Annotated in this window: 204 protein-coding genes, 5 tRNA genes and 4 pseudogenes (2 of these 213 cut by a window edge); 76 read left to right on the top strand and 137 right to left on the bottom strand. The window is 40.3% G+C overall.

The window, feature by feature from the left end; genetic code table 11:
• The 17 genes from gspJ to ABZP31_RS05440 all read right to left on the bottom strand — a co-directional run.
• Window positions 1-116, bottom strand: the beginning of a protein-coding gene (gene gspJ / locus ABZP31_RS05520) for a type II secretion system minor pseudopilin GspJ (protein WP_248134268.1). 508 nt of this gene lie to the left of the window's left edge; only the first 116 of its 624 coding nucleotides appear in the window; it begins with the start codon at window positions 114-116; its stop codon lies off the left edge, out of view.
• Complete coding sequence (gene gspI / locus ABZP31_RS05515) at window positions 113-499, bottom strand: type II secretion system minor pseudopilin GspI (protein WP_005025576.1); 387 nt, start codon at window positions 497-499, stop codon at window positions 113-115. Before gspI ends, gspJ begins: the two co-directional genes overlap by 4 nt.
• Entirely contained in the window at window positions 489-1,052 is a 564-nt protein-coding gene (locus tag ABZP31_RS05510; RefSeq protein ID WP_101162146.1) for a prepilin-type N-terminal cleavage/methylation domain-containing protein, read from the bottom strand. Before ABZP31_RS05510 ends, gspI begins: the two co-directional genes overlap by 11 nt.
• Before the next feature lie 14 nt (window positions 1,053-1,066).
• Window positions 1,067-1,675: a TetR/AcrR family transcriptional regulator gene (locus tag ABZP31_RS05505; RefSeq protein ID WP_101162145.1), complete on the bottom strand. Its 609-nt coding sequence runs from the start codon at window positions 1,673-1,675 to the stop codon at window positions 1,067-1,069.
• 39 nt (window positions 1,676-1,714) lie between these two features.
• Window positions 1,715-2,488, bottom strand: a complete 774-nt coding sequence (locus tag ABZP31_RS05500) for a TatD family hydrolase (protein ID WP_248134270.1) — start codon at window positions 2,486-2,488, stop codon at window positions 1,715-1,717.
• Window positions 2,489-2,531: 43 nt separating this feature from the next.
• A complete protein-coding gene (locus ABZP31_RS05495; protein WP_005014707.1) occupies window positions 2,532-2,873 on the bottom strand; it encodes a PilZ domain-containing protein in 342 nt (113 codons plus the stop codon).
• Between the two features lie 18 nt (window positions 2,874-2,891).
• Window positions 2,892-3,875, bottom strand: coding sequence for a DNA polymerase III subunit delta' C-terminal domain-containing protein (locus ABZP31_RS05490; protein ID WP_248134272.1), 984 nt, complete (start codon window positions 3,873-3,875; stop codon window positions 2,892-2,894).
• Window positions 3,876-3,892: 17 nt separating this feature from the next.
• Window positions 3,893-4,654 carry a 3-deoxy-manno-octulosonate cytidylyltransferase gene (kdsB, locus tag ABZP31_RS05485; protein ID WP_248134274.1) on the bottom strand — a complete coding sequence of 254 codons (762 nt, stop codon included), beginning with the start codon at window positions 4,652-4,654 and terminating at the stop codon, window positions 3,893-3,895.
• A 9-nt stretch (window positions 4,655-4,663) separates the two neighbouring features.
• Window positions 4,664-5,674: a tetraacyldisaccharide 4'-kinase gene (gene lpxK / locus ABZP31_RS05480; protein ID WP_111280914.1), complete on the bottom strand. Its 1,011-nt coding sequence runs from the start codon at window positions 5,672-5,674 to the stop codon at window positions 4,664-4,666.
• 3 nt (window positions 5,675-5,677) lie between these two features.
• Complete coding sequence (gene msbA, locus ABZP31_RS05475; protein WP_111280912.1) at window positions 5,678-7,405, bottom strand: lipid A export permease/ATP-binding protein MsbA; 1,728 nt, start codon at window positions 7,403-7,405, stop codon at window positions 5,678-5,680.
• Window positions 7,405-7,827, bottom strand: coding sequence for a biopolymer transporter ExbD (locus tag ABZP31_RS05470; RefSeq protein ID WP_005014717.1), 423 nt, complete (start codon window positions 7,825-7,827; stop codon window positions 7,405-7,407). Before ABZP31_RS05470 ends, msbA begins: the two co-directional genes overlap by 1 nt.
• Window positions 7,828-7,841: 14 nt before the next feature.
• Complete coding sequence (locus ABZP31_RS05465; RefSeq protein ID WP_034683561.1) at window positions 7,842-8,474, bottom strand: MotA/TolQ/ExbB proton channel family protein; 633 nt, start codon at window positions 8,472-8,474, stop codon at window positions 7,842-7,844.
• Between the two features lie 44 nt (window positions 8,475-8,518).
• Window positions 8,519-9,406 carry a ParB/RepB/Spo0J family partition protein gene (locus ABZP31_RS05460; RefSeq protein ID WP_005014719.1) on the bottom strand — a complete coding sequence of 296 codons (888 nt, stop codon included), beginning with the start codon at window positions 9,404-9,406 and terminating at the stop codon, window positions 8,519-8,521.
• Window positions 9,403-10,185, bottom strand: a complete 783-nt coding sequence (locus tag ABZP31_RS05455) for a ParA family protein (protein WP_034683560.1) — start codon at window positions 10,183-10,185, stop codon at window positions 9,403-9,405. Before ABZP31_RS05455 ends, ABZP31_RS05460 begins: the two co-directional genes overlap by 4 nt.
• Window positions 10,186-10,209: 24 nt before the next feature.
• A complete protein-coding gene (gene rsmG, locus ABZP31_RS05450; protein ID WP_248134276.1) occupies window positions 10,210-10,842 on the bottom strand; it encodes a 16S rRNA (guanine(527)-N(7))-methyltransferase RsmG in 633 nt (210 codons plus the stop codon).
• Window positions 10,843-10,912: 70 nt separating this feature from the next.
• Window positions 10,913-11,617 carry an N-acetylmuramate alpha-1-phosphate uridylyltransferase MurU gene (gene murU / locus ABZP31_RS05445; RefSeq protein WP_248134277.1) on the bottom strand — a complete coding sequence of 235 codons (705 nt, stop codon included), beginning with the start codon at window positions 11,615-11,617 and terminating at the stop codon, window positions 10,913-10,915.
• Entirely contained in the window at window positions 11,617-12,630 is a 1,014-nt protein-coding gene (locus ABZP31_RS05440) for an aminoglycoside phosphotransferase family protein (RefSeq protein ID WP_367156932.1), read from the bottom strand. The genes murU and ABZP31_RS05440 overlap by 1 nt, the downstream gene beginning before the upstream one ends.
• Window positions 12,631-12,750: 120 nt before the next feature.
• Between ABZP31_RS05440 and ABZP31_RS05435 the strand changes: the two genes are divergently transcribed.
• Together ABZP31_RS05435 and ABZP31_RS05430 are read left to right on the top strand one after the other, a co-directional pair.
• Complete coding sequence (locus ABZP31_RS05435; RefSeq protein ID WP_005405323.1) at window positions 12,751-15,192, top strand: LPS-assembly protein LptD; 2,442 nt, start codon at window positions 12,751-12,753, stop codon at window positions 15,190-15,192.
• Entirely contained in the window at window positions 15,192-16,502 is a 1,311-nt protein-coding gene (locus ABZP31_RS05430; RefSeq protein WP_248134282.1) for a peptidylprolyl isomerase, read from the top strand. The genes ABZP31_RS05435 and ABZP31_RS05430 overlap by 1 nt, the downstream gene beginning before the upstream one ends.
• 121 nt (window positions 16,503-16,623) lie before the next feature.
• Here ABZP31_RS05430 and hfq read toward each other — a convergent pair whose 3' ends face one another.
• The 4 genes from hfq to tsaE form a co-directional block, all read right to left on the bottom strand.
• On the bottom strand, window positions 16,624-17,172 hold the full coding sequence (gene hfq / locus ABZP31_RS05425) for an RNA chaperone Hfq (RefSeq protein ID WP_248134284.1): 549 nt from the start codon (window positions 17,170-17,172) through the stop codon (window positions 16,624-16,626).
• A gap of 91 nt (window positions 17,173-17,263) precedes the next feature.
• Window positions 17,264-18,208 carry a tRNA (adenosine(37)-N6)-dimethylallyltransferase MiaA gene (gene miaA, locus ABZP31_RS05420; protein ID WP_248134286.1) on the bottom strand — a complete coding sequence of 315 codons (945 nt, stop codon included), beginning with the start codon at window positions 18,206-18,208 and terminating at the stop codon, window positions 17,264-17,266.
• Window positions 18,209-18,214: 6 nt separating this feature from the next.
• Entirely contained in the window at window positions 18,215-20,179 is a 1,965-nt protein-coding gene (gene mutL, locus ABZP31_RS05415) for a DNA mismatch repair endonuclease MutL (RefSeq protein WP_248134288.1), read from the bottom strand.
• Entirely contained in the window at window positions 20,169-20,645 is a 477-nt protein-coding gene (tsaE, locus tag ABZP31_RS05410; protein WP_248134291.1) for a tRNA (adenosine(37)-N6)-threonylcarbamoyltransferase complex ATPase subunit type 1 TsaE, read from the bottom strand. The genes mutL and tsaE overlap by 11 nt, the downstream gene beginning before the upstream one ends.
• A gap of 145 nt (window positions 20,646-20,790) precedes the next feature.
• Here tsaE and ABZP31_RS05405 point away from each other — a divergent pair, with 145 nt between their 5' ends.
• Entirely contained in the window at window positions 20,791-21,702 is a 912-nt protein-coding gene (locus ABZP31_RS05405) for a pseudouridine synthase (protein ID WP_248134293.1), read from the top strand.
• A gap of 108 nt (window positions 21,703-21,810) precedes the next feature.
• On the top strand, window positions 21,811-22,125 hold the full coding sequence (locus ABZP31_RS05400; RefSeq protein WP_005014739.1) for a type II toxin-antitoxin system RelB/DinJ family antitoxin: 315 nt from the start codon (window positions 21,811-21,813) through the stop codon (window positions 22,123-22,125).
• A gap of 61 nt (window positions 22,126-22,186) precedes the next feature.
• Here ABZP31_RS05400 and ABZP31_RS05395 read toward each other — a convergent pair whose 3' ends face one another.
• Window positions 22,187-22,894 carry a 16S rRNA pseudouridine(516) synthase gene (locus tag ABZP31_RS05395; RefSeq protein WP_005025539.1) on the bottom strand — a complete coding sequence of 236 codons (708 nt, stop codon included), beginning with the start codon at window positions 22,892-22,894 and terminating at the stop codon, window positions 22,187-22,189.
• Window positions 22,895-23,280: 386 nt separating this feature from the next.
• Between ABZP31_RS05395 and ABZP31_RS05390 the strand changes: the two genes are divergently transcribed.
• On the top strand, window positions 23,281-23,736 hold the full coding sequence (locus tag ABZP31_RS05390) for a DUF441 domain-containing protein (protein ID WP_248134295.1): 456 nt from the start codon (window positions 23,281-23,283) through the stop codon (window positions 23,734-23,736).
• 13 nt (window positions 23,737-23,749) lie between these two features.
• Here ABZP31_RS05390 and ABZP31_RS05385 read toward each other — a convergent pair whose 3' ends face one another.
• Complete coding sequence (locus ABZP31_RS05385) at window positions 23,750-24,667, bottom strand: LysR family transcriptional regulator (RefSeq protein WP_248134297.1); 918 nt, start codon at window positions 24,665-24,667, stop codon at window positions 23,750-23,752.
• Window positions 24,668-25,380: 713 nt separating this feature from the next.
• Complete coding sequence (gene gltS, locus ABZP31_RS05380; RefSeq protein ID WP_248134299.1) at window positions 25,381-26,607, bottom strand: sodium/glutamate symporter; 1,227 nt, start codon at window positions 26,605-26,607, stop codon at window positions 25,381-25,383.
• Between the two features lie 345 nt (window positions 26,608-26,952).
• On the opposite strand from gltS, the gene ABZP31_RS05375 reads away from it, so the two are divergent.
• A complete protein-coding gene (locus ABZP31_RS05375; protein ID WP_248134301.1) occupies window positions 26,953-28,161 on the top strand; it encodes an MFS transporter in 1,209 nt (402 codons plus the stop codon).
• Window positions 28,162-28,462: 301 nt separating this feature from the next.
• On the opposite strand, the gene ABZP31_RS05370 is transcribed toward ABZP31_RS05375, so the two are convergent.
• Genes ABZP31_RS05370 through ABZP31_RS05355 form a run of 4 tightly spaced genes read right to left on the bottom strand, consistent with a single transcriptional unit; the run spans window position 28,463 to window position 32,077 of the window.
• Window positions 28,463-29,410 carry a siderophore ABC transporter substrate-binding protein gene (locus ABZP31_RS05370; RefSeq protein WP_111280894.1) on the bottom strand — a complete coding sequence of 316 codons (948 nt, stop codon included), beginning with the start codon at window positions 29,408-29,410 and terminating at the stop codon, window positions 28,463-28,465.
• Between the two features lie 9 nt (window positions 29,411-29,419).
• Window positions 29,420-30,184, bottom strand: a complete 765-nt coding sequence (locus tag ABZP31_RS05365) for an ABC transporter ATP-binding protein (RefSeq protein WP_248134303.1) — start codon at window positions 30,182-30,184, stop codon at window positions 29,420-29,422.
• Window positions 30,169-31,131: an iron chelate uptake ABC transporter family permease subunit gene (locus tag ABZP31_RS05360; RefSeq protein ID WP_248134305.1), complete on the bottom strand. Its 963-nt coding sequence runs from the start codon at window positions 31,129-31,131 to the stop codon at window positions 30,169-30,171. Before ABZP31_RS05360 ends, ABZP31_RS05365 begins: the two co-directional genes overlap by 16 nt.
• The gene (locus ABZP31_RS05355) at window positions 31,124-32,077 is read right to left on the bottom strand and encodes an ABC transporter permease (RefSeq protein ID WP_367156931.1); all 954 of its coding nucleotides are present in this window, start codon (window positions 32,075-32,077) and stop codon (window positions 31,124-31,126) included. Before ABZP31_RS05355 ends, ABZP31_RS05360 begins: the two co-directional genes overlap by 8 nt.
• Before the next feature lie 451 nt (window positions 32,078-32,528).
• Between ABZP31_RS05355 and ABZP31_RS05350 the strand changes: the two genes are divergently transcribed.
• On the top strand, window positions 32,529-33,014 hold the full coding sequence (locus ABZP31_RS05350; RefSeq protein ID WP_005025518.1) for an Lrp/AsnC family transcriptional regulator: 486 nt from the start codon (window positions 32,529-32,531) through the stop codon (window positions 33,012-33,014).
• 124 nt (window positions 33,015-33,138) lie between these two features.
• On the opposite strand, the gene ABZP31_RS05345 is transcribed toward ABZP31_RS05350, so the two are convergent.
• The 7 genes from ABZP31_RS05345 to ABZP31_RS05315 form a co-directional block, all read right to left on the bottom strand.
• Window positions 33,139-33,357 (bottom strand): hypothetical protein, encoded by a 219-nt coding sequence (locus tag ABZP31_RS05345; RefSeq protein ID WP_010700166.1) that lies wholly within the window; start codon window positions 33,355-33,357, stop codon window positions 33,139-33,141.
• 398 nt (window positions 33,358-33,755) lie between these two features.
• Window positions 33,756-35,000 carry a PD-(D/E)XK nuclease family protein gene (locus ABZP31_RS05340; protein ID WP_367156930.1) on the bottom strand — a complete coding sequence of 415 codons (1,245 nt, stop codon included), beginning with the start codon at window positions 34,998-35,000 and terminating at the stop codon, window positions 33,756-33,758.
• A gap of 131 nt (window positions 35,001-35,131) precedes the next feature.
• Entirely contained in the window at window positions 35,132-37,771 is a 2,640-nt protein-coding gene (locus ABZP31_RS05335) for a bifunctional aconitate hydratase 2/2-methylisocitrate dehydratase (protein WP_005014764.1), read from the bottom strand.
• A 435-nt stretch (window positions 37,772-38,206) separates the two neighbouring features.
• The gene (locus ABZP31_RS05330) at window positions 38,207-38,566 is read right to left on the bottom strand and encodes a hypothetical protein (protein ID WP_005025514.1); all 360 of its coding nucleotides are present in this window, start codon (window positions 38,564-38,566) and stop codon (window positions 38,207-38,209) included.
• A 92-nt stretch (window positions 38,567-38,658) separates the two neighbouring features.
• Window positions 38,659-39,015, bottom strand: a complete 357-nt coding sequence (locus ABZP31_RS05325) for a hypothetical protein (RefSeq protein WP_005025512.1) — start codon at window positions 39,013-39,015, stop codon at window positions 38,659-38,661.
• 192 nt (window positions 39,016-39,207) lie between these two features.
• Complete coding sequence (locus tag ABZP31_RS05320; protein WP_005025509.1) at window positions 39,208-43,722, bottom strand: translocation/assembly module TamB domain-containing protein; 4,515 nt, start codon at window positions 43,720-43,722, stop codon at window positions 39,208-39,210.
• A gap of 29 nt (window positions 43,723-43,751) precedes the next feature.
• Window positions 43,752-46,508 (bottom strand): autotransporter assembly complex family protein, encoded by a 2,757-nt coding sequence (locus tag ABZP31_RS05315; protein WP_005025506.1) that lies wholly within the window; start codon window positions 46,506-46,508, stop codon window positions 43,752-43,754.
• 170 nt (window positions 46,509-46,678) lie between these two features.
• On the opposite strand from ABZP31_RS05315, the gene ABZP31_RS05310 reads away from it, so the two are divergent.
• Complete coding sequence (locus ABZP31_RS05310) at window positions 46,679-47,998, top strand: MFS transporter (protein WP_005025504.1); 1,320 nt, start codon at window positions 46,679-46,681, stop codon at window positions 47,996-47,998.
• 2 nt (window positions 47,999-48,000) lie between these two features.
• The gene (coq7, locus tag ABZP31_RS05305; RefSeq protein ID WP_005025502.1) at window positions 48,001-48,636 is read left to right on the top strand and encodes a 2-polyprenyl-3-methyl-6-methoxy-1,4-benzoquinone monooxygenase; all 636 of its coding nucleotides are present in this window, start codon (window positions 48,001-48,003) and stop codon (window positions 48,634-48,636) included.
• Window positions 48,637-48,696: 60 nt separating this feature from the next.
• On the opposite strand, the gene ABZP31_RS05300 is transcribed toward coq7, so the two are convergent.
• The 4 genes from ABZP31_RS05300 to ABZP31_RS05285 are packed head-to-tail and all read right to left on the bottom strand — an operon-like array spanning window position 48,697 to window position 51,588.
• Window positions 48,697-49,140 carry a 2-amino-4-hydroxy-6-hydroxymethyldihydropteridine diphosphokinase gene (locus ABZP31_RS05300; RefSeq protein ID WP_248087608.1) on the bottom strand — a complete coding sequence of 148 codons (444 nt, stop codon included), beginning with the start codon at window positions 49,138-49,140 and terminating at the stop codon, window positions 48,697-48,699.
• A complete protein-coding gene (gene folB / locus ABZP31_RS05295; RefSeq protein WP_005025498.1) occupies window positions 49,097-49,477 on the bottom strand; it encodes a dihydroneopterin aldolase in 381 nt (126 codons plus the stop codon). The genes ABZP31_RS05300 and folB overlap by 44 nt, the downstream gene beginning before the upstream one ends.
• 19 nt (window positions 49,478-49,496) lie before the next feature.
• The gene (locus ABZP31_RS05290) at window positions 49,497-50,801 is read right to left on the bottom strand and encodes an AarF/UbiB family protein (RefSeq protein ID WP_005014783.1); all 1,305 of its coding nucleotides are present in this window, start codon (window positions 50,799-50,801) and stop codon (window positions 49,497-49,499) included.
• A 46-nt stretch (window positions 50,802-50,847) separates the two neighbouring features.
• On the bottom strand, window positions 50,848-51,588 hold the full coding sequence (locus tag ABZP31_RS05285) for a HesA/MoeB/ThiF family protein (RefSeq protein ID WP_005025496.1): 741 nt from the start codon (window positions 51,586-51,588) through the stop codon (window positions 50,848-50,850).
• Between the two features lie 355 nt (window positions 51,589-51,943).
• On the opposite strand from ABZP31_RS05285, the gene ABZP31_RS05280 reads away from it, so the two are divergent.
• Window positions 51,944-52,444, top strand: coding sequence for a pyridoxamine 5'-phosphate oxidase family protein (locus ABZP31_RS05280; RefSeq protein ID WP_005014787.1), 501 nt, complete (start codon window positions 51,944-51,946; stop codon window positions 52,442-52,444).
• An 86-nt stretch (window positions 52,445-52,530) separates the two neighbouring features.
• On the opposite strand, the pseudogene ABZP31_RS05275 reads toward ABZP31_RS05280, so the two are convergent.
• From ABZP31_RS05275 to ABZP31_RS05265, 3 genes and pseudogenes are all read right to left on the bottom strand, one after another.
• Window positions 52,531-54,182 (bottom strand): annotated as a pseudogene (locus tag ABZP31_RS05275) (AMP-binding protein).
• A 247-nt stretch (window positions 54,183-54,429) separates the two neighbouring features.
• Window positions 54,430-55,566, bottom strand: a complete 1,137-nt coding sequence (locus ABZP31_RS05270; protein ID WP_248134316.1) for an acyl-CoA dehydrogenase family protein — start codon at window positions 55,564-55,566, stop codon at window positions 54,430-54,432.
• A gap of 17 nt (window positions 55,567-55,583) precedes the next feature.
• On the bottom strand, window positions 55,584-56,354 hold the full coding sequence (locus ABZP31_RS05265) for an SDR family NAD(P)-dependent oxidoreductase (RefSeq protein ID WP_017401186.1): 771 nt from the start codon (window positions 56,352-56,354) through the stop codon (window positions 55,584-55,586).
• Window positions 56,355-56,523: 169 nt separating this feature from the next.
• On the opposite strand from ABZP31_RS05265, the gene ABZP31_RS05260 reads away from it, so the two are divergent.
• On the top strand, window positions 56,524-57,552 hold the full coding sequence (locus ABZP31_RS05260) for an AraC family transcriptional regulator (RefSeq protein WP_248134330.1): 1,029 nt from the start codon (window positions 56,524-56,526) through the stop codon (window positions 57,550-57,552).
• Between the two features lie 356 nt (window positions 57,553-57,908).
• Here ABZP31_RS05260 and prmC read toward each other — a convergent pair whose 3' ends face one another.
• Both prmC and prfA read right to left on the bottom strand, forming a co-directional pair.
• Complete coding sequence (prmC, locus tag ABZP31_RS05255; RefSeq protein ID WP_248134318.1) at window positions 57,909-58,733, bottom strand: peptide chain release factor N(5)-glutamine methyltransferase; 825 nt, start codon at window positions 58,731-58,733, stop codon at window positions 57,909-57,911.
• Window positions 58,733-59,821, bottom strand: coding sequence for a peptide chain release factor 1 (gene prfA, locus ABZP31_RS05250; RefSeq protein ID WP_005014798.1), 1,089 nt, complete (start codon window positions 59,819-59,821; stop codon window positions 58,733-58,735). Before prfA ends, prmC begins: the two co-directional genes overlap by 1 nt.
• Before the next feature lie 364 nt (window positions 59,822-60,185).
• On the opposite strand from prfA, the gene ABZP31_RS05245 reads away from it, so the two are divergent.
• The 5 genes from ABZP31_RS05245 to ABZP31_RS05225 all read left to right on the top strand — a co-directional run bounded on the left by ABZP31_RS05245 (window position 60,186) and on the right by ABZP31_RS05225 (window position 64,158).
• Window positions 60,186-60,620: a glycine zipper domain-containing protein gene (locus ABZP31_RS05245; RefSeq protein ID WP_005014799.1), complete on the top strand. Its 435-nt coding sequence runs from the start codon at window positions 60,186-60,188 to the stop codon at window positions 60,618-60,620.
• A gap of 186 nt (window positions 60,621-60,806) precedes the next feature.
• Complete coding sequence (locus ABZP31_RS05240; protein ID WP_005014801.1) at window positions 60,807-61,307, top strand: glycine zipper 2TM domain-containing protein; 501 nt, start codon at window positions 60,807-60,809, stop codon at window positions 61,305-61,307.
• A gap of 133 nt (window positions 61,308-61,440) precedes the next feature.
• Window positions 61,441-62,445, top strand: a complete 1,005-nt coding sequence (locus ABZP31_RS05235; protein ID WP_248134320.1) for an LLM class flavin-dependent oxidoreductase — start codon at window positions 61,441-61,443, stop codon at window positions 62,443-62,445.
• Window positions 62,446-62,778: 333 nt separating this feature from the next.
• Entirely contained in the window at window positions 62,779-63,576 is a 798-nt protein-coding gene (locus ABZP31_RS05230) for a hypothetical protein (RefSeq protein ID WP_005025472.1), read from the top strand.
• A gap of 21 nt (window positions 63,577-63,597) precedes the next feature.
• Window positions 63,598-64,158, top strand: a complete 561-nt coding sequence (locus tag ABZP31_RS05225) for a flavoprotein (protein WP_106438880.1) — start codon at window positions 63,598-63,600, stop codon at window positions 64,156-64,158.
• A gap of 56 nt (window positions 64,159-64,214) precedes the next feature.
• On the opposite strand, the gene ABZP31_RS05220 is transcribed toward ABZP31_RS05225, so the two are convergent.
• Both ABZP31_RS05220 and ABZP31_RS05215 read right to left on the bottom strand, forming a co-directional pair.
• A complete protein-coding gene (locus ABZP31_RS05220; protein WP_005025467.1) occupies window positions 64,215-64,976 on the bottom strand; it encodes a hypothetical protein in 762 nt (253 codons plus the stop codon).
• A gap of 92 nt (window positions 64,977-65,068) precedes the next feature.
• Window positions 65,069-65,905, bottom strand: coding sequence for a pyruvate, water dikinase regulatory protein (locus tag ABZP31_RS05215; RefSeq protein WP_005025465.1), 837 nt, complete (start codon window positions 65,903-65,905; stop codon window positions 65,069-65,071).
• Between the two features lie 154 nt (window positions 65,906-66,059).
• Here ABZP31_RS05215 and ppsA point away from each other — a divergent pair, with 154 nt between their 5' ends.
• The gene (gene ppsA, locus ABZP31_RS05210; protein ID WP_174498824.1) at window positions 66,060-68,438 is read left to right on the top strand and encodes a phosphoenolpyruvate synthase; all 2,379 of its coding nucleotides are present in this window, start codon (window positions 66,060-66,062) and stop codon (window positions 68,436-68,438) included.
• A gap of 220 nt (window positions 68,439-68,658) precedes the next feature.
• Here the strand turns inward: ppsA and ABZP31_RS05205 are convergent, their stop codons facing one another.
• Window positions 68,659-68,916, bottom strand: a complete 258-nt coding sequence (locus ABZP31_RS05205) for a hypothetical protein (RefSeq protein WP_034670094.1) — start codon at window positions 68,914-68,916, stop codon at window positions 68,659-68,661.
• A 462-nt stretch (window positions 68,917-69,378) separates the two neighbouring features.
• Here ABZP31_RS05205 and ABZP31_RS05200 point away from each other — a divergent pair, with 462 nt between their 5' ends.
• The 12 genes from ABZP31_RS05200 (at window position 69,379) to alr (ending at window position 81,134) form a co-directional block, all read left to right on the top strand.
• A complete protein-coding gene (locus ABZP31_RS05200; protein WP_005025458.1) occupies window positions 69,379-69,867 on the top strand; it encodes a hypothetical protein in 489 nt (162 codons plus the stop codon).
• Window positions 69,868-70,497: 630 nt separating this feature from the next.
• A complete protein-coding gene (locus ABZP31_RS05195) occupies window positions 70,498-71,265 on the top strand; it encodes an RDD family protein (RefSeq protein ID WP_005025456.1) in 768 nt (255 codons plus the stop codon).
• Window positions 71,266-71,557: 292 nt separating this feature from the next.
• Window positions 71,558-72,625 (top strand): ubiquinol oxidase subunit II, encoded by a 1,068-nt coding sequence (gene cyoA, locus ABZP31_RS05190; RefSeq protein WP_005025454.1) that lies wholly within the window; start codon window positions 71,558-71,560, stop codon window positions 72,623-72,625.
• 3 nt (window positions 72,626-72,628) lie between these two features.
• A complete protein-coding gene (gene cyoB, locus ABZP31_RS05185; RefSeq protein ID WP_005014828.1) occupies window positions 72,629-74,611 on the top strand; it encodes a cytochrome o ubiquinol oxidase subunit I in 1,983 nt (660 codons plus the stop codon).
• A 4-nt stretch (window positions 74,612-74,615) separates the two neighbouring features.
• Window positions 74,616-75,236, top strand: a complete 621-nt coding sequence (gene cyoC, locus ABZP31_RS05180) for a cytochrome o ubiquinol oxidase subunit III (RefSeq protein ID WP_005014829.1) — start codon at window positions 74,616-74,618, stop codon at window positions 75,234-75,236.
• The gene (gene cyoD, locus ABZP31_RS05175; RefSeq protein ID WP_005014830.1) at window positions 75,236-75,562 is read left to right on the top strand and encodes a cytochrome o ubiquinol oxidase subunit IV; all 327 of its coding nucleotides are present in this window, start codon (window positions 75,236-75,238) and stop codon (window positions 75,560-75,562) included. Before cyoC ends, cyoD begins: the two co-directional genes overlap by 1 nt.
• Window positions 75,563-75,572: 10 nt before the next feature.
• Window positions 75,573-76,451 carry a heme o synthase gene (gene cyoE / locus ABZP31_RS05170; protein ID WP_005014832.1) on the top strand — a complete coding sequence of 293 codons (879 nt, stop codon included), beginning with the start codon at window positions 75,573-75,575 and terminating at the stop codon, window positions 76,449-76,451.
• Between the two features lie 210 nt (window positions 76,452-76,661).
• Window positions 76,662-77,048 carry a 30S ribosomal protein S6 gene (gene rpsF / locus ABZP31_RS05165; protein ID WP_005014834.1) on the top strand — a complete coding sequence of 129 codons (387 nt, stop codon included), beginning with the start codon at window positions 76,662-76,664 and terminating at the stop codon, window positions 77,046-77,048.
• 11 nt (window positions 77,049-77,059) lie between these two features.
• Window positions 77,060-77,287, top strand: coding sequence for a 30S ribosomal protein S18 (rpsR, locus tag ABZP31_RS05160; RefSeq protein WP_004928375.1), 228 nt, complete (start codon window positions 77,060-77,062; stop codon window positions 77,285-77,287).
• A gap of 8 nt (window positions 77,288-77,295) precedes the next feature.
• Window positions 77,296-77,742: a 50S ribosomal protein L9 gene (gene rplI / locus ABZP31_RS05155; protein WP_005014836.1), complete on the top strand. Its 447-nt coding sequence runs from the start codon at window positions 77,296-77,298 to the stop codon at window positions 77,740-77,742.
• A gap of 190 nt (window positions 77,743-77,932) precedes the next feature.
• On the top strand, window positions 77,933-79,378 hold the full coding sequence (gene dnaB, locus ABZP31_RS05150; protein ID WP_017401261.1) for a replicative DNA helicase: 1,446 nt from the start codon (window positions 77,933-77,935) through the stop codon (window positions 79,376-79,378).
• A 685-nt stretch (window positions 79,379-80,063) separates the two neighbouring features.
• Entirely contained in the window at window positions 80,064-81,134 is a 1,071-nt protein-coding gene (gene alr, locus ABZP31_RS05145) for an alanine racemase (protein WP_034686589.1), read from the top strand.
• A 15-nt stretch (window positions 81,135-81,149) separates the two neighbouring features.
• Here the strand turns inward: alr and ABZP31_RS05140 are convergent, their stop codons facing one another.
• The 4 genes from ABZP31_RS05140 to ABZP31_RS05125 form a co-directional block, all read right to left on the bottom strand.
• Window positions 81,150-81,572 carry a BLUF domain-containing protein gene (locus tag ABZP31_RS05140; protein ID WP_005404197.1) on the bottom strand — a complete coding sequence of 141 codons (423 nt, stop codon included), beginning with the start codon at window positions 81,570-81,572 and terminating at the stop codon, window positions 81,150-81,152.
• Window positions 81,573-81,626: 54 nt separating this feature from the next.
• Entirely contained in the window at window positions 81,627-82,361 is a 735-nt protein-coding gene (locus ABZP31_RS05135) for a proteasome-type protease (protein WP_005014845.1), read from the bottom strand.
• Window positions 82,362-82,667: 306 nt separating this feature from the next.
• Window positions 82,668-83,267, bottom strand: coding sequence for an alpha-E domain-containing protein (locus ABZP31_RS05130; RefSeq protein ID WP_005014846.1), 600 nt, complete (start codon window positions 83,265-83,267; stop codon window positions 82,668-82,670).
• Between the two features lie 28 nt (window positions 83,268-83,295).
• A complete protein-coding gene (locus ABZP31_RS05125) occupies window positions 83,296-84,882 on the bottom strand; it encodes a circularly permuted type 2 ATP-grasp protein (protein ID WP_005014847.1) in 1,587 nt (528 codons plus the stop codon).
• A gap of 241 nt (window positions 84,883-85,123) precedes the next feature.
• Here ABZP31_RS05125 and ABZP31_RS05120 point away from each other — a divergent pair, with 241 nt between their 5' ends.
• Window positions 85,124-86,122, top strand: coding sequence for a WYL domain-containing protein (locus ABZP31_RS05120; RefSeq protein ID WP_005014848.1), 999 nt, complete (start codon window positions 85,124-85,126; stop codon window positions 86,120-86,122).
• 379 nt (window positions 86,123-86,501) lie between these two features.
• Here ABZP31_RS05120 and mnmG read toward each other — a convergent pair whose 3' ends face one another.
• On the bottom strand, window positions 86,502-88,382 hold the full coding sequence (gene mnmG, locus ABZP31_RS05115) for a tRNA uridine-5-carboxymethylaminomethyl(34) synthesis enzyme MnmG (protein ID WP_005014852.1): 1,881 nt from the start codon (window positions 88,380-88,382) through the stop codon (window positions 86,502-86,504).
• Between the two features lie 252 nt (window positions 88,383-88,634).
• On the opposite strand from mnmG, the gene ABZP31_RS05110 reads away from it, so the two are divergent.
• The 9 genes from ABZP31_RS05110 (at window position 88,635) to ABZP31_RS05070 (ending at window position 97,051) form a co-directional block, all read left to right on the top strand.
• Window positions 88,635-88,982 carry a hypothetical protein gene (locus ABZP31_RS05110; RefSeq protein ID WP_005014853.1) on the top strand — a complete coding sequence of 116 codons (348 nt, stop codon included), beginning with the start codon at window positions 88,635-88,637 and terminating at the stop codon, window positions 88,980-88,982.
• A 166-nt stretch (window positions 88,983-89,148) separates the two neighbouring features.
• Window positions 89,149-90,030 (top strand): bile acid:sodium symporter family protein, encoded by an 882-nt coding sequence (locus ABZP31_RS05105; RefSeq protein WP_005014854.1) that lies wholly within the window; start codon window positions 89,149-89,151, stop codon window positions 90,028-90,030.
• A gap of 121 nt (window positions 90,031-90,151) precedes the next feature.
• The gene (gene prmA / locus ABZP31_RS05100; RefSeq protein ID WP_005014855.1) at window positions 90,152-91,054 is read left to right on the top strand and encodes a 50S ribosomal protein L11 methyltransferase; all 903 of its coding nucleotides are present in this window, start codon (window positions 90,152-90,154) and stop codon (window positions 91,052-91,054) included.
• Window positions 91,055-91,070: 16 nt separating this feature from the next.
• Window positions 91,071-91,940 (top strand): DUF3426 domain-containing protein, encoded by an 870-nt coding sequence (locus ABZP31_RS05095; RefSeq protein WP_005014863.1) that lies wholly within the window; start codon window positions 91,071-91,073, stop codon window positions 91,938-91,940.
• A 360-nt stretch (window positions 91,941-92,300) separates the two neighbouring features.
• Entirely contained in the window at window positions 92,301-92,570 is a 270-nt protein-coding gene (gene fis / locus ABZP31_RS05090) for a DNA-binding transcriptional regulator Fis (RefSeq protein WP_005014868.1), read from the top strand.
• 69 nt (window positions 92,571-92,639) lie between these two features.
• A complete protein-coding gene (gene purH, locus ABZP31_RS05085; RefSeq protein WP_005405101.1) occupies window positions 92,640-94,214 on the top strand; it encodes a bifunctional phosphoribosylaminoimidazolecarboxamide formyltransferase/IMP cyclohydrolase in 1,575 nt (524 codons plus the stop codon).
• 145 nt (window positions 94,215-94,359) lie between these two features.
• Window positions 94,360-95,643, top strand: a complete 1,284-nt coding sequence (purD, locus tag ABZP31_RS05080; protein ID WP_034670104.1) for a phosphoribosylamine--glycine ligase — start codon at window positions 94,360-94,362, stop codon at window positions 95,641-95,643.
• Window positions 95,644-95,768: 125 nt separating this feature from the next.
• Window positions 95,769-96,500, top strand: a complete 732-nt coding sequence (gene gloB, locus ABZP31_RS05075; RefSeq protein ID WP_017401265.1) for a hydroxyacylglutathione hydrolase — start codon at window positions 95,769-95,771, stop codon at window positions 96,498-96,500.
• A gap of 347 nt (window positions 96,501-96,847) precedes the next feature.
• Window positions 96,848-97,051 (top strand): hypothetical protein, encoded by a 204-nt coding sequence (locus ABZP31_RS05070; protein WP_005014876.1) that lies wholly within the window; start codon window positions 96,848-96,850, stop codon window positions 97,049-97,051.
• A 143-nt stretch (window positions 97,052-97,194) separates the two neighbouring features.
• Here ABZP31_RS05070 and ABZP31_RS05065 read toward each other — a convergent pair.
• From ABZP31_RS05065 to ABZP31_RS05040, 6 genes are all read right to left on the bottom strand, one after another.
• A tRNA-Leu gene (locus ABZP31_RS05065) sits at window positions 97,195-97,279 on the bottom strand.
• Window positions 97,280-97,294: 15 nt separating this feature from the next.
• A tRNA-Leu gene (locus ABZP31_RS05060) sits at window positions 97,295-97,379 on the bottom strand.
• Window positions 97,380-97,408: 29 nt separating this feature from the next.
• Window positions 97,409-97,482: transfer RNA gene (locus tag ABZP31_RS05055), tRNA-Trp, on the bottom strand.
• 62 nt (window positions 97,483-97,544) lie between these two features.
• Window positions 97,545-97,629 (bottom strand) — tRNA-Leu (locus ABZP31_RS05050).
• Between the two features lie 117 nt (window positions 97,630-97,746).
• A complete protein-coding gene (locus tag ABZP31_RS05045; protein ID WP_017401266.1) occupies window positions 97,747-98,541 on the bottom strand; it encodes a protein kinase in 795 nt (264 codons plus the stop codon).
• A complete protein-coding gene (locus ABZP31_RS05040; RefSeq protein ID WP_005025427.1) occupies window positions 98,534-100,042 on the bottom strand; it encodes a DUF3336 domain-containing protein in 1,509 nt (502 codons plus the stop codon). The genes ABZP31_RS05045 and ABZP31_RS05040 overlap by 8 nt, the downstream gene beginning before the upstream one ends.
• A 173-nt stretch (window positions 100,043-100,215) precedes the next feature.
• Between ABZP31_RS05040 and ABZP31_RS05035 the strand changes: the two genes are divergently transcribed.
• A complete protein-coding gene (locus ABZP31_RS05035) occupies window positions 100,216-101,088 on the top strand; it encodes an ATP-binding protein (RefSeq protein WP_005014884.1) in 873 nt (290 codons plus the stop codon).
• Window positions 101,089-101,192: 104 nt separating this feature from the next.
• On the opposite strand, the gene ABZP31_RS05030 is transcribed toward ABZP31_RS05035, so the two are convergent.
• Together ABZP31_RS05030 and tsaD are read right to left on the bottom strand one after the other, a co-directional pair.
• Window positions 101,193-102,014 (bottom strand): OXA-23 family carbapenem-hydrolyzing class D beta-lactamase OXA-23, encoded by an 822-nt coding sequence (locus tag ABZP31_RS05030; protein ID WP_001046004.1) that lies wholly within the window; start codon window positions 102,012-102,014, stop codon window positions 101,193-101,195.
• Window positions 102,015-102,077: 63 nt separating this feature from the next.
• A complete protein-coding gene (tsaD, locus tag ABZP31_RS05025; protein WP_005014887.1) occupies window positions 102,078-103,094 on the bottom strand; it encodes a tRNA (adenosine(37)-N6)-threonylcarbamoyltransferase complex transferase subunit TsaD in 1,017 nt (338 codons plus the stop codon).
• 147 nt (window positions 103,095-103,241) lie between these two features.
• On the opposite strand from tsaD, the gene rpsU reads away from it, so the two are divergent.
• Together rpsU and ABZP31_RS05015 are read left to right on the top strand one after the other, a co-directional pair.
• Window positions 103,242-103,457 (top strand): 30S ribosomal protein S21, encoded by a 216-nt coding sequence (rpsU, locus tag ABZP31_RS05020; protein ID WP_001136722.1) that lies wholly within the window; start codon window positions 103,242-103,244, stop codon window positions 103,455-103,457.
• A gap of 34 nt (window positions 103,458-103,491) precedes the next feature.
• Window positions 103,492-103,938, top strand: a complete 447-nt coding sequence (locus tag ABZP31_RS05015) for a GatB/YqeY domain-containing protein (RefSeq protein ID WP_005014888.1) — start codon at window positions 103,492-103,494, stop codon at window positions 103,936-103,938.
• Window positions 103,939-103,956: 18 nt separating this feature from the next.
• On the opposite strand, the gene ABZP31_RS05010 is transcribed toward ABZP31_RS05015, so the two are convergent.
• The 12 genes from ABZP31_RS05010 to ABZP31_RS04955 all read right to left on the bottom strand — a co-directional run bounded on the left by ABZP31_RS05010 (window position 103,957) and on the right by ABZP31_RS04955 (window position 116,359).
• Window positions 103,957-105,411 carry a M48 family metalloprotease gene (locus ABZP31_RS05010; protein WP_005014892.1) on the bottom strand — a complete coding sequence of 485 codons (1,455 nt, stop codon included), beginning with the start codon at window positions 105,409-105,411 and terminating at the stop codon, window positions 103,957-103,959.
• Window positions 105,412-105,480: 69 nt separating this feature from the next.
• On the bottom strand, window positions 105,481-106,452 hold the full coding sequence (locus ABZP31_RS05005; RefSeq protein ID WP_005014893.1) for a D-glycerate dehydrogenase: 972 nt from the start codon (window positions 106,450-106,452) through the stop codon (window positions 105,481-105,483).
• 21 nt (window positions 106,453-106,473) lie between these two features.
• On the bottom strand, window positions 106,474-107,145 hold the full coding sequence (locus ABZP31_RS05000; RefSeq protein WP_005014895.1) for a hypothetical protein: 672 nt from the start codon (window positions 107,143-107,145) through the stop codon (window positions 106,474-106,476).
• A 131-nt stretch (window positions 107,146-107,276) separates the two neighbouring features.
• Window positions 107,277-109,166, bottom strand: a complete 1,890-nt coding sequence (locus ABZP31_RS04995; protein WP_005014901.1) for a M48 family metalloprotease — start codon at window positions 109,164-109,166, stop codon at window positions 107,277-107,279.
• A gap of 80 nt (window positions 109,167-109,246) precedes the next feature.
• Entirely contained in the window at window positions 109,247-110,785 is a 1,539-nt protein-coding gene (gene purF, locus ABZP31_RS04990) for an amidophosphoribosyltransferase (RefSeq protein ID WP_005014903.1), read from the bottom strand.
• A 24-nt stretch (window positions 110,786-110,809) separates the two neighbouring features.
• Window positions 110,810-111,397, bottom strand: a complete 588-nt coding sequence (locus ABZP31_RS04985) for a CvpA family protein (RefSeq protein ID WP_005014905.1) — start codon at window positions 111,395-111,397, stop codon at window positions 110,810-110,812.
• Between the two features lie 3 nt (window positions 111,398-111,400).
• Window positions 111,401-112,405: a quinone-dependent dihydroorotate dehydrogenase gene (locus ABZP31_RS04980; RefSeq protein WP_010700201.1), complete on the bottom strand. Its 1,005-nt coding sequence runs from the start codon at window positions 112,403-112,405 to the stop codon at window positions 111,401-111,403.
• A gap of 90 nt (window positions 112,406-112,495) precedes the next feature.
• A complete protein-coding gene (gene gspM, locus ABZP31_RS04975) occupies window positions 112,496-112,975 on the bottom strand; it encodes a type II secretion system protein GspM (RefSeq protein ID WP_005014909.1) in 480 nt (159 codons plus the stop codon).
• Window positions 112,975-114,117 carry a type II secretion system protein GspL gene (gene gspL / locus ABZP31_RS04970; protein ID WP_367156927.1) on the bottom strand — a complete coding sequence of 381 codons (1,143 nt, stop codon included), beginning with the start codon at window positions 114,115-114,117 and terminating at the stop codon, window positions 112,975-112,977. The genes gspM and gspL overlap by 1 nt, the downstream gene beginning before the upstream one ends.
• Window positions 114,118-114,148: 31 nt before the next feature.
• Entirely contained in the window at window positions 114,149-114,604 is a 456-nt protein-coding gene (locus ABZP31_RS04965) for a histidine phosphatase family protein (protein WP_248087562.1), read from the bottom strand.
• Between the two features lie 67 nt (window positions 114,605-114,671).
• Window positions 114,672-115,745, bottom strand: coding sequence for an NAD(P)H-dependent glycerol-3-phosphate dehydrogenase (locus ABZP31_RS04960; RefSeq protein WP_005404217.1), 1,074 nt, complete (start codon window positions 115,743-115,745; stop codon window positions 114,672-114,674).
• 38 nt (window positions 115,746-115,783) lie between these two features.
• The gene (locus ABZP31_RS04955) at window positions 115,784-116,359 is read right to left on the bottom strand and encodes a nitroreductase family protein (RefSeq protein ID WP_248134093.1); all 576 of its coding nucleotides are present in this window, start codon (window positions 116,357-116,359) and stop codon (window positions 115,784-115,786) included.
• A 208-nt stretch (window positions 116,360-116,567) separates the two neighbouring features.
• Between ABZP31_RS04955 and ABZP31_RS04950 the strand changes: the two genes are divergently transcribed.
• The gene (locus ABZP31_RS04950; protein WP_248134091.1) at window positions 116,568-116,951 is read left to right on the top strand and encodes a hypothetical protein; all 384 of its coding nucleotides are present in this window, start codon (window positions 116,568-116,570) and stop codon (window positions 116,949-116,951) included.
• A gap of 58 nt (window positions 116,952-117,009) precedes the next feature.
• On the opposite strand, the gene rhlB is transcribed toward ABZP31_RS04950, so the two are convergent.
• The gene (rhlB, locus tag ABZP31_RS04945; protein ID WP_005014921.1) at window positions 117,010-118,161 is read right to left on the bottom strand and encodes an ATP-dependent RNA helicase RhlB; all 1,152 of its coding nucleotides are present in this window, start codon (window positions 118,159-118,161) and stop codon (window positions 117,010-117,012) included.
• Window positions 118,162-118,262: 101 nt separating this feature from the next.
• A complete protein-coding gene (locus ABZP31_RS04940; protein ID WP_005014923.1) occupies window positions 118,263-118,475 on the bottom strand; it encodes a cold-shock protein in 213 nt (70 codons plus the stop codon).
• 387 nt (window positions 118,476-118,862) lie between these two features.
• Between ABZP31_RS04940 and ABZP31_RS04935 the strand changes: the two genes are divergently transcribed.
• The 5 genes from ABZP31_RS04935 (at window position 118,863) to ABZP31_RS04915 (ending at window position 121,619) form a co-directional block, all read left to right on the top strand.
• Window positions 118,863-119,102, top strand: coding sequence for a sulfurtransferase TusA family protein (locus ABZP31_RS04935; protein WP_248114925.1), 240 nt, complete (start codon window positions 118,863-118,865; stop codon window positions 119,100-119,102).
• A 134-nt stretch (window positions 119,103-119,236) separates the two neighbouring features.
• Window positions 119,237-120,106, top strand: coding sequence for an RNA polymerase sigma factor RpoH (gene rpoH, locus ABZP31_RS04930; RefSeq protein ID WP_005014925.1), 870 nt, complete (start codon window positions 119,237-119,239; stop codon window positions 120,104-120,106).
• Window positions 120,107-120,239: 133 nt separating this feature from the next.
• Window positions 120,240-120,605 (top strand): DUF423 domain-containing protein, encoded by a 366-nt coding sequence (locus ABZP31_RS04925; RefSeq protein ID WP_005014926.1) that lies wholly within the window; start codon window positions 120,240-120,242, stop codon window positions 120,603-120,605.
• A gap of 16 nt (window positions 120,606-120,621) precedes the next feature.
• Complete coding sequence (gene thiS / locus ABZP31_RS04920; RefSeq protein WP_005014927.1) at window positions 120,622-120,819, top strand: sulfur carrier protein ThiS; 198 nt, start codon at window positions 120,622-120,624, stop codon at window positions 120,817-120,819.
• Window positions 120,820-120,833: 14 nt separating this feature from the next.
• Complete coding sequence (locus ABZP31_RS04915) at window positions 120,834-121,619, top strand: thiazole synthase (RefSeq protein WP_005405640.1); 786 nt, start codon at window positions 120,834-120,836, stop codon at window positions 121,617-121,619.
• A 48-nt stretch (window positions 121,620-121,667) separates the two neighbouring features.
• On the opposite strand, the gene ABZP31_RS04910 is transcribed toward ABZP31_RS04915, so the two are convergent.
• Window positions 121,668-122,279: a glutathione binding-like protein gene (locus ABZP31_RS04910; protein ID WP_005014936.1), complete on the bottom strand. Its 612-nt coding sequence runs from the start codon at window positions 122,277-122,279 to the stop codon at window positions 121,668-121,670.
• A 262-nt stretch (window positions 122,280-122,541) separates the two neighbouring features.
• On the opposite strand from ABZP31_RS04910, the gene trmB reads away from it, so the two are divergent.
• Window positions 122,542-123,258 carry a tRNA (guanosine(46)-N7)-methyltransferase TrmB gene (gene trmB / locus ABZP31_RS04905; RefSeq protein WP_005014937.1) on the top strand — a complete coding sequence of 239 codons (717 nt, stop codon included), beginning with the start codon at window positions 122,542-122,544 and terminating at the stop codon, window positions 123,256-123,258.
• Between the two features lie 38 nt (window positions 123,259-123,296).
• Here the strand turns inward: trmB and ABZP31_RS04900 are convergent, their stop codons facing one another.
• From ABZP31_RS04900 to ABZP31_RS04870, 7 genes are all read right to left on the bottom strand, one after another.
• Entirely contained in the window at window positions 123,297-123,971 is a 675-nt protein-coding gene (locus ABZP31_RS04900) for a class I SAM-dependent methyltransferase (protein ID WP_005405476.1), read from the bottom strand.
• Window positions 123,972-124,022: 51 nt separating this feature from the next.
• Window positions 124,023-124,805, bottom strand: coding sequence for a Rossmann-like and DUF2520 domain-containing protein (locus tag ABZP31_RS04895; RefSeq protein ID WP_005405644.1), 783 nt, complete (start codon window positions 124,803-124,805; stop codon window positions 124,023-124,025).
• A gap of 87 nt (window positions 124,806-124,892) precedes the next feature.
• Window positions 124,893-125,915: a lysozyme inhibitor LprI family protein gene (locus tag ABZP31_RS04890; RefSeq protein WP_005405562.1), complete on the bottom strand. Its 1,023-nt coding sequence runs from the start codon at window positions 125,913-125,915 to the stop codon at window positions 124,893-124,895.
• A 293-nt stretch (window positions 125,916-126,208) separates the two neighbouring features.
• Window positions 126,209-127,669: an OmpA family protein gene (locus ABZP31_RS04885; RefSeq protein ID WP_034593673.1), complete on the bottom strand. Its 1,461-nt coding sequence runs from the start codon at window positions 127,667-127,669 to the stop codon at window positions 126,209-126,211.
• Between the two features lie 202 nt (window positions 127,670-127,871).
• Window positions 127,872-129,107: a dihydroorotase gene (locus tag ABZP31_RS04880; RefSeq protein WP_005025398.1), complete on the bottom strand. Its 1,236-nt coding sequence runs from the start codon at window positions 129,105-129,107 to the stop codon at window positions 127,872-127,874.
• Window positions 129,108-129,117: 10 nt separating this feature from the next.
• Entirely contained in the window at window positions 129,118-130,134 is a 1,017-nt protein-coding gene (locus ABZP31_RS04875; RefSeq protein WP_005025396.1) for an aspartate carbamoyltransferase catalytic subunit, read from the bottom strand.
• A 221-nt stretch (window positions 130,135-130,355) separates the two neighbouring features.
• Entirely contained in the window at window positions 130,356-130,691 is a 336-nt protein-coding gene (locus tag ABZP31_RS04870) for a hypothetical protein (protein ID WP_248134085.1), read from the bottom strand.
• 301 nt (window positions 130,692-130,992) lie between these two features.
• Between ABZP31_RS04870 and rlmKL the strand changes: the two genes are divergently transcribed.
• Window positions 130,993-133,197: a bifunctional 23S rRNA (guanine(2069)-N(7))-methyltransferase RlmK/23S rRNA (guanine(2445)-N(2))-methyltransferase RlmL gene (gene rlmKL, locus ABZP31_RS04865; RefSeq protein WP_248134083.1), complete on the top strand. Its 2,205-nt coding sequence runs from the start codon at window positions 130,993-130,995 to the stop codon at window positions 133,195-133,197.
• A gap of 69 nt (window positions 133,198-133,266) precedes the next feature.
• Here the strand turns inward: rlmKL and clpB are convergent, their stop codons facing one another.
• Together clpB and ABZP31_RS04855 are read right to left on the bottom strand one after the other, a co-directional pair.
• On the bottom strand, window positions 133,267-135,846 hold the full coding sequence (clpB, locus tag ABZP31_RS04860; protein ID WP_248131099.1) for an ATP-dependent chaperone ClpB: 2,580 nt from the start codon (window positions 135,844-135,846) through the stop codon (window positions 133,267-133,269).
• Between the two features lie 236 nt (window positions 135,847-136,082).
• Window positions 136,083-136,505: an OsmC family protein gene (locus ABZP31_RS04855; RefSeq protein WP_248131100.1), complete on the bottom strand. Its 423-nt coding sequence runs from the start codon at window positions 136,503-136,505 to the stop codon at window positions 136,083-136,085.
• Window positions 136,506-136,651: 146 nt separating this feature from the next.
• Between ABZP31_RS04855 and crp the strand changes: the two genes are divergently transcribed.
• Both crp and ABZP31_RS04845 read left to right on the top strand, forming a co-directional pair.
• Window positions 136,652-137,368, top strand: a complete 717-nt coding sequence (gene crp / locus ABZP31_RS04850; protein ID WP_005014956.1) for a cAMP-activated global transcriptional regulator CRP — start codon at window positions 136,652-136,654, stop codon at window positions 137,366-137,368.
• Window positions 137,369-137,608: 240 nt separating this feature from the next.
• Window positions 137,609-138,658: pseudogene (locus ABZP31_RS04845) on the top strand (NADP(H)-dependent aldo-keto reductase).
• A 51-nt stretch (window positions 138,659-138,709) separates the two neighbouring features.
• Here ABZP31_RS04845 and ABZP31_RS04840 read toward each other — a convergent pair.
• The 6 genes from ABZP31_RS04840 to ABZP31_RS04815 form a co-directional block, all read right to left on the bottom strand.
• Window positions 138,710-139,489, bottom strand: a complete 780-nt coding sequence (locus ABZP31_RS04840) for a M48 family metallopeptidase (RefSeq protein ID WP_005014959.1) — start codon at window positions 139,487-139,489, stop codon at window positions 138,710-138,712.
• Between the two features lie 307 nt (window positions 139,490-139,796).
• The gene (locus ABZP31_RS04835) at window positions 139,797-140,105 is read right to left on the bottom strand and encodes a phosphoethanolamine transferase domain-containing protein (protein WP_005014961.1); all 309 of its coding nucleotides are present in this window, start codon (window positions 140,103-140,105) and stop codon (window positions 139,797-139,799) included.
• Between the two features lie 144 nt (window positions 140,106-140,249).
• Window positions 140,250-141,569: an adenylosuccinate synthase gene (locus ABZP31_RS04830; RefSeq protein WP_075040065.1), complete on the bottom strand. Its 1,320-nt coding sequence runs from the start codon at window positions 141,567-141,569 to the stop codon at window positions 140,250-140,252.
• A 70-nt stretch (window positions 141,570-141,639) separates the two neighbouring features.
• The gene (locus ABZP31_RS04825; protein WP_248134081.1) at window positions 141,640-142,806 is read right to left on the bottom strand and encodes an ATP phosphoribosyltransferase regulatory subunit; all 1,167 of its coding nucleotides are present in this window, start codon (window positions 142,804-142,806) and stop codon (window positions 141,640-141,642) included.
• Between the two features lie 326 nt (window positions 142,807-143,132).
• Window positions 143,133-143,453, bottom strand: a complete 321-nt coding sequence (locus ABZP31_RS04820; RefSeq protein ID WP_248134080.1) for a hypothetical protein — start codon at window positions 143,451-143,453, stop codon at window positions 143,133-143,135.
• An 81-nt stretch (window positions 143,454-143,534) separates the two neighbouring features.
• Entirely contained in the window at window positions 143,535-144,557 is a 1,023-nt protein-coding gene (locus ABZP31_RS04815; RefSeq protein WP_005014969.1) for a type I glyceraldehyde-3-phosphate dehydrogenase, read from the bottom strand.
• A 254-nt stretch (window positions 144,558-144,811) separates the two neighbouring features.
• Between ABZP31_RS04815 and alaS the strand changes: the two genes are divergently transcribed.
• From alaS to ABZP31_RS04800, 3 genes and pseudogenes are all read left to right on the top strand, one after another.
• Window positions 144,812-147,505 carry an alanine--tRNA ligase gene (gene alaS / locus ABZP31_RS04810; RefSeq protein WP_248134078.1) on the top strand — a complete coding sequence of 898 codons (2,694 nt, stop codon included), beginning with the start codon at window positions 144,812-144,814 and terminating at the stop codon, window positions 147,503-147,505.
• Between the two features lie 65 nt (window positions 147,506-147,570).
• Window positions 147,571-148,851, top strand: coding sequence for an aspartate kinase (locus ABZP31_RS04805; protein ID WP_005014971.1), 1,281 nt, complete (start codon window positions 147,571-147,573; stop codon window positions 148,849-148,851).
• Window positions 148,852-149,105: 254 nt separating this feature from the next.
• Window positions 149,106-149,201: pseudogene (locus ABZP31_RS04800) on the top strand (carbon storage regulator); the annotation flags it as partial.
• An 11-nt stretch (window positions 149,202-149,212) separates the two neighbouring features.
• Here the strand turns inward: ABZP31_RS04800 and rnhB are convergent.
• The 7 genes from rnhB to ABZP31_RS04765 form a co-directional block, all read right to left on the bottom strand.
• Window positions 149,213-149,788 (bottom strand): ribonuclease HII, encoded by a 576-nt coding sequence (gene rnhB, locus ABZP31_RS04795; RefSeq protein WP_005014975.1) that lies wholly within the window; start codon window positions 149,786-149,788, stop codon window positions 149,213-149,215.
• Window positions 149,789-149,849: 61 nt separating this feature from the next.
• Entirely contained in the window at window positions 149,850-150,230 is a 381-nt protein-coding gene (locus ABZP31_RS04790; protein WP_005025378.1) for a hypothetical protein, read from the bottom strand.
• Window positions 150,231-150,333: 103 nt separating this feature from the next.
• On the bottom strand, window positions 150,334-151,545 hold the full coding sequence (locus ABZP31_RS04785) for a glycosyl transferase (protein ID WP_248134077.1): 1,212 nt from the start codon (window positions 151,543-151,545) through the stop codon (window positions 150,334-150,336).
• A 14-nt stretch (window positions 151,546-151,559) separates the two neighbouring features.
• Entirely contained in the window at window positions 151,560-152,315 is a 756-nt protein-coding gene (locus tag ABZP31_RS04780; protein WP_248134075.1) for a mannosyl-3-phosphoglycerate phosphatase, read from the bottom strand.
• 142 nt (window positions 152,316-152,457) lie between these two features.
• A complete protein-coding gene (locus tag ABZP31_RS04775) occupies window positions 152,458-153,456 on the bottom strand; it encodes an adenosine deaminase (protein WP_005406035.1) in 999 nt (332 codons plus the stop codon).
• Between the two features lie 73 nt (window positions 153,457-153,529).
• On the bottom strand, window positions 153,530-154,849 hold the full coding sequence (locus ABZP31_RS04770) for an NCS2 family permease (RefSeq protein WP_005014984.1): 1,320 nt from the start codon (window positions 154,847-154,849) through the stop codon (window positions 153,530-153,532).
• Between the two features lie 481 nt (window positions 154,850-155,330).
• Window positions 155,331-155,552: a hypothetical protein gene (locus ABZP31_RS04765; protein ID WP_248134074.1), complete on the bottom strand. Its 222-nt coding sequence runs from the start codon at window positions 155,550-155,552 to the stop codon at window positions 155,331-155,333.
• Between the two features lie 328 nt (window positions 155,553-155,880).
• Between ABZP31_RS04765 and ABZP31_RS04760 the strand changes: the two genes are divergently transcribed.
• Window positions 155,881-157,335, top strand: a complete 1,455-nt coding sequence (locus tag ABZP31_RS04760) for a SulP family inorganic anion transporter (RefSeq protein ID WP_248134071.1) — start codon at window positions 155,881-155,883, stop codon at window positions 157,333-157,335.
• 131 nt (window positions 157,336-157,466) lie between these two features.
• Here ABZP31_RS04760 and ABZP31_RS04755 read toward each other — a convergent pair.
• Together ABZP31_RS04755 and ABZP31_RS04750 are read right to left on the bottom strand one after the other, a co-directional pair.
• Window positions 157,467-157,649, bottom strand: a pseudogene (locus ABZP31_RS04755) (KGG domain-containing protein); the annotation flags it as partial.
• Window positions 157,650-158,542: 893 nt separating this feature from the next.
• Window positions 158,543-158,755 carry a hypothetical protein gene (locus ABZP31_RS04750; protein ID WP_005405128.1) on the bottom strand — a complete coding sequence of 71 codons (213 nt, stop codon included), beginning with the start codon at window positions 158,753-158,755 and terminating at the stop codon, window positions 158,543-158,545.
• A 551-nt stretch (window positions 158,756-159,306) separates the two neighbouring features.
• Here ABZP31_RS04750 and ABZP31_RS04745 point away from each other — a divergent pair.
• On the top strand, window positions 159,307-159,744 hold the full coding sequence (locus ABZP31_RS04745; protein ID WP_248134069.1) for an META domain-containing protein: 438 nt from the start codon (window positions 159,307-159,309) through the stop codon (window positions 159,742-159,744).
• 447 nt (window positions 159,745-160,191) lie between these two features.
• Here ABZP31_RS04745 and ABZP31_RS04740 read toward each other — a convergent pair whose 3' ends face one another.
• From ABZP31_RS04740 to ABZP31_RS04710, 7 genes are all read right to left on the bottom strand, one after another.
• Entirely contained in the window at window positions 160,192-165,564 is a 5,373-nt protein-coding gene (locus ABZP31_RS04740; RefSeq protein WP_248134067.1) for a DUF4011 domain-containing protein, read from the bottom strand.
• Window positions 165,565-165,757: 193 nt separating this feature from the next.
• Complete coding sequence (locus tag ABZP31_RS04735) at window positions 165,758-167,035, bottom strand: McrC family protein (RefSeq protein ID WP_248134065.1); 1,278 nt, start codon at window positions 167,033-167,035, stop codon at window positions 165,758-165,760.
• On the bottom strand, window positions 167,028-167,897 hold the full coding sequence (locus ABZP31_RS04730) for an McrB family protein (protein ID WP_367156926.1): 870 nt from the start codon (window positions 167,895-167,897) through the stop codon (window positions 167,028-167,030). Before ABZP31_RS04730 ends, ABZP31_RS04735 begins: the two co-directional genes overlap by 8 nt.
• Before the next feature lie 154 nt (window positions 167,898-168,051).
• Window positions 168,052-169,184, bottom strand: a protein-coding gene (locus ABZP31_RS04725; protein ID WP_223235881.1) for an IS3 family transposase whose coding sequence is annotated in 2 segments (ribosomal slippage) — window positions 168,052-168,932 and window positions 168,932-169,184 — 1,134 coding nt in all. Because the reading frame shifts where the segments join, the coding sequence is not laid out codon by codon here.
• Between the two features lie 178 nt (window positions 169,185-169,362).
• Window positions 169,363-169,980 (bottom strand): TetR/AcrR family transcriptional regulator, encoded by a 618-nt coding sequence (locus ABZP31_RS04720; RefSeq protein ID WP_004986924.1) that lies wholly within the window; start codon window positions 169,978-169,980, stop codon window positions 169,363-169,365.
• A gap of 306 nt (window positions 169,981-170,286) precedes the next feature.
• Window positions 170,287-172,242, bottom strand: a complete 1,956-nt coding sequence (locus tag ABZP31_RS04715) for an alkyl sulfatase dimerization domain-containing protein (protein ID WP_004986921.1) — start codon at window positions 172,240-172,242, stop codon at window positions 170,287-170,289.
• 84 nt (window positions 172,243-172,326) lie between these two features.
• A protein-coding gene (locus tag ABZP31_RS04710) for an IS3 family transposase (protein WP_223235881.1) occupies window positions 172,327-173,459 on the bottom strand; the annotation gives its coding sequence in 2 pieces (ribosomal slippage) (window positions 172,327-173,207 and window positions 173,207-173,459; 1,134 coding nt in all).
• Window positions 173,460-173,686: 227 nt separating this feature from the next.
• Here ABZP31_RS04710 and ABZP31_RS04705 point away from each other — a divergent pair.
• A complete protein-coding gene (locus ABZP31_RS04705) occupies window positions 173,687-174,409 on the top strand; it encodes a hypothetical protein (protein ID WP_248134057.1) in 723 nt (240 codons plus the stop codon).
• Between the two features lies 1 nt (window position 174,410).
• Here the strand turns inward: ABZP31_RS04705 and ABZP31_RS04700 are convergent, their stop codons facing one another.
• Window positions 174,411-175,019, bottom strand: coding sequence for a hypothetical protein (locus ABZP31_RS04700; RefSeq protein WP_367156925.1), 609 nt, complete (start codon window positions 175,017-175,019; stop codon window positions 174,411-174,413).
• 124 nt (window positions 175,020-175,143) lie between these two features.
• Here ABZP31_RS04700 and ABZP31_RS04695 point away from each other — a divergent pair, with 124 nt between their 5' ends.
• Window positions 175,144-175,737: a hypothetical protein gene (locus ABZP31_RS04695; RefSeq protein ID WP_248134054.1), complete on the top strand. Its 594-nt coding sequence runs from the start codon at window positions 175,144-175,146 to the stop codon at window positions 175,735-175,737.
• A 132-nt stretch (window positions 175,738-175,869) separates the two neighbouring features.
• On the opposite strand, the gene ABZP31_RS04690 is transcribed toward ABZP31_RS04695, so the two are convergent.
• The 11 genes from ABZP31_RS04690 to efp all read right to left on the bottom strand — a co-directional run bounded on the left by ABZP31_RS04690 (window position 175,870) and on the right by efp (window position 188,014).
• On the bottom strand, window positions 175,870-177,855 hold the full coding sequence (locus ABZP31_RS04690) for a DUF3987 domain-containing protein (protein WP_248134052.1): 1,986 nt from the start codon (window positions 177,853-177,855) through the stop codon (window positions 175,870-175,872).
• 94 nt (window positions 177,856-177,949) lie between these two features.
• Window positions 177,950-178,147, bottom strand: a complete 198-nt coding sequence (locus ABZP31_RS04685; protein WP_248134051.1) for a transcriptional regulator — start codon at window positions 178,145-178,147, stop codon at window positions 177,950-177,952.
• A gap of 287 nt (window positions 178,148-178,434) precedes the next feature.
• Window positions 178,435-179,361, bottom strand: coding sequence for a DUF6387 family protein (locus ABZP31_RS04680; protein ID WP_248134049.1), 927 nt, complete (start codon window positions 179,359-179,361; stop codon window positions 178,435-178,437).
• A gap of 35 nt (window positions 179,362-179,396) precedes the next feature.
• Window positions 179,397-180,599, bottom strand: coding sequence for a tyrosine-type recombinase/integrase (locus ABZP31_RS04675; protein ID WP_248134047.1), 1,203 nt, complete (start codon window positions 180,597-180,599; stop codon window positions 179,397-179,399).
• A gap of 187 nt (window positions 180,600-180,786) precedes the next feature.
• Window positions 180,787-180,863 (bottom strand) — tRNA-Val (locus ABZP31_RS04670).
• A 25-nt stretch (window positions 180,864-180,888) separates the two neighbouring features.
• Complete coding sequence (locus ABZP31_RS04665) at window positions 180,889-182,895, bottom strand: transglutaminaseTgpA domain-containing protein (protein WP_248134045.1); 2,007 nt, start codon at window positions 182,893-182,895, stop codon at window positions 180,889-180,891.
• A 2-nt stretch (window positions 182,896-182,897) separates the two neighbouring features.
• Window positions 182,898-183,806, bottom strand: a complete 909-nt coding sequence (locus tag ABZP31_RS04660; protein ID WP_248134043.1) for a DUF58 domain-containing protein — start codon at window positions 183,804-183,806, stop codon at window positions 182,898-182,900.
• An 11-nt stretch (window positions 183,807-183,817) separates the two neighbouring features.
• Entirely contained in the window at window positions 183,818-184,777 is a 960-nt protein-coding gene (locus ABZP31_RS04655; protein WP_005404840.1) for an AAA family ATPase, read from the bottom strand.
• A 79-nt stretch (window positions 184,778-184,856) separates the two neighbouring features.
• A complete protein-coding gene (locus ABZP31_RS04650; protein ID WP_005014997.1) occupies window positions 184,857-185,159 on the bottom strand; it encodes a YbdD/YjiX family protein in 303 nt (100 codons plus the stop codon).
• Window positions 185,159-187,264 carry a carbon starvation CstA family protein gene (locus ABZP31_RS04645; RefSeq protein WP_075040077.1) on the bottom strand — a complete coding sequence of 702 codons (2,106 nt, stop codon included), beginning with the start codon at window positions 187,262-187,264 and terminating at the stop codon, window positions 185,159-185,161. The genes ABZP31_RS04650 and ABZP31_RS04645 overlap by 1 nt, the downstream gene beginning before the upstream one ends.
• Window positions 187,265-187,444: 180 nt before the next feature.
• Window positions 187,445-188,014, bottom strand: a complete 570-nt coding sequence (gene efp, locus ABZP31_RS04640; protein ID WP_005406143.1) for an elongation factor P — start codon at window positions 188,012-188,014, stop codon at window positions 187,445-187,447.
• Window positions 188,015-188,084: 70 nt separating this feature from the next.
• On the opposite strand from efp, the gene epmB reads away from it, so the two are divergent.
• The 3 genes from epmB to ABZP31_RS04625 are packed head-to-tail and all read left to right on the top strand — an operon-like array spanning window position 188,085 to window position 192,988.
• Window positions 188,085-189,101, top strand: a complete 1,017-nt coding sequence (epmB, locus tag ABZP31_RS04635; RefSeq protein ID WP_248122137.1) for an EF-P beta-lysylation protein EpmB — start codon at window positions 188,085-188,087, stop codon at window positions 189,099-189,101.
• 15 nt (window positions 189,102-189,116) lie between these two features.
• A complete protein-coding gene (locus ABZP31_RS04630; RefSeq protein ID WP_248134042.1) occupies window positions 189,117-190,871 on the top strand; it encodes a GTPase in 1,755 nt (584 codons plus the stop codon).
• The gene (locus ABZP31_RS04625; protein WP_248134040.1) at window positions 190,853-192,988 is read left to right on the top strand and encodes an EAL domain-containing protein; all 2,136 of its coding nucleotides are present in this window, start codon (window positions 190,853-190,855) and stop codon (window positions 192,986-192,988) included. The genes ABZP31_RS04630 and ABZP31_RS04625 overlap by 19 nt, the downstream gene beginning before the upstream one ends.
• Before the next feature lie 61 nt (window positions 192,989-193,049).
• Here ABZP31_RS04625 and rpmE read toward each other — a convergent pair whose 3' ends face one another.
• The 4 genes from rpmE to ABZP31_RS04605 form a co-directional block, all read right to left on the bottom strand.
• Entirely contained in the window at window positions 193,050-193,274 is a 225-nt protein-coding gene (gene rpmE, locus ABZP31_RS04620; RefSeq protein ID WP_005015004.1) for a 50S ribosomal protein L31, read from the bottom strand.
• 204 nt (window positions 193,275-193,478) lie between these two features.
• Window positions 193,479-194,480: a bile acid:sodium symporter family protein gene (locus ABZP31_RS04615; RefSeq protein ID WP_005015007.1), complete on the bottom strand. Its 1,002-nt coding sequence runs from the start codon at window positions 194,478-194,480 to the stop codon at window positions 193,479-193,481.
• A gap of 159 nt (window positions 194,481-194,639) precedes the next feature.
• A complete protein-coding gene (gene gloA / locus ABZP31_RS04610) occupies window positions 194,640-195,041 on the bottom strand; it encodes a lactoylglutathione lyase (RefSeq protein ID WP_005015008.1) in 402 nt (133 codons plus the stop codon).
• A gap of 2 nt (window positions 195,042-195,043) precedes the next feature.
• Window positions 195,044-197,197, bottom strand: coding sequence for an MFS transporter (locus ABZP31_RS04605; protein WP_367156924.1), 2,154 nt, complete (start codon window positions 197,195-197,197; stop codon window positions 195,044-195,046).
• Between the two features lie 202 nt (window positions 197,198-197,399).
• Here ABZP31_RS04605 and ABZP31_RS04600 point away from each other — a divergent pair, with 202 nt between their 5' ends.
• The gene (locus ABZP31_RS04600) at window positions 197,400-200,012 is read left to right on the top strand and encodes a Lon protease family protein (protein WP_248134106.1); all 2,613 of its coding nucleotides are present in this window, start codon (window positions 197,400-197,402) and stop codon (window positions 200,010-200,012) included.
• Between the two features lie 55 nt (window positions 200,013-200,067).
• Here the strand turns inward: ABZP31_RS04600 and grxD are convergent, their stop codons facing one another.
• On the bottom strand, window positions 200,068-200,409 hold the full coding sequence (grxD, locus tag ABZP31_RS04595; protein ID WP_005015011.1) for a Grx4 family monothiol glutaredoxin: 342 nt from the start codon (window positions 200,407-200,409) through the stop codon (window positions 200,068-200,070).
• Between the two features lie 161 nt (window positions 200,410-200,570).
• Between grxD and ABZP31_RS04590 the strand changes: the two genes are divergently transcribed.
• Entirely contained in the window at window positions 200,571-201,785 is a 1,215-nt protein-coding gene (locus ABZP31_RS04590) for an aspartate aminotransferase family protein (protein ID WP_005404233.1), read from the top strand.
• A gap of 55 nt (window positions 201,786-201,840) precedes the next feature.
• Here ABZP31_RS04590 and ABZP31_RS04585 read toward each other — a convergent pair whose 3' ends face one another.
• The 3 genes from ABZP31_RS04585 to surE all read right to left on the bottom strand — a co-directional run bounded on the left by ABZP31_RS04585 (window position 201,841) and on the right by surE (window position 204,585).
• Entirely contained in the window at window positions 201,841-202,770 is a 930-nt protein-coding gene (locus ABZP31_RS04585) for a LysR family transcriptional regulator (RefSeq protein WP_005404234.1), read from the bottom strand.
• Window positions 202,771-202,868: 98 nt separating this feature from the next.
• On the bottom strand, window positions 202,869-203,690 hold the full coding sequence (locus ABZP31_RS04580) for a peptidoglycan DD-metalloendopeptidase family protein (RefSeq protein WP_248134035.1): 822 nt from the start codon (window positions 203,688-203,690) through the stop codon (window positions 202,869-202,871).
• 121 nt (window positions 203,691-203,811) lie between these two features.
• Window positions 203,812-204,585, bottom strand: a complete 774-nt coding sequence (surE, locus tag ABZP31_RS04575) for a 5'/3'-nucleotidase SurE (protein ID WP_005015018.1) — start codon at window positions 204,583-204,585, stop codon at window positions 203,812-203,814.
• 106 nt (window positions 204,586-204,691) lie between these two features.
• On the opposite strand from surE, the gene ABZP31_RS04570 reads away from it, so the two are divergent.
• The 9 genes from ABZP31_RS04570 to ABZP31_RS04530 all read left to right on the top strand — a co-directional run bounded on the left by ABZP31_RS04570 (window position 204,692) and on the right by ABZP31_RS04530 (window position 212,857).
• Window positions 204,692-205,063, top strand: coding sequence for an MCR_0457 family protein (locus ABZP31_RS04570; RefSeq protein ID WP_248134033.1), 372 nt, complete (start codon window positions 204,692-204,694; stop codon window positions 205,061-205,063).
• 160 nt (window positions 205,064-205,223) lie between these two features.
• A complete protein-coding gene (locus ABZP31_RS04565; RefSeq protein ID WP_005015023.1) occupies window positions 205,224-205,622 on the top strand; it encodes an MCR_0457 family protein in 399 nt (132 codons plus the stop codon).
• 118 nt (window positions 205,623-205,740) lie between these two features.
• Window positions 205,741-206,889 (top strand): D-alanyl-D-alanine carboxypeptidase family protein, encoded by a 1,149-nt coding sequence (dacC, locus tag ABZP31_RS04560; protein ID WP_248134031.1) that lies wholly within the window; start codon window positions 205,741-205,743, stop codon window positions 206,887-206,889.
• A 98-nt stretch (window positions 206,890-206,987) separates the two neighbouring features.
• Window positions 206,988-207,524, top strand: a complete 537-nt coding sequence (locus tag ABZP31_RS04555; RefSeq protein WP_248134030.1) for a gamma carbonic anhydrase family protein — start codon at window positions 206,988-206,990, stop codon at window positions 207,522-207,524.
• Window positions 207,525-208,371: 847 nt separating this feature from the next.
• Window positions 208,372-208,857: an NUDIX hydrolase gene (locus ABZP31_RS04550; RefSeq protein WP_111280773.1), complete on the top strand. Its 486-nt coding sequence runs from the start codon at window positions 208,372-208,374 to the stop codon at window positions 208,855-208,857.
• A gap of 4 nt (window positions 208,858-208,861) precedes the next feature.
• Window positions 208,862-209,995, top strand: coding sequence for a tRNA 2-thiouridine(34) synthase MnmA (gene mnmA / locus ABZP31_RS04545; RefSeq protein WP_005015034.1), 1,134 nt, complete (start codon window positions 208,862-208,864; stop codon window positions 209,993-209,995).
• A gap of 17 nt (window positions 209,996-210,012) precedes the next feature.
• Window positions 210,013-210,744 carry a high frequency lysogenization protein HflD gene (gene hflD, locus ABZP31_RS04540; protein ID WP_248122123.1) on the top strand — a complete coding sequence of 244 codons (732 nt, stop codon included), beginning with the start codon at window positions 210,013-210,015 and terminating at the stop codon, window positions 210,742-210,744.
• 56 nt (window positions 210,745-210,800) lie between these two features.
• Complete coding sequence (gene purB / locus ABZP31_RS04535) at window positions 210,801-212,189, top strand: adenylosuccinate lyase (RefSeq protein ID WP_248134028.1); 1,389 nt, start codon at window positions 210,801-210,803, stop codon at window positions 212,187-212,189.
• Window positions 212,190-212,281: 92 nt separating this feature from the next.
• Complete coding sequence (locus ABZP31_RS04530) at window positions 212,282-212,857, top strand: DUF2238 domain-containing protein (RefSeq protein WP_367156923.1); 576 nt, start codon at window positions 212,282-212,284, stop codon at window positions 212,855-212,857.
• Here ABZP31_RS04530 and ABZP31_RS04525 read toward each other — a convergent pair.
• Window positions 212,848-213,816 (bottom strand): IS30 family transposase, encoded by a 969-nt coding sequence (locus ABZP31_RS04525; RefSeq protein WP_014538385.1) that lies wholly within the window; start codon window positions 213,814-213,816, stop codon window positions 212,848-212,850. The two genes, ABZP31_RS04530 and ABZP31_RS04525, sit on opposite strands and share 10 nt — an antisense overlap.
• Before the next feature lie 761 nt (window positions 213,817-214,577).
• On the opposite strand from ABZP31_RS04525, the gene ABZP31_RS04520 reads away from it, so the two are divergent.
• On the top strand, window positions 214,578-215,180 hold the full coding sequence (locus ABZP31_RS04520; protein ID WP_248134023.1) for a DUF1269 domain-containing protein: 603 nt from the start codon (window positions 214,578-214,580) through the stop codon (window positions 215,178-215,180).
• A gap of 95 nt (window positions 215,181-215,275) precedes the next feature.
• Here ABZP31_RS04520 and sohB read toward each other — a convergent pair whose 3' ends face one another.
• The 8 genes from sohB to ABZP31_RS04480 form a co-directional block, all read right to left on the bottom strand.
• Entirely contained in the window at window positions 215,276-216,238 is a 963-nt protein-coding gene (sohB, locus tag ABZP31_RS04515; protein WP_248134021.1) for a protease SohB, read from the bottom strand.
• A 49-nt stretch (window positions 216,239-216,287) separates the two neighbouring features.
• Window positions 216,288-216,959, bottom strand: coding sequence for a hypothetical protein (locus ABZP31_RS04510; RefSeq protein WP_248123417.1), 672 nt, complete (start codon window positions 216,957-216,959; stop codon window positions 216,288-216,290).
• Window positions 216,960-217,051: 92 nt separating this feature from the next.
• Window positions 217,052-217,960, bottom strand: coding sequence for a phosphate ABC transporter ATP-binding protein PstB (gene pstB, locus ABZP31_RS04505; RefSeq protein WP_005015045.1), 909 nt, complete (start codon window positions 217,958-217,960; stop codon window positions 217,052-217,054).
• Between the two features lie 13 nt (window positions 217,961-217,973).
• On the bottom strand, window positions 217,974-219,371 hold the full coding sequence (gene pstA, locus ABZP31_RS04500) for a phosphate ABC transporter permease PstA (protein WP_034683133.1): 1,398 nt from the start codon (window positions 219,369-219,371) through the stop codon (window positions 217,974-217,976).
• Window positions 219,368-220,747, bottom strand: coding sequence for a phosphate ABC transporter permease subunit PstC (gene pstC / locus ABZP31_RS04495; RefSeq protein ID WP_005015049.1), 1,380 nt, complete (start codon window positions 220,745-220,747; stop codon window positions 219,368-219,370). Before pstC ends, pstA begins: the two co-directional genes overlap by 4 nt.
• A gap of 100 nt (window positions 220,748-220,847) precedes the next feature.
• Entirely contained in the window at window positions 220,848-221,879 is a 1,032-nt protein-coding gene (locus tag ABZP31_RS04490; RefSeq protein WP_248134019.1) for a substrate-binding domain-containing protein, read from the bottom strand.
• Window positions 221,880-222,689: 810 nt separating this feature from the next.
• On the bottom strand, window positions 222,690-224,072 hold the full coding sequence (locus ABZP31_RS04485) for an amino acid permease (RefSeq protein WP_005025310.1): 1,383 nt from the start codon (window positions 224,070-224,072) through the stop codon (window positions 222,690-222,692).
• Window positions 224,073-224,220: 148 nt separating this feature from the next.
• Window positions 224,221-225,942, bottom strand: coding sequence for a thiamine pyrophosphate-binding protein (locus ABZP31_RS04480; protein WP_248134017.1), 1,722 nt, complete (start codon window positions 225,940-225,942; stop codon window positions 224,221-224,223).
• Between the two features lie 136 nt (window positions 225,943-226,078).
• Here ABZP31_RS04480 and ABZP31_RS04475 point away from each other — a divergent pair, with 136 nt between their 5' ends.
• Window positions 226,079-226,558, top strand: coding sequence for an Lrp/AsnC family transcriptional regulator (locus tag ABZP31_RS04475; RefSeq protein WP_248134015.1), 480 nt, complete (start codon window positions 226,079-226,081; stop codon window positions 226,556-226,558).
• Between the two features lie 104 nt (window positions 226,559-226,662).
• Here ABZP31_RS04475 and ABZP31_RS04470 read toward each other — a convergent pair whose 3' ends face one another.
• Both ABZP31_RS04470 and ABZP31_RS04465 read right to left on the bottom strand, forming a co-directional pair.
• Window positions 226,663-228,195: an aspartate aminotransferase family protein gene (locus ABZP31_RS04470; protein WP_248134013.1), complete on the bottom strand. Its 1,533-nt coding sequence runs from the start codon at window positions 228,193-228,195 to the stop codon at window positions 226,663-226,665.
• Window positions 228,196-228,198: 3 nt separating this feature from the next.
• Window positions 228,199-229,572 carry a diaminobutyrate--2-oxoglutarate transaminase gene (locus tag ABZP31_RS04465; protein WP_005025302.1) on the bottom strand — a complete coding sequence of 458 codons (1,374 nt, stop codon included), beginning with the start codon at window positions 229,570-229,572 and terminating at the stop codon, window positions 228,199-228,201.
• A 469-nt stretch (window positions 229,573-230,041) separates the two neighbouring features.
• On the opposite strand from ABZP31_RS04465, the gene ABZP31_RS04460 reads away from it, so the two are divergent.
• Window positions 230,042-230,686 carry the 5' portion of an SIMPL domain-containing protein gene (locus ABZP31_RS04460; RefSeq protein WP_005025299.1) on the top strand. 57 nt of this gene lie beyond the right edge of the window, so only the first 645 of its 702 coding nucleotides appear in the window; its start codon is at window positions 230,042-230,044; the stop codon falls past the right edge of the window.

Below are 230,686 nucleotides of genomic sequence, written 5' to 3'. Positions count from 1 at the left end.
CGTTCTTTTACTTTGATCAGATAATTAAAGACCTTCCAACCCAGCGCAGAGAGTGCTGCAAAAATCGCAATCGCGACCAACAGCTCCACCAGAGTAAAACCCCGTTTATATTTCATGAAGTATTTTCTTTGAGTGGATGATTAAAAAACACCAAGGTCGCAATTCCATTTTCAACCTTACCCTGCTCTGTATTAAACAGACTAATTTGTACTTCAATACGCTGTACATTTGGACTGATGGTGGAAGCTGCCTGTTTGTCAATTTGCCAGGTTTCACCTTGAGATGTTACCTGTTTAGACTCTGTTCCCTGTAGCCACGCCTGATTCATTTCCATGAGAGCAATTTCATTCATACCCACAAATTGCGCTTTTGTCCTTAAAATTGCATTTGAGGTGGCTTGTGTATATTGCATGGCTACTTTTGTCAGGGCAACTGCTGCTGTCGCAAAAATTGCTAGCGCAACCATAACTTCAAGTAATGTAAAGCCTTTAGGTTTCACTAATTTTACCTAAATAATCAATTTCGATTTCATGGCCTACCGGCCTTTGCTCCAGATAGAACTGGATGCGTACAGGCCTCACTTCTCCATTTCCCAGCCAGATCAGTTTAGGTGCTCGGCTTCCTAATAACTCTTCATTACTGGCGTTTTGAAAATCATGATCGAGAGGCTGAATACTAAAGCTGACATTTGGGGGCAAATGTCGGGAAGGAAACTCACTATATTTCTGCCATTTTTCTGGTGCAGGAGCTAAAAACCCAGTAGTAGTTTTCATATCAGCCGTAGCTTGATATTCGAGCAAGTTATAAACAAAAGTATTTACATCAGTAGCTGAGCGCGTTTCAAGTGCGAGTATACGTGCCTGGTCATTGGCTTCCCGGTTGATTTTCTGCAGGTCCAGTAAAAAAACTTCCCTAGCCTGCATTGCTTTGCGCTGATCAATACCATCCAAATTCATTATAACAAGAGATGTCGTAATACCAATGATCACAATGACCACCATCAGTTCGATTAAGGTAAAACCATAATGAGCAGATGAAGATGAACGGATCATTAGATTATTCCATATCAGGCATATTGTTCATTAACCTGCTTGGGCAGTGCCAAAGCCTGATCAATATAGGCCACTCTTAAAGTATCACGCGACCCCAGATAACGCTGATAAAAACTTGAATTTAAAATTGCTGCCGCGCCATGTGTTAGTGACCAGATCGAAGCCAGATAGTCACGCACTGTCATGATACTGCCGATGGATTCCAAATAGTTTTCGGTCATGCGTATAATAATACGCATTCGCTGTTTACGGATCTGATAGAGCTCACTAAAAAGATGGTGGATTCCCTGTCCGGTAATCGAAAGCCGCTCTTCAATCTGATGAAAAAGTACGGTACGTTCCGGATGATGCAGATGATGCAACATGAAAAAAGCCAAGTGTTCAGGAAAAGATTTTTCGCTATCCTGAATCATTTCCAGCAACATCCGCTCATTGCGAATAATAAGCAGAATATACAACTCATCCTTACTTTGAAAATGCTTGTATAGAGTACCCTTGGCTAAATCGAGTTCTGCCGCCAGTGCATCAAGTGTCATGCCTGACTCACCATTTTCCAACAGGAGTTGCTCTGCCACTTGAAATATTAATGCTTCTCTTGCCCGAAACTGGGCCTGACGATCCATCTTCACCCGATTACTCTCTTTTTGCTTTTCAATGTGTATTTACTTTGAATTAAGGAGGTTTTCAAAATTTTGTGTTGTTATGAAAGCAATCTCCTCAAGCGGTTTATCATATACATCACTTAAGGCTTTGGCTACATATGGAACATATTTTGGTTCATTAGATTTACCTCGATAAGGTACTGGCGCCAGATATGGGCTATCCGTTTCAATCAAAATACGGTCAAGTGGAACCTGTTTAGCAACATCTCGCAAATCCTGAGCATTTTTAAAAGATACAATACCCGAGAAAGAAATATAGTAACCACAATCCAAGACTGCCTTGGCAGTTTCCCAATCTTCTGTAAAACAGTGCAGAATTCCATGTTCAGAACCTTCGGCACGAATAATATCAACCGTATCATGCTTGGCCGAGCGAGTATGTACAACTACTGGCTTTTTTACTATTTTTGAAGCCTGAATATGACGGGCAAAACATTCTTTTTGTTCAGCAATAAAATCCGTACTGTGAAAATAGTCGAGACCGGTTTCACCAAGCGCCCACGCTTTTTCTGCCTGGGCTAGCTTAACCAGATATTCAGTCGTAGCACGCGCCATAACTGTGGCATCTTCACAAGGATGCACACCTACACTATAGCCCAACTCGGGATGACGGGTGGCAATTCGCGAAAGCTCAATGTGGTCATCCAGATTTACCGAGATACTCATCATTTTTGATACCCCTGCATCTTTTGCCGCCTGAATGGCCAGATCAATATCACCATCATAAGGCGACAGGTCCAGCAGGGTTAAATGACAATGAGTATCTACAAACACAATTTTTTCCTATAACAACCAGTGAGCTTAAAAATCGACAGTTTTAGACGGTATAACCCGGACGATCTGAAGTCAGGCTACCGGCAAGCAGCTTTTCAGCTTCACTTCTATAATAAATTCCTTTCTCGCCACTTAGCTGGATTCCGAAACCTTGAGGTCGAATTCCATTCTGTTTGCGGGAAATCCAGATGACTTTACCAGTCAAGGGTACTTTCTGAGCTTGTCCAGGCAAAGTAGCTAGCACAAAAACCTCTTCACCCATTTTTACTGGCTGTTGTGATGGAATAAACAGGCCACCACCCTGAACAAAACCCATATAACTGGCCTGCAAGGTTGCCCGGTCAGGTATATTCACCTGAATAATACCGCCCATACGTGGTTGCATCGACTTTCCCCTTAAGTCTTAAACATTCATCAGCCTGATGAACAGTTGATCCAGAACCAAGTTAACCTGTACATTCTGCTCAGTAAGCTGCTTGGATTTTTGCAGATCTGAATAGATTTCGAATAAAACATCAAGCGAATAATGTTCAGCAACTGGCTTCAGGTTAAGATCAAAATTCTTCAGGTTTTGATTTAGCTTGACACAAATCAGATCACACAACAAGTATTCAAACATAGTGATAAATTCAGGAAATGTCAGCTCTTTATGCCATTTTGACGCAAAGAATACCGGCATATTTTTTTGAGCTACCAGTTTTTCCCAATCCTTAAGAAATTCCTGGCGCTTCGGCAACCATGCAGAATCAGCCAACTCTAATGCCTGTAAAGGCATATCACTAGACAGATTCATTAAAAGCTGCAAATTTTGCTGGTTCAGGTCAGACAAGTTGGGACGGATATACTGTTCTGCCTGTTCAGTACTGATTCGATCCAGTGCATAGTGCTGCAGTCGACTGCGAATAGTTGCCGGTAACTTTAAATAATGATCAGCCAGTAAAATAATGACAATGCGCTCCCCCGGTTCTTCCAAAGTTTTAAGCAATGCATTTGCCGCAGCAATATTGAGTGCTTCAGCTGGCTCAATCATTATAACGCGCCAGCCCTCACCGGTTTGCTGTACGAAAGGCTGTAAATCACGTATTTTTTCAATGCGAATTTTAGCATTTTGTTTTTTATTTTCTTCATCGGTCGAAATATGTACATAGTTGGGATGTGTATCTGATTTTAACCACTGGCAACTACTACATTCCCCACACGGTCCTTGAGCTTGTTTATTTTGGCAAAGTATCCAGGCGAGAAAATGCCGGCTAAAAGCTTCTTTACCACAGCCGGATTTGCCGTAAAACAGTAGCCCATGACCGATGTCAGGAAAACGCCGTGTCAGTGTTTCCCATACTGGTTGCTGCCAAGGATAAATCCGGGATTGCTCAAGAACATTTTCCATATTACTTGTTCCAGCAGTTATTCAAAATAGGAAATATCCAATGCATTTAGCCGGTCAAGATCAGCTTGAGTATCTACACCCGGTGGCAAGTTAGCCATAGCAACAGCAATTGCAATACGATGGCCATTTTCCAGTACACGCAGCTGCTCTAGACTTTCCAGTTTTTCAAGCAGTCCCATATTCCAACCTACATAAGCCTGCAGCAGGCTCACACGATACGCATAAAGCCCCAGATGACGAAAAGCCTGCGTATGTAACTGCGGTATAGTCTGCCGGGCAGCATCACGATCATAAGGAATAGTGGCTCGACTAAAATACAAAGCCTCTCCATGAAGGCTTTTTACCACTTTAACTATACTGTCACGCTGAAACTCATCAAGCTCATGAATCGGCTCGCATAAAGTCGACATTGAACATTGGGGCTGATCTATTAATAGCTGTGCAACCTGTTGTACCAGTTGAGCCGGCAATAAAGGTTCATCACCCTGAATATTAACAATAATATCATCACTTCCCCAACCCTTGATCCGTGCAACTTCACTCAAGCGGTCCGTACCTGATGGATGATCTGAACGGGTTAACACCACATCCACATTTTCGTCCCGACACACCTCTGCAATACGCTCATCATCAGTTGCCACACATAAATCATCGAACCCCTGAACTTTACGGGCCTGATCTACCACACGTAAAATCATTGGACGTCCATGAATTTCCAGAAGCGGTTTACCCGGCAGACGTGAACTTGCATAACGTGCAGGGATGACGATGTGTTTCATAAAAAGACCTTAAGAAATCTGTATATCATATTGACCAAGCTGTTGTTCCAGCAGTGCATAACAGGCAGAAGATAATATCGCATCGACCGGCACGACCCAAATCTGTCTTTTAAATTCTGGAACACTCTTTAGAAGCTGTCGGATTTTTACTGCATCTTTTTCAGTAGTAATTAGCGGTTTCAAGTCACCAAATTCCAGATCTTTAAGCTGGTAATCATGATGATCTGCGTAGGCATGATGATAAATCCGGTTAATGCCCAGTGAAGCGAGCGTCTGATAAAAGCGCTCAGGAAAACCGATACCTACCACTGCATGAAATTCCAGAGTGGCATCAAATCTCTGCTCTTTTCCTGCACCAGGATTAAGCAAATAAGGCTGCCCGGGCTCAAGATGCATATTAAATACAGACTGAGGATGCTGAGCATGTTCAATTACAGTAGCTTTCTGCAGACGGCTCTTCGGTTCGCGTAAGTAGCCTTCTGGCAGGAGTTTTTCATTGCCCAGGCCACGGTTATTATCCAGTACAATCCACTCAATTTGCCGGCCCAATGCCCAATGCTGCAGCCCGTCATCACTAATGATCAGATCAAGCGAATGATGTTGCAATAACAGTTCAATATTAGCTTGCCGGTTGCTGCCTACTGCCATTGCTATACCGGTCGACTGTACAATCAGGCAAGGTTCATCACCAACCTGCTCAGGTGTGGAGTGAACAGAAACCTGTGCTGGAAATGGTCCTTTGCCTCCATATCCGCGGCTGATCACCCCCACTCGCACCTGCTTACTCTGCAAATATTTGACTAGATGAATCAGCAGTGGTGTCTTTCCACTACCGCCCACGGTAATATTGCCAATAACCATAACCGGCACAGGTGAGTGATAGACTTTCTTTAAACCTGTCTGATAGAACCAGCGGTTTATCAAAAATCCTCCACGATACAAGCATGCCAATGGTCTTAAAATAATCAGCCAAGTAGCCTGCTTATTCCACGCATCTTGAATCAACCGGGCCATTGACATGGATCAGTTTTCCTCAAAATTACGCTGATGCAACTGATAATACGCGCCATGCTTTTGCATCAGTTCCTGATGGTTACCCTGCTCGACAATACGGCCTTTATCCATAACCACAATCCGGTCTGCATTCTCAATAGTAGATAAACGGTGTGCAATAACAATAGTGGTCCGTTCCTGCATAGCCTTATCAAAGGCTTTTTGAATGAAATGCTCAGACTCATTGTCGAGTGCACTGGTAGCCTCATCCAGAATTAGAATTGGGGCATTTTTTAAAATAGCACGGGCAATTGCAATACGCTGACGCTGACCACCTGAAAGATTAAGTCCCTGTGCACCCAGAATGGTGTCATAACCTTGCGGCAAACTCATAATAAAATCATGGGCATAGGCTGCTTTTGCAGCTGCAATGATCTCAGCCTCACTTGCCCCTTGTAGCTGGCCGTAAGCGATGTTGTCTCGCACGCTACGATTAAATAGTACGACCTGCTGGTTTACCATTGCGATTTGAGAACGCAAGGCTGTCAGTTCGATTTTTTGAATATCGATGCCATCTAGTAAAATTTTTCCGGAACTGACTTCCTGAAAACGTACTAGCAAATTCACCAGAGAACTTTTACCTGCACCAGAACGTCCAACTAATGCTACTGTCTCACCAGCTTTTACATTAAGACTAAAATCATAAATAGCCTGTGAGCCATCACTATAAGTCAGGTTTACCTGATTAAATTCAATATTGCCTTTTAGTACAGGTTTTAAATCACCTGTATTTTTTTCTTCAGGCATATCCAGTAATTCAAATACTGAATAGGCAGCGGCCATCCCCCGCTGCAACTTTTCATTAATATCTGTTAGAGACTTGATCGGCTTAGCCAGTAATCCGGCCGCTGTAATATAGGCGACAAACTCGCCTGCTGAAGTATTACCCAGAACCTGTGGGCGCAAAGCAATCCAGATGATAATACTCATTGCAATTGCCATGATCAGCTGAACAATTGGGCTATTCATCTGCTGTACAATGACCATTTTCAGGCCACGTTTCAGGTTTTCATTAGAATGATGATAAAAACGCTCCTGCTCAAAGGTCTCCCCACCAAATCCTTTTACGACTGCATTACCATTTACACTTTCCTGTACAACATGGTTAATATCACCCATCGTATTTTGCACCTGTACGGAAAGCTTGCGCATCCGTTTAGCCGCTTTGCGGATCAACAGTCCAATCAGTGGTGCGAAAATCAAGATACAGATGGTTAAACGCCAGTTGGTATATAATAGATAACCAATTAGGCCTAATGTAATAAAACCGTACTGAACCAGTGTTTTTAAAGATTCAGAAGAAGCAGCTGTAAGTTGCTCCACGTTATACATGATTTTGGCAGTAATCTGGCCACTGTTATTGTCCAGATAATACTGGGCAGGTAAACGCAATAGTTTGGCAAACACCTCTTGCCGGATCTGAAAAATCAGACTACGTGAGATGACAGCTGTATAGTAGCCGCCAATAAATAGCCCCAATCCACGGAAAAAAATCAAGATAATAACCAGAAATGGAAACCAGTTTAAATTCTGCTGGTTCTGGTGCTGAATAGCATTAATGATATATTCAAGCAGCTTGGCAACTGATACCTCTGTAGAAGCATTAATACCAAAACCGACGAGTACAAGTAAAGCTGCCCCCCAGTAAGGCTTTAAATAAGACAGGAGACGCGCATAAACTTTAAAATCTTGCTTCACTAATAACCTCGGGTAGGGAGCTTGGTACTAATATTGACATTTACAAAGCCCAGCTGTCCGGCCGTATCCATCACACGGATTACATCCTGATGGGTAGCCTTGGCATCAGCCGCAATAATAAACATCAAATCACGCCGGTCTTCAGCAACCTGCTTGATTGCTGCGCTTAAATCAGCCACTTCTTTACTGGACAAAGCTTGCCCATTGACTGCGTAATGGCCGGAAGAGTCTACCATAACCTCGATTTTCTGATCGTATTGTTTTGGTGGAACACCCTGTGCATCTGGCAGGGTCAGGTTAAGACGGCTTTGCTGATTAAATGTCGTAGACAAAAGCAGAAATACCAGAATAAATAATAGGCAGTCGATCATGGGAGTCAGGTTAATCTGAATATCTTCCACTTGAGAGCGCTTGAATTTCATGATATTTGACCTGTTTAGCCGACTTTTCGCAGCTCTGAACCAGCTGTACTACTATAGAACAATGCTGCATGAAATAATGTTGACTGCTGCTCAAGCTCAGCCACATATTCCTGTACCAGTCTTTGAAAGAATCGATAGGCGAATAATGCAGGAATAGCAATCAGCATACCCGCAGCAGTGGTAATCAGGGCTTTAGAAATACCCGGTATCATAAGACCCGGGTTACTGGTCGTACCTAGATCAATCACCAGAAAAGATTCAATAATACCCAGCACCGTACCCAGCAGCCCAAGTAATGGGGCTACTGCGCTCAAGGTACCCAAAAAATTAATATTCTTTTCCAAATACCCAATTTCCTGAGAGGCTTTCGCTTCCATCTGGGCACGTGCAAACTGCTCACTTTCTTGCCGACTCGCATAGCCTGCCAGCAGAATCTGCCCCAAAGTGCTAGCCTGCAGGTTTGGGGCATGGCTTAACCTGTCGATTACTGGAGCAATATCTTGGAGATGACGTAAAATCAGCTCTACAGGAATCACTTGAGAGCGCTTTAAACGGATAAAGCGCTCCAATGTAATAGCTATGGTAAAAATAGAACATACGACGAGCGGCAGCATTAGCCAGCCGCCAGCTTTAACAAGTTCCCACATGCTGTATACCCCAAATCAAACTATCTTTTTATATTTTTAAACTGTTAATCGGCCAGACAGATATTCAAGATACCATCAAGCTCATCAAGCGAATGATAATGGATCACCAGTTTTCCTTTACCTTGCTTGTTGTAATCAATTTTGACATCTGCACTGAAACGTTCAGAAAGCCGCTGGGTGAGCTGCTCAAGATCAGCTGACATTGACGTTTTATTTTTTTCCTGTTTTGGTGTGTTCCACTCACGCACCAGTTGCTCGGTCTGACGGACTGAAAGACTTTTTTCAATAACGGTATCAGCAGCTTTTAGCTGATCTTTAGATTTTAGGGTCAGGATTGCACGCGCATGTCCCATATCCAGCAAACCTTGTTGCATAAAGTCTTTTACTGGCTCAGCCAGGCTCAGCAAACGCAACAGGTTACTTACGGTAGTACGGGCCTTGCCTACTGTTTCGGCTATTTCCTGATGGCTTAAACCGAATTCATCATGAAAACGCTGTAATGCTATTGCTTGGTCAATTGGATTCAGATCCTGGCGCTGAATATTTTCAATCAAGGCAAGCGCAATTGCTACCTGGTCATTTAAGTCACGAACAATTGCTGGTACTTCAGTCAGCCCCGCCAGCTGCGCTGCACGCCAGCGGCGTTCTCCTGCAATAATTTCATAGGGACGCTTTTCATCATCAACCGGGCGTATAACAATCGGCTGCATAACCCCATGCTTCTCAATTGAAGCGGCCAGTTCCTGCAGATCTTTTTCCTCAATAAAACGGCGCGGCTGGTATTCACCCCGCTTAAGCAGATGCACATCAATCTGTTTAAGCTGTCCATGATCCAGTGATTGAGCTTCTAGCTGCAACTTCTCTTTTTGAATCGAACCTAGTAAGGCATCTAAACCACGGCCTTTGGCCAATCCGCGCTTTTTGGTGGTCATGCATTACTTCCTTTTTTTAGCTTGGTCTTTTTAAGAATTTCGGCTGCAAGATTCAAATAAGCTACTGCACCTTTAGAACTTTTCTCAAAATAAATGATAGGCAAACCATGCGCTGGTGCTTCAGCCAGTCGAACATTACGTGGAATAACCGTCTCGTAGAGTTTTTTGCCAAAATACTGTTCCAGTTCAGCCGAAACATCACGGGTCAGGGCATTTCGGGCATCATACATGGTACGCAATACACCCACAATTTGCAGGTCAGGATTAAGCGCCTGCTGAATACGGTCAATTGTCTGCGTGAGATCTGCCAGTCCCTCAAGCGCGTAATATTCACACTGCATCGGAATGACGACACCCTGCACTGCAGCAAGCGCATTAACGGTGATCAAGCTCAGACTAGGCGCACAATCAACAATGATATAATCATAAGACTTTTCAATATCTTTTAAAGCTTCCCGCAAAATATATTCACGGCCTGGCTGTTCAGCGATCGCCAGCTCTACCCCAGCAAGGTCACGATTGGCCCCAAGAACTTTATAACCTACTTCTGCTTTGGTAATTGCCGTTTCAATGGATACTTCACCCAGCAGTACATCTGTAACTGAATAAAGCAGATCATTTTTCTGCACACCAGAGCCCATCGTCGCATTGCCCTGTGAATCCATGTCTATCAGCAATACACGTTTTTTTAATACTGCAAGAGAAGCTGCCAGGTTGACGGCAGTTGTGGTTTTTCCTACGCCACCTTTCTGGTTTGCAATCGCAATAATCTGAGCCATGCTAACCCCAATCCTAAAAATCTTTTAAATACGTTTTAATAAAAGCAGATGCCGCTGTTCATCCAGACGTGGAACTTGCAGTTCAATAATCTGGCAAGAAAAGTTTTCTGCAAGAGCAGCGACTTCCTCATGTGGAACTAACCCTTTCATAGAAGCAATCACACTTCCGCCATGCATATAAGGTTCTGAAGCGAACACAAAATCTGTCAGTGACGCAAATGCACGGCTGGTGATCACATCAAACTGGCCAAGCTCATGAATACTTTCTTCATTTTCTACACGGGTTTGCACTGCAATCACATTTTTTAGTTTCAGGTCAGCAATAAACTGTTTGAGAAAACGGATTTTTTTGCCATTTGAATCTAGCAATACACATTCACGTTCTGGCTGACACAAGGCAATAATCATGCCTGGCATGCCACCTCCGGTACCAATATCCAGCAGACGTCCAGACGGCAGATCTTTCAAGATGCTTAAACTGTCCAGTAGATGTTTTACCAGCATTTCTTTCGGGTCACGGATTGCTGTCAGATTATAGGCTTTATTCCAGAGTACCAGTGCATCCTGATACTGCAGCAACAGACCTAAAGTCTCATCATTCAAGCTTAGCCCCAAGGCCTGACTGCCCTGTTTTAACTCTTGGAAAAACGGATGCATAAACAAGCAACATCTCAGAAAAATTAAGTGAAGTATACCGATTTCTAGTTCATGACACAGTATCTAATGACTAGTGATTATGCATTTGGTCATACAAGCCCTGCTGAATTTGCTGATCTAGAGCATTCAAACGCTCTGGTGTACCCACATCGACCCAGATTCCCTGCATTTTTTCAGCACTCACCTGCTGCTGTTGCATAGCTTCTTTTAATAGCGGAGCAAGTGGACGCTTACCAGGTTCCAGCCCAACAAACAGCTCTGGCGAAAGAACAGCAATACCACTATAAGTCAGTGCCTCACCAGATTTCGCCTGTGCAAAGGTATAAGCATGCCCCTGAGATAATATAAAATCACCCTGAGGATGCTGAGGCGGATTGTCAACCAGTACCAAATGTGCAAGATGTCCAGTTAACTCAGTCTGCAGCAAAGGCGCAAAATCCATCGTAGTCCAGACGTCACCATTGACCAGAATAAACGGCTCATGACCCAGCAGAGGTAAAGCATTGATAATTCCACCAGCCGTTTCCAGTCCTTCATCCTCATGTGACCAGAGGATATTGACTCCAAAGGCTGAACCGTCACCTAGAGCATCAACGAGCTTTTCACCCAGCCATGCCGTATTGATGACAATATCACGAACACCGATACGCTGTAATTTTTCAAGATGCCAGACTATAAGTGGCTTTCCACCAACTTCCAGTAAAGGCTTGGGCGTGGTCAGTGTGAGTGGCCGCATCCGGTTACCCAGACCCGCTGCCAGAATCATTGCTTTCATCAGGCAGCCACCTCATATATTCCGTATTTTTGGGTAAAAGCAGGCATCACACGCTGACGTATAAATTCCACAAACGCTTCAAGTTCAGTATAGCCCTGACTTTCTTCTAACAGATACCACATCACACGCGGGAGATCTTTTAAGTAACCCGCCTTACCATCACGCTCAAACAGACGCACAAAAATACCTAGTATTTTAATGTGCCGTTGAATGGCCATGAGGTCAGCATCACGCTTAAAGTCTTCAAAGGTACGGTTCAGTTTTGTACTGGTCGGCAAAAGCTCATAAAATGTCTTGAACCATTGATATACACGCTCTGGTTGCCACTGTACATAAGCATCACGGGTAATGGAGATCAGGTCATAAGTATCTGCACCAATTACCGCATCCTGAAAGTCGATAATCCCTAGCTCTTGCCCATCTTCAAGTTTCATTAAGTTACGGCTATGAAAATCACGATGTACGATCACCTGTGGCTGAATTAAAGCAGCTTCAGATAAAAATTTAAATGTCTGATCAATAATTTTCTGTTCTTGCGGAGAGGGTACAATATTTAAGGCGGGCAGCATCCAGTCTGTCAGCAACCGCATTTCAGACAGTAATTTTTCCTGAGAATAAAGCGGAAACTGGCCTTTTCCGTCAATTGATTGCAGCTGTACCAGTTGCTTGAAACTTTGCAAATAATATTGATCTACAGTCTCTTCATTTAGCAGGGTAGAAAGCAATACATCACCAAAATCTTCCAGCAGTAAAAATCCCTGTTCCAGATTTTTTGCCATAATCTGCGGCACCCGCACTCCATGAGCAGCAAAAAATTCATCTATATGAACAAATGGAGCACAGTCTTCTTTTTCTGGCGGCGCATCCATGAGCATATAACTTTTATTCTGATATTTTATACGTGCATAGCGGCGAAAGCTGGCATCACCTGCTAAAAAATTAAGCTCAAACTCATCCGAGTTCAGTACAGTTGTAATCCATGTTTGTATCAATTGTTCACGTTGTGTATTCATTTGCAATAAAATCTAAAACAGGCTGAGTTTTTTAAAGGATTAAGTGTAGCTAGTTCTGCACTTTTTCTCTATGATGCCACAATAATTAATTGCGAAAAGCATACTTGGTTAATGAGACAAATGAAGCATAAGTTTAAATTTAATCCTTTAGCGACTGCTATTTTGACCCTTTTATGTGGTAGCTCCATATCAAGTTATGCAGAGCAGTCAGAACCCTTTTCAACAGTAAGCAATAACCAGCTCAAAGAAAGCATTAATGAAGCTTACCCAGGGCAACAGTTTTTTGAACAATATTATGTTGATAAAAGTGCACCTGAGGCACAACTAAGAAATACTCAGGCCTTAAGTTCTGCATTTTGTCAGGGCACATGGATTACACCAGTTAGTCCGGACAATAACGCACCTGATCCAGACAAGGTCACCTCTGTGATTACTGCTGATTATGGCTATTACAATCCGCAAGGTGATTCGACACTTGAAGGTAATGTGGTAATTGATCAAGAGGGGCGCAGCATTCGTGCAGACAAAGTCACTCTTGACCAGACACAAACCTATGCGAATGCACAAGGTCGGGTACAACTGGCTCAAGGTGGGCTGCTAGCACAAAGTGACCAGATTAACTATAACCTCAAAACACAGACGGGCGACCTGAACAATAGTTTTTATATTGCAGAGCAACAGCATGCTCATGGTCATGCAGAGAAAATTGAACGAACCTCCCCTACAGTTGCAATACTCAGTAATGCCAGTTATACCACCTGCCCGCCAGGTGAAGCACCAGCCTGGAGGCTGCAGGCTGACCGGATCGAGCTTAATCAGGAGACCGGGCGCGGGGTAACAACCGGAACAAAATTATATGTAAAAAATACACCTGTGCTGGCTGTGCCCTACTTCAATTTCCCAATTGATGACCGGCGTACAACTGGTATTTTAAACCCCCAGTTCGGTTTCTCAAATGACGGTGGACTAGAGCTCTCTGTTCCGGTATATCTCAATCTTGCACCAAATTATGATGCGACCATTACACCACGCTATCTTGCTGATCGTGGCCCTATGGCTGAGGGAGAGTTCCGCTATTTAACTGAAAACTTCGGTGAGGGGCGTGTTTGGGGAGGTTATCTTCCTTCTGATAAAGAATATAACGATGAAGACCGTAAAGAATTCCATTTTTTACATGACTGGGTCATTAACCCGTATTGGTCAACTAATCTTGAATATAATTATGTCTCTGATAAAGACTATTTCGCTGACCTGGATTCAAGTCCAAACAGCAAAACCGATCTGAACCAGCGCCGCGCCTGGGTAATTAATTATCGTAATCAGATTCCAGGCTTGAAAGCTCAACTTAAGGTCGAAGACTTTCAGACACTGGATAAAGACATTAAGGATGAAGATCGGCCGTACGCTCGACTTCCTCAATTCCTGTTGAATTACGTCGGGGGAAATCCTCAGGGCCTACAGTATGAATTCAACAATGATACCGGCTATTTTAAAAAATCAATTAATGATGATTCAGATGTTCTGGAAAGTAGTGGTACCCGTATCTATAATCAATTTGCGGTTCGTTACAACTACCGCAATCCATGGTCTTTTGTAATTCCGGAAGTATCTTTCCGCTCTATTAACACTTTCTATGATCGCGACTCTCGTGAAGACCGGGGTATTGAAGCAGATTCTCTGACAAAAAGTGTAGCAGTACCGCAATTTACACTTGATACCGGCCTATTGTTTGAAAAAGAAGGAACTTTCCTGCAAAGTATTTCTCCGCGCCTTTTCTATGCTTATGCGCCGTATAAAGATCAGAATGATTATCCAAACTTTGATACGACTACAGCCTCTATCAGTTATGACCAGTTGTTCAATCCTTACCGCTTTTATGGACATGACCGCTTAGAAGACAATAATTTTCTTTCTCTGGGCGTAACATACAGCCTGATGGATCAGATAGGTTTGGAAAGACTGCGTGCCAGTGTAGGACAAAGCTACTTCTTTGAAGACCGCAGAGTAACTTTATATAATGAGGATGAGCTGGACCAAGAAAAACGTACGGGTCCGGTACTCAGCCTGAGTAGCCAGCTGAATCAGAATTTCACAATTAGCGCTAATTCAGCCTGGATGTCTAATGGTGAAAACTCGCAGCGAGATTTTCAGGTTTACTACACCGGTAATCAGGGCAATCTTTACAATCTTGGCTATTTTTACCGCAAAGATATTCCAAACCGCCAAGACAGCTATGATCAGGTGGTTGCATCGTTTATACAACCTGTTTATAACAATTGGCGTATTATGGGCCATGTGCAATATGACATTGATCAGGATGTAGCACGTGAATATCTGCTCGGTGTAAATTATGAATCCTGCTGTTGGGGCGTGTCAGTATATGGCCGCTCTTATTATAATGATCTAGATGACATCAATGAGCCGGGGGTTAAACCGAAACGCGCTGTTATGGCCGAGTTCACCCTCAAGGGATTAGGGGGGCTAAATAATAAACTGGCCTCTTTACTTGAAAGTCGCGTTTTAGGTTTTAGTAAAATTAATCAATCTTGGACACAACGTTAATGAAGACAAAGTATTTTAAACAATTCTTTAAAGCCACTGCGCTTGCCTTAGTCATTTCTTCATCAATGCAAAGCTTTGCACAACCTGTAGATGAGGTTGTTGCGATTGTGGACAATGGTGTCATCTTAAAAAGTGATTTGATACAAGGCGTAGCTGAACTTAAACATCAGCTGGAAACCCAGAAACGTGAAGTTCCTCCACAGGCGTTTCTGGAAAAACAGGCTTTGGACCAGCTGATTTTGCGTCAGGCCCAGCTTGAACAGGTACGACGCTATAACGTTAAACCTGATGAAAAGAGTTTAAATGAGGCAGTGATGAAGGTTGCCAGTCAGTCCGGCACAAAAACCCTAGAAGCCTTTCAGCAAAAGCTTGATGCTATGGCTCCAGGAACATATGAATCATTACGTAACCGTATCGCTGAAGATTTAGCAATTAATCGTCTTCGCCAGCAACAGGTTATGTCCCGCATCAAAATCAGCGACCAAGATGTAGAGAATTTCCTGAAATCTCCACAAGGTCAGGCGGCACTGGGTAGTCAGGTCCATGTCATTCATGCCCGGATTACTCCTAAAGACAAGCAGACTGCTAATGTTGAAAGTATTGCCCAGCAAGTAAAAAATGCTTTAAACACAAGCAATGACATTCAGGCTATCAGTAAGCAATATTCAGATGCTAAGGTTCAGGTAGAAGGTGTAGATATGGGCTTTCGCAGCCTAGCAGACATACCTGCCGAACTTGCAGCTCGCGTAAGTGCCTTATCTGTCGGCCAAACTACCGAGCTGATTCCGGCACGTGATGGTGTGCATGTTCTAAAAGTATTAGAACGTAAGACAAGTGAACAAAAAGCATTAGTCCCGCAGTATCAGACCCGTCATATTTTGATTCAGCCATCTGAAGTGGTCAGTCCAGAAAATGCTAAACACATGATTGATAATATTTATAATCGTCTTAAAGCTGGTGAGGATTTCACAGTATTAGCTTCTACTTTTTCAACAGATACTGGATCAGCACGTGACGGTGGTAGTTTGGGCTGGGTAAGCCCTGGTGTAATGGTGCCTGAGTTTGAAGAAAAAATGAAAAGCACTCCTGTCGGCCAGGTTAGTGCTCCTTTCCAGACCCAGTTTGGATGGCATATTTTACAGGTGACAGATACTCGTCAGCAGGATATGACAGAAGAATACCAAGAACGTATGGCTCGCCAAATTCTGGGTGAGCGGCAGTTTGAAACCGAGCTTGATAGCTGGCTACGTGAACTGCGTGCCAATGCTTATGTTGAAATCAAGCAACCTAATCTGGACAGTAACTCCTAGTTAAGCTAAAAAAGACACTGGTAACCGTGTCTTTTTTAATAACTAAACTTAAAAGTTTTAAGTCAAAGTTTGATTAATAAAAAAGCTCCTTTTTTAAGGAGCTTTTTTTATTACTTATAAATTAACGATTATTGGAATCGTCATCTTGGCTATCTTCAAATTTCGAGTCATTATCGAAGCCTGAAGTCGATTGGCCGCCGCCAAAACCGCCTTGACCGCCACCAAAGCCACCTTGAGCGCCGCCAAAGCCACCTTGATGGCCTCCACCAAAGCCGCCTTGTCCACCAAAGCCACCGCCTTGACCGCCAAAGCTACCTTGTCCACCAAAGCCACCGCCTTGACCGCCACCAAAGCCACCGCCTTGACCGCCACCAAAGCCACCACCTTGTCCGCCGCCAAAGCCACTGCCTTGACCGCCACCAAAGCCGCCAGCTCCTTGAGCCCCTGCAGGTGCACCTGCAGGACGAGGATTACGCGCTGGAACTACTGTAGAAATCGCATGCTTATAAACCATCTGGCTTACAGTATTCTTCAATAAAACAACATACTGGTCAAAAGATTCAATATGACCTTGTAGCTTAATACCGTTAACAAGGAAGATAGAAACAGGAATACGTTCTTTACGGAGAGAATTCAAGAACGGATCTTGTAAAGTTTGACCTTTAGACATTTTATAACTCCAAAAAAATTAAAATCAGCGCAAAAAACTATCTTTATTTTTCAATTAAAAATTATAAAAAAGACAGTAGTTAAATTTTGCTTTATCTATAACAGTTTCGCAAGTCTTGTTGAGCCTGCTTAAGCGTCTCGTAAGTTTTAAATTGGTGTAATTCTTGCAAAGAGCGTAACCAAGTGTATTGACGTTTTGCCAGTTGTCGTGTTGCAAATAAGGTCTTATCCTCCATTTCATGTTTACTTTTAATAGTTTTATCACTTTTTAATAGAAAATCGATTACTTGGCGGTATCCTACACTACGCATTGAAGGCAAGTTTTCATTTAAATCGTATTTTTTAATCAATATCTTTACTTCATTTAAAAATCCGATTTCCCACATTTTTTTTAATCTTTTCTCAATGCGCTCATGCAATTCTAATCGATTAGGTAGTAGGGCATGATTATGAAATGTGTAACGATATGGTAAATTTTTTGGCTGTTCGGCCTGTAGTTTTGTAATAGGCTGGCCAGTGATATAAAAAACTTCCAGTGCACGAGTTATACGCTGTCTATCACTTACTCTAAATTTTTGTCCCGCTAAAGGATCTACTTCACATAGTTCAGCATAGACTGCTTCCCAGCCTTCGTATTCAGCCTTTTGCTCAATAGTTTTACGGATAGCCTGATCTGCATTTGGTAGATTAGTTGAAAGACCTTCAAGTAAAGCTTTAAAGTAGAGCATAGTTCCACCTACCAGTATAGGTGTTTTTTCTCTGGCGTGTATATCATCAATGAGCGGACAGACGTCTTCCACAAACTGTGCAGCTGAATATACTTCTAGTGGGCTAATAATATCGATCAGATGATGCGGATAAAGAGCCTGCTCTTCCTTGGTAGGTTTGGCTGTACCAATATCCATATCTTTATAAATTAGTGCCGAGTCAACAGATATCAGTTCAAATCCGCCCTGTTCATACAGCTCACATGCCAGCGCCGTCTTACCGCTTGCCGTTGGGCCCATTAAATTGATGACGGGTAGTACGCTAGACATGTACAACTACTCTCCTCGAGCAAATAATTTATCTAATTGAGTTAAAGGAAACGCACGCCAAGTTGGACGGCCATGATTACACTGGCTGGCAAATTCAGTTTGTTCCATTTGACGAAGCAATGCATTCATTTCAGAGAGACTAAGTTGCCGATGTGCACGTACTGCTCCATGGCACGCCATACCAGCCAGAATCTGGTCACGTTTTTGCGTAAGACCGCGCGCTTCATCACTTGGGTCAAGATCATTTAAAAGTTCAGGTATTAATGTAGTGAAGTCGGCTTTTTGTAAAATAGCAGGAACACCTCTTACTATCACCTGCTCATCTCCATACTGGTCTATATCCAGCCCCAAACGTTCCAGTTGTGGTTTCAACTCTTCAATACGTGCTGCCTGCATACGCGTAATTGAAACAACTTTAGGAATGAGTAATTGCTGTGCTATCCAGAATTCAGATTGATCCCAGGCAGATTTCATTTGCTGTAACAAAATCCGCTCATGGGCTGCATGCATATCAACAATAATTAAACCTTCAGTATTTTGTGCCAAAATATAAATACCATGCAGTTGAGCAATTGCAATTCCCAATGGAAATTCATCTACATGATCCGATACTACCGATGCAGCCGGAATAACAGGCGCTTGAGTACTCTCTTCCCTTAATGGTGACAGATAACTCTTTAAGGCGTTATTTAACTGCTGAGAGCCGGCATAAGGCCGCTGGGGTGCATATTGTACAGTACGCGGTGCACTCGCCTTAAATTCGGTCAGTAATTCGGTAGATATTTCAGTTTGGGGAGCTGCTATGCCCAGAGCTGAAGCCTCGGGCTGTGTCGGACGATGTAACTGAAACTGTTCCTGGTGACGCGGCTGTGGGTTAAAAGAACCAGTCATGGTATGTATAACTGATTCAGCTTTCATTGCCTGGGCAAGGTCAGCAGTTGCAGTTTGGAACTGTGATAAGGTTTCTTTTGCATAGTGCCGCACAAATTCGTGAACTTCACGTTGATTTAGAAAACGGATTTCATGTTTTGTAGGATGAACATTCACGTCGACATTTTCTGGGTCGACTTCCAGAAACAATAAGTATCCTGCATGCTGATGGCCATGCAAAATACCATCATATGCCATACGTAATGCATGTGAGATGGTTTTATCTTTTACAATTCTTCCGTTTACATAGACATACTGCAAGTCTGCCTGAGGACGCGCATCAGATGGATGACCAAGCCAACCCGAAAGATGCATGTTAATACTTTGCGCATCAATCCAATAAGCATTTTCAGTAAATGAGCGACCCAGCAACTGCTGGACACGTTGAGAGCGCAGCTCTCCACTATCAGCAATTGGCAGGTTTAAACGGATACTGTCATTATGTTCAAGAACGAAACGCACATCAAAATGCGTAAGCGCCATGCGACGGACGATTTCCTCAATATGCCCGAACTCGGTGGTCGGTTTTTTCAAGAATTTACGACGGGCAGGTACATTAAAAAATAGGTCCTGTACACGAATGTGCGTCCCTTTTTGTGCTGCAACTGCCTGAATCTCCTGGTGATCAAAAGCAGTACCATTAACTTCAACCTGATAGCCAATACCTGAGTCATCTTGACTACTGCATAAACTCAAGCGCGATACTGCAGCAATTGAAGCCAGAGCTTCACCCCGAAACCCCAAGCTGGCTATTGCATATAAGTCCTCAGCAGACTGGATTTTACTGGTTGCATGTCGCATTACTGCCAGTGCAAGATCTTCAGGATGTATTCCACGTCCGTTGTCAATAATTTCAATTAGAGTACTGCCACCTTGGGCGACCCGGATAATCAGCTCGGTAGCACCAGCATCAATCGAGTTTTCCAGTAACTCCTTAACCACAGAAGCAGGCCGCTCAATTACCTCACCTGCAGCAATCTGGTTTGCAAGAGCAGCATCAAGCGTATGAATACGGCGCAAACCGCTTTCATCATGCGACATTCATTTTTTCCCGTAATTTATTAAACAGCTCAGCCGAGTCAGTTGAAATACTTACCTGACGTTGCAGGTCATCGTCTGATTTTAAAATATCAATAATGAGGTCAGCTTGCGGAATTTCACTTCCACCTTTGGAAGGCCATTCAAATAAAAACAGCGCATCCGGAATTTCCAGATAATCACGGATCCCCATCAGTTCCAGCTCGTAAGGGTCATGCAGACGATATAAATCAAAATGAAAAACATCACGACCTTGTATCGTATAAGGCTCGACCAAAGTATAGGTAGGACTTTTTACAGCACCCTGATGGCCCAATGCTGTCAAAAAATAACGGCTGAGTGTTGTCTTGCCGGCACCCAAATCTCCGACCAGATATACAACACCTGAATTAAAATGCTGAGCCAGTACCTGAGCCAGCTTTTGTGTATCATCTTCACTATTTAAAGTCAGGCTAAAAGTATACTGCATAAGGCTCACATCATGTTCCAATCTTGCAATTATGATAGCATTGCCCCGCCTTAAAGCCTATGCTGCCCTATACTATATTCATTAATTTTAATCTTGACCGGTCTTTATAAAGATCAGTTCTTATTGTCTATATATTATTGCTCTCATGAATAAACCTTTTAGTACAGTTTTTATACCTCCCATGATCGATGGTGTTAGCGCCAGTAAAGTATTTCTGCCACTAAAATCTCAGGCAAATACCATCTATGAACATTTAACCCAGCAGTTTCCGCATATTAATGCGAATGAATGGATGCAGCGTTTCGAGGACGGGCTGGTTTATACGACACATGGGCAGAAATTAAGGATTGATAGTATTTATGAGGGGAATCAGCATATTTATTACTATCGTTTTCTTTCCAAGGAAACACCTGTGCCATTTGAGCATCACATCTTGCATGAAACAGATGAATTTTTGGTGGTCGATAAACCGCATTTCCTTACGATGAGCCCAACCGGGCAGTACGTACAAGAAACATTATTGGTTCGTTTGAAAAAACAAACCGGAATAGAGACTCTCACCCCTATTCATCGACTCGACCGTGAAACTGCAGGTGTAGTACTTTTTTCAAAACGTCCTGAAACACGTGGTTTATATCAGAAGCTCTTTGCTGAACGTAAGGTAGAAAAGACTTACCATGCCGTGGCGCCTTTTAAGCCCGAGCTTAATTTCCCGATAAACCTAACACTACGTCTCGACAAAGGTGAACCTTTTTATACTATGCAGATAGTGGAGGGAGAGTCTAATACAGAAACATTGATTGATCTTTTAGATGTTCGAGCTCACTGGGCAAAATATCAGTTGAAGCCACGCACAGGCAAACAACATCAGTTACGGGTTCATCTAAATCATCTGGGAATACCTATTCAAAATGACAGTTTTTATCCTATCGTTCAGCACAAATCAGATAACGATTTTACAGCGCCCTTGCAGCTACTAGCTAAAGAAATAACATTTATTGATCCTGTAGATTTAGTTAAAAAAACCTATCAGTCAGGATTTGAACTGCTATTGTAATTTACCTGTAATGACAAAAAAATTATTTACTTGATATAAAGCGTTGAAAATACATTTTGTAGCGTTAAAATACAGCTAAAATTCTTTCTCCTAACTTGGTTATTATTCATGCGGAAAACGGAAGTTTATCAAGTCCGACTTGACTCACAAGAAAAAAAACAGGCTTTTGCAGTTTTTAAGCAATTGGGAATTACACCAGCACAGGCAGTCCGCCTTTTTTTCAAGCAAGTCGTACTGACCAAATCTATTCCTTTCGCAATTGAAAATCCCAGTATTAATATGGAACAGCTGACCAAATTGCGTAAGATGAAAAGTGAGCACGCAACTGCTCCCCTTTCTCCAGCCTATCAACCAGATGATGAGAATGATGCTGACTTATTTGAAGAGCTCAATGCTCTTTTAGGGGAAAGTGACAAAGTCTGATTGTTTTTTCATGCCAAACCTATATACATAAAACCTAGATTCAGCTTTTGAATAGACTTTACTATGGCACCATACGCGACTTTGCCAGTTCAATCTGTGTCTGGTCCAGATAAGTCCATTCTCCTTCGGCAAGCATAGGTAATTCAAGTTCTCCGATTTTACTACGGTGCAATTTTTCGACTTTATTACCTACCGCAGCTAGCATACGTTTTACCTGATGGTAGACACCTTGATGAATCGCCAGACTCAACTGATTAGAACTGGTTTGCTTTATATTGCTTGCTTTAAATATACCATCATTACGAAGCTCTACGCCCTGTTCCAGCAATCGAATCTGTTCTGGCGTAATAGGGTTGGCCGTTATCAACTCATATACTTTTGCCACATGTTTACGTGGATGTGTCAGAGCCTGTAGAAATTGACCATCATCTGTCAACAACAGTAACCCGGTTGTATCCTGATCGAGCCGGCCTACACACTGGATTCCACGATTAAGGAGAGTGGGATCAAATAAATCAAATACACTAAAATGGTATTGGGCCTGATGAGAACATTCATAACCTTGTGGCTTATTTAATGCGATATATACTTTTTCCCGATATTCAAACTCTTCACCATGTACCTTAAAAGTAAAATTTTTCAGGTCAAATTTTGCTTTAGTATCTACACAAATTTCATGATTTATACTAATTGCTCCACTTTTAATCAGTTGCTGGCAATATTTACGTGAACCGAAGCCTTGAGATTGCAATATTTTTTCCAGCAACATGAGATATTCTCCAAAATAATCGGTTTATTTTAGCTAAGTTCCACCAAGAATGCGCTGATGATTGTTATCTGCTCTCTTGTGGTAAATAAAATAAGTAATTTATTATTTTCTTTTTTGATCTTAAACAATATGAAAAGTAGCAGATCGTAACTATTGGAAATTGCAGTATATAAGTTAAAATTTTTTATTGAACATATTGAAATTCAGGGAGAGCTTCTTTATTTTTAAAATATTTATAGCCTTTTAAAGTATTTAGTTAAACACAGCATAGTTGATATTAGCGATCTGTCTTAGTTACTTGCGTTTCTCAAGCATTAACCTGCCCTAGCACCTTTAAGGAAAGAGAGTACAATGGCAGTCCGTTTCTCCCAACGTTTGACTTGCTTATGATGTCCCAACTTGATGTAAACCTGATGGTTCTTTTGGTTTTGTTGGCTTGTGGTATTTTTAGTCATAATACTGCTGTCACTATTGCAGCCGGGATACTGATTGTTTTCAAAATGACGCCACTAGAGCAGTTTTTCCCCTATCTTCAGCAACATGGTTTAAATATTGGCATTATTATTTTAACTATTGGTGTGCTTACGCCGATCGCCAGCGGTAAAATTCCAGGCGAAATTATTTTCAAATCTTTTCTAAGTTTGAAATCATTACTGGCAATTGGTATCGGGTTAATGGTAGCGTGGCTCGGTGGACGTGGTGTAAAACTGATGTCTAACCAGCCAGATGTCGTGGCTGGTCTGTTAATTGGAACAGTTGCCGGTGTAGCGTTATTACGTGGCGTACCGGTCGGCCCGCTAATTGCAGCAGGCCTGTTATCTATTATTATTGGTACATCTTAAACATGAGGTTAACTTACATATAATAATGTGTACGCTGATGAGAGAATTTCTGCAGCTGTTTTAAAAAGCCTGCAAAATAGTCCTTTTCCTTCTCTTCAGTACGATAACCCGCATATAAAGTCCGTCTCAGGCCTCTCTCTCCCGCACATTCCAGACGACGGCTGATGACCCAGCCTTTCTGTTCATATTCATTGACCACCCAGTCTGGTAAAGCTGCTATACCGCGTCCGCTGGCAACCAGCTGAATCAGCATCTGGGTCAGATCGGTAGTACGGATGTGTTTGGGCTGAATATTGGCAGGAATAAACAGTTTTGCCATAATATCCAGCCGGTGTTTATCGACCGGATAAGTAATCAAGGTTTCCTCAGCCAGTTGCTGTATCGTAATTTGCTCAACACGGACCAGTGGATGGGTACTGGCAAGCACAAGACGAGACTCATACTCAAAAATTGGAAAATATTCCACCCCTTTTAAAGCAATCGGATCAGCTGTAATTAACAGATCAAACTCGGCAGTTTGCAAAAGTTCATGAGGGTTAGCTTCAAAGCCGGAAGCAAAATCCAGATCTACATCTGGGTACTGATGACGATACTGGTTGAGAAGTGGCATTAGCCAGTCGAAACAGCTATGACATTCTGAAGAAAATATAATACGCCCAGTTTGTCCATGAACAATACGGGTTATATCGCTTTGCGCAAGCTGTATCTGTGGCAGAACATCATCTGCCAGTCGTAACAGGCGTTGTCCAACATTAGAAAAAGTTACAGGGCGACTTCGGCGATTTACTACTTCAGTTCCATACCAGTGATCCAGTTCCTTTAACTGATGAGAAATTGCTGACGGTGTAAGACATAAATCATTAGCAGCAGCCACCAGCGAACCATGTTCACGTAAAGCCAGTAAAGTTTTTAAGTGACGAATCTCAAGCATAAATTAAACTTAAAATATTTAAATGAATTAAATTCAATATACCATGAATTTAATTAGTTTTACTCAATCATAACTTTTCTTTATTATTCTTAAATAAGTTAATTTTACTTATAAAAACCAGGATGAATATTTTATTAAGCCAATATTCTTGACTACTCGGGTACCAAGGCAAAATATGAATATTAATTTGCAGAAAAAGACTATGGATAAGGAAAAACTGACCAGAACAGGTTTCTGGAAAAAACTCAGCCGGTTGAAGATAACAAGCAGAAAAATCAGATTGATGCCAGCTTTAGCCTGTTTACAATTGGCAATTTTATTTTTTATGAGGGGTTTTTAATTCAGACAGTATTACACTTAGTTTCATTCTTTATATTTTCAAACAGTTAAAAATTTAAATAAGATAGAATATTTAACTTTCCCTCACTTTTCCCATTATATTGCAATCTACTAATTTACCTAGATTAATAGCTTATTTTATAAAGCTAAATAATCATTCCCACCATTAAAGCGAGCCGATCATAATAGTTTAATGCTAACCCTATAATCTTTATATACCAGTTAAATGCATATACAAACCTATAAATTATTAAAAGAGATTTGATATCAACTGGCCTGTGAGTCGCTATATGCTTTTGGTTTTAAATTTATAGTCTGCGTATACTGAATATAAAAAATAGACCTTTAAATTAGGTCTATTTTTTAAATGAAAATTAGAAGAAAGATAATATGCCCTGAATTACCACTGCATTAATAATATCAACAAAAAATGCTCCACATAATGGTACTACTAGAAAAGCCTTGTGCGATGGGCCATAAGTATTGGTGACTGCCTGAATATTGGCAATCGCTGTGGGTGTAGCCCCCATACCGAAACCACAATGCCCCGCACTTAAAACCGCAGCATCATAATTTTTACCCATAAAGCGATAAGTCACAAAAATAGTAAATAAGGCAAGCCCTGCTGTTTGCGCAATGAGTATTACAACCAGGGCGCCTGCCAGATCTGCCAGTAACCAGAGTTGAAGTGATAACAAAGCAATTGCCAGAAAAACAGATAATGAAGCATTGCCAAATACATCAATAGCCCGATCAAAAATATTTACTTTAAAAACATTTTCCAGAATATTACGCAGCAATACTCCAGTGGCCAGCGCCCAAACAAAAGTAGGCAGTTCAAACCATTGTCCTGCACTGATATCAGTCATCCAGTTAGCAGCATAAATACAGAAGGCAAACATACCAAGCGTAGTCACTGCATTACTGGCAGTAATCAATCGGGTTTTACGTGGATACTCGAACGGCGCAACATCTGTTTCAAGCCCAGGAGGTGTTTCATCATCACGCTGGTTATAGGGAATTTCTTCTGCCAGTTGATGATGCCGGATTAGAAATTTAGCGACCGGACCACCCATCACTCCCCCAATAATAAGACCAAATGTCGCACTGGCCATACCAAGCACAATCGCTCCCTGAATGCCATACTCGGTTTCCAGAATCTCTCCCCAGGCACCTGCTGTTCCATGACCACCTGTTAAAGTAATTGATCCGGCAATCAAGCCGATGAGCGGGTCAAGTCCTAATAAAGTTGCCAGACTCATGCCAATTGCATTTTGTACAAGTACATAGAAAGCTACACAAACCAGAAATACCAGCAAGGCCCCGCCGCCCTTCTTCAGTTTGACTAAACTCGCGCTCAAACCGATGGACGAGAAAAACATGAGCATAAAAATATTCTGTACATTACTGTCAAAATTTATACTCATATTAAGAAAATTATGGAGCAGGTAAGCAATAAGCGCAGCAATCAACCCGCCTACTACTGGTTCAGGAATATTATACTGTCTCAAGAAATTAATTCTTTGAATCAAAAACCGGCCCAATAACAGGACCAGTACAGCTAATACCAAGGTTCCAAAAGCATCGATTTGATAATTCATCTGGTTTCCTGATTTTCTTTATCATTTATTTCGTAAGTTCTAGCCTCAGTATGCGACTAGTTGAAAGTTCTTTATGTATCAGCTTGTTTAGTTTAAGTTTTTATAGAGTTTTATTTTGGCTAATTAAAAATCAAATTTTGTTTAGTATATTTCTCTAACTCGAATTAATTTGCTTATATTTCTGATAGATACGTTAAATATTTAATAGTTCCGTACTGACTTGATCAAACTCATTAATAAACTCTCATATATAGATAAAATAGTACCTAAATATGAAGTGATTTTTTATATTTTTTACCTATTTTTCCTTATAATTCGCGTTCTTGTTATTTTTTTTAAGTAGTTATGCCTCTAGTAGAAGACTCTCCTGTCGAAAAAAAATCTTATTCGCTCTTTCTTGCCATTTTCGCTTTAGCACTTGGCGGATTTTGTATTGGTACGACTGAGTTTGTTGCTATGGGCCTGATTCAGGAAATTGCAGCAGATCTCAACATTTCTGTTCCAGCTGCCGGGCATTTTATTAGTGCTTATGCGTTAGGCGTAACCATTGGTGCGCCGGTAATCGCGATTTTAGGCGCCCGGATGCCACGTAAAATATTATTAATAGGTTTAATGCTATTTTATGGGATAGCGAATGGATTAACTGCTTTAGCGCATAGTACTGAAACTGTCATGCTGTCACGTTTTATTGCCGGTTTACCGCATGGGGCTTATTTTGGTGTGGGTGCTCTGGTCGCAGCAGAGCTGGCCGGTCCTTCGCGTCGTGCTTCGGCAGTTGCACAAATGATGTTAGGGCTTACTCTGGCAACAGTGGTTGGCGTACCCTTGGCCACCTGGCTAGGTCAGCAGTTTGGCTGGCGCACCGGTTTTGAATTCTCTGCCTTTATTGCTTTTTTAACTGTAGCAGTAGTCATACTCTATATTCCAAAAATTCAGGTTCAGGCTACAGCGAGTATCAAGACAGAACTGGCTGGACTTAAAAATGTTCAGATGTGGTTGACACTAGGCGTCGGTGCAATTGGTTTCGGGGGGATGTTCTCGGTTTATAGTTATGTTTCACCCATTCTAACTGAGTATACTGGCGCAAATATTGAAGTGGTGCCTGTAGCATTAGCAATCTGGGGAGTAGGAATGGTCATTGGCGGTCTGGTTGCAGGCTGGCTGGCAGACCGGTATTTAAATAAAACTATTGTTGGCATTCTGATTAGTTCAGCTTTAGCTTTTGTGCTAGGCAGTTTTATGCTTTCTGATCTATATACTGCGTTTCTAGCTCTATTTCTCATCGGCCTGACTGTTATGGGCTTAGGTGGAACTTTACAAACCCGTCTGATGGACGTTGCTGGTGAAGCACAAGCCGTTGCGGCATCCCTGAACCATTCTGCTTTTAATCTGGCAAATGCTTTGGGCGCCTTTTTAGGAGGCTGGGTACTGAGTCATGGTATGGGCTGGCTAGCACCTGTCTGGGTTGGATTCGTGCTCAGTCTTGGCGGTTTAATTATTTTATTATTTGCTTTCGCTGTTGAAAAGAAACAAAAGCTCTTACAGACCAGTTAAAAATGACTTGCTTAAATAGCGGTCAATTTTTCGCCTCTATAAGACAGAGCTTGTATGCAGCTGTCCCTTTTAATTCAAAAGTCATTTTGCAACGATTTCAAAATAATTTTTAGCTGAAAATTCTCGCTAGCCAACTTAAATTATGTTTTAATGCAGGCAGTTTGAGATGAGCCTCATACAGTATATAGCACGATCTATATACGACTAAGCCCCGCACTGCGGGGCTTTTTTATCACTTAACTTTTTAAAAATAACTTGTGAAGATGACTTGACTGGCACTCTTGCTTTAAATTTAGACAGCTTAGTTTAAGGCAGTTTCGACCTCTTTCAGCATATCTTTCATACCGCCCAGTCCACCATTCATTAAATACCAGTTGCTTGAATCCAGATATACAATGTGACCATTTTTAGCAGCTTTGGTCTGGTTCACAATATTATTGTCCAGAATATGTTTTGCACCATCCTTCTTGTCAGTAATAGCTGCGCCGCGGTCAATCACGAATAGATAATCCGGATTTTTCTGTGCAATGAATTCATGTGAAATTGCCATGCCATGTAACCCTACTTTAATAGATGGATCAGCTGGAGTGAAACCGTACAGATCATGGATATTACCAAAACGTGAACCCGGGCCATAGGCAGCAATTTTATTATTATTAACCAGCACGATCAGAGCAGTCTTGCCTTTAGTCTTTTGCTTAATTTCAGCAATATCCTGTTCTAGCTCGGCCAGTTCCTTTTCAGCCTCCGCTGTTTTACCTACCATTTGAGCAATATTCAGTGTTTGCTGTTTAAAAGAGTTAAATTGGTCTTTATAGTCAATATCAACAAAATAGGTAGGTGCAATCTGTTTGATCTGATCAACCAGATTTTCCATTCGGCCACTCATCAGGATCAGTTGTGGCTGGCTGGCTGCAATTCGTTCCAGGTTCGGTTCTTTTACTGTACCGACATCTGCATATTTTTGGTCATTAAACTTGTTTAATACTGCTGGTAAAGGTGTACCTTTAGGTAAAGCTACTACCTTCTCATCTGCTCCTAGTTCATGAATGGTATTTAATGCATTGGTATCTAATACTGCAATTCTTGAAAGATTAGCCGGTACATCAATATTGCCTGCCTTGCTACTAAAGCTTAAGGTATCTGCACTCTGCGCTTGTGTTGTACCTTCAGAAGGTATATTGGAATTGCTGCATGCAGTAACCACAGCGGCCAAGGCAATGGCGAGTACCTTCTTGTTAAAAAACATATCTATCTCCTAGCTAATAAAGTACAGACCAAGTTTGTGTTGCTGAACTTGCTGAATTGGAATGGCAAAATCAAAAATATGCTGCAGTACATTTTCCTGCATAATCTGTTCGGGTGTGCCCTGATAAAGTAACTGTCCATCTTTCATGGCAATAATCTGGTCGGAATAGACCGAGGCAAAATTAATATCGTGTATTACCATAATAATTGACTTGCCATGATTCAACGCCAAGTCTTTCAGTACTCGCATAATTTGTGCAGAGTGCTTCATGTCAAGATTGTTTAAAGGTTCATCCAGCAGGATATAATCTGTGTCCTGTGCCAGAACCATAGAGATATAAGCTCGCTGGCGCTGACCACCTGAAAGTTCACTCAGCTGTTTATGCCGTAACGGTTCTAGTTCCATGTAGGCGATTGCCTGATCAATAATCTTTTGGTCTTCAGCTTTTAAGCGGCCCTGTGAATAGGGAAAACGGCCAAAAGCCACTAAATCTTCAATACTTAAACGTAATTCCGTATGATTGGACTGTTTAAGAATTGCCAGCTTTTTAGCAATCTCGGTACTTTTCATTTGCTGTATATTCTGGCTATCGAGCAGAACGTCGCCGGTATCAACCTGACTCAAACGGCTAATCATTGACAGCAAAGTACTTTTGCCTGCCCCATTTGGCCCGATAAAAGCAGTAAACTGTCCTTTGGCAATAGTAAGCGACACATCATTTACCACCCTCTGCCCGTGATAGCTTTTGCTTAAATTTTTCAGCTCAATTGCCATTTTTTATTTTCCTTCAACAAAATCCAGAAGAAATAAATTCCACCGACAAAATTAATAATGACACTCAGCGTCGTTTTAAAATTCAGCACATGCAGGACAATAAACTGCCCCATAACCAGAGATAGAATACTGACCAGAATGATGCCAGGCAGCAGAATATAATGCTGATGGGTTTTAAAAAGTTCCAAGGTAATATTGAGTACCAACAGACCCAGAAACATCATAGGTCCAGCCAGCGCAGTTGCTGAGGCCAGCGCCAGAACTACCAAAATCAGCAAAATACGGCTGGTTCTATCGTAATCCAGCCCCAGATTAAGAGCATGGTCACGGCCCAGTGCCATAACGTTCAGCCGGTGATGGTGTTTAAAGCTATAAAGTAAAATTGGTAAAATAGTGAGTAAAGCTAACCCTACGGTTTCCATTTTCACTATGTTAAAACTGGCAAAACCGGCATAAGCAGCTATCTGGAACTCATCCGGATCGAGCAATACCTGAAAAAAGGTGATCATATTGTCAAACAATGTTGAACAGATCAGGCCAACCAAAAGTAGAAAGTAGATATTCTGTTGCGCGACTTTCTGAAAAATAAAACGGTAAAGCAAAAGCGCAAAACTGACCATTAATAGCAGGCTAATCAGGTAATCAGTCACAAAATTTATTGACTGTAAGGTACTTGCACCAAAGAAATAAATGATTATGGTTTTAGACAGCTCATATAGCTTGTCTAAACCTAATGCCTGAGGAGTCACTACGCGGTTATTTACAATAGTATGAAACACTAAAGTAGATACCCCAACCGCTATGCCAGCAACAATAATTGCCATGATTGTCTTTAAACGGAGCTTCACAGCAAACTGCCAGCCTGTGCCCAGATTCCAGCTGAGATACAAGGTAACTATAATGATTACAGCAATGCTCAAAACCATCAGTTTGGTACGGTTATGCATAACGGTACCTCCGTAGCAAGAGCCACAAGAAAAGCACACTGCCCAGTACACCCATAATCAGGCTTACTGAAACTTCGTACGGGTAAATCACTATACGTCCAAACAGATCACAGACCAGTACCAGTAAAGCCCCTAAAATTGCAGTATGCGATAAAGTCTTACGGATATTATCTCCGAGATACAGACTTACAATATTGGGAACAATCAAACCTAAGAATGGGATAGCTCCAACTGTGACGATGACTACACCAGTAATGACAGATACCAGAACTAGTCCTAAAAATAAGGTCTGTTTATAATTGAGACCTAAATTAGTTGCAAAGTCTTCCCCGATACCTGCCAGCACAAAGCGATTGGCCAGAAAATAACTCACTATTAAAATGGGTACACTTAAATAGATCAGCTCATATTGACCATTTAGAATGGTTGAAAAGTCACCCTGTAACCACCCCGCCAGATTTTGTAGCAAGTCCATTTGCAAAGCGATAAAAGTCGTAAATGCAGAAATGATACTGCCAAAGATCATACCAACCAGAGGAACAAAAACGGTATCCCGATGCTTGAGTGTGGCTAGAATACTCATAAAAACCAATGCACCGGCCAATGTAACTAAAATTGCAAAACCGGTTTTAATAAAAATAGAAGCGGCTGGCAACAGGATAATCGAGATGAGAACACCTAACCGGGCACAATCATAAAGACCGGCTGTAGTTGGGGAAACAAAACGGTTCCGGCTGAGTGACTGCATAATCAGCCCACAAACACTCAGCCCTGCACCTGCAACTAAAATGGCCATTAAGCGTGGTAAACGGCTGGTCCAGAATAATTGCCATTCATGAATATTGCCTGTCAGTAATCCGGTAATATTCATTTCGCCCACACCTGTAAATAACGAAATAACAGCAAGAGGAACAAGCAAAAGAAACAGGTAACGGCGTTTAATCATGGCAGGGAAATAACATGCGAAGTTAAAGCAAAAAGAGCGAAGTAATTAAGAAAATATCACAAATGAGAATAATTATCTTTAATATTAATATTTTAAATTTTAAGAATGACTACTTATATTAAAAAATTTTATTTTTATCAAAAACTTAAATTAAATTAAACTCGAAGACAGTTTTGTTTAAGTTTGTAATTATTAATTTTATTAAATTATATTTTAAGTTTTTAATTTTATAAAATCAGTTAGAGAAACTCATAGCCCTTTTAAATCACCCTTATTTAAAAGAGCTATAAGTTTAATCAAAGCCTTTACCCAATTGACTCTGATTTTATGACAATAGTGTATCGTTAAATTTTACAAAATATCTCCCGAATTTCCTGTTAATTTTGCTTATATACAGTACAAAAATGAAGTATATTAAGTATTAACAGAATAATTTTCTATAGTTTGAATTTTGAACAGCACAGATTACACACTAGATAAAATAGACCGAAAAATTTTATCGGCTTTAAGACAGGACGGCCGTTTAACTATCGCTCAGCTAGCTGAACAAGTTGGACTTTCTTCTTCACCTTGCTGGACTCGGCTTAAACGCCTTGAATCTTTAAAAATTATTGAAGGCTATACTGCCAATATTAATCCTAAAGCCATTGGTATTAATGAGCTGTTCTTTATCGAAATTACACTTGAACGGCATGATGATGAAATTCTGGACCAGTTTAGTGAGGCCTTAGCGAATATGCCTGAAGTCGTTGAAGCACATCTGGTAACTGGCGATTATGATTATCTGGTCAAAGTAGCAGTTAAAAACTCAGAACACTATGAGCGTTTCTTACGTAAAAATTTATATTCTATGAAGGGGGTTCGTCATACCCGTTCAATTTTTGCTTTACGTCCTCTAAAACTGGCGAATAATGCAGATTTACTCATGATTGAATAAGTTAAAGGCTAAAAAGCTATCCCGTATATTTAAGCTATGTATATTTTGCTATTTTTAATAACAAAGAAGTACCTTGTATAAGCAGCTTCTCATTATAGGGCTTTTTAATCTCTAAAATTTCAGCTCAGCTTTCAATGTCGTAGACCCAGTTTCTGGCCTTTTGGTTTGTAGTAGCTTCACAGATGTAATAGTCATAATTCCAAGCGTCTTGATGGAAAATTTCCTTCTTATGATAAGTCACTTGTCTGCCATTTTCGACACAGATAAAGCTGTCACCTTGGTCTTTAACTTGGGTTCCATTGAGGAACCCACCAATACAGAGGAAGCGGGATTGTTTAGACATTCTCTTTTAAACTAGCATATTTAAGGAAATTTAATAACTTATTGCCTATATTTTAAAGATTATTTAAATATAGAAAATATTAATTAACTTTAAATTTTATAGTGTGAACCCTTTTTTAAAAAATATGCTTAAAATTTAACTCTAAAAAATCAGTAAATTTCCGAGTGGCTCTCTTTTTTAAGCCTAATATCTATATAGTCATATAGTTTATTCACTTGATTGTTATAAATTATTCACCTGCGAGGAATTTCATCATATTTAAACTTATGAAGTTTCTATCTTAAGGTCCGCTGAATATTCCACATATATATGTATAAGTATTATCAATTAGATTAATACTTGACATATATATGGAATACTAATAATTTGATTTTGATAATACTAAAAAATTCTTATTTTTATAGCTTTAAAATAATATCCATTTCCTGCAACCTATCCTTAATGAAATTATCTAGAAAATTATTATCTTTAACAGCCAATAATTTAAATGCATCACCAGAAAAATTTCTTAGATTTTCTATACCTTTGCTAATTAGACCCTCAGGGATTTTTTTCCATTGTTTAGCTTGTCCCCATGTTGGTAGTAGATGTTCTAGATCATTCAAATTAAGATGACACTCTTCTGATAATGTGATCCCATAATGTAAATTATCTTTAGCTGCTACAAACAAAAAAGTAACATGAAGATTTTTTTTGCTTCTTAATACACAACCAATAACATTCCTTTTACTTTCTGGATTAATATTACTAAGCTGCTTAAACCATTGTTGGCAATTTTTAAATGTGTAATGTATATCTTGGAATTCAGGAGATATTTCATAATTTCCTGTTTCAATAAATTTATGTTCAAAATATGCAAATAATTTAAAAAGTAAGTCTCCTCTATAATTACTACTGTTAAATTGATTAGAGATTTGCTTAATCGCCTGAAGTTCGTTCGGTGTCATTTCTAATAACATATTTTTTAATTCTTTATTTACAGTTACCAGCTCATTAGTCAACATTCTGAGTAAATTAATATACTGATTAAGAGCTGACTGAAGATTTGTTAGATGATTAAATTGAGACTTAATATCCTCAAGCCATGAAATAATATCTATCTTATAGCTTAAACATCTTAAATTTATATTAATTAACTCATTATTAGTTTGAATTAAATACTTATTATCAACTTTTTTAATATTACCTAATGAAGAAAAACTTGGCTCATTTCCAAATAGCGTTAAATAAATCAATAATGGTTGCTTTTTAGCATAATTTTTACAAAAGTTAAAATATCTTTGTAATTGTTTAGATTGATCGACAGCATAAATTTTATTTTCCAGAATAATTATCTGCTCTTCATTTTCAATCATTAAATCAATCTGGCCATAATCATTAAACCTTTGCTCCTTTTTTGTTTTAATATTACCTCTAATCTTAAAATCTAATTTAAAAAACTCTACAAAACTTTTTAAGAATAAATCTTTTTGCCCATGTGTTCCCTCAGGATCTAATAACTCTTTCAAAATTGGAGTATGGGTGAATACTTCACTATTTGATACTCCACAGATTTTCAATAGATTGAAGTTATTACCATGACTATTGTTTTCTTCTAGAATATTTAGAGTGGACTGAATGATCTGACTAATTTTACTGTTCATTTATCTACTCGAAAAATAAGGGCTGATTACTCAGCCCTTATTTTTAACTCATCTTATCTTAATTTTCAAAGAAAATCAGAGCATTGCTTTTACACTTGGGAAACGCCTTTCGGCTTTTTCCCTCTCGCTTATTAAGTTAATTGAGCAGCAGAGATCTTTTTAGTGTCAACCTTGCTTGCTTCAGATGTATAGTCAGACATCTGGTCAAAGTTCAGATACTTATAAATATCTGCTGCCATGCTATCAATTTGAGAAGCATACTGCTGATATTCTTCCGGTGTAGGAAGTTTACCCAGTACAGCAGCCACAGACGCCAGCTCAGCAGAAGCCAAGTAAACATTTGCACCCTGACCCAGTCGGTTCGGGAAGTTACGGGTAGATGTTGAAACAACAGTAGTATTTGGTGCTACACGTGCCTGGTTACCCATACACAGTGAACAGCCTGGCATTTCAGTACGTGCGCCAGCTTTACCATAAGTGTTGTAGAACCCTTCTTCCATTAACTGACGTTCATCCATACGAGTTGGAGGAGCCAGCCACAGACGAGTAGATAAAGAACCACCAGGTACTTTGTCTAGAAGTTTACCCGCTGCACGGAAGTGACCGATATTGGTCATACAAGAACCGATGAATACTTCATCAATCTTGTCACCTTGTACCTGAGAAAGCAGTTTTGCATCATCTGGATCGTTCGGACAGCAAAGAATAGGTTCTTTGATATCAGCCAGGTCAATTTCATATACTTTAGTATATTCAGCATCAGCATCAGCTTTAAGCAAGCTTGGGTTAGCAAGCCATTTTTCCATGTTTTCAACACGGCGTGCCATAGTACGAGCATCGCCATAACCTTCAGAAATCATCCATTTTAACATGGTGATATTTGAACGAAGGTATTCAGCAACTTTCTCTTCAGAAAGCGTGATCGCACAGCCAGCAGCAGAACGCTCAGCAGAAGCATCGGAAAGTTCAAATGCCTGTTCAACAGTCAGGTCATTTTCCATTTCTGACAGGTCGATCTCAAGAATACGACCAGAAAAAATATTTTTCTTACCTTTCTTCTCGACAGTCAGGTCACCTGCCTGAATTGCATAGTAAGGAATTGCATGTACCAGATCACGCAGGGTGATACCAGGCTGCATTTTGCCTTTAAATTTCACCAGTACAGACTCTGGCATGTCAAGAGGCATTACACCAGTTGCAGCAGCAAATGCTACCAGACCTGAACCCGCCGGGAATGAAATACCGATTGGAAAACGGGTATGTGAGTCACCGCCAGTACCTACAGTATCTGGAAGAAGCATACGGTTTAGCCAAGAGTGGATAATACCGTCACCTGGACGCAGAGAAACACCGCCACGGTTCATGATGAAGTCCGGAAGCGTATGCTGCATCTGTACGTCTACTGGTTTTGGATACGCAGCTGTGTGACAGAAAGACTGCATGACCAGGTCCGCAGAGAAACCTAAACAAGCCAAGTCTTTTAACTCGTCACGAGTCATAGGGCCAGTTGTATCCTGAGAACCTACAGTCGTCATTTTCGGTTCACAGTAAGTACCCGGACGAACACCTTCACCTTCTGGAAGACCACAAGCGCGACCTACCATCTTCTGGGCCAGTGTAAAGCCTTTACCAGTATCTGCTGGCTGTACAGGTGTACGGAACAGTGTAGAAGGACCAAGGCCCAATGCTTCACGTGCTTTCGCTGTCAGGCCACGGCCAATAATCAGGTTGATACGGCCGCCTGCACGTACTTCATCTAGAAGTACTGGAGTTTTCAGTTCAGATTCAGCGATTTGTTCGCCGTTTTTGAACGCAGTAACTTTAGCTTCGTCTTTATTGACTTTAAGAACGATTTCATCGCCCATGTTCATTTCAGAAACATCGATCTCAACTGGTAATGCACCAGCATCTTCCATCGTGTTAAAGAAAATAGGAGCAATTTTACCACCTAAGCACACGCCACCATCTTTTTTGTTTGGAATGTGCGGAATTTCTTCACCAAAGAACCAAAGCACAGAGTTGGTTGCAGACTTACGGCTTGAACCTGTACCAACTACGTCACCTACATACGCAACCTGGTTGCCTTTAGCGATCAGGTCTTTAATCTGGCTTAATGGACCAACTTCACCCTGTTTTTCAGGATTGATACCGTCACGTTCATTCTTCAGCATTGCATTTGCATGTAATGGAATGTCTGGACGGCTCCAGGCATCCTGTGCTGGAGACAGGTCATCAGTGTTGGTTTCACCTGTTACTTTAAATACAGTAATTTTGATTTCTTCAGGAACATCTTTACGGCTAGTAAACCATTCAGCATCTGCCCAAGATTGTAAAACTGCTTTTGCATTTGCATTTCCAGCTTTAGCTTTATCTGCCACGTCATGGAATGCATCAAATACAAGAAGAGTTTTTTTCAGTGCTTCGGCAGCCAGTTCAGCCAGTTCAGCATCATCAAGTAATTCAACTAAAGGGGCTACGTTATAACCGCCGAGCATTGTACCTAACAGGTAAACTGCACGCTCTTTAGAAATTAATGGAGAGGTCGCTTCACCTTTTGCCACGGCAGCCAAGAAAGCAGCTTTTACATAAGCTGCTTGATCAACACCTGCGGGAACTCGGTTTTCAATCAAGTCAACCAGGTATGCTTCTTCACCAGCAGGTGGATTTTTTAACAATTCAACCAGCTCAGCTGTTTGAGTATCGTCAAGTGGCTTCGGTGGGATTCCGAGTGCGGCACGTTCTTCAACGTGTTGGCGGTAAGCTTCTAGCACGGTGTAATTCCTCTTTTTTAAAAAATTACTTGTGAATTCCAGCTTCTTCAAAGCTTCACAAATAATATGGACTGTAAAATTTTACTAAAATTCCCGATAAAAGTTAATGCAAGTAAAGTGTTTCTTTGTGATGCCCATTATTTTATAACTAAATGTTATTCATATAATCTCTCAAGTGTCTTGGATCTTGAGCCTCTGTCTCTACTAAAATTTTGACCGTCGTCAGATGACAGTATAGAAGGTTAAAGTGAAGAAAAATTCTTTTCTCCAATTATCTTTAGTCGGGTTGGCAATTTCTGAAAATTAACTGTGCATTTTGCTTTCAATAAATACATTTAAAGCTAGTTTTATTTTCAAGATTTAATCTAAGCACTACCAAGGAGCCCAAGCATCTTACTTAAAATACTTAGGCTATTTTATAAAGTTAGATATAAGTTATAGTTTTTTATATTGTGGCATCCGGTCATGTGGTGTACTCAGGCACTGTTCATAGGCCTGCTGTTTAAATTTTTCTTGTACATCAAGTTTTGCCTGCTTACCCTCAACTCTTGGCTGAAGATAAGCCTGATCCAGAATTTTAAGAATCATTTCTTTGATTAGTGGATCTTCCACACGGTTAGCATGCTCCAGTGCCCGAGCTTTATCAATCCCAGACTGGCGGTCTAGCATGATTGAACGTGCAGCATTACCTAGACTGGTACAAAAGCCTTGCCACTGCTGCTCAGGCGTTAAAGGGGGTTTCTCGCTACAGGCAGCCAAAAGTAAAGCAGTACCTATTACAATAATTTTCTTCATCTGCACTCTCCTCTTGGCCCGTATCATACCCAACTTCAATGCTATATAGCGAGCATTTAGCCCTCAAAAGCCGAAGCCCTGATCATTTAGAGTTAATCACCATAACTTAAGTACCGGGCATTATAAGGTTGCCAGTACTGTGCTTTCGTTTTGATTAATATATAGATACCAATAGCCGTACCGATGGGAAAACTAAAAAGTAAAATAATACCAAGTAAGCGAGACAGGCGCCGACCATAATCTGTGCCATATTTGACTTCAATTGCGGCTCGGACATGAGCCAGTGCCAGCATAACCAGCAACACTATAAAAGCCAGATTAATATATTTCTTTTCAGGCACCTGCGGAAAATACAGTACAAAAAATAGTAGGATGAAAATAGCTGCGACATACAAAATGGCTACAGCACGATGCATGCGATACACCCCGGGATTTCGTATCACGAGCATACTCATTCTCCTGATTATTCTATTATGGTTTCATTATTGTTCTCATATTAAGTATATAACTTATTTAATGAGTTATTGTACGAAATAGTGGATAAAAATATTTGAAATTTCATTTACTTTTACCGTTTAGAATTTGCAAAAAAACAGGACATTTTCGAAAGAATGTCCTGTTTGTCTATATTTGAAAACAGATTAAAAACGCCAGTTATAAAATAGATCTATAGCACGTTCTAGCGACTGGCTCGCCTCCAGATATAAGCGACGGTTCACCTGGTAACGAACGGTAAGTGTATTAACCGGTGTAAATACCCCAACTCCATAACGGATATAAAGGTCAGGCGTAATATAACCGGTCAGGCTCACTTGAGTATCATCTCCGGTGCCCTGTGCATCTAGCGCCAGACCACTTAAACCAAAAGTACGCCCAATCTGATTGGTAAAGGCACGTGTACCACCCAGCCCCAGACTGATACCCGCTGCTGCAATTGTATTATTTACATCGGATCTAAAGCCTTCTGCATTATTCAGACCAGTTGTACCTTCATTAATTCGCCCGGTAAGTATCGCATTTAATGCTTCCTGCTCAGAAAGTCCAGCATCATTATAAATCTGGATATTTGGACTGGATGCTGTACCCGTCACACGTACCCCGACAGTACTGCCCTGAACATTTTTACTGGCTTCAACATCAAGTGACGGGTTAGATAGAGGACCATTAAAACGTGCAATTGCCCGATTCAAGTCCAGACGCTGGCCATACGCTTCAATTTTTACTTGACGACTCACCCCGATGGCACCATTAGCATTCATTGCAGTCTCCAGACCGCGCTGGGTCAGATAAACCCGGCCCAACAGTGGAATACGACTGTCAAAGCCTTGAAAGATCACCTGATCACCCAGATTGACCTGCACATCGGCACGGATATCCCACGGTCGGGCTGAACGCAGGATTGAAAGCTGATCCTGGCCTTCCTGTACTACACGAACATCTGAAGATACATTTACTACTGGCGCACTGGATTCCGGCATAGAAATAAGCGCGCGTGGCACATCAATCTTACCTTTAAGTGTCAAACGCTTACTCATTGGCAATACGTCTAAAGATACTTCCGGAGTCACTACAGCAGTTACCAGAGGAGCCTGACGGATGAGCAGATTCTCACCCTTCAAACTGAGTTGAATTCTCGGATCATTACGCCAGTCCACACTACCCGTTAAAGAGCCTACTCCACGGCCACTGTTGAAAGCACCATTAATGGTGGCCTGATCTTGACGGATAGCTGAATAAACTTGGATATTGGTCAGATTTACTGGCAGTGAAATCATGCTGATAGCGCCGTCTTTTAAGCGTAGATCTCCATTAAATTCTGGCTGGGTTAAGTAACCACCAATTTTTCCGGCAAGTGATAAAGTACCACTAAGTGAACGCACATCCTGAATAAATGGCTTAAGTACACTGAGCTGAATCCGGTCAAAAGCGACTTCACCACGCATTGGCATCGGGGTCTGATAAGGATTAATAACCACGTTTGCATAACCTGTACCAATTGCTGGGGTGGTTACATCAAGACGTAATTGCAATCCTTCACTGATACTCTTGGCAATTACACTCAGTTCATCATAACGTACAGCCGTCGATACTTCCTGCGGATCTTCCGCAGCCATACCGATTTCACCATTTCGGGTAACCAGCCGCGCATCAATTTTCGGTTTACTTCCTTGCGCCCATGATGCTCTTGCATACCCATTCAGTTTCCCGGTAACTGCCAGACCTTCCGGCATAAATGCAGCAAAATCATTCAAATCAAGATTAGTTGTTACCAGTGAGGCACTGCCTCTGGTTTTACTCACACGCAAAGGTTGATCCAGACATAATCGACTTTGCTGACTGGCCCAGCAATGCTGCCCAACATAAAGTTCAGTACGCGCAGCCGAATAAATTACCGGAGCATTTTGCTGCTGAACCAGATGTGTACGTGTCGAGTTGAAATCCCCTTGCTGTATCTGGCCTAACCAGTCATTTTGTGTATTAAAACCACCTGCCAAACGTACAAAAAAACGAGTATGGCGGTTATTTGCCTCAGCTGTCATCACATGGGCTTTACGGGTACCCGCAATCCGAATCACTCCTTCACGAATTTCTCGGTCACCACGGCGCAGGTTTTCAAGACGTCCAGTCAAAACTGTAGGTGCTGTATCTGAAGATGGCAACTCACCTCGAACCGAGAGCTTGCGTATACTGAACAGATTGTTCAGTGCCAGATTATCCACTACCAGATTTGTAGTCAGTCTTAAGCGGGGTTGAGCCTGTAAATTAACATAGCCATAAGCACGACCACGTAAGCCGCTGTATAGCTCATATAATGCAGGCGCATTAATTTTGATTCTCAGGTTCTGGGCATTACCTGTTGCCTGTACCTGATTTTTACCATATGCCAGAAACAAGTTATTAGCTTCAAACTGCTGAGGCAAAAGACCTTGCTCTCTGGAGTCAATGACTACCGCCAGATTGCCCCGTCCTCGTACAGGCCGGTTATTAATAAATCCTGCAAGATTTAGTTTCTGAAGGTTAATACGTTTTAAAGTATCTGACCAAACCCCTTGTGTCTTGATATTTCCAGACAACTCACCCTTAACGCTAGAAACAAAATAGTGCGGTTTAAACCGGATTAATGAAGCATTCAGGTCCCAGCTTATTCCATTTTTCAAATTAAGCAGACCATTAGCCTGTATTTGTCCGGCTATTCCCTTGTGTTGCAGCTCTTTAATTCGTATAAGTTCTGGTGTACCTGACATGCGTAATTTCAACAAGCCCTTACCTTGGTTAAAGGCATTAAGCGAACCATCGTAATTTACACCAAAACCGCGTAGCCCTCCGCCAGACTTCTCATCCCGGAATAGCAAGGCAATATTACTGTTACCACTGAGCTGCACAGTTTCCTGCTGATTTTGGGCCAGTCGACCAGACAGATTGATATTCTTAAGTTGAATAATCTGCTGGTTTGGCCGTGCATAGCCGCTACCGCTGACTGAACCATTTAATAAATTGACAGGTGCACTGGCAACAACAGTTTGCGGATTAAAGTTCTGGGCTTTTATAAAAGCATTCCAGCTTAACCGACGCTTCTCATGCGGAAGTAAAACTTTGGCATGCCCACTCAGACCACCTTGAGCTGCCTTATAGCTGAACGCAGGTACATTGAGAATATTATTTTTCAGATTGAGTTGAGCATTATATTGACCCGGTGGCAACATACCTTCTTCATTACGGCGGACTACTGTTGCCACATGGATATTCTGCTGACCTTCGACCAAGGCTAGATTAACGCGGCCGGATTCACTGCTTAACCAGCCCACATAAGGTACGGCACGATCAATATTATTCCAGCGCACATCCAGCAACATAGGTTGTGGACGCCCTGTCTCCCCAGCCTTTTGGTCCAGTTTCAAATTCCAGGTTTCATAACGGTCAAAGTCTATAAGACCAGTAGCATGCAACCCGTTTTCCAGTGTACCGCTAGAAGCAAGATTTGCATCTAAAGAGGGTGGCAAGAAATCTCGTACGGCTTGAGGCAAAATTTTATTATCTGGATTAAGGCGGTCTGCACGGCCTTTTAAATCCCAAGTTACCTGTTCGTCCCAACCGACTCTGCCTGCCAGATTAATTGAACCGCCCATTAGCTGGCCATTTAAATTGGTAATATTAAGCTGATTGACTAAGTCAGTATTCATCAAGGCATTATATTGACCTTTAGGAATATCTTTACCGCTCAGATCGGTATTTATATCTAGATCAAGCTGTTTAATATCTCCATTAAACTTTGCTACGCCTTTTTCACTGAACAGTTTCTGCTCGGTCATTAAAGGCCAGTGATAATTATTCAACTGTAGCTCACCAAACATAGGCACATGTTCACGTACCGGATGCAAGACCACCCAGCCAGTAAGCAAATCTGGAGTATTAGTGGCCACACCCGCCTGAATACTATCCAGACTGCCCTTAGCTACTATTTTAATATCATGAATATTAAGGTTATTTCTTAAAGCGGGAATATTCAAATCGCCAATGGCATTTAATGGATAATTACCTGAAAAGATAATCCGGCCTGTTGCATTGCGCAGACTTAAATAGCCCATATCCATACGTGAACGCTCGAAGTTCAGCTCAGTACCTGACCAAAGAGCATCATTTAATTCAATATTATAAAAATCCACTGCAGAGGTGGTGGTTTTAATCAGTAAATGGTCAACTGTTCCATTATCTACCCGAAGTACAAAAGGAAGTTTAATATCTTTAAATTCAAATGGTTTACCATCAGAAGGTTTATTATTAATCACCTGTAAATTACGCACGTCGGCATAATTCAAATGCAGTTCTTTTTGCAGTATTGCCCGCCATCCCAAAGTAATCTCGGCGCGGTCAATTTTTACATCGACCTGTTTCACCTTAACCAGAATATTACGCAGTGTAATGCCGCGCAGTAAGTTCCCACCTTCATATTCATATACAATAAAGGTCTGTCGCTCCAGCACCCGGTCCAGTAAAAATTTACTGCCGCGGTCTGTAGAAAACATAATCCCCAATGCGGATGCCAAAAGCAGTATCACAATCAATAAAGCAAAAAGTGCACTACGAATTACACGTTTACGATGATTTTTTTTAGGTGCTGGAGCGGGTGAATTTACCCGCTGTTCTGCATCAGCCATAATATTCCCGAGAAAATTTTATATATTTATTAAAGTTGTGGGCCAATAAAAAAATGTAACCGGATAGGTATATTATCATCTGAAAGCCCTGCGGCGACATCCAGACGTATCGGTCCTACCGGTGAACTCCAGCGGATACCCAAACCGGCGCTATAAGCGGTCGGTGTATTAAAATCTTTATCATAAGCATTGCCAGCATCAGCAAATACTGCTGCTCTCCAGCCATCTTTAAATTGATAATTATATTCTAGCGATGTCGTTGCTAAAGCCTGGCCACCTACTTTATAACCAAACACTTCTGGTGACAGGCTCTTGTAATCAAAGCCCCGAATGCTCTGGTCACCGCCGGTAAAGTACCGAATATTATAGGGAACCTGATCAAAATCTTCTGTAAAAATATAACCAACATCAGCACGCCCCACGAACTGATGATCATTATTTTCACCTAGCGAATAAATAAAGCGCCAGCCAGCATTAACCAGTGCCATATCAGCATCAGAAAGTAAGGTTTTACTACCCAGTTCCACTTTATAGGTTTGTCTAAAACCACGAGTTGGATTTACCCGTGCATCGCTGTCAAGACGTGAGGTTTCATAGCCAAATAGTAAAGACTGCTGTTCAGGATTTGAACCGGGGATCTGGAATGCATCTGGTATGCTGTCTGATACGATATTTCCACGCTGGTTCAGCCGGTCTAAACGGTAACGGGCCCCAAAAGTATGTTGCCACTGGCCTCGCGGATTTTTGATAATCCGGTCTATGCCTGCAACTGCTGACTCAATATCCAGATTAAGGCCTTTACCGACATCTTCCCGCTCTTCACGCTCATATCCACCAACCAGGTTAATATAATCGTCAGTTGGATGGTTATATGGAATCGTATAACGGCCATCAAGCGCCTGACGGATTTTAGATACTTCCAGATTACTGTCAAAAGCATGACCACGCCGATTCACGATGGCACGACGATACTGGGTACGCAGGCGCGCGCCTGTGTCACTACCATAACCAATACCAGTTTCAACACTATTTAAACTATCGGCATTTAAAGTAATGAGAACCGGAATGCTTCTTTCTGCACGGGCCTGCTCACGTAACTGTTCCTGCTGTGCTTCCCGCTCATCCTGGACCTGCTGTTGCTCGCGGGCCAGTGAGACTTGTTGTATATCTGGCTGTGTGCCGGCAAACTGTTTTTCATCGACTACGTTCTGGGTAACTTCCTGCGCAGAAGTACTTTTATTACGTTGCTGATCCTGTGTTAATGTCTGTTCAGAAATTTGCTGCTGGTCAAGCAGGGTCTGTATATCTGGCGGAAGTTCGAGCGGTTTTTCTATCGGATCCGGCTTTACTGCATCGACCAAGGTATAGTTAAAATAGCGCGCATTGGTGAGGTTGTTTGCCAGCGTGTTAATACGCCAAGAAGTATAGTCATCACCTTCTTTCCAGGGAACCATACTCTGTAAGATATCATCATCCAGCGGAAAGGGTTTGGAAGGATCACTCATCTGGAATACAGGTTTCTTCAGGCTATATCGGTCACCAGTTTCATAACGCAAATTGATTTCTGCCGTATTCTGCGGCTGACTGATTTTGACATCATGCAGGCGCCAGTAAGCATCGAAATAACCGTTATTGCTAGCTGCATCAGTGATACGGCGTTTGGTCTCTTCATAAAGTCCATGATGAAAAATATCACCAACGTCCTGATCGGGAATAAGCTCGATAACCTGAAATTGTGGCTGTTCACTACCTTCCCCAGAAATTTCAATATCCTGCTCGGTAATACGTACCGGCTCATTCGGCTGGACATATACCCGTACCCGGCTATCACTTACTTTTTCAAAGCGAAAGGTCGAGTTATAGTAACCCACCGCCTGCGCAGCCTGATTTGAGAGACTGCGTAATTGTGGTAAAGCACTATTAAAGTCCTCAAATGACTCTTGGGTAAAACTGGAAAGTTTTCCTCGTATATTGGCAGCCAGCTCTGGAGGAGCACCCTCAACAGTCGCGGTAATCCGTGGCACTGTTTCTGCTGTACTCATATCTCGTGGCGGACGAATCCGGTACAAGGCTCGTTTGAAGATATTCGGTTTTTCAGCATCTTTAGGCGTAGTTTTTCCGGTATCCAGTGCAGATAATGTACGACCTGATTCGTTGATTTCTGCTACAATTGCACGATCTGACTGAATTTGCTGCATTAACTGGTCAACATTTACAGGTGCCTGGTTAATGGCCGTCAGCTCCTGCTGGCTTGCCTCAGGAATAGCCGTTTCCGGAGCACGGTTTAAACCTGCACGAAATGCTTGAGCCTCTGATTTTGCCTCTTCTGCGACACGGTAAATTTCATTGGCCATACTCTGGTCAATCTGCTCGACCGGATACTCTTCAAGATCTTCAAACTCTATGGGTTTAAAGGCTGATTTAGTATCCTGATCTGTCTGCTGCTCCAGCAATCTTAAGCTGTCCTGATTTACGCTCCGATCCTGCGTTATTTCTTCTTTCTTTTCTTCAACTACTTTTTGTAATTCTTGTTCTGTCATGGAAGGTGCAGCGGCTATCTCATCCTGATCATCTTCAGGCTGGCCTTTTGCCTCACTACGACTGGTTAATACTGGCTTGGATTCTGGCCGGTAAGTCGGGATAGGTTCCTCTTGTGCATAGACAGAGGCAGTAAATATACTTAAAAATACATTTGTATAGACCAGTTTATTGATATGATTTATTTTCAGTATACGGTGTATTGACCGGGTCAGAGCTGACTGTTTAAAGTTAATTTTTGCAGGCATGTAAAACTCTAAATTTATTTTAGTGGAAAAATTTCCTAATAAATAAACCGGAAATCAGGCAAAACAGTTCGTTTTTCATGGCTCAACGGTTAAAAATATCATACATGAAATTACTTAGAGTTTTACTATTTACACACATTTCTTAATAAAACTAATGAAGTTTATTGCCCATGGAAAAACCAGAACATCTTCTTCACTCGCGCCGCTTTCTGCCGATGTTTTTAACTCAATTTTTCGGGGCCCTTAATGATAATATTTATAAACAGGGATTATTATTAGTTATTACTTATGGGTGGATTCACCAGCAAGGTGTGCCGGTCAGTACCCTAAATAATTTAGCTGCCCTGTTATTTATTTTGCCTTACTTTATTTTTTCAGCAACTGCCGGACAAATTGCAGATCGTTATGAACGCTCACGCCTGGTTCGTATGATTAAAATTCTCGAGATTATGATCATGCTAATTGGCAGTGCAGGCTTTCTGATGGGTAACCTATGGTTATTGTTGCTTGCACTATTTATGATGGGCACTCACTCGACCTTTTTTGGTCCAATTAAGTACGCGATTCTGCCTGAAATCTTAAAACCACAAGAGTTAATGTCTGGTAATGCCCTGTTTCAGTCCGGCACCTCTATCGCGATTTTAATGGGCATGATTTTAGGCGGCGCCGTAATCTCAATTTCTCAAGGCAATCTATTTTGGATCAGCCTGACAGTAGTAGTTATTGCTTGCTTAGGCTATTTAACCAGCCGTTTTATTTTACCTCAAAAAGTATCTGCCCCTGATCTCCAGATTGACTGGAATTTTTTTAGAACCAGTTTCCAAACAATTCAATATGCTAAAAGTCTGCCATTAATTTTTACTATTTTGCTTGGCAACTCATGGTACTGGTTTTATGGTGCTACTTACCTGACCCAAATTCCTCAGCTTACCCAGCAAAATCTGCACGCTTCTGAAAATGTGGTCAGCCTGTTATTAACCTTTTTCTCTGTAGGCATTGGAGTCGGTTCGTTACTGTGCCGCAAGATTGGTGGTGGTGAGGTCAATATCAAAATGGTGCCTGTGGGCGCAGTAGGTCTGACTATATTTGCACTTTATCTTGCTGGCAGCTTGATGTTTGTACCCGAACGTACTGGTGAAATGCTGAGTTTGAGTGATTTTTTCCATCAGGGCTGGGTTTATTATCATGTCATGCTGGCAGTCACTTTACTGGGTATCAGTGGCGGTTTTTATATTGTTCCACTGTATGCCATGATGCAGGCTTATTCACCTCGCTCACACCGGGCACGGGTGGTCGCAGCAAATAACATATTAAATGCTGTTTTTATGGTAAGTTCCGCCATCTTTTCTATTTTAATCTTAAGCATACTTAAAATTGATATTAAAATACTTTTTGTCATCACTGCGGTACTGAGTGCTATTTTTACCATTTGGCTGTTGATCAGGCTAAAACCGATGCTTGAAAATACTCAAAACTCCCTGGAGGATTAACCATGCGTCATTACACCGGTATGGACCGTCTTATTCAATCTTTTGATCAGGCCCTAAGAAGTCTGGTTCCGGGCGCAACTACAGCCCAACGTGATAATCCCGCCCATAGTTCTGATACCCATCTGACTGTAAGTGATGCCCGCCATGTAGCTGGTCTAATGCGTGTGAATCACAGTGGTGAGGTATGTGCCCAAGCGCTTTATCATGGTCAGGCACTGACTGCCAAGCTGCCAAATGTGCGCCGGGAAATGGAACAGGCGGCCATTGAGGAACAGGATCATCTTGCTTGGTGTGAAGACCGTTTAAAGGAACTTGATAGCCACACCAGCCTGCTTAATCCGGTCTGGTACAGCCTTTCATTTGGTATGGGCGCACTTGCCGGTATTGCAGGTGATAAATATAGTCTGGGCTTTGTTGCCGAAACTGAACGTCAGGTCAGTCTACATCTGGAAGATCATCTTCGCCAGTTACCGGCCCAAGATGACCGTTCACGAAAAATTCTGGAACAGATGAACGAAGATGAATTGCATCACCGGGATACTGCATTGAATGCCGGAGGGGTTGATCTGCCTTATCCAGTCCGGATGACCATGACAGCAATTTCTAAACTGATGACTAAAACCAGTTACTACATTTAATGCTTTGTCCTTTAGTTTTAAATCACAGGAATATTTAGTCTTCTGATATATAAAACTACTTTAATCCAGCATATCGATATTCCAGCAGGGATACGGATGCTGGATTTTTTGTGGCTGTAATTTTACCCCGACATCCTGCAGTGGAATTCTGACATCCAGCGGCAGAGGCATCTTTCTAGAATTAAAGTTTAACTGTTGCAAGTTATTCCCCCATGCAATTACATCTACATCGAGAGTAATACAATGAGAAGGCCGGATACGCCCGGCCTGCTGTTCCAGCTCTTTGCTCCATTGCTGCATCTGCTTCGTACTTAACTGGCTTTCAAGCAGACAGGCAGCATTCCAGTAATCTGCACCAATACTATCCCGACAGGGAATCAGATAAACTTTAGACCAGTGAACCCGTCCTAACTGTGCCAGTGCGGAACGTGCAAACTGGAAATATTGATGAGGCTGTTGATTACTGGCCAGAGCCAGTAGATAGCATGTTACGGTGGCGTTCAAGACGAATTCCTACAGAATTTGCTTGCGCGATAATGGCAGGCTTGCGGACCGTAATAATAATAGATTCAATACTAAAAAAGGTAGTAAAAAGTTTTTCAATTACTAACTGCGCCGCATGTTCAATCAGTTTTGGTTGTGCCTGCTTGATGACCTGTGTAGTCAGCTCACAGATTTCAGCATAATTAAGTGTATCTTGCAGCTCATCACTGGCTGCTGAACGGCTCAGGTCATTGTGGATCGTGAGATCCACCAGTAAAGGCTGGGTAATCTGGCGCTCCCAGTTAAAGCAACCGATGACGCTTTCGACCTTTAATCCCTCAATGATAATTGCATCCATAATGACCTGACTTATTTAATTAATGTTTAAGCAATAAATTCGGATCCATATTCTGCACCATTTGCAGACGCTGGTCCGCATAAATATCAGTATATGGCGCCAGAACACGCATAAAACGGTCGAAATATAGCATCTGCTTGAATAGTAGTGCAAAATCACGCGGGAACCGAATACCGTGCCGCTCACCAACAGCCACCATATCCATCATGATGTCATTTAAGTCTGCCGGGTTAGAAGACAGTATTTCTTGTGGGTCTGCCAGTAAGACCCCGCTAAATAAACGCTCTAGATCCGCTGCTAAAACCTGTACATCAATTTGCTGGTCAGTCATGCCCATATTTAGCATATTCTCTGCCATTGCCTGATAATTGGTATGCTGCAACGCATCCATAAAAGCAATACAGGCTGTCCAGACTTCAGGTTTTAACTGTCCGACTATACCAAAATCAATAAAACCTACCCGGCCATCTTCTAGCAGCATCAGATTACCTGCATGCAAGTCAGCATGGAAACTCTTACAGAGCATCAAACTGCCAAACCAGGTATTCATAGCTGTAATCAGCACTTGTGACGGGTCTTTAGCATACTTTTTCACCACCTCAAAATCAGTCAGAGGTACGCCATACAGACGCTGCATAGTCAATACACGGCGGGTAGAATACTGATGATAAACCTTTGGTGCTGTAGCAGCCTGATTTTGGCTGATTTTCAAATACTCAATAAAATCATCGAGGTTTTGTGCTTCTTCAATAAAGTCAACTTCACGTACCATACGTGTCTTGATCTCATCAACAATATCAGCCAGTGAAGCAAACTTGACCTTGGGTACGACTTTTTCCAAAAGTTTGGTGGCCCAGTGTAAAACATTCAGATCAGTATACAAAATGGTTTCCACACCGGGCTTTTGTACTTTGATCACCACATCTTCACCACTTTTAAGTTTGGCGGCATGAACCTGTGCTATAGACGCAGATGCCAGTGGTGTCTCATCAATTGAAGCAAAAATTTCAGACAAGTCACGATCTGCAAATTCTGAAGCCAGAACCTGTTGAATATAAGAAAAAGGCAAAGTAGGGGTCTGATCCAGACAACCCTGAAATTCTTCAACAAATTCACGTGGAAAAAGTGAAGGTGTACTGGCAATAAACTGGCCAAGTTTAATATAGGTAGAACCCAAGGATTCAAAAGTTTCACGCATCATTTTAGCATTATTGGGCTTTTCAGCCGCGGTGGCATATTTAATGCCTGTCTTGGCTGCGATTACTGCAGTTTCACCTATACGGGCTACAGACCGCATGCTTTCAAACCATATATTTTTTTTCATAGCTTATAAATACAAGAATAATGAGAGAGATTTTAACAAATACACCCTAGTTTAAAGGGCTTTTTGCTCGACAGGCTGAACAATTTGTATCGTTTTCAAATTTAAGTATACGTTGTTTCATACTCAAACCATCCCAGAGTAAAAGTTTTTCTCGTAATGGTAAAAGATTTAAACCTAAATATAATAAAGCATGATGCGCTTGTAATGACGCCATCATTACCGGTGTAGTGGCCAAGACTCCCGAATCAGCACAGCGCAAACTTTCATCCGTATGCTGGCCTTTAGGAAAAATACATTCATAACAGGCAGAGTTACCTTCTACCATAAAAAGCTGGCCTTGAAAGCCAATGGCTGAAGCACTCAATAAAGGAACCTGTTGTATATAACACACTTGGTTTACCAGATAGCGAGTAGAGAAATTATCGCATCCGTCCAGAACCAAGTCCTGTCTGGCAATTAAATCAACTATATTTTCTGCATCAAGCCGTTGATTAACATGTTCTACCAGAATATAGGGATTGATCTCTTTTAAACGTTTCGCCAGTATTTCAGCCTTATAAAAACCGACATCTTGTGGCAAAAAAGCAGTCTGTCGCTGCAAATTACTGATTTCCACGGTGTCAGCATCAATTACGGTAATTTTACCTACGCCTGCCCGTGCCAGCAACTCGGCAGAGGTGCAACCGATCCCGCCTGCCCCAACAATCAAGACATTTGCCAGCTTGAGTTTTTCCTGCGCGTCAATATCCCAGCCATCGAGTAAAATCTGGCGGCTGTACAAGTGCATTTCATTATCACTCAGTTCCTGACAGTTATCTTGTTTTATCACCTTACATTTCCCTGACTGCTCTGCGGCGTGTGTAATTCTATCCTGAATCTTTCATAGTTTTAACTGCTGATTTTATAGTAAAGCTATAACAGCTCCCAGAATATAGATCGTTATGTTAACCATAATTTCCCCATCTAAAAGCTTCTCAGACTCTAGTTATGTACTTTCTGTTTATTGATGAGTTCTTTCATTGTTGAAATGTATAAGTTAAGTGAGACAACGACTTATTTTCCTAAAAATCGTTTTAATCTGAACAGGTTCTCAAGATTAAATCATTTAAATTAAAGAAAACCTTAACATTAGGAGAATCGTTATGACAGAACATGAAAATCGTGAAAAATTATGGGAACTTATTAAAGATGTACGTTTTGCAATGATCAGTCATCAGACTGAAACTCATGAAATTCATGCTCAGCCAATGACTATGCTGAACTCAGAACGTATGGATGAAGACCAGAATGTCTATTTTATTTTAAAAGATACCAATGATATTGTGCAGGCAGTTGAGGCAGGCCGTAATCAGCTTGGATTGGCTTTTTCCAAACCCTCTGATGATATTTATGTATCCATCAGTGCACACGGAGAAATCAGTACAGATCGCGCTTTAATTGATAAGTTATGGAACCCATGGGCAGAAAACTGGTTTGATGGCAAGGATGACCCAAGTGTGCGTGTACTTGTTGCCAAGGCAGTTAGTGCAGAATACTGGAATGTCACTGACAATAAGGTTACACATCTTTTAAAAGTCTTAAAAGGTAACATTACCGGTAAGACAGAGGAGCCTGACTCTGAACATAAGCGTCTTGACCTGTAACCATGTAGAGCATTGAGAATACAAAATTTAATCAGTCTCAATGTATAAAAAGCACCTGAATAGGTGCTTTTTTAATATCTTATGCCTTAACCCACTTTTCTCTTTTCCATTTGAGAAATTTCTTGTTGTTTTAACAGGTTGCGCTGTATTTTACCACTCGATGTTTTTGGTAGCTGACTTACAAATTCGATTTCTTTAGGATAAGCGTGTTTAGATAAACGCGAACGCACATAGGTTTGTAATTTATCTTTAAGTAGCTCAGAAGCCATATACTGATCTTTAAGTACCACGAACGCTTTGACAATTTCAGTGCGTTCAGGATCAGGTTTACCCACGACGCAGATTCGAGTACCTCTTCGCACTCAAGCAGGGTACTTTCTACATCAAACGGACCTACCCGATATCCCGATGTAGTAATTACATCGTCAGCACGTCCAATAAAATCGATTCCACCCAATTCGTTTAGCTTGACTGTATCGCCTGTCAAATAATATTTTCCAGCAAAGGCTTTACGATTATGCCCGTCATATCCTTTAAACCAGAATAAGGGAGACTGCTCGCAGTCAAGTCCCAAAATTCCAATACCGCCCTCGCCGAGTTCCTGATGTTGCGAGTCCAATACTACAAAACGGTGCCCGGGTATGGCATAACCAGCAGAACCCACCTTTTTAGGATGCTCCAGGCCATGATGATTGGCAATTACCATACCCAGTTCAGTTTGGCCGTATTGATCATAGATATTGACCCCCAAACTATCTTTAAACCAGTGAATGACTTCTGGTGTTAAAGGCTCACCAGCACTGCTGACCACACGTAGATGCTCACTGATTTTCTCGTCAAATTTGTGTTTGAATCCAAAAAACATGCGAAATGCCGTAGGCGACCCAGTCAGATTACTGACCCGATACTTGCGAATGACTTCCAATGCATGATCTACCGTAAAACCTCGCTCATCCATAATAATACTATGACCTAGGCTTAATGGCCCTGTAACACCATAATACAGTCCATAGGCCCAGCCCGGATCAGCAAGATTCCAGAATGAATCCTGTTCTTGCAAATCGACAGCATGCTGCATATAACCTTTGAACGCTACCATTGCTTTTAGCGGAACCGGCACAGACTTGGCCAGACCAGTTGTGCCTGAGGTAAACATCATCAGGAAATCATCTTCAAAGCTGCGCATAGTCGCTGGACAGTCTTCAGGATACTGCTTGAGTATTTGCCAAAAATCTCTTTCATTCTCCAGATGAGGCACAGAATGTTCTTCAAGATTGACTGTAAGAATTGATGGAATACTAATTCCTTTTAGTTTGGTTCGCTGTTCGTGATGAGTCACTACCAGACGAGTATTGGCTGTGGTTAATCTGTGCTCAATTGCTTTAGATTCAAATGCAGTAAATAGTGGCTGATAGACTGCCCCAATACGCCATGTGGCTAAAATTGTAATCAGTAATTCCACTGTTCTTGGCATTAGCCCTGCAATACAGTCTCCCGGCTGAATATTTAATGATTTGAAATAATTTGCCAATTGGCCTGACGCCTGAGCCAGCTGATCAAAACTGTACTCGGCCTTTTGGCCGTCTTTACCTTGCCAGTACAGGGCAATACGGTTAGAACCCGTATAACGCTCACAACACTCTATATAGGCGTTGACAGCTTCAGGCGTACCCACAAGTTGTTGCTGAATTACCTGTTGCAGATCAAAATCCTGATATGCCTGTTCTAGTGTCTTCATCCCGATGACCTCTTGTTCCTGTAAGGCCACAGATCACTTGTGATCCGCCATAGCTCTATTTTTATTGTTATGTCACTGCTTCAGTTTTTGAGACTTCAGCTTCTATATAAATTTGATTTACTTAAAATAAAGCTTGCAGGTTTTGGTGACAATTTCCAAAACTGTCAAATAAGCTGCCATATTCAGCCTATGAATCAAATTATCCAGGCTGATCATGATAGTTTTTAATCTAAAAAGAGGTGGAGTTTCAGATTTTCGTGACTTCGCGTGCAATCACCAGTCTCTGAATATCTGATGCACCTTCATAAATCTGGCTAACCCGAACATCCCGATAGATACGCTCGACCGGAAAATCAGTTACATAGCCATAGCCCCCATGAATTTGTATAGAATCTGAACAGACCCGCTCTGCCATGGTAGAGGCAAACAGTTTCGCCATTGAGGCTTCTTTCAAACACGGCAGACCAGCATCTTTCAGACTAGCTGCATGAAAAACCAGCTGCCGGGCTGCTTCAATTTGTGTAGCCATATCTGCTAGACGAAAAGCCACTGCCTGATGCTGCACAATTTCTACACCAAAAGCCTTACGTTCATTCGCATACTGTACAGCAGCGTCTAAAGCAGCACGCGCCATTCCTACAGATTGCGCTGCAATTCCTATACGGCCTGCTTCCAGATTCGAAAGTGCAATCTTGTAACCTTCTCCTTCCTTACCCAGCAAATTTTCCGCAGGAATCCTGCAGTTTTCAAAAATAATTGTGGCCGTATCTGAGGCATGCTGTCCCATTTTATCCTCAATATTTGCGACCACATAACCAGGTATATGAGTCGGTACTAAAAAGCACGAGATACCTTTTTTGCCTGCGGTTTTATCTGTAACTGCAAAAACCAACGCAACCTGTGCATGTTTACCTGAGGTAATAAACTGTTTGGTGCCATTAATGACCCATTCATCACCGTCACGTTCAGCACGGCAACTGATAGCACTTGCATCTGAACCAACATGCGGTTCAGTCAGACAAAAGCAGCCCAGCCATTCACCTGAGGCGAAGCGGGTCAGATACTCCTGCTTTTGTGCCTCAGTGCCATATGCATAGGTAATACCACAAGGCAATGAATTCTGTACGCTAATGATGGTTGAAATTGCACCATCACCTGCCGCTATTTCCTCTAGAGCAAGCACCAGTGAAATATAGTCAAGTCCAGCTCCACCCCATTCAACTGGTATCGCCATACCAAAAGCACCCAGCTCAGCCAGCTCTTTAAGTTCCTGAGCAGGAAATTCATGCGTTTTATCACGGTGGGCAGCAGTGGGTTTCAGTTTTTGCTGTGAATAATCACGAAGCATGTCCTGAACCATACGTTGCTCGGCAGTTAAAATCATCAGCTTACTTCCTTGTATTATTTGGCAGCCATACGGATTGCACCGTCCAGACGAATTACTTCCCCATTCAAATAGGTATTTTCAACAATATGAGCAACCAGTTTGGCAAACTCTGCGGGTTTAGCTAATCGTGGTGGAAACGGTACCATTTGTCCTAATGCTTCCTGCACTTTCTCTGGCAGGCCTTGTAGCATTGGAGTCTCCATGATACCTGGCGCAATAGTCATGACCCGAATAGCGTGTTGTGCCAATTCACGGGCCAGCGGCAAGGTCATAGCCACCACAGCACCTTTAGAGGCCGAATATGCAGCCTGCCCGACCTGTCCTTCAAATGCCGCTACAGATGCCGTATTAATGATAATACCGCGCTCTTCCTCCCCTTCTTCAATAGAGTTTCTGGACATTAACTCTGCTGCAAAGCGCAGCATGTTAAAACTACCAGTTACATTGATGTCCAAAGCACGTTGAAACAGAGCGAGCTCATGTAGCCCATTTTTCCCCAGTATTTTGGCTGAAGGTGCAATCCCGGCACAGTTGATTAAGCCGTGCAATGCACCAAACTGTTGTGAGATATTGATAAAAAGCTGCTGGACAGTGGACTCATCTGTGACATCGAGTTTTACAAACTGGGCTTTTTGTCCCAGTTCCTGAACCATCTGCTCACCGGCATCCTGATTCATGTCGACCAGAATTACTTGCGCACCCTGTCCGGTCAATTGTCGTGCTGAGGCAGCACCCAAGCCTGAAGCACCACCCGTAATAACAAATACTTTTCCCTGAGTTTTCATATTTTTCGATCCGGCTGTCGATATTTTTCAAATAAAACGTTTAGTTAAATGCAGGGTAATGGCTCTCTATTTACAGTACAATTTCCAAATTGTGCAATTGGGATGCCAGTTTTGGGCAATCTGCCAACTGCTCTACGAACAATTATTCATGATGGGATCAAGTGAAAATATAATGGACCGGACAGATTTAGAAGAAAGCAAAGGAACGATATCCGTCAGTCTGGTTCATGAAGCCTTGATGGTGGCCTATAGCCGTGGACTTGATACCCGGCTCATTCTGCAAAAAGCAGAAATAGCACCTGAAATTCTGCACTCAGCCAAAGCACGTATTCCGGTTTCAGCATATGCCCGTCTCTGGACTGCACTGGCTGATCACATGAATGATGAGTTCTTCGGGATGGATAGCCATCCCATGCGTCGTGGTAGTTATCAGTTACTCAGTAAAATGCTACTACAGGCGGAGACACTTGAAAAAGCAGTTCAGGATATGCTGAAGTTTCTGAACTTTATACTGGATAATTTACAGGTTGAGCTTCAGCTTGAACAAGATAAAGCTTATCTGGTGCTGCATGATCAAGGTCCAGTTAAACGGATGTTCAGTTATGCGACTTATCTGATGCTAGTACATGGCTTAATATGCTGGTTGAGTAGCCAGCGTGTAATATTGGATAAAATTGAACTGCGGTGCATGCAGCCTCTAGATGATCAGGACTATCGAGTTCGGTTCTGTGAAAAAATCTACTATGGCGCTTCTCAAAACCGGATTGAGTTTAGCCGGCATTATCTCGAAATAAAAATTAAGAAAGATAAAAATGCCTGGTACGATTTTTTAAAGCATACTCCCCAGAATCTTCTGGTTCGTTATAAAAATCCTGATTCCTTAAGCTTTAGTATTCGTAAATACTTAAGTGAGCTTATACCAGCAGAGTGGCCGGAACTTACCGACATTGCTGCTCGCTTTAATCTGTCAGAAACCACTATGCATCGACGTTTAAAATATGAAGGTGTAAGCTATCAGCAGCTAAAAAATGATATCCGCCGTGATATAGCCATTGAATATCTGACCCATACTGATCTTTCATTACAAGATATTAGTGAACAACTTGACTTTCATGATGCCAGTGCTTTTCACCGTGCCTTCAAGAAGTGGACAGGGGTCAGTCCGGGTACTTATCGACAGAATCGGAGCAAGCTCTAACTTGCACTTTAAAGAGAATGACCATAAAAACAGTCTGTGGTCAGCGAAGAAATTTCTTTTATAGCTTGCGGGATAACTTTAATTATCTATTAATTATATAAATCTCTTTTAGTTTCTGTCATCTACTTAAAACAGCTTTAAATAGTTAAAATAGAATGGCAATACTTTTTATCGGCTGAGAGATGGCGTTAAATATTGTTTCCCACTCCTGTAATTTTCGTAATTATCCTGCTCAGGATACCGAAAAAACAACAGGCCACTTGATGAAATTTATAGAAAGCTAAGGCTTAGGTTAGCAAAATTATGACCAGTAAATAAAAGGCTCCTAATGAAGCCCCGATATAAATAAGTTTCGATCAGATTAGCTGACCCAATGTAACTCGATCATTGCCATTATAGTCTTTTACAGTACGAACCGACTCGAACCCTTTATTCTCAAAGAAAGAGCGTACGGCTTCTGCTTGTTCATACCCATGCTCCAGTACAATCCAGCCTTTCGGTCTTAACCAGCTTTTACCCTGCTCAATAATCGTCTCCAAATCAGCCAGACCTTGCTTAAGCGCAACGAGAGCCCGTACTGGCTCTGTGGCCAGATATTTCATATGTCGATCTTCTGCATCGATATACGGTGGATTGGATACGATTAAATCAAACATAGGCTCAGGTAACTGGTTCAATGCTGCAAACCAGGCTCCACAAGCAAACTCTACCTGCTGTAAACCATGTTTATCTGCATTTTCACGGGCAACTGTAAGGGTGGGCATATAAACATCAGTAGCCAGAACCGACCAGTGAGGTTTTTCTGAGGCTAGCGCCAGAGCAATGGCACCTGTACCTGTGCCTAAATCCACCATATTGGTTTCTTCAGGCAAGTCCAGCATCAAAGCAGTTTCGACCAGTACTTCAGTATCTGGCCGTGGTACCAGTGTATCTCGGGTCACTTTCAGATCAAGTGTCCAAAATGGCTGTGAACCAAGAATATATGCGAGAGGTTCGCCGGCTTCCAGTCGAGCCAATGCAGCCAGATAAGCATGCTGCTGCTCGGCCGTCAGCTCTTTATCCTGACGGAACCTGAACTCAAACATTTTTATATTTAGAATATGTTCAAGTAGCCAGATATTTTCCTGACGTTCATAGCTGTCTGGTATACCCCGAACCGTCAAGGCCTCACTAAGTTTCATTAGCCGCCATTTTCCTGTGCCAGCATTGCCAGCTGATCAGCCTGATATTCACGATGCAAGCTATCTAAAAGCTCATTTAGATCACCTTCCATAATGGCATCTAGCTTGTACAATGTGAGATTAATACGATGATCAGTCATCCGTCCCTGCGGATAGTTATAGGTACGAATACGTTCAGAGCGGTCGCCCGAACCCACCAGATCACGGCGCATTTCAGAAGTGGCAGATTCTTGCGCAGCACGTTTAGCATTCTCTAAACGTGAAACCAGAAGTGACATCGCTTTGGCTTTATTCTTATGCTGCGAACGCTCTTCCTGACATTCAACTACTGTGCCAGTAGGAATATGGGTAATACGTACAGCTGAGTCAGTTTTATTAATGTGCTGACCACCGGCACCTGATGCACGATAAGTATCAATACGTAAATCAGCCGGATTGATGTCTACTGTGGTATCCACATCTACTTCAGGAAGTATCGCTACAGTACATGCTGAAGTGTGTACCCGCCCCTGGGATTCTGTGGCTGGTACACGCTGTACTCGATGTGCACCGCTTTCAAATTTCATGCGACCATAAACACCATCACCATCGACACGACAGATTATTTCTTTATAACCGCCATGTTCACCTTCATTCTCAGAGAGAATTTCAAGCCGCCATCCACATGATTCCGCATATTTACTATACATACGGAACAGGTCACCAGAGAAAATTGCCGCCTCATCACCGCCTGTTCCAGCACGAATTTCCAGATATGCGGCATTGGCATCATTTGGGTCTTTTGGAATCATCAGAATATTAAGCTGACTTTCAAGTGACTCTATCAGGGCCCGGTTCTCTCTAATTTCTTCCTGAGCCATTTCTTTAAAGTCAGGGTCAGAAAGCATGGCTTCAGCTGTTTCAATATCTGCTTCAGCCTGACGATATTTGGCCCAAACTTCGGTAATTTCAGTTAGATCACTATGTTCCCGGGACAGCTTGCGAAAGCGTTTATTATCAGAAATAACTTCAGCATCTGCCAGCAGTGCGGTCAGCTCTTCATAACGGTCAGATAACTGATCAAGGCGTAAACGTAGCGATTCTTTCATCTTTTAATATGTCTCAAGTCAAACAGCATTCGACTGTTAAAAGCGATCAAACAGTCTGCCATATCAGAAAATTGCGCATAGTGTACCGATTCTGACTTTTAAAAGACATCATTATTGGCAGGTAACACTTTGCCTCTATAATTTTTTTAGAGATATGGAGGCTAATCTTCAGAATTCTTCCATATTTGCTTTAAAAATCTAGTTATTTGCCGTGATTTTAGACGTTTTTAATAGAAAGCATACAAAGCTGAAACCAAACACTATAAATACAGAGACAGCTCTCCATATTTAGTACGAATCGTTTTGTTACATTTCTCACAACGAAAGCATAAGCCTCAAAAGTTCTGAGCACATGGAGAACAAAATGAAATTAAATACAGTTTTATTAAGTGCAGCCTTAGCAACTACATCAATGTTGACTGTAAATGCGTATGCAGACAACACCACTCGTGTTGCAGCAGCAAGTGCGCTCGGAAGTGTAGCAGGCACAGCATTAGGTAGAAATATGGGTGGTAACACTGGTGCAATGATTGGTTCGGCACTAGGTGGTGCAGGTGGTGCAGCCGTAGCGAGTAATAAACGTAACCGTACTGAATCTGCGATTGGTGGTGGTGTAGGTGGTGTAGGTGGTTATGCCCTGGGTAAACAGATGGGTGGTTCAACTGGTGGCCTGATCGGTTCCGCACTGGGAGCAGCCGGGGGAGCAGCTTTAGGCAATAAAATTGCTAAAGATAAAGACGATGACCGCCGTTATTATAACTCCCGCCAATGGAATAAAAAATACCGTCGTCACCGTTAATAATAGCAGTCAAGATTCAAGCACCTTCGGGTGCTTTTTTAATGCATAAGACGGGTATGCACAATTACGGATAAATTAAGGATAAGCAAAATACAATTTCATAACGTTATCTTCATGCTGAGTCAGGTTTGCACTATTAATTTTAAGTTATAGAAACTAGATTCAGATATATTTACAGGTGTACTCATGAACTATAAAACTCTAATGATTGCTGTTGTAGCAACCTCAGCCATGGGTATGACAGCAGCTAATGCAGGTAATGCAACCAATACTGCAATTACATCCGCTTTAGGCGGTGTAGTAGGTGCCGCAATTGGGCAGCACATGGGTGGACAAACAGGAGCAATGATTGGCTCAGCTGTAGGTGGCGGTGCCGGTGCTGCCGTTTCCAGCAATAAGCGCGACCGTAATGGCGCAATTATTGGAGGTGCCCTGGGTGCCGGAGCAGGTTATAGCGTTGGAAAGAATATGGGCGGTACAAATGGTGGTTATATTGGTGCGGCGCTAGGTTCTGCCGGCGGCTCAGTATTAGGCCAGCGTGTAAGTGAAGACCGTCGTTATGATGACCGGGATGAGCGTCGTTATAGCTCAAATCGTTATCGTTACAATGATTACCGCTACAACAACAACCGCTATACTGATAATGGCCGTCATTTAGGTCATTATAAAAATGGTAAACGTTACTAATTAATTTCCCAGTTATCTCTTTAAGCATCTTCGGATGCTTTTTTTATTTTTGTATTTATATCGTTTTTTATCGATATACAAAACCTGTTTAACGTCGTATGCTTTTCAGTAATTGTCTTAATCTGGAATCATCATGCCTAATCTTGTCAACACTCGATTTTCTATTCTGGAATTGGTTCCTGTCCGTGATGACAAGACCGTTCGCTTCTCCCTCGAACATTCTCTTGAATTAGCCCAACATGCTGAAAAGCTAGGCTATGAGCGTTTATGGTTGGCTGAACATCATAATATGGACGGGATTGCCAGTTCGGCAACTGCTGTTCTGCTCGGATATATCTTGGCCAATACAGAGCATTTACGCGTCGGTTCAGGTGGAATTATGTTGCCTAACCATGCACCACTGGTCGTTGCTGAACAGTTTGGTACTCTAGCGACCTTATATCCGGATCGGGTTGAATTGGGTCTGGGCCGTGCTCCAGGCACAGATCAGGTAACTATGCGTGCTCTACGTCGTGGTCGGCAGGAAACTGAAGACCAGTTTCCACAGGATGTACAGGAAATCCTGCACTACTTTAAAGAACCTCAACCCGGACAAAGAATTGTAGCAACACCAGGACAGGGAACGCATGTACCTGTGTGGCTATTAGGTTCTAGCCTGTTCAGTGCACAGCTGGCAGCAAGGCTCGGGCTCCCCTACTCTTTTGCTTCTCATTTTGCACCGCGTATGCTTGGTCAGGCCATTCAGCTTTATAGAGAAAATTTTGAACCCTCCGAGTATCTTGAAAAACCTTATGTTTCTATGGGCGTACCGGTCGTCGTTGCACCTACAGATGAAGAAGCAAACTATCTGGCTACCAGTGCCTATCAGCGTGTTCTAGGGCTTATTCGTGGTCAGAGCCTCAAACTTAAACCACCTGTAGAAAGTATGGATGGCTTGTGGACACCAGCTGAACAGCTCTCTGTACGTAACTTTTATGCAATGGGCCAGATTGGCTCCCCTGCTACTGTTAAAGCCGGCTTAGAACAGTTGCTGCATGATTATGAAGTTGATGAGTTTATTTTTACCTGTGATATTTATGACACTCAAAAACGACTTGAAACGTTTAGCTTACTGATGGATCTTAAGCATTCTGCCTAATGAGATTCTATTTAAAGATAAGGCTTGTCCTAAAATGACAAGCCTTTCTTTTATTATCAATAATTTAGCTAAAAAATTATTCAACAATCAATACTTTACTTCATTGACTTTTTTGTCCATCAAGTTTAAGCATTTCTGCCTATTCTTTTAGTGCTACAGCTTCCTACACTATTAAAAAATAGAAAATACAGGAAGACAGCTATGGCAACTATCGATCTGGAAAAAATGCTGCAAAAGGTCAAAAGTACTCAGTGGTGTTTATCCGATATTGACTGGAATGCGCCAGGTCGGGAAAAAATTACCGCAGAATAATGGCCAAAACTAAAAGACTTTATGGCTGATCTGATGTGGATCGAACATGTGGGTGCACGGGCATTTTCAGCTATGTCAAAAAAAGCACCTAATGCAACCCTACGCGAAATGTATGCCATTTTCCATGCTGAAGAACAACGCCATGCGAATGCAGAAATGGCACTGATGAAACGCTGGGGAATGCTTGAGAGCGATATCCCCAAACCCAACAAGAATTTGCGCCTGATTATTGAATGGCTCGATACCTATGCCGATGATATGCCCTTTTATATTCTTGGTGCAGTTATCCCAATGCTTGAAGTCGCTCTGGATGGTGCATTGTGTAAATTTTTACTTGATACAGTAGATGACCCGGTCTGTCATCAGGCATTTGAGCTGATCAATGCGGATGAAGCACGGCATCTAGGTGTAGGTTTCAGTGTCATGGAGCAGCAGGGAATGCATAAAAATCTGATTCAGCTAGGCCAGATGGCAGCTCGCATTGTTGATCCGCGTTTAGTACTGGGTATTTTAGCCTACTTACCCCTGATCAATAAAATGCGCGACAATATTGTTAAACTGGGCTTACCTGAAGATAACCTGTATCAAGCAATGAATAAATTCACTCGAATCGGCGGACGTACACAACAAGGACGACGTAATCCATGGTTCCAAATTATTAACTGGCATGCTAAAAATGTCATTAACCGAGACAGGAAATTTTTTCATATTCCCGTTGATGCAATGGTGAGTATGACTGACAAGCTTCCAGAAAAGGCTTTACCTCGGATTCCTTCTTGGATATATGAATTAACTTCAGAATCAAAAGCTGCATCCTAACAATAAAAATTGAGGCATAAAATGAATACTAAATCCAAGGACCCGCATAAACCGGTTATTTTTCAGAATATTGCCAAGGACTTTGAGAGTTTCCGTGGCCAGCTTATTTCATCAGAGCATATTGACCAGTATGATTTAAGCGATTTGAAAGTTGCAATTATTGGTGCCGATCAGGCTACTGTTAGTAAGCTGGAAAGTATCTGTCAAAAAGCACAGTTTGTTAAAGTTTTCCAGATTACTCCCCATTTTATCTTGCCTAAGACCCAGAGTCATATTCACAAACTGATTTCTCATCCGTTAATTATCAAAAATCGCCGCTTATTTAATAATCGTATTAAAAGTCTGCTGGCTATCCGCCATCTTGAGGCCCAAGTTAAAGAAACGTGGTTAAGACGCCAATTGACACCAAATACAGGTGCAGAAAATAAAAAGTTTTTTAAATCGGATAATTACTACATAGCCCTGCAACGCGATAACTGTAAACTGATCACCTGGCCTGTGGTCAGAATTAATGCCGATTCCATACAGAGTATGGAAGGTGTCGAACATCTAATAGACGTAATTATTACCACTTATGTTTAAAATTAAAATAAATAAAAAAGAGGCAATCAAGGCCTCTTTTTTTACCCAAAAGATTTTTACTGCACCGTACCCTGATAATGGTAAGCCGTTGCGGCCTTAACATAGCGCAAATATTGTGAAGTCAATTTCCCGGATGCCTGAATGACACGGATATCAATATACTTCAGGTCTTTTGATACCCGAATAAATTGCTGCGGTAGCTGTTGGTAATCTTCAAATGCTGGCTGATTTTCAGGGAAATTCGCACGATCATACTCGACGGCAATCTCACTTAACTTTTTAGTTTTTGTCTCAAAGATCTGTACAGGACGAAGTTTTTGCCGAGAAAGTTGCAACGCCTGAATACTATAAGCACCTTCACGACTGCTTCCAATGACGATGTCGCGCACTAAATAGACAGTCATATTTTTAAAGTTTGTTTGATAGACATTCTGAACCAGGCTGGCAGTTGGTACTTGCTGGGTCATAATACGCTTTCCTGAATTGATCTGTACCCAAGTCTCAAATTCACGCATGGTGCCACCCGATGAAATATCAAAACTATAAAATTTTAATTTTTTGTCAGGACTATAATTAATAGACAATTTACCTGCATCAACCAGCTGTTTGAACGAATAATTAAAGCTTGCAGGATTGCTGAGCAACTGTTTCTGTATAGCTTCGGCTATTTGCTGATTATACTGATCTGCATCTATACGGCTATTTATCTCAGTTTGCTGATACTGCTTGAGCAATCCACTTTCAAATTGACTCAGAGTTTGTGCGTAACTTGAAAAAGAAAAGCTCAGTAAACTTGCGAGTAAAATTTTCTTTAACATTGCTGCTCACTTTAATGATTTACATTTTAACAAGCTAAAAGTCTTTATACAAAATAGCAGTATGAGTTCTGTCATACTGCTGTGTAACACATTTATCCAATACGGCGTTTAAGTCCAGTCATCTGTAAAATACGGGTAGAAATTTCTTCAATCGACATTTCTGAGACATTCAGGTATTTAATTCCTTCAGAAATATAAATTCCCTCTACCGCACGTAATTCCATCTGGCACTGGCTAAAACTTGCATAGCGGCTATTGGCCTTACGTTCAGTACGAATGGCAACCAGCCGCTCTGCATCAATCATCAATCCAAATAATTTATGCTTATGTGCTTTAAGTACTGCTGGTAAGCGGTTATCGTCCAGATCCTCTTCAGTCAATGGATAGTTTGCTACCCTGATACCAAACTGGAGCGACAGGTAAATTGAAGTAGGTGTTTTCCCTGAACGGGAAACTCCAATTAAAATAAGATCAGCTTTATCATAATGACGGGTACGTGCTCCATCATCATTATCTAAGGCAAAATGTACTGCATCAATACGCGCTTTATAAGATTCAGAATCTGTTACAGCGTGCGTTTGCCCGACCAAAGTCGTTGGAGGTGTGCCAAGTACATCGGAAAGCTTACTGATAAGGCCCTCAAATACGTCCAGATTTACTGCATTAGCCGTATTGATAATATCACGCACGTTAGGGTCAACCAGCGTATCAAATACCAAAGGCTGCTCGCCTTCTTGATCTGCACGGGTATTAATTTCTTCGACGACTTTGGTTGCAGCCTCTTCAGTAGTGATATAAGGGATGATGTGTATATCAAAATCAACATGAGGAAACTGAGCTAATAAGGAGTGACCTAAGGTTTCAGCGGTGATCGCAGTGCCATCAGAAATAAAAAACACACTCCGCTTAATTTGTTTACCTTCTGTCATTAAAATTCTCCTCAAACATTTGTCTTAGTACTATATAATCTTTATAGTAAACCGATCTTACATGACTGTCGCTTAGTAAAATCAAAAACCTAAGCGCTTTAAGATAATTTCATGCCAAGATAGTGATTAATACAGCAAAAGTGGAGTAACAACTTTGGAAGCGCGCGTAATCGGTCTGGAAAAACTAGGGAAACACGACGTTGAACTCGTGGGTGGGAAAAACTCATCTTTGGGTGAAATGATCAGCCATTTATCCAATGCTGGTGTATCGGTACCTGGTGGTTTTGCTACAACTGCTGCTGCCTATCGTGAATTTCTCGAACAGAGCGGCCTGAACGCTAAGATTCAAGCTGAACTTGCTCAATTAAATGTTGATGATGTTAATGCGCTGGCCGAAACCGGAGCTAAAATTCGTCAATGGATTGTTGAGACTCCACTTACTGCAGAATTAGAAAAAGAAGTTCGTGAAGCTTTTGCAGCTCTCTCAAACGGCAACCCTGATATCGCGGTTGCCGTTCGTTCTTCTGCGACTGCCGAAGATTTACCAGATGCATCATTTGCAGGCCAGCAGGAAACCTTCCTGAATATTCGTGGTATTGACAATGTGCTGATTGCTATCAAGGAAGTTTTTGCTTCTCTCTTTAATGATCGCGCCATTGCTTATCGTGTGCACCAAGGTTTTGAACACAGCTTAGTTGCGCTCTCTGCTGGTATTCAACGTATGGTTCGCTCAGAGACAGGTGCTGCAGGTGTAATGTTTACACTTGATACCGAATCTGGTTTCCGTGATGTTGTATTTATCACTGCTTCTTATGGATTAGGCGAAATGGTTGTTCAGGGTGCAGTAAACCCTGATGAATTTTATCTGTCTAAACCTTTATTAACAGGCGGTAAGCACGCGGTCTTACGTCGCAACCTTGGCTCCAAGCACCAGAAAATGATTTATGGTGATGAAGGTTCTGCCGGTAAGTCAGTGGTTGTGGTCGATGTTGAAAAACAGGAACGCCAGCAGTTTGCACTGAATGATCATGAATTACATGAACTGGCTAAACAGGCCCTTATCATTGAAGAGCATTATGGCTCACCAATGGATATTGAATGGGCAAAAGATGGCGATGATGGCCAGCTTTATATTGTTCAGGCACGTCCTGAAACCGTGAAAAGCCGTCAAGATGTGGGCACAATGGAACGTTATCTGCTAAAACAGCGTGGTAGCGTGATCTGTGAAGGCCGCTCTATTGGCCAGCGTATCGGTTCAGGTAAAGTTCGTATTGTAACTTCCATAAAAGAAATGGACAAAGTACAAGAAGGCGATGTTCTGGTATCAGATATGACTGATCCTGACTGGGAACCAGTCATGAAACGTGCTGCTGCCATTATTACCAACCGTGGTGGGCGTACCTGTCACGCAGCAATTATTGCACGTGAACTTGGTGTTCCTGCCATTGTAGGTTGCGGCAATGCGACTGAAGTACTGGCAGATGGTCAGGAAGTTACCGTCTCATGTGCTGAAGGTGATACTGGCTTCATTTATGAAGGTGCACTCGACTTTGAAGTTCAGCGCAACTCAATCGAATCTATGCCGAAGCTTCCATTCAAGATTATGATGAATGTGGGTAACCCAGACCGTGCCTTTGATTTTGCACAAATGCCAAATGAAGGAATTGGTCTTGCTCGCCTAGAGTTTATCATTAACCGCATGATTGGTGTGCACCCTAAAGCCCTGCTTAATATCGACAGCCTGCCACGTGAAACCCGCGCAGCAGTTATGGCACGCACAGCAGGCTATTCTTCTCCAGTTGAATTCTATATAGAAAAACTGGTCGAAGGAATTGCAACACTTGCAGCTGCATTTGCAGACAAGCCTGTTATTGTCCGTATGTCCGACTTCAAGTCAAATGAATATGCCAACCTGATTGGTGGCAAATTATATGAACCGGAAGAAGAAAACCCGATGCTGGGCTTCCGTGGTGCAAGCCGCTATGTTTCTGACAACTTCCGTGACTGTTTTGAGCTGGAATGCCGTGCACTTAAAAAAGCACGTGATGAAATGGGTCTGACTAACATCCAGATCATGATTCCATTCGTACGCACTGTTACTGAAGCAAAACGTGTTATTGAACTACTAGCTCAGAATGGACTTAAACGTGGCGAGAATGGCCTTAAAGTAATCATGATGTGTGAATTACCAACCAATGCACTTTTGGCTGAGCAGTTCCTTGAACATTTTGATGGCTTCTCTATCGGTTCTAATGATTTAACACAGCTTACTCTTGGTCTAGACCGTGACTCTGGTATTGTTTCCCACCTGTTTGATGAACGTGACCCAGCAGTTAAAGCCCTATTGTCTATGGCTATTCATGCTTGTCGTAAAGCAGGCAAATATGTAGGGATTTGTGGTCAGGGCCCTTCCGACCATCCAGATCTGGCGAAATGGTTAATGGAACAGGGTATCGAGTCGGTTTCACTTAATCCGGACTCTGTTTTGGATACCTGGTTCTTTCTTGCTGAAGAAAAAATTAAACAGTCTTAATTAAATATATGTAATAAAAAAGGCCCAACAGGGCCTTTTTTATTACAATTAACACCAGTTTAAGCAGTCTTATTAAAAGTAAATAAATAATTTAGATAGGTAGAAATTGCTTACTTTTTCTGGACGCAACTTTATAGAGACAGACAATCAAACTGTGATGATATTTTAAAATTACTTTAATGAAAGTTATGAATTTCTACAATTATTTATAATTTTTAATCTAATAGCTTAACGTCACAAGAAGCCCGATGATGATGAAAAAAGCCCAGATTAAAATGATCATTTTCTTTTGGAACTTTACTACTTCATTCTCTTCAGCTTTAAGTTCGTCCTCGAATTTTTTAGATTTTTCATACAGTTCATTGAGCGAAAAACCTTCTTGGCTACCCGGCAGGATGTTCAAATTAGTCTTAGTTACGCCCTTATAAGACTCTGTCAGGTAAAGGCTTAGTGACTGTTCTGTATGAATTCTTTCCATAATTTTCACTATATTAAAAGTTTAGATCAAATAAAAATGACTACTTAATCATGTTCTTTCTTTAAAAATTAAAATTTAAACCCACTCATTCAACTTTCAAAAAAAATACCCATACATTGAGTATGGGCAATAAACTTAAAAGTTCTTTAACTGTGACGAAGTTTACATTTACACCTCTAAAACAACAAGTAATTTATATAACAACTCATCACAAAAGCTCACATTTTAACCAAAAATTTTATTTATATCCGGAAAATAGTCATTCTTACAAGATTCAATAGGATACTAGAAAGTTAATTTTCAATCTAATTTACATCAAGATTTCTAGTTTGGCTTCTTCCCTTTAAAAATAGAAAACTTTGATTAATTGTAATGTAATAATATTTCAAAATATTACATTCGTGTTATTTATAAGATAATTGTGTTATTTATACTGCCGTCTTAAGTTATCTTATGTTCTAAATGCTTTACGATTATTCTCTTTCTGATACGTCTTATTTACATTCTACGCCTCAGCCACAGGTTATTGTAGAGTCTTCTACTCCCCACTCAGGTCCATTCGGTGGTGTCCGAGGTATGGTTTCAGATTATTTTGACCTTGATACTTTCACCAATAAATTAAAGAGTATTACTCGTCAATCCAGTACCAGTAAATGCGCTAAAAGTATTCGAGTTGCATTGCAATCTGCTGGTGCCAAAATACAGTCTCATCCTGTTGCAGCTTCAGACTGGGGAAATACTTTGCTTTCTCTGGGTTATCGTGAAATTAAACCCTCTTTTGACCATCCTAAAGAAGGTGATATTTATATAATTCATCGTACCCAAAAACATCAATATGGTCATATAGCTGGCTATAGCGGTAACAGTTGGGTTTCTGACTTTAAGCAAAAAAGTTATGATGTCTATAAAGATAAAAATGTCAGCTATTCTTATTTCAGACTAGCAAACTAGGCTGCATAATTAATCACAATCAGATTAAATCGGGATTATTAGATAATTATAATCCCGGTTTATTTTGCAATTAGACTTTTTGGTTTCTAAGCTGCCGTTGGTGTTCACATACGGAAATTAAAATATTTTTATCGTTTACTGCCAGAAACACTAGCCTGCCTTGTTATAGACTCCATCCTCTTTAACTTATCCATTTGATAAAATATGGCTTTTTAAAATATTTTGTATAAGCTTTAAGATGTTTAGCTGCACTTATATAAAATACTAATATATTCTTAAAACTCATTATTCCTGATCCATCAGGCTTAATTTTTTTAGTTATAATCTGTTTTGCCTCACTCTACTTTAAGCTGCTTCCGCTTAGTCAAATTTAAGCTTTCAGCTATCTCATATTTAAGATTTCCAAGTTCCTCCAATGTGGTTTAATATAAAAAGATTACAGCTACTTCACTTTTAAAATCTGCGTATTCCCCTGTTTACAGACAAATTTGACTAGTTATTTAGAGCAATATGTTATAAAGCAGATGAATTAAAGATATTTAATGATGTCTTTAAATATATGCAGAAAAGTTTGAGTGTATATTTTTCTTTTTTGTTTCATTTATTTCAGGTATTCGAGATTCAAAATTTATGCAGATTTATTTGGCTAGAAATAATCAACAGGCAGGCCCGTATACTCTAGAACAAGTCAATCAGATGCTTGCCAGTCAGCAGGTTTTGTTGACTGACTTAGCTTGGCATGAAGGTATGACCGAATGGAAAGCATTAGGTGAACTTACACAGGGAAAACTGAGTTATGAGCCGGCAGGCTACCAGTCTTCTCCAGCCCAGCCTGTTTTTAATAATCCTGTAATCCAGAAAACTCATGTACAAAATAAACCTAAGGTCGCAGAGAAGCAGGCTTCAATCGGCTCAAGAATACTGGCAAAAGTAATTGATCTCATGTTATGGCTACCTATAGCAGCCATACCTTCTTTTTTCCTTACCCCTACCCAGATGTCTGAGCTCACACGCATTCAGACACAAATGCAGTCTGCAGATAGCACAACGAAGGCTATAGACCTTCAAAACCAGTTTCTTGCACTTATTCCAGCTGAAGCATGGCAGGCAATGCTGGTGTATATGTTTATTATGCTTGTGATCCAGGCTGTGTTACTGGCCCGGACAGGCCAAAGTATTGGTAAAAAGTTGGCTAATATCCAGATTGTAGACGCTAATACTTCTGGTAAAGTAAATTTAACCCGTGTTTTTTTATTGAGAAGTGTCCTGGTAATCTTGCTTACACTGACAGTAGTGCCCTTTATTGCAATTATTGATGCTTTATTTGCTTTAGGACAAAAAAGACAAACCTTACATGATATGATCGCCAAAACCAAGGTTATTAAACGTACTAAGTAGTCATTCACAGGGGTAAATGGATTTACCCTTTTAATTTTTCACCACTTTGAAAATATTGATTTTTTAATACGAAAAAACCAATCCCGACCAAAAAAATCAGTTTTCTTTACAGTAATTTAAAGCCACTTTATGTGTAGCTTAGTTTGTTGATATAAGGCATAATGCCCTACAACGTAGCGGTGCCCGGTAAAAAATGATTTCTTCAATCCAGAAGCTGTTGTTTAACTGATGCGGCACTTTAATCGCTATCCCATATTTATTTAGTAATGGGACTCTTCACCGAGGTTGTAAAATGAGACAAACAATTTTAGCTGTATTGTCTTTATCAACGCTTGCCGTACTCCTAACCGGGTGTGGTGGTGATCTAGTACTTCTAAACTCTAAAGGTCCAGTTGCTGCAGGTCAAAGTAACCTGATGATGACAGCAATCTATCTGATGTTGCTTGTGGTGATTCCATCAATCATCATGGCTTTATGGTTTGGTTGGAAATATCACGCGTCAAATAAAGATGCAGACTATAAACCTACATGGGCGCACTCTACTACGATTGAAGTTGTAGTTTGGGGTATCCCTGTTATTATTATTGGTATTCTAGCTTGGTTGACTTGGGTGGGTTCACACAAGTATGACCCATACCGTCCTATAGAATCTGAGCAAGCGCCATTGAACGTGCAAGTGATTGCAGAACAGTTCAAATGGGTGTTCATTTATCCAGAGCAGAATATTGCAACAGTAAATGAATTACGCTTTCCAGTAGATACACCAGTAAGCTTCCGCCTGACGTCTAACTTTACAATGAACTCATTCTTCATTCCGCAGTTAGCAGGTCAGATCTATGCAATGGCGGGAATGCAGACTCATCTGAATGTATTAGCTGAAGAAACTGGTGTATACCGCGGTTTCTCTGCCAACTACTCAGGTTACGGTTTCTCGCAAATGCGTTTCTTGGCATACAGTGTCACTCGACCAGAGTTTGATCAGTGGGTTGCCGCGGTTAAAGCAGGTAATGGTACTTCTGTAAATCCAGAAGCAATTCAAAAAGGTATTCTAGACCAAGCTGAATTTGCAACCTTACGTGATGGTAATCGGGCAAAACATCAAATTGAATCGATTGTTGCACGTGCTGTAACTCCAGAAGAGAAAGCGGAAGCGGCAAAACTTGAAGCTGAGGGTACTTACCCGACTAAGCCACATCCTGTGACTTACTATTCTTCAGTTGAGCCTAAATTGTTCGAATCAGTGATTAACAAATACATGAGCAACTACCACGGTGCAGACCACTCAGCGCAAGCGGGTGCCGAACATACTGGTGCATCTCATGCAAATGTTGAACATGCGACTGCTTCTGTAGAGGAATAAGACATGTTTGGTAAGCTTGGTTTTGATGCAATTCCGCACGATCCAATCGTGTTGGTTACAGTTGCATTGATGGTACTAGGTGGTCTGGCGCTTGTCGTAGGACTAACCTATTTCAAAAAATGGGGCTACCTGTGGAACGAATGGTTCACATCAGTAGACCATAAAAAAATTGGTATCATGTATATCATCGTGTCTGTTGTCATGCTGCTGCGTGGCTTTGCCGATGCAATCATGATGCGTCTTCAGCAGTTCCTCGCTAGAGGTGGTGGTGAAGGTTATTTGCATCCGGAGCACTACGACCAGATTTTCACCGCGCATGGCGTGATCATGATCTTCTTCGTAGCGATGGGTCTAGTTGTAGGCTTGATGAATATCTCCGTACCTCTACAAATTGGTGCACGAGACGTTGCTTTCCCACTGCTTAACTCTTTAAGCTTCTGGCTCTTCGCGGGCGCAGCTGGCTTGATGATGGCTTCGCTGGCAATTGGTGAATTCGCCGCTACAGGCTGGATGGCTTATCCTCCGCTGTCAGGTATCGAATACTCGCCTGGCGTAGGTGTAGATTACTATATCTGGGCACTCCAGATTTCTGGTTTAGGTACGCTTCTTACTGGTGTTAACTTCTTTGTTACTATTATTAAGATGCGTGCACCTGGCATGAAACTGATGGATATGCCGATCTTTACCTGGACTGCACTATGTACTTCTGTACTGATTATTGCTGCTTTCCCTGTACTGACTGCAACCATTGCAATGCTGTCTCTGGACCGTTACTTCGGTTTCCATTTCTTCACTAATGACATGGGTGGTAGCCCAATGTTATATGTGAACCTGATCTGGACTTGGGGTCACCCAGAAGTATACATCTTGGTACTGCCAGCATTTGGTATTTACTCGGAAGTTGTTGCAACATTCTGCCGCAAAGCACTATTCGGCTATAAATCGATGGTGTATGCAACTGTAGCAATTACCGTACTGTCTTTTGTTGTATGGGTTCACCACTTCTTTACCATGGGTGCAGGTGCCAACGTTAACGCGTTCTTCGGTATCATGACCATGATTATTGCGATCCCGACTGGTGTGAAAATCTTCTCTTGGTTGTTCACCATGTACAAGGGCCGCATTACCTATACAACGCCAATGCTATGGACTCTAGGCTTCCTGGTTACCTTTGGTATTGGTGGTATGACAGGTGTACTGATGGCAGTTCCACCAGCAGACTTCCTGGTTCACAACTCACTGTTCTTGATCGCTCACTTCCATAACGTAATTATTGGTGGTGTTGTATTTGCAATGTTCGCAGGTATCATTTATTACTGGCCAAAAATGTTTGGCTGGAAACTTAATGAAACTTGGGGTAAAGCTGCATTCTGGTTCTGGTTCTTTGGTTTCTACTTTGCGTTCATGCCACTTTATATCCTAGGTTTCATGGGTATGACTCGTCGTCTGAACACATATGACAATCCAGACTGGGATCCGTATGTAACTATTGCAATGTTCGGTGCTGTCATGATTGCTATCGGTATCGCTTGCTTCCTTATGCAAATTATCGTTGGTTTCTTACAGCGTAATGACAATCTGGACCTGACTGGCGACCCTTGGGATGCCCGTACACTTGAATGGTCTACATCTTCTCCTGCCCCATTTTATAACTTTGCTCACCTGCCAGAAGGTAACGGTATTGACCGTTTCTGGACAGACAAAGAGAATGGTGTGGCATATGCTCGTCCAACGAGTTATGAAGATGTCCATATGCCAACTAACCGTGCTGCCGGCTTTGTAATTGCAATGTTTATTACAGTTATGGGCTTTGCATTGATCTGGCATATCTGGTGGTTAGTATTCATTACCTTCGCTGCTGCTATTATTAGCTTCATCGTGAGTTCATTTACTAAGAAAGTGGACTACTATGTACCTGCAGCTGAAGTTAAGCGTATCGAAGATGAACGTTATGCTTTACTTGAAAAACACTTGAAGAAGGACTAAGGATATGGCTGAAGTACTTCATCACGACAACCATGGACATGATGAACATCATCATCACGATGATACTGATATCACTGTCTTTGGTTTCTGGACCTACTTGATGAGTGACTTGATTTTATTCGGTACACTCTTCATCGCGTTCGCTGTATTAAGCAGTCATGTTCCACCGGGTACTCCAAGTGCAGGAGATCTGTTTGGCGACTCTCTTGGTTTTGTTTTAACTGAAACCTTCGCCCTTCTGATCTCTTCAGTAACCTTTGGTTTTGCTGTACTTGCTTCATACAAGAAAAATGTGGGTCAGGTTATTGCCTGGCTTGCAGTTACATGGCTTTTTGGTGCGTCGTTCATCGGCATGGAACTATATGAATTCAATCATCTAGTTCATGAAGGTTACGGCCCAACCACCAGTGCTTTCCTTTCCTCGTTCTTTACGCTGGTCGGTACGCACGGTATCCACGTAACTTCAGGTCTGGTATGGATGATCATTTTGATGATTCAAATCAAGAAAAATGGTTTGACTCTTCCAAATATGCGTCGTCTGGCTTGCCTAAGCTTGTTCTGGCACTTCCTTGACATCGTTTGGATCTGTGTATTCAGCGTAGTTTACTTAATGGGAGTTCTCTAATGAGTCACGATCATAACTCTGCTGGTGCAGCGCACGGTAATTTCAAGCAATACACGATCGGCTTTATCCTGTCCGTAATTCTGACCATCATCCCATTCGGGATGGTGATGAGTGGTGGATTTGAGCGTGGCTTACTGGTTACTGTAATTGCCATTACTGCTGCTGCACAGGTGCTTGTTCAGCTGGTATTCTTCTTACATATGAATGCCTCTTCAGAACAGCGCTGGAACGTAATTGCTTTTATCTATACTGTCCTATGTATTGCAATTTTACTTGTAGGCTCGGTATGGATTATGAATTACCTTCACTTCAACATGATGATCTAAACTGGTCGTCATGCTGAAAAAGTATCTATTCCTGACCAAACCAGGAATTCTCTTCGGTAATTTCATTACCACCTTGGGCGGCTTTTTATTAGCCGCCCAAGGCTCTGTAGATTTCCTTTTGCTTTTTTTAACCCTTATCGGTACAACGCTTGTTGTTGCCTCAGGTTGTGTCGTCAATAATATCATTGACCAAGACATCGACCAGAAAATGCAACGCACTCAAAATCGTGCTCTTGTAAAAAAAACTGTTTCTGTACCTGTTGCCATGCTATATGCGCTGGTTTTGGGAGTAATCGGTTTTAGCATACTATGGTTTTGGGTGAACACTTATGCCTTTGCATTTGCTGTGGTTGGTTTCGTGGTGTATGTAGGCTTCTATAGTCTCTGGACCAAACGTACCAGTATTCATCAGACACTAATTGGCAGTATTTCTGGAGCAAGTCCTCCGGTGATTGGTTATACAGCAGTAACCAATGAATTTGACTTGGCCGCCTTACTCATCTTCGCAGGTTATGCATTCTGGCAAATGCCTCATTCCTGGGGAATTGCAATCTACCGTTTTGATGACTATAAAAATGCAGGTATTCCTATTTTACCTGTAGCACGTTCTATTCTACGCACCAAGATTGAATCCCTGATTTATATCGTCCTATTCAGTATTGCCATGAATGCCCTATTCATCTATGGCTATACCAACTGGCTGTATTTGGTTATCTTAAACCTTCTGTGCATTTACTGGTTTTACATTGGTCTGATTGGCCTGAAGGCTGAAAATGACCAGCTCTGGGCAAAGCGTTTCTTCTTATTTTCAGTTACTCTGATTACGATTGTCAGCCTGAGCTTCAGTTTTACTTCAGTGTCCCCTGCTCCTCATTTCCCTATCTTTTAGTCAATACAGAGTGGTTGTCTTTAAGCCACTCTCGTAGATGATATGTACTTGGTTTTCCACTTTCTGGCACTATTCTTGAAAAGCATTTGTCTTTGGTTTGGTTTTTCCCTATAATTGCCGCTTCGCAATTTATGCGGCTCGACTAGAAATCGAGACTCCTTGCTTCTGATACCATAATTCAGGGGCTGTTTAAACCGTAAGGAGCTGACAATGCGTCACTACGAAATCGTACTTCTGGTACACCCAGACCAAAGCGATCAAGTTGTGGGTATGGTAGAACGTTACCTGACTCACATCAAAGAAGCTGATGGTCAAATTCACCGTTTAGAAGATTGGGGCCGCCGCCAACTGGCTTACCCGATTAACAAAATTCATAAAGCGCACTACATTTTAATGAATGTTGAATGTGGTCAAACGACTCTTGATGAATTAGAAGAATTATTCCGTTATAACGACGCAATTATTCGTAATGTTATCATCCGTCGTGAAAACGCAATCACTGAAGAGTCTTTATTGGCTAAAAGTGCTGAAGAAAAACGTGCGCGTAAAGCTCAACGTGAAGAAGCACAACACAATCAAGATTCTGTTGAAGCTTAAGGAGAACATCAATGGCACGTTTTTACCGTCGTCGCAAGTTCTGCCGCTTTACAGCTGAGAACGTTGCGTACATCGACTACAAAGATATCGATACTTTAAAACAGTACATCACTGAAAACGGCAAGATTGTTCCTAGCCGTATCACTGGTACTAAGGCTCGTTATCAACGTCAATTAGCGCTTGCTATTAAACAAGCTCGTTATTTGGCTTTGATCCCTTACACTGACAACCATAAGTGAGGTGATCTGTGGACGTTATCTTATTACAACGCATTAAAAACTTAGGTAAGCTAGGCGATAAAGTTTCTGTAAAAGCAGGTTATGGCCGTAACTTCCTTATCCCTCAGGGTAAAGCTGTTGCTGCAACTGAAGCTAACACTTCTGCTTTTGAAGCTCGTCGTGCTGAACTTGAGAAACAAGAAGCTGATATTTTAGCTGCTGCTCAAGCACGCGCTGACCAACTGAATGAAGTTAATATTGTAATTACTGCGAAAGCTGGTGATGAAGGTAAACTGTTCGGTTCTATTGGTACTCGTGATATCGCTGATGCACTGACTAATGCTGGTCTTGAAGTTGACCGTGCTGAAGTTCGCCTTCCAAACGGCGCACTTCGCAACACTGGTGAATTCAACATCGCTATTCAGTTGCACCATGACGTAACTGCTGAAGTTCTGGTTACTATCGTATCCGAGTAATTCTCTGCAGTAAAAAGAGCATGCTTTGGCATGCTTTTTTTATTCTTAAATTTTTTATTGATTCTACAGTTTTATTTTTTTAATTGAATTTTCGATTCGAGCGTTTTTTTCTGCTGTTTTGCATTAAGATAAGTAACCTGAATTGAAAGTCATCTCTTCATTTTTTGTTTTATAAAAATCAGGACTTTATATGTCACAGGCAAGTGCCAAGGCCATCCTTAATCCCACACTACTGGAAAATAAAGCCACTGAAACAGCTCAGCTTAAAGAATTTCGTACGCCTCCGCATAATTTAGCGATTGAACAGGCTGTACTTGCGGCGCTGATGACTGTTGCTGAATCTTTTGAACAGGTTAGTGATGTTTTAAAAGAAAATGATTTTTATGCTACTCGCCATAAATATATTTTTAGGGCTATTGAAAAGCTTGCTCAGGAAAATTCGCCTTATGATGCAGTACTGGTCAATGACTGGCTGCTAAAACAAAATCTGATTGATGCTGTAGGCGGTGAAGAGTATTTAATGCAATTAATGGCAGATTCGCCATCTAGTTTTTATAACCTAGAAACTTACGCTACTAAAATCAAAGAATTTGCGACTCTACGCAACATGATTAAAATCAGCACTGAAATTCTGCAAAATGCCTATGACACTAAAGGTCGCAGTGTCAGTGAGATTCTGGATCTAGCAGAAACCAATATATTTTCTATTGCCGAGCAGCATAATAACAATAAAAAAGACTCTGGACCCAAGTCGATTAGTACGGTTACGGCTGAAGTAATTACCAAGCTTGATGAGCTTTCTAAACTTGAAGGAAGCCTGACAGGTTTATCTACCGGGTTCATTGAGCTTGATAATAAGACTTACGGCATGCAGTCTGGTGATCTGATTATTGTTGCAGCTCGTCCTTCAATGGGTAAAACTACTTTTGCCATGAATCTGGTCGAAAGTGTCCTATTTAACTGTAATTTGCCTGCACTGGTTTTTTCTATGGAAATGCCCGCAGACTCAATTGCTATGCGTCTGATTTCATCATACGGCAAGGTGCATCAGGGTCATTTACGTTCGGGTAAGCTCGATGGGGATGAATGGTCTAAAGTCACCGGTACTATTTTACAGTTACAAGAAAAGCATTTGTATATAGATGACTCCTCTGCCCTGCCTCCAACGGAATTACGGGCACGAGCACGCCGAATAGCTAAACAGCATGGTGGTAAACTTGGCTGTATCATGGTCGATTATTTACAACTGATGAAAGTTCCAGGCATGGGAGATAACCGTGTCGGCGAGATTTCCGAAATTTCGCGAAGCTTAAAAGCTTTAGCTAAAGAGATGCAGTGCCCGGTTATTGCCCTGTCACAGCTTAACCGTTCTTTGGAAAACAGACCTAATAAACGTCCGGTAATGTCAGACTTACGCGAATCCGGTGCAATTGAACAAGATGCCGATTTGATTATGTTTATTTATCGCGATGAAGTATATAACAAAGAATCTAAAGAAGCGGGCACGGCTGAAATTATTATTGGAAAGCAACGTAACGGTCCAATTGGCAGTGTACGTCTAGCTTTTGAAGGCCAATATACCCGTTTTAGTAATCTTTCTCCTGAATATTATAATCAGTTTGATGATGAGGAATAGATAGTTAAAAATCCTTAATTTCTGTATAAGTTAAGGATTCAGCTTCACTTATTATGCTAAACCCTAGCCCTAGTGCAGCTTTCAATTTTTGTGCAATTTTAATGAGTTTAGGCACTTTCTGTTTGATAAACCTATTTAATTCTTCTTATAAATTCACAACCTACTCAAATATTTGCTGAGCTTATTATAATTAACTGCAAAATTTTTTAGACGCTGCTCTATGGGCTACTATTTACTTATACTCACCTAGCCAATCTTTCTGACTTAAAATCTTTATCAGGCTTACCACAATCAGCTTGTACTTTAAATCAGCGTTTAATCTTTTCCCCTACTGTGCACATAATAGATTAACCTGTTATTTTATAAAATAAATCTATACTCACTATAAACTAATATCTTTATTACACGCTATATTATGGCTATAAGCTGATGTGAGTAGATTTTTACCCAAGTAATCTCTCATATTATATAAATTAGCACTAAATAAGTAACACTTCTGTGATTAGCCTTTAATAAATTAATTAGTATTTATGTCTATTTTTAAATGATAGGAATACAATAATAACCAATATGATCAGCTATTGATTATCTTTAAACAGATGTCTTTAAATATATCTATTCAACTCACTAATACAGCACTCACTGTATTAGCTCAGCATTTGTAATCCCTCAAGGAGTAACCAGGGTGCGTCAAGCAACAGTTTATATTGACAGTCAGGCTCTGCAATATAATTTAAACCGTGTTAAACAACTTGCCCCAACTGCTAAAATCGTTAGTATGGTTAAAGCCAATGCTTACGGACATGGAATCAAAGACTGTCTTGCAGCCTTAAGTTCAACGGATAACTTTGGTGTTGCCTGTCTAGAAGAGGCGCTGGAAATACGTAAATTAGGTTATCAGCAACCGATTACCTTAATTGAAGGGATATTTTCTGAAGAGGAAATGGATAGCGTTATTCAGTACGGTCTTGAATGCGTTATACATCAATCAGCACAACTAGATTGGTTAAAAGCCCGTAAAGAAGAGTATATTACAAAAAATCTGAAAGTCTGGGTAAAACTGAATAGTGGTATGAACCGCTTAGGTTTTAAAGTTCCTGAGATTATCGAGATTATTAACTCCTTAAAGGCTGAAGGCTTTAGCTGTGTGCTAGCCATGCATTTTGCAAATGCTGATGCTGATCATCCCCTGAATGAACAACAAAAAACTCAATTCTTGCAGGTTAAAGAGGCTTGTGATCCTGTACTTGCCTCCTGTTGTAATTCTGCTGCGATTTTCAAATGGCCAGAGCTAAATTTTGATTATGTGCGTCCCGGTATTATGCTTTATGGGGCTTCACCTTTTGCTGATAAGTCTGCTTATGAGCTTGACTTGAAGCCGGTGATGACATTTGATGCAGCAATCATTGCATTAAATCAGATCCAGACAGGTGAAGCGGTAGGTTATGGCTCTACTTTTGTGGCCTCTCAAGATATGCAAATTGCTATCGTATCTATTGGTTATGGTGACGGTTATCCACGTGCTTTTATAAAACCAAATTATGTCATGATTAACAATAAGCCAGCGCCAGTCATCGGAAGAGTTTCTATGGACATGATTGCAGTGGATGTAAGCGGTTTGACTGTCAATTTAGGCACACAGGTAGAGCTCTGGGGCAAACAGCGTCTGGTCGATGAAGTAGCCGAAGCTAATGGGACTATTGGCTATGAACTGCTTTGCCGGCTAAGTAACAGACCAAAGCGCATACTTAAGTAAACTAAAAACCCAAGCTCAGGCTTGGGTTTCTTGTCTTGCTTTAGTCAATATATGCAGAAAATCATTTAGATTCTGCTGGTTAAGTTTAGTCGGACTAAAATGTAAATGACCAAGTTTTTGAAAAAACTCGCTTACTTCACTATTACGACGTACAAATTTCATTGCCCATCCATCAAAATTCTGCTCGCTGATTGGATGTACACCAAACTCTATAATTTCCTGATGGCGCTGATCTTCTTTAATTCTTTCAAACAGATCAAGCACCTGCTCACGCTCGCCTTCCAAGCACTGGAAAAAGTACTGATCTGCATAGAAAAGCACACCGTTAATACTATTAAGAGCATTAAATGATTGGGCTTCTGAAAGAATTTCTCTTAAATCCATAAGTAAATAATCAGAAGGCGAAGTGGTCTTGCTGGCATAACATAACTGTATCACTTTGTAGTCTTTATATTTATGAATTGAAATATATTATGCCACTATTTTTAAATTTTATAACCAGTAGTCATCTGTCGGTTTAGGTAAGTTTTGTAAACCTCGGCGTAAAGCATCTGACCATTGCTTGCTGATATGTTCGAAATACGGATCTTCACTATAAATACGTTTACCTAATGGTATATGTAAGCTGTCTTTACGGTAAACGAGTGAGTCTAGTGGCATTCCCACAGAGACATTTGAACGTAAGGTAGAATCAAAAGAAATCAGACTGCAACGAAATGCTTCATCCAGCGGCATATCATAAGATAATGCGCGGTCCAGAATTGGTTTACCATATTTACTTTCCCCTATCTGAAAGTAAGGAGTATCGCTTGTAGCGCAAATGAAATTTCCCTGAGGATAAATATGGTAAAGCTGCATTGCCGAACCTTTAATCTGTCCACCGACCAGTAGATTACAATAGTAGTTGCTCTCTTCATCAGGGTCAGTAGTCACATCTGCAATTACCCGTTTTAAGGTGTGTCCTATTAGCTCTGCCACTTCGAACATAGTATTGACACTATAAAGATGGGGTTTCTGGTCCAGAGCCAGATGATTTTTTAAGTGACCAATCACTGCTTGAGTAGTAGCCAGATTTCCAGAAGTCTGTATCACAATGAAACGTTCACCTTCTACACCGAAGCTGAATAATTTTTTGAATACAGAAATATGATCTACTCCTGCATTGGTTCGCGTGTCACTTATAAACACCAGCCCATCTTTTAATCGAAGTCCACAACAATAGGTCATTTCAAAAAATCCTTTCTGCTTTCAACATGAAATAGCTGATTATGAAAACAATGATTTGATCGTTATCCATTACAGTTAAGCTGATATATTTTTGCCTGTATCATTTAATACACGACACCTTTACTGTATAAAAGCTTCTTCCAAAACGATAGCATTTATTGATTAAAAAAACCTATTGTCATGTATAGCTCTCTATTTGAATTGTATAGTGAAACATTCAATACATTAAATAAAGTAACCAAATCGGACATTCTTATTTTTTTCAGATAGATTTTCTCAGACTAATTAATTGACCTCTTTAATTTATTAACTCAATTCAAACATATATTGCAATTGGTCATTGAATGCATAAAAAGCAATCAGTGTCGGATGTTCTTTTAATTCTTGCCAAGCCAGCTCTACCGCTTCCCAGCCCAAACTATGTAGCATCATTACGATGGTATCAAGATCATTAAGAGTACCTTGAATACTCTGCTTGAAACGCAGTTGTGTATCAAGGATTTCAATTTTTTGTCCTAACATGAAGAACAGGAATACATCCTGTTCTTCAGATTCAAAAATTTCGGTACAGTCTGTTACAACATCACATAAATAACTGGCATTTGAACTTGCCTGACGAATCAGCTGATTTAATTCAGCATATGCCTTGGCACTCAACAAGCCTCTTAATTCCTGAATATTATCTTTAGCAGTTTTAAATTGCTGGCTAAATGAATAGGGTTGTTCAGGGTCAAAAACCAATTCATTAAGTGAACAGGCATCATAGGCAGGTAAACAGAAAGCATGAGCAAACTCAACGGCTTCTTGATCATTTTTAAATGGTACACGACCACATAGGTATTGAGTTCGTGCCAGATAGCGACCTAACCAGTAAATATTATAAGCATTCGAACTTAACAGTATCATTTAACTTTTCCTCTATCGATTCGATTGTTCAGGAGTGCAATGTATCTACCACCCAAGTGTCTTTAATACCTCCACCCTGTGAGGAATTTACTACTAAAGACCCTTTTTGCATTGCTACTCGAGTTAGCCCACCCGGTACAATTTCAGTACGTTGTGGTGAACTAAGAATAAATGGCCGAAGATCAATATGACGTTCCGCAAGTCCCTCTTCCACTAAGGTTGGTGAAACAGAAAGATCTAAAGTAGGCTGGGCAATATATAAATGAGGCTGTATACGGACTTTTTCTCGAAACTCTCTGAGTTCCTTGGCTGAAGCTTGAGGACCTATCAGCATTCCATACCCGCCTGAACCTTGAGCTTCCTTAATAACCAGTTTTGACATGTTATCCATGACATATTCAAAATCCTGCAAATAACGGCACTGATAGGTAGGCACATTATTTAATATAGCTTTTTCACCCAAATAGTATTCAATCATTTGAGTAACGTATGGGTAGACAGATTTATCATCTGCTACTCCTGTACCTGGAGCATTAGCCAGTACAACGTTTTGGCTTAAATATGCAGACATCAGGCCCGGCACCCCCAAAGCGCTGTCAGGACGGAACGTCGTCGGATCCAGAAAGGCATCATCAAGCCGCCGGTAGATCACATCAATTCTCTTACGACCCCGAATAGTTTTCATATAGACTTTATTATTTTCAACATATAGATCCCTGTTTGTAACCAGCGGTACACCCATCTCTCGCGCCAGAAATGCATGTTCATAGTAGGCGCTATTGAAACGGCCAGGTGTCATAATCACAATTTGCGGATTATCTACATCAGCGCTTTCTTCTAAAATGCTTTTAAGTAAAAGTGGATAGTGACTGATCTCATAAAGCTGTTTACTGCGACATAGATCAGGCATCAGTTTTTTACTGATTTTTCGGCTTTCCAGCATATAGGATACGCCCGAAGGTGTACGCAGATTATCTTCAAGCACAAAAAAGCTTCCACTGCTATCACGTACGATATCAATACCGCTGACCTGCGAATAGACTTGGCCTTTTAAGGAGCAGTTCATCATCTGTGGTAAGAAAGCTTCATGCTGCAAGATCTGCTCTGCAGGTATCAAACCCTCTTTTAAAATATGCTGATGATGGTAAATATCATCTAAGAATAAATTAAGAGCCTTTGCACGCTGTACACAGCCTTGAGCAATCTTATCCCATTGCTGTCTGGCAATAACACGAGGAATCAAATCAAAAGGAATTGTCCGTTCTGTCCCTTCTGCATCTCCATAAACGGTAAAGGTAATTCCCTCGTAGAGAAAATATTCTTTTGCCTGTTGTTGTAGACTTAGAAGTTCAGGCAGACTGCGCATGCATAACCATTCTTCAATTTTTTTAGATGCTTCACCGCTAATATTTTGGTCATCCAGCATTTCATTAAAAAATTTTGATTTGAGCTGGTCAAATAAATAAGCTGTTGGAGGCATGTTATGACTACATTGTTGTTTGAATTTGTCTTCGCTATTAGCTACTACAATCTTTTTATTTTTATTAAAATGTTCGATACATGTGTCGTTATAACTTTCGATCATTAAACTCGTTTCACATTCATCTTTTAACATTGGATGATCCCTTTAAGTTATATCTAGCAAATTGGATGCCAGTTTTTGTCATCTTGGAGCTTATTTATTGCTGAAACCTTGTTATTTCTCAATGGTATTAATGCAGCAACTTGTTTCGAGATATGTGTACGTATTTTTTCTGTTAAGCTATTGCTAATACTTGCAACTTTTTTTATTGTGATACTGCCAAGTATTCTTTAATTCTTTTAACTCATTCAACTTTTCCAGCTTTATAGTGATTATGACCTCACAAGAAAAAGAAACCTCTAATAGTCTGTATCGTCAGTGGCAAATCCTTTCCCGCCTGTCTACGGGCAAATGGATGGGCACGCGAGAACTTCAAGAGATTCTTGAGCGTGAAGGTATTGATATCAGCTTGAGAACGATCCAGCGGGACTTGAACCAGATTTCGCAACGCTTCCCGATTGAAAGTAATAAAACCGTGCCTCAGGGCTGGCGTTGGCGCTCAGATGCGCCTATTCAGAGCTTGCCGCATATGACCAGCTCTCAGGCTGTAACTTTTATGATGGTAGAAGAACACCTTAAACATCTGTTGCCACCCAGTTTAATTGAAGAAATGAACCCATGGTTTGATCTGGCCCGGCGCAGCCTTTCTACCCAAAACAATGTGCGGCAATGGATTAACCGGGTCCGGATTGTTCCTGCGACCCAGCCGCTTATTCCACCTGTAGTAGACCGGCAGGCACAACAGGCAATTTATGAAGGGTTATTGCAAGATAAACAGATAGAATGTGTTTATCGAGCACGTGGGCATCATTCGGAAGAAAAAACCTATATTTTAAATCCATTAGGGCTGGTACAAAAAGGTGCCATCATTTATCTGATCTGTACCCGTCATGATAAAAATGAAGTACAGACCTTTGCTCTTCATCGTTTTAAATCTGCCATAGTACTCAACTCAAGATCATTACATCCCGTAGATTTTGATATTGATGTCTATATCGAGTCAGGCGCTTTAGGCTTTCGTGTAGATTATAACAAGCCCACTGAAACAGTTGAGCTGAAACTGGTAATGTCAGAAAGTACCGCTCAAAGTTTTTACGAAAGTCAGCTCAGTAAAGATCAGACCATTAGTATACTTGAGGAGCATGTGGTTGAAATTAGTGCTCATGTGCCCTTTACATCACAATTGGTTTGGTGGTTAAGAAGTTTTGGTAAAAAGCTATTACGTATAGAACCTGCACAGGTCGCTGCTGCGGTGTATGAAACCGAAGAATAAAAAAAGAGAGCTATTTGTAGCTCTCTGAGACTTTTTATTATCATTTTAAATAACAGAAAAAATATTATTCTTTTAAACCAGATTAAGGCCAGTTTTACATACGCTATAGCCATATAAACTTGAAAACCCGTTTTTTATACTATCTAAATCAGCTATTAACATCGGCAAGCCAGCATGTCAGTATTAAAGCGTATACGGCGTATTGTCATAAAATAACTCTCCTCTATTTGGGTGTAAGAGTACTTTAACAATTCAATATAGGAACTGTGAAATAAATAGATTAGCTAAGTTTTCTAAATTTTTATCTTAATATTTATTTTGAAAATATTTACGGAAATACATATATAAAGAAGCCTGCATTAAGCAGGCTTTTTTTCAGTTAAGCTGTCTTTTTTATCTGGGCATTTTTACGGATCGTAATCATAATCAGTTGTACTGCTGCCGGTGTTACACCAGGAATACGGCTGGCTTGTGCCAAGGTTTCAGGCAATACAGTTTTTAATTTCTGGGTAATTTCACGCGAAAGACCAGACACTACATCATAATTAAAATCAGCCGGAATCCGGGTTTCTTCCAGACGTTTCATCTGTGCAACATCTTCATGCTGGCGATTGATATAGCCCGCGTATTTTACAGCAATCTCAATCTGATCACCCACCTGCTGAGTAACCTCAGAGTCTGTAAGTTCAGCAATTTGCTCAAAAGTTACATTCGGACGTTTTAACAGGTCAATTGCACTAGATTCCTTACTTAAATCCTGCCCTGTCATCTCAACGAATTTTTTACCCATCGGATTATTAGGCGCCGCCCACAAGTGCTGCAAACGGGACGTTTCACGCTCAACAGCTTCCATTTTTTCACAGTATGCCGCCCAACGCACGTCATCGACGAGACCCATTTCACGACCTACTGGGGTCAGACGCTGGTCAGCATTATCTTCACGCAACATCAGACGATATTCCGCCCGTGAGGTAAACATACGGTATGGCTCTTTAGTTCCTAAAGTAATGAGATCATCCACCAAGACTCCCATATACGCCTGATCACGTTTAGGCGTCCACTCTTCCTGCTCCCAGGCACGACGTGCAGCATTCAGACCTGCAAGCAAACCTTGTGCACCTGCTTCTTCATAGCCAGTCGTACCATTAATCTGTCCGGCAAAATACAGGTTACTAATAGCTTTGGTTTCTAAAGTAAATTTTAAGGCTTGCGGATTAAAATAATCATATTCAATGGCGTAGCCCGGACGCAGAATGTGGGCATTTTCCATACCGCGAATTGAACGGACCAGCTCAAATTGCACATCAAATGGTAAAGAGGTTGAAATTCCATTAGGATACAGCTCATGAGTATCCAAGCCCTCTGGCTCCAGAAACACCTGATGCGAATCTTTATCGGCAAAACGGTGTATCTTGTCTTCAATAGACGGACAATAACGCGGTCCTACCCCTTCAATCACACCAGTATACATTGGTGAACGGTCAAGTCCGCCACGAATGATCTCATGAGTCTTCTCGTTAGTATGGGTAATATAACAGTTTACCTGTTCAGGATGCATGGATGCATCACCCATGAAAGACATGGTTGGAGAAGGAAAATCACCCGGCTGTGGTGTCATGACAGAAAAATCAACCGAACGCGCATCAATACGTGGCGGTGTACCTGTTTTCAGACGACCTACTGGCAATTTTAATTCACGTAAACGATGTGCTAGAGAAATTGACGGTGGATCACCTGCCCGACCACCACTTGATTTTTCCAGACCAACATGAATGACACCACCCAAAAAAGTACCTGTTGTTAACACGACTGTCTTGGTATCAAAGCGGATACCCATTTGCGTTACGACACCTTTAACAGTATCGCCTTCTACAATCAGGTCATCAGCAGCCTGTTGGAAGATATCCAGATTTGCCTGATTCTCCAGAACATTACGGATAGCTGCTTTATAAAGAATCCGGTCTGCCTGTGCACGGGTTGCTCGTACTGCAGCACCTTTACGCGAATTCAGAATACGGAACTGTATACCACCTTTATCTGCTGCCAGTGCCATTGCACCGCCCAAGGCATCAATTTCACGCACCAGATGTGACTTACCAATACCACCAATAGCCGGATTACAGCTCATTTGCCCCAAAGTCTCAATGTTATGAGTCAAGAGCAAGGTCTGTCGACCCATACGTGCAGCAGCGAGCGCCGCTTCCGTACCCGCGTGACCGCCACCGATAACAATGACATCGTATACTTTAGGATAATGCATAGTGGTAAATATAAGTCTAAAAAAGGGGACAGAATATTATAGCAGAAATTTTATTTTGACGTAGTGAGTAGAAGATTTTTCCTTAGTTCCTCTATTTTCATTCTACCTCGCTTATTTTTAAAAAATGTAATTAAGATTTGCATATTTACCTCAAAAGTACACAAGAATTTATGAAAACTTACCAGATCAAAATTGTTTTATTCTGATTATTTTTTATCCTTAAGTTTGATTATACTAAGAAGGAAACATGCCATGAAAACCAAAATATTGTTATCTAGTATCCTGTGCGGTTTATGTGTCAGCTCTTTTGCAAACGCAAATGATAAAGTTGACCGAGTCTATAATCCTCAAAAATATCAGCAAGTCTGTAAGGGCAAAAGCCAAGGCACTTGGGTAAGTTTTGCTTATCGTGGCATTATCTGGAATGGTACTTGTGAACCACGGTTCTTCCCTACAGGCAATCCTAGTTCCCTCATAGGTGACGAACCAGAACTTTATAATGCTTGTACAACTGCAAGTGGTACAGCTACAGCAACTATTAATGGTAAACAAATGAGTGGTAAATGTGCTTTAGGCTTTACTCCGCCACATCCACGTTAATTTGGTCTATAAATTCAGCCTTTAGCATATTAAATGTAAAGGCTGTTTTTAGTTAAACGGTCAAAAGCTTTTGCTCATTGACCGTTTTTCATTTGTATTTCTCGTAAACTTCGCTAAACTGAATAAAAATTAGATTTATAACATTAACAATAAAAAAGGAATAACAATGGATTCAGGATTGATTACCATATTTTTGCCTATTGCTCTGGCAATTATCATGGCTGGGCTTGGTCTCGAACTCACCCCTAAAGATTTTGCTCGTATTAAAAAACATCCGAAAGCTGTAGTTTTAGCATTATTCTGTCAACTTTTTATTCTAGTAGGTATTGCATTTTTTATTTGCAAAATATTGGCATTATCGCCTGCATTAGCGGTAGGCTTGATGTTACTTGCGGCTTCCCCTGGCGGGCCAACAGCAAACTTGTTCAGCTACCTTTATAAGGGAGATATTGCCCTAAATATTACCTTGACTGCGATTAACTCAGTCGTTGCAGCGTTTAGCTTACCCTTTATTGTAAATCTGGCTATTCAGCATTTTATGACTGATGGCCAACAGGTGGGTTTACAGTTTTCCAAAGTGGCTCAAGTTTTTTTAATTATTATTGTTCCGGTCTGTTTAGGCATGTTATTGAGACATTTTTCTCCTCGCATTGCCGAGAAACTTAATCGTCCAGTACGTATATTTGCAGTTATATTTCTTGTTCTGATTATTATTGTGGCGGTGTTTAAAGAGCGTAATAACATTCTTGACTATCTCATGCAAATTGGTGCAGCAACTGCCCTGTTCTGTTTTGCAAGTCTGTTAATTGGTTATTTTATACCGCGCCTCTTTGGGATTAACAGTGCGCAAGCTCGAGCCTGTGCTTTTGAAATTGGCATTCATAACAGCACGCTTGCTATGACCATTGCCTTAACGATTATGTCAAGTACAACCATTGCCATGCCAGCAGTTGTTTATTCACTAATTATGTATATTTTTGCTGCGATCTTTGGCACCTTACTTAATCGTTATTCACCTCAACCTCAATTACAAGAGGAGTTAGCCTGATCAGGGCACTATACATCCCAGACGCAGCTCAGCTTTTTTAACTTTTACCAGAGTTTAACTAGGCTTTAGTCATGAATCGGCTACAATAGTCTTTTAATAAACATAGATTGGGTTATTTCTTGTGAAGTGGTTACAAATTCATATTACTGTTAATCAAGACCAGGTTGATTTGACTGAAACATTGCTGATGTCATTAGGGGCAGTCAGCGTGACCTTAGATGATGCAGAAAACCAAGACCTGCTTGAGCCGCTTCCAGGCGAAACCCCGCTATGGAATAAAGTTATTGTCACAGGTATCTATCAGGATGATGAAAATGATCCGATTGATACAGAAAAGCTTGAAGCCTTTATTCATGCCCAGTTACCTGAAGCATCTATTTGCAGTGAAGAGCTTGAAGACCAAGTCTGGGAACGCTCATGGATGGATTATTATGAGCCCATTCAGATTGGTGAAAAATTCTGGATCGTGCCTGAATGGTTAGAGCCGCCAGAAACCGGTGCAGTCAATATTAAGCTTGATCCAGGCTTGGCTTTTGGTACAGGAAATCATGCAAGTACTTTCTTGTGTCTGCAATGGCTCGGTAAGACAGATCTTAAAGATAAAGTTGTGATCGACTATGGCTGTGGCTCCGGAATTTTAGGTGTCGCTGCCTTACTGTTAGGGGCGAAACAGGTTTACGCTACTGATATTGATCCACAAGCTGTACTGGCTACCCAGCAGAATGCCGAGCTAAATGGCGTACTAGAACGATTATATGTGGGATTACCCGAGGAATTTAATACTGTTTTTAAAGGTCAGCAAGCCGATGTACTTGTTGCAAACATTCTTGCTGGTCCTCTTATGGCATTAGCTTCTGAGTTCTCAACATTGATCAAGTCCGAAGGTGAGTTTGCACTGGCAGGCGTGATTGAAGAACAGGTAAATGATGTATCTGGCGTTTATTCAGAATACTTCGATATTCTGGACGTAGAGAAACGTGAAGAAAACTGGTGCCGTATTTCAGGAAAACGTCAGCAGTACTAATAATAGAGAGCACTTAATGATGAGTGACAAACAGACCCGCTGCCCCAAGTGTACTACTATCTATAAGGTAACATTAACCCAGCTTACAATTGCTCAGGGTATGGTCTGTTGTCCTAAATGTTCTATCAATTTTAATGCGCTAACTCATCTGGTTCAGCCTGCTGTTTCCTCTGAAACACGGGGCTCTGCAATAAAGAAAAGTACTTTACCTACCCATATTGGAGAACGTAAAAAAATTGGTTCAGAGCCCAGTGCAAATATTCTTGATATTTTTGAACGCAAGATTGAGAACTCAAATATTGACCTGCTGACTTATCTGAACAATCTGAATTATTTTCATAATGAAAGCACGTTATCACTTCCAGCCCTGCATCTTTCAGGGGGCAATGCACTTAAAGAAGCTCCCCACCCTAGAAGTACAAGATTTTATTATCTGCTCTGGGGTAGTATCAATGTATTGTTGGCTATGGTGCTTATATTACAGGTACTCTGGTTTAACCCTAAAATAATCAATGATAGTCCCTTCTTTAACCTGTTATTTAAACAGGTGTGTACCGTACTGACTTGTGAAAAACTGGAAGATTATTATTCTCAGGTTAAAATTGATAAAGTTAAAGTTAATCGTGCCGGTAAAGGACAAACAGTTTTTTCTGGTGTAATAGTGAATGAATATGAAAATAGTCTTCAAATACCAAGTATCAAGCTTAGCCTTAATAAGCATAATGCAGAGATTCTTAATACAGTAATACTCCCTGAACAGTATCTCACGAATGATTTATATAAAGTTCGCCGTATACCAACGCATAGTCCATTTAAGTTCAAATTTACGGTTCCAGTGGACTGCAAAGACTTTGATGACTACCATTTAGAAATAATCCGTCCATAATTGTAAAAAAATTAAAAAAAATTGCAGTTAATTTGCTCACTTTTTCTTAGACAATGTTATCATACGCGCCACGAAAGCTTAGCCTTACATACTTCTCGCTTTTATCCACAACAAATACAGTTAAGCAATATGTGCTTTATATAAATTTAGCGCATGGAGCCGATTTTTTGTTTTGAAAAGTAACTGTAACAAAACTTCAACTATTGTTACGCTTATTTTTTGCTCAATTTTGAGAAGTTGTGGCAAGCTAGTTGTTTCCAGTTTTAGAGCTCCGTTTTTAGGATCTAAGACGGAGCTTCATTTTTCTAGACCATATTTATCGCTTTACCCAAGTGATATTTGATTTTCGGATTAACTCGCATGAATAGCAAATCTCCTATTTTTACTGCACAATCTGATGTTGCACTTCGCATCCATGTAGATCGCGCGGTTCGCCATTACTTTGCGTCTTTGCAAGGTGAGCAACCATCTCAGGTATATGACATGGTGCTGGCAGAAATGGAGAAACCTCTTTTATCTGTAGTTCTAGAATATACTCGCGGTAACCAGACACGGGCCGCCGAGATTCTTGGACTGAACCGTGGTACTTTACGTAAAAAGTTGAAAGCTCACGGTTTGATGAGTGAATAAATGATAAAATGCTCACGCTTCGTGGGCATTTTTTATGCCTATTTGTTTTAATCTGTAGACTTAAAAATCATGACTATTAAACGCGCTTTAATCTCTGTTTCTGATAAGACGGGCATCGTAGATTTTGCTCAAAACCTTGTTGCATTAGGAGTGGAGATCCTTTCAACTGGTGGTACTTACAAACTACTTAAAGACAATAATATTGCTGTGGTTGAAGTATCAGAGCATACCGGTTTTCCAGAAATGATGGATGGCCGTGTTAAAACCCTGCATCCAAAAATTCATGGGGGTATTCTTGCACGTCGTGGTCTAGACGAAGCTGTTATGCAAGAACACAATATTGCTCCGATTGATCTGGTCGTTGTTAACCTGTACCCATTTGCTGCTACTGTTGCAAAACCTGACTGTTCACTGGCAGATGCAATTGAGAACATCGACATCGGTGGCCCTACCATGGTTCGTGCTGCGGCAAAAAATCATGCCTCTGTAGGTATTGTAGTAAATGCTTCTGATTATGCAACTGTGATTGCTGAGCTTAAAGCTGAAGGGTCCCTATCTTATGCAACCCGTTTTGACCTGGCAGTGAAAGCATTTGAACATACTGCACAATACGACGGTATGATTGCATCTTACTTAGGCGCTCGTGTCGGTAAAGAAGAAGGCCAAGCAGATAAATTCCCACGTACGTTCAATACTCAGTTAAATAAAGCTCAAGATTTACGTTACGGTGAAAACCCGCATCAATCTGCTGCATTCTATATAGATCCAGCAGCAACCGAAGCTTCTGTTGCCACTGCAAAACAATTACAAGGTAAAGAATTATCTTATAATAATATTGCTGATACTGATGCAGCACTTGAATGTGTGAAATCATTTGCCAAACCTGCTTGCGTGATTGTAAAACACGCGAATCCATGTGGCGTTGCAGTTTCTCTAGACGGTATCAAAGCAGCGTATGACCTTGCATACGCAACGGATCCAGAATCTGCATTCGGTGGCATCATTGCATTCAACCGTCAATTAGACGTCGAAACTGCACAGGCGATTGTTGACCGTCAATTCGTTGAAGTGATCATTGCACCAAGTATTGCTGAAGGCGTGCTTGAAGTCACTGGTGCGAAGAAAAATGTACGTGTACTGGTTTGTGGCGAGCTTCCTGCGATTGATGAACGTGCTCCACAGCTTGACTATAAACGTGTAAATGGCGGTTTGCTGGTTCAAGATCAAGACTTGGGCATGATCACTAAAGATGATCTTAAAGTTGTGACGAAACGTGCACCAACTGAACAGGAAATCGATGATCTGATTTTTGCCTGGAAAGTGGCGAAATACGTAAAATCTAACGCGATTGTGTATGCTAAAAACCGCCAAACGATTGGTGTGGGCGCAGGTCAAATGAGCCGTGTTAACTCAGCTCGTATTGCTGCAATCAAAGCGGAACATGCAGGACTTATAGTTGAAGGTGCAGTCATGGCATCAGATGCATTTTTCCCGTTCCGCGATGGTATCGACAATGCTGCCAAAGCAGGTATCAAATGCATTATTCAGCCAGGCGGTTCAATGCGTGATGAAGAAACGATTGCTGCTGCGGATGAACATGGAATTGCCATGGTCTTTACTGGCATGCGTCATTTCCGCCACTAATTTTTAAGTATAAATTCCAGACCCTTCTTTTCACAAGGAGGGTTTGCTACATCAGTAGATTATTTAATATCTTGCTATAAGATATTAAATAATTTTGAACCTCATTGGGTTTGTGGAATTTCATTTTCGAGGGAATTTTCTAAAGATGAACATTTTAGTTTTGGGTAGTGGCGGCCGTGAACATGCATTGGCGTGGAAAATCGCACAAGATGATCAAGTTGCAAAAGTTTTTGTAGCGCCAGGTAATGCAGGTACTGCAACTGAAAATAAATGTGAAAATGTCGCTTTAGACATTCTCGACAACCCTACCATTATTGATTTTGCCAAAAACAATGCGGTTGAATTGATTGTTGTCGGTCCTGAAGCACCACTTGTAAACGGCGTAGTCGATGCTTGCCGCGCTGCAGGTATCAAAATTTGGGGTCCAACGAAATTTGCAGCACAACTAGAAGGCTCTAAAGCATTCGCAAAACACTTCCTTAAACGCCACAACATCCCTACTGCTTTCTATGACGTGTTCACTGAAGTAGATGCTGCCAAAGCATTTGTTGAGAAAAATGGCGCGCCAATTGTGATCAAGGCTGACGGCCTTGCTGCAGGTAAAGGCGTAATCGTTGCGATGACCAATGAAGAAGCATTTGCTGCGATTGACGACATGCTTGCTGGTAACAAATTTGGTGATGCGGGTTCTCGTGTTGTGATCGAAGAATTCCTTTCGGGTGAAGAAGCATCTTTCATTTGTATGATCGATGGTGACAACATCTTGCCAATGGCCACTTCACAGGATCACAAACGCATTTTTGAAGGAGACCAAGGTCCTAACACTGGTGGTATGGGTGCTTACTCTCCTGCGCCTGTGGTGACTGCTGACGTATTTGAAAAAACTATGAATGAAGTGATGCGTCCTACCGTTGAAGGTATGAAAAAAGACGGTCATGTTTATACAGGTTTCTTATATGCAGGCTTAATGATTGATGAACAAGGTCAACCGAAAGTAATCGAGTTTAACTGTCGTTTTGGCGACCCTGAAACGCAACCAATTATGATGCGTTTAAAATCATCTTTGGTGGATTTAGTTCAAGCAGGTATTGAAGGTAATTTGCCTTCAGAAGCTGAATGGGATGAGCGTAAAACGGTTGGTATCGTTTTAGCGTCTAAAGGCTATCCAGAAACCTCAAGCAGTGGTGATGTGATTTCTGGTCTAAACACTGAAATGACAGATGCCAAAGTATTCCATGCAGGTACAAAAGCCAATGAAAATGGTGACATCGTGACTGCTGGCGGTCGTGTACTTTGCGTAACTGCACTTGGTAACACCATTGGTGAAGCGCAAGCGAAAGCATTAGAGTTTTGTGAAAAAGTAACGTTTGATGGCGTTCAATACCGTAAAGATATTGGGTATCGTGCAATTGCACGCGAACAGAGCTAATTTTTTATCAATAAATTAAGCTCGCTAATGGCGGGCTTTTTTCTTTCTGGTCGAAAAATATAAGCACATAATTCTTTCTGGAGATTGGTTATACTAATAAAAAGATCTGAGTGTTTAGGAAAAACATGACATATAAAGTGCATTGCATTGATGTTAAAAACCAGCTTCAGAATTATATCTGGATACTTGAAGATAGTTCAACTAAGGAAGCAGTTGTAATTGATCCTACTGAGGCTCAACTCGTACAAGAGTTCTGTCAAACCCATAACCTCATATTATCACAGATTTGGCTCACTCATTGGCATAAGGATCACATTGGTGGTGTGCCTGAACTGATTACTGAGCGGAATATTCCAGTCTATGGGCCACGAGAAGAACTTAGCCATATCCCCTTTATTTCTCGTCCCTTACAGCATGAGAATCACTTTAAATTTAATCATTTAAAAGTAGATATTTTAGCTGTACCGGGACACACCTTGGGCCATATTGTTTATTTTATTGATGAGCTAGACATTTTATTTTGTGGTGATACTTTATTTGCCATGGGGTGTGGGCGAGTATTTGAAGGGACATATGCACAGATGTATCACTCACTTAACCGGTTAGCCGCTTTACCTCCAAGGACACAAGTATATTGTACCCATGAATATACACTCTCCAATGCTGAATTTGCGCTGACAGTTGAACCAGATAATCTGGCACTACATAGCCGTGTGGAGCAGGTGAGAAAAATGCGTGACTCCCATCAATGCACACTTCCAACTACGATTGCACTGGAACTTGAAACCAATCCTTTTTTAAGGGTGGAGAGCGAAGAAGAGTTTTCGCGTATTCGCATACTAAAAGATAATTTCTAAGTGGTTCATAATTTTGAACTGGGTTTATCCTTGCTAAGGATAAGCCTTTCAACAAGCTGTCTTGAGGTTGATTTATACATAGCTTTTAACAGCCTAGATAATTATTTTTTCTTAAATTAGACATTATTTTTTACAATTACCTGATTAAAGTTTTTTCTACAGGCCTATTTAGTTTAAAAGTAATTTATTCAATAAGTTAAATAAAATATTTTCTGTAAAATTTGATTATTTTTACAACTCTATATTAATTAAAATAATATTATCTCACCAAAAGATATATATCTGCCCTTTAAATTATAAAGCAATAGCCTTATTAATTTACTTATATGTCAAGCAGGAGATCTCTGATGAAAAGAGTTGTCAAAGCAAAAAATTTAATAGCTTTCAAAATCTGGTTAGAAAAATTGGGGTACTCAGTTAAAAGTCTGGCCGATGGCCGTGGGTTTACATTCAGTTTTAAAAAACAATATGGCCTAGTCACTTGTGAACTTTCAGGTAATTCTCTGGCTGTGCAACTCGGGGAAGAATTCGAAGATCATCTAAAAGCTTAAGTGAATCATTTTATTTATATTTTTTGCATTAATATTTAAAAGGCCAGCTTATATAATTTTAAATAGCTGGTACTTTTTCAAGTTTTCAATAATTTCTCCCATAAAAAAAAGACCAGTATTAAATATACTGGTCTTTTTGAATCTGGTGGGGATGAGGAGACTCGAACTCCTACACCTCGCGGCGCTAGCACCTGAAGCTAGTGCGTCTACCAATTTCGCCACATCCCCGTTATCTATCATCATTGGTGGGGGCGAAGAGACTCGAACTCTTACACCTCGCGGCGCTGGAACCTAAATCCAGTGCGTCTACCAATTTCGCCACGCCCCCGATGATATAAAATTATCTCAAAAGATAATTGGCAGAGGATCAAGGATTCGAACCTTGACGAACGGTTTTGGAGACCGTCATGCTACCATTACACCAATCCTCTATTTGAAGCGTATTCAGGGTTTTCACCTGAATAAATTTTAAAGAAAATAATTATCTTTAAAATGGTGGGGGCGAAGAGACTCGAACTCTTACACCTCGCGGCGCTGGAACCTAAATCCAGTGCGTCTACCAATTTCGCCACGCCCCCGATGGCTGTGTATATTATAGAGAAGACAGAATCATGACAAGCCCTTTTTATGAAAAAACCTAGCGTTTGCTTAAATAAAAAACAAATCAAAAACTTATGTATATTTTTGAAACATTTCTAATATTTCAAATAATAGAGCGCTTCATTTACCTGTTGAAAACGCTGATCTTTATATTTGCTTAACAAGCCATTTAAAAGCGGAAAAAATGGCATAAATGCGTCTGGTAATCTTATTTTTAACGTCTGACAGTGTAGCACTGCCCAATCCTGATAATTTCTGGCACTTAGACGTTGGCCACTTAACCACTCATATAAAATAACTCCAAGTGCATATAAATCAGTTCTAACCGTTTTTATTTCTCCATGAAACAGTTCTGGCGCCATATAGCGTGGTGTAGCATTCAATGCGGTGGTCTTATGAACTTGTGTAACCGACTGACTCTGCTCAAAATCAATTAAAGTGAGCTGATTATGGCAATATAAAAAATGCTGTGGCTTTAAGTCACCATGAATCCAGCCAGTTTGATGCAAAATTTGCAAACAGCCTAACATTGCAAAAATTTTCTGCTGTACTTGTTCAAAAGATAGTTGCTGTGCAGGCTGACCCAACCAGTAATCACCGTGAGGCAGAATTAGTCCCTCTCCTTTTAAGTAGCTAAATTCTGCAATCTGATTTAACTCAATGATACGTGCAGGCAGAAGAATACTTGGCTCTAATTTTCCCAGCCTTCGATAAATTTGCAGTTCATGTAAAAATCCTTTTTCATATTCGGGCTGCACTTTGGGCAGTTGGAATTTGAGCCAATACGGTGTTCCGTTTTGGCTCAAATGATATAAACGGCGGCCAAACCTCTGGCTTGACAGGCCATTTCGCAGAATCAGGCTTTCAAATGAATTCTCAAGATCAGGCATCTGCATGATCTTGACTTTTCTCTTGTTGAGTTTCTTGATAATGTAGAAGCTCCAGACAATGCTGAATTGTTTTTCCGATACGGGCATGAATTTCAATCATGGAGATTTTAGGCCAGGTTGCCTGCTCTCCTTCGCGCTGTAGTAGCTTAAACAGATGTGGTCGCGGATTCTTCAGCATATAGCTATAATGACGTAAATTATATTTGGCGATAATATTTACATCGCCATAATAACGTTGTCCAATAATGCCATAGCCGTGATCAAGCAACCGGCGCACAGGCTGGATTGCACCTAAGCGTTCACGAGTAAAATCCATCATTCCCATAGCGATCACTTTACCTTGACGCCGTACAATCCGTTCGGGCCAGCTCAGAACATCTTTACGATAGCGGTTTTCATCACTTTGCATAAATGGCACAACATGCGGATTCACCTGACTGGCGATACTATAATTCAGGTTATACAGGCGGGCCATTTTTTCTTGTGGGAAATCACTGCGTACACTGCCATCTACCCATTTGGTATTGCCCATATATTGGGTATATTGACCATCATAGCGTTTGCTGGTCAATCGTACCGGTGGGAAAAGAACTGGAACCGCACAGGAAGCCAATACAGCGCTCCAGACCAGCAAGTTAGGTGCAGTATAGGCATTCATAATCCGGGCATTTTGTGTTGCATCATATGGTGCCACAGCAACGTTAATGTGTAGACCGGATTTTTCATAGGCTTCAGCAAAAGTCAGGTCTCCAAGATTTTCCATCAGAAACTGCTTGAGATAGCGCACATCAGCCAGACCGCCATTACCTTTGAGTACATCAGTCAGTTTACGAAAATGGAAAGCTTCGGTAAAAAAACTCTCTCCACTCATAATACTTTCTAGTTCATTAGGCGAAGAAACCCCTAGCATGGCAGTCATAATGGCGCCTGCACTCGAACCTGACAGCACTTTGGGCATCAAATCTTGTTCAATCAGGGTTTTACAGACCCCTGTATGAAATAACCCTAAAGTAGCGCCGCCTGAAAACATGAGTACGGGCTGTCCATAAGCAATCTGGCAGTTTTCAAAAAAGTCTATTTTTTCTTTCAGGCTAAAGCTATGACATTCATTAGAGGCAATATAAGCCAAGCTTGCGCTCATTTCCTCAATGTAATCTTCAATTATTTTTTTAGTACCAATATACGTTGCGGTAAACAACATTGGATGGCCAATGTTCGCAATATCATAACTTAAGCCTTCACGTAAAATAGCGACTAGGTCTAAAGTACGCTGCTGCAGGCGATATTTTTTAAGCAGGTTCAAACGATGTGAAATAATCTCTGCATCAAAATAAGGAGAGCTATTGTCGAGTTTCCATTCTTGAGCACCGGTTTCTTCATCAAGTTTTAATGCAACAGATTTCCACTCTTCATAGGATTCGGCCCCTTCCAGCTGATGTTTTAATTTCTTAACCCGATATGCCTGATGCGGATTAATAGTTTGAGTTAATTCTTTTAACATTATGTGCCTATCCTTTGATATTTGTGCTCAAAGTTTTTATTGAGAATATCTGATCTTTTTCGCCACTAATCAATTGCAAAAAACTATAATTCATTGGCCTTTTTGATATTGTAGTACTATTTACGGTATTGCTAGTGCTACTATTTAGCTATTTCGATAACACCTGAAAAATTATGACAAACCTCACTCTACCAGAGAATATACTTCAAACTCTCTCTACCGTATTACAGCAGGTCCAGCAATTTTTACCTGAGCTTAAACAGCAGACAGACTTCTCTGCTCCGGCTTATAAATGGCAGGATAAACAACTTAAACCCATTTTCGAACCGAAACAAATCTATTTAGATGACCTGAAAGGAATCGAAAGACAAAAAGAAAAAATTATTCAAAATACACGACAATTTTTGCAGAATCTGCCAGCCAATGATGTTCTCCTTACTGGTTCACGCGGCACAGGAAAATCTTCAATTGTCCGTGCCCTTTTAACCGAGTATAAAGATCAAGGATTACGTTTAATTGAAATTGAACGTGATGATCTGTCCGATCTTCCTGAAATCCAGAAGCTCATCCAGAAGCGTCCGGAAAAGTTCATTGTCTACTGCGATGATCTGGCCTTTAATGCTGAAGATGAAAACTATCGCAGCTTAAAAAGTGTACTTGATGGCTCATTACAGTCAGGTTCAAGTAATTTTATTATTTATGCAACCAGCAACCGTCGACATCTGTTACCAGAATTTATGCATGAGAACACGCCAGTGACTCGTGTAGATGTACCGCAATATACCGAGTTGCATCCACAAGAAGCCATTGAGGAAAAAATTTCACTCTCGGATCGTTTTGGAATGTGGCTTTCATTCTATCCAATGGATCAAAACCTGTATTTAACCATTGTAGAACACTATCTTGCTAAAACAGATATGCCAATGAATGACGAAGCCCATGCTGAAGCCCTACGCTGGTGTCAGGCACGTGGTCAACGGTCAGGACGTGCCGCCTATCAGTTCTCTAAACACTGGATTGGATCACAACAACTAAAAGCACTGTAAAATTTTAAACTAGAAAAATTAACAGGTTTCATTATTAGTCAGATTATAAAAGGCCCATTTATCTCAAATGGGCTTTTTATAAAATTAGAGTTTCTGTCAAGCTCTTAAATAATATTCAGCTGTTTTAATGATTTCATCAATAATTCATTACGTATAGATGCCGGCATTTCTGACCGCATTTCCATATTTAATGCAAAAGCGACAATTTTTCCATCTGGCTGCTCAACCCAGCCGGTCAACCAGCCCACTTGTGGTTTTATATCCATTGCCCAACCAGTCTTTCCAAAAATTTTGTAGCCATTACTCTCTTCTAAAAGAAGCATATTTTTTACATTAGCCTGCACTTTTTCACTAAATGGAAGCTGTGTATGTGCTAATTGGGAAACAAACTCTACCTCTTGAATAGGCGTAACCTTTAATGGTCCTACCAACCAGAAATTATCAACCTGCTGTCCAATTTCAGCATTACCGAAACCAATACGTTTTACTTCTTTTTGCATGAGATCAAGACCGATACGTCGCGCAAGTTCCTGATAGACTGGGACTGCAGAAAGCTTCATGGCTTCTCCTAGTGTCATGTCTTTTTCCCAAGCGGTAAATGACCTTTTCTCGCCCTTCCATTTAAATATTTCATTAATATCCGTTTTCTGGTTCTCCAATCCGATCAGGGCATTCAACATTTTAAATGTAGAGGCTGGCACATATTCTGTATTTGCGCGGCTTAGAGCATTACCATATAGATTAATTTTTTTATCTGTTTGAATAACCAGCACACCTGAGGTGTTTTTTTCATCAAAGTATTGATGAATCACCTGATTATGTCCTTGAACAATCTGACTCGGGGTTTCATTTATTAAATTATGCTGAACCGTACAACCAGAAAGAAAAAGAGAAGCAACCACATAGCAAGTAAAATATTTATTCATTTTAAACACCAGATCAATAGAAAATAAAAAAGAGGCAAAAGCCTCTTCCTTAATTAAACCAAATTATATTTCTGCCGGACGAGTCAGCTCTGTCATTGGCCAGCGCGGTGTAGTGGTTACAGATAAGTCATCCTGTTGTCCTGCTTTCAGACGCTGGTAACCAGCAAATGCAATCATGGCACCATTATCTGTACAGAGTGCAGGCTCAGCATAATAAACTGAAGCTTTAATTCTATTTAAGCTGCTTTCCAGCTGTTCACGTAAACGCTGGTTTGCACTTACACCACCTGCTATTACCAAACGGTTTAACCCGGTCTGTTTTAATGCCTTGACTGATTTTTTTACTAAAGTATCGACAATAGCTTCTTGAAAACTGGCAGCAATATCGGCTTCACGATTTTGGCCTTCAACTTTTTTAAGCTGGACCGAAACAGCAGTTTTTAAGCCACTAAATGAAAAGGTCAGACCCTGGTGTAACATCGGACGTGGAAAATCAAATGCAGTCGGATTACCCTGCTGGGCAAGCCTGGCAATATTGGGTCCTCCCGGATACGGCAGATTCATCATTTTCGCGACTTTATCAAAAGCCTCACCGGCGGCATCATCAATAGACTCACCCAGTAATTCATATTGTCCGATACCATAAGCTGCCATTAACTGGGAATGCCCACCTGAAACCAGAAGCGCGACAAATGGGAATTCAGGTGGAGTATCTGAAAGTAAAGGCGCCAGCATATGGCCTTCCATATGATGAACCCCAATTGCCGGTTTGTTCAAGGCAAATGCCAGAGTACGTCCGAAAAGTGCTCCGGTCATTAGCGCGCCCATTAAACCTGGCCCACGGGTATAGGCAACTGCATCAATTTCAGTCTTTTTAACACCGCTTTGTATCAGCAGCTCATCTAAAAGCGGAATCAGCTTGCGTACATGATCCCGTGAAGCCAGCTCCGGCACTACTCCACCATACTCTGCATGCAGCTTGATCTGGCTATAAAGTACTTGCCCACGCAAACCCTGCTCGCTGTCATAAAGAGCCAATCCGGTTTCATCACAAGAAGTTTCCAAGCCTAAAACAATCATTAAACTGCCTTTATCCAATGCGAAAAAATAATGCAGAAACTATTATAGACTTGTGGTATGAGAAGTAAATGAGTAAAATAATGGCCTTCACTTGTGTATGCGGGCAATCCTGCCTGTGTACTTATCCATAAACTTAGAGGATTCTTCATGCCACAAGTTAAGTTGAAAGAAGGCGAACCAGTAGACGTAGCTATCCGTCGTTTCAAACGTTCATGCGAAAAAGCAGGTGTTCTTGCTGACGTTCGTAAGCGTGAATTCTACGAAAAACCAACTCAAGAACGTAAGCGTAAAAAAGCTGCTGCAGTTAAGCGTTACCAGAAAAAACTGGCTCGTGAATCTGTACGTACTACTCGCCTTTACTAATTAATTTGTGACTGATTACTGCCTGGAAAATATTATGACTACTTTAAAAGAACAGATTACTGATGCATTGAAAACTGCAATGCGTGCCAAAGCTATGGCAACAGTGACTGTTTTTCGTGGTCTGCAGGCAGCCATCAAGCAAATCGAAATTGATGAACGCAAAGAGCTTGATGATTCTCAGGTTCTTGCGGTCATTGAGAAACAGATCAAGCAACGTAAAGAGTCAGTAAAAGCCTATCAGGGCGCTGGCCGCGAAGATTTAGCTAGTAAAGAACAAGCCGAGATTGAGATTATTTCCCAATTTCTACCAGCAGCTATGACTGAGGAAGAACTTGATTCTCTCATTGAGCAAACAATTGCTGCTCAAGGAGCGACTAGCATGAAAGATATGGGTAAGGTGATGAATTCTCTACGTCCGATCATAGCCGGACGTGCCGACCCTTCTGCTGTTTCAGGCAAAATCAAGGCCAAGCTTTCTTAACACCCTGGTTTCTATCATTTAGATTTTTAATTGGCGCTCCTGTTGCATCTGATTTAATCGCGCATCAATTCTGGCAGACATCGCATTATTATTTTTTGCCAGTCGCTGTGCATGCAACATCGACTTAATTGCCGCTTCTTCTTCTCCACTCCAGTATTCCACCTCAGCACGATAACGTAATACATTCACAGCTTTTAAGGCTGAAGCCGGCTCAAGTGCAGCTGCCTGTTGCATTAAATGCCATCCATATACATCTCTTGGATTATTATTAGTAAAGCGCTGTACCAGTTTAATTACTTGTTTTGGCTGCTGTTGCCGGATTAGTACTTCAGCCAGTTTATAAGCTAATGACCGATTTTCTGGCATGATGCGCTGTAACGGGCTAATTGTATTTAAAGCCAGATCTATCTTGTTTTGTCCAAGATAAATATCAATCTGTATAAGAGAAATCAGCGGATGTGGACGGTTTGCCATTTTTGCCTGATTTAATGCTGTTTGTGCCTGACCATAATCGCCCTGCTGTTCATAAAATGCAGCTAACGCCAACTGGCCTGCAAAGCTGCCCTGTTTTGCCAAAATAGACAGCTGATTTTCAGTTGCCTGATGAGCGACCACCGCAGTATAAAGCTTAACAATTTCAAAATCAGGGTCAGATAAACTACTTTTTACTTTAGGCAACTGGTTAGCCCGTAGTCTTGCTTCGCTCATGCGCTGTGAGGTTAAGGGATGAGTGAGCCAAAAGTCTGGCATAAAACTGACACGGCTAGTAGAACGGTTCATCAGCTCAAAAAAATCTGCCATGCCTTGTGGATTGTAGCCAGCCGAGTACATATATTGCATGCCTATACGGTCTGCTTCACGTTCCTGGTTGCGGCTGTAGGTTAGCTGTTTATCCATTAAGGCAGCTTGAGTACCGAGCATAACTGCTGTGCCTGCTTCTCCATCAGCCTGTGAAGCAATGGCTGCTCCCACCAAAACACCAGCCAGTGCAAGCAGCCCTTGGCCTTTAAATGCCTCTTTAGAACGGCTGTAATGGCGCTGGGTAACATGCGCAATCTCATGCGCCATCACCCCTGCCACCTCATCAATATTACGGGCGGAAGTTACCATCCCCGTATTAATTGCAAACAGCCCGCCCGGCACAGCGAAAGCATTAATTTGAGAATCTTTAATTAGTACTAGTCCAATTGGCTGCCCTGCTTGAGTCTGACTTAAAATACGGGTGAAAATAGAATATAACTGGTCTTCAAGCCAGGGGTTTTGCATGACCGGCATTTGTTTATGAACTTCACGATAAACTTTTTCACCAATGAAGCGTTCTTGCTGCTGATCAATTAACCCTACTCCTCCACCAATATCAGGTACTTCTACCTGACCAAATGAAGAAGGAGCGTCAAAAGTAAGTGCTGGACTGAAAGTGGTCAGACTGCTCAGTCCTGCTGCAAGCAAAAACTTTTTCAATCTTGATTCCATAGCTGAATTCATCTTTAGCTAATATAACACTCAATATTGAAGAAAAATGCAGTGAAGTGTTATGAAGCTTTAGTTAAAGCCAGGGTTAACCAGATACCGTGGAATTTGGCCTTCTAGAGCCTGTACCAAGTTCTGATAAGCCAGCTCGGCCATTTTTTTACGGGTTTCTCCAGTTGCAGAACCCACATGAGGCAGAGTAACAACATTCGACAGGTTAAAAAGTTCAGATTCTTGTAAAGGTTCTTTGCTATAAACATCCAGACCGGCAGCAAAAATCTTGTTCTGTTTTAGAGTATTGATCAGTGCTGCTTCATCTATAACTGAACCACGTGCAATATTGACGAATACAGCATGGGATTGCATCTGATCAAATTCTGCCTGGCCGATGAGAGCTTTAGATTCATGATTTAAGTCGACTGCCATGACTATAAAATCAGAGTGCTGAAGCAGTTCACTCATTGAACAATATTTTGCTGCAAGAGGCTGGGCAAGTTCAGGTTGCTCACGGCGGTTATGATACAGAATATCCATATTAAAACCATAATGTCCACGACGTGCGACTGCCGCACCAATATTCCCCAAACCAATAATACCTAAAGTTTTGCCAAAAATATCTTGACCAAACTGCTCAGTACCCGCCGTACGTTTCCACTGACCCTGCTTGGTCCATTGGTCCAGATAAGGTACTCTGCGTGCTGCACTCATCAATAAACTAAAAGCCAAATCAGCAGTAGTCTCTGTTAAGACATGCGGAGTATTTGAAAGCCAGATTTTTTTCTGGTTTAGATAATCCACATCATAATTATCATAACCAACACTTACAGTTGAAATAACCTTAAGCTGCTGTGCACTCGCCAGGTTAGATTTATTCAGCACTCGTCCCGAACCAATCATGCCATCAGCATTTGTTACTGCCTGACGGATTTGCTCATTAATATCACCTGATTTAGGATTTAATACCTGAACTTCATATTGCTGTTGCAAACGCTCAAGAATGGCCTGATCAATCTGGCTAAATACGACTACGCGCTTTTTATCCATTTTTGTATTCCTATTTCTCTGCTATTCCATCTTTTTATACATAAATTGCCACAGGCGTTTCTTCAGTAACGGTTTATCCAGCATTTCCTGCAAACTGGCTAAACGGATAACTTTTGAATGATTCAGATATGGAATATCACCTAGGCTTAACACTGATTTTTCATAGGCAATAGCATCAATAAAACCTTGTACATAGCAACCTACACCACGATTATCCTGAAAATTGGGCAATGGGAAAGGCCATTCCAGCAAACTATACTGTCCTGACAAGCTACGCTGAATATTTAACCATAGCTGTTGCTGCGGCTCAGTTAGACGGGTAGCATTTATTAAAATTGTACAGTGCGCCAAACTATAAGCCTGCACACTAAAAGCTTCAACTTCTACTATAGGATTGACAGCCTCTACAGCATTTGCATCCTTGGAAGCTGCTGACAGGTGCTCTTTTTCAGCTTGGGGTGGTAGTTTATCAACAGCTACCTGCTCAACAATATCCGTGATTTTTTTTTGCAGGTTTTCTGTAGCAGAATCAGGCTTAACATCTTTTACATGATCATGAAAATGTAACGGCTCAACCCGTGCTGTCTGATCACGCCAGATTGGTGTATTGCCAAGGCGTGCTGATACAGTACCTCGAGGAATCCAGACATCAATTCCTAAAGTTGCCAGTATTTTCCGCTCATGCCCAATCATGTTACTACCCTAATTTTCCTGAAAGCTATTCTAACGGGCTTTTATATGCTTTGCTGTAGTTTCTGGCCGGTTCAGATATTTTATTCATTCATCATGGTGCATATTCTGATTTAATAAAATCGTCACCAGTTTCAAATAATCATGACACTATTCTTCTTTTGCATCTGGTCAATAATTTCTCTGGTTTCAAAACCCAATCGCCAGTAGAGCAACTCTAGTACATCGAGCTCATCTTGGGTAATAATCCGGTCATGCCACAGGCAAAGCTCGGCAATTCCCAGCATACTTAACCGGTCACGCAGTAATAGCCCCGCAATATCATTTAAAATCTCTGCCAAATCGAGCGGCTCATCAGAAATTTCTTCATATAAAGACAGCTCATCCAGAGTAAGAACCTGCTGTAAAATTCTATATCGCACATCTAGCTGGTTTGGACTATTAATCTGCTGTACATGCAATAGTGCGTCGACCAGCCGTACAATCTGCGGTTTAGCGTCTTCTAAAGATACAGGCATGTGCAAAGGCATCAGATTTAGCTCATATTTAACTTTTTCGAGCAATAAAGCATCGAGTAGTCCAATTTCGCCATCTTCTTGAATAATTTTTGCCAGTCGGGTTAGAAATTGACGGGCAATAGATGCGGGCATATGACCAATATTTTTACAGGCCTCTAAAAAAATCTGGATATGTACACGACCGTCCAGATTCAGCAATGCATCCACAATTGCACGGCTAACTTCAGCTTCTTTAGGAATAAATTCCCGATATTGACGAATCATCAAGATCGCAACCATAACTTCTCTTGACCCAGTAGCAGTCAACATAGCACGCTGGATCAGCTCGGGGCGCTTCATGCCACGACGTATTTCAGGCTTGAGAGGTTTGATTGCATCATTAATAGCAAAGCTGATAGGAGACAAACGTAATAAAGGTAGCGGTTGTGGAGAAGTCCAAGGATTGTAGACTTCTCCATTAATTTCTTCTAGAGAACGAAACAGGCTAAAAAATGGTTGGCTACGCAGCTTTTTCAGGTTTTCAAGCTGCAAGTCTTGTAGTAAGGCAGGATTTAGTTCATAAATTCTTTCTTCAATATTGGGATGAATATTCATCCAGCTCTGCGGACTCAATGAGTTGGCAAAACACATATGGGCAATTGATTCTGAATATTCACTATGAATCTGTGAACCTGCATGATGCACATAAATTCGGAGTAAAGTCTGAATATTGGCATCGTTTTGAATGAGACGCTTGGTTTTAAAATCATTCCGGAAGGTACGTCCACCTAAAGTCAGATATTTGATCAGACGAGTCACCAACACGCCCAAACTGCCAACCAGCCAGATAATACCTCCTATTGCGACAAACGTTGTTTCAAATTGGTGACGTTTATTAATAGTAGTTTTTCGAAACCCCAATTTGGCAATTTTACTCCCCCATTGGCTAAAAGTAGTCAGGCTACTATAAACGATCTTAAGCCGGGTATTTTCAGCTGTTTCGCCAGAAAGTATCTGGTTAAACTCATGACTGAGTAACCCATAAAGTTCTAGCTCATCGAGGTTTTGCAATGCTCCCCATGTCAACACAATTACAATATCTTGGGGATGGAAGCCAGCGGTTAAAGCATTTACACCGATCTCATCCGGCAGCACATATAAAGTTGGAGGATTGATCATGAACTTTTGTGCCAAATGTTCATTTAAATGAATGGCTACACTTTCCTCAGGTGTGCTTTCAATCAGATTAAGACGCCGAGCTTTTAGCTGTTTAGCAAGCGTATGCCCCCCAGAACGAAATACATAGCGTTCATAGGCAACCGAACCACCCATTACCAGTAATAACAATAAGATCAGATAAGGGCTGAATACATGCCACATGACAGCTTGTTCAGGATCAAAAAAATGAACTATTAGACCCAACAGGCTATTGAGAATAAATATACTTAAGATGCTCGCAAGCAGACAAATGCTCATGGACCACATCATATTTTTATTAGTAATTAAATAATGGCTGACGTCTTTCAATGTAAAATTTCCTAATTACATTGTTTTGCCTATCTTAAAGTAAAAAAGCGGGCAAGACCCGCTTTTTAACGTGTTTGCGCTTACTCTTCCCTGATTCCGGTCAAATCAACAGAAGCGGCATCAATATTGACATCGATATACGGGTCTTTACCCTTTTTGGCCATATCGTTTCTCAATTTTTCCAGATCTTCCAGATAAATTTCATCAATATTGCCTGTCACATATATACCATCAAATACAGAGCAATCAAACTCGGTCAGATGAGGAACTTTCTTAGTACGAACCGCATCTTTCAAGTCTTCCAGATCCTGGAAAATCAAACGGTCAGCACCAATAATTTCACGCACTTCCTCAACACTCCGGCCTGACGCAATCAGTTCAAATTTGGCTGGCATGTCAATCCCGTAAACATTCGGATACATAACTTCTGGTGCAGCCGAAGCAAAAAAGACCTGTTTGGCTCCAGAATCACGTGCCATCTGAATGATTTCGTTACAGGTAGTACCGCGAACAATTGAGTCATCTACCAGCAAGACATTTTTGCCTTTGAATTCCAACTCAACCGGGTTTAATTTTTGGCGTACAGATTTCTTACGCTGCTGCTGCCCCGGCATGATGAAGGTTCGTCCGATATAGCGGTTCTTCATAAAACCTTCGCGGAATTTCACCCCGAGAATATTAGCTAACTCCAATGCAGATGTACGGCTGGTATCTGGAATAGGAATCACCACGTCAATATCATGATTTTCGCCCCATTCACGCAAAATTTTTGCTGCAAGTGTTTCTCCCATGCGTAAACGGGATTTATACACCGAAATACCATCAATAATGGCATCAGGACGTGCGAAATAAACATATTCAAAGATACATGGACGATAAGAAGGGTTCTTGGCACATTGCTGGGTAAATAGCTGACCTTGTGAATCAATAAAGATGGCCTCGCCTGGTGCTACATCACGCTCGATTTTAAAACCCAGCGCAGTAATTGCCACAGATTCTGAAGCAATAATATATTCAGTACCTTCTTCTGTTTCACGTGATCCATAAATTAAAGGGCGAATCCCGTTAGGATCGCGAAACCCGACTACACCATGTCCCGTAATCATGGCTACTACACCGTAAGCTCCCTTACAGCGATCATGCACACGGCTTACAGCATGGAAAATATCTTCTGCACATGGCTCTAACTTGCCACTCTTCTGTAACTCATGGGCAAACACATTAAGCAGCACTTCTGAATCCGAATCAGTGTTCATATGACGCAAGTCAGTTTTGAACAGGTCTTCATGAATGTCTTTTGCATTTACCAGATTACCGTTATGTGCCAAGGTAATCCCATAAGGTGAATTTACATAAAATGGCTGGGCTTCGGCACTACTTGATGAACCCGCAGTAGGATAACGTACATGTCCGATGCCGTAATTACCCAGCAAGGCGCGCATATGACGCGTATGGAATACATCGCGTACCATACCATTATCTTTTCTCAAGAAAAGACGTCCTTCATGGCAGGTTACAATCCCAGCTGCATCTTGTCCACGATGTTGCAACATCGTCAAAGCATCAAACAACATTTGGTTAACTGGCGCTTTACCGGCTATACCAACTACTCCACACATAACAACCTCGCAGACAGGCTAGGATTAATAAAAAGGATTATTTGTTGAATGGTTTGAACGCTCACTGGCAGCTGTATCATTGGACTCACGCCGAGAAGGAGAAGATGCAGGCTGTTGTTCAGACTTCATTTCATCTAATGCATGATTCGCCACATTTTTAGAAATTTCAGTTGCCATAGGCGCATAAGGTAATAAAGCTTGTATCAGTCTGGACTGCTTCCAGTGAGGAGAACTTTCCACCCAAGGGCCCAAGCCTTGCATAGTAATCAAGACTACCAGCAGGCCTTTAAGCGAACCAAAAGCTCCACCAGCCAAACGGTTTAATGGACCTAATTTAAAAGTTTTCAGAATACCATTCAGAAATGCAGTGACAATCCAAGTCAGCACAACAATGATCAGGGCAATAAATGCAAAGGCGGCAATTTTCTGGACCACCGGATCATGACTGAGTACCACCATAGAAGGCGCGAGAATATTGGCATATTTTGCACCAATAATCAGTGCAAATACCCATCCTACCAAGTTCGCAAAGGCCTTTACAAATCCTTGTCGCAAACCGTTGAGCCCTCCAATGAGCAGGATAATCAGGATAACTATATCGATGGTATTCATAAATTAATTCATGGCATCAACACAGTCTTTGATCAAATTTGGTCCAGTATAGATAAGACCACTGTAAATCTGTACAAGCTGGGCACCATACTGTTGTTTTACAGCAGCCTGGTTTCCAGACACAATCCCACCCACACCCACCAGAGCGACCTGACCTTTTAGTCTTTTCGCAAATTCCTGCAAACACTGGTTACTTTTCTCAAATACTGGTGCACCAGACAATCCACCGCTCTCATCTGCACAGGCCAAACCCTCTACTCCTTCACGGGATAAAGTAGTGTTGGTCACAATCAGCCCATCAATTTTGAAGATAACCAGCTGGGAAGCAATAAATTCAATATCCTGCTGGCTCAGATCCGGCGCAACTTTTAAAACTAGAGGCACATAATGCTGATATTGCTCTGCGAGCTCAAGCTGTCGGTTTTTCAATGTTTTAAGCAACTCGGTCAAAGCATGACCACTTTGCAGATCGCGTAAATTTTTGGTATTTGGGGAAGAAATATTTACTGTCACATAAGAAGCATAATTATATACTTTTTCAAGACAGGTCAGATAGTCCGAAACTGCATTTTCTACAGGGGTATCAGCGTTTTTACCGATGTTAATTCCCAGAATGCCTTTATATTTCGCTGCTTTTACATTCTCAACCAGCCGATCAACACCATCATTATTAAAACCCATACGGTTAATGATGGCCTTTGCCTCAGGAATCCTAAATAAACGTGGCTGAGCATTACCGGTTTGGGGACGTGGAGTAACTGTTCCGATTTCAATAAAACCGAAACCCAATGCAGCTAAAGCATCAATATAAGCGCCATTTTTATCCAAACCTGCTGCTAGTCCGACCGGGTTGGGAAATTCGATTCCCATACAGGTCACAGGCTTATGGGCAACTGTCTGATGTCCAATTCCAAACTTATGGGCTGATTTTAGCAATGATAAGGTCAGTTCATGTGCACGCTCTGGTGCTAGCGAAAACAACATGGGGCGGGCCAGAGAATAGAACATATCAGCAAAAATCTACCGCTTTACAAGTTGCCATATTATAGGCACAGGTTACATAAAAGGCTATGCCTGAACTATGTTTATTTTTACAGCTTATTGCACGGTCACAATGAGCCTGATTTGCTGGTTTTGATTTATAAGCTCCATTTTTTCAATATTTAAACCCATCTGTGCCATTTGGGTTAGGAAGTTGGCTAATACAGCATAATTATCATGCTGCACTGAAATCTGAAGCTGCTTTCCGGTGGCCTGGATACTGGCTGATAACCCCTGCTGTTGAGAAATACGCTGCACCTTCTCTACCGGCGTCAGCTGCGACTCTCCCGCTGGTTTCATGGTTACTGCATTGGTCTGCATCCGGACCATAAGATCCTTGAGGTCATTTAAACGTTTTTGCTGGTCATCCGCAGCTTTATGCATGGTCCAGAGTGACCATCCAACGGCTGTGACCAGCACAAAGACTGTGGTAAAAATTACCATGATTCTTTCGCGCAGAGAAAGTCCGTCCAGATAGTCTTCTATACGCTCAGCTAGGTTTTTCCATGAATGGTCTATTTTCTCAAATATTTTCATTATTGTACTTTCACCAAACCGATTACTCCCGCCCCCTGGGTTTGTACATTACCAAGTTCAGCTTTAAAACCTTGCTGGTTTAACTGCTGGGTAAGTGCCTGCAACTGTTCAGATGAACTGGCTTTCAAATCAAGACTTAATATTGATGACTCATATCCTACCCGCTCTGCCAGAATCTGCTGCTGGGCCAAGATTGGGCCAACCCGGCTCAAAATTTGCAGTGCCTCAGTATTTGCACTACGGCTCATACGCAATTGGCTTTCAAACTGACTTTGTATATTTTCTTCAGTAATACGGCTATTGGGTCCAAACCAGTCTTGATACTGGTCAATTGCCTGTATCGCAGTCTGATCAGCCAGTTTTTTTAATTTTGACCAGCGTAATACATCATAACTCAACTGTACTATAAGAATGGCACAAAATACTGCTGCACAAGCTTTCCAATAACCAGAAAACTGTTCACTTTTTTGTGCTTTAGGCAAAATATTGAAGGGATGCTGTTTAGGCTTTTTAATAGGCTCGAACTGATAACTAAAGTACTGTCTCTGCTCTTGAGTAGTTACTGCATCTAGTACTATTTGCTGATCTGGACTCAGCCCGCTACAACGGAAACGGGTCTCCGGATGAATAAATTCAAGATAAACTCCAAGCTCATCTATTGAATTGCCACTAAACTCATTTTCACGTGCAAGTAACCGCTGATGAATATTTGCAAGTATAGTTTCACCGGGATCAGGCTGGGGTAAAACCAGAAAATCTGGCAAAAGTGCAGCAACTTTTAAAGGAAGTAAATTCAGTGAATGCAGTAATGTTTCTACTAAATTCTGTGCAATTCCCATGACTGTTAATCGTTCTTCAGCAGCCTGAAAATAGTGCAGTACTTTTAGCTGATCAATCGGCTGTATTACGTACTCTTCCAGTAGATAGCGTACCCCTTCTGTACCAAGCTGCTTATATTGAGATTTACTCATCTGCTGCTGAAGCAGTTGTAGCCCGCGACTTGGGAAAAAAACAACTGTTTCTTCACCTTGATATATTTTAATTTCCTGAATCAGCTGTTCAAGACTCGAGCTCTCACTCCAGGCATCCCCATTTGACCATTGCCAAACTCCATTGGCTTCTGGCATCCATAAATACAACATTAAGTCTGATCTACCATTTTTCTAATTTATTTTAATGTACTGGAATAAAGTTCTGCTGTTGGACTGCCAAGCCATTTGCAATTACGGGAAGTTCATAAATTCGCGCTTCAGCCAGTGCAAAAGGATGAAATGGCTCATGAACAAGCTGCTCGGCAATATGTGCAATAACATTCATATGACACACGACAGTAATCGACTGGTAAGGCAGTTGTGCTAGCCAGTCAATCGCATCTTTTGCCTGATCATCTGGTTTAATTTTATCACAGACCAGTACCGGAACATCAGGGAAATTCTTTTGAATATGGACCAAGGTTTCTTGTGCCCGTAATAACGGACTGACAACAAAAACCTCTGGCTGTATCAGATCTTTCAAATATTTTCCAGTTTCCTCAGCTTGTGTATGACCCCGCTCAGTCAAAGGTCGCTTGCTGTCAGTTACTTGCGGCGGATGGGCTGCCTCACCATGTCGAATCAGAACCAATTGCATATATTATCCCCATTACTTCAGACTTATCATAACGTTTTTTCATGACATTTATGATACGTCTTGATGATTAGACCTGATTATGTGGCAATACAAATTCTACATCACTGCGATGACCATTTTTCATCAAAGATAAGGCTATTGTTAGTGGCGGCGCATTTTCAAAAATAACTTCATACAAAGCATTAGTGATTGGCATATATACCTCAAGCTCTTGTGCTCGTGTACGTACCTGAACGATAGTATTGATCCCCTCCGCAGTTTGTCCTAATTCCTGCGTAGCCTGTTCTAAAGTTTTACCTTTACCCAGAGCAAAACCCACCTGATAGTTACGGCTGAGTGGACTGTTACAGGTAGCAAATAGGTCACCAACGCCAGACAAACCTAAAAATGTTAAAGGATTAGCACCCAGTTTGACAGCAAAACGGCTCATTTCAGCCAAGGCACGTGTAATAATCATACTTTTGGTGTTTTCACCTACATTATAGGCCGCCGCCATTCCCATCGCGACTGCATAAATATTTTTTAAAGCACCGCCAAGCTCTACTCCATGTACGTCATCACTGCCAAAAACACGAAATAAAGCGCTATGCAAAGCCTGTTGTACCGCATAACGCACCAGTTCCGAGTGGCTGGCGATTACTGTACCCGCCGGCATACCTGCCATAATTTCTTTTGCCAGGTTCGGGCCTGAAAGCACTCCATAAGGAACTTCTGGCAACTCATCACGAATAATATCACTCATAAAACTAAAGGTTTTAGCTTCAATTCCTTTCGTAAGCGAAACCACTGCCTGCGCACTGATAAAAGGTTTAATTTTTTGTATAACATCCCGAAAAGAATGGCTTGGAATGGCTACCAGAATAATATCACGGTCGCGTACTGCCTCTTCAAGATCAGATACTGCCTGCAATTCTTTCTCTAAAGGATAATCTGGCAAGTAGCGTTGGTTGATATGTGTCCGGTTAATTTCCCGGGCAATTTCTTCATCGCGAATCCAGATCTTGGTATCACAACCATTGCGTACAGAAATATTGGCCATAGCTGTACCAAAACTTCCACCACCCAGTACAGTGATTCTTAATGCAGTTTTACGGTCAATTTCAACAGGTTCAACCAGATCGCTAAACTTCAACTCTGACATTATTTTTATCCTTCATGTTCCATACTATGGAAACAAAATCATTCAGACCAGTAACTTACAAAATTCTGTGTATCTATCTCTGTACGCGGTGCAATTGCTTTAGCTGCTGTACCAATATAGATAATGCCTGAAATTAAATCATGTTCACGCAAATTCAAAGCTTTTTTTAGCAAGCTGGACTCTACTACAGCACCTGAACGCCACATTGTTGAAAACCCTTGCGCTTGCAGGGAAAGCAAGAAGTTCTGGATAGCTGCACCTGAACTTAATGTTTGTTCAAAATAAGGAACTTTTGGGTGATCTTGAAAACGGGTTAACGCCAAGACCAGTAACGGAGCACGCAAAGGATGATTCTTTACCCGTTCAATCTGTGCTGCTTCCATTGTACCCATATCAGCCACTGCCTGTGATAATAGTTCCCCAAATGTTTCGCGCTGCTCAGGTGCAATAACCACAAAATGAGTCGGTTTTAAGCGGTGATGGTCTGGTGCTGCTAATGCTGCCTGAAAGGCGAGTTCAAGCTGTTCTGCATTTGGAGCAGGTTCAACCAGATGCCCAATTGATTGTCGCTGATGAATATTTTGATGAATCAGCTCTACAGTATTGTCTGCCATTAATTTTTAAATATAAAATTCAAGATTAAACTAGATTAGCACAATCTTTTCATTTTATTGAGTTACAGATAATCTGCCAGTAGCGCTTTTAACAGCTTTCACAAATAATATCTATAAAACTTCAATTTCCATACAACCCGTTCAATACGATTCAGAGTAAATATGCTCAAATAGTTCCAATCTTTTAATAATAGTTTTAGGGTGTATGATGAAAAAAATTCTAAGTTTGGGTTCCCTATTTGCGGCTTCGCTCATGCTGACCGCCTGTGCTACCACCCCAAAAAACAGTCTGGCAATTCAGAAGGAAAATAATCAGTATGAAGTGACTGGAATTGGTAAAACCAATATTATTTCTAAAAATAATGCTATTAGTGCAGCTAACAGCACTTGTGGCAGTAAAGCAACTGCTGTAGTTGTAGATGAGAAAACCAGTTATAACGGTGTACTCAAAGATGTGGTGGATGAGCAGACTGGCCAAATGGTACAAGCTGCTGCTGGTGTGCTCGGTGCGATTACTGGTAACCGTACAGATATCTCCCGCGACGACGATTATCAGACTGTATTAACGTTTTACTGTCGCACTAATTCATAAATAAGCTTCATAAAAAATCCCGGCACATTGACCGGGATAATTCATCTAAACACTTTAATTAACAATAACCGTCTAAACGAGTAAGTGGCAGTTTCTGTCCAATAGCTTTTTCAATGGCTGGCAAATAAAATGCATCATCTTCTGATAAAAAGCTGATACTGACACCCTGTGCACCAGCACGACCAGTACGACCAATACGATGAACATAATCATCTGACTGTTCAGGTAAAGTAAAATTAATAACATGTGAAACATTATCAACATGAATACCGCGTCCGGCCACATCAGTAGCAATCATGATGTTATGCTTGCCATTTTTGAACTGATCCAGCATTTTCAGCCGTTTATCCTGAGCAATTTCACCTGAAAGCATAACGACTTTGTAACCATCCTTTTTCAAATGATCATAGAGACGGCGCACCTGATCACGACGATTTGCAAAGATCATAACCTTTTCAATTGGCTCATCACGTAAAATTTCTTGTAGCAGCTTATATTTGTCCCGGTTCGCTACCATATACACACGTTGTTCAACGTCGGCATTGGTTTTCTTTTCAGGTTCAATTTCTACTGTAACAGGCTCGAATAACCATTGCTGAGCCAAGTTCAGCACATCATAACTGAAGGTAGCCGAGAACATCAGAGTCTGACGTTGTTCTTTACGAGGTGAAAACCGTACAATCCTTTTCACTGAAGGAATAAATCCCATATCCAGCAGACGGTCAGCCTCATCAATCACTAAAAATTCGATCTGGTCCAGCCAAACCTCTTTTTGTTCTACAAAATCTATCAAACGTCCTGGAGTTGCCACAATAATGTCGACAAAATTCTGATCAAGCTGCTTTTTCTGCTTATCAAAATCTACGCCACCCAATAATGTAACCAGATGCAGATCTGTGAATTTGGTTAACTCTTTAGCATCACTTTCAATTTGCAGAGCCAGTTCACGTGTAGGAGCCAAGATTAGGGCTCTTGCCTCACCACGATAACGCTGTTCTTTAATCGGATTATTAAGCAGATCATTGATTACACTGATCAGGAAGGCTGCGGTTTTACCCGTACCAGTTTGCGCACGACCAATTGCATCGTGTCCAGCCAAGGTATAATTTAACACCTTCTGCTGGATAGGAGTCATTTCCTTGAACCCTAAAGCATCAATCGCTTTTTTCAGTTTCGGATGTAAATTCAAGGTTTCAAAACCAGATGCCATATACGTGCTCTAACTATTAATCACCCAAATTGGCGTTCATTATAAACAAAAACGCCCCAATACGAAAATTGGAGCGCCTCTCATCAATCAAAATTGATGAATTAGTCTAAAGGCTGCACTTCTTCAGCCTGAAAACCTTTTTGACCTTTTACTACGCTGAATTCAACGCGTTGACCGTCACGTAGTGAGCGATGGCCTTCACCCATAATCGCACGGAAATGAACAAATACGTCATCACCACCGTTACGCTGAATAAAACCAAAACCTTTAGTGTCGTTAAACCACTTTACTACGCCTTGTTCACGAGCTGTCATAAGTCAATCCTCAGTTGCTTCAATTAAAGGACCTTCCGGTGTTGCAAACAGCAGAGCAAACAAGATTTAAAAATAGTTATTATTTCTAAGCTTGTAATCATTCTGTAAAACTATTAACAAATTCCCGGTTACATCCATAAATATTTAAGTTTCACCACAATTTAGGTAGTGGTAATCCCTAAGTACGCAACGAGCTTAGCATGGGTTTATGACAATTAATAGTTTTTTTAATGAATTCTTCTTTACGTTCGTTTATGTTTTTGTATGATAATTGAACTGAATTCTATTTTTAAATATTTTACTATTGATTCCTAATGCAAATTCAGTCAGCTGATTTTATTTGCTAAAATACCTTTCATGAAAGCTAATTTTTCCTGAGTTCACATTATGAACGAAACTCTTGGGGCAACCCCTGTAGAAATCGATGCATTGGGTCAGCCCTGCCCAATGCCACTACTAATGTTAAAACGGGCCTTAAAGCAAACCAAGGCGCCATTTATGTTTATTTTAAAAGCTTCCGATCCAAATAGCGAGATAGATATTGTACGTTACTGCCGGCTCCATCAGATTAAATGCACACTGACTCAGAATCATGCTCAAGAATACCACTATTTAATTGAATCTTAATTATTTTCCTTTAAGATAAAACAGTGTTAAAGGTATAAAACTTTACATTTTTCTACCCAATATTCCTTAATTATGGAAATCTTTCCGATTAAGATAAATGCATTGGTACGATTATCGTCCTATAAGGAGAACTCATGAGTGACAGCAGCAATCAATTGATGCCCCTGTCATTATCTGCGCCAGGGGTCAATCTCGGTGCATATATTAGCACCGTTAACCAGATCCCCATTTTAACAGCCGAGCAGGAAAAAGAACTTGCTGAACGTTATTATTATGATCAGGATCTAGATGCAGCGAAAATGCTGGTCATGTCGCACCTGCGTTTTGTTGTTCACATTGCACGCAGTTATGCAGGTTACGGCTTGCCTCAGGGTGACCTGATTCAAGAAGGTAATCTGGGACTAATGAAAGCAGTCAAACGCTTTGATCCAAGCATGGGTGTACGCTTGGTGTCTTTTGCAGTTCACTGGATTAAAGCCGAAATACATGAATACGTTATTCGTAACTGGCGTATTGTAAAAATTGCCACTACTAAAGCACAGCGTAAATTATTTTTTAATCTGCGTAGCTTAAAAAAGTCCAGTAAAAAGTTAACGCTCGAAGAAGCGCGCTCAATCGCAAATGATTTAAATGTAACACCAGAGCAGGTTCTGGAAATGGAAGGCCGTCTTACTGCCTATGATGCTGCTTTTGAGGCACAAGGTGATGACGATGATGATTCATCTAGTCATGTGGCGCCGGTGCTTTATCTGGAAGACAGCCGCTATGATCCTGCCCGTCTGGTAGAAGACGAGGACTGGGAAGAACAGAGCAACTCGGCATTACATAATGCTATGGATCAGTTAGATGACCGTTCACGGAATATCCTGCAACGCCGCTGGCTCGATGATGACAAGTCAACCCTACATGAACTGGCAGCAGAATATAATGTTTCAGCAGAACGTATTCGTCAGTTAGAAAAAAATGCGATGGAAAAAATCAAGGTTGCCATGTCTGCAACCTGATTATTTTCTCAAAAGCCAAGGGCATTTATTGCCCTTTCTTATTTTTTAGTTTCTCATTTTTGTTATTTATTAGCCTTATTCTCTATATAAATCTATGTTAATGTTCATCTAGTTTTTCAGGTGGTTATGGCTTATGTGGATTGCAATCTCCGCACTCAACCTTGCCTTGGCGGTCATGGTAGGTGCTTTTGGTGCACACGGTTTAAAGACTCGTGCCAGTGAAGCTCAACTGGCTTGGTGGCACACAGCAACAGAATACTTTTTTTATCATGCTTTAGGCTTATTGATTTTAGGTGTGATAAGTAAGACTTTGCCTCAACTCCCAATTAAAGGCAGTTTCCTGCTCATCCAGTTTGGTATTTTTCTGTTTTGTGGCTCACTATATATTATGGCTCTAGGGCTTCCACGTGGTCTTGGTGCGATTACACCTATTGGGGGGGCGCTGATGATTGGTGGATGGTTATTGCTGGCCTGGAATGCATTTAAATATTTAAGATAAGAATGGAAATAATGGTATGCAGATCTATTTAAATGGCGAACTTATGCATACGCCCTGCCAGAACCTTTTAGAATTGGTCCAGTCACTTGCACTAGAGGGTAAGCGTTTTGCAGTAGAAATGAATGAAATGATCATTCCTAAAAGCAAACTGGAACATACCCCTATTTCGGATCAAGATCGTATTGAAATTATTCACGCTGTCGGTGGCGGCTAATCTGGAGCTCTTCCATGCAAGATACCCCTTTAATTATTGGTTCCCGTCAATTCAGTTCACGTTTGCTGGTTGGCACCGGAAAATATAAAGACTTAAGTGAAACTGATTTGGCTATTCAGGCAAGTGGTGCTGAAATAGTAACTGTTGCCATCCGGCGCGTGAATATTGGACAGCATCCAGATCAGCCTAACCTGCTCTCTGTTATTCCTCCAGAAAAATATACGATCTTACCGAATACCGCAGGCTGCTTTGATGCTGATAGTGCCATTCGTACCTGTATGCTGGCACGTGAATTACTTGACGGACATAATCTGGTCAAGCTTGAAGTACTAGGTGATGAAAAAACATTATATCCGAATGTTACAGCTACACTAAAAGCTGCACGCACCCTGATTGACGATGGTTTCGAGATTATGGTTTATACCTCGGATGACCCAATCGTAGCCCAAGAACTCGAAAGTATGGGCTGTGTAGCGATTATGCCACTTGGTAGCCTGATTGGCTCAGGTTTGGGAATTCTGAATCCTCATACTATTTCGATTATTAAAGAAAATGCCAAAGTCCCGGTACTGGTTGATGCAGGAGTAGGTACAGCAAGTGATGCTGCAATTGCTATGGAGCTTGGTTGTGATGGTGTACTCATGAACACTGCAATTGCTGCTGCACAGCAACCGGTGGTAATGGCTTCTGCTATGAAAAAAGCAGTTGAAGCTGGCCGTGAAGCATATCTGGCTGGTCGTATGCCACGTAAACGTATGGCAAATGCCAGCTCCCCAGAGACGGGCTACTTCTTTAAATAGTATTAATAAAAAAGGACTCAATATGAGTCCTTTTTTAAAGCAATCAGCTTAAGGAATCAGGCCTTCATCACGCATTGCAATCTGAACAGATTGACGTTCTGCGATTTTGTTGCGTAAAGCCACAATATTCTTATATGGGCTCAGGTCATGTTCAATATGATTTGACCAGTTGGTGAGCACAAATAGATAAGCATCAGCCGGACCAAAATTATCATCAACCAAGTAATCGCATTCCCAGTTTTCCAGATAATTGTCAATATACGTTAGTAGTCGGTCAACTTCAGCATAGGCCTTTTCTTTTTCATCATCCCCCAGTTTACCTGTAAAAAATACAGCGTAAGCGTCATGCAGTTCAGAATTCAGATATCCCAGCCATTCAAGTACTTTGGCACGTCCCATGCCTGATGGCGGAATTAGATCCTGTTTTGGGTCATGCTGGGCAAGAAAAGGAAGAATGGCTACATTTTCAGTTAAAATTAGACCCGGATTGATCTCAAGCGCAGGCACATAACCCTTTGGATTGATTTCGTAATAATCAGTACCTTTTTCTGTTTTATGAGTTTTTAAATTCACTCGCTCTAAATCAAAATCAACATTAATTTCATTTAAAATAATATGCGCTGCGAGTGAACATGCACCTGGAGAATAATAAAGCTTCATATATGATCCTTGTTATTTAACTCATAATGTTTTAAAACGCTTCATAAAGACTTTCAAGTCAACAAAGTTATAAATTGCAAAAAAGCGTAAATATTGAAATAAAATTTACTTTATACAATATTGAGAATATTCAATAATTTTTCAAGTTTTAAAGTGCTATTTTTAGTACCTGCATGTTTTAAGCTTAAGTGAGTGCAAAAAATTTGACTTGCCCTTTTCAGTCTTTAAAATAGCGTTTTCAGATTTTAGTACTGCCAAGATTATGTCAACCGATCAGTTAGAAACGCAAATTACCGAACTGGACAATTTGCCTGAACATCGTGAAATTGTGACATTTATGCGTCGCTCCTCACCGCTAAATACTTCACAGCGCACAGCTCTGGAACAGTATCGTAATTTGATTTTAGAGTATCCAGTGGGTGACTTACGTCAACACTTTGAATACCCTGAACGCCCGCTGACTGTAGAAATTGGTTTTGGTATGGGCCGTTCGCTAGTGCTTATGGCCAAAGCCAATCCTGAGCGTAATTTTATAGGGATTGAAGTACATGTGCCCGGTATAGCACAATGTGTCTATGAAGCAGGTATGGCAGGACTAAAAAATCTGCGTTTACTGGATGCCGATGCTATTCAGGTACTGCGTGAAATGCCAGATAACAGTATCAACTGCATTCAGCTGTATTTCCCAGATCCCTGGCAGAAAAAACGCCACTTCAAACGCCGTTTTGTAGCTCATGAACGTATGGAACTGGTTGAACAAAAGCTTGAACTCGGTGGTACCTTCCACTCGGCTACTGACTGGGAACCTTATGCAGAATGGATGCTTGAGGTTCTAGACAATCGTCCTAGACTGGAAAACCTTGCAGGAAAAGGTCATAGTTATCCACGTCCGGACTGGCGTCCACAAACCAAATTTGAGCGCCGTGGCATTGAAGCGGGCCACAAAATTAATGACTTTATTTTTAAAAAGATTCAATGATTGAAAAAACAAGCTGGTGAATTAAAGTATTCGCCAGCTTAACGCTGTGCAATAAACCCCTCATAACATAAAAGCTGGGTAAATCTTTTGACTTGGCTAAAGCCAGCCTGTTTTAAAAGCTGGAAAGTCTCCTGTTCAGACAAAGCGAAAAAATCACCCTCTAAACGTTGAAGCATGGTTTCAGTCTGCTTTTCACTGAGACCGTTATTTTCACATATATACTTTAAGCTGAGTTTTTCCTGCAGTGATACTATTTTTACCAGATCAAAAGTTATAAACATTCCGCCTGGTTTTAAGGTCTCATAGATCTGTTTTAAAAATTTAGATTTCTCAGTATAACTAATAAAATGTGTGACTAATATAGATAAGGCTGCATCAAAATTCTGACCAGTATCTAGCTGACTCATATCACCCAGAATAAAATTTACTCGATTATTGCCATCAAACTGTTGAACATATTGTTTGGCCTTATCAAGCATGGTGTCAGATATATCAATTGCAGTAAATTTCCACTCTGGAAATTGCTGAAGCAGATAACCCAGCTCATAGCCAGTACCGCAACCTATAATTAATAGGTGTACTTGGTTACCGGCAATGTAAGCTTTCAATAAAGCCTGAATTTGCTGATGTACCAACTCATAACCTGGAATCAGTTTACGGATGTGCTCATTATAAGTGTTCACAACCTTGGAGCTATTAAAATCCTTTGCCATACTTCGGTCCTGTTTTTTTTACTGCTCCAAGTTTGAGCGAATTTAATATTTTTATTTAATACATTGATGTGATTTTAAAATACTTTGACTCATCAATTGGTATATTTCCCTTAAATCTTCACGCTCAGCGTGATTAAGTAGCTGTATATGCATATTAAGGACATTCTGGTCTCCACGCACTGCAGGACCAGTTTGCATTAAATGTGGATCATGTTGCAGTGCCTTCTGGGCAGTTTCACTGATCAAGGGATAAAGCAGCGAAAAATCCACCTGTTGCTGGTCTACTATCTGTTTGGCCAGATCATAACAATAGTTAGTAAAATTACAGGCAAATACGGCAGCGAGATGCAGGCTTAAACGCTGGGCTGAAGAATAGTTATATATCCTTAGACTTAGGCTATTTGCCAAATATTTAAGAATTTCCAGGTTTTTAGCTTCAGTTGCCTCAATAAATATTGGGGTAGCCTGCCAGTCGATCTCACGTTCAAAACTGAAAGTCTGCAATGGATATAGAACACCCGCATGAGAATAATGTTGCGATAGGATATTTAAAGCAGTACTTCCGGATGTATGTACGACGAGACTGCTTGATAAATACGGAGCTAACTGAACAATTGTTTCTGTAATTGCCTGATCACTTACTGCAATAATTATCAGGTCAATCTGTGAATTGATATCATGATACTGATCAATTGGTTCAGCATTGAATTGCTCTGCAAGTTGTCTGGCATGATCCAGATTACGGCTGAACACCTGAACAATTTGATGCTGTTTTGCAAGTCCCCGTGCCAGATGAGTCGCTACCTTGCCTGAACCGATAAAACTAATACGCATAGAAGACTGATAGTGAAAAATAATGCTCTAGCATGCCAATAAAAAAAGGGCGAATCAATCCGCCCTTTTTTTTTCAACAGTCATCCATTAAAACAGGTTATTGAGATAGACACTACGTTCAGCAGTTTTCTGATTAAAGCATTTGGTGTACTGCATATCCTGATTTTGCTGCTCCATGGCTTTATCCCAGTAACTTGACTGCTTTTGATAAACCTCGCGTTCTGCTTCAGGAATCTGATAAACACTTCTCTGCGAGATTACCTTACAATCTACATCACGTTTTTCAAACCAGTCAGACTGGTCTTGCTTTAACTGAGTACGCTGCTCTTCTGTCAGACTGTCCCAAATCTGGTTCAAACGTTCTACCTGCTTCTGTTTTTCAGCATCCAGTTCTTTTTTGCGGATATCCATTGCTTTTTGTGCAAGTTCAGTCTGGACAGTATTCTCATGAACAGATTCTTTGATAGAATTTTGAATTTCCTGATTTTCTTTGACGTAAGCTGTATATTGCACTGCTTTTACCGTCACAAAAACCACACCATCGATGACTGCGTTCTGATTAGGAATATCCAGACTCAAGCCTTCTTTGTCAGTCTTGCTAATGTCATAAGAAAATGTACCGCGCAACTGGTTATTATTTAGGGATAAACCTGATTCACCTTCTTCCAGATAGTCAGCTATAGTCGTTCCGCCCTCACATTCTTCACAGTTTTCTAGGTATTTCTGATAGGCATTTTCTGCACGTTGCAATAAGCCTTTTGGAAAATGTACAACCAGCTGACTTTCACAGTTTAACTGATTCGCATTCTTAGGATCTTCGGTCACAGTACGCACATTTTTAACCTCAAATCTTAAGCTCTGGTTGATCTTAGCCAGAAGCTCCCGGTCTGCTTCATAATAGTCAGACTGCCTGAGGTTCTTTTCAACTTCTTTTAAATATTCACTTTTAAGGTATTTTTGAATCTGGTTCAGATTATCCTGATTGGTACAGCTCCAGTCTGCCATATCCTGAACAGCTGCCTGATCCTGCTTATCTTTATTTTTAAAGCCATCACATCCCCCTAATACAGCAATACATGAAAGCATTGATAGGGCTAATAATTTTTTCATCTTTAATCCAGAGTGTATTGTAATTTTATGGGGCGTATTTTAATCAGGTTTTGAGGTAACTGACCAGATTTCTCATGCTTATTTTTATCTACAGTTCAAACTAATAAAATAATATAAACCTTTTTTATATTTTATTATTAAAGCGCTTTATAAAACACCAAGCATAAATCTGCTTTAATCTATCAATCGTTATTTTAAATTTTTATCTTCATTAAAATATGAAAATTCAAATGATATAGAAAGGCCAGTTTAACTGACCTTTTTAAAAATATTTGTTTTATCTAATATTAAAATCATGAAGCAGGTTTAACGCCTTGTTCATTTACTTCACGAACTACACCCGTATCCGTATTCAAAATTTCAAACTCAATCCGGCGATTCTGAAATTTGCCTTGACTGGTTGCATTATCAGTGACCGGCTGGTCCTGACCATATCCTAAAGCTTGCAGCTTACTTGGGCTCACCCCCCGGCTTACCAGATAATTCACTACAGCCTGGGCACGCTGTACAGACAGATTGTTATTAACAGCTTCACTGCCTTCAGCATCGGTGTGGCCTTTTACAGTGACGACTACATTTGGCACACGTTGCAACAGGGCGGCCGCCTGATCAAGAATCGGTTTATTAACATCCGGTACTTGTGCAGAACCGCTGGCAAAATGAATTACTTCAAGATTCAGTGCGGTAGCTATATCTAGTGGTTTAATATTATCAGGATTAATTTGTGATAAGGTACGTTCAGCATCTGTAACTCCAGCATGGGTTGGCTGAGGATTGCTGGCAACGGGTTGTTGGGTGGTGATAGTCATATCTGGTACGAGCAAGCGAATCTGGCTAACCAGACTCTGTGCATCACTATTATGGGAAGACTGGATATTAATTTCTTTACCTATCCAGGTGATTGAAGAGTTTGGTACACCCTGTACGATTTTCAATACACTTGGTAAAGCATCCTGATTCATAAAACTTGCATGATAGATAGACTGTGTATCTACACCACAACCAGAAGGATGACTAAAAGTATACTTAACCTCGCCTTGTAAAATATCTACATATTTTAAATCACTGATTCGTATTTGGCAGGTAATCAACTCACCTTCATCTCCAGTGGTTAACTGAAAGTATGCTGGCTGGGTTCCATTGACTACAGTCTGCTGATCAGTCTCTTGATCATCATCACACGCCCTGAGCATCAGTGCTGCCAAAATTGCTAAAACAACAATACCAATCAATGGCCATAAAAGATTGGTTCTTCGATCCTCTATAATGACCGGATCTGGTTCCCGTGGCGCCTGATAAAGAGTTTCCCCTGCGGCAGGATTAATACCTAGACCGGCTAATAGCGCCATTGCCCAGTGTGGTAATACTGCCAGAATAATATCCTGATGAGTATAAAGCAGATGTCTGATCGCTTCCGGGTCTGGACTACCCGCCTCTTCGATTAAAACAGCCATTGTCGGTGTAATAGACTGGTTTAATATGCGCTCGGTTTCGAGATGAGGAATACTACCACTTACCTGATTTAAAAATTGTTCTTTAAGAGCGATATGATGTCCGAATAATTCATTTAGAGTCGGATTTAACTGGTTTTCTAAAGAAGGTATCAGCTCAGGCCGAGCTTTTAAAATGGCCAGTAAAACTGGATAAAATTGTGCCAGTGCATCAGACTTTTCTACCAGATAAGTGGTCTCACCTTCTAGAACAATAGCTGAAACCTTTTGCCTCAATAATTCAATAAAATTTATACTCATCATCATTCTCTCTTTTATTGGCATTATTATTGGAATTAATGCATTTAAAATAAGCTGTTTTTTATACTATGCTGAATATTAATACGGTTACTAGCGAAACTCTTTAGAAATAACAAAATGTTATAGAAATTTTAATAAATCACTGAAAAACTCAATAAGAAAGCCAGCTTATGCTGGCTTTTCTATTTCTTCCATATCATTCTGTTTAAGGCAGGAATATTTCTACAACCTTACCTTGCACCTTTTGCTGAATCAGTGGTGTATTTTTACCTTTAGACAGCATATTTTCCTTACTGACTGTCCATTCCAGATCAGGATCAACCAGTACCCAGCCTGATTCTGACTGCCAGCGTTTTACCATATTGGCTACTCGTGCCGGCTCCAGCGTTACTTTTTCTACCCATTCTAACGGGCTGAACAGGCCTTCTTTAACCAGCTGGATACCAAACGGAATATAAGTATCAAATGCACTGATTCCCGGCAAGGTTTCTGCAAACGGCGCCATTTTAGCAGAACCGGATAAGGGTTCATGATGCGTACAAATGGCATCAATTATTCCCGATTTCAAGCCTTGGCGTAATAGTTCCTTATCCTGTGCTGAGCGTAGAGGAGGACGTACATGCGCCAGTGAATTGAATCCATCTGTTAACTGGTCAGTTAAATGCAACTGGTGCATGGCAACATCAGCAGTTACAGGTAAGCCTTTGGCCTTAGCAATCTGGATCAGTTCAACAGATGCGCCACAAGACAGCAGACCAAAATGGGCACGTACTCCGGTTGCCTCTATCATAAGCAGATATTTAGCAATAGCGACGGTCTCTGCCATAACCGGAATCATAGGCAAGCCTTGGCGTGAAGCGACAAAACCTTCATGGGCACAGCCATCTTTGGCAATTTGCGGCTCTTCAGCATAAAACACAACGGTCATATCCAGACCCGCTGCATATTCCAAGGTACGGATAACTACATCATCATTCTCAAAAGGTGCATGAGCATTAGAAACTGCAGTACATCCACCTTTTTTCAGACCCGCCATATTAGCAGGCTGCTTACCATTTAGACCTTGAGTCTGTGCACCGATAATATGCAGATAAATACCACCATCTAACATAGCTTTCTCTTGTAAGCCATGGATCAGCGAGCCATTATCCTGAACAATCGGCTTGGAGTCTGGCGGTGTAATCACATGCAAAATACCATTATGACGTGCAGCCCGGCCTTCAGATTTTAATGTCCCATGCTGCTGCTGACCCGGTTCGCGCAAACGTGCACACAGGTCAACCATAGTTGGCATAAGCCATTTACCTTGTCCATTAATAGTTCTTTCGACATCATCACTGGCATCGACACGCGTACCATTTTGCAAAAAGATTGTTTCAATCCTGTCAGTTTTGGCGATCGGGTCAAGAACGCGTACATTTTCAATTTTGACAATACTCATTTCTTTACCCTTATATCGCCAACGCTTCAATCAAACCTTTCTCTTCTAACTGCCCTTGCATTGTTAGTGCCAGCACAGCCATACGTACTGCTATACCGTTGGTCACCTGACGCAAGATTACTGACTGCGGACCATCAGCGATGCTGGAGTCGATTTCTACGCCACGGTTCATTGGGCCTGGATGCATGACAATACAATCCGGTTTTGCTAATGCCAGCCGGTCTTCATTCAGTCCATACATTTTATAAAATTCAGACTGTGAAGAAAGTGCAGGTGAATCAATACGTTCATTTTGGATGCGAAGTGCAATAATGACATCGCAATCTTTTACGCCTTCATCCATGTTATTAAAAAGTCGGACTTCCGGACCAAATTCCTTAAAGCCAAAAGGTAATAAGGTATTCGGCGCAATGACGCGGATATCTTTACAGCCTAAGGTCTGTAGCGCGGCTACATCCGAACGTGCTACCCGTGAATGTTTGATATCACCAATAATGGCAACACTTAACTCTTCAAATGGCCGGGCAGTTTCACGACGGATCGTAAGCATATCCAGCATAGCCTGGGTGGGATGGGCGTGACGTCCATCTCCCGCGTTAATGATCCCGATATTCGGGCACACATCTTTTGCAATAAAATGTGCAGCACCTGAAGATGAATGGCGTACAACAAAAAGATCGGCCGCCATTGCTTCAAGATTCCACAGCGTATCACGCAGGGTTTCACCTTTAGATGTACTGGAACGGGCGATATCAATATTCAGTACATTGGCTGATAAACGTTTAGCAGCAGCTTCAAAAGTTGTGCGGGTGCGGGTCGAGTTCTCGAAAAACAGGTTCATGACCGTACGGCCTTCGAGTAAAGGTGAGGTTATGAGTTGATTTTGATCACTAAAAAAGGAAGAAGCAGTATCGAGAATTTTTATGAGGGTTTGCTGGGAAAGGCCTTCAATGGTCAGAAAATGTTTAAGATGACCGTATTGATTGAGCTGAATCTGACTCGGCGTATGCAGTGCAGCCAAATGCATGAGAGATTCCTTAGACGTTAAGTTAATGCATTATATAGATTCTCCCTCAGTTTGGGCAGCCAGATTTTTCAAAATTTTTAATAGAATTATTTATTTTATGAACTATTAACTATCTATTTCAAAAAGATAAATTAAATCAGTTCTTCATATTAAGAAATTATTTTTCTTTATTTAAATAAAAATCCAGATTAAGTCTTAAAACTTCCCTGTTTAGAGCATTATTATCTGAGTGCACCAATATAATGATGAGCTACCTGTGCCTGATAATCTGGCTCTTTCGTCACCTCTCTATCAAACGACTCAGTGCTCTCTTCATTATTTTGTGCTTCCACCTCTGCCATGATTGGTGGACAAACTAGAGCAGAGAGACGTGTTACCAAACGGATGAGTTCTGCATCCTGCGTTTTCTTGGCCAACTCCATGACATACTGAGTGTAGTTTTCACTTTCCACCATATACATCACATCAATTACGCGTCCAGATACACGGCGTAAGCGTGTATAAATTAAAGTTGCGATAGAAAAAATATCACTGTGATTTGAAGATAAAATATTCATAAAATCCCCTTGTTTTATTTTAAAAAATATTAAGTCAGTTTTGTACATGGTTAGTACATCTGCTTGTATGGCAAATAAACACTAATATGCTCAAGAATTTAGCAAGATACATACCAGAAATTTAAAATATGAAAGGAATTACGTCTAAACCTGTTTAGTTTTATCAAGAGAAATCATTCTCTTTAATAATGCGCGGGATAATGAAGATAAACAATTTCTGAAATAACTTCTTAAGATCATCCGCCTAAAACAACGAAAATACGTTAAAATTGTCGTTTGCTTGTCTGGTTTGGAAATTTGCATGAATGCATCGCAACGTTTATCTACTTATTGGGTCACCTGTGCTGATGGTTTGGAGCTCTTGCTTGAAGAGGAAATCGCACAACTCGGTGCGTCAAATGTAGAACGCAAACCAGGCCGGTTAGTTTTTCAAGGTTCTCTGGAGACTGCTTACCGTATCTGTATGTGGTCACGTCTGGCCTCACGCGTATTGTTACCCATTCATACCCAGGAAATCGAGTTTAGTCATGATGCCCGCGATGTGGCTGAAGAACTGTATGATGGTGCCCTTAGCTTTGACTGGTCACTTATTTTTGCACCTCAAAGTACTTTTGCTATCCGTCTGCACGTAGAGCGTGATATTAAGGTCAATACCCAGTTTGCCACCTTACGTGTCAAGGATGGTGTAGTTGATGCCTTTATGGAAGCAGTGGGCCGCCGTCCTAGTATTGATACAAAGCAACCAGAAATTACCTTATATGTATTGGCTGGTAAAACTGAACATACTTATTGTCTGGATTTATCAGGAGATTCCCTGCATAAACGCGGCTATCGTCACTATATGACCGATGCACCGATTAAAGAGAATCTGGCAGCAGCAATATTACATAAGGCTGGTATTGAAAAAAGAAAGCCGGATATTATTTTAGATCCAATGTGCGGTTCAGGTACGTTTATTATTGAGTCTCTCATGATTCTGACTGACCGGGCTCCGGGCCTGGTACGCCGTTTTGGCTTTAATGGCTGGCATGGTCATGACCGTGAATTATGGATGTCCCTTAAAGCCGAAGCAGTAGAACGCCACGAGCGGGCACTTGAACAGCCTTTACCTAAATTTTATGCTTTTGATGCGGACTGGGAAGCAGTTAAAGCTACCCGCCAGAATATTGCTGCCGCCGGATTCGAGAAACAGCTGGAACAGATTCAGGTAGAAGAACGTACACTTGCTGACTGGCCTGAATTCGATGCGGCTGAAAAAACTGCATTTATTGTCACCAATCCCCCATATGGCGAACGTTTAGGTGAGAAAGCTTCTAACCGGGCACTTTATCTCGGTTTATCTGGCCAGTTACAGAAACACTTTCCTAACCAGTATGCAGCAGTAATTGCGGCACAAGTAGAACAGGCAGATGTTCTGGCATTTGAGCATCCTGAAACTCTACGCCTGATGAATGGTAAGCTGCCAATTTATATTCGTTTTGGAACGATCAAGCCTGCATCCGATAACATACCTTTCTTAGAAAAATGGCAGCCTCAAAATGTAGAAATTGAAGGTGCTCAAGATTTTGCTAATAGATTGCAAAAAAATATGCAAACCTTGAAAAAATGGGCAACCAAGGATCGTGTGTTCTGCCTGCGTCTTTATGATGCAGATCTGCCTGATTTTAACGTTGCAGTTGACTTGTATGGTGACCGTCTGCATGTGCAGGAATATGCTCCACCAAAAACGATTGATCCGGAAAAAGCCAAGAAACGCTTTAATTTGGCACTTGCCGCTATCCGGACAGTGACGGGCTTGGGGCGTGATGCGATATTTATTAAAACTCGTGCCCGTCAAGCAGGTAAAGCACAGTATGAAAAGCAGAGTACGGCGTCCAAACGGTTTATTGTTCAGGAAGGACAAGCCAGAATTTTAGTGAACCTGACAGATTATCTAGATACCGGACTGTTTCTCGACCACCGTCAAATGCGCCTACGTATTGCCCGTGAAGCTAAAGGTAAACACTTCCTGAATCTGTACAGTTATACTTCTACAGCCAGCCTGCATGCTGCACTCGGCGGGGCAGCCAGTACAACCAGTGTAGACCTGTCAAATACCTACTTAAACTGGTCTAAAGAAAATTTTGTTTTAAACGGATTAACTGTTGACCATCCTGACCAGCAGCACCAGTTCTTTGCCAGTGACTGTTTTGAGTGGCTAAAAGAAGGCCATGAACAGTATGATATGATTTTTATTGATCCGCCCACTTTCTCAAACTCGAAAAAGTTCTACGGAACCTTTGATGTACAACGTGACCATGTTTCATTACTTAAACGTGCCATGAACCGTCTTACAACCGAAGGTACGCTTTATTTTTCAAATAATTACCGCGGTTTCGAGATGGATGAAGAAATTGAAGCCATGTTTGATATTGAAGAGATCACTCAGGAGACTATCGGGCCGGATTTCAAACGCAATCAGAAAATTCACCGTGCCTGGAAAATCCAGCATTATCCAGTAAATTAAGTTTTATCTAGATAAAGTTATGTATAAAATAAAAAAGCCCACATTGAATGTGGGCTTTTTTATACAAATTTAGTTAAGTTTGAGCTTATCAAACTCAAGATGGCCATGTTCCCCTTTGATCAAAATATTATCTCCAGCCTGGAATTCACCAGAGAGAATTTTTTGTGCCAAAGTATTTTCTACCTGTGACTGGATAGCACGTTTCAATGGACGTGCCCCATACACCGGGTCGAAACCTGCATCAATTAACAGATCAAAGGCTGTATCATCTATTGTCAAGCTCATATCGCGTTCAGCCAGACGTGAACGTAAACGTTCCAGTTGAATGTCAGCAATACCACGAATCTGTGATTTTTTCAGTGAATGGAAAATCACCAGCTCATCGATCCGGTTAATAAACTCCGGACGGAAATGATGGCTTACTGCATTCATAACCACAGAACGCATTTCTTCATCACTGGCGCCTTCACCCAGTTCACGAACATCTTGTGAGCCCAGATTCGAAGTCATTACAATGACAGTATTTTTAAAGTCAATCACTCGTCCTTGCGAGTCAGTCAGTCGGCCATCGTCCAGTACCTGTAATAAAATATTAAAGACATCTGGATGAGCCTTCTCGACTTCATCAAACAGAATAACACTATAAGGTTTACGACGTACTGCTTCAGTCAATACCCCCCCTTCTTCATAACCTACGTAACCTGGAGGTGCGCCTACCAAGCGGCTGACTGAATGTTTTTCCATAAACTCAGACATATCAATCCGGATCATGGCATCGTCACTATCAAACAGGAAATTCGCTAAAGCTTTAGTTAATTCTGTTTTACCTACACCCGTTGGGCCAAGGAACAGGAATGATCCACTTGGGCGGTTTGGATCTGACAATCCGGCACGTGAACGACGAACAGCATTAGATACCGCAACTACAGCTTCATCCTGCCCAACTACGCGATTATGCAGAAACTCTTCCATATGCAGCAGTTTTTCACGCTCACCTTGCAGCATTTTCGCGACAGGAATACCTGTGGCAGCACTGACGACTTCTGCAATCTCATTATCAGTCACTTTATTACGCAGCAATTTAGGCTCTTCGTGGTCTTCAATCACTTCGTCCTGCTCAAGCTGTTTTTGCAATTCCGGAATAACACCATATTGCAAACGGCTGGCTTCAGCCCAGTCTCCTTCACGTTGGGCTTTTTCTAAAGCAACCCGAGCCTGATCCAGCTCCACCTGTGCTTTTTTGGTTCCCTCTACCAGCGTTTTTTCAGCCTTCCATACTTCTTCAAGATCATTATATTCTTTCTGAACTTCCTCAATCTGTTTTTCCAGATAGTTGACTTCAGGCTTGCTTCCGGCATCTTCATCTTTCTTAACGGCTTCAAGCTGCATTTTCAGTTGAATCAGACGACGGTCCAGTTTATCCAAAGCTTCAGGCTTAGAGTCCAGCTCCATTTTAATTCGTGAAGCTGCCTCATCAATCAGGTCAATGGCTTTATCCGGCAGCTGCCGGTCAGTAATATAACGATGCGACATTTTCGCTGCAGCAATAATCGCCGAGTCCAAAATTTTGACACCGTGATGCACTTCATAACGTTCTTTTAAACCACGCAAAATTGCGATGGTATCTTCTACACTTGGTTCATCTACAAGAACTTTCTGAAAGCGACGTTCAAGTGCCGCATCTTTCTCAATATACTGACGGTATTCATCGAGTGTAGTAGCACCCACACAACGCAGCTCACCACGGGCTAGAGCAGGTTTGAGCATATTACCTGCATCCATGGCGCCATCGGTTTTACCTGCACCTACCAGTGTATGTAACTCGTCAATAAACAGGATCACCCGACCCTCTTGTTTAGCCAGGTCATTTAAAACCGCTTTCAGGCGCTCTTCAAATTCACCACGATATTTTGCACCAGCCAGAAGTGAACCCAAGTCTAAAGACAGTACCTGTTTATCTTTCAAGCTTTCTGGGACTTCACCGTTTACAATACGCTGAGCCAAGCCCTCTACAATGGCTGTCTTACCTACTCCGGGTTCACCGATCAGTACCGGGTTATTTTTGGTACGTCGTGACAAGACCTGAATCGTACGACGAATCTCATCATCACGGCCAATAACCGGATCAAGTTTTCCGGCCAGTGCACGTTCAGTGAGGTTAATGGTATATTTATTTAATGAGTCGCGTTGTTCTTCATGATTATTACTCATGACTTTCTCACTACCTCGAATTTTTTCAATTACGGGACGTAGCGTCTCTGCAGTTACGCCCACTCCGTTTAAAATAGTTTTACTATTTCCTGACTCTGCTAGTGCCAGCATGACCCAATCGGTAGATATAAATTCATCTCCCGCCTTTTGTGCATAACGGTCAGCCAGATTTAATATTTTTACAGCATCAGGATTTAAATTAATATCTCCAGTGGGGTTAGATAACACTGGCGCATCATTTAAGGCTTTTTCAAGCCGTTGCTGTAGTTCACGAAGATTGGCACCTGCCTGTTGTAGCAAACTTAAGTTGGAAGGTTCCTCAATTAAAGTTGCCAAAATATGGATACTGTCAATTGCAGTATGATCTTTACCCATTGCTAGAGACTGGGCATCAGATAGAGCCTGTTGTAACCGGTTAGTAAATTTTTCGAATCGCATTCTTGTTATTCCTCACAACAATTCTGTACTTGAGTAATAGATGGGAACACTTTTGTAAAATTCAAACAGAATTATATATATTTTTCAAAAGCTTATTAAAACAAAAACATTAGATTTCAGTTATAATATGAGCTCACATCATGAAGGTTTCAAGTATAGGGAGTTCTTTTTCATAAAAATAAACAATAAAAAATGCCGGTAGAAACCGGCATGCTGATTTAGGCAGTCTAGACTGCTTAAACCGTTTCAATAATTTCATAATCGTGAGTAATTTCTACGCCGCCATCGGAAAGCATTTTACTGGCAGAACAGTATTTTTCAGCAGAAAGCTCAACTGCCTTGGCAACCTGTTTTTCTTTTATATCTTTACCTTTCACAACAAAGTGCAGATGAATTTTGGTAAATACAGCAGGAATGGTATCAGCACGTTCAGCTTTAAGCTGGCACACCACGTCCTGAATATCTTGGCGAGATTTTTTCAGAATCGTCACAATATCAAATGAAGCACATCCACCCAATCCCATCAGGATAAGTTCCATCGGGCGCGGTCCACGGTTCTCTCCACCATATTCCCCTGACCCATCCATGACGACACTATGACCACTTTCAGATTTAGCTTCGAAAGCAACATTCTCTAGCCAATGAACACTTGTTTGCATTGCAACTACCTAAAAAAAGCTATAAATTTACCAAGTACCTGTACACTAACATAAAACGAGTTGATAAGGAATTTCATCTCTGCTGTGTGACAAGTTCATCTTAGGTCTTGTGCGATCTTCTTATTATCCCCTTCGGAACTCTAGGCATGAATTCTAATTTTTCACAACTCAGTACTGACGCCCTTTCTCCAGGTCAACTACCTGAATCGGTGAAAGCACTACTAAAACGAGCAAAAATTAACAGATTTCCAAAACGTACTACCATTATTGATGCCGGTACAGAATCCAAATCTTTATATCTCATCCTTAAAGGTTCTGTTTCTATTGTACTGCGCGAAGATGATGACCGTGAAATTGTGGTAGCCTATTTAAATCCAGGTGACTTTTTCGGAGAAATGGGGCTTTTTGAAGCCAATCCACAACGTACAGCTGAAGTTCGTACCCGGGAGATGTGTGAAATTGCAGAAATTAGTTATGAGAATTTTCATGAACTGAGTAAACAATTTCCCGATTTAAGCTATGCAGTATTTGCCCAGCTCGTGCGTCGCCTGAAAAACACTACACGTAAAGTAACTGATCTGGCTTTTATTGATGTGTCTGGACGAATTGCGCGCTGCCTGATTGATCTGGCATCTCAGCCTGAGGCCATGATTTTACCTAATGGCCGCCAGATCCGTATTACCCGTCAGGAAATCGGCCGTATTGTAGGCTGCTCACGTGAAATGGTTGGCCGTGTCCTCAAAACTCTTGAGGAGCAAGGTATGATTGAAACAGAAGGTAAAGCGATACTGATCTTTGATAGTTCACTTGAACAGAATAATGAATCATCTGCCTCAGATTTTGATACTGAAGATGAAGAATAAACTCTAGTTTTTATCTATTGAATTAAAGGCAAATCTTCGGATTTGCCTTTTTCTTGGTAAATATTCTATGAACCATTCTCATACTATCGGCCAGTTAGTTATCTATTTCTCATTATTGTGTCGAGTACTATTTTTTCATCCAGAATTTGTAGATCAGGCAACGCTTAACTAACCTTAAGACCAAGTTGGCTATCTCTATACCCTGTATTATGCTAATAACAGAATTTTAAAGGGATCATTATGAAATTTCATCCACTTGCCCAGACAGGGATTAAATTACCAGAAATCTGCCTAGGTACCATGACTTTTGGTGAGCAGAATACCCAGTCCGAAGCTTTCCAACAGTTGGCATATGCTTTAGAACAAGGTCTGTACTTCTGGGATACTGCAGAAATGTATCCGGTTCCGCCTAAACCAGAAACCCAAGGTGCCACTGAACGTATTATTGGTAACTGGATTTCCCAGCATGGTGGCCGTGATAAATTATTCTTGGCTTCTAAAATTGCAGGCCCCTCTCAAGGCGGTAGCCATATTCGTAATGGTAATACCCGTTTTATTGCTTTAGACATTTCTACTGCACTAGACCAATCCCTACAAAGATTACAAACTGATTATATCGATCTGTACCAATTACACTGGCCATAGCGTCCGACCAATTTTTTTGGTCAACTTGGTTATGGTAACCAGCATGTAGAACTATCTAACCAGGTTACTCCACTAGAAGAGACACTTACTGCCTTAAATGATGAAATTAAGAAAGGTCGTATCCGCTATATTGGCCTTTCCAATGAAACCCCATGGGGGACCATGAAATTTTTACAATTAGCGGAAAAAATGGGACTAGAAAAATTTGTAAGTGTTCAAAATCCCTATAATTTATTAAATCGCACTTATGAAATTGGCATGGCAGAGATTGCCCAATATGAAGGTGTCGGCTTACTGGCTTACTCCCCACTGGCATTCGGTTATCTGACTGGCAAATTCCGCAATGGCGCACGACCTGCAAATGCACGGGTAACACTCTACTCGCGTTTTTCACGCTACTCTAACCCGCAATCCGAATGGGCCACCGAACAGTATGCTTTGCTTGCAGAAAAGCATGGGTTAACATTAACGCAGCTAGCACTGGCATTTATTAAGCAGCAGTTCTTTGTCACCTCAACAATTATTGGCGCAACCAATCTGGATCAGCTTAAAGAAAATGTAGATGCCTTTAAAATAGATTTGAGTCCAGAAATTCTGAAAGGTATAGAGGAAATTCATAAGCAGCAACCTAATCCGGCGCCTTAACGCAGCCCAATAAAAAAAGGATGCCGTGGCATCCTTTTTATAAAATCAATTTTATTTACGCTGATTATAAATTGCCTGTGCTGCTGGCAGATTCTTACGCATTGCAGCAATACGCTCACCATTTGATGGGTGCGTCGATAACCATGAAGAGCCACCTGCCCCTTCAAGCTTGTTCATTTTTTCCCATAAGGTAATCGCAGCTTGCGGATTATAGCCAGCACGTGCCATTAATATTAAACCACCCTGATCGGCACGGCTTTCCAGACTGCGTGAATAGGGTAAACCCACGCCTACCTGAGCACCCAAGTCAAGCGCTGCTGAACCTAGGCTTCCAATAGCATCACCCGCATAAGCCTTGCCTACATTTAATGCCAAACCAGTTAAAGCCTGTGCACCAATCTTGCTTTTAGCATGCTCTTCAAGGGCATGGACCATTTCATGACCCATAACTGCAGCAATTTCTGCATCAGTCAGGTTAAGCTTGTTGACAATACCGGTATAGACCACCACCTTACCGCCTGGTGCAACATAGGCATTAATCTGGTCAGATTTCAAAACAGTTAGCTGCCAATCAAATTTCACACCAGTCTGGTTCATCTGGTCAGCATACGGACGCAAACGGTTAAATACAGTATTTACACGACGGTAAGTACTTGAAGACGTATCTAGCTGATTCTTAGCACGTGCTTCCTGCACCATTTGATTATAGCTTTGTGCGGCTGTTGCATTTAGGGTCGCAGTATCTGCGCCGGCAAAATCAGCAAGTGTGCTACATCCTGATAATGTCACTGCACCAGCAGCAAAAAAGCTGAGTAGAATTTTGTTGTTCATTATAATGCTCTCCACATGGATGACACGGTCATCCTCAATATAAACAGATGCATTATATTGAAAGCGTCATCACCTTAAAATATATAAACGCTTCATAATCATAGGATTTATGTAATTAGTATTTTTTGATTATAAAGGTATTCTTTAGAGCCAATGGCTAAGCGCATCAGTGTTCAAACTGCTTAAGGCATGATGTTTTCGTTAATATCACTCATGTCTTGGTTTACAAAATGAGCTTATTGCTTGTTTTCTATTATTTTCAAAATCTATCTCAAATAAATCAGGTCATCTTAACCGGATAGAATTATTAGAGAAAACTGATAAGAATCCATGATACCAAACACACCAGATCCAGTACAAAATAAAAGTGGGCAATTGGCTCAATCTTGTCCTCAATATCAACTTTTTTTCGTTTCCATAATATATAAAAATTCTGAATCAGGATGAGAGGCGCAATGATCGCAGCCAGTACAAAAGATAAAGCCAGCAAAGTTGTCCAGTGTTGTTCAAGAGCACCATTAGTCTGTATGTAAATCATCCACATCGCTAATGTGGGTGCGCCGCCAATGGCAAAAAGCAATGAGTAAAACATGGTCTTAGACGTGTTACTTTGCATTTTCTTTCCTGAACATATTCAACTAAAGATTTTAAAAGGCAGATTAATCAGCCTGTACATTTTTTACAGCACGACTTTAGTCGGTGAGTAGCTTGGTGTACATAAAAAAGCCCCGCTGAAGCGAGGCTTTTAACCATTTATTATTTAGGCATCAAACGGATGGCGCAATACAATAGTTTCTGCACGGTCCGGACCAGTTGAAATGATGTCAATCGGACATTCAATCAGCTGCTCAATACGTTTGATATAGGCGACTGCATTGGCAGGAAGCTGATCAACACTGGTAGCCCCCACTGTTGACTCAGTCCAGCCCGGCATAGATTCGTAAATGGGTTTCAGGTTTTCATATGCCAGTGCATCAGATGAACCTACACAACCAGAATCTGTATCTTCATAGCCTACACAGATTTTTACTTCTTCCAGACCATCCAGTACATCAAGCTTAGTCAGGCAAATACCTGAAAGCGAATTTACATCAACAGAACGGCGCAGAATTTCAGCATCAAACCAGCCACAACGGCGCTGACGTCCAGTAGAAGCACCAAACTCATGACCGACAGTGCCCAGATGTTTACCAATTGCATCGCCCTTATCAGCAGCTGCATCATAAACCAGTTCGGTTGGGAACGGTCCTGCACCTACACGTGTGGTATAAGCTTTGGTAATACCTAATACATAATCTAAATGCAAAGGCCCCAGACCTGAACCTGAACTTACACCACCAGCGGTAGTATTTGATGAGGTCACAAACGGATATGTACCATGGTCTACATCAAGCAGAGAACCTTGTGCACCTTCGAACATAATGTTCTCACCATTTTTACGGTAGTTGTGCAGTTCAGTAGTTACATCCACAACTAACGGAGCAATAACTTCACGCCACTGATCACAAAGTGTAAGTACATCTTCAAGATTTACAGCTTCAACACCATAGTATTGAGTTAACTGGAAATTATGATAATCCAGAAGCTCAGTCAGTTGAGCTTTAAGTGCCTCGCCACCGCGTACCAGATCAGCAACGCGGATGGCACGACGTGCAACCTTGTCTTCATACGCAGGTCCAATACCGCGACCGGTCGTGCCGATTTTAGCATTACCGCGTTTTTTCTCACGTGCCTGGTCAAGGGCAATATGGTTAGGCAAAATAAGTGGGCAGTTAGGAGAAATACGCAGGCGCTCTTTTACCGGTACGCCTTCTTTTTCCAGAATGCTCATTTCTTCAATTAGTGCTGCTGGAGAAAGCACCACACCGTTGCCAATCAGGCACAGAACATTTTCACGCAAGATTCCTGATGGAATGAGGTGTAAAACAGTCTTTTTACCACCGACCACTAGTGTATGGCCCGCATTGTGTCCACCCTGATAGCGAACAACTGCAGCCGCCTGATCAGTGAGCAGATCGACGATTTTACCTTTACCTTCGTCGCCCCATTGGGTACCAAGTACCACAACATTCTTGCCCATAATAGCCTCATTACATCATGCTGTTAAAATTGAAAACCAGTTCGAATGACATGAACATTCAAACAGGCGATTAAATTTTTTCGAGATTCCAGTGACCTGCAACTTGCACTAACTGGTGTGTTGCATTTGGCACAGAACTCAAGTCATCTTGTCCAAGCAGCTGAACTACACTCAGCCCTTCTGTACGTAACCGCTCAATCATCTTTAACAAGTCGGTATCGGTACCTTTAGGGGCAACAACAATACTTAACTCATTAAACTGGCCTGCACTTAAAGCATATAAGTCACAGCTAAAACCAGTTGCAGGGCGCGCCCGTCCGAAATGCTCACCAATACCATCATAACGGCCACCCTGTGCCAGTGGTGCTGCACGGTTTGGCGCATACACGGCATACATCAGACCAGTATGATAATGGTAAGAACGCAGTTCGACTACGTCGATACCGATATGCAGGTTCGGCCAGCGTGCCTGAATTTCAGACTGCGTAGTTTTCACTGCATCAAATGCCTGTTTAAAGGCTGCATTCTTTAAAATTTCAGCACTTAAATTTGCTTCTAAAGCACCCAGATCACTGGCATAGCGTCCAAGTGCATAGAAATCTGAACCAAAATGAAGTGTTTGGGTAAATTCTGCCAGCTCCGGTAGAGCTTTGCGCTGGTATAAATCCGAAAGTTGATGTTCAGTAGCTTTATTTAAGGCCGCTTGTTTTACCAGACTACGGAACAGTCCTACATGGCCCAGATCCAGGTGAATACCATCAGTCAGGCCAGCTTTCTGAATCAGGTTGATCATCAGGTCAACCATTTCAACATCAGCATCTATACTTTCTGAACCAAAAAGCTCGGCACCCAGTTGCAGCGGTGCACGGGTGGCACTAAAACCCTGAGGTTTAGTATGCAAGACAGTACCTGCGTAGCAATAGCGAGCTACACCTTCTACCGGACGCACATGTGCATCAATACGGGCTACTTGCGGAGTCATGTCTGCACGTATACCTAGTAACCGGCCTGTTAACTGGTCAATTACCTTGAAAGTGGCAAGGTCCAGGTCTTGATTTGCTTCTGAAAGAGAAGATAGAGATTCGATATATTCTATAAAAGGTGTATAGACTAACTGATAACCTCGTGAGACGAGGAAATCTAAAGCTTTACGGCGCAGTTTTTCAATTATTTGCGCTTGTTCTGGCAATACATCAGCTACACCATCAGGTAATAACCATGTCTCTGAAATGGGCATGCGGTAAACCTAAATTCTTGTCAGCGCGGAAATGATCCGCATAAAAAAATCGGGAACACACCCGATTTCTCCTATCTTAGCACGATCATTTCAGTCATGCACCAGAGTTTTTCAGTTTTATAAAAGCTTTCTAAGTTTGGCCTAATTTTTATGTTTAATGAAATAAAACAGAGACTTTTACCGAGCTTTTACTCTACTGTCTAAACTTTTCATACAGAGAGCAACTACACTTTATATTTTGTATCAGACTTCAAAGCACAAAATGAATTTTTGAAAATTCAAAATTATAAAGTCGGTTTTAAATATAAATTATCAATTTTACTCTTTTATTTTAGTTCAGTCTTTCCAAGCAAAGCCTGGTATTTTTTAAGCAAAATCACCAACTCTGCATTTTGTTGTTCGAGCGCATTTAGTTTAGTTACGGTCTGGCTAAGAATTTCACGATCAGCATGTACACTTTTAACCAGTTCCTGCATGATTTCTAGCGTACGTTTCAGATTCCCTTCCAGAAGAACAATTTTTTCTTCCAGATGGTGTTGCTGATCCAAGTCCGTTTCCATATTCTGTTCTTTGCGAAAGTTTAGCCAGAACAGAAAAATGACCGCAAATATTAATACAGCAATAAAAGCCCACATCAGTAAAAACATCGTATTATCCCCAAGAAAAAGTTAAAGACCGTGTTGTAAATATTTGGCGGGTGGTCCTTCTCAATTCATCCTATATATCTGTTATTCAAAAGACTGGCATAAATCCAGCAAACGGTTGGCATATCCCCACTCGTTATCATACCAGGCAAATACTTTGGCCTGGTGCCCGACCACCAGAGTCTGTGATAGATCGACAATTAATGAATAAGGTGAATGGTTAAAATCACTTGACACCAGAGGCTCATCGGTCACCGCCATAATCTGGGCATAATCATATTGCGCGGATTTGATTAATACTTCATTAATTTTATGTACTGTAATAGGCGTATGCGAAATAAAGGTCAGATCAATAGCCGCGACATTAATTGTAGGTACACGAATCGAATAGCCCTCAATCCGGTTTTCCATTTTGGGCATAACCCGTTTTAAGGCCCCCAATGCACTAGATGTAGTAGGAATAATATTCTGACCTGATGCCCGGGCACGACGCAGATCGCGATGAGCTTTATCCAGTACGGTCTGGTCTGCAGTGACGGCATGAATCTCGGTCATCATGGCTGTATCTATGCCAAATGCGTCATCAATAATCTTGACGAGTGGTACTAAAGCCTGGGTGGTACAAGACACGCTAGAGATAATCTGGTCACTGGCTTTAATTTCATGGTGATTCACCCCATATACAATTGCAGCATCCACCGTGTCAAAAGGTGCAGCACCTATAATAACGCGTTTCGCACCAGCCTTAATATGTCGGGTAGCCGCCTCACGTGAACGGAATAGTCCGGTACATTCCAGTACAACATCAACATTAAGCTGCTGCCATGGAAGCGCTGCCGGTTCCGCGATATTTAATACACGCACATTGAGTGTTTTTGTACCGGCAGAAATATTTAGCACAATCTGTTCATTTTTCTGTGATATTTCTACATTCCCAGCAAAACGGCCGTGAGTAGTATCATACCTGAACAGATGAACCAGAGTTTCTACATCAGCAATATCGTTAATGGCTACAATATCAAAATTAAAGGCTTTCGGGTTTTCAAACCAGGCACGCAGTACATTTCGACCGATACGCCCAAAACCATTGATGGCCACTCGCTGCATGACAGATCCTTGTTTTACCCAGTAAAAGAACAATGCCTATGTTAAAACATCCAGCTTGTACTTGGACACAGCATTTTTGAATAATCCTGGTTTTATCGCTATTTTGATGGTAAAAGCGTTGGTGCCCCTTATATTTTCCGGTATAATTTGGCGTTTTTTTAAAGTTTTACCTTTACATCAATCACTAAGCTGTCACCTTTTGACCTTAGAATTAGATGTGCCTAACCAAATTAAGACTAAGGAGTGACTTGGTTGTGAGTACTCGTTTTATGACATCAGCTGAAGTTCGTGAAGCATTTTTGCGTTACTTTGAATCGCAAGGGCATACACGTGTCGCGTCAAGTTCACTAGTACCCGCCAATGATCCTACCCTGCTTTTCACCAACGCAGGCATGAACCAGTTTAAAGACTGCTTTTTAGGTGCGGAAAAACGCGATTATGTACGAGCAGTCTCTAGCCAGAAATGTGTACGTGCTGGCGGCAAACATAATGACCTCGACAATGTAGGCTACACAGCCCGCCACCATACTTTCTTTGAAATGCTGGGTAACTTTTCTTTTGGTGATTATTTTAAGCGTGATGCCATCAAGTTTGCCTGGGAATTCTTAACCAGCGAGCAATGGCTGGCACTTCCTAAAGACCGTTTATATGCAACGGTTTATCATACTGATGATGAAGCTTTTGATATCTGGAACAAGGAAATTGGTCTGGATGCCGAGCGCATTATCCGTATTGGTGATAACAAAGGTGAAAAATACGCTTCGGATAATTTCTGGGCAATGGGTGATACAGGTCCATGTGGTCCATGTTCTGAAATTTTCTATGACCACGGTGACCATATTTGGGGCGGACTGCCAGGCACTCCTGAAGAAGATGGTGATCGCTTTATTGAAATATGGAACAACGTTTTCATGCAGTTTAACCGTACTGCTGACGGAGTTTTACATGCACTTCCGGCACCTTCTGTGGATACCGGTATGGGACTTGAACGTATTTCCGCAGTTTTACAGCATGTTAATTCAAACTATGAAATTGACCTGTTTCAGCACTTACTTAAAGCTGCTGCCGAAATTATTGGTGTAGATACCGCTTCACTTGAAGCCGAAGCTAAAGAAAAAAATACGCCTGTTCAGTACCCGGCTTCTTTAAAAGTAGTTGCAGATCATGCCCGCTCTTGCTGTTTCCTGATTGCTGACGGTGTTAACCCGTCTAATGAAGGCCGTGGTTATGTTCTTCGCCGTATTATCCGTCGTGCTGTACGTCATGGAAACAAACTCGGCGCAACAGGTACATTCTTCTATAAAATGCTACAGCCGCTAATTGAAGTAATGGGTACAGCTTATCCGGAACTTGAAGCCAATAAAGCACGTATCGAAGCTGCACTGATCAGAGAAGAAGAGCAATTTGCAAAAACACTCGAGCAAGGTTTAAAACTTCTTGAAGGTGAATTGAATCAGCTAAAAGGCTCAATAATTCCAGGTGAAATTGTATTTAAACTTTACGATACTTATGGCTTCCCGGTTGACTTGACAGCGGATATCGCACGTGAACGTGACTTGAGTATTGATGAGGCAGGTTTTGAAAAAGAAATGGCTGCCCAGCGTCAACGTGCGCGTGAAGCAGGCAAGTTTGCAGTGGACTATAACAGCATTGTTAAAGTTGAAGATGAAACCGAGTTCAGTGGCTATGATGCCACTGAAGGTCAGGGTCAGATTATTGCCATCTATAAAGATGGGACTCTAGTCGATGAAGTCACTGAAGGTGACGAAGCTTTAATCGTATTAAACCAGACGCCATTTTATGCAGAAAGTGGCGGCCAGATTGGTGATACAGGTATCTTCAAAAATGAAACAGGTATTTTTGAAGTTCAGGACACTAAAAAATCTGGCAATGCTTTTGTTCACCAGGGCATCGTGACGATGGGTAACCTAAAAGTTACTCAAAATGTAGAAGCAACCGTGAAAGCAGAACTTCGTGCAGCAACTGCGCGTAATCACTCAGCAACACATTTGTTGCATGCTGCGCTTCGCCAGATTCTGGGTTCGCATGTACAGCAAAAAGGCTCTCTGGTTGCTTCCGACATTTTGCGTTTTGACTTTGCCAATGACCAGCCTGTCACTTTCGAGCAGCTTCAACAAATCGAACGTCTTGTTAATGCTGAAGTTATTGCAAATACTGCTGTGACTACCGAACTGCTGGATATAGAAACTGCCAAAACCAAAGGTGCAATGATGCTGTTTGGCGAGAAATATGGCAGTGAAGTACGTGTGTTATCTATGGGTTCGATTATTGAAGAGAAAAACTTCTCAGTTGAGCTCTGTGGTGGTATTCATGTTAAACGTACAGGTGATATTGGTCTATTTAAAATCACTTCTGAAAGTGGTGTGGCCGCAGGTATTCGACGTATTGAAGCAGTGACAGGTACGAAAGCGCTTGAGCTGGTTCAAAAGGCAGATTCTGATATTCATCAGATTAACAGCTTGTTAAAAGCACAAAAAGATCAAACTGTAGAGCGTGTTCAAACTGCGGTTGAAAATGTATCCGCATTACAGAAGCAGATTGAACAGCTCAACCAAAAGTTGGCAAACTTCCAGGCAGCTGAACTTTTAAGCCAAGTTCAGACTGTGGCAGGTCGTTCTACACTGATCACCACTGTTCAGGGTATGGATGCGAAATCTCTTCGTAACCTGCACGACAGTACCAAGTCTAAACTAGACCATGCAGTGATTGTACTTGCAGGTGTAGAAGGCGACAAAGTCAGCCTGATTGCATCTGTAGCAAAAGACTTCACTTCATCTATCAAGGCAGGTGACATCATTAAACATCTTGCAACTGAACTCGGTGGCAAAGGTGGAGGTAAACCTGACTTGGCACAAGGTGGCGCGCCACTTAACGAGAAGTTTGAACAGGTCATAGCAGATTTAACTGCTTGGCTTGAAGCAAAATAAACTTCACTTTTTGTGTAACTGACCCTGATCGGTGAAATCGGGGTCATGGCTTATATGGAACAACTATGGCATTAATCGTTCAAAAATATGGCGGTACTTCTATGGGTACCCCCGAGCGCATTTTAAATGTTGCTCGTCGTGTGAAGCGCTGGCATGAGCACGGCCACAAGGTAGTGGTAGTAGTGTCAGCAATGAGTGGTGAAACTAACCGCTTACTTGCTCTCGCGAAAGCCATTACCGAAAATCCTGACCCACGCGAACTTGACCAGATGGTTTCTACGGGTGAACAGGTAACGATTTCCATGTTAGCAATGGCGCTGAACTCTATTGGCGTTGACGCTAAATCATTGACCGGACGCCAGGTTGGCATTAAAACCGATAGCGCATTCACCAAGGCACGTATCGAATCAATTGACACTGACGTTATGACCCAACACCTCGATGCAGGTCGTGTGATCGTGGTTGCCGGCTTTCAGGGTGTAGACGAACTGGGCAATACCACAACGCTTGGTCGTGGCGGCTCAGATACAACTGGTGTTGCACTTGCTGCAGCACTAAAAGCAGATGAATGCCAGATTTACACCGATGTTGATGGTGTCTATACCACTGATCCCCGTGTTGCTCCAAAAGCTAAAAAAATTGACCGTATTTCTTTTGAAGAAATGCTGGAAATGGCCTCTCTTGGTTCAAAAGTACTGCAAATCCGCTCTGTAGAATTTGCAGGTAAATATCAGGTTCCTTTGCGCGTATTATCAAGTTTTGACAATGACGAAGATGGCGCATTTGACGAAGAATTCAAAAAGAACGTGGGCACACTCATCACTACAGAAGCGGAAGATAACATGGAACAGCCAATCATCTCAGGTATCGCGTTTAACCGTGACGAAGCAAAACTGACTATTCTAGGGGTTCCTGACGAGCCAGGTATTGCATCTAAAATTCTGTCTCCGATTGGTGCAGCCAATATCGAAGTCGACATGATTATCCAGAATGTTGAAGAAGATGGAACTACGGATTTCACCTTCACTGTTAACCGTGGTGAGCTGGCTAAAGCAAAAGCTATTCTTGAAGAAACAGCTAAAGCGATTGGTGCGCGTGAAGTTGCTACTCGTGATGATATCGTCAAAGTTTCTATTGTCGGTGTTGGCATGCGTTCCCATGCAGGCGTGGCAAGCAAAATGTTTACTGGCCTGGCTGAAGAAGGCATCAATATTCTGATGATTTCTACATCTGAAATTAAGATCTCTGTCATCATTGAAGAGAACTATCTGGAGCTGGCTGTACGCTCTTTACACACTACGTTTGGTCTAGACCGCGAGCATGGTGAATCCAGCGTTCGCGCTTAAGTGCCTTTTCTGAAAGAACAATAGTTATACTGTTCTTTCAGAGAATAAGAATAAAAAATCAAAGCCACTATAGTTTTTTCTATAGTGGCTCTGTTATATTACCGATTAAGGTTATTGGAAAATTTTAGTAGAATTTATTCAGCTACCTAATTTGTCATATAATCCTGTTAAAATTTTCTCTGATACCAAGGTTGTGACTTTTCGCTTTTTTGATTAGAGCTTTTGCAGGTTTAGCGTTTAGCAAGGAGATAAACATGCTGATTCTGACCCGTCGCGTCGGAGAAACATTAATGATTGGGGACCAAGTCAGTGTTACTGTACTTGGAGTAAAGGGCAACCAGGTCCGTATTAGATAAAATTATTACTCATTTAACAAAGCCAAGACCTTCTTAACCGGCGCATAGCTACGCCGATGCTCATCAATTACACCATGTATACCAATTGCCTCAAAATGAGCTTTGGTCGGATAACCTTTATGTTTGGCAAAACCGTAATGTGGGTAACGTTGATCTAGTAAGACCATTTGCCGGTCACGTGCTACTTTAGCCAGAATACTTGCGGCCGAAATTTCCTGGTATAAAGCATCCCCTCCTACTACAGCTTCACAGCTCATCTGTAGGCCGGCAGGTTCTTTATTACCATCGACCAGCACTTTATCCGGTTGAATTGATAAACCTTCCACAGCACGGCGCATTGCCAGTAATGAAGCCTGCAAGATATTTATTTCATCAATTTCAGTAGCACTTGCTTCTGCAATGTACCAAGCCAAAGCTTTTTCCTGAATTTCGACAAAAAGCTTTTCACGTTTTTTTTCTGTCAGTTTTTTGGAATCATTCAAACCTTCGATTGGACGAGCTGGATCGAGAATGACTGCAGCTGCCACGACAGCACCTACCAATGGTCCACGCCCTGCTTCATCTACACCTGCGATTTTCATCAAACTATTTACTCATAAAAAAGCAGGCTGATTGTATCATCCTGCTCAATACTGAAAAAACTTAATTTAAAACTTCTGCTACACATGCATTAATTGTTTTAGTGACTGCATTGGTTATGATGGCGGTACGTGCAGCCGGATCAATCGCTGCTGTAGCCAGATCCACAGTTGTTATATTTTGTGGAGCCTTATCACTCACACAACCACAAATATCGGCCTGAACTGCCTGTTTCTGCTCAGCTGTCATTACCTTAGTTATATTTTGCCAAGCGGGCTGGTTGTTTAGTTCAGTATTACATTTTGCATTTACCGCCACTTTAATGGCAGCTGCTCCTAATTGCTGTGTAGTTGTGGTGGTATTGGCCGATTGCTCTATTCCTGAAGTTGTACACGCCGATAAAATTAAGGCTAAAGGTGCCAGTACATATATAGATTTCTTCATGTTTATCCTTTATCAGTGTATATATAAATTTTGGACCAATTTTAAAGATTATGAAGTATCTCAACACTGTTAAATGTAAATAACTGCCTAAAGAATCTTCAAATCACATATTATCGAGCGCTACTGCCTGTTTAATATCCTTATAAATACTTGGACAAGCTGAATGTACACGGTTCCAGCTTGGAATAAACGACTGCTGATTCGGAAAATTCATAAACTGCTCTCCCGCCTCAACAATACTCTGGGCAAAAAGTTCAACCGTATTTTCTTCACTATGCCGGTCATAATGTAAACCATTGGTTATTGCATCATAATAATAGTGATCAATCATATCTAAAGCATTTCGATAATAAGTTGCACGAAGAATCCGGATATTATCTAGGCTAACTGGAACGCCCAGCGTGGCAAGTTTACGAAAAAGTGCTAGAGCAATATCACGGCTCATACGCTTCAAGCCACCCTCTCCATTTGAATTCACTACATTTCGATGCTTATGTTCATAGCGGTCAGCAATATCTACCTGACAGATCCGTTTGGTAGAATAATTACGATAGATTTCAGAAAGAACTCCAATTTCCAGCCCCCAGTCACCTGAAACTTTTAAATCACGTAATGCATCCAGATGAATTGCCATTTCGCCTGAAAGTGGATAACGGAAGGCTGAAAGATAAAGCAGATAATCCAGTGGGCCAAAGACTTTCTTGAGTGCAAGTAAGAGTGGAGAAACCAGCAGACGGGATACCCTGCCATTCATTTTATGCTCAGCTACGCGGGCATAATATCCTTTAGAGAACTGGAAATTAAACTGTGGATGAACCATAGGATAAATTAACCGCACCAGCATATCACGCTGATATGTACTGATATCACAGTCATGGAGTGCCACGACCTTACTATTACTTTCAGCTAGTGCATAGCCAGCACAGTACCAGACGTTACGGCCTTTTCCACGTTGCGAAGGTGCAACTTTTAATTCTTCAAGATGCTGATGGATTTTCTGTAAACGCGGTCCGTCGTTCCATAAAATAGTATGCGGCTGAGGTAGCTCGGAAAAAAACTGCTTGGCATGCTTAAATTGTTCAGGATTAGCTTGATCCAGTCCAATGATAATCTGCTGGATATAATCAGCTTCTTTCAATTCCTGCACAATTTTAGTAAGTGCAGGGCGCTCCAGCTCAGAATAAAGTGAAGGTAAAACTAAGGTAACCGGTCTATATTTAGTAAATTCACGCAATTCATTTTCATAATCTTCCAGCTGGCGCTGCTTTAGATCATGAATTGTTGTAATCATACCTTCTTGTGCAAAATCGACCATTATTTTCTCTCCATTTATTGTTGTAAAAAGTATTCAAGACCTTCTTTCCAGCCTGCTGGAGCCATTTTCTGAGTGTAGTAGACGGAGTTATGTGCGAATTGAAGGACCGGTTTATAAGGACGCTTTACAACCACAGCATGCTCACAGGCTTTTAGCATATCAATATCATTCTCACTGTCTCCCAAGCCAATCCGGACAGCTTCAGCTGGATAAAATTGCTGTAGCCAGCGTACTGCTATAGATTTATCACATGCTGTACTCAATATATGACTGAAGCGCCCGCCATGTACTATATGCAAGTTTTTGGCCAAGTGCCGGGCAATAATTTGCTGTTCATATTGTGGATTGCTACCCCAGATAATCACTTCACTATAAAGCCGTTGTAGGGCTTGACATGATTCAGCTAAGCTTAATCCGGTTAACTCAGCAATCTGCTGGGATATATTTTCACTAAAAAGCTGAAAATTCAAATGGTACTGTATACGGAGTTGTTGTAATGCTTCAGTAATGGCTGCCTGCCTGACCGGACTCTGAAACTGATAGAAAGAATTAAAATATATATATGCCCCGTTTTCTGCAACAAACGGCATATCCACTAAACCTAATTTTTTTTGTAAATCTTTAATTTCTAATGCGGTTTTACTGCTGCATAAAATAATGGGGTAACGTCTTTTAAGCTGTCTGATTAGCTCCAGATTTTCCATATAAGTATAAGTATCGTGGCCTAATAGTGTTCCATCTAAATCTGTAAAAATAAGATAATCAGGCATAATAAATAAGATTGATCAGTTAAATTGCATATTTGTTTCCTGATCATATAAGGCTTTTATCACTATTTTTTTCAGCTTACTTTTTATAACAATAAATCAACAGGCCTACATAGAGTAAACCTATTGATTTTATCTTAATTGATTACAGAGCCTGAATTTTCTTAATCCATGATTGCTTTTCAGTATTGTCTATAAAAGCCGCCTCAAAAGAATTAATCGCTAACTGTTTAAGTTCAGCTTCAGACAAATTTAGTGCTTTTTGAATAGCAAAGAAATTATCATTCATATAACCACCAAAATAGGATGGATCATCTGAATTTACTGTTACTTTAACGCCCTGCTGTAACAGACGGTGAATATTATGCTGCTGCATATCATCCACTACACAAAGTTTCAGATTACTCAGCGGACAAACTGTAAGAGGCATTTTTTCCTGAATCAGCCGCTGCATGAGAACCGGATCTTCCTCAGAACGCACACCATGATCAATCCGGTTAACCTTTAACAGGTCTAAAGCCTCCCAAACATATTCTGGTGGACCTTCTTCACCCGCATGTGCAACCACCAAAAAGCCTGCTTCGCGAGCTTTGGCAAAAACCCGGGTAAATTTGGCTGGTGGATGGCCGACTTCACTTGAATCCAGGCCTACTGCAATAATCTGATTCTTATAAGGAAGTGCCTGCTCCAGAGTTTTCAATGCTGCTTCTTCACTTAAATGGCGTAAAAAACACATAATAAGGTATGAGCTGATACCCAATTTTGCTTTTGCATCATCACAGGCACGTTGCAAACCATTCAGAACTGTTTCAAATGCTATGCCACGATCTGTATGAGTTTGCGGGTCAAAGAATATTTCAGTGTGTACTACATGATCTTCAGCACATTTTTTAAAATATGCCCAAGCTAGGTCATAGAAATCCTGTTCATGAATGAGTACATTTGCCCCTGCATAATAAATATCAAGAAATGACTGCAGGTTATGGAAATTATATGCCTGTCTTACCTCTTCTACAGACTTATAAGGAATATCAATCTGATTACGCTGTGCAATTTCAAACATGAGTTCAGGCTCAAACGTCCCTTCAATATGTACATGCAGTTCAGCTTTAGGTAAAGCACGAATGAGTTCAGTATGACTCATGGTCTCTCCTTGGAATTCGCAATAAATAAAAAGGGTGCAAACTTCCGTTTACACCCTGAATGATGTATAAAAATTAGCCACCAAAAGCAACAAATTTGATTACCCATAACACGGCAATGATCCATACCATGTAAGGAACCGTACTTGCTTTGCCTGTAAAAAGCTTCACCAGTGCATAGCTGATAAAGCCCATAGCAATACCATCAGCAATTGAATAGGTAAAAGGCATGAAAACGATAGTCAGGAAAGCAGGAACCGCTTCAGTAATATCATCCCATTCAATATGGGTAATACCCTGGATCATTAATACCCCAACAAACAATAAAGCCGGCGCTGTCGCGAAACCCGGTACAGACTGGGCTAACGGTGCCAGGAACAAGCACGCCAGAAACATGAAACCGACGACAACAGCAGTTAAGCCAGTACGGCCGCCTGCAGCCACACCCGATGCAGATTCAATATAAGGCGTAGTAGATGAAGTGCCTAGTGCGGCCCCAGCTACAATGGCAGTAGAGTCAGCAAATAATGCTTTCTTCAAGCGTGGTAACTTGCCATCTTTAAGCAGGCCAGCACGATGAGAAACCCCTACAAGAGTACCGGTAGAGTCAAACAGGTCAACCAGGAAGAATACAAAAATCACCCCTACCAGACTGGCCGTAAACAGGCCCTCAAAGTCCATTTGTAACAATGTTGGAGCCAATGATGGCACCGCGCCTACTATACCTTTAAATTCATTCAGGCCTAAAGCAGTTGCAATTGCAGTTACGACCAGAATACTGAGAATGATTGCACCACGGACCTTAAAATGATGCATGATCACAATAAGAAAGAAACCTAACAGGGCCAGTAAAACTGTTGGCTGTTTGATATCGCCCAGCCCTACCAAAGTAGCCGGATTATCTACAATAATGCCGGCATTCTTGAGCGCGACCAAGGCTAAAAACAGCCCAATACCGCCGCCAATCGCCAGTTTTAATGACATGGGAATGGCATTGACGATTGCCTCACGGATTTTGAACATACTGATAGCAATAAATACCAGACCTGAAACAAATACCGCAGCTAGTGCCGTTTGCCAAGGCACTCCCATCCCTAAACACACTGAATAAGTAAAATAGGCATTTAGTCCCATACCTGGTGCAAGGGCAATTGGATAATTGGCCACAATTCCCATAACCAGACAGCCAATTGCGGCTGCAAGACAGGTTGCGACAAAGACAGCTCCATGATCCATTCCGGTTTCGGATAAAATCATTGGATTAACAATAATGATGTAACACATTGTCAAGAATGTGGTTACACCTGCTAGAACTTCTGTTCTAAAACTGGTTTTATTTTCGCTGAGCTTGAACAAGCGCTCAAGCATACCGGCTGAGGTATTGGGAGTTGTCATTACATCGCCCCTGAGAATTAAGATCTTTGCGATTGAATCCTCGGCCTGAAAAGCCTCAAATCACCACACTGCTATAAAATTTAAATGCATCAAAATCAGATATTGTGCAAGTAATTCTGGATAAAACAGCAAGACCTATGCCATCCTAATTACTTCCCATCTTCAAGCTGCACCTGAGCCCAAACTTACTAAACACTTGATGAGTGCCACTAATAGGCGAGGCAAACAAAAAAGCTGCATCATCTTATGCAGCTTTTTCATCTAACCTGTAAAAAAAAGTGTTAACTTAAATCTACCCGCTAAATTTTTTCGGCCAGATTATAACACACTGATTTTATTTTTGATTATCAGGTTTAATCTTCTTAGATTAATTTGGAACACTTACTGTTTTTAAAATATTTAAAATCAGGCGCTTAATTTTAAATAAACTTGCAAGTTTTTTATTTTCTCTCCCGTTAACCCCAAAAAAGTATAAAAATCTCTACATTTTTTCAGTCTGAACGGATTTCCCTGCAGTATCAAACACCGGGAAAGTACTCCGTTCGAGATGATGCGGGTTGTGCTGAGCCTGCTCTAAAGAGCTCTGTGCTTCCTGGATGACCTGCTTGATCTCCTGCTGACGCTTTTGCTGAATAGTATGATAGGTTATATAGCCTACCGAGACGACTGTAACTGCTGCGATTACCGTTATAACTGTTTTCATATCTCTTATCTTTAGTTGTTATCGAAAAATCTTGATGTAATTTTATCAAAAGCATAATGCTTCATGCATTTTAAAACTGAATTTCTTTTAACACTATGGCCGATAAGATCAGCACCAATTTTCTAAGAACTTGAAACGTGTTATTCTCGGTGCCCTATAATCTAAACCTTCTTACTATTTTCTATGTTTCTTACGCCACCCTGATTACTCATTTCCTAGAAGTAATTTCTCATTGCTATATTAAAGGTTAGTGGTGTGGCGTAATTATGTCTTTTTCACAATATTGTCACCTCACTCGCCTGTTCCAATAAAAATACGGGCTTTCTTTATGTTGTCTTCTTTCCGTGAACAGTGGTTTTCAAACATTCGTGCTGATGTGCTGGCTGGACTGGTAGTAGGTCTGGCACTTATTCCCGAGGCAATTGCCTTTTCAATTATTGCCGGAGTCGATCCGCAAGTCGGTTTATATGCTTCATTTTCTATGGCAGTAGTAATTGCCATTGTAGGGGGCAGACCTGCCATGATTTCAGCTGCAACTGGAGCTATGGCTTTAGTTATGGTTACTCTGGTTAAAGAGCATGGATTACAGTACCTGCTTGCGGCTACCATACTGACTGGCATCATCCAGATACTGGCTGGTTACCTCAAACTGGCCAAGTTGATGCGTTTTGTATCTAAATCTGTGGTGATTGGATTTGTAAATGCCCTCGCCATTTTAATTTTTATGGCTCAATTACCTGAACTCATCAATGTCAGCTGGCAGGTTTATCTATTTGTTGCTGTAGGCCTCAGTATTATCTATCTATTTCCCTATGTTCCAAGACTTGGCAGCTGGTTACCTTCCCCGTTGGTGTGTATTGTCGTGATTAGCCTGCTTTCAATCTGGTTGAATAGTGATATACGTACTGTAGGCGATATGGGTAATTTACCTGATAGTCTGCCCGTATTTCTTATACCAGACATTCCGCTTAACTTTGAAACGCTCAGAATTATTTTGCCTTATTCTATTGCTCTGGCTGCAGTAGGCCTTTTAGAGTCAATGATGACTGCCAGTATTGTGGATGAAATGACTGATACTTCAAGTGATAAGCATCAAGAATGTAAAGGACAAGGTATTGCAAATATTGTTACCGGCTTTATGGGGGGTATGGCTGGCTGTGCCATGATTGGACAGTCAATGATTAATGTGAAATCTGGCGGTCGACAACGTTTATCGACTTTCTGTGCAGGGATATTTCTTTTAATTCTGGTGGTATTTATCAGTGACTGGCTTAAGTTAATACCAATGGCAGCTTTAGTGGCAGTCATGATTATGGTTTCAATTAGCACATTTAACTGGCAATCAGTCATACAGTTTCATAAAAACCCGAAGAGTAGCAACAGTGTAATGATCGCAACTGTGGTGGTCGTAGTTGCCACTCATAACTTGGCTTTGGGCGTACTGACTGGTGTGTTGCTCTCTGCACTGTTTTTAGCCAACAAACTGGAAAATGATATTCGAGTTGAATCTACTTTAAAGGAAGGTGTCCGAATTTACAGCTTGGTGGGACAGATCTTTTTCAGTTCATCCGAACGTTTTTACCAGAGTTTTAATTTTAATGAACAGGTGGAAAAAGTAATTATTGATCTTACCCATTCCCATATTTGGGATGTAACCTCTGTAGCTATGCTGGATTCCGTTATCAAAAAATTTACCGAGCGCGGTACTTCCTGTGAAGTAATTGGCTTAAATGAAGCAAGTTCAATCATGATCGATAAATATGGAACTCAGGCCAAGATCTGACACCCTCATCCGATTCATACCAAATTATATATCAGAAGTACAAGGAAAGGGTTGCTCCAAGCAACCCTTTCCTTTTAGAAAATTATCTAAAGACTTCTTAATAAAATTAAAGTCCTTGATAATTATCTATCATTTTTGTGGCTTTGTGAGCCTGCTTCACGAGCTTCCTCTGAGGTAAACTCATGTGCATTACCACTTTCATGGGCTGCTTTACCACCTTTACTAGCGATTTCGCGCTGTTTATCTGCATCCATACTAGCAAAGCCGCGTCCTGAGCTGTTATTGCCACTTTGTTGACTTTGCTGACGACTATTTTGGCCGCCACCACCTTGCTGTTTCTGATTATTACTGCCACTTTGCTGTTGTTGATTATTGCTGCCCTGTTGCTGGCGCTGGTTATTGTCGCGTTTATTATCTTGATTAGCCATTTCACACCTCATAACAAATATTGAGTTGGTTTCAGGTTGGTCGTTATCAAACGAACATCTTCACTATAAGGGAGTCAGCAATAAGTTTTGTTATAACTAAGGATGAGTTTTATTTAAAGCATTTGAGTTAGGTATTCATAGGTGTGACTTCAATATACTTATATAATCATTCTTCTAGGATATAAATTTAGACATACTTATAACTACTTTAATATCAATGCTTCATTTATTTTAATGTATATTCTACCTGTTTTTAATTATTATAAGTTTACATTTAAATAATTTTTTACTTTATTTTAAACATCATATGAACTCATAACTCCAGAATAATTTTTATAAAAAAAGGCCTGTTTTCTGGGGTTGAAAACAGGCCTCTAGAGTAGCTTTATTCTTTTGTACAATTGTTAATATAGTGGAAATAATTTTAACCAAACTTAAACTCAAATAGAGTTACATCTTTAAGAATAAGTGTTAATACATGTTATAGTTAGTATAATTTAATTAATATTCGCATATAAATTAAGCAATTAGCCCAATAGTAAAAATTAAAAAAACTGAATTTGCTTAACTGGTTAATTTTTCAAATAAAGTCTAATTTTAAATTTATCTTACCAATTTAATTAATCTACTCTCTTTATGCTTCTGCTTTCTAGAAACTAAATTTTTCTAATTTTAAATTCTTTACATTAATTCTTATTATTCCTCTTCTAAAAATTTATAATTTATTGAAATTATCAATTCTTAGCAAATAAAAAAGCCCACTAAAGTGAGCTTAATATTTATAACCGGTACATCTGATTAGGCGCAACGTAAAAGCTTTGGCCATCCAGATTAAAATTAATCTCTCTTCCGGAATCAAGTAGAACTTTTTCACCTACTTTTACCCATTTAAAGCCGCCAGAAATATTTTGTTTTCTCTCTGAAGCTATAATCTGAACATGAATAATATCACCGTCGATAGATTTCGCGGTACGAAAATTTGGATATTTCAATATATACACCAATACAATAAACTTTAGTAAACTCTTTAGAGCAGTTTTCGAACAATTATTTAATTAAAATAAAATTGTTTTAATTTTAATAACTACAAAATCTCAAGAAAATCTTGAAAAATGGGAGTGGCATCGTATGAGGTTTGCCTTCATTAAGTTTTATATCTTAGCACAGCTTTCTAAAATAACAAGCTTATTAGAAATAATTATAGGTTTTTATGATCAAAAAATTTTTTTAATTTGGTAATAAAGAATATAATAACTATATAATTTATATTCATAGATAAATAATTTTTCCATTTTTTAATTAGAATTTAATTTTAATATTTTTAAAGAAAATCTTATTATTTATCTTTTAATTTTTTAAAATTATAAATCTTTCAAATTTAATAATATAATTTTATTAACTTCTTATATAAAAAATATTATCTATGTTATTTTTATTAATAAAGTATTGATAAAAAGTAATTTACCTCTGTACTTAGTTAAATTTGTTCTATGCTGTAGTAGTTAATCTAAGAATATAATTTAAAGTTTTATAGGAGAAAAAATTGATAAAACAACTTTTTATAGCCTCTAGCATTGCATCCACTTTAGCTTTTGCCGGTTGTGCTACTATGAACAACCCATCTACTGACCGCAACTTGGCTTTATTACAAAACAAGACATGGATAGTAACTCAGATCAATGATGTAAAATATAAGGCTGATCCTCAGCAATCTGATGTTCCAAGTTTAATTTTTGATAATACTCAACTTAGCGGAACTGATGGCTGTAACCGTCTTATGGGAGGCTATGCAGTGAAAGGTACACAAATTACTTTCTCAGAAATAGCCAAAACACGAAGAGCGTGTTTAAGCCCTACAAATTTACCAGATAAATTTACTAATGCTTTGAATCAGGTTACTGAATATAAGGTGAGTGAAACTGAGCTAAAACTGATGGACAGCAACAAGAATACAGTGCTTGAATTTAAAACTCAGCGTTAATATAAAAAGTCCTCACTATGAGGACTTTTTTACGTTCTATATCTATGACAGCGCATATAAAATTAAAAATGTTTTATTTTATGAAGGCCAGATATTAAAAAAGGCTTCAAGTACTTGTATTTCCTTGAAACCTTTACACCATAAGGTGTCATATTTGGTAGGCATATCCTCTACCAAACATACACATAAGCAATTGATTATAAGGTTTTTTATAAAAAGTTCTAAATTGTGATACATACAGTGATACAAAATAAAGTCCCTAATTTAAATTAAAATTGATGATTTTTTAATAATCTAATGCTAATTAAAAAAGGAGCTTAAAATTAACTAAGCTCCAATTTAACCAAATAAAAGTACATGATTTAAAAACTTTCACTTACGACAAATTTGCTTCTAATCCACCATATCATCAAAAAGAATGAAAGTTTAATCGTTCAATTTTCTATCTTAAGACTTAACAATTTCTTTTACAGTTATACTCACTTCACCACTGGGTAAATTTAGAGTCCTGCTTTCATCGATTGTTAACCCTAATAACGCCGTACCTAAAGGGCTATTACTATGCGTTATACCTTCATGGAAACTGTTTATGTTATTTGAAATAGTTACATGCACTGTTTTATCAGGGTGCCTACTATCTATGTATTTTACTAAGTCACCAGCTTCAACAATTTCTATTAAATCTTCAGTCACAGCATCAAAATCGAGTGAATATTGGCTTTTAGTTGGCTCTTTAGCCAATACAATCTCCGAATCAATATTATGGTTTTTAATAACAGGTTTAATTCTTTGCAATTTTTCTAATAAAATTTGCATTTGTTCCTGCGAATTTTTAAACCAATCTGTTGACCAAATTCTATGTATATTCCAACCTAAACTTTCTAAAATTTGCTGGCGCAAACGATCACGATCTCTACTAGATTTAGCTGAATGATAAGTTGCACCATCACATTCAACAGCCATTAAATACTCACCAGGATTATCTGGATTTTTTACAGCAAGATCTAAGAAATAACCAGCTACGCCTAATTGTGGCTCACAATCATATCCATGATCTGCTAGAGCCTTCATAACTGCAATTTCGAAATCACTATCTGGTGCTTTACCAGTAGCTTTCTCCTCGTGCAGAAAACCTGTTTCACAATAACGTAAAAATGCTTTCAAAGCAGATACCCCTTTACTGCTTGATTCTGAGGATAAGATATCGGATGAACTCATCGAAGAAATTATATGCATTCGCTTTTTAGAGCGTGTAAAGAGAACATTTAAACGTCTCCAACCTGATGCTTGGTTAATAGGACCAAATCTTTGGAAAACCTTACCACCAATCTGTGATGGACCATATGTCATAGAAATAACAATTACATCGCGTTCATCACCTTGTACATTTTCTAAATTCTTAATAAATATAGGTTCATGCGACTTCATTTTCTTATCATAAAGCTCTTGCAAGAAAGTCGATTGCGATAATCGAAGCTCTAATTGATGCTCTATTTCATCTCTTTGTTGACTATTCATAGCAACAATTCCAATAGATTCATCTTTATCTTGCAAAATCAGTTCACACACTTCATCAACAACAAATTGTGCTTCTTCATAGTTACGACCCGAATTAAAAGTTCCTAATACTTTCTTAAAACGAATCCCAAGTTCAGGAGAGCTTTGAATAGGTGATGGAAATAATACAAGATCAGAGTCATAAAAGTGCTTATTAGAAAATGCAATCAAAGACTGATGACGTGAACGGTAATGCCAACGTAACCGTCTCTTTTTAAACATAGAGACTGAATCCAAAATACTTTCAGCATCCTCCACACCAACCAATTCATCTTCATTTGCCTCATCTAGGTTAATTGAAGTACTGAAAAAACTTGTTGGGGGTAACTGTTTAGGATCACCGACAATAATCGCACTTTTTCCTCTAGCCAATGCACCAATTGCATCTTCTGGCAAAATTTGGGAAGCCTCGTCCATGACTACCAAATCAAAGTCAAATAAACCTGGTTTTAAATACTGAGCTACAGACATCGGACTCATCATGAAACACGGCTTCAATGCTTGAATTGCATTAGGTGCCCTCTCTAAGAGGGAACGAATTGGTATATGCCTCGTTTTTTTAGATGCCTCTTTTTGAATTAATGAAAGTTCAGTCAGATCAGAAACCCTTCCAGAAGCCAAACCACGTGGGACAGAAACAGATGCAGCATTACTAGCAATTTGTTTTCTTTGTAAAACCACTAATTGATTATCATACTTTTGGTAATTCTCTACTGTTGTTGATAGTTCTATACCATTATATTTCTGAAGTACAATATCAGAATTGATAATATATTTTGCCAAAGAACTATATAAAGAGAGCTGTACCACATCGGCAGTATCAGAACCATTCAATCTACCTTGCTCTAGCATTTTAATTATATTATTGAGTCCTAAATTTTCAGCTTTATTTTTGATTGTATAATAATTACTCCATGTAAATAACCAATCCTCTTTACTTAAAGCCAATTCATTTCTTTGTATGACGCTAGAAAAGGAGTCCTTTATCTGATCAGTCCAAGCCTCTTCAACTTTTGAACAATCCATAAATTTCGATTTACTTAGTTTTTCATTATTTGAGTGAACACAAATCTCATCCAAAATATTTTTTAACTTAAGATAGAGAGCCTCATCATTAATTTCACTAAACTTCTCTCTTAAAATATCATCTAATTCAGCAATTACATTTAATAAATTACTCGTTTTTCTAGCACGATTTAACTCAAGAGTATCCACCTCACCCTTTAATGCATCAAATTTCCATTCTTGATATAACTCAGGATAATCTTCTTTAATTGAATTTAGCTTAGATAACTCTGCACTATACAAATCAAATGAATTCAACTCATGTTCAATTTTTGCTAATGAAATATTTTTTTCTTTAATAGATACGCTAAAATTAGCTTTTAAATCCTTAAGAACATTTAAAGTAGTATAAATTTCACTTTCACTATCTAAAACCTCATGAAGATTATCTAAGTGTTTAATTTTATCTCCATATAAACATCTAAATTCATTGAATAAATTTTTAAGCGGTTTTATCTTTGGAAAAACTTTACGATCATATTCCTCAATCATTGATTTAAATATGTGACTTTCTAGCCTTAGAATCGCAGAACCAATTTTTACACGATCATCAAAACCAACGCCATACTCATTTCGAATACCTTTATACCAATTACGTAATAGTTTTATATCCGCTAGAGGTGTATTAACTCCCTCATAAATATTTCCAGAAATATTGTATTTTTTAATTAATTGATCAGAAGCATCCATATCCTTTTTAAAAATTATTAACTTAGGGAACTCCTTCTGTAACTGAATGAAAGGAGTATTTGAATTTTTACCAACACCAATTATAAATTTTTTAGCTTTCCACCAACGTCTTGTAAAATATTTAAAAAAACCACCGATACAGACATTTTTATAATTTATTTCTAAATCTTCTAAACTAGGTAAGTTCTCGATTTCATACAATTTTTGACAGTCAGGATAATTGATTTGTATTTGATTAAATATTGGCTCAAAACTTGCTATAAATTGATCAAAACTGGATTCTTCAAAAATTTCACTTCGTCTATTCAACAGTTCAAGTGGTAAATTTTTTAGATGAGCTACCAATATCTCAATTTCTTTAAAATTATTTTCAGAATATCCAAATACCCCCTTAAACTCATGAGGAATGTTGTTTTCAATCAACTCAAGATCAGGCTTCAAACTTAAAAGACTATCCTTAATCTCTTCTAATTTACTTATTGATCCTTCAATATCAGATAAAGTGATGTTTTTATTTACTACATTACTATCATTAATAATTTTCTTTATAGAATTAAATTGAAAATCATCTAAATTATCCAAGTAGTTTTGATCAAATATTTCTACAAGATTCAAGTAATTACTATTTGTTCTCTCATATAAATTAATATATTCAGATAACACTTCCCTCTTATCAATTATTTCTTTAATCTGATGATAAGAAATTTCAATATCATAACTAGGAATCTTACTTGATTCATAGACAATTTTTTCAACCAGATCAGAATTGGCATCATTAACAAAAAAATTCTCCAATAATAATTTTTGAATTTCTTTTAACTCAAAATTCCACTCCTTAAGAGACTTAATTATCTCCTCCTTTTCAGAGTCAATTAAATTTAACTTATTGATACCATACCAATAATGCTTATCAATTTTATTATCTAGACATTGATCACACGTCTGAAAGAATGATTTTTCTAATAAGTTAGCAAGATCTAGATAACTATGAATTTGTTCTTGATTTAATTTCATTAAATCAAGATCAGTAATTAGTACATCTTCTGGACTTATATTTAAATACCTTTTAAAGTATGTTGCCTTTGTTAAAATTTCATTTGCTGTGAGCTTTGTTTTACCCCATTCTTTATTAATAACTTTTACATACTGGTTCAAGTAAAATTTACTAGATTCTAATTTTTTCTTTGTAACTTCTATTTGTTGTGGCTTCGTATATATATTAAATTTACAATGTTGATCAATTAAATCTTGTAATATTTTTAACTTATTTGATTTATGGCTATGTAATTCTAAACAGAACCCACCTAAGCCTGCTTTATCAAGTCTATCTTTTACCACGTTTAATGCTGCCATTTTCTCAGCAACAAAGAGGACTTTCTTGCCATCATTAATTGCTGCTGCGATCAAGTTGGTAATTGTCTGCGATTTTCCTGATCCAGGTGGTCCCTCAATAACTAGATTTTCCCCTTTTACTGCATCAATTAAAGCACTATGTTGAGAGCTATCCGCATCATAAATAATTGGGAATTTTTCGTGAATATCTTCTAAATTATCAATTTCATATTCAGAATCAAAACTATGAGATTGGCTTTCTTTCGCAACTTTTGAAAATAATTGCTGTAATACGGGATGGTCCTCAATTGAATAACCTACAGGCCAATTCATAGGATCTAAGTCCTGATACATAGCTTGCTTTGTGAAATTCAGTAAACACATGCATACTTTTCGTTTAATACTCCAGCCTATTTGATGCTTAAGTATATTTTTTTCAATCAAATCAAAATATTCATCTGGAGTAATTTCTTCATCAATTAAAGGAAGTTCTAGACCAAATTCATTTTTTAATTTCTCATGTAATGTAATATTACTAAGAATTCCTTCATCTAACATTGCTAATTCAAAATTATCATATCCACCTTGTTTTGCTTTAGCTTTTTTCTCAATTTTGACAGGTAAAGTAAATAATGGTGCTAAACGTTTCAGGTTTGAATCTTTACTTTCATTCCACTCTAGAAAGCCAATCGCAATATAAAGAACATTAGAACCTGTTTCATTTATAAAGGATTCTGCTTGTTGTCTTATGTATTTAACACGTGCTTCTAGGTCTTGGGGATAAAGCAAGCTCTGTAAATCATCATTTTGGGTCATCATGTCAGATGAAGATATTGAATCTGACTGAATTAACTCAAAATTAGTTTGAAAACCTAAATGCTTTGCCCAAGCCTCTACACTCGGTTCTTGCTCTTTAGAGCGCCCACTATTCTTGTTTACATCTCCATAGTAATTTCTGATCTCCAATTCAGTTGGCTTAGGAATTGGGATTAAATCTATTATTTTTTTATCATTTAAAGCTTTGAATATAAAGTTTGGTGTAGTTTCAATGAACTGAATGCACTTACCTCGTGGAAACTTATAATTTAAAAGTGCATTTCTTGAGCTTGTATCCAAGAGCCTTTTACGAATTGACTCTAAAGAATCATATGCAAATGTTGATGTAGCTTCGTTCATATAATTCTAAAAACCTCTAATTTTAAAGCAGTTATCTTTTCCCTTATTGTATAATATCAATTCACAAATTAATTTAACAGTCAACCATACCTTAATACGTACAATTTTCCTTCAACCAAAAATCTTATAATATTAAACAAAAACAATAGCTTAAAACAAAATTAACTTCTGTTATTCCAATAATGGAATACCATTACTCACTTAGAGTCGGCAGCTTTATAGCCATTTTATAGAATTGAATAAACTGTTCAATCTCAGATTGCTTAATGCTCAATGGCAACTCTTCAGATGCGTTCTGATCAGGATATATAATCAAACAATCCACTAAAACGTTCTGTAATTCGGTCGTTTCATACCCTAATTTACTTAGAATTTTCTTATCCCTAGCATATCCACAGATTTGACGAATATCATCTGAATTGAATCTACTTTTACTTGACTCATTTCCTTGATAGATACGCTTATATTTTGTATCAATAATTATCTTTTCATTTTCTGCATTTAGTAAAAAATCTGGTTCGCCATAATTACCTTTAGCCTGAAATTGAATTTTAGATCCATAACGATCCTTCAACAATCCTAGAACATAAAGTTCAAACAACTTAGGCATATCAATCCAAAATGGTGGCACTCTTACAGTCAGTTTATCTATCTCTTTTAAGTTATATCCGAATCTTTTAAGAATCATTTCAGCAAGATTTAGTGCCTCTTTATATTCCTTAAAGAACTTATTAGTTTTCACTTTCTTTATGCTGTGAACATCTACATCTAATACATCTACTTCATGAAATGCAGGAGTACAAAAATTTATGATAGGTAACAAATAGCTCGAAAACTTTGGATAGGTACATAAGTATTTCTCTGCAAATTTTAAGGCATACTTCAATATTTTATTTTCAAGACAATTAACACCAAACTCTTCATAGTTACATATCGTTTGAGTTAATTTATTCTTTAAAACATTTTCCTTCAATGTTTTAGAAACAATTACTTTTCCTTTAATCCTTGAAGACAGATTTTTTTCAACTTTGTAGTAAGACTTTTTCAAACCTTTTCTAACAATTAACTTAAGTATATTTAAATAACTAATTATCAACAAAGGAGTTATTAGATCTTGTTTCTGATTTATTGGTATATAAGGATCATTAGATTTAATCTGATATAACTCATTCGTATACTTCGCTATATCTGGATGTTTCATACAAGAAAATAACATTTTTAAAAAATCTGTTTCTTGTGATTCTGTATTAATTTTAGGAGAAACAAAGATTGCCCTTTTACCTTGAGCTATCCAATCTACACCTATGTAATAATTGCATTTTAACTTTATTACATCTTGCTCATTTACCAACTCCAGACACTTTTCGTCAGGTTCTTGATTAAATAAAACTGACTTAAATAACGAAGCATCATCTTTTGAAAGATCAAAATATGAATGCTCGAAACCTTGATATAAATCTATTTCAGACATTTAACTCTTCAATTTTTTGAGCCACAGATTCTTGTAAAACTCCATCTTTTAAGTATTCCCTTAAAATTGGTTTAATTTCGTATTTTAACTTAACTTTTAATTCATCTTCATCTTTGGCTAAGAAGTAACTATGCCCAATTAATACATCATCTTGTTGAAAATCAGGTGACAGATATTCCTGAACAAAAAGTTCTTTTACCTTATTAAAAAGTTCCTTAGCCTTATGATGCTCTATCACAGTATCTGTTGGTATAACATTAACAAATGCAAACCGTCTTCTAATTGCATAATCGATATGCCCTACAGAGCGATCTGCCGTATTCATTGTTCCAATAATATAAAGGTTTTCAGGTAGAATAATTTCTCGTCCATACTCCCCGCATTCATACATAGAATTTACAGGTTCTCCCCTATACTCTAAAGCATAGATTAATTCACCTAATACTGATGGCAGATTAGCCCTATTGATTTCATCAATAATAAGTACAAAATTACAACTTGGGTTTTCTAGCGCATTTTGTGCAAATTCTGCTAAAACCTTATTTTCTACTTTGTAATTTATATTTCCATTTTTTAATGTTTCAGCGACTATTCCTCTAACAAAATCTTCATAAGAATAAGCTGGATGAAACTGTATAATCTGATATTCACCCTGGCTAATCAAGTCATCAGATTTATTGACATCTGTCCCTACTTTTAAGTTGAAATTTGAAGATAACAAATGTGAAAATTCAAATGCACTTAGACCACTATTTAGCTCAGTTTTCTTAGTCAAATATATTTCATATAGTTTTTTATTTTTTTCAAAAATACTTAGGTTCTTATATTCAATTTTGAAAATTTTCAGAGCATTCTCAAGCATCTTTTCACTATTGATAGGAAAATATTTATCCGGATAGTAAGTATTTAGAAGTTTCAGAATAAAACTATTCCCAAAATATTGAGTAGCAATCTTAGAGGTGGTCCCACATGTTTGAACAACTAAAAGCTTATTTATAAGTGATACTCTGCTCTAGTTAAGCTACCTTATTTTGTTGTGGTAGCTGGTCATAGTAAAACTCATCTGGAGTCATTTTGTCCAGACTCGAATGAGGTCGTTTCAAATTATAAAATTCAAAATATGCGTTTAATTGCTTCTTCGCATCCAAAACATTGCTGTAGGCTTTGAGATACACCTCTTCATATTTAACGCTCCGCCATAATCGTTCAACCATCACATTATCAACCCATCGACCTTTACCATCCATACTGATTTGAATGCCATTTGATTTCAATACATCAATAAATGCATCACTGGTAAACTGACTGCCTTGGTCTGTATTAAATATTTCAGGTCGACCATATTTTTCAATAGCTTCATTTAATGTTTCTATGCAAAATGTAACCTCCATACTAATCGATACTCTATGCGCAAGTACCTTGCGGCTATGCCAATCAATCACAGCACATAAATAAACAAAGCCTTTTGCCATAGGGATATACGTTATATCCGTAGACCACACTTGATTACTGCGCTGAATAGCCAATCCTTTGAGCAGATATGGATATTTGCGGTGAGCTTGATTAGCCTGGCTTAAATTTGGTTTGCAATATAACGCATTAATGCCCATTTTCTTCATTAAAGTACGTGTATGACGTCGTCCTATATGATGTCCTTGACGATTCAACAAATCACGCATCATCCGGCTACCTGCAAAAGGGTATTGCATATGTAACTCATCCATACACCGCATTAGCTTCAGATCTGATGCACTCACAGGTTTTGGGCGATAGTAATAACAACCACGGGAGACTTTCAGCAGCTGAGCTTGCTTAGATACTGAAATCTGAAGTGAGTCATCGATTAACTTTTGTGGTTGAAGCGGCCCAGTTTCTTCAACACACCTTCTAAAAAATCAATTTCTAATGCCTGCTCACCGATTTTTGCATGTAGTTTTTTTAGATCGATGGGTGGTTCTGTTGGAGCTTTTGATTGATCGAAAGCTTGCGAGGAAGCTGAAATCAGTTGATTTTTCCAGTCGATAATTTGGTTTTGATGAACATCAAATTCAGCACTCAATTCAGCAAGTGTTTTTTCTGCTTTAATCGCAGCAAGTGCTACCTTAGCTTTAAAATCATTTGAATGATTTCTTCTTGGTCTACGTGCCATAAAATACTCCATATATTGATGTTTATAACATCATTTGGGGAGCAAAATATCACTTATAAGTGTTGTTCAAATTTCCTGATCCACCTCTAAAATGCATCGTTTAGGGTTCTAATTAAAATTGATAATAAAAGAATATCAGACGAGAAGCGATTTATATGATTCAAGGTCATAGTGAAAGTCAGCCATCATGATGGAGCATTTTTAAATATTGCAGCGCAATTTGTTGAGAAAAATCTGTGCTATCTTGTAGTTGATTGGCAATTGCTTCATCTGCAACCCCATGTACACCTGAATAAATCAACAAAGCGGTTAATCTTGGCTGTTCTAAATGCCAAATATCCGCCTGCTGCCCTCCATTTAAGATTTGCAGCAGTTGTTCCAATATCATATTTTTTTCATTATTTTTTCGTTCATGGTGATGTGCACCAAAAACAATATCATGTATAGCATAGCTTTCGAGATAGGTTTGTATATTGGCAGAGATCCAAACCTTAAATTGACTGACCCAATCTTCAGCATCACATGTTGCAACAGCTGTGTCTAAGGCCGCGATAAAAAAATCGATATAACGTTTTTTTAAGGCTTCAACAATATGCTGTTTCGATTCAAAGTAATGATAAAAGGTCCCTTTAGCAACGCCCACACTGGCAATAATTTCACTAATCGTGGTGGCTTCAACGCCTTTTGCTAAAAAAAGCGTTTGTGCAGCATTCATCAGCTCATCAATTCGGACTTCTGCTGGCTTGGTTTGCCTTTTTGTCACCTGAGTAGAAGCGACTTGAGATTGTGATGACATACTTCTCTATTTTCTACACGCAAGAATTTAATTATAGATGAGCCTTATCTAATTCACAATTCAAGCTAATACGAGTTCCCGAATACATCAATGTGGATATAATCCTAGTTCAGTCATACCAAATAATATTTTAGCTGATAAAGAGACTTGTTCTTTTAAATTCTCTAATGAAAATAGACCTACTTAAAATGTCTAAATATTTTTTAATACTGATATAAAAAATGGGAGAACTGAGTCTATAAGTTCTCCCATTTTATTCTGTGCTATTGATCTAAGCCTACACATTTAAGTTTCGTTATTTCCCCCCTAACCATTTGGTCGAGTCACAATTGGGAAAATTGAATCTGGACGTTTAAACATTGTAAAGAATTTTCCAATTTTCAATGGATTGCCTTTGACTTTACTGTCTTTAGAAAGCAGGACTTTTACCCCTTCTATTTGACCTGTAATCATTTTTAGATATAAGGGCTTGGTTACGGTTAATGTTGGGCAATCCGATGCCAAACCATTACTGTCATCATGACGTTTAAACTGCATGACTGAGTTTTCAACCCATAATGAAAAATTCTCTTGGGTATCCGACAAAACCAGATTGATACACTGGTTTTCATTTTTTAAATTTTCCACATCTAAATTTGTCGCCATGGCTTCAAGAAATCTTTCAGTTGGCGTGTGAATCAATAAATCACTCGGATCAGAGGTATTTTGTAGTGGTACATTATTCTGTAACTCTTGAGCGCCCACCAAAAAGAAATTACGCCAAGTCGAAGCCTCAGCAGCATAGCCCAATTGACGATAAGTATTTGCCAATAAGTCTTTCGCTTGTTGGTTTTGAGGGTTATTCAACACAATATGTTTTAAAATCTCGGCAGCCCATCTATAGTCAGCTTGAGCATAGGCATCCTGCGCATTTTTCAATGCATTGTTCTCTCCACCTGCTAACTCAATATATTTTTTTGCAACAGCTTTAGGCGGTAAAGGATCTAAATTGGAAGGATGAGCATCGAACCATCCCATATAGTATTGGTATACCGCTTTTACATTATGCTTTAAGGTTCCATAATAGCCATGCGCATATAGCTTTTGATCAAGTGCCGCTGGAAGCTGAATTTTCTCGGCAATTTCAGCACCATTAAAACCAGAGTTCATATATCTTACCGTCTGATCATGAGTGAATTTATAAACATCTCGCTGGGTTTTAATAAAATCTTGAATATTGTCATTGCCCCAGACCGGCCAATGATGTTGTGCAATCAATACATCGGATGCTTTGGCATGCTGCATTGCTTGGTCTAAATAGCCCACCCATTTTAAGGCATCACGTACTTTAGCACCTCGAAGGGTATAAAGATTATGCATGGTATGCGAAAGAATTTCTGCGCCATTATAAAGTTTCAGTGATGGAATAGAGAATGTTAATTCAGCAGGTGCTTCTGAACCCGGCACGTTATAGAACACAAAATCCAAACCATCAATGCTCATTTTCTGTTCTGCTTGGGTGATCAGTTGTGTAGGCTCAAGGATTCCCATTTTTCCCACAGCAACAGCCTTACCTAAACCAGTATCCACCAATCCTTCGGCATTCTTAGGTAAAAAAGTTCCATACATATAAGTCGCACGACGTATCATGGCTGAACCTGCCATTACATTTTCACTGGTCGCTTCTTCCATAAAACCTTGTGGCGCAATAATTGGAGTTTTTCTTGCGTTAATTTCGTCACTAGAAAGAACCCCTAACGCCCCACCAAAATGATCGATATGGCTATGGGTAAAGATAATGGCTGAAATTTTTTGCTCACCTAAATGCTGCCTAGCAAATTTAAGTGCTGCTTCTGCCGTTTCTTTGGAGGTTAATGTATCCACAATAATCCAGCCAGTATCACCCTGAATAATGGTCATATTTGCCAAATCAAAACCACGAATTTGCCAAACTCGATCTGTCACTTTAAATAGACCAACATTGTTGTTTAGCTTTGCTTGTCGCCATAGCGCAGGATTAACAGTATTTGGTGCTGGATCATTTAAAAAATTAAATGCATCAAAATCCCAGATCACATTGCCTTTCTCACTTTTAATTTGACCGGTTGGCTTAGCAATAAAACCTTTTTGCGCATGATTAAACTCAGTCATATCGTCTAAATTATATTTCGTTTTATACGCATTATTTGATTCAATGACCGCTTTTTCGACTTGCCCATTTGCTGCCAAAACAGAAAATGGCAAAATAAACATCAATGAGACTGTTAAAAATTTAATTTTCATTGTCATTCCTTTTTTCAAAATATAGAGGTGGTCCCACATGTTTGAACAACTAAAAGCTTATTTATAAGTGATACTCTGCTCTAGTTAAGCTACCTTATTTTGTTGTGGTAGCTGGTCATAGTAAAACTCATCTGGAGTCATTTTGTCCAGACTCGAATGAGGTCGTTTCAAATTATAAAATTCAAAATATGCGTTTAATTGCTTCTTCGCATCCAAAACATTGCTGTAGGCTTTGAGATACACCTCTTCATATTTAACGCTCCGCCATAATCGTTCAACCATCACATTATCAACCCATCGACCTTTACCATCCATACTGATTTGAATGCCATTTGATTTCAATACATCAATAAATGCATCACTGGTAAACTGACTGCCTTGGTCTGTATTAAATATTTCAGGTCGACCATATTTTTCAATAGCTTCATTTAATGTTTCTATGCAAAATGTAACCTCCATACTAATCGATACTCTATGCGCAAGTACCTTGCGGCTATGCCAATCAATCACAGCACATAAATAAACAAAGCCTTTTGCCATAGGGATATACGTTATATCCGTAGACCACACTTGATTACTGCGCTGAATAGCCAATCCTTTGAGCAGATATGGATATTTGCGGTGAGCTTGATTAGCCTGGCTTAAATTTGGTTTGCAATATAACGCATTAATGCCCATTTTCTTCATTAAAGTACGTGTATGACGTCGTCCTATATGATGTCCTTGACGATTCAACAAATCACGCATCATCCGGCTACCTGCAAAAGGGTATTGCATATGTAACTCATCCATACACCGCATTAGCTTCAGATCTGATGCACTCACAGGTTTTGGGCGATAGTAATAACAACCACGGGAGACTTTCAGCAGCTGAGCTTGCTTAGATACTGAAATCTGAAGTGAGTCATCGATTAACTTTTGTGGTTGAAGCGGCCCAGTTTCTTCAACACACCTTCTAAAAAATCAATTTCTAATGCCTGCTCACCGATTTTTGCATGTAGTTTTTTTAGATCGATGGGTGGTTCTGTTGGAGCTTTTGATTGATCGAAAGCTTGCGAGGAAGCTGAAATCAGTTGATTTTTCCAGTCGATAATTTGGTTTTGATGAACATCAAATTCAGCACTCAATTCAGCAAGTGTTTTTTCTGCTTTAATCGCAGCAAGTGCTACCTTAGCTTTAAAATCATTTGAATGATTTCTTCTTGGTCTACGTGCCATAAAATACTCCATATATTGATGTTTATAACATCATTTGGGGAGCAAAATATCACTTATAAGTGTTGTTCAAATTTCCTGATCCACCTCTTTAGTAAGAACATAAATCTAAAGTTAATTTATTAAAATGATTTTTACATTAATTATTAGTGAATAATAGTCAACTTCTTAATTAAATGTACAATTTTATGAACATTTATGATTCTTCCTTTTCTCACTTGTAGAGCTTTATGAATAAAATTTTCTCTGAAAAATATGTAGCATCAATTTCAATTTTATGGGCAGTGTCTATGACATGCCTAGTAATTCTAAAACGATCTACTTTAGATACGCTTGGCCTAAATGAAATTGGTGATGCTCTAGCAGGAGGTTTTGCACCACTTGGTTTTTTTTGGCTTGTGGCTGGATTTTATCAGCAAGGTAAAGGTCTTGAACAAAACTCAATTGCACTTAATTTACAAGCAAAAGAGTTACAAGCAAGTACCGATGCTTTGAAATTGCAAGTTGAAGAAATGAAAGCCTCCGTCGAACAACAAAAGATAATGGCTGAATTTCAACGATTAGAAAATGAAGAAAAACATAACTCACTTCAACCATTTTTGGAAGTTTCTACTGGGATTACTGCCATTTCAGAGGGTAGGTATTATTTCTCTTTTAATATTCAGAATATTACCGCTAATGATGCGAGAAATATAATTATAGAAACAGACGTAAAAAATTGCGTAAATCAGGCACCTAAAAATTATTCTGTTTTATTAAAGGGTGCAGACACAAGTTTTAATGAAATATTTTCTACTAATGAAGTATTAATGTATTGTCAAAATTCGACTTTTGAAAGGGTTATACATTTAAAATATGAAAGTATTTTAGGTAGAGTTTATGAGCAAGAGTACCTACTTGAAGTAGGTAGATCAATTGATGTAACTCATCGAAAAATCAAAAAAATTCGATAAATTAAGTCCAAAAATGTGATTGGTTATAATAATCTTCATCAAATTCAATCTTATTCTTTGATGGCAAACCAGTAAACTCAATAGGCGCACTTGGATTCTTGCTGGCATAGTCAGCAAGAAGATGAGCAATCGCACTATCTCCATGTCGTTTCAAACCATCAGATCTTGTGGCTCGCTTTTGTGGAATACGTGCTACACCGTTCACCATTACAAAAGCACGATGGTCATCCATAATGTCTTTATCTTTAGGAATAGTAACAATATCACCATCTTCTAACGCGGCTTTAAAGTGCGGGGTATGTTCACGATACCAACCTTCACTTAAATGAATGGCTTCAATTTTATCACCAAATGCCAGCTGCATAGCTTCAGCCAAAAATCCACTATTACCCGTTGCATCGTGTCCACATTGACTGAAGTTAGGTAATGCCTTGGCTATTAGCTTAAATAATTGCTCCTGTTGCCTATATGGCATATTAGAAAACTCAAGCACAAAATAGCATTGCTTGCGGGTGTTTTGGTGTTCAACCAAAGGACAAAACACACAAAAGTCAGAACGACGTGCAAAGACCAGACCATAACCTACCATACAACTAAATTTAACTTTCAATGTATCAAAATAGGAAAATCAAAGCTTTTAAGTATTTTTTGGAACGCACAATAAACCTAAATCGAATGGGAAATTCAGCATTTGAACGTCCCGAATCCTAATTCTATTGTGAGTTTATGAAACGATGTCTTCAAATATTACCAATCGTTATCCCCATCTCAGCATGATGAAACACGTTAAACCAATTCTGAGTCTTAACGAAGGTCAAGGATTGACATTTAAATTTCCCTCCCATTACGGCGAGAACTTCCATGTACAAGTTTTCTTTACAGGAACCACGATTCTGGTCGGCTATCAGCTAAGCGAAAATTGGACTTATCATATTAGATACCAAGAACAAAAAACTCAGTATGAAGGCAAGAGAGTATGGTTTATTTGCCCCATTAAAGGGTGTAAAAAACGGGTAGATAAACTCTATCTTAAAGAAGAGTTATTCGCTTGTAGAAAATGCCATAAACTTTTATATCCAAGCCAAAACCGATCAAAATACTTTCTACCAATGTATAAACTTGAACGATTAGAAAAGAAGCTGAAGGGCAAAGGTAGATGGGGTTCCCCTCCACCAAGACCACTTGGAATGCATTGGGAAACTTACGAACGATTAGCTAAAGAATATGCTGATGATTATTGCGAAATCATGGAGAAAGGCGAAGCTAATATCGCAGCTTATGGTCAGTCTAAAATAACTAAACCACCCCAACACACTGATAATATTTAATTAGTTTTAAAAATCATACCTTCTAAACAAAACTAAGATGTCTAATTTAAACAATACAATTAGACATCTTAGGTGAAATTAGATTATAAAATCTAAAGACATATCAATATAATTCAATATCTTAAAGTAAAATTAGACTATTAGATGATATTTAGGATTCAACAATACGTATTCCTTATTCTCAAACTTTTCAATAAAGACACAATGGGTATCTATTAATGGTTGTAGAGCTTCATCTCTCATTCGTGCAGTTTTTATAGAGCGAATATATTGATTGAGCGTAGATTTAAGTACTTTTTCCTCTCCATTCTTATATTCTCGAATCAACCAGTTTAAAATATCGTCACTCTTCGAATGCACAATATGCTTTTGATCGTAATTAGCCCACTCATTTAATGAATGCATTATGATCATTGCAGCTGAATAGATATCCGCTTTTTCAACCACAACCCTCTCTTCAAAAAAAGCAAACACTGTCGCCAAACGAATCATTATTTCACCTGCACGGCTACCATAAGATTTAATGTGGCTATATTTACCTTGTTGCTTAAGTTCAACCTCGATTTTATTATAAAACCGAATCCACAATGATTTTGCTTCAAAAGTCATTGCTAATCTCCCTCGCTCAGTATCACTGTCCCTTAAATCAGATGCTGTATCATCACGAAGTAATTTTTTACATTGCTCCCAGTAAGTAAGCATTCTCAAATCTTCTTTAATATTTTTCGATAGCTCTTTCTGGTTAATTATTCTAGTACCTGCTATTGACTTAGGTGCCGTGAAGATAAATCGAGGTAATAAACCAATACCCGACATAGCTTTATCACTAACAACCTCTTTAATGATAATAGGCTGGCCCATTAAATGAATACTCATACGACAACCAAATGCAACACCGCTACCATTTACATTCCCCTTGGAACGAGTCCGCTCAATTGTGCCTTTGTCAAACATTTTAGCCAATAACGCCATACTCGACTTAGCAGTATCAGATTTAAAGGTATGTCCACTTAAAAGCTCAGCTGCATCATCAGATGCCAAAGCAATATTTCTAAAATCTCCATTAATAAAACCAGATGTAATTGGTTCAATAGTAGTATCTGAAAATAATGTTTTAGGACTTACAGGCTCAGAAATTTGTTGCGATGAATTTCGATATGCTTGCAACGCCTTTTGATATTCCAACATTTTTTCATCTTCTAAGGCTAAAACAGCATTCATCGCCATTTTATCTGCAGTACTTTTTCTATCTCCACTCTCCCCCTCTGTAAGAAAATACAAACTACATGGCATAACACCACCATTGATGTCATATGCATCTACTTTTCTTTGAGCTATATAAGTTGCAGCGAACAAAACAGAGTTTGCTGCAATACCAATAGGGACTTTTATATACTCATGAATACAAAGAATTGCATTCCTTAGAGATACAGGAAAATCATTAATAGGATATGAATTTTCATAAATGTTACTTGGTCTAAATGAAGATATCTCTTTAGCATTTCGATCAGTTTCAATAGCCAAAATCTCCTCTACCTCAGCAATCACTTCTCTTGGTGAAGCTACCGCGCAAATTGGCATAGACAATGCTAAAACCTTAATAAATGAATTTCTTAACTTTCGCTTAAAGTCATTTTCTTCGTGTTTAGCACATATTAGATAATACTGAGAATTCTGATAATCAGCCTTACTTAACTTATCAACTTTTTTATCTGATACATAAATAATCGGATACTTTGCATGAGAAAGCTTGAATAATGAGTATTTATCCACACAAACTAAAACAATTGAATTATCAAAATCAGAATTTACTATTAGATTACCTTTTCCAACTATATAATCTTTCTTATCTGCACTATCAGACAGAAAGTTTAACCCTGTGATTTCCCCTTTTCTCATTAGAGGGAATACAACACGGCCAGATAAGTCAATATTATTCATACAAATTTCTTTTGAAAAAAACAATCCACCTCTAGGATTACCAAAACGAAATATTGTAGAATTAGATTTTCTTTCTGAATCATTTTCAGATAGATTAATACAATGTTGATTTAAGATTTCAGTGTAATCAGGGTTTAAGTTACAGCTTAAATCCTGATTTTCAATTTTTTGTAACATTAAAATAACCAAGTCAATATAGATAATAAAATACTCTCAGCCACTCAAAACCAAATAAGTAGCTGATAGTTAATTTTTTAAATAAAATTAAAAATTATTTACTTTTAGCTTCATTTTTTTTATGCCATTCGACTAATGAATTGTAATCAAAATAAACTGGCGCCTGTCTCGTTGATCCAGCTTTATATCCCTTCGGAAAGGTAGGATCATTCAGTCTAAGGTCACGTAAGGTATTACGTGTGATACTTAAAAGTTCACATGTCTGATTGTAAGTAACTCGAATAGGTAGCATTCATATAACTCCATAGAACTTGCTATGAACTTATTTTGAAATAAATTAAACAAAATAATACGGCGAATTCACACCCATTTTTTTCCCGCATTTTTTTAATTACAGCTGAATTCAATGAAAGTAAATATCTATCAAACTGGTAATCAGTCTTTAACTACTATCCAATTTTGAGTACATAGCAATTTACAGACTACTGCTTAAGCCTTTGTATAAGTTAGAACATTTTTAAAGGAGTATAAACATATATGACCATACTCCTATTAAGTCATGTTTAAGATTCGTAATGATTATTTATAATATGATCTTTCACGTGATTCAGATCTTGCTTTTTCCACAGCAGCAAAAATTTGTAAATGATCCATAATACTTATCGACTTGGGTTTTTCTTGTTCTTCATAATGAAACGTATCCGATGAGGTATAGGAAAATATTTCATCTGTAAGCGGTTTCACTTCTTTCTCAATCGTAGACTGATTTCTAGCATTATCTGGAAATATTGCTTTATGATAGGTAGCAAAAGAAAACTTTTCATTTTGTTCAAGAAATATTCTCGACCAAAGCCAAAGATCCATATAAGCCAAAATCCTATATCGTGCCCAAGCTTTCAACATTTTATTACTAATTACTTTTGAATATCTAATATTATTCTCTTGTCTAATTTTAATTAATAATTCCCTAATTTTATCAATAATAATTTCATCAGAAAAAAATGGATTAATTACAATTGGCACTTCCGCATACTGATTGATAATACCATTATTATTAAAAAGAGAATCTACAACATTCATATCATCATGATGTTTATTTAAATCAGTAGCAGCCTTAAGATATTTTAAATCTATATTTTTCATTTGCTTAGCTGGTGGATAATGATACTTATCAACCCACATAAACTCCTCTGAACCTTCATCATCTCCAAATACAAAGACTCTTACTGATTCATCATTTTGAAGATTTTTTCTAATATAATTAAAATCAAAATTAAGAGATAATGGATCTTTTAATACTTTTTCAATAGCTTGTTTTAATACTTTTTTTCTTTCTCCATCAGACAGCTCACCTATAGTATCAATTAACATTGGATCTTGAATATAATTAAAAATCATCTGCCTACCACTTAGAGCATAGAACCATTCGCATGCATTGAATTTATCTAAGCCTTGGTATTTCTCTAATTGAAAGAGTTTTGGTATTTCTTTATAAAACTTTGCCATTACAAATCCTAAAACATTACTTTTTTTATTATATTTCAACCAACTATCTCATCAATATAATCTGACCACCACTGCATCATACCTATACGCTCTTCAAAATGCGCTCCCTTATCATACACCCCCTTTACACCTGTTTTTAAATGCGCCAAGGTAGCCTCTACAACCTGCTCCTTATCGCTATATTTATTATTCAACTCTGTACTTGCTATATGCCTAAAACCATGTGGATTTTGTCGACCTTTATACCCTAAACGGTTTAATGCTTGATTAAATGTGTTATCAGAGATCGGCTTGATCAAACTTTCTCTACTAGGAAAGAGTAGATTTGACTCTGTCCTATATGTTTCCAATTCTTTAATTAATTGAACAGCTTGTTTTGAAAGTGGCACTGCATGAGCTATACCTTTTTTCATTATTTCAGCTGGCTTAATCCATACTGCATTTTCCAAATCAAATTGATCCCATGTTGCGAAACGAAGCTCAACTGGACGAGGGAATAAGTGAATTAGCAACTCCAAGCCAATTGCCATATCACGCTTTGGATAGCCTCTGATTGCATGTATTAGGGCAGGAAGCTCATTAATTTCAACAAACTTCATATTTCCACCATTATTTTTATCCAAATGCTTCGTAATACCTTCTAGTGGATTAAATACAATTTTCTCCTGAAACTTTGCCCAGTCATACGCATTCCGAGCATAAGAAGTCAATTTTTCTACTTGTGTATAAATTCCAAGCTCTCTTTGTAAACCTTGAAAAAAATCAAACCACTCTTTAGGGGAAATACTTGTGAAATTACGCTGCCCAAAAACAGGAATAATATGTCGTTCAATCGATTTCACAGCTTTATCAAATGTAACATCGTCCCAATGGAATTTTTTTGTATCAAGCCATTCAGACATTAAAACTTTAAACTTCATGTTTTCGGCTTCTTCGGCTTTTTGCTTAATCGATTTCTTGGTTACTAACTCTTCTCCATTTTCTAACTTTGACTTTATGTCCCCTACCAGTTTTCTGGCACGAAGACCACTAATAGAAGGATATGCACCTAGACCATACCAAGACCACACTCCATCAGTTTTTTTATATCTCAACTGCCAAGATTTAGTACCGCTTTTTTTTACAACAAAATATAATCCGCTATCTGAATCTTTTACACGATAATCTTTCCCCTCAGACTCTAAATTTGCCAAAGTGGTATCAGACATAGGAAATTTCTTTATTTCTGTTCTTTTCATAAAGTTACATCAGGATTTGTATCACGAGTTCATATATTAGATCATGATACATAAAGTGATACAAGAAGAGTTCGGTTAAGTAAGTTTATATGAGTTTAATTCAGGCAATAAAAAAGCCTTAAATCATTAAGATTCAAGGCTTTATTAACCATATAAAGTTAAATAAGTTTATATGGATTTAGGTGTTTGGTAGGCATATCCAGACTCGAACTGGAGACCTCTACGATGTCAACGTAGCGCTCTAACCAACTGAGCTATACGCCTAAGTGTTTTGCATCATATGCATTTTTTATTTTTCTGACAAGTTTTTTTTATTCAGCTTTAAAGCAAATGCACAGTCTTTAAGCAATTTCTTAAACATTTTAAGATTCTCTGGCGTGTCCTGTTGCATGAACCGAATTTTCTGGTCAAGTTGAGCTAGTTCATAAAAAGAACTTGTGTCATTACTGTATTGAGCCAATCTTATCATCCACTGTTGAAAAGTCTCATAAGAGTACTTATGCAGTTCAACGGGAAGATTTTTAGTAAATTTTCTTATAGAACGTTCATAAGGGGTCATTTTTTGTAGATTTTGACGATACTGTATCAACAAGTAGATTAGAACCAGCATCACAATACTAATAAATAAAATCAGAATATAGCTATAAATAGATTTTAAACCTAAACGTGCAAGCCAGTTTTTTTGTTTATCAGTATCATATCCTACGACCTTGCTTTGCCATTGATAGGAAGCATAATCACTCCATATCCGAATATTTTTAAGCAAGGCAAACTGTTGATATTGCAAGCCAGAACGGTGATTATTGCCTAGTGTAGAAGGCTCCTGTTCCAGATAGTCCTGCATGCCCGACCCTACCCGTTCTGGTGCTACCGCAGCTGTTGCATCAACCCGATGCCACTGGCCATTTAAATAGACTTCCGACCACGCATGAGCATCCATCTGCCGCACCTCCCAGCTTTGTCCATCTGGAGCCGGTTGTCCTCCCTGATACCCGACTACTACCCGAGCAGGAATACCGGCATAGCGCATCAACATTGTAAAACTACCTGCATAATGCTCACAGAAACCCTGCCGGGACCCAAACAGAAATTCATCCAATCTGTCTTGCTCAAGACGGCCTGGACTTAAAGTATAGACAAAGCCATTGCGACGATACCAGTTCAATACGTTCTCTACATACTGGGCAGGTTGCTGATTACTCTGTTTAAATAAATTGCTGGCTAACTTCCGGGTCCGGGGGTCAGTGTTACTCGGTACTTTCAGGTTTATAGCCTGAACTGTATCCGAATACTGGGGTGCTACCGTCTGGGCTGACTGTCCCAACCATTGCAGTCGAATGGGCTGTGCACCCTGATTTGAACGGGTTGGAGTAATACTCCAGTCTTGATGTAACTGGAAGTTCTCCTGTAAAGGAATAGAATTTTCAAGCGATACTACCCATTGCTGTTGTGAGTCAGCAGGCAGATACTGGTAATCTAGCCCGTCAGTTATATGAAGAGATGGCAATGTCTTAGGTTGCTGGTTAATAAAATGGCTAGTCCAGGTCCGTCCATCAAATTCATCCAGCACCATCGCGCGCCAGTACAGCTGCTCACGCTCAGGTAGTTTCTGTATATTGCCTAAAATCCGGAATGCCAGCGCACTGGATTGAGAAATCTGGGCGATATCTCCTGGTGACATCCGGTCACTTATACCGGTGGTGGCACGATCAGTCTGTAATGGTACTGACCAGAGTGGAGGCAACCGTGGGAAAAAAATAAATAGTACTATAAAAAATGGTATGGCATAGAGAATCAGCTTAGTTACATGCTGAAAGTCCTTTCTTAAACGGCCTTTAACCTGTTCTTGTTGAAAATCACTTATCTGAATCCGGTACAGCCCGATCAAGCAGCTGATGAGTGAACATAAGATCAGGATAGCCATCCCGATGTTTTGGCTATAAAGGAACAGGCTGGCGCTTACAAATAGTGCAAAGTTAAAAATAATCAGATAATCACGCCGAGTTCGAGTCTCTAAAGCTTTACCATACAGGCCCACTGCTAATAGTGTTACCCCTGCTTCTACACCGATGAAACTCCGATACTGCCAGTAAATCGCAGCAAAGCTCAATAGAACAAAAATGACCTGAAAAATTTTAGATTGTTTTTTATGGAGATTTTTATGATATTGCCATGCCAAGCTTATTATTACACAAGCAAATAGAAGGCTGTTCATTATAGGAGTGAAAGCCAGTTGTGCCAGCCAGATCAGCCCGAGAGCCAGTAGCATGGCGCCATGAACAGGTCGATTTAACATGGTTAAGCCTGCGCCAGTAATTTTTGTGCTTTCTGAAATTGAGCTTCACCTGATCCGGTGGCCAGCTCGTCCTGTGGTAAAACCAAACGATAAGGGCATTGTTGCTGTTCGCATTGATCTACCAGCCCCATCATTAAACTCAGTTTTTCTTCATGCTCTGAACTTGGCATATGCTCATAGCAAATTTCTATCTTATTCTGCTCGGGATAGCTTTCAAATACCTTGATATAGAGGCCCTGACCTCGAGCAGCCTGCTTCCATGACACCGCATGGTAAGAGTCACCCGTTTTAAAATCACGCAGTTCTTGAAATTCATCCATATCCTGTGCCTGTTTTAATGCATTTTGTGCAGCATTCTCAGCTTTAAAATCTAAAGCTTGGGGAGCAATCCAGCTCATTTGCTCCAAATAAAGATAGGTCCAGGCACGAACCAATCCGAAAGGATAAGTAGAATATATCTGTAGGCGCTGTAAATGTAATGCTCCGCGTTCTTCTGGCCACACCAGTAAATGAAAACGCTGCTGTTTATGCTGTACTAGAACTGGAATGATTTGCTTTGCATAATACAGGTTTAAATAACGTACAATCTCTCGGTCCTGATAAAAAATAATCTCTATTTGCATGGCTTGGCCTACCCGGCCGACTTCAGGCACGATCACTTCTATTTTGAGTTGATGCAACTGTTTAAAAGCAAGATAAAAACTGATACAAAGTACAGCACTGATTAAAAAGCAGAAACCTAGTATCAGGTTATTGGCATAATTAACGCCGGCAATAAAAGTAATCAGTATGAGAACCAAATACAGGTAACCCTGCTGATACATAAAGACCAGTATATCCCGCTGCTTGAGGGTTCTTTGCCCATCAACCCGGAAACGCTTGGCAAGCCAGCTCTGGATATGTTTCTGCAAATGGTGTGCTCCTAACTAACCGCCACACTTTGCAGAAGTTTATAGCTTTCTGCATCAGTAGTTCCGAGACGATGAGAAACCACGGCATTAAATACGGCCTGTACATCATCTGTAGTCGCATAACTGCGCTTTTCTAACAGAGCATAGGCCTGCGTAGCTTTTTTTAAGGCCAATATTCCGCGGGTAGATAACCCATGTCGGCCTTTACGGGTCATTTCAGCCAAATCCAGAATATAATCCAGCACTACATCACTTAAATAAATATTACGTGCCAGTTGTTGAAGATTCAGAATATCCTGCTGGCTAAAGACATGCTCAATTGTTGATATTAATGCCTGACGCGAGTCCTGTTGTAACAGAATTCTTTCTGCCTGGCGCGATGGATAGCCCAAGGATAAGCGCATTAAAAAACGGTCCAGCTGGGACTCTGGCAAGGCATAAGTTCCACTCTGGAATAAAGGGTTTTGTGTAGCAATCACCCAAAATGGCTGAGGTAAAGCATGTCGGACACCGTCTACCGTGACACAACCTTCCTCCATGGCCTCCAGCAAGGCACTCTGTGTTTTCGGACTACAACGGTTAATCTCATCAGCCAGTAAAATCTGGGTAAAAACCGGGCCTGGTTTAAACTCAAAAATATGTTCAGCCTGATTAAATATATTAATTCCAATTACATCACTGGCCAACATGTCATTGGTAAACTGTATACGCTGAAATCTTAAACCGGCAATATGCGCTAATGCACTCGATAAAGTAGTTTTACCTAATCCGGGCAAGTCTTCAAACAGGACATGCCCACCTGCTAGCAAACAACTTAAGGCCAATTTGGTTTGCTGCGGTTTATCCAGAATAATGGTATTGATCTGCTGTAAAAAGCTGTCTATTTGTGAGGCATACTCTCCTATCTGCCTGGCCAGTTTTTCATTCTGTTGATCTTTTTCATTCTTTTGAAGCCTGTTGGTTCCCCACATCCCCTTCCTTCCTGAATAAAAAAACGGTGTATATTTAACATACACCGTTTTTATGTTTTTCTAAGTTACTAAATTATTACTAACATGGACATTTTTTTAAATCTCCACCTGCCGATGGATAGCGTGAATCTACACAGTGGCGATAAAATGTTTTAGCGTCCATTGCTTCAAGATCTGGATGGTGCTGTTTCATGTGTTCTAAATAAGTCTGATAATCAGGCACCCCTACCATCAGACGAAAACTTTGTTGCAAACGTTGCCATAAAGTCGCGATACGTGACCAGTTCTTAGGAGAGAAAATCAGATGCTTTTGCGACAAAAGTGTAAACTTGATTATCTTTGCCAGAACAGTCGTACTATTTTTTGCAAGCTTCAATTTCATTAAGACTCTCCTCTGACCGAAGTTACAGGCGCTGTCTCATCACGATATACCGCAGGTGCTTCATTCACTGTCGGTGTTGGGCTAGCCAAGGCACGACGTACTACACGGATAGATGCAATGACCATTACGATTGCCACAATCATAAAGAAACCGCAGAGGACGGCATTAATCTGATTCGACATGACAATCATCTGCATTTCAGCAATACTTTTTGCCGGAGCCAGTATCTCATTACGAGCAATTGCATCAGAGAAGCGATTAGCCTGCGCCAAGAAACCAATTTTCGGATTTTCATGGAAGATTTTTTGCCAGCCTGCTGTCATTGCAGTGATGAAAAGGAAAATAGTAGGCAAAATCGTGACCCAAACATATTTTTCTTTCTTCATTTTGAAAAGGATGACTGTACCTAAGATTAGTGCCATTGCTGCCAGAATCTGGTTACCAATACCAAATAATGGCCACAAGCTGTTAATACCGCCTAGCGGATCGACAACGCCCTGATATACAAAGAACCCCCAACCGGCTACAGCTACCGCAGTCCCCAGCAGGTTTCCAAAGAAATTATGAGACTGTTTTACAGCCGGAATTACAATACCTACTGTATCCTGTACCATAAAACGGCAGGCACGTGTACCGGCATCGACTGCTGTCAGGATGAATAAAGCCTCAAACAGAATAGCGAAATGATACCAGAATGACATCATGGCACGGCTGTTAAAGATTTCGGAAATAATATGAGCCATACCAATTGCAAATGTTGGCGCTCCCCCTGTACGGGACAAAATCGTAGTTTCTCCTACCTCTTTTGCGAGCAGTGCTAATGCTTCGGGTGTCACAACAAAGCCCAGATTACGTACAGCTTCTGCTGCACTTTCAACTGTTGTGCCTAAAACAGCAGCAGGAGCATTAATTGCAAAATATACTCCTGGTTCCAGTACCGTTGCACAGATCATTGCCATAATTGCAACAAAAGATTCCATCAACATACCGCCATAACCGATCATGCGGATATGAACTTCATTTTCAACCAGCTTTGGTGTGGTACCTGAAGAAACGAGCGCGTGAAAACCTGAAATTGCACCACAGGCAATAGTAATAAACAGAAATGGAAAGAGCGAACCGGCAAATACAGGCCCAGTACCATCAATAAAGTGTGTTACAGCTGGCATTTTTAGTTCTGGCAAGGCAAAAATAATACCAATAGCCAGCCCGACAATTACCCCAATTTTCAAGAAGGTCGATAGATAGTCACGTGGTGCAAGCAACAGCCATACTGGGAGTACTGAAGCCACAAAACCATAAATAATCAGACACCAGGTCAACTGTGTACCTGAAAGTGTAAAAAATGGCCCCCAGTATGGATGTGCAGCAATATTTCCTCCATACACAATGGCTAGCATCATCAGAATGAAACCAATCACTGAGACTTCTGCAATCTTGCCCGGGCGTATATAGCGCATGTAAATGCCCATGAAAATTGCAATAGGAATAGTAGCTGCAATACTGAATACCCCCCAAGGGCTATTCGTTAAAGCCTTGACTACGACCAGTGCCAGTACTGCCAAAATGATAATCATCACCCCAAGTGCACCCAGCATCACAATCACACCGGCAAAAGATCCAAGCTCCTGTTTTGCCATTTCCCCCAGTGAGCGTCCATCACGCCGGGTAGAAATAAACAGGACCAGAAAATCCTGTACAGCACCGGCCAGTACTACACCAGCCAGCAACCAGATCGTTCCGGGCAAGTACCCCATCTGGGCTGCCAGAATCGGTCCTACCAAAGGTCCCGCACCGGCAATTGCAGCAAAATGATGGCCAAAAAGTACATATTTATTGGTTGGGACATAATCCAGGCCATCGGTCATCCGATAAGCTGGAGTGAGCCGTCTGGCATTAAGCTCAAACACCTTGTTGGCTATAAACAGGCTATAAAAACGGTAAGCAATACTATAGACACAGGCAGCAGCAAGCACTAACCAGACTGCATTAACATGTTCACCACGACTGACAGCAAGTATCCCGAAAGATATTGCCCCGATAATTGCTACAATCACCCAGATCAATTTTGAAAAGGGGGATGACTTAGTTTGAATTGATTCCATCTTGACCTCGTATTTCAATCATTTAAGCAGGTTAGTTATTGTTATTCATCGTGCTACTTTCCCTTTGCAAATTTCCTTTTTTGACTCTACTCCTCATCTTTTTGTTTTCATCTAATACTTTGGCATTAAAAAAGGGATGATCATGATCATCCCTTTTGATAATAGTCTATTTTTAAACCATTATGCACGTTCTAAGTATTCACCAGTACGGGTATCTACACGAACACTTTCTTCTTGCTGTACAAATAATGGAACACGTACTACTGCACCAGTTTCCAGTTTTGCCGGCTTGCCGCCACCACCAGAGGTATCACCACGTACACCCGGATCAGTTTCAATAATCTTTAAGGTAACGAAGTTTGGTGCACTTACGTTTAAAGGTACACCATTAAACAGCATAATTGTGCAGGCTTCATTTGAATCATCTTTTAACCATTTTGCTGCATCGCCCATAGCGTTTTTATCAGCGGCAATCTGTTCAAAAGATTCAGGGTCCATGAAATGCCACATTTCACCATCGTTGTACAAGTAGTTCATTTCTACTTCTACAATATCAGCGCCTTCGAGTGAATCACCTGACTTGAATGTTTTTTCTAATACTTTGCCCGTTTTCAGGTTACGCAGTTTAACGCGGTTAAACGCCTGCCCCTTACCCGGTTTTACGTATTCGTTTTCCATGATTGAACATGGGTTGCCATCAAGCATAACCTTGAGGCCTGATTTGAAATCATTTGTAGAATAATTGGCCATGACTGGCACGCTCCAAACTTACTAACTTAAATCTATTAATGCTAGACTAGCATTATTTTTAACGTGTGGCATGATAAACTATTTATATCAAGAGCAAAACTGGCAATCACAACTCAGTGACCTAATTACTGACCCGCTAGAATTGTTACACGCGCTTCAGCTTTCACCCGAACAGTTATTATCAGGGGCAGTTCTGGCTTCTGAAAAGTTTAAATTGCGCGTACCGCGCGCATTTGTTGCAAAAATGTGCGTTGGTGACCCTCTTGATCCTCTTTTGCTGCAAGTCTTGCCACATCATCTTGAATTAGAGGATTTTCCAGGATTTGTTACTGATCCTTTAGGTGAAGAGGCAACCAATCTTTTACCTGGTGTTTTGCATAAATATAAAACACGTTTCCTGCTTACTTTAACAGGCGCCTGTGCAGTTCATTGCCGTTATTGCTTTCGCCGCCACTTCCCCTATCAGGAAAATTTACCTAAAAATGAAGACTGGCCAGCAATTAAAAATTATATTTTAAGTCAACCTGAGGTTCATGAAATTATTTTAAGTGGTGGTGATCCACTGACTTTATCCAACCGTAAACTCGGCTTATGGCTGGAAAGGCTTGAGTCTATTCCCCAGATTGATACGCTTAGAATACATTCACGTGTGCCGATTGTGATTCCAGACCGTATTGATCATGAGTTAATTTCTCTTTTGGAAAACAGTAGGCTACGTATTATACTGGTGGTACACTCTAACCATGCTTCAGAACTCGATGACTTCACCTGTTCAAAACTGCATGAACTGGCACGCCGTCAGGTCACTGTGCTCAATCAGGCCGTTTTACTTAAGGGTATTAATGATTCAGCGGAAGTATTAATCAATTTAAGTTACAGACTGTTCGAGGCACGGGTTATGCCTTATTATTTACATGTGCTGGATAAAGTTAAGGGGGCCCATCACTTTGACTTGCCCTCTTCAAAGATTGATGAAGTTTATAAAGAGGTCCTAGCAAGTCTGCCAGGTTATTTAGTACCTAAACTGGTTAGGGAGATTGCAGGTGAGAAGAATAAAACACCGCTGTTTGGGACTATAACAATTTGAGTTTCTATAATAAGTATGATGAATAGTACATTTTCAGAAATATTTCATTCCCCCAATGTTCTTGATAGGGAAAAACTTAGCTTTGCACCTGCTACAGTGAAAGATCTGGAAATGTGGGCAGGTAATCTGTCTTTCATGCAGCTTGGTGACACCTCTAAGTCGCTGTTTCATGCCGTACTCGAAATCTCTCGCTTAAAATGTAGTGAAACACTCAGATTTGACCTGATTCATAGTTTGCATCCTACCATCGATAAAGTACTGGCCAGCTTAGAAAAACATTTTTTTAATCAGGGTCCTATCAGTACTGACCGTAATGAGCATATTATTGAACTGGCTATGCTACTACGCTGTCACTTTGCAGGAGTTTATATTAATATTGCGCGTTCTGCGCACGAGCAGCTCGCTCATCAAAAATTTTCTCTTTTTGCTTTTAATCAGAAAAAAAACTTATCTATAGCTCGAACATTGGCAATTTATTATGCCCTGCAACAACTTGTCAGCCTACTGTATCAACAGCAAATACTTTATAGTCACTATTTTACCGGTCAATGGCTTATTTCTCATCAACTGTATGATATTGCTTTAAAAAATGATTTTCATATGAACAGTATTAACCAGATACAGGGCACTCAAAATATTTTAGCCAATATTAATCAGACCTATGCCCAGCTGATCTTACTGGACATTTTTAATGCCCATCAAATTCGGCCCTCTGAAATTCAGTCACTTTATCAATGCAGTTTTGACTGGGCCAAGCTGATCCAAATTTTACCTAGAGCAACGACTCTCACCAAATATGTTGTAGATTGCAATAAAGACTACCCACCAATTCACCAGAAAAAACAGAATCCGGATTTTGAACCCAGTTTTTTTATTACTACTCAGGAATTGCTGGAACACATCAATGCGACTTTTGGAAGAACGCCAGAATTTTTATCAAAACATGAACAGAAAAATTTAAGTTTGGCACTCAAATTCCATGTACAAACCATTTTAGGCAGCACGACAGAACGCCGTCATGACCGCTATCAATATTCTGCACAGCTAGATATCTGTTTTAGTTTATTATCCGCACATTTCTATCTTTCAAAAGCCAAGACTTTTAATGAAACATTAATGCTGGAAAATAATTATGGCTTTCAAAGTGAATCAAAATTATTATTAAACTGGGATAAAGATACGCCTGATACTCTTCCCCAGGTCAATTCTAGCCGGCTATTGGATCGGGAAGCCAAACAACTTTATCAGACCAGCGTGCTTGATGTCAGCTTAAATGGTTACCGAATTAAATGGAAAGGTGAAACCCCAAAAAATTTACGCACAGGCGAATTTATACTGGTTAAGGAAGAAACCCAAGAGAAATGGCGAGGTGGAGTCATTCGCTGGATTAAGCAGTCTACTAATAAAAGCCTGGAACTTGGACTGGAAATTTTGGCACAAGAGATGTATCCGTGCGCAGTTCGAATGCAGATTGATCTTCATACAATTAATTATCATCCTGCTTTACTTATTCAAAAAGCCGTCTTTCAGCAGCAGGTCACCCTTATTTTACCAGGTTCACAAACCTTTAAAGAACACCAAACTATTTACTTGCGCTTGGGCCAGGAAGAAATCAAAATTTGTCTTACCAAGGCATTGTTGATTACCCAAAGCTTTATCCAGTTCAATTTTGAGTTGATTAACGAGCAGCAACAGGGGTTACTCGATCAGTTTATGGATAAACAGGCGCAAGAATTAAATAAACAAGATTTATGGGAAGCATTGAAGTGAGAAATCCGCTACTCTCCAAAAAATTCAAACGTACTGAAACACGTCTACTCATTATTGATGATAATCAGATCCGTTATAACCAGATTATAGAGATTTTTGCTCAGCAAGATCATCTGGTACAGGCAGTGCTGTTGGATGACTTAAAAAGTTTTGAAAAGCAGCTTCATCTGGATTGGGATCTGATTATTTTCGGCCGGGCCTATGATCTTAAGGTTGAACAGGCTCTTTCAATCGTACAGGCATCAACCCAGCCAAGTTTGCCGGTGCTCCTTATAAAGCCTGATCAATACGAACCGGCACAATATAATCATTATATATATAAAGGTGTCTATGATGTCATCAACTTGGATTTTCCAGAACGTTTTTATATAGGGCTGGTACGGGCACTTTCATATTACCGACTGGTACAGGCTCAACAGCGTTTAAGTATTGAACTTGAGATGGCCCAGAATCAGGCTCAGACCTTGGTTCAGGAAAGTCATAAAGCTGTTGCTATTATTCAGGAAGGAATTCATATTCAGGCAAATAATGAATATCTGAATTTATTCGGCTTGGAAAAAGAAGATGAAGTTATTGGATTACCTCTTTTAGATATATTACAGCCTGAAGATCTGAATGATTTTAAACAGCGTTTTAAAAAAATCAGTCAGGGGCAGTTTGATCAGGGGCATTTCGAAATACGCACTCTAAACAGTCAGGTTGCCTGTTCATCCGCACTTGAACTTGAATTTGTATCTGCTGCAGAGGAAGACGCTCTACAAATTAGAATTAATTGTGACTCAAGTAATTCTAATACCATGCTCTCTAATAATAGCTCACCCCAGATATCAGAGAAAAATTCAAGTTCAGTTAACCCTTTCCAGCTGGTCAACCGTTATTTAATTAGCCAGCCTGCAAAATTTAATGCTCTCGTGGTATTTAGTCTGGCCACCTGCTCTGATCAGATTTTCAAGAGTGACTGGAATACTTTAAAAACTTACTTTTTGAATATTGAAGACTTTATTAGAGAGCAAACTCATACGCTGGTCTTTAAAGTTCATACCATATTATATGGTGCTCTGTTCCAAGCAGAATCTGAAGAAATATTAGAATCTCAGTTAATGAGTCTGCGCGCCCTCGAAAAAGCCCAGCTTCTGACAGTTAATGATGTGAATTTCTCTTTGCAACTACAAATTGGTTATACACTCATTCCAGATGAAATTCGGGACAATGATCATTTCGAAGAGCTTCTGGAGTATGCATTTAACCATCACCTGCCTGAGCTGGAACATGAGCCTGAACTAGAATTAACTGCTCCGCTTGAAGTTGAGCCGGTTCCTGTACCTGAAGTTCCAGAAACCGCTCTGAGTGCAGCCACTTCTACCCCTTCACTGGTACAAGTGCTGGCCCAGAAACTCCAGCAGGCAGATATTCATTTAAGATATCAACAGCTTTATGATAAGCAGGATATCAATCTTTATACTTATGAAGTTACCAGCGGTATTATTTATGAAAATCGCTGGCAAGAATTTTCCGGTTTAGCTGACCTACAAGGAAACAATGAGCTTTCAATCAAACTTGATCGCTGGGTACTGGTAGAAGCCTGTAAACAATTACATAATTTTATTCGCCAATACCCTGACGCCAGACTGATTGTTAACTTGAATCAGCATATTTTATTTAATGACTCACAGCTTCCTGAATTGGTGGCTAAACTTATTACCATTATTGGTAGTAAACAGTCCCATCCACTTATTTTGCAATTTGCTGAGGAAGAAATTCTTTACAATTTACCGGCAGCACAAAAGCAGATTGCGCTATTACATCAATATGGTGCAGAGATCTCAATCCGGAATTTTGGAAATTCTATTTATAGTGAATCATTACTAAATCAGATAGAGCTACAGTATGTCACCTTAGCTCAACAGTTAACACAATTGATTTCTAATGATAAAGAACTAGGCAACCTGCAAGAAAAAATTATCAATTTCCTGGCAATTAAGCCCATTGAAATTATTTTGCGTGAACTTGATGACATGAACCTGTTTGCCAATGCATGGAATATTGAAGCACGTTATTTGGAAGGTAATTATTTCCAGAAAAAACTGGAATTCTTAACTGATGTACAGGATCAGTAATTCAGGCTGTTGTTTTCAAGCGTAAAAAAACGGGCTTAATGCCCGTTTTTTTTTTCTAGTATTAACGTTTGATAGAACGTGACATACCAGCGAAACGTTGTTTGAACTTGTCAATACGACCGCCAGTGTCAACATTCTTCTGCTTACCAGTATAAAATGGATGACAAGCTGAGCAAACGTCCAGATAAAGAGTTTCTTTACCTAAAGCAGAACGAGTTTCGATTACGTTACCACAAGAACAGGTAGCAACAAGTTTTTCATATTTTGGGTGAATATCGGCGCGCATCGTCGATTACTCCTAAGTAAAGAAAGGTTTTGCTGTCATCGCAATTGACCACTCTCAAATCATTTGAGGAAGGCCGGGCTTAATAAAAACCACAGCAGATCAACACCACAACAGACCATTCTCTTGGCCCACCGAGACGGTTTCCGTCAGGGCTAAGCACAACAAGTGGCCAGTATTATAAATTAAAAATTAATTTATAGCGAATTATTCTGCCGCCTCTTCACCCATATATTCCTCAGTGTCCTGTTTAGACCAATAATTAGCAATTACGCCGCAGACCATAAGTTGAATCTGATGAAAAATCATAATCGGTAGAACAATCATGCCAAGTGGCTGCCCTGCAAACAGAATCTGTGCCATGGGTACACCACTAGCCAAGGTCTTCTTTGAACCGCAAAAAAATACTGCAATCTGGTCTGGTCTGTTGAATCCCAGCCATTTAGGAATATACCAAGCCAACAACATAATCACTGTCAGAAACACTGAACATATTAAAGTCAGGTTAAATAGAGTCAGCCAGCTTACCTGTTGCCAGAGACCTGTTACAACAGCACCACTAAATGCGCCATAGACCACCATTAAAATAGTGCCCTGATCAAAAGTTTTTACAATGCTTGGCGCTTTCTGCATAAGGGGAAAAACATAAGGCCTTAATAACTGTCCCGCAATAAATGGAACAAGGAGTAATAAAGTAATTTCTATAATGGATGAAGTCGGATCATAATCATGTTTGGATTGTCCAAAAATAAAAAGACTGACAAGAACCGGAGTAATAAACATACCCACTAGATTTGAAAATGAAGCACTACATACTGCCGCCGCAACATTGCCTTTGGCAACTGAAGTAAAAGCAATTGAAGATTGAACTGTAGATGGCAAAAAGCACATAAACAGAAAACCCAAGTATAGTTGCTCACCAAGCATCGGAAGTAGCACAGGTTTGGCTAATAGGCCAATGATAGGAAATAGAGCAAACGTAAAAGCAAAAACCACTACATGCAATTTCCAGTGCAATATACCTTCAACAATTGCCTGGCGTGATAATTTTGCTCCATGCAGAAAAAATAAAATGGCAATCGCTATATTGGTAATAACCCCGAAGACTTTAGCTGGCTCACCACTTACTGGTAAAAAAGTTGCCAGTATAACCATTACAATCAGCAATATAGTAAAGCGGTCCAATGCCAGTAATTTTAATATATTCATAATCAACATCCTGTTTTTTTATAGGCTGAAAATTAATAATAGAAAAGCCCAGTCAGATGATTTTACCCTTAGGTAAAGTTTCATCTTACTGAGCGTAATTATTTAAGCTAGTGTTTAGCTAAAATGTTCGGTATTTTCTTTGAACACTTAGTCTTTTACTTAATTGTTTCTGGCATTGTCGTCCTGTTGAATTAGCTCAATCTTATAACCATCTGGGTCTTCAACAAAGGCAATTACGGTAACTCCGCCTTTCATCGGTCCAGCTTCACGAACCACATTACCACCACGTGCTTTAATTTCCTCACATGCCTTGTAGGCATCTTCTACTGCAATGGCGATATGACCGTAAGCATTGCCCAATTCATAACTTTCTGTATCCCAATTGTGGGTTAACTCAAGTACTGTATGGTTTGCTTCATCACCATATCCTACAAATGCCAGAGTAAAGCGGCCCTCTTCATAATCACGTTTACGAAGTAAAGTCATACCGAGCACTTCAGTATAGAACTTGAGAGACTGTTCTAAATTGCCTACTCGTAACATGGTATGCAGCATGCGCATGATTAATCACCTTTATGTTCAGATTCTAGAGATTGATGTTCTCGCAGTAATTTTGCTACCCATACGACTAATACCAAAATCGGGATACCGATTAGTGTAGTCATAAGGAAAAACTTTGGATAACCGATATTGGAAACAATAGTACCTGAATACCCTCCTAAAATCTTAGGAGTTAATGTCATAAGTGAACTAAAAATAGCATATTGAACAGCGGTAAAAGAAACGCTGGTCAAGCTAGATAAAAAGGCAATAAATGCCGCACCTGCCAGACCGGACGCCAGATTATCAACAATAATGGCAAAATATAACCAGAGCGAGCTATAAGGTTTAATGACTTTACCACTTACAACTGTTGTGTCTTTTTGGGGGTCAACAACAGAAAGTGGCTGAATATCGATATCAAGCTGTTTGGCTGTTTTTAAATTATTCACTTTATAAGAGTGGGTGGTTTGTAATTTTACCTGCTTGTTTTCTATCAACTCCGCAATCACTGTTTTACCTGGAGAATTGACTAGCAGATGAGCATCTATTGCTGCGCTAAATATACCGTTGTCATCAAGTTTGGCATCGAAATTATGACCATCCAGATGTAAAACTATTTTTTGCTCTGGATTAAAAGCAGGGCCAGCATACTGCCCTCTTACCACCAGACTATTTTTCTGCTCCTGCTGATCCAGCTGGTTATCACTGGTAATGGGTAACAACAGCAGTTGAGAACGGTTATGATCCTGAGTTAAATAAGGTATATAGGCATTAACCTGCTCAGGACTATCTGCATACTGAGTTTTTACTGAAATCTGGCTTTGCTGTGCAAGCTGGCTGTTGGGTATTGCTACACTCCAAGTTCCTACTTCATCTGTAGTAGTCTGATAAGTTTGATGACCCACTGAAATTTCAATATCACCTAATGGCTGACCAGATTTAACCAAGCCAATAAAGATTAAGTTGGTAGAACTGGCCAATACTGCCCCTACAAACATTAATTTCATAATGTTAATGCGCTGCGCCAGCAAACCGCCCAAGAAACCACCGATCAGGCTAAAAATTACGCCATACACTTTAACCGCTTCGGCAATCTGTTCTTTACTAAAATTGAGATCCTGATAAAACACATTAGATATGACACCAGCAATAATATCGGAAATCCGGTAAAAACCAATTAACAGCAATAATACCAGCGCCAGTTTTAGTCCATAGCGTTTAAAAAAATCTAATATTGGATTTACCCAGGTTTCAAAAGCCATCTGCCGGTTTACAGCGCCCAGTTTTACCAGCGTAGCACCCACCAGTATTGATACTGCGCCTGAGCCTAAAAAGCGCAAAGCTTCAAACAGGAACAAAAGAAAACTATCTTCAATACCCATATTATAAACAAGTGCTTCAACAGCAGTACCTGAGTAAATATAGGCAGTAACGAAGCTGATGACCGCAACAAAAAATACTGCCACCAGCCGGTAGTAATCACTACGTTTATATTCTTTGTAGATACGGTTTACTTGTGGCTCGCGAATAATAAGTGTAGTCAATACACCAACTAACATGACGGCTGCCATAACCAGATAAGTAGTCTGCCATGCAGTATAGATATAATTACCTTTAGCAGTTCCTAAATATGCTGCCAGGAATAAAGCACCTGCACCGGCAACAATCATACCAATCCGGTAACCGGCATTATAAGTAGATGCAAGGACGGTTTGCATTTCTGTTTCAGCAAGCTCGATTCGGTAGGCATCAATTACAATATCTTGTGTTGCTGCCGAGAAACCTAGTAATACGGCACCTGCTGCCATCTGGATCAGATGGCTCTGCCCGAGCGCCGGATCAGAAAAAGCCATAATACAAATTGCAGTAATGATCAAACACTGTGCGATGAGCAACCACGCTCGGCGACGCCCTAGAGTTCTGGTCAGATACGGGACAGGCAGCTCATCAATTAAAGGTGCCCATACAAACTTAAAAGAATAGCCCAATGCTGCCCAGCTAAAAAAAGTCACTGCACTTTTATCTATACCTGCCTCGCCCAGCCACAGTGACAGGCTTGAAAAAATCAATAAAATAGGGATACCGGCGGAAAAACCCAAAAACAGCATAATAAGGGCTCGGCGGTCAAGAAAGGCTAAGAAAGCGGCTTTCCATCCTGAACTTTGTGTGGACATTGAATAATTATTTTCCAGTGAATCTTAAATTTTGCTATTCAAACGTTTAATTGATCAGGTTTCAATGCTTTTTATGAAATCCGCTGTCTTTTATAATGAAAGCTGATTCGCCTGCTTGATATTTTCCCTTAAACCTGTATACCTTTAAAACTCTAGCGAATATTAAGTTTTGGATTTTACAGTGACCCAAAGACTCGATCAAATGACATCTTCTTTATCTACCACTACTACAATTAATCTTGAGAAACAACTTGATCATGCCTATCCATCAGCATTGGACCGGACTGAAATTCAAAATACTTTAAACTTAACTGCGCTCAAGCCAGAACAGCTTACTCATATTCCTGATCTGGAGAAAATTCCTTCCTCAACAAAACGGATCAAGCCTCTTAATAATTTTTTAGGTCAAGACCGGGCCAAAGCCTCTGTCGAGGCCGGAATTACGCTACCTTATTCAGGCTATAATATCTTTGCTGTAGGTACAGCAGGTCTGGGTAAACGTACCATGATCCGGCGCCTGTTACAGCAGCATGCCAAAGCCATGCCTACGCCAGACGACTGGGTGTATGTCAATAATTTTGAAAATGCCCGCCAGCCCATACTACTACGTTTTCCGGCCGGACATGGACCCAAGTTTCAAAAAGCCCTGCATCAAACCTGGCAGGTTGCACTCAAACAGTTAGAACGGCGCTTTAGTGCCGAGACCTATCACAACCAGATCGAGTTAATTCGTCAGCAAACCGGCAATGAACAGCAGCAGGCACTGGTAGAATTAACCAGAGAGGGCGAAGGCCTTGACCTTAAACTGGTCTCCCATCAAGAACAGCATTGCTTTGTTCCTGTACAGATTAAAGATGGCAAACTTGAAGAACTGAGCCAGACCGAAATTAATGCACTGAGCAGCAAAGAACGTGCTGAAATCGCATCCAATATGCGTTATATGGATAAAAAACTGGAGCGATTGGGCTTACATTTGGGTGATCTTGAAGATGAAGCCAGAGATCAGGTATCAGACCTGAACCGCGAAATTGCTAAACAGGTGGTAATGCCGCGAATTGAGAGTATTCTCAATAAATACGCTGAAGTTGCCGGCTTAGAGAAATACCTGAAGCAGTATGCAGAAAACATTATTGAAAATGTCGAGATGATTCTGGATCAGGAAGAAGACGAATTCTCGCCTGCTTTATTCAGTCGTGTCCCTTCCCGCTATCAGGTCAATACTATAGTCAGTAATAAGCCAAACAGCGGCGCCCCTGTTATTTTTGAAGATTTCCCGACCCACTACAATCTTTTAGGCCATGTTGAGCAGCTAACTCAAAATGGTACGATCAGTACAGATTTTAGTCTGATTCGCCCTGGGGCGCTGCATAAAGCCAACGGCGGATTCTTGATTTTAGAAGCAGAACAGCTTTTAGAACAGCCTTATGCATGGCAGGGTTTAAAACGTGCCTTAAAGTCTGGGCAGCTTAAATTATCATCGCTTGAACATATGCTAACTTTGACTGGCAGTATTTCAATCGAACCTGCACCTGTACCTTTAAACTTAAAGGTGGTTCTACTGGCTGAACCTGAGATTTATTATGAGATTCTGGAGGTTGAACCAGAACTCGACAGTATTTTTAAAATCCGTGCAGATTTTACTGATACATTACAACGTAATGACACTAACGAACAGGCTTACATGCAGCTCATTGCAGATTATGTACAGGCAGACAAGTTATTACCCTTTGACCGCTCTGCACTTGCTGCGCTCCTGACAGACTCAAGCCGCCAGGCAGAAGATCAAAGTTCTTTGTCTTTACATGCACTGACTTTAGGTGACCTGATACGTGAAGCTCATCATCACGCCCATCAGGCGGGTGACAAGGTGGTTTCTGCCAAATATATCAATATGGCACTTGACCACCGTAAATATCGCTTAGGTTATTTAAGGGAGCTTTATTGGCAGGACCTGTCCCGCGGTACTCAACTGATTGAAACTTCTGGGCACCGTCTGGGCCAGATTAATGCCTTATCTGTAATTCATTATGCAGATGTAGAGTTTGGCCTGCCTTCCCGCCTGACTGCATCGGTATACCAAGGCGGTGGAGATATTCTTGATATCGAACGCAGTGTTGAACTTGGTGGTTCTTTACACGCCAAAGGCGTACTACTGATGTCCAGCTTTTTGAAAGCACATTTTGGCCGCGAGCAAATGCTTCATTTCTCGGCAGCATTGGCTTTTGAACAGAGTTATGGACAAGTAGATGGAGATAGCGCCACTGTTGCAGAGTTATCGGCCCTGCTCTCTGCTATTAGTCAGATTCCGATTGACCAGTCTTGGGCAATTACAGGCTCTATGAACCAGCTTGGACAGGTACAACCGGTGGGTGGCGTCAATGCCAAGATCGAAGGCTTCTTTGATGCATGTAAACTGCAAGGTCTGACTGGAAAGCAGGGCGTCATTATTCCACGCCAAAACATGCAGCACCTGATGCTACGCCAAGATGTGATTGATGCTGTCAATGCCGGCCATTTTCATGTCCATGCTATTAGCACGATTGATCAGGCGCTAGAGATTTTAATGGCCCAACCTGTAGGTACATTAGATAAAAAAGGCCGTTATAGTAAAGGTTCCATCTATGCGGCAGTTATGGAGCAGCTTGAATACTGGCAAGCACTTGAAGATGGTGAAGAAATGAGTGAGGATCCTAAGAAAAAGAAAAAAAAGAAGAAAAAAAAGAAGAAAAATGAAATAAAGATTGCCATTGAAGGGAATACAGTCGATCAAATACCAGCAGGTAATATATCTGCTGAACTTTCTGGTCAGCCCTGACCTCTTAATAAAAAAGCGCCTTTAACAAGGCGCTTTTTTATGGTTGGGCAGTTACTCAAGCTTCTGGAGCTGGGCTATACTGCTCGACCAATGGCTTGAGCTCACCATTTTGAAACATTTCCAGCATAATGTCACTTCCGCCTACCAGCTCACCATTTACCCAGAGTTGTGGGAAAGTTGGCCAGTTAGCAATTTTAGGCAGTGTTGCACGAATATCCTGATTTTCCAGAATATTTACATACGCAAATGGACGGCCAATTTGACTGAGTGCTTCTACAGCACGCGCTGAGAAACCACACTGCGGAAATTGTGGAGTGCCTTTCATATAAAGAAGTACAGCATGTTTAGCGATTTGATCGCGAATTAACGCTTCAGTATCACGTGCTTGTTCAGTCATAGATCAATCCTCAACTATTCTATCGGCCATTATACCTAAAACTGAGGAAAACTGGGTCCGTGTCAAAGATATTTCTATGTTAATTTGATTTTTGGTCTTTTATTCTGAGGCTGTTTTTGCTTATATAAACTTTTTAATCCACCTAACATCAAGAGTTAGCCATGAATAATATTACCCTCGCCCCCGTACAAGCTGATCAACCATCGCATCTGATGCCAGTCTTTGGCCGTCAATCGATCAGTTTTGTCCGAGGTCGAGGAGCGTATCTTTATACCGAAGATGGCACCGAGTATCTGGATGCACTTACTGGTATTGCCGTATGCGGTTTAGGCCACGCTCACCCAGTACTGGCCGAAGCAATTGCCGAACAGGCGATGACTCTCATTCATACCAGCAATCTGTTTGAAGTGCCTTGGCAAACAGCTGCTGCGCAGAAACTGGCCCAGGTCTCTGGTATGGAAGAGATTTTCTTTTCAAACAGTGGTGCTGAATCCAATGAAGGTGCTATCAAAATTGCGCGTAAATACGCTTATCAGCAAGGTATAGCTACCCCTAAAATTATTGTAGCGGACAAGTCTTTTCATGGCCGGACTTTGGCAACTTTATCTGCCACAGGTAATAAAAAGGTCCAGGAAGGCTTTACTCCACTGGTAGAAGGCTTTATCCGTGTACCATTTGGCGACCTCGAAACTATTGAAGAGGCTGCACTTCAGCATCCGGATATTGTCGCTATCCTGATTGAGCCTATTCAGGGTGAAGGTGGCGTGAATACTGCAGCACAAGGCTTCAGCTATCTGGAAGATATCCGTCGAATTTGCAACCAGCACAACTGGCTGATGATGCTGGATGAAGTACAAACCGGAAATGGACGTACCGGCAAATATTTTGCTTACCAGCATACCAATATTATTCCAGATGTACTGACGACTGCTAAAGGCCTAGGCAACGGTTTTCCAATTGGTGCGGTAATGACTCAAGGCCGTGGTGTAGGCGTACTTGCTGCCGGAAATCATGGTTCAACCTATAGTGGTTCAGCACTAGGTTCACGTGTGGTTTATACCGTACTTGAACTTTTGGAAAAGGAAAATGCGCTGGAGAACGCAGCTCAAATCGGTCATTATATTGTGGACCAGATTCGTCAACAGCTGAAAGAATATCAGGTTAAAGTCCGCGGTTTCGGAATGATGATTGGTATTGAATTACCGAAAGACTGTGGCGAACTGGTAAATATCGCACGCGACGAGTACAAACTGATTATTAATGTAACTGCCGGTTCTGTGGTCCGTTTATTGCCGCCACTTAACATGACACAAGAGCAAGCCGATGATCTGATTCAGCGTCTAATCCCGGCAATCAAGAGTTTTCTTAAGGCTTAACAAATAAGAAAGTAATATAAAAAAGCCGCTCAGTGCGGCTTTTTTATACTCTTGTTTAAGATGCTTCCTGATAGACTCTGCCACCGGGAAGTTGACTAAAATACTGTTTCAGAGCATCCAGACAGCGATGAATTTTCATTGGCTGCTGTTCACGTCGAGAGATAACTGCATAAAGAGTAAAAGCAGGCAGTTTCCACTCAGGCAATACCTCAACCAAAGATCCATTAATCAGATCTTTCTGCACATCCAGATAAAGAATACGCGCCAAGCCATGTCCATGCTGACATAATGATTTCGCAACCAGCACATTATTACTATACAGACGGCTACGCATTTCCAGATCAACAACTTCACTTGTCACACCATGCTGGAATGAAAACTGCTGATAATTATTCATGACATTAATTGGAATAAGATCATGATTTTTTAAATCTTCAGGACGTGATATTGGAGCAGACTGGTTCAGGTAACTTGGAGAAGCAACCAGAATCTGCTCAACACGGGCCAACGGCACGGCGGTCAGATTAGAATCTTCTATTTTTGAACTCATGCGTACAGCAATATCAATACGGCCTTCAATCAGGTCAATATATTTATTCTCAGCCTCAAAATGAACAGATAAACCGCGATGTGCAGATATCCAGTGAGACAGAGCAGGTACAAGATGCATGGCACCTATTTCTGGCGTGGTCGCAATGCGCAGGTCACCGACCAGTTCATCGCGCAGTTCATTAATTCGAACCTTTCCACGTTCAGCAGCAGCGAGCATTTCTCGACAGCTGTGGAAAAAAGCTTGTCCCGCTTCGGTCAGACTCAACTTCCGGGTAGAACGATGTAGAAGAATTACTTCCATTTCATTTTCTAATGAGCGGATTTGCTGACTGACGGCGCTTGTCGTAATACCAAGTTCACGAGCCGCACCGCTAAACGAGCTTTTTTCAACAACGCAAGCAAATACTCCCATTGCCCGGAGTTGATCTAACATAAAATTCCCTCTGAACTTTGAGCTGTCTTTATTATTCAATATTTGATAAAAACAACTCGTTGTATTATACGGGGATTTTCTAGTTTTGCATTAATTTATTAATTAATCGGTAAAATGCTTGCCGGATTGATCGGTTTACCATCCAGACGGATCTGGAATTCCAGCATAACCTGATTCGTACCACTAGAACCCATTTCAGCAATTTTTTGTCCTGCTGTTACATTATCACCGCTTTTTACCAGCATTTTACTATTATGTGCATAAGCACTAATATAACCATCTATATGCTTAATCAGGACCAGATTTCCATATTCTTTCAAGCCATCTGCCGCATAAACCACCTGTCCGTCTGCTGCTGCAAATACTGGATCGCCCAGATTCCCTGAAAAACGGGTTCCTTTAATATTACTTGCCGGATTATAAGCCTGAAGTACAGGCCCATTGGCCGGTTTCACCCATCGTAATGTCGTACTACGAACCGGTATGCTCGGTGTAGGGCTGGTTGGCTGGACAGTCGTACGAGTAGTTGTCGTTACAGGCGACGGTGTTGGCAGAGCAACACGCTGACGCTGAATTGGGGCAGCCTGGGTCATCGGCTGGGTTTGACTACGGCGTGTACCTGAATTTTTCAGGCGCAGTGACTGGTTTACATAAATCCGGTAAGGGGCTGAAATATCATTCATTTCAGCAATACTTAAATAGCTCAGACCATAACGCGCTGCAATACCGCTTAAGGTGTCACCAGAGCGTACTGTATAGTAATCTGGTGCAGTTGCATAACGAGTCGGATTATTGATCTGAGGTTTAGAAGCACAACCTGTAAGAATCAGGGTAGAAACAACAGCAACCGACAACACTATTTTTTTCATGATTGTTGTAGTTGGAACAGGAAATAGGCGGTGTTGTGGAACCAATTGCATTGATCTCCCTCTCTTATATAGACTCAAAAAACAACTGCGCTAAGGGTATCAAAAAAGTCCGGTGAAAATCATTTCACCTTTCCTTTTTCACAAACTTATAACATAACTGGTTTGTCCGTGTTTAGCTGAGCTCAAGATCTGTTTGTAAACTCTCCAGTATTGCATAGTTGGTGGCGTCCATCTGAATTGGCGTAATACTCACATAACCATTGGCAATTGCAAAAAAATCCGATTGAATCTGGTGAATATTTTCTCGCGGTTCTGTTACTGCCTCACCAGCCAGACCAATCCAGTACACTTGGCGGCCACGTGGGTCTACATGGCTGGTAATCGGTTTAGATTGAGAACGCTGCCCCTGATAGGTAATCTGGGCACCTTTAAGTTCCTGTAGGTCTGGAATATTAATATTCAAGATATGACGTGGTGGTAACTGGGGCAAACCACGAGCAATAAAATCATGAACCCAACGAGCAGCAACTTTGAACTCATCAGGATGTACATATGAGCGTACATTACCGCCAGCAAGTGAAACGGCAATAGCCGGCTGCTTCATGAGACGGCCTTCAAAAGCAGCACCTACTGTGCCAGAGTACAGTACGTCATCGCCTAAATTAGCTCCACTATTGATACCACTGACGACCAGATCAAACTCGAAATCAAACAGGCCATTCATAGACAGGTAAACACAATCTGCAGGTGTGCCATTAACAGCCCAAACATCTTCAGCAATAGGTACCGGTCTTAAAGGACGGTCTAGGGTTAACGCACTCGAATAACCACTCCGCTCGGCTTCAGGAGCAACCACAACTACACGACCTAAAGGTTTCAAGGCTTGTGCAAGCGCCTGTAGGCCTGGAGCAAACACACCATCATCATTGGCAATTAGAATATTCACACAAAAATCTCGGTTAAAAAAATGACTGTAGAGGACATTAAATTGAATTATTCAATAAATTATATATATTTGACTCTCTACATCTACCTATAAATTTGTGAAAACAATGATTAAGTCATTTTTATTACGGGGACTAATGAGTCTGGGGTTTGTTGCAGTCATGTCTCAGGTGGCACTGGCCCATGAGGGCTTGACTCAGCAAGAGGCTGATACACTGGTCAAAGAAGATATTGCAGGCACTCAGGTACTGGCAGAGGTATGTCCAGCAATCTTGGGGAAAAATACTCGTCTGGACACTAACATCCAAAAGCTGATTAATAGCTATCTGGGAGAATACTCTGATTCCTCAATGACTTATGCCCGTTTGCAAAATGATATAGAGTATAAGCGTGTGCTTGCTGAAGCACGTTCAGCTGCAAAAGAAGCTGATCAGGAAGAACAGAAATCAGTATGTCAGGATGTTCTGGACTTTGAGTAAGACATCGACTTAAAAATATAACCTGTTTTAGAAATCCCGGCTTTTCCTAGCCGGGATTTTTATGGTTCATGTACAGGCTAGATACACTTTATCTATTTTCTTTCCATGATTTTTGATTAAGCTATTTTGCTGATTGCTTGTATTATGAGACTAAAACTAAATGAAATTAAAACACTTCTCTAAAATGGGTTTAGGTTTGTTAACAGCTCTTATGTTAACTGCGCCTGGTACTTATGCGGCAGAAAACAACAAAGCTGGTTCTGAAAATATTGATGTAACACCACAGCAGCAGGTTACCCAAGAAGAGCTCGCCGCTATTTATGTGCTTTCTGAGATCTGTCCGGGATTGATTGGTAAAGACCAGAAATTTAATGAGGGATATAGCCGTCTAGCTCAGGCACATATGCCTGGCGAGAAAAATGCAGTTTCTGCCCTAGAAAAACGCAGTAAAGCAAAAAATTTCCAGAGTGTTCTGAAAGAAGCACGTCAGGATGCTAAAAATGCAGGCAAATCTAAAAACACCCAAGTTTGCCGTGACGTCGCTAGTTACGGTGCCTAATACCCGATAGTTACAATACTGTATGAAATAAGCTGGCTTCCCGGTAGAAGTCAGCTGTGCTTTGGCCTAAAATGCTAGCCTCTTTTTGTGCTCATATTAAGTATTGGAACCTCCTAGAATGACCCGAAAAAGTACCATTGCTGCCCTACTCTTATTACCGTCTTTCTCATATGCAGCAACAGTCCTCTCTTCTCCACCAGAATTGAATAATAAATCCTATGTTCTGATGGACTATGAGACCGGGCAAATCCTGGCTGCAAAAAATGAAAATGAAAAGCTGGCACCTGCCTCAATGACTAAAATGATGACCAGCTACATCATTGAGCAAAAATTATTAAAAGGTGAACTCACCGAAAACGAACAGGTTCGTATGAACGAGTCAGCCTGGTGTCGGGGAAGCAGTTCTGAATCATGTATGTACGTTCCTTTAAATGGAACAGCCTCTGTCCTAGAAATGCTGCGAGGTATCATCGTACAATCTGGTAATGACGCATCAAAGGCCGTGGCTGAACACGTAGCTGGGAATGAAGGTACATTCGCCCATATGATGAATCAGGAAGCAAAACGTATTGGCATGGTAAATACCCATTTCGTTAACTCGACAGGTATGCCAGCTGAAGGTCATGTTTCTACGGCCAAAGATATGGCCATACTTGCACAGCACATCATTAAAGACAGCTCTAAATATTATCCGATCTATTCAGAAAAAGAATTTACCTTTAACGGTATTAAACAGGGTAACCGTAATGCCCTGCTTTATACTGACCCAAGTGTGGACGGCTTGAAAACAGGACACACTGATGAAGCTGGCTTCTGTCTGACTACTTCGTCAAAACGTGGGCCAATGCGGCTGATTTCAGTAATCTTTGGTGCGCCAACCATGCAGGAACGCGCAACTCAGACCCGTGATCTGCTGGGATGGGGTTATGCCAACTTTGAAACTGCCAATGTACAACCTGCAAAACAGGTTCTGGCTAAATCAAAAGTCTGGTTTGGTCAGGAAAATGAGGTTGACGTAGGTCTTGCCGAGAACTTTAACGTGACTATGCCAAAAGGTCAGGCCGACAAAATTAAAACCCAGCTGGTGGTTCAGCCTAAACTGAATGCTCCCCTGCAAAAAGGCCAAGTAGTAGGTAAACTGGTGGCTAGCCTAGATGGTAAAGTTATTGCAGAAAAGCCATTAGTCGCATTAAAATCGGTAGAAGAAGCAGGTTTCTTCTCACGTATGATTGATCATATTAAACAGTTCTTTAGCAACTTGTTCTAATTATACTTTTTAAGCTTATGCTAAAGTTAGGGCATCTGTACTGCGGTATGGATGCTTTTTATTTTATACTGACCTGATTTTTGATTGGTTCTCCAGAAATGAATAACAATATTCGCTCCTACCTCGAACATACACCACAAGTTGATAACAGCTGCTACATCGATAGCATGGCAGTCGTTATTGGAGATGTGCATTTGGCTGAAAATGTTTCTGTCTGGCCTTTTGCAGTGGTACGTGGCGATGTAAACAGTATTCGTATTGGAAAGAACAGTAATGTACAAGACCATTGCATGCTGCATGTTAGCCATAAAAAAGCTGATAAACCTGAAGGTTCTCCACTGATTATTGGTGAAGATGTGACGATTGGCCATCATGTAATATTACATGGCTGTGCTATAGGAAACCGTGTACTGATTGGTATCAAGACCGTTATTCTGGATGATGTCATCATTGAAGACGACGTAATGATTGGGGCAGGCAGTCTGGTACCGCCACGTAAGCGACTGGAGAGCGGTTATCTATATGTAGGCAGCCCGGTACAAAAAGTCCGACCGCTTACAGACAAAGAAAAAGAATTTCTTCCATACTCAGCAAGACACTATGTGAAAGTCGCAAATAATTATCAGAAAAATTAATTTATAGCCTAATGATCTCTTCTATCATTTAGGTTTGAAATTATCTTGTCCAAGAAAAAATCTATGAACTCTGCTCAAGATCAACACTAACCTAAACATAGTCAGCTATGAGAAAAGACTAAAAATGATATTAAAAAGTATGGCTTCGAAGGCATTTCAGTAAATGCCACGGACAGCTCTCTTTTATATAGTATTAGGCTTTTTAGACTTATCAGCATTCCGAAAATTATATGATTGAGCTTGTATGTCGTCAGTAGCGTAATCAGCCCTGTAACTGAGCCGGTTGAGCAAGGTGAATTTTATAACTGGAAGAAAAGCTATAATCATTTTTTAAGGAAAGTCGATCCAAGTTTTTATTGATCGATGAAAAAAGTTTAAAGACTATTTTGGTATAGCACTCAGCTACTATAACAGCGCTTTTATCCTGCACTTCATCAATCTGGACCATCTGTAAAAGCAGATTTGCTTAAAAGAATAACTCTGATATAAAGTTTCTGTATGATCAGCCGCTACTTGACCGGAATAATACAGCTATCAATTTTTTAAATCTAAAAATTCAGTTATATCTACAATTCAGAAGTCAATAAAATTTGAGCGATTAATATTAACTGAAGATATAAGTCTGGTGGCTTTAGAACACCTGACACCTTGAGAGATCTGGCTGTAAATGACGCTTGTGACCTGTAATATGGACAGGTAGCCAAGCGAAAAAATTTCAATAATTGATCGATATTTTCCAGCACAGATAATAAGCAATAAAATATTATTCAATACTTAGTCTGGCATGAGCATAGCCATATCCGCCTAAATTTTGTAGAATACGGCTTTTACCTTCCGGTGCTTTTAAATGACTGCTTGGACACCACATGTGACTGTCGCAACCGTCGTAGAAAAAGATGGTAAATTTCTGTTTGTTGAAGAACAGGCTGAAGGCGTAACTCATACTGTATTTAACCAGCCTGCAGGCCATGTCGAAGCAGGTGAAACAGTTGTTCAGGCTGCTGTGCGTGAGACCATGGAAGAAACTGGTTATGAGGTAGAAATACACTCTTTGCTAGGCATCTATACTTATACGCCTCCCATGTTTCCTGATCGTACTTATTATCGTTTCTGCTTTCTTGCCAAGGAAGCTACTTACCATGCTGATGCACCACTAGACACTGGTATTATCGGTGCAGTATGGATGACTCTAGACGAGCTGACTGAGACAGCCCGTGCACGCAGTCCACTGGTCATTAAAGCAGTTCAAGACGCACTGTCAGGGCAAAAATTTCCTTTATCGCTCATCTATGAGCACCAAAATTCTCCTCTTATTTCAAATCTGGATGCTTAATCCTATGCAACAACGTGTCATCGTCGGTATGTCTGGTGGTGTAGATTCTTCTGTTTCTGCAGCACTTCTTCTTCAACAGGGTTATCAGGTTGAAGGTCTCTTCATGAAGAACTGGGAAGAAGATGACGGCACGGAGTACTGTACTGCAATGGAAGATCTGGCTGATGCACAGGCTGTCTGTGACAGAATCGGCATCAAACTGCATACCGCAAATTTTGCAATGGAATATTGGGATCGTGTATTCGAACATTTTCTGGCCGAATATGCTGCAGGCCGTACGCCTAATCCGGATATTCTTTGTAACAAGGAAATTAAATTCCGTGCATTTCTAGATCATGCCGTAAAACTGGGTGCAGATTTTATTGCTACTGGTCATTATGCTCGCCGTGGTGAAACTAAATATAATTCGCAAGGTGAAGCTTATGCAGAACTATTGCGTGGCGTAGATACGAATAAAGACCAGACCTACTTTCTGCATGCTGTTCATGGCCGTGAAATTAACAAGACTCTATTTCCAGTAGGAGAAATAGAAAAACCGCAGGTACGTAAAATCGCAGAAGAGCTTGGTCTGGCCACAGCAAAAAAGAAAGATTCAACCGGTATCTGCTTCATTGGTGAACGCCGCTTTAATGACTTTCTTAAACAGTATCTGCCAGCACAGCCGGGGAAAATCGTTCTCGATGATGGTAAAGAGGTTGGTGAGCATCACGGGTTAATGTACTATACACTCGGCCAGCGCGGCGGTATTGGAATTGGTGGCTTAAAAGGTGCGGCTGAAGGTGCGTGGTTTGTGCTGTATAAAGATATTGCAGGTAACCGTCTGGTAGTAGGCCAAGGCCATGAGCATCCTCTTATGCAGAGTACAATTCTTTGGAGTGAAGCGATTGACTGGGTTGCGGGTGAACAGGAAATTCCTGCATCCGGATTACGCTGTACAGCAAAAACTCGTTATCGCCAAGCTGACCAGGATTGTACGGTTTATAAAGATGATTCTAGTACGCAAGGGGTACGGGTCGAATTTGATGATCCTCAACGCGCAGTTACGCCAGGACAAAGTGTAGTATTTTATAGTGGTGAAGTTTGCTTAGGTGGTGGCGTGATTCATCATACCAATGCACCTGTTCCCGATTTTATTTAACAAGGAAGTGATCAGGCATGGTTGATCTCCCCTTTCAACAGCCTCAAACCCTGAGTGAGCGCCAAAACAGAGCTTTAGCCTTGGCAGCCGTGTTCCAGGCTACTCAGCTCACTCATATGACCGCCATGTCCGGTCAAAAAGGTATGGGCGAAAGTGGCAATTTCTATTTCGAACAGCTGATTAAAGCCAGTTTGAATATTCGCCCAACTGTTAACCATTCTAGCCAGACACTCGATTTTTTTAATCAGCTTGCCGATATATCTTTAGGTTTAAAAACGCTGGAAAGCAGTATAATCCAGCCTTTTTCAAGCACCCCCAAATCTCGTATTCCTAAAATCTCGGCAGCTAAACTGCCCATGTCGTATGCTATGGCCTTGCTGCAATTAGAAAAGAAGGTTTATCGGAATCCGGAATATGTCCAGATTATTGAAAAATCTCAGCAAAAAATATTAAAACAGCTTTCTTTTTTCGATAATAATTATTTGCACCCCAGTATTCTTGCCAATCTTGCCCAGACCTATGTCGATACAGCAGGACAGATTAATCCGCGTATTTTAGTTCGTGGTAACGCTGAAGCATTTAAAGACACACAACATACCAACCGGATTCGCGCCAGCCTGTTTACTGGTCTGCAAATGGCACATTTGTGGCGTCAGCTCGGTGGCAGCTCCTGGAATATGATTTTCAGGAAACGTAAATTGCTACAGGATATTCAGGATCTCGCTCGTTTACAGTATCAGGCGGTTTAACTGATGCAAAATGGGCTTGCTGCTTTAGCTTTAATTCCAGACTTCAAGGAATCACTATGAACGCTTTAACTGCACTTTCACCACTCGACGGGCGCTACGCAAGCAAATGCGATGCATTACGCCCTTATCTTTCTGAGTTTGGCCTGATCCATGCCCGTGTTACTGTTGAAGTGCGTTGGTTACAAGCGCTCGCAAAACATCCTGAAATTACTGAAGTTGCTGATTTTAGTGCTGCAACCAATGCTGCTCTTGACCAGATTGTTACAGAGTTTTCTGAAGCCGATGCTAACCGGATCAAGGAAATAGAGCGCACCACTAACCATGATGTCAAAGCAGTCGAATATTTCTTGAAAGAAAAAATTGCCGGTATTGATGAGTTGAAGAATGCAGGTGAATTTATTCATTTTGCCTGTACATCTGAAGATATAAATAATCTGTCTCATGCATTAATGCTGAAAAATGGCCGCGATGTGCTACTGAAAAGCATGCAGCAGTTATTAAACTCGATTATTGCACTGGCTGAAACGCACGCAGACCAGCCAATGTTGTCCCGTACTCATGGCCAGACAGCCAGTCCGACTACCTTGGGTAAAGAAATGGCAAATGTTGCCTATCGTCTGGCGCGTCAGATCAAGCAATTTGAAAATGTTGAACTGCTTGGAAAAATCAATGGTGCAGTAGGTAACTATAATGCGCACCTTTCAGCTTATCCAGATATCAACTGGCCAGCACACTCTCAGGCTTTTGTTGAGTCTCTAGGTCTCACCTTTAATCCGTATACAACTCAGATTGAACCGCATGACTACATGGCGGAACTCTTTGATGCCCTACGCCGCTTTAATACCATTCTGATCGATTTTAACCGGGATGTATGGGGCTATATTTCTCTAGGTTATTTCAAGCAAAAACTTAAAGAAGGTGAAGTTGGTTCATCCACCATGCCACATAAGGTTAACCCGATTGACTTTGAGAACTCTGAAGGTAACCTCGGTATCGCTAATGCAGTACTGGCTCACTTGGGTGAAAAATTACCTGTTTCTCGCTGGCAGCGTGACCTGACGGATTCTACCGTACTTCGTAATATGGGTGTAGGTTTTGCACAAAGCCTGATTGCGTTTGATGCATGTCTTAAAGGAGTAGGTAAGCTTGAGTTAAATGCTAACCGCTTGCTTGAAGATCTTGATCAGGCACAGGAAGTACTGGCAGAACCGATTCAAACAGTAATGCGTCGTTACAACGTGGAAAAACCTTATGAAAAATTAAAGGCATTGACTCGTGGCCAAGCTATGACGCGAGAGATGATGGTAAACTTTGTAAATGGCAGTGAGCTGGAAGCCGTGCCTGCTGCTGATCGTGCCCGTCTTGCTGAAATGACCCCCACAACTTATACCGGCAATGCCGCTGAACAGGCAAAACAGCTTAAAGAGCTGATTGAAAAAATCTAATTGAAAAAATAAAAAAGCGGAGCTTTGGCTCCGCTTTTTTATTATGATGACTTTAACTTATATATTTAAACTTAAAGTTTTCTAAAATTAAAATGATTGATTACCATTTACATGCGAAACATTGGGGTGTCTTTATAATTTTAGCTTTGGCTGTGATGATTGCCAGCATTCATCCAATGGAGCTATCTTCTTATCTTCTCCATCAACTCGGCACCCTATTGATGTGGATCGCTCTGATTATTCTTATTAAGAAAATCGGCCTCGGCTTTGGTAGCGTAACTTCTTATATTATCTTTCTGCTGATTCATGTATTAGGTGCCCATTATCTCTATTCTTATGTGCCTTATAATGAATGGTTCATTCAGTTATCAGGAATAGATTTGAATCAGATGATGGGCTGGCAACGTAACATGTATGACCGTCTGGTACACTTTGCTTATGGTTTACTACTCTATCCGGTATTTTTAAGGTTACATCAGGTTTGGCTACCAGATTTGAAACCTTGGATATGGTTTATCCTTGTGATTGAGTCTGTCATGAGTACTAGCCTGATTTACGAATGGATAGAATGGCTGATAGCAATTAACTTATCACCTGAAGCCGCAGAAAATTATAATGGCCAGCAAGGTGATATTTGGGATGCACATAAAGGGCGAATTCAAACATGAGGTGCGACAGTTTGAAAAGTCTTATGATAATCAACAAGCTGAGCAAATTTCTCTAATGGTGTAAGCCAATCTAACGCTTTTCTAGGACGAGTATTCAGTGACATGGCAACTTGATTTAAATAATGCTGATCTGCCTGATTTAAATCAATCCCTTTAGGTAAATATTGCCTAATTAAACCATTCATATTTTCGCATGTGCCTTTTTGCCAGGGTGAATGTGGGTCACAGAAATATACATCTATGCCTAAATCTTCTTCAAGTATTTTATGTTCTGCCATCTCGCGTCCACGGTCATAGGTCAACGTTTTACGCAGTTCTGCAGGTAAATATTTCAGAGCTTCAGTTAAAGCCTTGCGCACTGATTCTGCCTTTGCATCAGGTAATGTTGCCAAGATACAGAGCCGTGTATTTCGTTCAATAAGTGTTGCTATCGAACTTTTATTGTCTTTACCTTTAATTAAATCAGCTTCCCAATGACCCGGTATTTTTCTTTCTTGAACTTCGGCTGGGCGCTCATGAATAGTTTTAATATCCTGTAATATAGAATCTTTTTTAGGTTCACCGTTAGCTTTTCGCTTTTTATTTTCATGACGCAGACAGGATAATAAGTCTTTTTTCAACTCACCCTTTGGTAATGCGCGTATCGTTGAATAAATCGTTGTATGGCTTACATTCATTGTTTGATCCAAATCAGGAAATGTCTTTAAACGCTTTGCTATTTGCTGAGGAGACCATAAACAACGGATCGCTTCAACAATAAATTTCCAGAGGATTGAATCGATTTTGAGTTTTCTGTGACCACGTCTACGTCTAGCGAAGGTGTTATCAGAAGCATATCGAGCTTGATAAACGTCATTGATGCTATTTCTTTTAAGCTCACGATAGATCGTACTAGGATGTCTTTTAATGAGTTCAGCAAATTTTCTGGCTGAAAAGCCTTCTTTTCTTGACTCAAGCATTAATGCAGTACGATCTTCAAAGTTAAGATGATGGTATGACAATTTTATATACTCCATAAACCCTTTAAATTAATTAGGTGGTTTATGTCGCACTTCAAGTTTTACTCTGCCAAGATATATTGCTTGCAACTCTCGGAGCAATAATGACAGGTATCATCGTTTTAATTAAGAAGAATTATAAAAATTTATTAAATAGATCTTGAAATATTATTAAATAATTTTCTTTAATATTTTTATAACATGTAGTTATTTAGATTTATACTAATATTCTTTTAAACAAAAATTTATTTTACTTAGCTGAAATAAAAATACACACATTAATATCCAAAATAAAAAATTAATCTTGCAAAATTAAATTCACTGTTTATAAATAATTAGGATTTACCCTTAATAAGGTCTTAATTTCAATATTACAATCAATAATAATATTTTATTGAGATTATAACCCTTTTCTCTGTAATTACTATTTACTTTAAAAATACGCTTAATTTTTTCTTTGATTTTAATAAAAATAATCACAACTTATATAATATCTATTATTAAAGCCAACTTTATCAAAAATTTTTTATTAGAAGCTGAATACTATTCATTTTTATAAAAAATAAGAAACAAAATATTAGTATTATTTTTTAATAAAATTAAATATTATTAAAATCAAATTGGTACAATAGAATTTTTATTATATTCACAAAAGTTAACTATTTCTCTTATTTTAATACTGTATAAATATTATACACATTATAATCAATACAGGTGAAGAAATGGCACATAATATTATTTTAGTTACTTGGAATGAATTAGCACAAGCCTTTGAAAATTTTAGTAAATTTAAAGACTCCCCTATTAAGGATATTAATGAAGTTACGCTTTTAAAACGCCAAGAAAATGGTAGTTTTAAAATTGAAGAACAAATAGATCCCAAACAAAATAATGGGATTTTAAGTGGCAGCCTACTGGGTTCTTTAATTGGAATATTGGGTGGTCCACTTGGCTTACTTTTAGGTTTTACCACAGGTGCATTAATTGGTGGAACCTATGATATTAATCGTGAACAAGATGATTTAGCTGTACTGGCTAGAATTAGCCAAGCATTGCCCCTCGGCACTGTGGGTATACTCATTGATATTCATGAAGAGTCTGAAGATTTTATTGATGCGCTTTTTGAAAAAACCGGAGCAACAATTTATCGCTGGGATTATGAAGATGTACAGGCAGAAATTGAAGCCAGTATTGAAACCTGGCAAGAAACTCAACGTATTGCAAATTTGACTTTGAAAGAACAGAAGAAAGCTGAGCATAAAGCAAGACGTCAAGCTAAATGGGAAGCTTTTAAATCCCATTTCCATCGCGAGCATGCTAAATAATTTCTCTGTATAATTGTCCTGTTTTTACATCAATATAATTTCCTATTAAAAAAGCTCACTTTAGTGAGCTTTTTTAATCCAACTTCACGATAATCTTAAAGTTCTGGATCACGCATCTGTACCAAATTAGAACTGGTTTTAGCTAAGGTATCCATTACTTTATTTAATACTGCTGGCACCAGTGCATCTGCCATTTGCGCGGCCTGAAGACCCAGTTTTTCGCCTAAGGTTGGTTTACGGCGAGTTGAAATAACATACACATCATGCTGTGGTAGAGCACTCAGTAAATACTCATCTGAAGTTTTCAGCTCATCTACTAAATTTAAATCTAGAGCATCCTGACCATACCAATGCTCACCTGTTGCTACTTTCTCAACATTGAGTTTTGGGCGGTATTTTTCTACAAAATGCTTAAACAAAGCATGGGTCTGTTGCAGTTCCTGCTCAAATTTGGCTTTACCTTCTGGCGTATTTTCGCCGAACATAGTAACAGTACGCTTATATTCGCCTGCAGTATAAAGCTCAAAATCGACATTATATTCTTTTAATAAACGGTTAAAATTTGGTACCTGAGCCACAACACCAATTGAACCAACAACAGCAAATGGTGCGGTAATAATTTCATTTGCAATACAGGCCATCATATAACCACCGCTGGCAGCAACCTTGTCTACACAGATAGTTAAGTGAAATCCTGCATCACGTAAACGCACCAGCTGTGCTGCTGCGAGTCCATAACCATGTACCATTCCACCCGGACTTTCCAGACGCACCACTACACGGTCTTTTCCTGCTTTAGCCGTTGCCAGAATCAAGGTGATTTCTTCACGCAGATTTTCAACAGCTGAAGCTTGTACGTCACCTTTAAAATCGATGACATAAATTTTCTGGTTATTTTTTTTACGTGCCCGCCCTTCTTTTGCCAGTTGTTGAGCAAGTTGCAATAATTCGAGTTTAGACGCTGTTGTCTGTGCAATTTTTTTCCGTTGTTCATTGATACGCGCATTAAGATGGCTGATACGAATCTCTGCGGGTAACTTTGGCGTATGAAATAACATAAAAAATCTATTCTCAGTTTAATTCGGTTTGTATCTTTAGATTAGGTCACTACTGGCATTTTTCAATAGCCTTATTATGTTTGTTATTTGCTCGTTCTTGTCTGATCAATAAAGCATATTGATTCATGATTGCTTTGATGGCGAATAAACGGAAATATATCCAGAATAATCCTGAATATAATACACCTATAATGAAGGCGTTTACTGGCCACCAAGTTTGAATCCAGAAGTTACCACGTCGGCCATTTTCAAAAGGGGTAAGCAGTGAGTACATCAGAATAAATAAGGCCAGGAAAAGAAGAATAAAGCAATATTCTTTAAAAGGGGTATGCATAAAAGGTTCTTTACCTTTAAGTTGAGCAATGCAATAACGATACATTTTAAAATCAGAATTTGCCTTAATATAAGCTCGCCATTTTTGGCCAACCTTAATATTACTTTTTTGTCGTTTTAACCAAAAATAAAATACAAAGCCGATTGAACTCGATACAACCACAAAGATGTCATATAACCAGCGATGATAATTGGTCATTCCCGGACTTTGAGATGTTGCAAACAAGCCATGATGGGGTATTAAAGTTGCAAGAGCTATACTCAATCCTACCATCAGCATAGCAAAATATTGATCTATATATTTGGTGCCAAACAGAACCTGGAATAAGTCTTTTAAAGCATGTTTCGAAATTTTTGCGTATTCTCGTTCTTCCGGTGTCAGTTGCATTATTCTTTTAGTATGAAATTTTTATATCTCGCATCATAACAAAAAAACAGAGTATCAAGACTCTGTTTTTTTTAAAATCTCAGGTTAAATAATTAGCCGAAGCGTCCTGTAATATAAGCTTCAGTCAATTGATGATCAGGCTGTGTAAAAACCTTTTCTGTAGAGTTGACCTCAATCAGATCACCTAAATGGAAATAAGCTGTCCGGTCAGATACACGCGCTGCCTGCTGCATCGAGTGAGTTACAATCGCAATAGTATACTGATTCGAAAGCTCCGAAATCAGTTCCTCTACCTTTGCAGTCGCAATCGGGTCAAGTGCAGAACATGGCTCATCCATTAATATCACTTCTGGACTTACCGCAATAGTACGGGCAATACATAAGCGCTGTTGCTGTCCACCTGAAAGTCCTGTACCAGGCTGATTCAAACGGTCTTTGACCTCATCCCAAAGTCCAGCCTTACGCAGGCTGTTTTCGACAATTTCTTCAAGGTCGTATTTGTCACGTGCCAGACCGTGCAATTTAGGCCCATAAGCAACATTATCAAAAATCGATTTTGGAAACGGATTCGGCTTCTGGAACACCATTCCGACCTGTGCACGCAGTAATACGACATCCAGATTTGGATCATATATATCTTGCTGATCCAGTGTTACTTTTCCTGTAACCCGGCAACTGTCAATAGTATCGTTCATGCGGTTCAAAGTACGCAAAAATGTTGATTTACCACAGCCTGATGGTCCAATGAATGCAATCACTTCATTTTCATAAATTTCAAGGTCAATTCCTTTGATCGCTTCTGTTTCACCATAATAAACATGGACATCATCAGTGCAGATTTTGACTTTGTGTGCTGTTTCTTTTTTAGACGCTGCAGATGTATCGAACTGGGATACAAACGAAGTTGCAGATGTCTTGCCTGATCCGGTGACAGGTATTTGGGTTGGTTCTGAATTCACGGACGGTTCCTGCTTGTAAGCATTCATAACATTAGTATTCATATCTTGTCCTCAATTACCAGCGCACTTCAAATTTCTTACGTAACCAGATGGCCAAGCTGTTTAGGCCAATCATGAGTGCCAGCAGCACAATAATGGCGGCGGCTGTACGCCCTTCAAAAAAGTTACGTAATTCATTACCCTGCCACAGAAAAATCTGTACAGGTAAAGCCGTGGATTGATCTAATGGAGAGGTTGGCACACTGGCCACAAAGGCACTCATACCAATCAATAATAGAGGAGCTGTTTCGCCTAGTGCCTGCGCTACCCCAATAATTGCACCGGTTAAAATTCCTGGTAATGCAAGAGGTAACACATGATGAAAAATAGTTTGTACACGGGATGCACCCAAACCTAATGCAGCTTGACGAATTGAGGGAGGTACAGCTTTTAACGAGGCCCGTGTTGTGATAATAACCGTAGGCAATGTCATCAAACTCAGTACCAGACCACCCACTAACGGTGCCGATAATGGCAGATGCATCCAGCCAATAAAGATCGCAGCACCTAGTAAACCAAATACAATTGAAGGTACAGCGGCCAGGTTATTGATATTTACTTCAATAATATCGGTAATATAATTTTTTGGCGCAAATTCTTCCAGATAAATCGCACTTGCCACACCGATTGGAATCGAGATAAAGATGACAATCAGCATCATAAACAGCGAACCCATAAAAGCGCCAGCCAGTCCTGACGTTGCAGGAGAACTACGCGAATCGGGATTCGTAAAGATTTGAGTATTAAATGAAGTGGTCAATACACCTTGTGCTTCCATTTCATCTGCAAGCTTGCGTACTTCTGGACTTAACTGCTGCTGCTCATCCGGAAGATCACGGTCAATCTGGCCACGCACCCAGACATCCACATTGGCATCAGCCAAAATCTTGATGTCTTGCGTTTTACCAATTAAAGCGGGATTTTCAAATACCATATCGCGTAATCGGTAAGATTCCGAGCTGGTATAAATCTCCCCTAGCTCATCACGCTGTGGCGCCAGTGCAGGTGCTTTAGAGATAATACCATTTACGATCAAGGCATCCCAATCTACCATACCCATCTTTGTTTGCCAGGCAATATAACGCTCTTGGAACTGGGCTGGACTTTCGCCTGCTTTTTGAACTGGACGTGGTCCGGCATCAATAATATTAGGGTCAAAATATACAGGTACCGACATACCAGCTTGCCAGAACGCGGGCAAACCTTTAATCAGAATACTGCCAAACAGTAAAGCCACAAAGAATAGCCCGGCCATTACTGCACTAAAGCCAGCAATACGGAAGATTTTCTCTTTACGATGACGCTTACTGAGTGATTTGGCAATTCTGTCTTTACGTTTTGCACGCAAATCGGCAGCAGCTTGAGCATCGAATATATCTTTTTGGCCCAGCGGAGAAGTATTGGATGTGCTCATTCGTATTGCTCGCGGTATTTACGCACAATGTAAAGTGCAACAATGTTAAGACCCAAAGTAATTACAAACAGGGTTAAGCCCAAGGCAAACGCCACCAGTGCTTGTGGACTGGCGAAATCAGTGTCACCAGTAAGCTGGTTAACGATAGTAACTGTTACTGTAGAGACAGCTTCTAGCGGATTACCGTGCAGGATTGGACTGTTACCCGCAGCCAGCACCACGATCATGGTCTCGCCAATGGCACGTGAAGCAGCTAGCAAAAAGGCACCAATAATTCCGGGTAAAGCTGCTGGAAGTACCACCTGCCGAATGGTTTCAGACTTGGTCGCTCCAAGTCCCAGTGAACCATCCCGTAGTGAACGCGGTACCTGAGTAATAATGTCATCTGACAGTGAAGAAACAAAAGGAATAATCATAATTCCCATCACAAAACCGGCAGTCAGTGCACTGGTTGCATTGATATGCAGGCCAACCGTATCTCCCAGCATCTTAAAGAACGGGCCAATGACCATTAAAGCAAAGACACCATAAACAATCGTCGGAATACCCGCCAGAATCTCAATAGTGGGCTTCGCCCAGGAACGTAAACCTGGAGATGCATATTCAGCCAGATAAATCGCAATTAACAGTCCAATTGGGACAGCTACCAGCAAAGCGATAGCACTGACCATGAGTGTGCCCCAGATCAGTGGCAACAAACCATAACTGCCTTCTGCGCCACCTGATGTACTAAAGCCCGGATTCCATTCTGTTCCAAAAAAGAATTCCAGAGGGCTGACGAACTGGAAAAAGCGCATTGCTTCACTAAACATCGAAAGTACAATGCCAATCGTGGTCAGAATAGCAACCCCTGAACATAAAATCAGGCCAATATTAATGGCTTTTTCGACCTGATTACGTGCTCGGTACTGCTGACTTACATGTTTTTTTGCCCAGACCAGACCACCTAGCGCTACAGCAATAACCACAGCCATTTTGGCAAAGTTACCAATCATCTGGAATTTGGCTAACTGTTCTGCCGCTGCAACTTCATAAGCTGCTGGTTGATCACTTACCCCAAAACCTGATGCAATTGCCCTGATTCGCTCAACGATAACATCCAGTCCAGCAGGGTCCAGTGCCGCTACAGTCGCTGCCGGTATATTATTAAGGATAATATGCTTTAGAATATTTGGCTCAACCAGATTCCACACAATTAAAATTATAAAAGCCGGTATACCACACCATAATGCAACCAGTGCGCCATAATAGCCCGGACGCGAATGCAGACTGGCAGAATTATTTTCTTTACCTGCCAGTTTACGGCTTTTGGTGAGCCCGACCTGATAAGCAATTGCAATCAGCGCCAGTAATACTCCAATGAGCAGCAGATTCATGTATTCTCCACAATTCTTTCACATGACCGCATGAAAAAATCTTATTTATGCGAAAGCTGATGGCAGGTTCTCCCTGCCATCAGTCTTGAATAAGTCCACCTTACTGAACAGTTTTACCTGCTTTAAAATTTGCCAGTACTTTGGCACGTTCTGAGTCAGACAGTGAAATCAAGCCAGCCTTTTCAAGTTTAGAACCTTTACCTGAAACCTTTTTATTCAGGAAGTATTCTACATACTGCTCAAGTCCTTTGATTGATTTCAGGTGCTCACCTTTTACATAGAAGAACAGTGGACGGGAAACAGGATACTTACCAGAAAGGATAGTTGCTTCAGACGGTGTTACATTATTTACTGTTGCTACACGCAGGCGGTCACGGTTCTGGTCATAAAAACCTAGACCAAATACACCAACTGCGCTCGGATTTGTTTTCAGACGGCTGAGTGTTTCAGTATAGTCACCTGAGATTTCAATGACACGACCATCTTTACGGAAAGTCGAACATACAGTTTTTTGATTATCTTTATCTAGATTCTTGTTGTACTCATATGCCTTACAGCCCAGATCAACCATTTTTTCCTGGAACACTTCACGTGTACCATGGTTAGATGCAGGAATAACCAAAGTAATCGGTTCATTTGGCAAGGTCTTGTCAATCTGGTTCCAGCGAGTATACGGGTTAGCAACCAGTTTACCTTTAGAAGGCAGTTTTTCTGCCAGTGCCGCATATACATGGTAAGGCTTTAACTTGAATGCTGCCTTGTTGGCATTTGATGCAAATACAATACCGTCATAACCGATCTTGATTTCCTGAACTTTGTTTACACCAGCTTTTTTACAGCTAGCAAGTTCAGTATCTTTAATTTCACGTGATGCATTTGCAATATCAATTGTATTGTCGCCTACACCCTGACAGAACTGTTTTAGTCCGCCTGAAGTGCCACCAGAACCTACAACTGGTGTTTTAAATTGTGGAAAAGTATTACCAAACTCTTCAGCAACAATACTCGCATATGGAAGGACGGTTGAAGAACCGGCAATCTGAATGGTATCGCGAGCCGCATTCGCGGTTGTTGCTGCAGCTGCCCCAGTAACTGCTAAAATGATGCCAACATGACGTGGATTTAAGCGCATTCTCTTCTCTCTTAATTTTGCAATTTTTCCGTACTCCACTTGTTTACAGTGTTAGTACATTTTGGATAAGTGCATTTTGAGTTTAAAATATGACAAATAAGTTACACCTTTATGACACTTTCATGATCTCATCTAGAGCACTTCATATATTAAATTAACTATATAATTATATTAGAATTTTTATTTTAAATTTTTTCAAATAACAAGATTAACATTTAAAATTATATTAAAGAGATTGGGTCAAACATTTAATCCCGATGTCTTATAAACTAGAATTAATTCTGTATCACTTTTATTAAGGTAGTTTTTCACTGTAATAGATCTATACAGATTCTGAGTTATCTTAAAAAATTTCAGTATGACTAATCTATAAAAATTAGAATTGAGCTTTCTATATTTAGAAGAGGTGAGATAGCTCATTACATAAATAGTGTACTAGCTAGCAGATATTTAAGCCTAATAAGAATTTTATCAATAGGTTCCCTGCTATGGGAGTGCGATCAAGCAGAGCGTTTGTATACCTTCTCCAGACCTATAAATAGAAATTTATAGATCGAAGTATTCTAATAGGCTCAGTTAAAAAAATTTTAAAGGAAAGTGTTGAATACCTGAAATCTAAAAACTGGACCATTGGTTTATAGATTTGTCTTAAAATATTTATTGTTCATTAATTTATAGTTTTAACATAAAAATATAAAATCCAATTTAAAATCAGGACTTACTCCAGTTTTCAAATCTCCTCTTGAATTGATAAAAAGAGATCATTCGATCTCTCTTTATATAGAAAACAAAATACTTAAATAACTGTTTTTAAGGATTAGGCTGGATCCCGCCAGTCAATATAACATTTCTTTTGCGATAATAGACAAAATACATAATGGCCAGTGCACTGAGCCATACAGGTGCCAAAATAACGGCTGAGCGCATATCTGGTGTCAGGCTCATGATCGTTAAAATGAAAAACATAAAAGCAATCGTTAAATAATTTGTCCAAGGACTGGCAATAGCTTTAAATGCAGTCAGCCTGTGTTGCTGCTTCATCACTTTTACAAACTTCAAATGAGTGACTGAAATCATAAGCCAGTTAATTACTAATGCAGCAACCACCAGCATCATAAGAAAACCAAACGCTTTTTCTGGAATAATATAGTTAATAACTACGCAAAGTGCAGTAATCGAACCGGATACAGCCAAGGCTGCGACTGGAATTCCACGATGATTCACTTTTTTTAGAAACTGCGGTGCATTGCCCTGTTCTGCCAGTCCGTGCAGCATACGACTATTACAGTAAATACAACTGTTATAAACTGAAACTGCTGCGATCATTACGACCAGATTCAAGACATTGGCTACACCATGATTATTTAAAGACTGGAAAATTAGTACAAATGGGCTCCCCCCTTGTGCCACCTGATTCCAAGGATATAAACTCAACAGAATACCGATTGCGCCAATATAAAAAATCAAGATACGGTAAACAATCTGGTTCGTAGCTTTTGGAATATTTTTCTCAGGATTTCGTGTTTCTGCGGCTGCAATTCCAATTAGCTCTAGTCCGCCAAATGCAAACATAATAGCTGCCATAGCCATTACCAGGCCAGAAATACCATTTGGGAAAAATCCGCCGTGCTGCCATAAATTGGCTATTCCGGCTTCTGGCCCAGCGGCACCTGAAAACAATAAATAGGCACCAAAACCAATCATGCTCAAGATGGCAATAATTTTAATGCAGGAAAATAAAAATTCTGTTTCTCCAAAAAAACGGACATTAATAAAGTTAATGCCATTAATCAGTATAAAAAACCCCATTGCAGTAATCCAGGTGGGTATTTCAGGCCACCAGAACTGTATAAATGTTCCAATAGCACTCAATTCAGCCATGCTTACCAGTACATATAAAACCCAGTAATTCCACCCAGACATGAAACCTGCCATACGGCCCCAATATTTATTAGCAAAATAGCTAAATGAACCGCTCACAGGTTCCTCTACCACCATTTCTCCCAGTTGACGCATAATGAGGAAAGCGATGATGCCTGCAATTGCATACCCCAGTAAAACTGAAGGGCCAGCAAGTTTAATGGTTTGTGAAATTCCCAGAAATAATCCGGTTCCAATAGCGCCTCCTAGTGCAATCAGCTGTATATGCCGGTTAGAGAGACCTTTCTTCAATGTATTTTGATTTGTGTCCACAGTTTTATCTCCATTGAAGGCGTAATATCCTTTACACCCTTTATCATTGTTTAGAGAAATTAAGTCAGGAGCACCGAGTAAAAACCAGTGCTCCTCAAGGTCGGATTAAAATAATTTATAAAAAAATAACCGATTGATTTTTAAAAAATTAGAAAGATATTGCATTTTTGCATTCTACATAGTGCTGTTGTGTTTTAAGTTTTTGGTAGCCGAAATTACCATAGTCATAACGCGCTACGACATCAGCAAATTTAAGCAGGCTCACCGGAGCATCCATTGCCGGTAATTTAAGTTCAATCAGGCTTAAACCATCATATGCCTCTACCTGATCTAACGCATTTTTTAGCTGGCCAGCGGTCTCGACCATAGAGGTCTGATATTTTTCTTTACCATTGAACACCTGTACCAATTCAGTATATTTCCAGTTCTGAATATCGTTATAGCTGGCATTTTCACCCAGAATTAATCGTTCAATCGTATAACCCCCATTGTTGAGTACAAAAATAATGGGTTTGAGACCATAACGGATAATCGTAGAAAGCTCCTGCACTGTAAGTTGCAATGAACCATCGCCAATAAATAAAATTTGCCGACGTTTTGGTGCAGCGAGCAAACTGCCAAGTAATGCAGGCAAGGTATAACCGATTGAGCCCCATATAGGCTGGCAGATATACTTGGCAGTTACCGGTAAACGTAGCCCAGATAATGCTGTATTTGATGTTCCCACTTCACCCAGAATTACATCATCTGCTTTAAAGAAATTACCAATATATTTCCAAAGGATTTCATGCGACAGCTTCTGGTGTTCTGCTACCTGAATTCGCTCAGTGGCTGGCGTCTCAAGTGTAGGTTTAAGTGACTTTTTAGCTGTGACCCGTAGATTCAGTGCTGTCAGCAATTCGCCCATTTCAATTCCCGGGAAGTTTTTACGTGCAGTATTGACTTCATACCGTTTAATTTCAATATAGCTGTCTTTATTGATTTTATGTGAAAACATACCTGTACCAATATCGGTAAATCTGGCTCCGATTCCAATCAGGCAGTCTGTACATTCGATCAGGTTTCTTACAGATAGTTGACTGGCCGCACCAACATACACACCTGCATAATGTGGTGATGATTCATCCATAATATTTTTAGCTGTGGGAAGACAGGCATAAGAGATACCTGTTTTGGCAGAAAGTTCAGCTAATAATGTTGTGACATTAAAAATATCGGCTTCATTATCAATTAGTAGAGCAGGTTTTTTTGCTTGAGATAAGCATTTAAATAATTCGTCTACTGCCTGTTCAAGTATTTCAGGATCACTTACCGGACGTTCCAGACACAGCGGTTGATCATCTATCTGAATCTTCACATGGGTAATATCGGAAGGCAGCTGAATATGTACCGGACGGCGTTCTAGTGCGCACTGGCGCAGTACCCGGTCAATTTCTGAAGCAGCATTGGCAGGTGTCAGACGGGTCTGGGCTACCGTAAACTCACGCATGCAGTTCATGATATTGTCATAATTACCATCAACCAAGGTATGATGTATTAAAGCACCCTGAGTAACAGCATGCAGTGGTGGAATGCCTGAAATATGGATCAGGGGTACATTCTCTGTATAGGCCCCCGCAATTCCATTAATGGCGCTCAGGTCACCAACACCGTAAGTGGTGGCCAATGCAGAGAAACCATTAATACGCGCATAACCATCAGCAGCATATGCTGCGTTAAGTTCATTACAGTTACCAATGAATTCAATTTTCGAATCAGCTTCAATTTGTTCCAGATAAGATAGATTGAAATCACCTGGCACACCAAAAATATGCTTGATACCCAGTTCGCTTAACCGTTTATTTAAAAAATTACCGATTTCCATGAACATTTTTATCATCCTTCTCATCTATTTTTATTCCATAGAAAGATAATATTTCATCTAAAACTTATATTTCATGCATAATAGAAACGGATTTTAATAAAAATACATGATATGTGTATCATAAAGGAATAAGGTGCATATAATGGATAAATTTGACTGGCAAATCATTCAGGCGTTGCAGAGAAATGGCAGATTGACCAATCAGGAAATGGGTGAGCTTATTGGACTGTCAGCATCACAATGCTCGCGCAGACGGCAATTTCTAGAACAGAAAGGAATCATCATCGGGTATACCGCACGTATTCACCAGCAAGCCTTAGGCCTTGAAGTTACTGCAATGGTCCATGTAAATTTAAGAGTACATGAAGCCAAAAACCAGCTAGCATTTCAGGAGCTGATTGAAAGTGAAGAATGTATACAGGATGCTTTTTCTTTAAGTGGCGATGCAGATTTTATTTTAAAAGTAGTAGCAGAAAATCTGGAGCAGCTTTCGCACTTTGTGACAGAAAAGTTATTATCTTGTGATTTTATTGGTCACATAAAATCTTACATTGTTTTGAAAAAATTTAAAGAACAGAATCACTTTATGCTCAAGAATAAAGTTCCCTCCTATATTTCCTAAATTATTCCATACGAAAAAATCTATTACGAGAGAAACTCCAGGTTATTAATCCACCATAATAAAAAGCCGGTATCATAGACACCGGCTTTTAATAGGAATAATGTTTAGGCAATCGGCGGAGTATAACTACCCTGCTGGATTGATTCCTTGATTCGGTCAGCTTCGGTTAAAACCAGATCAAGTAAATTCTTTACATTTTCTAGTGTTGCTACCGGGCTCAAGGTCGTCATTTTCAGAGACTGTACCTGCCCCACTTTAGTTACGCCAATATTAGCTTCACCGCGGGCAAACAGCTCATCTGCTACATTCTGATTCAATGCATCTAAAAATTCAGCTGGATATCCTGCTGGAACAACACGGAACAATACTGATGCGAATTGTGGTTCAACCAGAAGTTCCAGACCATCAGTTGCTTTGATATAGTCTGCTACTTCACGTGTCAATTTCACGCCATGATCAATCATTGAACCATAAAGCTCTTCACCCAGTGCTTCAACTGTCATCCACAATTTCAACGCATCGAAACGACGTGTTGTTTGTAAAGACTTAGACACCAGGTTCGGCACACCGTGCTCTTCATCATAGGCTGAGTTCAGGTATTCTGCTTCATAGTGCATGAAACGGTAGTTCGCTTCATCTTTAAGCAAAAATGCGCCACAAGAAATGGTTTGGAAATAATGCTTATGAAAATCCAGTGTCACAGAATCAGACAACTCGATACCATCTAGCATAGAGCGATAATCATTAGACAGAATCAGCGCACCACCCCATGCTGCATCAATATGCATCCATGCACCATATTTATTGGTGATTTCACGGATCTGTTTTAATGGATCGATTGCACCAGCATCAGTTGTACCTGCGGTTGCCACTACACATGCCACAATCTTGCCTTCAGACTGAAGGTAAGCCATGGTTTTTTCCAGTGCATCGACATCCATCTGGGCATTTTCGTTCACAGGAACAGTGACTACTGACTGGAAACCCATCCCCATCATTGCCATGTTCTTCTGCACAGAGAAATGTGCATTTTCAGAACAGATGACTTTGACATTACGCATTGCTTCTGCAGGAATACCATCACGCTGAACAGACCACGGATTACCGTTTTCATCTTTCCAGTTTTTCGCGATGCAGGCATCACGCGCAAGTAATACGCCCATCAAGTTTGATTGTGTACCACCTGAGGTAAATACACCTGCCTGACCTGAACCATAGCCTACTTTTTGGCGTAACCAGTCGATCAGTTGCACTTCCATCAATGAACCGGCTGGGCTTTGATCCCATGAATCCATTGACTGGTTAGTTGCATTGATGAGTACTTCAGCAATCTGGCTTGCTACCATAGTTGGGCAATGCAGATGCGCCAGCGAATGTGGATGGTGTACTTTCAGACTTTTATTCAGAAAAAGCTCAACCATACGTTCAAGCGATTTCTGTACACCCAACCCTTCTTTAGAAGGATGAAAGGCGATTGCTTCACGGAGTTCCTTGATACTGCCGCCAGTATACATTTTATCGTTTTGCAACCATGCTGCTACGGCTTTAGTCGCCTGTTCCATTGCTGACTCATAGTCAGCAATGGATTGAGCATCATTGCAGAGTAACGCTTTACGGTGTTCTGCAAAATCTACCATGAATTATGCGCCTCGAACTGCAACAAGAGCTTCAGCAACTGCTTTCTTAAAGCGAGCAATTACTTCTACACATTCTTCCTGAGTAATGATCAGCGGACAAAGTAAACGAATTACTGTACCGTTACGACCACCTTTTTCAAGCAGCAGTTTATGATTAAAACACGCTGCCTGAATTGCAGCAGCCAGTTGACCATCAGCAGGATAAGCACCAATATGATTTGGCTGCTGGCGCTCGTCAACGATTTCAATACCGATCATCAAGCCGCGACCACGTACATGGCCGATACATGGAAATTCAGCTGCCAGATTTTTCAGTTCAGACTGCAAGAACTCACCACGATCATGAGCATTCTGTGCAAGATTTTGCTCTTGAATAACCTGAAGTGACGCAAGGCCTGTACCCATGGCCAGTTGGTTACCACGGAATGTACCAGTATGGCCTGCTGGCTGCCATGCATCAAACTTGCGCTTAATACCTAAAACTGCAAGTGGCAAGCTACCACCAACTGCTTTAGACATCACCACAACATCAGGTTCAATTCCAGCATGCTCAAAGGCAAACATCTTACCTGAACGCGCAAAGCCTGCCTGAACTTCGTCCAGAATCAACACGATATTGTGTTTTTCAGTCACTTCACGAATCTTTTGCAGCCATTTAGTTGGGGCAACAACTACGCCACCTTCACCCTGAATTGCTTCAAGAATAACAGCCGCCGGCTTGGTAACACCACTTTCAACATCTTCAATAAACTGTTCAAAGTAATAAGTTAAAGCGTCTACGCCCGCTTCACCACCTAGACCCAATGGGCAACGGTATTCATGCGGATACGGCATAAACTGTACACCCGGCATTAAACCATTGACTGCATTTTTAGCAGACAGGTTACCTGTCATGGCAAGTGAACCATGTGTCATGCCATGATAGCCACCAGAAAAACTGATAACAGAGCTACGACCAGTATAGGTTTTTGCTAGTTTAATCGCTGCTTCAGTTGCATCGGCGCCTGATGGACCGCAGAACTGTAAACAGTAAGCTTCCTGACCACCTGGCAGAGATGCCAGTAGTGCTTCAGTAAAAGCATCTTTCAAAGGAGTCGTTAAATCCAGTGTATGTAATGGAAGACCACTTGCAAGTGTCTCCTGGATACTTTGAATCACCGCAGGATGATTATGACCTAAAGCCAATGTACCTGCCCCAGCTAAACAATCAAGGTACTTTGTACCTTCCACATCGGTAACCCAGCAACCATGTGCTTGTGCGATCGCTAACGGCAATTTGCGCGGATAACTACGTACATTCGATTCCATCTGACTTTGGCGAGTCAAATAATATTCGTTGGTGGAATTGGTGGCAGGGTTTACAGAAGTAACGCTCATATCGGATTACCATCTCTGATAAGGGTAAAAGAAAATAAGTCTGGTGACTTTTGGTCCTTTGACTCGGTGCTTGTTAAGAATCTAGTGAAGACACAAGGTTTTAATATCTTATTACTAGGAGCGCGATGATACCTAATTTTTAAAGAAAAAAAACATTTTTTGTGTACTTTCATAACCGCGTTTTATTGGAAAAAACGTAGAGGTTAAGCACTAAATAAAATTATCTATTGAGTATGTGACACGCTCAAGAATTTACCAAATCAACTATACATAATGGTCAACTCATGATTACAAGCTATTACTTTTATAAAATACTGATAATAAAAAATTTATCCTTAAATATTTTTTATAAAATGCTGACTTGGCTATTACAAAGCCACTACGATTTCTTCAAAAATTCAACATTTGTTATCATTAATATATTTATATAAAGCAATAAAACTTTCTAAAACGAACAAAAGGCTCTCTCATGCGTTATCTTGCTCTTGCCACCTTAGTTACCACTGCTGCTCTTAGTACTCATATTTTTGCTCAGGAAAATGAGAAACTGAATTATAACCTGGTCAATATTCAGGCCGAAGCGAGCCGTCAAATTTCAAATGATGAAATGCATGCTGTACTTTTCATAGAAAAAAGTAGTAAACAGCCTGCCGAGCTTTCCACACAGATTAATCAGTTAATGAACTGGGCCATGAATATTGCGCGTAAATATCCGCAGGTTAAGGTAGAAACAGGTTCACAAACAACCTATCCGGTATATGACAATGATAGTCGTAAACTCAAAGAGTGGCGTGGTCGTGCAGAAATTCAGCTGGAAGGTACAGATTTTCGTATGACCAGCCAACTCATTAGTGAACTGCAGCAACAATTCCAGACAGAATCAATTAATTTTACGGTATCCGATGCGCAGCGCAAAAAAGTTGAAAATGAGCTGATGGTAGAAGCTTCCAAAAACTTTCAGCAGCGTGCACAGCTGCTCTCGCAAGCATGGAATAAAGGCTCATATAATCTGGTTAGTTTAAACCTGAATACCAATAATTATTTCCCCCAGCCTTTAATGCGCAGCAGTATGGTAAAATTTGCTACAGCTGAGGCTGCTCCTGTACAGGATGTT

Source organism: Acinetobacter sp. FL, from assembly GCF_040744925.1.
GTDB lineage: Bacteria > Pseudomonadota > Gammaproteobacteria > Pseudomonadales > Moraxellaceae > Acinetobacter > Acinetobacter radioresistens.
Note: the sequence above shows the minus strand (reverse complement) of the source record. Positions and strands in the feature narration are given on the sequence as shown.

Coding starts and splice junctions, on each gene's coding strand:
- ABZP31_RS04675 (WP_248134047.1), bottom strand. CDS start 180,599: ATGAAAAGAACAGAAATAAAGAAATTTCCTATGTCTGATACCACTTTG.
- ABZP31_RS05040 (WP_005025427.1), bottom strand. CDS start 100,042: ATGTTAAAAGAATTAACTCAAACTATTAATCCGCATCAGGCATATCGG.
- ABZP31_RS04685 (WP_248134051.1), bottom strand. CDS start 178,147: ATGCTACCTATTCGAGTTACTTACAATCAGACATGTGAACTTTTAAGT.
- purH (WP_005405101.1), top strand. CDS start 92,640: ATGACTATTAAACGCGCTTTAATCTCTGTTTCTGATAAGACGGGCATC.
- purF (WP_005014903.1), bottom strand. CDS start 110,785: ATGTGTGGAGTAGTTGGTATAGCCGGTAAAGCGCCAGTTAACCAAATG.
- mnmG (WP_005014852.1), bottom strand. CDS start 88,382: ATGCATTATCCTAAAGTATACGATGTCATTGTTATCGGTGGCGGTCAC.
- ABZP31_RS05495 (WP_005014707.1), bottom strand. CDS start 2,873: ATGCAACCACGTATGGGCGGTATTATTCAGGTGAATATACCTGACCGG.
- lpxK (WP_111280914.1), bottom strand. CDS start 5,674: ATGTCAATGGCCCGGTTGATTCAAGATGCGTGGAATAAGCAGGCTACT.
- dacC (WP_248134031.1), top strand. CDS start 205,741: ATGACCCGAAAAAGTACCATTGCTGCCCTACTCTTATTACCGTCTTTC.
- ABZP31_RS04935 (WP_248114925.1), top strand. CDS start 118,863: ATGAACGAAACTCTTGGGGCAACCCCTGTAGAAATCGATGCATTGGGT.
- ABZP31_RS04960 (WP_005404217.1), bottom strand. CDS start 115,745: ATGTCAGAGTTGAAGTTTAGCGATCTGGTTGAACCTGTTGAAATTGAC.
- ABZP31_RS05375 (WP_248134301.1), top strand. CDS start 26,953: ATGCCTCTAGTAGAAGACTCTCCTGTCGAAAAAAAATCTTATTCGCTC.
- ABZP31_RS04490 (WP_248134019.1), bottom strand. CDS start 221,879: ATGCGCTTAAATCCACGTCATGTTGGCATCATTTTAGCAGTTACTGGG.
- mutL (WP_248134288.1), bottom strand. CDS start 20,179: ATGTCGCATGATGAAAGCGGTTTGCGCCGTATTCATACGCTTGATGCT.
- ABZP31_RS05345 (WP_010700166.1), bottom strand. CDS start 33,357: ATGTCTAAACAATCCCGCTTCCTCTGTATTGGTGGGTTCCTCAATGGA.
- pstC (WP_005015049.1), bottom strand. CDS start 220,747: ATGAATCTGCTGCTCATTGGAGTATTACTGGCGCTGATTGCAATTGCT.
- ABZP31_RS04760 (WP_248134071.1), top strand. CDS start 155,881: ATGTTGTCTTCTTTCCGTGAACAGTGGTTTTCAAACATTCGTGCTGAT.
- ABZP31_RS05200 (WP_005025458.1), top strand. CDS start 69,379: ATGCTTTACGATTATTCTCTTTCTGATACGTCTTATTTACATTCTACG.
- ABZP31_RS05435 (WP_005405323.1), top strand. CDS start 12,751: ATGAAGCATAAGTTTAAATTTAATCCTTTAGCGACTGCTATTTTGACC.
- murU (WP_248134277.1), bottom strand. CDS start 11,617: ATGAAAGCAATGATTCTGGCAGCGGGTCTGGGTAACCGGATGCGGCCA.
- ABZP31_RS05045 (WP_017401266.1), bottom strand. CDS start 98,541: ATGCCTGATCTTGAGAATTCATTTGAAAGCCTGATTCTGCGAAATGGC.
- ABZP31_RS05000 (WP_005014895.1), bottom strand. CDS start 107,145: ATGATTGGGCATGAGCGGAAAATACTGGCAACTTTAGGAATTGATGTC.
- ABZP31_RS04775 (WP_005406035.1), bottom strand. CDS start 153,456: ATGAGTCATACTGAACTCATTCGTGCTTTACCTAAAGCTGAACTGCAT.
- ABZP31_RS04925 (WP_005014926.1), top strand. CDS start 120,240: ATGTGGATTGCAATCTCCGCACTCAACCTTGCCTTGGCGGTCATGGTA.
- ABZP31_RS05265 (WP_017401186.1), bottom strand. CDS start 56,354: ATGAAAACTCAGGGAAAAGTATTTGTTATTACGGGTGGTGCTTCAGGC.
- pstA (WP_034683133.1), bottom strand. CDS start 219,371: ATGAGCACATCCAATACTTCTCCGCTGGGCCAAAAAGATATATTCGAT.
- ABZP31_RS04790 (WP_005025378.1), bottom strand. CDS start 150,230: ATGAAGAAATCTATATATGTACTGGCACCTTTAGCCTTAATTTTATCG.
- ABZP31_RS04690 (WP_248134052.1), bottom strand. CDS start 177,855: ATGTTACAAAAAATTGAAAATCAGGATTTAAGCTGTAACTTAAACCCT.
- ABZP31_RS05455 (WP_034683560.1), bottom strand. CDS start 10,185: ATGGCTCAGATTATTGCGATTGCAAACCAGAAAGGTGGCGTAGGAAAA.
- ABZP31_RS05125 (WP_005014847.1), bottom strand. CDS start 84,882: ATGTTAAAAGATGAATGTGAAACGAGTTTAATGATCGAAAGTTATAAC.
- ABZP31_RS04915 (WP_005405640.1), top strand. CDS start 120,834: ATGCAAGATACCCCTTTAATTATTGGTTCCCGTCAATTCAGTTCACGT.
- ABZP31_RS04730 (WP_367156926.1), bottom strand. CDS start 167,897: ATGCTTGAGAATGCTCTGAAAATTTTCAAAATTGAATATAAGAACCTA.
- ABZP31_RS04525 (WP_014538385.1), bottom strand. CDS start 213,816: ATGCTTGAGTCAAGAAAAGAAGGCTTTTCAGCCAGAAAATTTGCTGAA.
- ABZP31_RS04715 (WP_004986921.1), bottom strand. CDS start 172,242: ATGAAAATTAAATTTTTAACAGTCTCATTGATGTTTATTTTGCCATTT.
- ABZP31_RS05010 (WP_005014892.1), bottom strand. CDS start 105,411: ATGGAATCAAGATTGAAAAAGTTTTTGCTTGCAGCAGGACTGAGCAGT.
- ABZP31_RS04555 (WP_248134030.1), top strand. CDS start 206,988: ATGAATAACAATATTCGCTCCTACCTCGAACATACACCACAAGTTGAT.
- ABZP31_RS04475 (WP_248134015.1), top strand. CDS start 226,079: ATGGATAAATTTGACTGGCAAATCATTCAGGCGTTGCAGAGAAATGGC.
- fis (WP_005014868.1), top strand. CDS start 92,301: ATGAATAGCAAATCTCCTATTTTTACTGCACAATCTGATGTTGCACTT.
- ABZP31_RS04940 (WP_005014923.1), bottom strand. CDS start 118,475: ATGACAGCTCGTGAACAAGGCGTAGTAAAGTGGTTTAACGACACTAAA.
- ABZP31_RS04895 (WP_005405644.1), bottom strand. CDS start 124,805: ATGCGTATTAGTTTTATCGGTTCAGGCAAGGTAGCGACTCATCTGGCA.
- ABZP31_RS04870 (WP_248134085.1), bottom strand. CDS start 130,691: ATGAATATTTTATCTTCAAATCACAGTGATATTTTTTCTATCGCAACT.
- prmC (WP_248134318.1), bottom strand. CDS start 58,733: ATGAAACTTAGTGAGGCCTTGACGGTTCGGGGTATACCAGACAGCTAT.
- ABZP31_RS05505 (WP_101162145.1), bottom strand. CDS start 1,675: ATGGATCGTCAGGCCCAGTTTCGGGCAAGAGAAGCATTAATATTTCAA.
- rpsU (WP_001136722.1), top strand. CDS start 103,242: ATGCCACAAGTTAAGTTGAAAGAAGGCGAACCAGTAGACGTAGCTATC.
- ABZP31_RS04510 (WP_248123417.1), bottom strand. CDS start 216,959: ATGCAACTGACACCGGAAGAACGAGAATACGCAAAAATTTCGAAACAT.
- ABZP31_RS04965 (WP_248087562.1), bottom strand. CDS start 114,604: ATGCAATTGGTTCTGATTCGACATGGTGAGGCAGCCCATCCGCCGCAA.
- tsaD (WP_005014887.1), bottom strand. CDS start 103,094: ATGATTGTTTTAGGCTTGGAAACTTCTTGTGATGAAACCGGATTGGCT.
- ABZP31_RS05490 (WP_248134272.1), bottom strand. CDS start 3,875: ATGGAAAATGTTCTTGAGCAATCCCGGATTTATCCTTGGCAGCAACCA.
- grxD (WP_005015011.1), bottom strand. CDS start 200,409: ATGACTGAACAAGCACGTGATACTGAAGCGTTAATTCGCGATCAAATC.
- cyoE (WP_005014832.1), top strand. CDS start 75,573: ATGCTGAAAAAGTATCTATTCCTGACCAAACCAGGAATTCTCTTCGGT.
- ABZP31_RS05460 (WP_005014719.1), bottom strand. CDS start 9,406: ATGACCACCAAAAAGCGCGGATTGGCCAAAGGCCGTGGTTTAGATGCC.
- ABZP31_RS04720 (WP_004986924.1), bottom strand. CDS start 169,980: ATGTCATCACAATCTCAAGTCGCTTCTACTCAGGTGACAAAAAGGCAA.
- ABZP31_RS05035 (WP_005014884.1), top strand. CDS start 100,216: ATGACAAACCTCACTCTACCAGAGAATATACTTCAAACTCTCTCTACC.
- hflD (WP_248122123.1), top strand. CDS start 210,013: ATGGTTGATCTCCCCTTTCAACAGCCTCAAACCCTGAGTGAGCGCCAA.
- prfA (WP_005014798.1), bottom strand. CDS start 59,821: ATGAAAGAATCGCTACGTTTACGCCTTGATCAGTTATCTGACCGTTAT.
- coq7 (WP_005025502.1), top strand. CDS start 48,001: ATGCGTCATTACACCGGTATGGACCGTCTTATTCAATCTTTTGATCAG.
- ABZP31_RS04740 (WP_248134067.1), bottom strand. CDS start 165,564: ATGAACGAAGCTACATCAACATTTGCATATGATTCTTTAGAGTCAATT.
- miaA (WP_248134286.1), bottom strand. CDS start 18,208: ATGTCTAGCGTACTACCCGTCATCAATTTAATGGGCCCAACGGCAAGC.
- thiS (WP_005014927.1), top strand. CDS start 120,622: ATGCAGATCTATTTAAATGGCGAACTTATGCATACGCCCTGCCAGAAC.
- ABZP31_RS04770 (WP_005014984.1), bottom strand. CDS start 154,849: ATGACAACTCCCAATACCTCAGCCGGTATGCTTGAGCGCTTGTTCAAG.
- ABZP31_RS05205 (WP_034670094.1), bottom strand. CDS start 68,916: ATGGAAAGAATTCATACAGAACAGTCACTAAGCCTTTACCTGACAGAG.
- ABZP31_RS05440 (WP_367156932.1), bottom strand. CDS start 12,630: ATGAATACACAACGTGAACAATTGATACAAACATGGATTACAACTGTA.
- rsmG (WP_248134276.1), bottom strand. CDS start 10,842: ATGCATCCGTTTTTCCAAGAGTTAAAACAGGGCAGTCAGGCCTTGGGG.
- ABZP31_RS05360 (WP_248134305.1), bottom strand. CDS start 31,131: ATGCATAACCGTACCAAACTGATGGTTTTGAGCATTGCTGTAATCATT.
- ABZP31_RS04880 (WP_005025398.1), bottom strand. CDS start 129,107: ATGAGTATTGTCAAAATTGAAAATGTACGCGTTCTTGACCCGATCGCC.
- ABZP31_RS04520 (WP_248134023.1), top strand. CDS start 214,578: ATGGCACATAATATTATTTTAGTTACTTGGAATGAATTAGCACAAGCC.
- ABZP31_RS04765 (WP_248134074.1), bottom strand. CDS start 155,552: ATGAAAACAGTTATAACGGTAATCGCAGCAGTTACAGTCGTCTCGGTA.
- ABZP31_RS04695 (WP_248134054.1), top strand. CDS start 175,144: ATGTCTTCAAATATTACCAATCGTTATCCCCATCTCAGCATGATGAAA.
- ABZP31_RS05105 (WP_005014854.1), top strand. CDS start 89,149: ATGGATTCAGGATTGATTACCATATTTTTGCCTATTGCTCTGGCAATT.
- pstB (WP_005015045.1), bottom strand. CDS start 217,960: ATGAATACTAATGTTATGAATGCTTACAAGCAGGAACCGTCCGTGAAT.
- ABZP31_RS05280 (WP_005014787.1), top strand. CDS start 51,944: ATGACAGAACATGAAAATCGTGAAAAATTATGGGAACTTATTAAAGAT.
- ABZP31_RS05310 (WP_005025504.1), top strand. CDS start 46,679: ATGGAAAAACCAGAACATCTTCTTCACTCGCGCCGCTTTCTGCCGATG.
- ABZP31_RS05230 (WP_005025472.1), top strand. CDS start 62,779: ATGGCTGATCTGATGTGGATCGAACATGTGGGTGCACGGGCATTTTCA.
- ABZP31_RS05395 (WP_005025539.1), bottom strand. CDS start 22,894: ATGTTGCTGGAAAAAATATTGCAATCTCAAGGCTTCGGTTCACGTAAA.
- ABZP31_RS04855 (WP_248131100.1), bottom strand. CDS start 136,505: ATGCAAACAAGTGTTCATTGGCTAGAGAATGTTGCTTTCGAAGCTAAA.
- ABZP31_RS05390 (WP_248134295.1), top strand. CDS start 23,281: ATGATGTCCCAACTTGATGTAAACCTGATGGTTCTTTTGGTTTTGTTG.
- ABZP31_RS05225 (WP_106438880.1), top strand. CDS start 63,598: ATGAATACTAAATCCAAGGACCCGCATAAACCGGTTATTTTTCAGAAT.
- efp (WP_005406143.1), bottom strand. CDS start 188,014: ATGGCCAATTATTCTACAAATGATTTCAAATCAGGCCTCAAGGTTATG.
- gspM (WP_005014909.1), bottom strand. CDS start 112,975: ATGAAAATATTTGAGAAAATAGACCATTCATGGAAAAACCTAGCTGAG.
- epmB (WP_248122137.1), top strand. CDS start 188,085: ATGATAAACTATTTATATCAAGAGCAAAACTGGCAATCACAACTCAGT.
- ABZP31_RS05470 (WP_005014717.1), bottom strand. CDS start 7,827: ATGAAATTCAAGCGCTCTCAAGTGGAAGATATTCAGATTAACCTGACT.
- ABZP31_RS05405 (WP_248134293.1), top strand. CDS start 20,791: ATGAATAAACCTTTTAGTACAGTTTTTATACCTCCCATGATCGATGGT.
- ABZP31_RS05325 (WP_005025512.1), bottom strand. CDS start 39,015: ATGCTCGTGATACGAAATCCCGGGGTGTATCGCATGCATCGTGCTGTA.
- ABZP31_RS04985 (WP_005014905.1), bottom strand. CDS start 111,397: ATGAATACCATCGATATAGTTATCCTGATTATCCTGCTCATTGGAGGG.
- rnhB (WP_005014975.1), bottom strand. CDS start 149,788: ATGAAAATCGCAGGTGTAGATGAAGCAGGGCGTGGACCATTGGTAGGT.
- ABZP31_RS04680 (WP_248134049.1), bottom strand. CDS start 179,361: ATGGCAAAGTTTTATAAAGAAATACCAAAACTCTTTCAATTAGAGAAA.
- ABZP31_RS05340 (WP_367156930.1), bottom strand. CDS start 35,000: ATGAACAGTAAAATTAGTCAGATCATTCAGTCCACTCTAAATATTCTA.
- ABZP31_RS04570 (WP_248134033.1), top strand. CDS start 204,692: ATGATTAAGTCATTTTTATTACGGGGACTAATGAGTCTGGGGTTTGTT.
- ABZP31_RS05330 (WP_005025514.1), bottom strand. CDS start 38,566: ATGAAGAAAATTATTGTAATAGGTACTGCTTTACTTTTGGCTGCCTGT.
- ABZP31_RS04820 (WP_248134080.1), bottom strand. CDS start 143,453: ATGTTTTTACTGATGTGGGCTTTTATTGCTGTATTAATATTTGCGGTC.
- hfq (WP_248134284.1), bottom strand. CDS start 17,172: ATGTCTAAAGGTCAAACTTTACAAGATCCGTTCTTGAATTCTCTCCGT.
- gltS (WP_248134299.1), bottom strand. CDS start 26,607: ATGAATTATCAAATCGATGCTTTTGGAACCTTGGTATTAGCTGTACTG.
- ABZP31_RS04910 (WP_005014936.1), bottom strand. CDS start 122,279: ATGAAGCTTTATTATTCTCCAGGTGCATGTTCACTCGCAGCGCATATT.
- ABZP31_RS04705 (WP_248134057.1), top strand. CDS start 173,687: ATGAATAAAATTTTCTCTGAAAAATATGTAGCATCAATTTCAATTTTA.
- ABZP31_RS04825 (WP_248134081.1), bottom strand. CDS start 142,806: ATGCCCATTTCAGAGACATGGTTATTACCTGATGGTGTAGCTGATGTA.
- ABZP31_RS05135 (WP_005014845.1), bottom strand. CDS start 82,361: ATGACCTATTGTTGTGGACTTCGATTAAAAGATGGGCTGGTGTTTATA.
- cyoC (WP_005014829.1), top strand. CDS start 74,616: ATGGCTGAAGTACTTCATCACGACAACCATGGACATGATGAACATCAT.
- ABZP31_RS05130 (WP_005014846.1), bottom strand. CDS start 83,267: ATGATACTGTTAAGTTCGAATGCTTATAATATTTACTGGTTAGGTCGC.
- ABZP31_RS04980 (WP_010700201.1), bottom strand. CDS start 112,405: ATGTTCTATTCTCTGGCCCGCCCCATGTTGTTTTCGCTAGCACCAGAG.
- gloB (WP_017401265.1), top strand. CDS start 95,769: ATGACATATAAAGTGCATTGCATTGATGTTAAAAACCAGCTTCAGAAT.
- purB (WP_248134028.1), top strand. CDS start 210,801: ATGAACGCTTTAACTGCACTTTCACCACTCGACGGGCGCTACGCAAGC.
- clpB (WP_248131099.1), bottom strand. CDS start 135,846: ATGCGATTCGAAAAATTTACTAACCGGTTACAACAGGCTCTATCTGAT.
- ABZP31_RS05465 (WP_034683561.1), bottom strand. CDS start 8,474: ATGTGGGAACTTGTTAAAGCTGGCGGCTGGCTAATGCTGCCGCTCGTC.
- ABZP31_RS04530 (WP_367156923.1), top strand. CDS start 212,282: ATGATTGATTACCATTTACATGCGAAACATTGGGGTGTCTTTATAATT.
- sohB (WP_248134021.1), bottom strand. CDS start 216,238: ATGTTATTTCATACGCCAAAGTTACCCGCAGAGATTCGTATCAGCCAT.
- mnmA (WP_005015034.1), top strand. CDS start 208,862: ATGCAACAACGTGTCATCGTCGGTATGTCTGGTGGTGTAGATTCTTCT.
- ABZP31_RS04645 (WP_075040077.1), bottom strand. CDS start 187,264: ATGGAATCAATTCAAACTAAGTCATCCCCCTTTTCAAAATTGATCTGG.
- ABZP31_RS04465 (WP_005025302.1), bottom strand. CDS start 229,572: ATGAGCGTTACTTCTGTAAACCCTGCCACCAATTCCACCAACGAATAT.
- trmB (WP_005014937.1), top strand. CDS start 122,542: ATGTCAACCGATCAGTTAGAAACGCAAATTACCGAACTGGACAATTTG.
- ABZP31_RS05355 (WP_367156931.1), bottom strand. CDS start 32,077: ATGATTAAACGCCGTTACCTGTTTCTTTTGCTTGTTCCTCTTGCTGTT.
- ABZP31_RS04835 (WP_005014961.1), bottom strand. CDS start 140,105: ATGCAAAGTAACACGTCTAAGACCATGTTTTACTCATTGCTTTTTGCC.
- ABZP31_RS04655 (WP_005404840.1), bottom strand. CDS start 184,777: ATGTGGGGAACCAACAGGCTTCAAAAGAATGAAAAAGATCAACAGAAT.
- cyoD (WP_005014830.1), top strand. CDS start 75,236: ATGAGTCACGATCATAACTCTGCTGGTGCAGCGCACGGTAATTTCAAG.
- ABZP31_RS04780 (WP_248134075.1), bottom strand. CDS start 152,315: ATGCCTGATTATCTTATTTTTACAGATTTAGATGGAACACTATTAGGC.
- rpsR (WP_004928375.1), top strand. CDS start 77,060: ATGGCACGTTTTTACCGTCGTCGCAAGTTCTGCCGCTTTACAGCTGAG.
- ABZP31_RS04480 (WP_248134017.1), bottom strand. CDS start 225,942: ATGTTCATGGAAATCGGTAATTTTTTAAATAAACGGTTAAGCGAACTG.
- ABZP31_RS04955 (WP_248134093.1), bottom strand. CDS start 116,359: ATGGCAGACAATACTGTAGAGCTGATTCATCAAAATATTCATCAGCGA.
- ABZP31_RS04605 (WP_367156924.1), bottom strand. CDS start 197,197: ATGTCCACACAAAGTTCAGGATGGAAAGCCGCTTTCTTAGCCTTTCTT.
- ABZP31_RS05400 (WP_005014739.1), top strand. CDS start 21,811: ATGCGGAAAACGGAAGTTTATCAAGTCCGACTTGACTCACAAGAAAAA.
- ABZP31_RS04650 (WP_005014997.1), bottom strand. CDS start 185,159: ATGAAATTGAAGCTTGCAAAAAATAGTACGACTGTTCTGGCAAAGATA.
- ABZP31_RS05290 (WP_005014783.1), bottom strand. CDS start 50,801: ATGAAAAAAAATATATGGTTTGAAAGCATGCGGTCTGTAGCCCGTATA.
- ABZP31_RS04890 (WP_005405562.1), bottom strand. CDS start 125,915: ATGAAAAAATTATTAGCCCTATCAATGCTTTCATGTATTGCTGTATTA.
- ABZP31_RS04600 (WP_248134106.1), top strand. CDS start 197,400: ATGACATCTTCTTTATCTACCACTACTACAATTAATCTTGAGAAACAA.
- ABZP31_RS04590 (WP_005404233.1), top strand. CDS start 200,571: ATGAATAATATTACCCTCGCCCCCGTACAAGCTGATCAACCATCGCAT.
- ABZP31_RS04785 (WP_248134077.1), bottom strand. CDS start 151,545: ATGGTCGATTTTGCACAAGAAGGTATGATTACAACAATTCATGATCTA.
- ABZP31_RS05430 (WP_248134282.1), top strand. CDS start 15,192: ATGAAGACAAAGTATTTTAAACAATTCTTTAAAGCCACTGCGCTTGCC.
- gloA (WP_005015008.1), bottom strand. CDS start 195,041: ATGCGCATGCTGCATACCATGTTACGAGTAGGCAATTTAGAACAGTCT.
- rlmKL (WP_248134083.1), top strand. CDS start 130,993: ATGAATGCATCGCAACGTTTATCTACTTATTGGGTCACCTGTGCTGAT.
- ABZP31_RS05030 (WP_001046004.1), bottom strand. CDS start 102,014: ATGAATAAATATTTTACTTGCTATGTGGTTGCTTCTCTTTTTCTTTCT.
- ABZP31_RS05365 (WP_248134303.1), bottom strand. CDS start 30,184: ATGGCAATTGAGCTGAAAAATTTAAGCAAAAGCTATCACGGGCAGAGG.
- ABZP31_RS04900 (WP_005405476.1), bottom strand. CDS start 123,971: ATGGCAAAGGATTTTAATAGCTCCAAGGTTGTGAACACTTATAATGAG.
- ABZP31_RS04550 (WP_111280773.1), top strand. CDS start 208,372: ATGACTGCTTGGACACCACATGTGACTGTCGCAACCGTCGTAGAAAAA.
- ABZP31_RS04815 (WP_005014969.1), bottom strand. CDS start 144,557: ATGCAGCGAGTGGCCATCAATGGTTTTGGGCGTATCGGTCGAAATGTA.
- purD (WP_034670104.1), top strand. CDS start 94,360: ATGAACATTTTAGTTTTGGGTAGTGGCGGCCGTGAACATGCATTGGCG.
- ABZP31_RS05095 (WP_005014863.1), top strand. CDS start 91,071: ATGATGAGTGACAAACAGACCCGCTGCCCCAAGTGTACTACTATCTAT.
- ABZP31_RS05315 (WP_005025506.1), bottom strand. CDS start 46,508: ATGCCTGCAAAAATTAACTTTAAACAGTCAGCTCTGACCCGGTCAATA.
- rhlB (WP_005014921.1), bottom strand. CDS start 118,161: ATGGCATCTGGTTTTGAAACCTTGAATTTACATCCGAAACTGAAAAAA.
- ABZP31_RS05215 (WP_005025465.1), bottom strand. CDS start 65,905: ATGACAGAAGGTAAACAAATTAAGCGGAGTGTGTTTTTTATTTCTGAT.
- ABZP31_RS05285 (WP_005025496.1), bottom strand. CDS start 51,588: ATGCACTTGTACAGCCGCCAGATTTTACTCGATGGCTGGGATATTGAC.
- ABZP31_RS04625 (WP_248134040.1), top strand. CDS start 190,853: ATGGGAAGCATTGAAGTGAGAAATCCGCTACTCTCCAAAAAATTCAAA.
- rpoH (WP_005014925.1), top strand. CDS start 119,237: ATGAGTGACAGCAGCAATCAATTGATGCCCCTGTCATTATCTGCGCCA.
- ABZP31_RS05270 (WP_248134316.1), bottom strand. CDS start 55,566: ATGATTTTAACTGCCGAGCAACGTATGGTTCAGGACATGCTTCGTGAT.
- folB (WP_005025498.1), bottom strand. CDS start 49,477: ATGGATGCAATTATCATTGAGGGATTAAAGGTCGAAAGCGTCATCGGT.
- ABZP31_RS04580 (WP_248134035.1), bottom strand. CDS start 203,690: ATGCAATTGGTTCCACAACACCGCCTATTTCCTGTTCCAACTACAACA.
- ABZP31_RS04885 (WP_034593673.1), bottom strand. CDS start 127,669: ATGATGAGTATAAATTTTATTGAATTATTGAGGCAAAAGGTTTCAGCT.
- ABZP31_RS04950 (WP_248134091.1), top strand. CDS start 116,568: ATGAAAAAAATTCTAAGTTTGGGTTCCCTATTTGCGGCTTCGCTCATG.
- ABZP31_RS04470 (WP_248134013.1), bottom strand. CDS start 228,195: ATGGTAGATTTTGCAGAACACCGTAAAGCGTTACTCTGCAATGATGCT.
- ABZP31_RS04665 (WP_248134045.1), bottom strand. CDS start 182,895: ATGTTAAATCGACCTGTTCATGGCGCCATGCTACTGGCTCTCGGGCTG.
- ABZP31_RS04840 (WP_005014959.1), bottom strand. CDS start 139,489: ATGAACAACAAAATTCTACTCAGCTTTTTTGCTGCTGGTGCAGTGACA.
- cyoB (WP_005014828.1), top strand. CDS start 72,629: ATGTTTGGTAAGCTTGGTTTTGATGCAATTCCGCACGATCCAATCGTG.
- ABZP31_RS05110 (WP_005014853.1), top strand. CDS start 88,635: ATGAAAACCAAAATATTGTTATCTAGTATCCTGTGCGGTTTATGTGTC.
- ABZP31_RS05240 (WP_005014801.1), top strand. CDS start 60,807: ATGAACTATAAAACTCTAATGATTGCTGTTGTAGCAACCTCAGCCATG.
- rpsF (WP_005014834.1), top strand. CDS start 76,662: ATGCGTCACTACGAAATCGTACTTCTGGTACACCCAGACCAAAGCGAT.
- ABZP31_RS05220 (WP_005025467.1), bottom strand. CDS start 64,976: ATGTTAAAGAAAATTTTACTCGCAAGTTTACTGAGCTTTTCTTTTTCA.
- ABZP31_RS04630 (WP_248134042.1), top strand. CDS start 189,117: ATGATGAATAGTACATTTTCAGAAATATTTCATTCCCCCAATGTTCTT.
- ABZP31_RS05015 (WP_005014888.1), top strand. CDS start 103,492: ATGACTACTTTAAAAGAACAGATTACTGATGCATTGAAAACTGCAATG.
- rpmE (WP_005015004.1), bottom strand. CDS start 193,274: ATGCGCGCCGATATTCACCCAAAATATGAAAAACTTGTTGCTACCTGT.
- ABZP31_RS05510 (WP_101162146.1), bottom strand. CDS start 1,052: ATGATCCGTTCATCTTCATCTGCTCATTATGGTTTTACCTTAATCGAA.
- ABZP31_RS04615 (WP_005015007.1), bottom strand. CDS start 194,480: ATGAATATATTAAAATTACTGGCATTGGACCGCTTTACTATATTGCTG.
- ABZP31_RS05370 (WP_111280894.1), bottom strand. CDS start 29,410: ATGTTTTTTAACAAGAAGGTACTCGCCATTGCCTTGGCCGCTGTGGTT.
- ABZP31_RS04875 (WP_005025396.1), bottom strand. CDS start 130,134: ATGCATTTGGCTGCACTGCATACGCCGAGTCAGATTCAGCTCAATCAA.
- gspL (WP_367156927.1), bottom strand. CDS start 114,117: ATGTTGTATTTATGGATGCCAGAAGCCAATGGAGTTTGGCAATGGTCA.
- ABZP31_RS05120 (WP_005014848.1), top strand. CDS start 85,124: ATGACCTCACAAGAAAAAGAAACCTCTAATAGTCTGTATCGTCAGTGG.
- cyoA (WP_005025454.1), top strand. CDS start 71,558: ATGAGACAAACAATTTTAGCTGTATTGTCTTTATCAACGCTTGCCGTA.
- tsaE (WP_248134291.1), bottom strand. CDS start 20,645: ATGCAGTATACTTTTAGCCTGACTTTAAATAGTGAAGATGATACACAA.
- dnaB (WP_017401261.1), top strand. CDS start 77,933: ATGTCACAGGCAAGTGCCAAGGCCATCCTTAATCCCACACTACTGGAA.
- ABZP31_RS05070 (WP_005014876.1), top strand. CDS start 96,848: ATGAAAAGAGTTGTCAAAGCAAAAAATTTAATAGCTTTCAAAATCTGG.
- ABZP31_RS05320 (WP_005025509.1), bottom strand. CDS start 43,722: ATGGCTGATGCAGAACAGCGGGTAAATTCACCCGCTCCAGCACCTAAA.
- ABZP31_RS04735 (WP_248134065.1), bottom strand. CDS start 167,035: ATGTCTGAAATAGATTTATATCAAGGTTTCGAGCATTCATATTTTGAT.
- ABZP31_RS04805 (WP_005014971.1), top strand. CDS start 147,571: ATGGCATTAATCGTTCAAAAATATGGCGGTACTTCTATGGGTACCCCC.
- kdsB (WP_248134274.1), bottom strand. CDS start 4,654: ATGAAACACATCGTCATCCCTGCACGTTATGCAAGTTCACGTCTGCCG.
- ABZP31_RS04565 (WP_005015023.1), top strand. CDS start 205,224: ATGAAATTAAAACACTTCTCTAAAATGGGTTTAGGTTTGTTAACAGCT.
- ABZP31_RS05005 (WP_005014893.1), bottom strand. CDS start 106,452: ATGGATAAAAAGCGCGTAGTCGTATTTAGCCAGATTGATCAGGCCATT.
- ABZP31_RS05245 (WP_005014799.1), top strand. CDS start 60,186: ATGAAATTAAATACAGTTTTATTAAGTGCAGCCTTAGCAACTACATCA.
- ABZP31_RS05235 (WP_248134320.1), top strand. CDS start 61,441: ATGCCTAATCTTGTCAACACTCGATTTTCTATTCTGGAATTGGTTCCT.
- crp (WP_005014956.1), top strand. CDS start 136,652: ATGAATTCTAATTTTTCACAACTCAGTACTGACGCCCTTTCTCCAGGT.
- ABZP31_RS04830 (WP_075040065.1), bottom strand. CDS start 141,569: ATGGGCAAGAATGTTGTGGTACTTGGTACCCAATGGGGCGACGAAGGT.
- ABZP31_RS04585 (WP_005404234.1), bottom strand. CDS start 202,770: ATGTTAGATCAACTCCGGGCAATGGGAGTATTTGCTTGCGTTGTTGAA.
- ABZP31_RS05385 (WP_248134297.1), bottom strand. CDS start 24,667: ATGCTTGAGATTCGTCACTTAAAAACTTTACTGGCTTTACGTGAACAT.
- ABZP31_RS05195 (WP_005025456.1), top strand. CDS start 70,498: ATGCAGATTTATTTGGCTAGAAATAATCAACAGGCAGGCCCGTATACT.